The organism is Streptomyces sp. T12, from assembly GCF_028736035.1.
Taxonomy (GTDB): domain Bacteria; phylum Actinomycetota; class Actinomycetes; order Streptomycetales; family Streptomycetaceae; genus Streptomyces.
This window is the reverse complement of sequence record NZ_CP117866.1, coordinates 9118313-9348998: the sequence shown is the minus strand read 5'-3', so window position 1 is coordinate 9348998 and position 230686 is coordinate 9118313. Positions and strand designations below refer to the sequence as shown.

General features: G+C 70.6%; 181 protein-coding genes, 1 tRNA gene and 10 pseudogenes (2 of these 192 cut by a window edge). 90 read left to right on the top strand and 102 right to left on the bottom strand.

The window, feature by feature from the left end:
- Window positions 1-848 carry the beginning of a phosphocholine-specific phospholipase C gene (locus tag PBV52_RS41910; RefSeq protein WP_274246219.1) on the bottom strand. It extends 1204 nt beyond the left edge of the window, so the window shows 848 of its 2052 coding nt (coding positions 1-848); it begins with the start codon at window positions 846-848; its stop codon lies beyond the left edge, outside the window.
- A gap of 161 nt (window positions 849-1009) precedes the next feature.
- Here PBV52_RS41910 and PBV52_RS41905 point away from each other — a divergent pair, with 161 nt between their 5' ends.
- Complete coding sequence (locus tag PBV52_RS41905; protein WP_274246217.1) at window positions 1010-2308, top strand: MFS transporter; 1299 nt, start codon at window positions 1010-1012, stop codon at window positions 2306-2308.
- Between the two features lie 94 nt (window positions 2309-2402).
- Complete coding sequence (locus tag PBV52_RS41900; protein ID WP_274246215.1) at window positions 2403-3131, top strand: methyltransferase; 729 nt, start codon at window positions 2403-2405, stop codon at window positions 3129-3131.
- On the opposite strand, the gene PBV52_RS41895 is transcribed toward PBV52_RS41900, so the two are convergent.
- From PBV52_RS41895 to PBV52_RS41875, 5 genes are read right to left on the bottom strand one after another with little or no spacing between them, the layout of a single operon-like run.
- Entirely contained in the window at window positions 3110-4450 is a 1341-nt protein-coding gene (locus PBV52_RS41895; RefSeq protein ID WP_274246213.1) for a condensation domain-containing protein, read from the bottom strand. The genes PBV52_RS41900 and PBV52_RS41895 overlap by 22 nt on opposite strands.
- A complete protein-coding gene (locus PBV52_RS41890) occupies window positions 4440-6191 on the bottom strand; it encodes a non-ribosomal peptide synthetase (RefSeq protein ID WP_274246211.1) in 1752 nt (583 codons plus the stop codon). Before PBV52_RS41890 ends, PBV52_RS41895 begins: the two co-directional genes overlap by 11 nt.
- A 60-nt stretch (window positions 6192-6251) precedes the next feature.
- Window positions 6252-7769, bottom strand: coding sequence for an AMP-binding protein (locus PBV52_RS41885; RefSeq protein ID WP_274246209.1), 1518 nt, complete (start codon window positions 7767-7769; stop codon window positions 6252-6254).
- Window positions 7766-8005 carry an acyl carrier protein gene (locus PBV52_RS41880; protein ID WP_274246207.1) on the bottom strand — a complete coding sequence of 80 codons (240 nt, stop codon included), beginning with the start codon at window positions 8003-8005 and terminating at the stop codon, window positions 7766-7768. The genes PBV52_RS41885 and PBV52_RS41880 overlap by 4 nt, the downstream gene beginning before the upstream one ends.
- The gene (locus tag PBV52_RS41875) at window positions 8002-9411 is read right to left on the bottom strand and encodes a condensation domain-containing protein (RefSeq protein WP_274246205.1); all 1410 of its coding nucleotides are present in this window, start codon (window positions 9409-9411) and stop codon (window positions 8002-8004) included. Before PBV52_RS41875 ends, PBV52_RS41880 begins: the two co-directional genes overlap by 4 nt.
- Window positions 9412-9588: 177 nt before the next feature.
- Here PBV52_RS41875 and PBV52_RS41870 point away from each other — a divergent pair, with 177 nt between their 5' ends.
- On the top strand, window positions 9589-10839 hold the full coding sequence (locus PBV52_RS41870) for an MFS transporter (protein ID WP_274249903.1): 1251 nt from the start codon (window positions 9589-9591) through the stop codon (window positions 10837-10839).
- 4 nt (window positions 10840-10843) lie between these two features.
- Here the strand turns inward: PBV52_RS41870 and PBV52_RS41865 are convergent, their stop codons facing one another.
- From PBV52_RS41865 to PBV52_RS41835, 7 genes are read right to left on the bottom strand one after another with little or no spacing between them, the layout of a single operon-like run.
- Window positions 10844-12172 (bottom strand): acyltransferase domain-containing protein, encoded by a 1329-nt coding sequence (locus PBV52_RS41865; RefSeq protein WP_274246204.1) that lies wholly within the window; start codon window positions 12170-12172, stop codon window positions 10844-10846.
- Window positions 12169-13359 (bottom strand): hypothetical protein, encoded by a 1191-nt coding sequence (locus tag PBV52_RS41860; protein WP_274246203.1) that lies wholly within the window; start codon window positions 13357-13359, stop codon window positions 12169-12171. Before PBV52_RS41860 ends, PBV52_RS41865 begins: the two co-directional genes overlap by 4 nt.
- Complete coding sequence (locus tag PBV52_RS41855; RefSeq protein ID WP_274246200.1) at window positions 13356-14534, bottom strand: acyl-CoA dehydrogenase family protein; 1179 nt, start codon at window positions 14532-14534, stop codon at window positions 13356-13358. Before PBV52_RS41855 ends, PBV52_RS41860 begins: the two co-directional genes overlap by 4 nt.
- A complete protein-coding gene (locus tag PBV52_RS41850) occupies window positions 14519-14788 on the bottom strand; it encodes a phosphopantetheine-binding protein (protein WP_274246198.1) in 270 nt (89 codons plus the stop codon). The genes PBV52_RS41855 and PBV52_RS41850 overlap by 16 nt, the downstream gene beginning before the upstream one ends.
- Window positions 14781-15650, bottom strand: coding sequence for a 3-hydroxyacyl-CoA dehydrogenase family protein (locus PBV52_RS41845; protein ID WP_274246196.1), 870 nt, complete (start codon window positions 15648-15650; stop codon window positions 14781-14783). Before PBV52_RS41845 ends, PBV52_RS41850 begins: the two co-directional genes overlap by 8 nt.
- A gap of 55 nt (window positions 15651-15705) precedes the next feature.
- Window positions 15706-16440, bottom strand: a complete 735-nt coding sequence (locus tag PBV52_RS41840; protein WP_274246194.1) for a thioesterase II family protein — start codon at window positions 16438-16440, stop codon at window positions 15706-15708.
- Entirely contained in the window at window positions 16437-19004 is a 2568-nt protein-coding gene (locus PBV52_RS41835; protein WP_274246192.1) for a type I polyketide synthase, read from the bottom strand. The genes PBV52_RS41840 and PBV52_RS41835 overlap by 4 nt, the downstream gene beginning before the upstream one ends.
- Before the next feature lie 367 nt (window positions 19005-19371).
- Here PBV52_RS41835 and PBV52_RS41830 point away from each other — a divergent pair, with 367 nt between their 5' ends.
- Window positions 19372-20307 carry a JmjC domain-containing protein gene (locus PBV52_RS41830; RefSeq protein ID WP_274246189.1) on the top strand — a complete coding sequence of 312 codons (936 nt, stop codon included), beginning with the start codon at window positions 19372-19374 and terminating at the stop codon, window positions 20305-20307.
- A 72-nt stretch (window positions 20308-20379) separates the two neighbouring features.
- Here the strand turns inward: PBV52_RS41830 and PBV52_RS41825 are convergent, their stop codons facing one another.
- From PBV52_RS41825 to PBV52_RS41780, 10 genes are all read right to left on the bottom strand, one after another.
- Entirely contained in the window at window positions 20380-21306 is a 927-nt protein-coding gene (locus PBV52_RS41825) for a phytanoyl-CoA dioxygenase family protein (RefSeq protein WP_274246187.1), read from the bottom strand.
- 3 nt (window positions 21307-21309) lie between these two features.
- A complete protein-coding gene (locus tag PBV52_RS41820) occupies window positions 21310-22065 on the bottom strand; it encodes a bifunctional 2-polyprenyl-6-hydroxyphenol methylase/3-demethylubiquinol 3-O-methyltransferase UbiG (protein WP_274246185.1) in 756 nt (251 codons plus the stop codon).
- Between the two features lie 68 nt (window positions 22066-22133).
- Window positions 22134-23411, bottom strand: a complete 1278-nt coding sequence (locus tag PBV52_RS41815) for an MFS transporter (RefSeq protein ID WP_274246184.1) — start codon at window positions 23409-23411, stop codon at window positions 22134-22136.
- 16 nt (window positions 23412-23427) lie between these two features.
- Entirely contained in the window at window positions 23428-24987 is a 1560-nt protein-coding gene (locus PBV52_RS41810) for an amino acid adenylation domain-containing protein (protein ID WP_274246181.1), read from the bottom strand.
- Window positions 24987-25229 (bottom strand): acyl carrier protein, encoded by a 243-nt coding sequence (locus PBV52_RS41805; RefSeq protein ID WP_274246179.1) that lies wholly within the window; start codon window positions 25227-25229, stop codon window positions 24987-24989. The genes PBV52_RS41810 and PBV52_RS41805 overlap by 1 nt, the downstream gene beginning before the upstream one ends.
- Entirely contained in the window at window positions 25229-26353 is a 1125-nt protein-coding gene (locus tag PBV52_RS41800) for an acyl-CoA dehydrogenase family protein (protein WP_274246177.1), read from the bottom strand. The genes PBV52_RS41805 and PBV52_RS41800 overlap by 1 nt, the downstream gene beginning before the upstream one ends.
- Window positions 26350-26799, bottom strand: coding sequence for a hypothetical protein (locus PBV52_RS41795; protein ID WP_274246175.1), 450 nt, complete (start codon window positions 26797-26799; stop codon window positions 26350-26352). The genes PBV52_RS41800 and PBV52_RS41795 overlap by 4 nt, the downstream gene beginning before the upstream one ends.
- On the bottom strand, window positions 26792-27463 hold the full coding sequence (locus PBV52_RS41790; protein ID WP_274246173.1) for a hypothetical protein: 672 nt from the start codon (window positions 27461-27463) through the stop codon (window positions 26792-26794). The genes PBV52_RS41795 and PBV52_RS41790 overlap by 8 nt, the downstream gene beginning before the upstream one ends.
- 442 nt (window positions 27464-27905) lie before the next feature.
- Entirely contained in the window at window positions 27906-29285 is a 1380-nt protein-coding gene (locus PBV52_RS41785) for a hypothetical protein (protein WP_274246171.1), read from the bottom strand.
- Complete coding sequence (locus tag PBV52_RS41780) at window positions 29282-30298, bottom strand: winged helix-turn-helix transcriptional regulator (RefSeq protein ID WP_274246169.1); 1017 nt, start codon at window positions 30296-30298, stop codon at window positions 29282-29284. Before PBV52_RS41780 ends, PBV52_RS41785 begins: the two co-directional genes overlap by 4 nt.
- 1329 nt (window positions 30299-31627) lie before the next feature.
- Between PBV52_RS41780 and PBV52_RS41775 the strand changes: the two genes are divergently transcribed.
- From PBV52_RS41775 to PBV52_RS41745, 7 genes and pseudogenes are all read left to right on the top strand, one after another.
- On the top strand, window positions 31628-32395 hold the full coding sequence (locus tag PBV52_RS41775; protein ID WP_274246167.1) for a hypothetical protein: 768 nt from the start codon (window positions 31628-31630) through the stop codon (window positions 32393-32395).
- Window positions 32396-32459: 64 nt separating this feature from the next.
- On the top strand, window positions 32460-33104 hold the full coding sequence (locus PBV52_RS41770; RefSeq protein WP_274246166.1) for a MarR family transcriptional regulator: 645 nt from the start codon (window positions 32460-32462) through the stop codon (window positions 33102-33104).
- Window positions 33101-33673, top strand: a complete 573-nt coding sequence (locus PBV52_RS41765) for a helix-turn-helix domain-containing protein (protein ID WP_274246164.1) — start codon at window positions 33101-33103, stop codon at window positions 33671-33673. The genes PBV52_RS41770 and PBV52_RS41765 overlap by 4 nt, the downstream gene beginning before the upstream one ends.
- Window positions 33674-34083: 410 nt before the next feature.
- Window positions 34084-34566: a ParA family protein gene (locus tag PBV52_RS41760; protein WP_274246162.1), complete on the top strand. Its 483-nt coding sequence runs from the start codon at window positions 34084-34086 to the stop codon at window positions 34564-34566.
- Between the two features lie 245 nt (window positions 34567-34811).
- Window positions 34812-35117 (top strand): annotated as a pseudogene (locus PBV52_RS41755) (transposase); the annotation flags it as partial.
- An 82-nt stretch (window positions 35118-35199) separates the two neighbouring features.
- Window positions 35200-35967 carry an ISL3 family transposase gene (locus PBV52_RS41750; protein ID WP_306801464.1) on the top strand — a complete coding sequence of 256 codons (768 nt, stop codon included), beginning with the start codon at window positions 35200-35202 and terminating at the stop codon, window positions 35965-35967.
- Window positions 35968-36350: 383 nt separating this feature from the next.
- A pseudogene (locus PBV52_RS41745) lies at window positions 36351-36668 on the top strand (transposase); the annotation flags it as partial.
- Between the two features lie 80 nt (window positions 36669-36748).
- On the opposite strand, the pseudogene PBV52_RS41740 reads toward PBV52_RS41745, so the two are convergent.
- Window positions 36749-37546, bottom strand: a pseudogene (locus PBV52_RS41740) (AbfB domain-containing protein); the annotation flags it as partial.
- 483 nt (window positions 37547-38029) lie between these two features.
- Here PBV52_RS41740 and PBV52_RS41735 point away from each other — a divergent pair.
- From PBV52_RS41735 to PBV52_RS41720, 4 genes are all read left to right on the top strand, one after another.
- Window positions 38030-38428 carry a hypothetical protein gene (locus PBV52_RS41735; protein ID WP_274250028.1) on the top strand — a complete coding sequence of 133 codons (399 nt, stop codon included), beginning with the start codon at window positions 38030-38032 and terminating at the stop codon, window positions 38426-38428.
- Window positions 38337-38771, top strand: a complete 435-nt coding sequence (locus PBV52_RS41730; RefSeq protein WP_274246158.1) for a ricin-type beta-trefoil lectin domain protein — start codon at window positions 38337-38339, stop codon at window positions 38769-38771. Before PBV52_RS41735 ends, PBV52_RS41730 begins: the two co-directional genes overlap by 92 nt.
- A gap of 163 nt (window positions 38772-38934) precedes the next feature.
- Complete coding sequence (locus PBV52_RS41725) at window positions 38935-40986, top strand: family 43 glycosylhydrolase (RefSeq protein ID WP_274246156.1); 2052 nt, start codon at window positions 38935-38937, stop codon at window positions 40984-40986.
- A gap of 325 nt (window positions 40987-41311) precedes the next feature.
- On the top strand, window positions 41312-41521 hold the full coding sequence (locus tag PBV52_RS41720) for a hypothetical protein (RefSeq protein WP_274246154.1): 210 nt from the start codon (window positions 41312-41314) through the stop codon (window positions 41519-41521).
- 22 nt (window positions 41522-41543) lie between these two features.
- Here the strand turns inward: PBV52_RS41720 and PBV52_RS41715 are convergent, their stop codons facing one another.
- A complete protein-coding gene (locus tag PBV52_RS41715; protein ID WP_274246153.1) occupies window positions 41544-43811 on the bottom strand; it encodes a glycoside hydrolase family 97 protein in 2268 nt (755 codons plus the stop codon).
- Between the two features lie 426 nt (window positions 43812-44237).
- On the opposite strand from PBV52_RS41715, the pseudogene PBV52_RS41710 reads away from it, so the two are divergent.
- From PBV52_RS41710 to PBV52_RS41690, 5 genes and pseudogenes are all read left to right on the top strand, one after another.
- Window positions 44238-44457: pseudogene (locus tag PBV52_RS41710) on the top strand (ISL3 family transposase); the annotation flags it as partial.
- Between the two features lie 556 nt (window positions 44458-45013).
- Window positions 45014-46441, top strand: coding sequence for a glycoside hydrolase family 43 protein (locus PBV52_RS41705; RefSeq protein ID WP_274246151.1), 1428 nt, complete (start codon window positions 45014-45016; stop codon window positions 46439-46441).
- Window positions 46442-46852: 411 nt separating this feature from the next.
- Window positions 46853-48229, top strand: a complete 1377-nt coding sequence (locus PBV52_RS41700; RefSeq protein WP_274246149.1) for a glycoside hydrolase family 43 protein — start codon at window positions 46853-46855, stop codon at window positions 48227-48229.
- 125 nt (window positions 48230-48354) lie between these two features.
- A pseudogene (locus PBV52_RS41695) lies at window positions 48355-48731 on the top strand (LacI family DNA-binding transcriptional regulator); the annotation flags it as partial.
- 215 nt (window positions 48732-48946) lie between these two features.
- Window positions 48947-50512 carry an alpha-L-arabinofuranosidase B gene (locus tag PBV52_RS41690; RefSeq protein ID WP_274246147.1) on the top strand — a complete coding sequence of 522 codons (1566 nt, stop codon included), beginning with the start codon at window positions 48947-48949 and terminating at the stop codon, window positions 50510-50512.
- A gap of 945 nt (window positions 50513-51457) precedes the next feature.
- Here the strand turns inward: PBV52_RS41690 and PBV52_RS41685 are convergent.
- Window positions 51458-54109, bottom strand: coding sequence for an RICIN domain-containing protein (locus PBV52_RS41685; RefSeq protein ID WP_274246145.1), 2652 nt, complete (start codon window positions 54107-54109; stop codon window positions 51458-51460).
- 665 nt (window positions 54110-54774) lie between these two features.
- On the opposite strand from PBV52_RS41685, the gene PBV52_RS41680 reads away from it, so the two are divergent.
- The 10 genes and pseudogenes from PBV52_RS41680 (at window position 54775) to PBV52_RS41635 (ending at window position 65563) form a co-directional block, all read left to right on the top strand.
- Window positions 54775-55833: a LacI family DNA-binding transcriptional regulator gene (locus PBV52_RS41680; protein ID WP_274246143.1), complete on the top strand. Its 1059-nt coding sequence runs from the start codon at window positions 54775-54777 to the stop codon at window positions 55831-55833.
- Window positions 55834-56006: 173 nt separating this feature from the next.
- Window positions 56007-57251, top strand: coding sequence for an extracellular solute-binding protein (locus tag PBV52_RS41675; RefSeq protein ID WP_274246141.1), 1245 nt, complete (start codon window positions 56007-56009; stop codon window positions 57249-57251).
- A 32-nt stretch (window positions 57252-57283) separates the two neighbouring features.
- The gene (locus PBV52_RS41670) at window positions 57284-58273 is read left to right on the top strand and encodes a carbohydrate ABC transporter permease (RefSeq protein WP_274246139.1); all 990 of its coding nucleotides are present in this window, start codon (window positions 57284-57286) and stop codon (window positions 58271-58273) included.
- The gene (locus PBV52_RS41665; RefSeq protein WP_274246137.1) at window positions 58270-59100 is read left to right on the top strand and encodes a carbohydrate ABC transporter permease; all 831 of its coding nucleotides are present in this window, start codon (window positions 58270-58272) and stop codon (window positions 59098-59100) included. Before PBV52_RS41670 ends, PBV52_RS41665 begins: the two co-directional genes overlap by 4 nt.
- A gap of 52 nt (window positions 59101-59152) precedes the next feature.
- Window positions 59153-60916 carry an amylo-alpha-1,6-glucosidase gene (locus PBV52_RS41660; RefSeq protein ID WP_274246135.1) on the top strand — a complete coding sequence of 588 codons (1764 nt, stop codon included), beginning with the start codon at window positions 59153-59155 and terminating at the stop codon, window positions 60914-60916.
- Window positions 60917-60966: 50 nt separating this feature from the next.
- Window positions 60967-62844 (top strand): RICIN domain-containing protein, encoded by a 1878-nt coding sequence (locus PBV52_RS41655; protein WP_274246133.1) that lies wholly within the window; start codon window positions 60967-60969, stop codon window positions 62842-62844.
- A 50-nt stretch (window positions 62845-62894) separates the two neighbouring features.
- Window positions 62895-63074 (top strand): annotated as a pseudogene (locus PBV52_RS51935) (glycogen debranching protein); the annotation flags it as partial.
- Window positions 63075-63144: 70 nt separating this feature from the next.
- Window positions 63145-64998: an RICIN domain-containing protein gene (locus PBV52_RS41645; RefSeq protein ID WP_274246129.1), complete on the top strand. Its 1854-nt coding sequence runs from the start codon at window positions 63145-63147 to the stop codon at window positions 64996-64998.
- A gap of 118 nt (window positions 64999-65116) precedes the next feature.
- Window positions 65117-65353 (top strand): hypothetical protein, encoded by a 237-nt coding sequence (locus PBV52_RS41640; RefSeq protein WP_274246127.1) that lies wholly within the window; start codon window positions 65117-65119, stop codon window positions 65351-65353.
- Entirely contained in the window at window positions 65354-65563 is a 210-nt protein-coding gene (locus tag PBV52_RS41635; RefSeq protein WP_274246125.1) for a hypothetical protein, read from the top strand. It begins immediately after the preceding gene.
- Window positions 65564-66235: 672 nt separating this feature from the next.
- On the opposite strand, the pseudogene PBV52_RS41630 reads toward PBV52_RS41635, so the two are convergent.
- Window positions 66236-66466 (bottom strand): annotated as a pseudogene (locus tag PBV52_RS41630) (RICIN domain-containing protein); the annotation flags it as partial.
- Between the two features lie 97 nt (window positions 66467-66563).
- Here PBV52_RS41630 and PBV52_RS41625 point away from each other — a divergent pair.
- Together PBV52_RS41625 and PBV52_RS41620 are read left to right on the top strand one after the other, a co-directional pair.
- Complete coding sequence (locus tag PBV52_RS41625; protein ID WP_274246123.1) at window positions 66564-66716, top strand: hypothetical protein; 153 nt, start codon at window positions 66564-66566, stop codon at window positions 66714-66716.
- A 146-nt stretch (window positions 66717-66862) separates the two neighbouring features.
- On the top strand, window positions 66863-68137 hold the full coding sequence (locus PBV52_RS41620) for a DUF418 domain-containing protein (protein WP_274246121.1): 1275 nt from the start codon (window positions 66863-66865) through the stop codon (window positions 68135-68137).
- Between the two features lie 1294 nt (window positions 68138-69431).
- Here PBV52_RS41620 and PBV52_RS41615 read toward each other — a convergent pair.
- Window positions 69432-69643, bottom strand: a pseudogene (locus tag PBV52_RS41615) (sugar ABC transporter ATP-binding protein); the annotation flags it as partial.
- A 1087-nt stretch (window positions 69644-70730) separates the two neighbouring features.
- Here PBV52_RS41615 and PBV52_RS41610 point away from each other — a divergent pair.
- From PBV52_RS41610 to PBV52_RS41600, 3 genes are read left to right on the top strand one after another with little or no spacing between them, the layout of a single operon-like run.
- Window positions 70731-71801, top strand: a complete 1071-nt coding sequence (locus PBV52_RS41610) for an aromatic ring-hydroxylating dioxygenase subunit alpha (protein WP_274246118.1) — start codon at window positions 70731-70733, stop codon at window positions 71799-71801.
- On the top strand, window positions 71798-72001 hold the full coding sequence (locus tag PBV52_RS41605) for a hypothetical protein (protein ID WP_274246116.1): 204 nt from the start codon (window positions 71798-71800) through the stop codon (window positions 71999-72001). Before PBV52_RS41610 ends, PBV52_RS41605 begins: the two co-directional genes overlap by 4 nt.
- Entirely contained in the window at window positions 71998-72936 is a 939-nt protein-coding gene (locus tag PBV52_RS41600) for a PDR/VanB family oxidoreductase (RefSeq protein ID WP_274246114.1), read from the top strand. The genes PBV52_RS41605 and PBV52_RS41600 overlap by 4 nt, the downstream gene beginning before the upstream one ends.
- On the opposite strand, the gene PBV52_RS41595 is transcribed toward PBV52_RS41600, so the two are convergent.
- A complete protein-coding gene (locus PBV52_RS41595) occupies window positions 72851-73702 on the bottom strand; it encodes an IclR family transcriptional regulator C-terminal domain-containing protein (RefSeq protein ID WP_274249902.1) in 852 nt (283 codons plus the stop codon). The genes PBV52_RS41600 and PBV52_RS41595 overlap by 86 nt on opposite strands.
- Before the next feature lie 159 nt (window positions 73703-73861).
- On the opposite strand from PBV52_RS41595, the gene PBV52_RS41590 reads away from it, so the two are divergent.
- The 4 genes from PBV52_RS41590 to PBV52_RS41575 are packed head-to-tail and all read left to right on the top strand — an operon-like array spanning window position 73862 to window position 77245.
- A complete protein-coding gene (locus PBV52_RS41590) occupies window positions 73862-74830 on the top strand; it encodes an ABC transporter substrate-binding protein (protein WP_274246112.1) in 969 nt (322 codons plus the stop codon).
- Between the two features lie 28 nt (window positions 74831-74858).
- On the top strand, window positions 74859-75632 hold the full coding sequence (locus PBV52_RS41585; RefSeq protein ID WP_274246110.1) for an ABC transporter permease: 774 nt from the start codon (window positions 74859-74861) through the stop codon (window positions 75630-75632).
- Window positions 75629-76408, top strand: coding sequence for an ABC transporter permease (locus tag PBV52_RS41580; RefSeq protein WP_373921972.1), 780 nt, complete (start codon window positions 75629-75631; stop codon window positions 76406-76408). The genes PBV52_RS41585 and PBV52_RS41580 overlap by 4 nt, the downstream gene beginning before the upstream one ends.
- Window positions 76409-76432: 24 nt before the next feature.
- Window positions 76433-77245, top strand: coding sequence for an ABC transporter ATP-binding protein (locus PBV52_RS41575; RefSeq protein WP_274246108.1), 813 nt, complete (start codon window positions 76433-76435; stop codon window positions 77243-77245).
- A gap of 43 nt (window positions 77246-77288) precedes the next feature.
- Here PBV52_RS41575 and PBV52_RS41570 read toward each other — a convergent pair whose 3' ends face one another.
- The 7 genes from PBV52_RS41570 to PBV52_RS41540 form a co-directional block, all read right to left on the bottom strand.
- A complete protein-coding gene (locus PBV52_RS41570) occupies window positions 77289-77993 on the bottom strand; it encodes a GntR family transcriptional regulator (RefSeq protein ID WP_274246106.1) in 705 nt (234 codons plus the stop codon).
- Window positions 77994-78046: 53 nt separating this feature from the next.
- Window positions 78047-79048, bottom strand: coding sequence for a proline racemase family protein (locus tag PBV52_RS41565; protein WP_274246104.1), 1002 nt, complete (start codon window positions 79046-79048; stop codon window positions 78047-78049).
- Between the two features lie 51 nt (window positions 79049-79099).
- The gene (locus tag PBV52_RS41560) at window positions 79100-80002 is read right to left on the bottom strand and encodes a dihydrodipicolinate synthase family protein (protein WP_274246102.1); all 903 of its coding nucleotides are present in this window, start codon (window positions 80000-80002) and stop codon (window positions 79100-79102) included.
- A complete protein-coding gene (locus PBV52_RS41555) occupies window positions 79999-81378 on the bottom strand; it encodes an NAD(P)/FAD-dependent oxidoreductase (protein ID WP_274246101.1) in 1380 nt (459 codons plus the stop codon). Before PBV52_RS41555 ends, PBV52_RS41560 begins: the two co-directional genes overlap by 4 nt.
- A complete protein-coding gene (locus tag PBV52_RS41550; protein ID WP_274246099.1) occupies window positions 81371-81673 on the bottom strand; it encodes a (2Fe-2S)-binding protein in 303 nt (100 codons plus the stop codon). Before PBV52_RS41550 ends, PBV52_RS41555 begins: the two co-directional genes overlap by 8 nt.
- The gene (locus tag PBV52_RS41545; RefSeq protein WP_274246098.1) at window positions 81670-82821 is read right to left on the bottom strand and encodes an FAD-binding oxidoreductase; all 1152 of its coding nucleotides are present in this window, start codon (window positions 82819-82821) and stop codon (window positions 81670-81672) included. Before PBV52_RS41545 ends, PBV52_RS41550 begins: the two co-directional genes overlap by 4 nt.
- Before the next feature lie 118 nt (window positions 82822-82939).
- Window positions 82940-83602: a hypothetical protein gene (locus tag PBV52_RS41540; RefSeq protein WP_274246096.1), complete on the bottom strand. Its 663-nt coding sequence runs from the start codon at window positions 83600-83602 to the stop codon at window positions 82940-82942.
- A 223-nt stretch (window positions 83603-83825) separates the two neighbouring features.
- Between PBV52_RS41540 and PBV52_RS41535 the strand changes: the two genes are divergently transcribed.
- Window positions 83826-84476: a helix-turn-helix transcriptional regulator gene (locus tag PBV52_RS41535; protein WP_274246094.1), complete on the top strand. Its 651-nt coding sequence runs from the start codon at window positions 83826-83828 to the stop codon at window positions 84474-84476.
- Between the two features lie 53 nt (window positions 84477-84529).
- Window positions 84530-85054, top strand: a complete 525-nt coding sequence (locus PBV52_RS41530) for a toxin-antitoxin system, toxin component (RefSeq protein ID WP_274249898.1) — start codon at window positions 84530-84532, stop codon at window positions 85052-85054.
- 35 nt (window positions 85055-85089) lie between these two features.
- Here PBV52_RS41530 and PBV52_RS41525 read toward each other — a convergent pair whose 3' ends face one another.
- Window positions 85090-86133: an alpha/beta fold hydrolase gene (locus PBV52_RS41525; RefSeq protein WP_274249896.1), complete on the bottom strand. Its 1044-nt coding sequence runs from the start codon at window positions 86131-86133 to the stop codon at window positions 85090-85092.
- Between the two features lie 245 nt (window positions 86134-86378).
- On the opposite strand from PBV52_RS41525, the gene PBV52_RS41520 reads away from it, so the two are divergent.
- Window positions 86379-86609 (top strand): hypothetical protein, encoded by a 231-nt coding sequence (locus PBV52_RS41520; protein ID WP_126396598.1) that lies wholly within the window; start codon window positions 86379-86381, stop codon window positions 86607-86609.
- Between the two features lie 49 nt (window positions 86610-86658).
- Here PBV52_RS41520 and PBV52_RS41515 read toward each other — a convergent pair whose 3' ends face one another.
- Together PBV52_RS41515 and PBV52_RS41510 are read right to left on the bottom strand one after the other, a co-directional pair.
- Window positions 86659-87339, bottom strand: a complete 681-nt coding sequence (locus PBV52_RS41515; RefSeq protein ID WP_274246090.1) for a 4'-phosphopantetheinyl transferase — start codon at window positions 87337-87339, stop codon at window positions 86659-86661.
- On the bottom strand, window positions 87336-88196 hold the full coding sequence (locus tag PBV52_RS41510) for a metallophosphoesterase (protein WP_274246088.1): 861 nt from the start codon (window positions 88194-88196) through the stop codon (window positions 87336-87338). Before PBV52_RS41510 ends, PBV52_RS41515 begins: the two co-directional genes overlap by 4 nt.
- Before the next feature lie 297 nt (window positions 88197-88493).
- On the opposite strand from PBV52_RS41510, the gene PBV52_RS41505 reads away from it, so the two are divergent.
- Window positions 88494-89627, top strand: coding sequence for an ATP-grasp domain-containing protein (locus PBV52_RS41505; RefSeq protein ID WP_274246086.1), 1134 nt, complete (start codon window positions 88494-88496; stop codon window positions 89625-89627).
- A gap of 126 nt (window positions 89628-89753) precedes the next feature.
- Window positions 89754-91439: a carbohydrate binding domain-containing protein gene (locus tag PBV52_RS41500; RefSeq protein ID WP_274246084.1), complete on the top strand. Its 1686-nt coding sequence runs from the start codon at window positions 89754-89756 to the stop codon at window positions 91437-91439.
- Window positions 91440-91660: 221 nt separating this feature from the next.
- Here the strand turns inward: PBV52_RS41500 and PBV52_RS41495 are convergent, their stop codons facing one another.
- From PBV52_RS41495 to PBV52_RS41480, 4 genes are all read right to left on the bottom strand, one after another.
- Complete coding sequence (locus PBV52_RS41495; RefSeq protein ID WP_274246082.1) at window positions 91661-92911, bottom strand: alpha-L-fucosidase; 1251 nt, start codon at window positions 92909-92911, stop codon at window positions 91661-91663.
- Between the two features lie 6 nt (window positions 92912-92917).
- Window positions 92918-95971, bottom strand: a complete 3054-nt coding sequence (locus PBV52_RS41490) for a glycoside hydrolase family 38 C-terminal domain-containing protein (protein WP_274246079.1) — start codon at window positions 95969-95971, stop codon at window positions 92918-92920.
- A gap of 50 nt (window positions 95972-96021) precedes the next feature.
- A complete protein-coding gene (locus PBV52_RS41485) occupies window positions 96022-97362 on the bottom strand; it encodes a 6-phospho-beta-glucosidase (RefSeq protein ID WP_274246077.1) in 1341 nt (446 codons plus the stop codon).
- 214 nt (window positions 97363-97576) lie between these two features.
- Window positions 97577-98341 (bottom strand): DeoR/GlpR family DNA-binding transcription regulator, encoded by a 765-nt coding sequence (locus tag PBV52_RS41480; protein WP_274246075.1) that lies wholly within the window; start codon window positions 98339-98341, stop codon window positions 97577-97579.
- 162 nt (window positions 98342-98503) lie between these two features.
- Here PBV52_RS41480 and PBV52_RS41475 point away from each other — a divergent pair, with 162 nt between their 5' ends.
- The 10 genes from PBV52_RS41475 to PBV52_RS41430 all read left to right on the top strand — a co-directional run bounded on the left by PBV52_RS41475 (window position 98504) and on the right by PBV52_RS41430 (window position 112216).
- A complete protein-coding gene (locus PBV52_RS41475) occupies window positions 98504-99556 on the top strand; it encodes a carbohydrate kinase family protein (RefSeq protein WP_274246074.1) in 1053 nt (350 codons plus the stop codon).
- Between the two features lie 47 nt (window positions 99557-99603).
- Entirely contained in the window at window positions 99604-100884 is a 1281-nt protein-coding gene (locus tag PBV52_RS41470) for an ABC transporter substrate-binding protein (RefSeq protein ID WP_274246072.1), read from the top strand.
- Window positions 100885-101008: 124 nt separating this feature from the next.
- A complete protein-coding gene (locus PBV52_RS41465) occupies window positions 101009-101893 on the top strand; it encodes a carbohydrate ABC transporter permease (protein ID WP_274249894.1) in 885 nt (294 codons plus the stop codon).
- Window positions 101890-102759, top strand: a complete 870-nt coding sequence (locus PBV52_RS41460; protein WP_274246070.1) for a carbohydrate ABC transporter permease — start codon at window positions 101890-101892, stop codon at window positions 102757-102759. The genes PBV52_RS41465 and PBV52_RS41460 overlap by 4 nt, the downstream gene beginning before the upstream one ends.
- Before the next feature lie 39 nt (window positions 102760-102798).
- A complete protein-coding gene (locus PBV52_RS41455; RefSeq protein WP_274246068.1) occupies window positions 102799-103734 on the top strand; it encodes an alkaline phosphatase family protein in 936 nt (311 codons plus the stop codon).
- Window positions 103731-106688, top strand: a complete 2958-nt coding sequence (locus PBV52_RS41450; RefSeq protein ID WP_274246066.1) for a glycoside hydrolase family 2 TIM barrel-domain containing protein — start codon at window positions 103731-103733, stop codon at window positions 106686-106688. The genes PBV52_RS41455 and PBV52_RS41450 overlap by 4 nt, the downstream gene beginning before the upstream one ends.
- A gap of 34 nt (window positions 106689-106722) precedes the next feature.
- Window positions 106723-108552: a LamG-like jellyroll fold domain-containing protein gene (locus tag PBV52_RS41445; protein WP_274246064.1), complete on the top strand. Its 1830-nt coding sequence runs from the start codon at window positions 106723-106725 to the stop codon at window positions 108550-108552.
- Window positions 108553-108568: 16 nt separating this feature from the next.
- Window positions 108569-110260, top strand: coding sequence for a PHP domain-containing protein (locus PBV52_RS41440; RefSeq protein WP_274246062.1), 1692 nt, complete (start codon window positions 108569-108571; stop codon window positions 110258-110260).
- A gap of 65 nt (window positions 110261-110325) precedes the next feature.
- Window positions 110326-111183 carry a PaaX family transcriptional regulator C-terminal domain-containing protein gene (locus PBV52_RS41435; RefSeq protein WP_274246060.1) on the top strand — a complete coding sequence of 286 codons (858 nt, stop codon included), beginning with the start codon at window positions 110326-110328 and terminating at the stop codon, window positions 111181-111183.
- A 136-nt stretch (window positions 111184-111319) separates the two neighbouring features.
- The gene (locus PBV52_RS41430) at window positions 111320-112216 is read left to right on the top strand and encodes an alpha/beta fold hydrolase (RefSeq protein WP_274246058.1); all 897 of its coding nucleotides are present in this window, start codon (window positions 111320-111322) and stop codon (window positions 112214-112216) included.
- Between the two features lie 12 nt (window positions 112217-112228).
- Here the strand turns inward: PBV52_RS41430 and fxsT are convergent, their stop codons facing one another.
- The 8 genes from fxsT to PBV52_RS41390 form a co-directional block, all read right to left on the bottom strand.
- Window positions 112229-116296 (bottom strand): FxSxx-COOH system tetratricopeptide repeat protein, encoded by a 4068-nt coding sequence (fxsT, locus tag PBV52_RS41425; RefSeq protein WP_274246057.1) that lies wholly within the window; start codon window positions 116294-116296, stop codon window positions 112229-112231.
- Window positions 116283-117596, bottom strand: coding sequence for a TIR-like protein FxsC (locus PBV52_RS41420; RefSeq protein ID WP_274246054.1), 1314 nt, complete (start codon window positions 117594-117596; stop codon window positions 116283-116285). The genes fxsT and PBV52_RS41420 overlap by 14 nt, the downstream gene beginning before the upstream one ends.
- A gap of 57 nt (window positions 117597-117653) precedes the next feature.
- Entirely contained in the window at window positions 117654-118490 is an 837-nt protein-coding gene (locus PBV52_RS41415) for an aminoglycoside N(3)-acetyltransferase (protein ID WP_274246052.1), read from the bottom strand.
- Complete coding sequence (locus tag PBV52_RS41410) at window positions 118487-120544, bottom strand: FxsB family cyclophane-forming radical SAM/SPASM peptide maturase (protein ID WP_373921971.1); 2058 nt, start codon at window positions 120542-120544, stop codon at window positions 118487-118489. Before PBV52_RS41410 ends, PBV52_RS41415 begins: the two co-directional genes overlap by 4 nt.
- Window positions 120545-120999: 455 nt before the next feature.
- Window positions 121000-121455 (bottom strand): MaoC family dehydratase, encoded by a 456-nt coding sequence (locus PBV52_RS41405; RefSeq protein WP_274246048.1) that lies wholly within the window; start codon window positions 121453-121455, stop codon window positions 121000-121002.
- A gap of 8 nt (window positions 121456-121463) precedes the next feature.
- A complete protein-coding gene (locus PBV52_RS41400) occupies window positions 121464-122966 on the bottom strand; it encodes a long-chain fatty acid--CoA ligase (protein WP_274246046.1) in 1503 nt (500 codons plus the stop codon).
- 10 nt (window positions 122967-122976) lie between these two features.
- A complete protein-coding gene (locus tag PBV52_RS41395) occupies window positions 122977-123852 on the bottom strand; it encodes an amidohydrolase family protein (protein ID WP_274249892.1) in 876 nt (291 codons plus the stop codon).
- Between the two features lie 11 nt (window positions 123853-123863).
- The gene (locus tag PBV52_RS41390; protein WP_274246044.1) at window positions 123864-124781 is read right to left on the bottom strand and encodes an SDR family NAD(P)-dependent oxidoreductase; all 918 of its coding nucleotides are present in this window, start codon (window positions 124779-124781) and stop codon (window positions 123864-123866) included.
- Window positions 124782-124988: 207 nt separating this feature from the next.
- Between PBV52_RS41390 and PBV52_RS41385 the strand changes: the two genes are divergently transcribed.
- The 4 genes from PBV52_RS41385 (at window position 124989) to PBV52_RS41370 (ending at window position 128983) form a co-directional block, all read left to right on the top strand.
- Entirely contained in the window at window positions 124989-125414 is a 426-nt protein-coding gene (locus PBV52_RS41385; protein ID WP_274246043.1) for a MarR family winged helix-turn-helix transcriptional regulator, read from the top strand.
- Between the two features lie 79 nt (window positions 125415-125493).
- Complete coding sequence (locus PBV52_RS41380; RefSeq protein WP_274246041.1) at window positions 125494-126855, top strand: MFS transporter; 1362 nt, start codon at window positions 125494-125496, stop codon at window positions 126853-126855.
- Entirely contained in the window at window positions 126852-128231 is a 1380-nt protein-coding gene (locus PBV52_RS41375) for a prolyl oligopeptidase family serine peptidase (protein WP_274246038.1), read from the top strand. The genes PBV52_RS41380 and PBV52_RS41375 overlap by 4 nt, the downstream gene beginning before the upstream one ends.
- Window positions 128228-128983, top strand: a complete 756-nt coding sequence (locus PBV52_RS41370; RefSeq protein WP_274246036.1) for an IclR family transcriptional regulator — start codon at window positions 128228-128230, stop codon at window positions 128981-128983. The genes PBV52_RS41375 and PBV52_RS41370 overlap by 4 nt, the downstream gene beginning before the upstream one ends.
- 138 nt (window positions 128984-129121) lie before the next feature.
- Here the strand turns inward: PBV52_RS41370 and PBV52_RS41365 are convergent, their stop codons facing one another.
- Window positions 129122-129409: a DUF1905 domain-containing protein gene (locus tag PBV52_RS41365; RefSeq protein ID WP_274246034.1), complete on the bottom strand. Its 288-nt coding sequence runs from the start codon at window positions 129407-129409 to the stop codon at window positions 129122-129124.
- A 235-nt stretch (window positions 129410-129644) separates the two neighbouring features.
- On the opposite strand from PBV52_RS41365, the gene PBV52_RS41360 reads away from it, so the two are divergent.
- Window positions 129645-131042, top strand: coding sequence for a glycoside hydrolase family 16 protein (locus PBV52_RS41360; protein ID WP_274246032.1), 1398 nt, complete (start codon window positions 129645-129647; stop codon window positions 131040-131042).
- Window positions 131043-131146: 104 nt separating this feature from the next.
- The gene (locus PBV52_RS41355) at window positions 131147-131695 is read left to right on the top strand and encodes a GNAT family N-acetyltransferase (protein ID WP_274246031.1); all 549 of its coding nucleotides are present in this window, start codon (window positions 131147-131149) and stop codon (window positions 131693-131695) included.
- 11 nt (window positions 131696-131706) lie between these two features.
- Here PBV52_RS41355 and PBV52_RS41350 read toward each other — a convergent pair whose 3' ends face one another.
- Entirely contained in the window at window positions 131707-132168 is a 462-nt protein-coding gene (locus PBV52_RS41350) for a GNAT family N-acetyltransferase (RefSeq protein ID WP_274246029.1), read from the bottom strand.
- Window positions 132169-132189: 21 nt separating this feature from the next.
- Window positions 132190-133086: an AraC family transcriptional regulator gene (locus PBV52_RS41345; protein WP_274246026.1), complete on the bottom strand. Its 897-nt coding sequence runs from the start codon at window positions 133084-133086 to the stop codon at window positions 132190-132192.
- A gap of 177 nt (window positions 133087-133263) precedes the next feature.
- On the opposite strand from PBV52_RS41345, the gene tkt reads away from it, so the two are divergent.
- The 8 genes from tkt to PBV52_RS41305 all read left to right on the top strand — a co-directional run bounded on the left by tkt (window position 133264) and on the right by PBV52_RS41305 (window position 143644).
- Window positions 133264-135357: a transketolase gene (tkt, locus tag PBV52_RS41340; protein ID WP_274246024.1), complete on the top strand. Its 2094-nt coding sequence runs from the start codon at window positions 133264-133266 to the stop codon at window positions 135355-135357.
- Window positions 135358-135376: 19 nt separating this feature from the next.
- Window positions 135377-136525 (top strand): transaldolase, encoded by a 1149-nt coding sequence (gene tal, locus PBV52_RS41335; RefSeq protein WP_274246021.1) that lies wholly within the window; start codon window positions 135377-135379, stop codon window positions 136523-136525.
- Entirely contained in the window at window positions 136522-138051 is a 1530-nt protein-coding gene (gene zwf / locus PBV52_RS41330; protein ID WP_274246019.1) for a glucose-6-phosphate dehydrogenase, read from the top strand. The genes tal and zwf overlap by 4 nt, the downstream gene beginning before the upstream one ends.
- Window positions 138048-138983 (top strand): glucose-6-phosphate dehydrogenase assembly protein OpcA, encoded by a 936-nt coding sequence (opcA, locus tag PBV52_RS41325; protein ID WP_274246018.1) that lies wholly within the window; start codon window positions 138048-138050, stop codon window positions 138981-138983. Before zwf ends, opcA begins: the two co-directional genes overlap by 4 nt.
- Window positions 138984-138987: 4 nt before the next feature.
- Complete coding sequence (gene pgi, locus PBV52_RS41320; protein ID WP_274249890.1) at window positions 138988-140640, top strand: glucose-6-phosphate isomerase; 1653 nt, start codon at window positions 138988-138990, stop codon at window positions 140638-140640.
- A gap of 10 nt (window positions 140641-140650) precedes the next feature.
- Entirely contained in the window at window positions 140651-141526 is an 876-nt protein-coding gene (gnd, locus tag PBV52_RS41315; protein WP_274249887.1) for a phosphogluconate dehydrogenase (NAD(+)-dependent, decarboxylating), read from the top strand.
- Window positions 141527-141532: 6 nt separating this feature from the next.
- Window positions 141533-142120, top strand: a complete 588-nt coding sequence (locus tag PBV52_RS41310; protein WP_274246015.1) for a histidine phosphatase family protein — start codon at window positions 141533-141535, stop codon at window positions 142118-142120.
- A 78-nt stretch (window positions 142121-142198) separates the two neighbouring features.
- Entirely contained in the window at window positions 142199-143644 is a 1446-nt protein-coding gene (locus tag PBV52_RS41305) for a membrane-associated oxidoreductase (protein WP_274246013.1), read from the top strand.
- 6 nt (window positions 143645-143650) lie between these two features.
- Here PBV52_RS41305 and PBV52_RS41300 read toward each other — a convergent pair whose 3' ends face one another.
- Together PBV52_RS41300 and PBV52_RS41295 are read right to left on the bottom strand one after the other, a co-directional pair.
- Window positions 143651-145438, bottom strand: coding sequence for a bifunctional sugar phosphate isomerase/epimerase/4-hydroxyphenylpyruvate dioxygenase family protein (locus PBV52_RS41300; RefSeq protein ID WP_274246011.1), 1788 nt, complete (start codon window positions 145436-145438; stop codon window positions 143651-143653).
- A 33-nt stretch (window positions 145439-145471) separates the two neighbouring features.
- Window positions 145472-146356: a shikimate dehydrogenase gene (locus PBV52_RS41295; protein ID WP_274246009.1), complete on the bottom strand. Its 885-nt coding sequence runs from the start codon at window positions 146354-146356 to the stop codon at window positions 145472-145474.
- Between the two features lie 172 nt (window positions 146357-146528).
- Here PBV52_RS41295 and PBV52_RS41290 point away from each other — a divergent pair, with 172 nt between their 5' ends.
- Both PBV52_RS41290 and PBV52_RS41285 read left to right on the top strand, forming a co-directional pair.
- A complete protein-coding gene (locus PBV52_RS41290) occupies window positions 146529-147194 on the top strand; it encodes a TetR/AcrR family transcriptional regulator (RefSeq protein ID WP_274246007.1) in 666 nt (221 codons plus the stop codon).
- 184 nt (window positions 147195-147378) lie between these two features.
- Entirely contained in the window at window positions 147379-148725 is a 1347-nt protein-coding gene (locus PBV52_RS41285) for an MFS transporter (RefSeq protein WP_274246005.1), read from the top strand.
- 293 nt (window positions 148726-149018) lie between these two features.
- Here the strand turns inward: PBV52_RS41285 and PBV52_RS41280 are convergent, their stop codons facing one another.
- The 4 genes from PBV52_RS41280 to wecB are packed head-to-tail and all read right to left on the bottom strand — an operon-like array spanning window position 149019 to window position 154813.
- Window positions 149019-151202 carry a glycosyltransferase gene (locus PBV52_RS41280; protein ID WP_274246003.1) on the bottom strand — a complete coding sequence of 728 codons (2184 nt, stop codon included), beginning with the start codon at window positions 151200-151202 and terminating at the stop codon, window positions 149019-149021.
- Window positions 151199-153010: a hypothetical protein gene (locus PBV52_RS41275; RefSeq protein WP_274246002.1), complete on the bottom strand. Its 1812-nt coding sequence runs from the start codon at window positions 153008-153010 to the stop codon at window positions 151199-151201. The genes PBV52_RS41280 and PBV52_RS41275 overlap by 4 nt, the downstream gene beginning before the upstream one ends.
- Entirely contained in the window at window positions 153010-153699 is a 690-nt protein-coding gene (locus PBV52_RS41270; protein WP_274246000.1) for a bifunctional 2-polyprenyl-6-hydroxyphenol methylase/3-demethylubiquinol 3-O-methyltransferase UbiG, read from the bottom strand. Before PBV52_RS41270 ends, PBV52_RS41275 begins: the two co-directional genes overlap by 1 nt.
- On the bottom strand, window positions 153692-154813 hold the full coding sequence (gene wecB, locus PBV52_RS41265) for a non-hydrolyzing UDP-N-acetylglucosamine 2-epimerase (RefSeq protein WP_274245998.1): 1122 nt from the start codon (window positions 154811-154813) through the stop codon (window positions 153692-153694). The genes PBV52_RS41270 and wecB overlap by 8 nt, the downstream gene beginning before the upstream one ends.
- A 50-nt stretch (window positions 154814-154863) precedes the next feature.
- Between wecB and PBV52_RS41260 the strand changes: the two genes are divergently transcribed.
- The 3 genes from PBV52_RS41260 to PBV52_RS41250 all read left to right on the top strand — a co-directional run bounded on the left by PBV52_RS41260 (window position 154864) and on the right by PBV52_RS41250 (window position 158900).
- Complete coding sequence (locus PBV52_RS41260) at window positions 154864-156333, top strand: glycosyltransferase family 4 protein (RefSeq protein ID WP_274245996.1); 1470 nt, start codon at window positions 154864-154866, stop codon at window positions 156331-156333.
- A 6-nt stretch (window positions 156334-156339) separates the two neighbouring features.
- Window positions 156340-157665, top strand: a complete 1326-nt coding sequence (locus PBV52_RS41255) for a nucleotide sugar dehydrogenase (protein WP_274245994.1) — start codon at window positions 156340-156342, stop codon at window positions 157663-157665.
- A gap of 95 nt (window positions 157666-157760) precedes the next feature.
- On the top strand, window positions 157761-158900 hold the full coding sequence (locus PBV52_RS41250; RefSeq protein ID WP_274245992.1) for a glycosyltransferase: 1140 nt from the start codon (window positions 157761-157763) through the stop codon (window positions 158898-158900).
- A 42-nt stretch (window positions 158901-158942) separates the two neighbouring features.
- Here PBV52_RS41250 and PBV52_RS41245 read toward each other — a convergent pair whose 3' ends face one another.
- From PBV52_RS41245 to PBV52_RS41235, 3 genes are all read right to left on the bottom strand, one after another.
- Window positions 158943-162665, bottom strand: coding sequence for a hypothetical protein (locus PBV52_RS41245; RefSeq protein WP_274245990.1), 3723 nt, complete (start codon window positions 162663-162665; stop codon window positions 158943-158945).
- Window positions 162662-162976: a trypco2 family protein gene (locus PBV52_RS41240; protein WP_274245987.1), complete on the bottom strand. Its 315-nt coding sequence runs from the start codon at window positions 162974-162976 to the stop codon at window positions 162662-162664. Before PBV52_RS41240 ends, PBV52_RS41245 begins: the two co-directional genes overlap by 4 nt.
- Before the next feature lie 184 nt (window positions 162977-163160).
- Window positions 163161-163610: a PPOX class F420-dependent oxidoreductase gene (locus PBV52_RS41235; RefSeq protein WP_274245986.1), complete on the bottom strand. Its 450-nt coding sequence runs from the start codon at window positions 163608-163610 to the stop codon at window positions 163161-163163.
- 89 nt (window positions 163611-163699) lie between these two features.
- Between PBV52_RS41235 and PBV52_RS41230 the strand changes: the two genes are divergently transcribed.
- The 3 genes from PBV52_RS41230 to PBV52_RS41220 all read left to right on the top strand — a co-directional run bounded on the left by PBV52_RS41230 (window position 163700) and on the right by PBV52_RS41220 (window position 167053).
- Window positions 163700-164281, top strand: coding sequence for a TetR/AcrR family transcriptional regulator (locus PBV52_RS41230; RefSeq protein ID WP_274245984.1), 582 nt, complete (start codon window positions 163700-163702; stop codon window positions 164279-164281).
- Between the two features lie 4 nt (window positions 164282-164285).
- Complete coding sequence (locus tag PBV52_RS41225) at window positions 164286-165755, top strand: MFS transporter (RefSeq protein ID WP_274245983.1); 1470 nt, start codon at window positions 164286-164288, stop codon at window positions 165753-165755.
- A gap of 65 nt (window positions 165756-165820) precedes the next feature.
- A complete protein-coding gene (locus PBV52_RS41220) occupies window positions 165821-167053 on the top strand; it encodes a serine hydrolase (protein WP_274245981.1) in 1233 nt (410 codons plus the stop codon).
- Between the two features lie 4 nt (window positions 167054-167057).
- Here the strand turns inward: PBV52_RS41220 and PBV52_RS41215 are convergent, their stop codons facing one another.
- From PBV52_RS41215 to ribA, 5 genes and pseudogenes are all read right to left on the bottom strand, one after another.
- A complete protein-coding gene (locus PBV52_RS41215; protein ID WP_274245979.1) occupies window positions 167058-168221 on the bottom strand; it encodes a saccharopine dehydrogenase family protein in 1164 nt (387 codons plus the stop codon).
- Complete coding sequence (locus PBV52_RS41210; protein ID WP_274245977.1) at window positions 168214-169275, bottom strand: saccharopine dehydrogenase; 1062 nt, start codon at window positions 169273-169275, stop codon at window positions 168214-168216. The genes PBV52_RS41215 and PBV52_RS41210 overlap by 8 nt, the downstream gene beginning before the upstream one ends.
- Window positions 169272-169978: pseudogene (locus PBV52_RS41205) on the bottom strand (NAD(P)/FAD-dependent oxidoreductase). The gene PBV52_RS41210 and the pseudogene PBV52_RS41205 overlap by 4 nt, the downstream one beginning before the upstream one ends.
- 52 nt (window positions 169979-170030) lie before the next feature.
- A complete protein-coding gene (locus tag PBV52_RS41200) occupies window positions 170031-171002 on the bottom strand; it encodes an ornithine cyclodeaminase family protein (protein WP_274245975.1) in 972 nt (323 codons plus the stop codon).
- A gap of 33 nt (window positions 171003-171035) precedes the next feature.
- Window positions 171036-171704, bottom strand: coding sequence for a GTP cyclohydrolase II (ribA, locus tag PBV52_RS41195; RefSeq protein ID WP_274245974.1), 669 nt, complete (start codon window positions 171702-171704; stop codon window positions 171036-171038).
- A gap of 41 nt (window positions 171705-171745) precedes the next feature.
- Between ribA and PBV52_RS41190 the strand changes: the two genes are divergently transcribed.
- Window positions 171746-172534 carry a creatininase family protein gene (locus PBV52_RS41190; RefSeq protein WP_275948141.1) on the top strand — a complete coding sequence of 263 codons (789 nt, stop codon included), beginning with the start codon at window positions 171746-171748 and terminating at the stop codon, window positions 172532-172534.
- Window positions 172535-172680: 146 nt separating this feature from the next.
- Here the strand turns inward: PBV52_RS41190 and PBV52_RS41185 are convergent.
- The 5 genes and pseudogenes from PBV52_RS41185 to PBV52_RS41165 form a co-directional block, all read right to left on the bottom strand.
- Window positions 172681-173760: pseudogene (locus PBV52_RS41185) on the bottom strand (lysylphosphatidylglycerol synthase transmembrane domain-containing protein); the annotation flags it as partial.
- A 29-nt stretch (window positions 173761-173789) separates the two neighbouring features.
- Window positions 173790-174863, bottom strand: a complete 1074-nt coding sequence (locus PBV52_RS41180) for a class I SAM-dependent methyltransferase (protein WP_274245971.1) — start codon at window positions 174861-174863, stop codon at window positions 173790-173792.
- Window positions 174860-176095: a glycosyltransferase family 4 protein gene (locus PBV52_RS41175; protein WP_373921970.1), complete on the bottom strand. Its 1236-nt coding sequence runs from the start codon at window positions 176093-176095 to the stop codon at window positions 174860-174862. Before PBV52_RS41175 ends, PBV52_RS41180 begins: the two co-directional genes overlap by 4 nt.
- Window positions 176092-176490, bottom strand: a complete 399-nt coding sequence (locus PBV52_RS41170; RefSeq protein ID WP_093747920.1) for a 6-carboxytetrahydropterin synthase — start codon at window positions 176488-176490, stop codon at window positions 176092-176094. Before PBV52_RS41170 ends, PBV52_RS41175 begins: the two co-directional genes overlap by 4 nt.
- A 165-nt stretch (window positions 176491-176655) precedes the next feature.
- Window positions 176656-177639 carry a zinc-binding alcohol dehydrogenase gene (locus PBV52_RS41165; RefSeq protein WP_274245965.1) on the bottom strand — a complete coding sequence of 328 codons (984 nt, stop codon included), beginning with the start codon at window positions 177637-177639 and terminating at the stop codon, window positions 176656-176658.
- Window positions 177640-177747: 108 nt separating this feature from the next.
- Here PBV52_RS41165 and PBV52_RS41160 point away from each other — a divergent pair, with 108 nt between their 5' ends.
- A complete protein-coding gene (locus tag PBV52_RS41160) occupies window positions 177748-178509 on the top strand; it encodes a CDP-alcohol phosphatidyltransferase family protein (RefSeq protein WP_274249883.1) in 762 nt (253 codons plus the stop codon).
- 149 nt (window positions 178510-178658) lie between these two features.
- Here PBV52_RS41160 and PBV52_RS41155 read toward each other — a convergent pair whose 3' ends face one another.
- Genes PBV52_RS41155 through PBV52_RS41135 form a run of 5 tightly spaced genes read right to left on the bottom strand, consistent with a single transcriptional unit; the run spans window position 178659 to window position 184175 of the window.
- Complete coding sequence (locus PBV52_RS41155) at window positions 178659-179096, bottom strand: GNAT family N-acetyltransferase (RefSeq protein WP_274245963.1); 438 nt, start codon at window positions 179094-179096, stop codon at window positions 178659-178661.
- A gap of 10 nt (window positions 179097-179106) precedes the next feature.
- On the bottom strand, window positions 179107-180333 hold the full coding sequence (locus tag PBV52_RS41150) for an MFS transporter (protein ID WP_274245961.1): 1227 nt from the start codon (window positions 180331-180333) through the stop codon (window positions 179107-179109).
- Window positions 180330-182126 carry an ABC transporter permease subunit gene (locus PBV52_RS41145; protein ID WP_274245960.1) on the bottom strand — a complete coding sequence of 599 codons (1797 nt, stop codon included), beginning with the start codon at window positions 182124-182126 and terminating at the stop codon, window positions 180330-180332. Before PBV52_RS41145 ends, PBV52_RS41150 begins: the two co-directional genes overlap by 4 nt.
- Before the next feature lie 3 nt (window positions 182127-182129).
- Entirely contained in the window at window positions 182130-183635 is a 1506-nt protein-coding gene (locus PBV52_RS41140) for an ABC transporter substrate-binding protein (protein ID WP_274245958.1), read from the bottom strand.
- Between the two features lie 3 nt (window positions 183636-183638).
- Entirely contained in the window at window positions 183639-184175 is a 537-nt protein-coding gene (locus PBV52_RS41135) for a GNAT family N-acetyltransferase (RefSeq protein WP_274245956.1), read from the bottom strand.
- Window positions 184176-184357: 182 nt separating this feature from the next.
- On the opposite strand from PBV52_RS41135, the gene PBV52_RS41130 reads away from it, so the two are divergent.
- On the top strand, window positions 184358-185323 hold the full coding sequence (locus PBV52_RS41130; RefSeq protein WP_274245954.1) for an ATP-binding protein: 966 nt from the start codon (window positions 184358-184360) through the stop codon (window positions 185321-185323).
- A 55-nt stretch (window positions 185324-185378) separates the two neighbouring features.
- Window positions 185379-185771 (top strand): SCO5389 family protein, encoded by a 393-nt coding sequence (locus PBV52_RS41125; protein WP_274245952.1) that lies wholly within the window; start codon window positions 185379-185381, stop codon window positions 185769-185771.
- A 76-nt stretch (window positions 185772-185847) separates the two neighbouring features.
- Here the strand turns inward: PBV52_RS41125 and fusA are convergent, their stop codons facing one another.
- The 3 genes from fusA to PBV52_RS41110 form a co-directional block, all read right to left on the bottom strand.
- Window positions 185848-187896: an elongation factor G gene (gene fusA, locus PBV52_RS41120; protein WP_274245950.1), complete on the bottom strand. Its 2049-nt coding sequence runs from the start codon at window positions 187894-187896 to the stop codon at window positions 185848-185850.
- A 361-nt stretch (window positions 187897-188257) separates the two neighbouring features.
- Complete coding sequence (locus PBV52_RS41115) at window positions 188258-188458, bottom strand: ferredoxin (protein WP_274245948.1); 201 nt, start codon at window positions 188456-188458, stop codon at window positions 188258-188260.
- A 7-nt stretch (window positions 188459-188465) separates the two neighbouring features.
- A complete protein-coding gene (locus PBV52_RS41110; protein ID WP_274245946.1) occupies window positions 188466-189680 on the bottom strand; it encodes a cytochrome P450 in 1215 nt (404 codons plus the stop codon).
- A 195-nt stretch (window positions 189681-189875) separates the two neighbouring features.
- Here PBV52_RS41110 and PBV52_RS41105 point away from each other — a divergent pair, with 195 nt between their 5' ends.
- The 5 genes from PBV52_RS41105 (at window position 189876) to PBV52_RS41085 (ending at window position 197189) form a co-directional block, all read left to right on the top strand.
- Window positions 189876-190397, top strand: coding sequence for a MarR family winged helix-turn-helix transcriptional regulator (locus tag PBV52_RS41105; RefSeq protein WP_274245944.1), 522 nt, complete (start codon window positions 189876-189878; stop codon window positions 190395-190397).
- Between the two features lie 253 nt (window positions 190398-190650).
- Window positions 190651-193266 carry a class III lanthionine synthetase LanKC gene (gene lanKC, locus PBV52_RS41100; RefSeq protein ID WP_274245942.1) on the top strand — a complete coding sequence of 872 codons (2616 nt, stop codon included), beginning with the start codon at window positions 190651-190653 and terminating at the stop codon, window positions 193264-193266.
- Window positions 193267-193272: 6 nt separating this feature from the next.
- Window positions 193273-193389 (top strand): class III lanthipeptide, encoded by a 117-nt coding sequence (locus tag PBV52_RS41095; RefSeq protein ID WP_274245940.1) that lies wholly within the window; start codon window positions 193273-193275, stop codon window positions 193387-193389.
- A 96-nt stretch (window positions 193390-193485) separates the two neighbouring features.
- Entirely contained in the window at window positions 193486-195258 is a 1773-nt protein-coding gene (locus PBV52_RS41090; RefSeq protein ID WP_274245938.1) for an ABC transporter ATP-binding protein, read from the top strand.
- A complete protein-coding gene (locus PBV52_RS41085; RefSeq protein WP_274245937.1) occupies window positions 195255-197189 on the top strand; it encodes an ATP-binding cassette domain-containing protein in 1935 nt (644 codons plus the stop codon). Before PBV52_RS41090 ends, PBV52_RS41085 begins: the two co-directional genes overlap by 4 nt.
- Before the next feature lie 75 nt (window positions 197190-197264).
- Here the strand turns inward: PBV52_RS41085 and PBV52_RS41080 are convergent, their stop codons facing one another.
- The 5 genes from PBV52_RS41080 to sucC all read right to left on the bottom strand — a co-directional run bounded on the left by PBV52_RS41080 (window position 197265) and on the right by sucC (window position 202356).
- Window positions 197265-197870 (bottom strand): response regulator transcription factor, encoded by a 606-nt coding sequence (locus tag PBV52_RS41080; RefSeq protein ID WP_274249881.1) that lies wholly within the window; start codon window positions 197868-197870, stop codon window positions 197265-197267.
- 318 nt (window positions 197871-198188) lie between these two features.
- Window positions 198189-198273, bottom strand: a tRNA-Leu gene (locus PBV52_RS41075).
- Window positions 198274-198583: 310 nt separating this feature from the next.
- On the bottom strand, window positions 198584-200125 hold the full coding sequence (locus PBV52_RS41070; protein WP_274245935.1) for an aldehyde dehydrogenase family protein: 1542 nt from the start codon (window positions 200123-200125) through the stop codon (window positions 198584-198586).
- Window positions 200126-200290: 165 nt separating this feature from the next.
- A complete protein-coding gene (sucD, locus tag PBV52_RS41065; RefSeq protein WP_274245933.1) occupies window positions 200291-201208 on the bottom strand; it encodes a succinate--CoA ligase subunit alpha in 918 nt (305 codons plus the stop codon).
- Window positions 201209-201222: 14 nt separating this feature from the next.
- Window positions 201223-202356, bottom strand: coding sequence for an ADP-forming succinate--CoA ligase subunit beta (gene sucC, locus PBV52_RS41060; RefSeq protein ID WP_274245931.1), 1134 nt, complete (start codon window positions 202354-202356; stop codon window positions 201223-201225).
- 144 nt (window positions 202357-202500) lie between these two features.
- Here sucC and PBV52_RS41055 point away from each other — a divergent pair, with 144 nt between their 5' ends.
- From PBV52_RS41055 to PBV52_RS41035, 5 genes are all read left to right on the top strand, one after another.
- On the top strand, window positions 202501-204183 hold the full coding sequence (locus tag PBV52_RS41055; RefSeq protein WP_274245929.1) for a thiamine pyrophosphate-binding protein: 1683 nt from the start codon (window positions 202501-202503) through the stop codon (window positions 204181-204183).
- A gap of 9 nt (window positions 204184-204192) precedes the next feature.
- Entirely contained in the window at window positions 204193-205425 is a 1233-nt protein-coding gene (frc, locus tag PBV52_RS41050) for a formyl-CoA transferase (protein WP_274245927.1), read from the top strand.
- Window positions 205426-205429: 4 nt separating this feature from the next.
- Window positions 205430-207580, top strand: a complete 2151-nt coding sequence (locus PBV52_RS41045; RefSeq protein ID WP_274245924.1) for an acetate--CoA ligase family protein — start codon at window positions 205430-205432, stop codon at window positions 207578-207580.
- A 116-nt stretch (window positions 207581-207696) separates the two neighbouring features.
- Entirely contained in the window at window positions 207697-209082 is a 1386-nt protein-coding gene (locus PBV52_RS41040; protein ID WP_274245922.1) for an OFA family MFS transporter, read from the top strand.
- A 1-nt stretch (window position 209083) separates the two neighbouring features.
- Window positions 209084-210472: an OFA family MFS transporter gene (locus tag PBV52_RS41035; RefSeq protein WP_274245920.1), complete on the top strand. Its 1389-nt coding sequence runs from the start codon at window positions 209084-209086 to the stop codon at window positions 210470-210472.
- A 65-nt stretch (window positions 210473-210537) separates the two neighbouring features.
- On the opposite strand, the gene PBV52_RS41030 is transcribed toward PBV52_RS41035, so the two are convergent.
- The 16 genes from PBV52_RS41030 to PBV52_RS40955 form a co-directional block, all read right to left on the bottom strand.
- Window positions 210538-211614, bottom strand: a complete 1077-nt coding sequence (locus PBV52_RS41030; protein WP_274245918.1) for a sugar phosphate isomerase/epimerase — start codon at window positions 211612-211614, stop codon at window positions 210538-210540.
- Window positions 211615-211729: 115 nt separating this feature from the next.
- On the bottom strand, window positions 211730-213109 hold the full coding sequence (locus PBV52_RS41025) for a nucleotide pyrophosphatase/phosphodiesterase family protein (protein WP_274249879.1): 1380 nt from the start codon (window positions 213107-213109) through the stop codon (window positions 211730-211732).
- Window positions 213110-213183: 74 nt separating this feature from the next.
- Entirely contained in the window at window positions 213184-214353 is a 1170-nt protein-coding gene (gene eboE / locus PBV52_RS41020) for a metabolite traffic protein EboE (protein WP_274245916.1), read from the bottom strand.
- A gap of 3 nt (window positions 214354-214356) precedes the next feature.
- Complete coding sequence (locus tag PBV52_RS41015; protein WP_274245914.1) at window positions 214357-215277, bottom strand: TatD family hydrolase; 921 nt, start codon at window positions 215275-215277, stop codon at window positions 214357-214359.
- On the bottom strand, window positions 215277-216131 hold the full coding sequence (locus PBV52_RS41010; RefSeq protein ID WP_373922043.1) for an EboA domain-containing protein: 855 nt from the start codon (window positions 216129-216131) through the stop codon (window positions 215277-215279). Before PBV52_RS41010 ends, PBV52_RS41015 begins: the two co-directional genes overlap by 1 nt.
- A 200-nt stretch (window positions 216132-216331) precedes the next feature.
- Window positions 216332-217360, bottom strand: coding sequence for a sugar phosphate isomerase/epimerase (locus tag PBV52_RS41005; protein ID WP_274245913.1), 1029 nt, complete (start codon window positions 217358-217360; stop codon window positions 216332-216334).
- Window positions 217357-218355, bottom strand: coding sequence for an SCO3242 family prenyltransferase (locus tag PBV52_RS41000; protein WP_274249877.1), 999 nt, complete (start codon window positions 218353-218355; stop codon window positions 217357-217359). The genes PBV52_RS41005 and PBV52_RS41000 overlap by 4 nt, the downstream gene beginning before the upstream one ends.
- Before the next feature lie 191 nt (window positions 218356-218546).
- Entirely contained in the window at window positions 218547-219866 is a 1320-nt protein-coding gene (locus PBV52_RS40995) for an inositol-3-phosphate synthase (protein ID WP_274245911.1), read from the bottom strand.
- Window positions 219867-219974: 108 nt separating this feature from the next.
- Window positions 219975-221363: a ThuA domain-containing protein gene (locus tag PBV52_RS40990; RefSeq protein ID WP_274245909.1), complete on the bottom strand. Its 1389-nt coding sequence runs from the start codon at window positions 221361-221363 to the stop codon at window positions 219975-219977.
- A 15-nt stretch (window positions 221364-221378) separates the two neighbouring features.
- On the bottom strand, window positions 221379-223898 hold the full coding sequence (locus PBV52_RS40985) for a PQQ-dependent sugar dehydrogenase (protein WP_274245907.1): 2520 nt from the start codon (window positions 223896-223898) through the stop codon (window positions 221379-221381).
- Between the two features lie 105 nt (window positions 223899-224003).
- Window positions 224004-225002 carry a sugar phosphate isomerase/epimerase gene (locus PBV52_RS40980; RefSeq protein ID WP_274245906.1) on the bottom strand — a complete coding sequence of 333 codons (999 nt, stop codon included), beginning with the start codon at window positions 225000-225002 and terminating at the stop codon, window positions 224004-224006.
- Between the two features lie 15 nt (window positions 225003-225017).
- On the bottom strand, window positions 225018-226256 hold the full coding sequence (locus PBV52_RS40975) for a Gfo/Idh/MocA family protein (protein ID WP_274245904.1): 1239 nt from the start codon (window positions 226254-226256) through the stop codon (window positions 225018-225020).
- A gap of 82 nt (window positions 226257-226338) precedes the next feature.
- Entirely contained in the window at window positions 226339-227388 is a 1050-nt protein-coding gene (locus PBV52_RS40970; RefSeq protein ID WP_274245902.1) for a substrate-binding domain-containing protein, read from the bottom strand.
- A 49-nt stretch (window positions 227389-227437) separates the two neighbouring features.
- Window positions 227438-228457, bottom strand: a complete 1020-nt coding sequence (locus PBV52_RS40965; RefSeq protein WP_274245900.1) for an ABC transporter permease — start codon at window positions 228455-228457, stop codon at window positions 227438-227440.
- Window positions 228454-229974 carry a sugar ABC transporter ATP-binding protein gene (locus PBV52_RS40960; protein WP_274245898.1) on the bottom strand — a complete coding sequence of 507 codons (1521 nt, stop codon included), beginning with the start codon at window positions 229972-229974 and terminating at the stop codon, window positions 228454-228456. Before PBV52_RS40960 ends, PBV52_RS40965 begins: the two co-directional genes overlap by 4 nt.
- Window positions 229975-230147: 173 nt before the next feature.
- Window positions 230148-230686 carry the 3' end of an ROK family transcriptional regulator gene (locus tag PBV52_RS40955; RefSeq protein WP_274249876.1) on the bottom strand. The gene runs 643 nt beyond the window's last position, so the window shows 539 of its 1182 coding nt (coding positions 644-1182); the start codon falls outside the window, past its right edge; the stop codon is at window positions 230148-230150.

Here is a 230686-nt window from a genome sequence, read left to right as displayed (position 1 = left end):
TCGAAGTAGCCGTCGCCGCTCTTGGCGTCGGTGCCGGTGCGGGCCTTGTCGTACCAGGGGTCACCGGGCCCCGCGTTGCGGTACTTGTTGAAGTACAGCAGCGAGTTGTCGCCGTAGTTGCCGCGGTAGGCGTCCTCGATCCAGCCCCAGGAGCCGGCCGCGTCCAGGCCGTCGCCGGTGTCCTGGTAGATCTTCCAGGAGATGCCCGCCTGCTCCAGGCGCTCGGGGTAGGTCGTCCAGCCGTAGCCGAGCTCGTCGTTGCCGAGGACCGGGCCGCCGCCGGTGCCGTCGTTGCCCGTGTAGCCCGTCCACATGTAGTAGCGGTTCGGGTCGGTCGAGCCGATGAAGGAGCAGTGGTAGGCGTCGCAGACGGTGAAGGCGTCGGCGAGGGCGTAGTGGAAGGGGATGTCCTCGCGGGTCAGGTACGCCATGGTCGTGGTGCCCTTGGCGGGGATCCACTTGTCGTACTTGCCGCCGTTGTAGGCCTGCTGGCCGTCGGTCCAGCCGTGCGGCAGGCCCTCCAGGAACTGCATGCCCAGGTCGTCGGCGTCCGGGTGGAACGGCAGGATGTCCTTGCTGCCGTCCGACTGGTGCCAGATCGACTTGCCGCCGTCGTGCGCCACCGGGCGCGGGTCGCCGAAGCCGCGGACGCCGCGAAGCTTGCCGAAGTAGTGGTCGAAGGAACGGTTCTCCTGCATCAGGACGACGATGTGCTCGACGTCCTCGATCGACCCCGTGCGGTGGTTCGCCGGGAGTGCGGCGGCCCGCTGGATGGAGCTCGACAGAGCGGTGAACGCCGTTGTCGCGCCCGCGAGTTGCAGGAATCGGCGCCGGTTGACTTCGGGCATGAGTGAGGGACCTCTTCCCATAGAGGGGGATTTGACCGGCCGGTGGTGACGGAATGCGCGCGGAAGGAGTGTTCCAGGAGCACCAAACGTCAGGGAAGGGTCTGGTGGCGCTCGTGTGAAAGTCGTCGGTACGGGAGGTGTGCCGGGACCCGGGTGCGGGGATGGTCGCGATCATGACAGAGACGACGCGCACGGATTCCCCGCCGGCGAAACGGCCCGTACGCCAGCTCCTCGCCGCCTCGGTCGGCAATGCCGTGGAGTGGTACGACTGGTACGCCTACACGTTCCTCGCCACCTATATCGCGGCCGAGGTCTTCCCGAAGAGCGCGGACAACTCCCTGGTGCCGCTGCTGTCGACGTTCGCGGTCTTCGCGGTGGGCTTCTTCATGCGGCCGGTGGGCGGCCTGCTCATGGGCGCCATCGCGGACCGCCGCGGCCGGCGCTCCGCCCTGACGGTCACCATTCTGCTGATGGGCGGCAGCAGCCTGCTGGTCGGCCTGACCCCGACGTACGAGGCGGCCGGCGTCCTCGCTCCGGTGGCCTTGGTCCTGGCCCGCCTGCTCCAAGGCCTGTCGGTGGGCGGCGAGTTCGCGGCGTCGACGACCTTCCTGGTCGAGTCGGCGGGGCCGGGCCGCCGCGGGCTGTTCTCCAGCTTCCAGTACGTGTCGACGACCGCCGGGCAGCTCGTCGCGTCCGGTATCGCGACACTGCTGGTGGACACGCTGAGCGACGGACAGATGAACGGCTGGGGCTGGCGGCTGCCCTTCGTCCTCGGTGCCGTACTCAGCCTGGTCGGCTTCTGGATCCGCCAGGGCGCGCAGGAGACGAGGAGCGCCGAGCAGCAACAGGCCCCGCGCCCCGCCCTGTTGGAGGCGCTGCGCCGCCACCCGCGCCAGTCCCTGCTGATCTGCGGCATCACGGCGGGCGGCACGATCGCGTACTACACCTGGACGTCGTACCTGCCGACGTACGCCGAACTCAACGCGGGCATCGAGAAGTCCGACGCCCTCCTCGCGGGCACGATCTCGCTCGCCTTCTTCGGCCTGCTCCAGCCCCTCGGCGGCCTCCTCTCCGACCGCTTCGGCCGCCGCCCCCTCCTGCTCTTCTTCGGCCTGGGCTTCACCCTGCTCACCGTCCCGCTGCTGCACGCCCTGCGCGACTCGTTCGCGGTGCTGCTGCTCGTGCAGTGCGCGGGCATGGTGCTGCTGACGGGCTTCACGTCGATCAGCGCGGCCGTGAACGCCGAGGTGTTCCCGCCCCGGGTGCGGGCGGCGGGCATCGGGTTCCCGTACTCGCTGACGGTCGCGATGTTCGGCGGTACGGCGCCGTACGTCGGCACGCTGTTCAAGGAGCTCGGCCACGCGGACCTCTTCCCCTGGTACGTCGCCGCCCTCTGCCTCGGCTCGTCCCTCGTGTATCTACGGCTTCCCGAGACCGCCCACAAGCCGCTCGAACGGTGAGCGGCTATCGCAGGCGACGACGCCGACCATTCAATATCCAGTCCTGATTCGCTAGGTTGTTGGCCACGGAAACAACTGCAGTGCGGGAGGACGCATGGTCAACGAGTTCAGTTATGAATTAGGCCGCCGGGACATCTCGCGGTTCAAGGAGCGCCCACCGCAGGACACGTTCACGGCAGGTGACCTGGAGTGGGATCTGCTGCCCGACGTCTGGCCGGGAAACGCCGTCGCCACCGGGCTGTTCACCGCGTGGCTGCCGTATGAGGAGGCCGGCTCCTTCCTCGAGGTCGGTTGCGGAACCGGGGTCACGGCGATCACGGCAGCGCTGCGCGGCTGTTCTCGCGTCTGCGCCCTCGACATCAACCCGGTGGCGGTCGAAAATTCCAGACTGAACGCCCTTCGTCATGGCGTGGGCGATAGGGTCACCATCCTGAAGAGCAATCTCTTCTCCGAGCTCGACGTGTCCAACCGGTTCGACCTCATCTACTGGAATTCGCCGTTCATCGAGGCTCCGGCCGACCATCGGTACGAGAGCCAGATCGATTACGCCGCCTTCGATTCCGGCTATGCCATGCACCAGAAGTTCTTCGCCGACGCGGGCCGCTATCTGACCGAGGGCGGGCGCGTGTTCCTGGGTTTCAGCGAAACCCTGGGAAACCCCGCACGGCTCAAGGATATGGCCGCACAGGCCGGATTCAGCAGGTCCGTGTACCGGCGAGAGATGCTCAGCCTGCCCGTCGACGCCTCCGGTGCCCGGGGCTCCGACAGCGAGGACGGCCGGCTGCAGGTGGACTACGTGCTCTACGCGTTTCGGAGGGCGTGACCGGGGCCGTGGCCAAGTGTGCCGATCCCGAGCTGTGGGTCGGCGGTGCCGGTGGCGAGAAGTGTCCGGAACTGTTCGGCGATGCTGTGCGCCGTCGTGGCCTCGAAGAGGTCGCTGTTGTACTCCAGGCGGCCGGTGTAGCGCTCGTGGTCGCGGGTCATGGTCAGCGACAGGTCGACTTTGGCGGTTGCGGTGTCGCCGAACTTCCGCTCCACCTCGCAACCGGGCAGCACCAACCCGCTCTCCTCGGCCTCCTGGTAGCCGAGCATGAGCTGGAAGAGCGGATTGAACCCCGGGTCCCGCACCGGGTTCAGCTCCTCGACGAGCAGCTCGAAGGGCGCGGCCCGGTGCGCCATCGCGCTCCTGCTCTCGTCGCGTGCCCTGTGCACCAGTTCCCGGAAGGTCGGCGCCCCCGACACGTCCACGCGGTGGACGACGGTGTTCACGAACATCCCGATCAGCCGGTGATCGCTTTCCCGCCGACGGCTCGTCACCGGCGCGCCGATCACGGCCTCGGCGCCGCCGCCCCGTACATGGACGAGCGCCGCGTAGGCCGCCAGCAGCACGGCGAACGGAGTCGCACGGCAGGCCCGGGCCAGCAGGCCGACGCGCTCGGCGACCGGCGGCTCGACGGTGAACCGCACATGGCCGCCCGCGAAGCTCTGCACAGGCGGACGCGGACGGTCGGCCGGGAGGGTCGCGGGCGCGGGGACGTCGGCCAGACGTCTGCGCCAGTGGTCCAGCGTCGGTCGCAGTGCCGGATCCGCGATACGGGCGGCCTGCCACTCGGCGAAGTCGGCGTACTGCTCCGGCAGTGGCGGGAGTTCGGGTGCCCGGCCGACACGCCAGGACCGGTAGCAGGTGGACAGTTCGCGCTCCAGGACATGCAGCGACCAGCCGTCGCAGGCGATGTGGTGGAGCGTGAGGCACAGCAGGTGCCGACCGGGTGCCGACCGCAGCAGCAGCGGCCGCATCACCGGGCCGCAGGCGAGGTCGAAGGGCCGTCGGCTCTCCGCGGCGGCCAGCCGCCGCGCCTCGGCGGGCGGATCCTCGTGGCCCGAGACGTCCACGACCGGGATGCTCACCGGCTGCGCGGGCAGCGCGACCTGGCGTACGCCACCCGACCGCACCCGGTAGACCGTGCGCAGTATGTCGTGTCTGCGGACGATCTCGCTCAGTGACCGCTCCAGCACCGCGAGGTCCAGATCGCCGTCGATCCGGTAGACGAGCGGCACCGTGTAAGCGGCGGTTCCCGGATGGAGCCGGTCGAGGACCCACACCTTCCGCTGCGCGGACGAGACCTCGCGGTCAACGGTCACGGGCCACCTCGGCCGCCAGCCGGAGGACCGTCGGGTCGTAGAGGAAGTCCCCCAGCTCGACCTCCGCGGCGAACGTGTCGTTGACGCGCGACAGCAGCCGCATGGCCAGCAGCGAGTGCCCGCCGAGCGCGAAGAAGTCGTCGGTCAGTCCCACGGAGCTCAGACCGAGGATGTCCGCGGCGAGCGCGGCCACTTCGCGCTCCAGGTCGGTGCGCGGTGCCACCGCGGAGGCGTCCGGACCGTTCGCCGCAACCGGCGGCAGCGCAGCCCGGTCCACCTTGCCACTGTCCGTGAAGGGCAGGCTGGGCGAGATCACGAAGACGGACGGAATCAGCCACTCGGGCAGCCGCCCGGCGAGAAACTCGCGCAACCCGGTCGGCGTGCTCCCTGGCTCGGCCGGCACCACATGGGCCACCAGCCTCCGTTCGCCCGTCGCCTCGTCCGGTACCACGGCCGCCTGCCTGACGTCCGGATGCGCGCCCAGAACCGCCTCCACCTCGCCCGGCTCCACCCGGTAGCCGCGGATCTTGACCTGGTTGTCGACGCGGCCCAGGAACGCGAGCATCCCGTCCCCGCGGGAGCACACCAGGTCCCCGGTGCGGTACATCCTCGCCCCGTCCTCCGCTGCGAAGGGGTCGGGCAGGAAGCGCTCCTGCGTCTCCTCGGGCCGACCCACATATCCCCTGGCCACACCGGGCCCGCCGATGAACAGCTCGCCGGCCGTCCCGTCGGGGACCGGCTTCAGGTCGGCGTCGAGCACGTAACACGAGGTGTTCGCGATCGGCCCGCCGATCGGTACCGACGTGGCGTCGGCCGGAACCGACTCGATCAGCCCGCAGGTCGCGTAGGTGGTGGCCTCGGTGGGACCGTAAGCGTTCAGGAAGCGGTCGGGGCGCACGGACGGCTCGCTCTCGAGAAGTTGACGCGCCCGCGAGACGCTCACCGTGTCGCCGCCCACGAACAGGTTCCTCAGTCCGCCGAAGCTGTCGGGACGGTCGGCCATCACCTCGGTGAACAGTGCCGAGGTGAGAAACAGGGTGGTGACGCGGTACGCCGCCAGCATGCGCCGGAGTTCGCCGGGGGCCAGGATCGCGTCGGGGGGGAGCACACAGAGCGTGCCACCGTTCAGCAGGGCCCCCCACACCTCGAAGGTGAAGACGTCGAACGACGGGTCGGCCACCTGGGCGATACGCTCGTCGGGGCCGAGTTCCGCATAGTCGGTGTCGCAGACCAGCCGTAGCACCGAGCGGTGCTCGATCATGACGCCCTTGGGCCTGCCGGTCGATCCCGAGGTGAACAGGACGTACGCCAGGGAGTCGGGGCCCACCGCGGGCAGGGCGGCGTCAGGGGTGTCCCCGGCCACGGCGGCCTGGCGTACCTCCTCCTCGGTCACGACGACCGTCGCCTCGGCATCGGCCAGCATCTCCTGCTGCCGCTGCCGTGGATACGCCGGGTTGACGGGCATGTAGGCGCCGCCCGCCTTGACGACCGCGAGGACGGCCGTGACCAGCTCGTGGCCGCGCTCCAGCAGCACACCCACCCGGGTCTCGGCGCCCACGCCCCGGTCGCGCAACAGTTGCGCGAGCCGGTTCGACCGCTCGTCCAGCTCCGCGTACGTGAGGGACTGCTCACCGTCGACGACGGCGACCGCCCCGTGACGTGCCCGCACCTGTTCGGCAAAGCGCACGGGGATCGAGGAGTGGGCCGGGAAGGGTGTCGTGACACCGCGCAATATGCCCAATTCAGTTCCTCCACTTACCGATTCGGTATGTCGGTCCGCAGGCCCTGCGACGGCACGTGGTCAGGGCGACGCGGCATCGGCGGCCTCTTCGTCGGCGAGTGCCCGCAGCGCCCGCCGGTCCGTCTTGCCGTTGGCGTTGAGGGGCATGGTCTCCAGGTGCAGGAACCGGCGGGGCACCAGGTGGATCGGCAGTGTCGTGCGCAGGGCGCGCACCAGGTCGCGCCGCGCGACAGCGTGCCCGGTGTAGCAGCCGACGAGTTCGGCGATGCCGTCGCGGCGGGCGGTGACCACGACGGCGTCGTGCACATCGGGGAGTTGCCGCAGCGCCGCCTCCACCTCGCCCGGTTCGACCCGGTGGCCCCGGATCTTCACCTGGTCGTCCAGCCGCCCCAGATGGACCAGCTGTCCGTGCTCGAGGCGGACCCGGTCGCCGGTGCGGAAGTAGTGCTCGGGAGCGGGGCGGCCGGTGCCCGTGTGTCCCAGGAAGCGGCCGGCGTCGTCCCGTGCGTCCAGATACCCGTCGAACCGTTGGGGTCCGCGCACGCACAGCTCACCCGTCTCCTCGATGACCAGGTGCTCCAGGCTGTCGAAGACGCCCCCGATGGGCACAGTTCCGTTGGAGGTGCGCGGCCACTGCCGCGGGTCCCGAGGCAATCGGAACACCGCACAGCCGACGGAGACTTCGCTGGGTCCGTACCCGTTGTCGATGTGCGTGCCGGGTGCCACCGCGCGCCACGCCCGTACCTGGTCGTAGGTGAGTTGTTCGCCGCCGAAATGGCTGTGGCGCAGCGCTGTCGCCCGTCCGGTGGGCAGTTGCCCGAGCTGGCCGCTGACCGAGACGGCCGAGGGCACGGAGAACCAGTGCGTGAGCTGCCGGCGCGTCAGGTAGTCGACGGGGCTGAACATCTCGGACCGGTCCGGCACCACCAGTACCGCTCCACCGCCCCAGGTGACGAAGAGGTCGTGGACGGAGGGGTCGAAAGTCAGATCGAAGGTGTGCGACATGCGGCACCCGGGGCCGACCTCGTAGCGGGCGAGGCAGTGCCGGACGAAGGGCAGGACCTGGCGGTGCCGGATCGGTATGCCCTTGGGGCGACCGGTCGTGCCCGAGGTGAACAGCACATAGGCGAGCTGCTCGGGATCCGGCCGGTACGCCGGCAGGCGGCCGCTCGGTGACGCGGCCAGCACGTCGTCGTCGGTCAGCGACAGGACGGCAAGTCCGGCCGACCACTCCTGCCCGCGCCGCTTCCACACGGCCGCGTCGGCCACCACCAGGTCCACCTCGGCCTGTTCGCGGATGCGCCGGTTGCGGGAGTCGGGGTAGTCGGGATGGAAGGGTACGACGGCGGCGCCGAGCCTGAGTGCGGCCAGATAGCCGGCGAAGGCCACGGTGCTGCGGGAGGCGTACAGTCCGACTCGCGCGACCCGGGGATGCGCGTCCCGGATCAGTTCCGCGACCGCTTCCGCGGCGCGCCCGAGCCGACGGTAGGTCAGGGTCCGGTCCGGCAGTTCGACGGCAGGAGCATCGGGCCTGCGGCCGGCGGTGTCGGCGAACACCTGGTAGAGGGTGCCGCTCACAGGTCCCCCGCGAGGAGCTCCACCTGGGCACGCACGGTGGGGTGCTGGAAGAGGTCCGTGGCCCGCAGACCGGTACCGGTCAGCTCGCACAGTTGTTCCCACAGCATCACCAGCAGCAGCGAGTTGCCGCCGGCGTCGAAGAAGCCCTCGTCGATCGGTACGTCGTCGGCGTCGATGCCCAGTGTCTCGGCCCAGGCGTCACGCACCACGGCGAGCAGTTCGTCCTCGTCGGTCATCTCGGCTCCCGCTCCTGCGCCAGGGCCGACACCCGTGCCAGCGGGTTCTCGGTCACCGCGGCGAGCATCCGCTCGTACTGTCCGGCGACCCGTGCGATGGTCTCGGCGTCGAACAGGTCCCGGTCGTACTCCCAGATGAACTCGATGTCCCCGGACTCCTCTCCTCCACCCCGTCCGATCGCCTGTTCGACGCGGGGTATCGCGATGACGCCCAGATCGAACTTGGCGCTGCCGTTGGTGACGCCGACGGTCACACCGACCTCCAGGCCCGGCATCCGCACGGGACCCAGAGGCGAGTCGTGGAAGGCGAACATCACCTCGCACAGGGGCTGCCGGCCGGGCAGCCGCTGTGGACGCAGTGCGGCGACCACGCGGTCGAACGGGATGTCCTGGCTCTGCAGCGCGCCGAGGATGCTCATGCGCGCCCGTCCGAGCAGGTCGCGGAAGGACGGGTCGCCGCGCAGATCGGCGCGCAGCGCCACGGTGTTGACCAGCATGCCGAGCAGCCGCTCGGTCTCGGGCCGACTGCGCGCCGCCATACCCGTTCCCACACAGAAGTCGTCCTTTCCCGACCACCCGTGCAGCATCACCTCGAACGCGGCGAGCATCACCGTGAACAGGGAGACGCGTTCGCGCCTGGCCAGCTCACGGGCCTGGTCGGCGAGGCAGGCCGGGACGGTGAACCGGGGTGCGTCACCGGTGAACCGGCGCGCCCTGGTGCGGGGACGGTCGGTCGGCAGGTCGAGGTAGTGAGGGACGCCGTCGAGCTGCCGTGTCCAGTAGGCGAGTTGCCGCTGCGCCTCCGGTCCGTCCAGCCACTGCCGCTGCCAGGCGGCGAAGTCGGCGAATTGGAGCCCGGGTTCGGGCAGCGGCGACGGCTTGCCGACGGCGTAGGCCGTGTACAGGGCGCACAGTTCGTCGACGAAGACGTTGAAGGCCCAGCCGTCGTGGATCAGATGGTGCTCCAGGTGGAGCAGGATGTGCCGTTCGGGCGCGGTCCGCAGTAATCGCCAGGACACCAGGGGCAGTTGCCGGAAGGGGACGTCCACGTTCACCGCCTGGCGGATCGCCTCCCGCGCCGCTGCCTCGGGGTCGGGGGCGTCACAGAGGTCGTCGACGGGCAACTCGACGGGGAACGGCGGGTGCACGACCTGTCGAGGGCCGTCGGGCCCGTCGGTGAAGGTCGTGCGGTAGATCTCGTGCCTGCGGACCACTTCGGTCAGGGCCCGGGCCAGGGCGTCGGTGTCGAGGGTCCCGGAGAGTTCGATCGTCGCCTGGAACTGGTAGGCGCGCATGCCCCGGTGGAGGTGCAGGAGGAACCACAAACGCTCCTGCGAGCACGACAGGGGCATGGGTCCGCCACGGTCGACCGGGCGGATCTGCGGAGCCCTTCCGGTGGTGCGCATGGTCCGACCGCTCACAGGTGAGTCCCCACTTCAGGTGGCCATGATCACATCAAGTACAGGTGAACCCCCTCTCCCTGTCAATGAATGCCGTCTCGTTCCCATGGCCTCGCGTCCGTTGATCCTTATCGTGGGACGTCCGTGCCGGAGAAGGGTGGTCCAGATGACTGTGATGGCTTGGTGAACCGCAAGGGTTTATGGGGTGCTCCGGACTTCCTGCGCCTGTGGGCCGCCCAGTCGATCAGCGAGACGGGGTCCCAGATCGGCCAGCTGGCGGTTCCCCTGCTCGCGATCGGCACCCTGGATGCCTCCGCCACCGAACTGGGTTTCCTCACCAGCGCCCGCATGCTGCCGTTCCTCCTGCTCGCGCTGCCGGCGGGGGCGCTGCTGGACCGGATGCGCCGGCTGCCGGTGCTCGTCGTGTCCGACGTGTGCCGTGCGTTGCTGCTGGCAAGCGTGCCGGTGGCGTACGCACTGGACGTGCTCTCGCTCGGCCAGCTCTATGTCGCCGTGCTGCTCGTCGGGGCCTTCACCGTTGCCTTCGACATCTCCTACCAGAGCTATCTGCCCACCCTGGTGCGGCGGGAGGAGCTGGCCGATGCCAACGCCAAGCTCACCGCGAGCAGTTCGGTGGCCGAGATGGCGGGGCCGGCCGCGGCCGGCGTCCTCGCCGGCGCCGTCGGAGCCGCCGCGACCGTGCTGCTGGACGCGCTCAGCTTTGTTGCCTCGGGTCTGCTGTGCCGGGCGATCCGGCACGAGGAGCCCGCCCCGCAGACCACCGGCTCCGCGAGCTTGGGGTCGTTGCGCAAGGAAATCCGCGAAGGCCTCGGCTTCGTCCTGCGGCAGCCCGTGCTCCGCTCGGTGGCCGCCGCAGCCAGTCTGATCAACCTGGCCTCGTCGATGCTCATGGTGCTCCTGACGCTGTACATGGTGCGCACGCTCGACTACTCCTCCACCATGGTCGGGGTGGTCTTCTCGGTCGGCGGTGTGGGCCTGGTGATCGGGGCTCTGTGCACAAGTCGCCTCATCGAGCGTCTGGGGTACGGCCGTTCGATCACGGGCGGTGTCGTGCTCTGCGCGGTCGGGATGGCCGTGCTCCCCGCCGCGTCACCGCAGTCGTCGCTTCCGTTCCTCGTCGGCGGCCAGTTCCTGTTCGGCTTCGGCGTGCCGCTGTTCAACATCGCTCAGGTGACGCTGCGGCAGTCCATCACGCCCGAACGGCTGCGCGGGCGGATGAACGCCTCGATGCGGTTCGTCATCTGGAGCACGATCGCGGTCGGCGGCCCGTTGGCGGGCTTCGTCGCCGAAGCGGCGGGGACGCGGGCCGCCATTGTGGTCGCCGCGGCGGTCGGCGCCCTGTCCTGGCTCCCGCTGCTGGGATCACCGGTGCTCGCGCTGCGCGAGCTTCCCGAGGTGCACGCGGAGACGTGACACCTCACTCCCCGCGCAGCGCGGGCCAGTCGATCTCCATCCCAGCGGTCCACAGCCGTCCCACCGCGGTGAGCAGGAGTTCGCGTTCCGTACGGCTCTCGAACTGGCCCGGCAGGGTCTGTACGACTGCCGCTGTCGCGTCGGCCGGCCGGCTCGGGTGCTGCAGGGCGAGCCTGGCCAGCGTCTGCCCGGGGCCCAGTTCGATCAGCAGCGGGCCGGGCAGCCGCCAGAGTTCGGCCAGCTGGTCGGCGAACCGGATGGTGCGGCTCAGCTGCCGAGCCCAGTGGGCGGGGTTGGTCGCCTCATCGTCGCGCAGCCACGTCCCGGTCACGTTGGACAGCATGGGCAGGTCCGGTGGCCGCAGCGGCATACCGGCGAGCAGCTCCTCCAGAGGCTCGGTCAGCGGCCGCGTCATCGCCGAGTGGAAGGCGTGCGAGGTCGCCAGTCGCCGACAGGCCACGCCGGCGGCGGTCAGCTCCTGCGCGGCCTCCTCCATCGCTTCGACCGGCCCGGACAGTACGGTCTGCTCAGGGCCGTTCAGTGCGGCGAGCGACACCGGTCCTGCGAGGTACGGCCGCACGGTCTGCACCCCGGCGGCAACGGTGAGCATCGCGCCGGCGGGCAGGGCGTCGACGAGCCGGGCACGGCGGGTGACCAGGTGCAGGGCGTCCGCCAGCGGGAACACCCCGGCGACGCAGGCAGCGGCGTACTCGCCGACGCTGTAGCCGGCCAGGGCGGCAGGCCGGGCGCCCAGGGAGGTGAGGGCCCGGGCCAGCGCGTACTGCAGCACGAACATCAGAGGCTGGGCAGTGACCGTGCGGTGGATCTCTCCGGTCGTCTCCTTCCGGTCGAAGAGGTCGGCCAGGTCGGGGCGGCCGTCACCGGGCACCGCGGTCGGGTCCGCGGCGGTGTCCGGCGGGAACAGCACCGGGCGCAGGTCCAGGCCGTGGTCGGCGGCGAGCAGCTGGATGCAGCGGTCGACCTCACGGCGGAAGGCCGGCAGGCACCGGTGAAGGCCGGAGCCCAGTCCGGGATACTGGTCGCCTACGCCGGAGCACAGGAACACAGGGGACTGCCGTGTGCCAGGGCCGCCGGTGAACACTCTGCGGGGGTCCCGCCTGCGCAGCCGCCTGGCCGCGTCGGCCGCCGAGTTCGCGACCGTCGCACGCCGCACGCACTGCTGCATCGACACCGGTACGTCCGGTACGTCCGGAAGCTGTGCGAAGCCGGCGTCGTCCAGGGTGTCGAGCTGCTGCGCGAGCGCGTCGGTGGCCCGCTCCAGGACGGCGGGGGTCGGCGCGGAGAGCGTCAGCAGACGGGAGTGTCCCCTCACGGCGCCACCGCGGCCGTCCTGACGTGCGCGGGCCAGCCCTCGGGCTCGACGCCGTGCCGGCACAGGAAGGCGTAGGCGAGGCGTTCCAGCCCGAAGCCGGCGCAGCCGGTGAACACGGGCTCGCCGGTCCCGCCGCGGATCCCGAAGGATGTTCCGAACAACTGCTCGTGGTGGTTGAACGAGGCGACGGCGACGTCGCGTTCTTCGTCCAGGGGCAGCCGCAGCTCGTACTTCAGCTCGAGCAGGCGCTGCGACCAGGCACGCACCGCGGTGCCCTCGTTGAGGAAGAACGGGTCTCCGGCGACCTCGCACCGGCCGCCCAGACCGAGTGACTCCAACAGGGCGTAGGTGCGTTCCATCAACCGGGCGCGGGAGGCGAGCACGAAGTCGGGCGGGCCCAGGAACACGGTCTCCCGGATGGTGAAGTCCCACAGCCGTTCCAGGGAGCGGCGGTACCGGGACTCGTGCCGGAAGGACTTGCCGCGGGCGGTCACCACCATGGACTCGGCGGGCAGCTGTCCGTCGGCGTACTGGTGGTAGGTGTGGAAGCACATGGTCGGCGGCAGGCTGTGGTCGAAGTCACCGCCGTGCGCGCGCAGCACCTCGGACAGGTCGCCGCCGTCGGCGAGGGAGTCGAGGAAGCCGCGGTAGGTGTCGACGTCGCCGTGCAGTCGGGTGACGAACATCAGCAGCTGTGGGAACGACTCGACATAGCCGGTACGCCGCAGCGCCCGCGTCGGGATCAGCGTCGGGTAGCGAAACTCCCGGGCCGCGAACTCGTCCATCACCAGGGTCCGGATCGCGGCGTCGAGGTGGTCCATCAGCGACAGGACGGGCTCGCCGAGCGCGATCTGGCCCTCGCCCAGCTCGGTGGCGGCTCCCCGGGCCAGCAGGTCGTCGAACACATCACGTGCCGTGCCCTCGGCAGCGGACCGCCAGACCACCTTCGGTCCGGCCTGCCGCTGGCCCAGCACGTCGGTTGTCACGACGAGTTGCAGCTTACGGGCGAGCTCCGTCGTGTCGACGGGCCCGGCCGCGGCCCGTGTGGTCACGTCCACGGCCGTGATCTCGTCCCCGGTGCGGACCAGCTGGAAGCCGGTGATCGCCTCCGAGACGAAGTAGACCCGTTTGGCCAGCTCCTCGGCGAGCGCCCCGGGCACCGGTGTGGCCAGCGCGATCCGCGTCACCGGGGCCCACCCGACGACAACGCCCCCTGCACGCCCAGCAGTTCGGCGAGGATGCCGCGCTGCACGGCGTTCGTCCCCGCGTAGATGGGGCCGCCGAGCGCGTCGCGCAGCTCCCGCTCGATCCCCTCGTCGGTCAGGTACCCGCGCGCTCCGTGCACCTCGACCGCCGCCGTCGCGGTCCGCACCAGGCTCTCGCTGACGAAGATCTTGGCCATGGTGGCCTCGAGCAGGGCCAACCGGCCCTCCCGCTTCAGCCAGCCCACCTTGTACAGCAGCATCCGGGCCAGCTCCAACCGGATCTTCATGTCCGCGATCGGATGGGAGACCGCCTGGAAAGTGCCGATCGAACGCCCGAACTGGTGCCGGGAGTTGGCGTGCCGCACCGAGGCCTCCAGCAGCCGCTCCATGGCACCGACCTGCGAGGCGAACGTGAAGGACCGCTCCCATTCGATGGTCGAGGTGAACACCGAATAGCCCGCGCCCTCCCGACCGAGCAGGTTCGCCGCCGGAACCGGGGTGCCGGCGAACTCGACGACCCCCATCGGCGTGGTCCGCAGCCCCATCTTCGGCAGCTCGCGCTTCTTGACGACGCCGGGCATGTCAGCGGTCACGAGGAACGCGGACAGCTGGTTCTGCGCCCTCCCCCCGTCACCGGTGCGGCCGAGGACGATGTAGATGTCGGCCACCGGGCCGTTGCTGATGAAGCACTTGGTGCCGTGCAGCCGGTAGCCGTCCCCGTCGCGGCGCGCGGTGGTGGTCAGCCCGAGGAGGTCCGAACCCGTCTCGGGCTCGGACAGGGCCTGGGCTCCGATCAGCGTTCCCGCGCACAGGGACGGGAGGTAACGCTGCTTCTGTTCGTCGGTGCCGTGCAGCAACAGATGGATCACACAGCCCCAGAGGTGGTTGTTGACAGCGAACACAAGCCCGTTGTCCCGGCAGCCGTAGCCGAGCGCCTCCAGGGCGACGATCGTGGTCAGCGGGTCGAGGCCGCGCCCCCCGTACTCCTTCGGTACCGGCCAGCCGAGTACCCCGAACTCCGCGCACCGGCGCCAGTCCTCCCACGGGAAGCGGCCCTCGCGGTCGTCCTCGGCCGCGTCCCGGCCGAGCTCCTGCTGGGCGAAGGCGACGACCTCCTTGCGGAGCCGGCGCTGCTCCGCCGTCAGTTCGAAGTCCACGTTGCTCCGTCGGTCGCGGTCCGCTTGCGGTCGACGAAGACCGCGATGGCGTCGATCGTCGAGAAGTTCACGAAGTCGAGGTCCTTGCCCGCCACCTGGACGTCGAAGGTGTTCTCGACCCACATCACGAGCTGGACGGCGAACAGCGAGTTCACGTATCCGCCGGCGAAGAGGTCCTCGTCGTCCTCCACCGGCACGCCGTGCACGTGCGAGGAGATGAACTCCCGTATCCGGTGCTTGTGGTCCTCAGCCATGCCGCAGTCCTCCCGACTCGTAGGAATGGAAGCCCTGCCCGGTCTTCCTGCCGTGCAGCCCGGCGTCGACCAGCTTCCGCAGCAGTGGACACGGCCGGTACTTGGGGTCGTTGAAGTTGTCGTGGAGGACTTCGAGCGACAGCAGCACGGTGTCCAGCCCGATGAGGTCCGCGGTCTCCAGCGGCCCCATCGCGTGCCCGAAGCACTCCTTGAACAGCCGGTCGATGTCCGCGGCGGCGGAGACTCCCTCGTGGAGCAGGAAGACCGCCTCGTTGAGCGTGAGCATCAGCACCCGGTTGGTCACGAAGCCCGGCGAGTCGGCCACCACCACGTGCTTCTTGCCGACGCCGTCCAGCAGAGCCCGGGTCCGCGCCAGAGTCTCGTCGGAGGTGTGGTGGCCGCGGATCAGCTCGACCGTGGGCTTGAGCGGGGCCGGGTTCATGAAGTGGGTCCCGATCACGCGGTCCTGCCTGGTGGTGGCGGCCGCGACGCGGGTGATGGGGATCGCGGAGGTGTTGACCCCGAACGGCACCCCGGGCTCGCACAGCGTGTCGAGTTCACCGTAGAGGGGACGTTTGATCTCCCAGTCCTCGGTGGTGTTCTCGATGAGGAAGTCGACTCCGCGCAGCTGCTTGAGATCGGTGGTGAACAGGATGCGCCCGGTGACCTCCTCCGGCTCCCGCGCCGGTGTGCCCGGCCGGACGAGCGGCGCGAGCCGTACGTTCCTTGCGATGACGGCGCGTGCGGACTCGAGGACGTCGTCCGCGACGTCCACGAGCACGATCGAGTGCCCGCGCTCGGCGAAGAGCTGCGCGACCCCACTGCCCATGGTGCCGGCGCCCACGACGCCTATCCGGTCCACGCGCGGTCTCCTTTCGTCGATGTGACCGAGGTGCGATCGAGAAGTCGTCGAGTAGTCATCGCAGGGTGGTCGTCAGGACTGTCTCGCGCACGGCGCGCAGCGCTGCGGACCGGCTTTCACGGAAGTAGAAGTGCCCTCCCGGCAGCAGCCGCACGTCCGTGGGCCCGCGGGTGTGCGCGGCCCAGTCGGCGGCGGTGGGCGTCCACGGCTCCCGGGTGCCCGCGAGGACGGTGACCGGACAGTCGAGGCGGCGGTCCGACGTGGGACGGTAGTTGTTCAGCAGCGTGAAGTCGGCGCGGAGACAGGCGAGTGCGGGCGCCCGCAGGCCGGGGTCGTGGCGCAGGTGGTCGAGGGGCTCGTCCCAGCGTCGCTCGATCTCGTCGATCAGCTCGTCGTCCGGGAGCAGGTGGACCGGCTCCCGGATGGGCGGGAGGGGCGGCGCGGGGCACGAGGACACGATCAGCGCATCGGGCTGTGCGCGGCCCCGTCTGCTCAGTTCCTTTGCTGTCTCGAACGCCACCAGCGCCCCGAGGCTGTGCCCGAAGAACACGAACGGCCGGCCGAAGGAGACGACCGACAACAGGTCGTCCACCAGGGAGGCCACATCGGTGAACGGCGGCTCGGTCAGCCGGGTGGTCCGGCCGGGCAGATGCACTCCCCACACCTGTACCTCGGGCAGGTCGTCCGACCACCGCACGTACTCCCCCGGCGATCCGCCGGCGTGCGGAAAGCAGTAGAGGGAGGTGACGGCGTCCGGCCGACGGTGGCGGCGGACGGTCCAGCGCGTCATCGGGCGCCCTCCGCGGTCATGCGCGCGTCGATCAGGGCGGCGAGCCCGGCTGCGGTGGGGGCCTCGAAGAGCGTCCGTGGCACGAGTTCCACGGGGAAGATCTCGCGTGCCCGCATCACGAACCGGGTGGCGATCAGGGAGTCGCCCCCGAGGTCGAAGAAGCTCTCGTCCGGTTCGACGTCCGGCAGTTGGAGGAACTCGGCGAACAGCGCGGCGATCCTGTCGACGGTGCCGATTCCCGTGGCCGTCGTCGCTTCGGAGACCACGGCGGGAGCACCGAGGCCGGGGGTGGGCTCGTCCTCCTCCACGAGGTAGCGATGCCCTTCGAAAGGGTAGGTGGGCAGGGCGACCCGCTGTGGACGCCGCCCTTCGTGCAAGGCCGCCCAGTCGATCCGCGCGCCCGACAGCCACAGCTCCCCCAGGGCGCGCAGCAGGGCCTGTTCACCGTCCGGAAGCCGGCCGGCCGCCATGTCGAGGACGATGCGGCCGGGGTCGTCCGGTGTCGTGGACACCGTGTCGTCCGGGCGCGGCGGCTGCCGCAGGTGTGCGGCCCAGTGCGCCGGATCCACCGCCTCGACGGGCGACGTACGTTTCGTCCCGTTCGCCGTGCGCAACGGGATCCCGGGTCTGTGGGGGCCGATCCGCAGGATCAGCTCCTCAAGTCGCGCCGGCTCGGTCACGTCGGCCGCCTCGACCACCAGCCGGGCCGCGTCCGCCGCCCGGAACACGCCGGCCACGGTCGCCGCCGCCAGCGCACCGATCCCTTCGCCCGCGACCGCGGCCGGCTCGACACCCCATCGCCGCCACAGCCGGGCGAGGGCGTACGACGCCGCGAAGGCGATCAGGGGGGCGGGTTCGCCGCCGCTGCGAAAGACATCCCGCGCGCCGCACTCGTCGGCGGCGCTGCGGAACGCCGGCTCGGTCTCGTACAGGCGGGCCCAGACGCTCTGCTCCCCACACGGGTCGGTCAGCTCCGGGAACCGGAAAGTCACCGGCCGGGAGCGGGTCTTCCGCTCTGCGGTGACGAGCCTGCCGGGGTGCTCGCCCGCCAACACGCGGACGGCGTCCGAGGGCCCGCTGACGACCGCGAACCGTCGGCAGGAGTGCTCCGGGCGTCCGGTCTGCAGGGTCCAGGCCACGTCGGCGATTTCTGTCCCGGGGTCGGCGCGCAGGTGTTCGGCGAGGCTGCCGGTGGCGATCGCCAGCGCGCTCGGCGTCTGCGCCGACAAAGGCAGCACATGCCAAGGGCGCTCAGGCCGGCCGGCGTCGGGCCGTGCCGGGGCCTGCTCCAGGACCACATGCGCATTGGTCCCGCCCAGGCTGAACGAGCTGACGCCGGCGCGCCGGGGCATACCCTCGGGCAGCCATTCCTGCGCCCGCACGACGACCCGGAACGGGCTCGCCTCGAAGTCGATCTCGGGATTGGACGTCGTGAAGTGCAGGCTCGGCGGGATCACCCCGTGCTTCAGCGCGAGGACCGTCTTGATCAGTCCCGCCGCGCCGGCAGCCGCGTCGGTGTGCCCGATGTTGGTTTTCACGGAACCGATTCCGCAGAATCCACGGCGGTCGGTGCTGCGCCGGAACGCCTTGGTCAGGGCGGCGATCTCGACCGGATCACCGAGTGGGGTGCCTGTCCCGTGGGCCTCCACGTAGGTGCAGGACTCCGCATCCACGCCTGCCGCACGGTGCGCCTTCTCGATCACGGCGGCCTGTCCGTCGATGCCGGGGGCGGTGAAACCGATGCGGCCGGGGCCATCGTTGTTCACCGCGGACCCACGGATCACCGCGTCCACCCGGTCGCCGTCGGCCAGCGCCTCCGCCAGCCGTTTGAGCACCACGATGCCCGCTCCGTCACCGGCCACGACCCCGCGGGCGTCCGCGTCGAAGGCCCGGCAGACACCGTCCGGCGCCTGGATTCCCCCGGCGCTCGGCGTATCCGGCACGGTCGGCAGACGGACCGTGACGCCGCCGGCCAGGGCGAGATCGCAGTCCCCGTTGACCAGGCCCTGCACCGCCAGGTGGACGGCGACCAGTGAGGTGGCACAGGCGGCCTGCACCGCGACGGTGGGGCCCCGCAGACCCAGTTTGTAGCCCACGCGGCTGCAGAGGAAGTCGGATCCGTTGGCCACCCGGATCTCCCAGTCGGACACCGAGGGCAGCCGCGCCCGCTGTGCCTTGAGGATGTACGCATACGCGTTCTCGCTGCTGCCCGCGTAGACGCCTACGGCCCCGGGGTGCCGGGCGGGGTCGTGACCGGCGTTCTCAAGCGCCTCCACGGCGCACTCGAGGAACAGCCGGTGCTGCGGATTGATGAGCCGGGCCTCCCGGGGTGACACGCCGAAGTACGCCGCGTCGAACCGCTCGGGGTCCTCCAGCAGTCCGCGCGCGGCGACGCCCTGCGGTCCGTTGACTCGGGTGACCGAGTCCTTTCCGGCGATCAGGTTCCGCCAGAACTCGTCGGAATCACGGGCTCCGGGAAAACGGCAGGCCAGGCCGATCACGGCTATATGGGTCGGCTCGGATTCCCGCTGCCGCACATCGGCGCTGCGTCCCCGACCCGCCACTGATCACCCAACCCCTTTACGGAGAGACCAACTTGATGATTCCATCAACGTGTCTTGATATCGCCCACACTACCTTTCGGGCCTTGGGAAAAGGAAGGTCGCCGACGACTCGCCCGGGAATTGCGGTCCTTCGGCGAATCGCGAGCCTCAGAGCCGGTGGGTATGGTGCTGGAGGACGTTGCGGGACGGATGGCGGAGCGGTGGCAGGCTGCCGCCACGGCATCGCCGGAGAGGGCCGGGGGCCGCTCCCTTCGGGTTTCTCATCAGGTTTCTCACCCGGTTGCCCGAGCTCCTCAATCGCCCGTACATCCGCGCCGGATGCTCTTCGCATCGGCCTCTGTTTTCGCACTCTGCTTTCGGAGGAAGAATGCCGCTGTTCGCAGACTTCATCGCTCCGCTCACCCCCGAGCAGTTCTTCGCGGCCCACTGGCCGGACACCCCGTATGTCGGACCAGGGCGGGAACTTCCCGACGAACTTCTTCGGGCGGCACCGGAACTGATCGATGCGGAACGGGTTCTGGAGTCCTTCGGGAACACGGTTTCACTGATCCGTCGAAACGGACCGCACGCCCGGGTGCCCCGCGGAAAGGACGCGCTGCCCATGTACCGGGCCGGGTTCACCTGCTACATGCGCCATGTGGAGCGGGACTTTGCGGGACTCGACGACCTGATCGCCGCGGCATCACGCCAACTGGGCCTTCCGAGCAGCGCAATGTCCTGCGAGATCTTCTGCTCGACCGGGACGAGCGGCGTCCCCATGCACAGCGACTTCGACGTCAACTTCGCACTGCTGCTGTCCGGCTCCAAGCGCTGGCGGCTGGCACCCAACGAGAGCATCGAGAACCAGACGGCGATGTGCTTCGCCCGCGGCCGCAAGCAGGCCGACGAGCGTCAACTGACGTACGCGCACGCCCCGTTCCCCGAGCGTATGCCGGACGACGCACGGGAGATCGTCATGGAGGCGGGCGGACTGCTGTTCCTGCCCCGCGGCTGGTGGCACGAGACGTACGCGACCGGCCCGTGCATGCAGTTGAACCTTGTCGTCAAGGGACCCCATTGGGCCCGGGTGTTCAGCCGTGCCCTGGAGGAGAAGTTGCTCGGCGCTCCCGACTGGCGGGAATTCGCCTACGGTGTGGCTGTCGGAAACGACGCCGGGCACCAGGCGGCCGTGGAGCGGCTCGCCGGGCTGATCGAAGGGCTCCAGGAGTCCCTCGGTGGTGCGCAGCCGCAGGCTCTCGCGGCGGAGCTCATCTCCTCCTTCCGGGCCGACAGCGGTTCGGTGCGGAGCGACAGCCCGAACTGATGCCCCCGACCGGCCGTCGGCCCGCCGCTCACTCGCGGCGGGCCGACGGCCGGTCGGGGAACGCGACGCGGATCAGCGCTTCACCGTTCCTTCGCGCAAGCGGTCGATCATCCGCCGGGTCGTCTCGATCGGGGTCTCTTCGGGAAGGGCACGCAGACGCGGGGGCAGCGCCTCGTTGCGCCCGGCCACGTTCTCGTTCCACTCGTCCTGACCCGTGAAAGGAATCGTCTCGTCCTCCCGGTAGGCGGGGAACGGACGGTAGCTGTTGAGGCCGGCCGCGTCCGCTCCGCGTACCAGCAGCGGGTCGAGGTACAGCCCCTCGCTGTGGATCCGCGTGGTCGTCGATATGTAGCCGATGTCGAGCCCGCACCGTCGCTTGGCGGAGGTGTTCGCCTCCGAACAGTGCAGCAGCTGGGGATGGTGGATCGAGACGTCGCCCGGCTGGAGCTCGATGTCCACGATGCCCCGCTCCTCGGCCCACTCCCGCACCAGGGCCTCGTCGGCGGCGGAGAACAGCATGTTGGCTTCGTCCGTGCGGGCGGACGGTTTGTGCAGCGGCAGGACGTGGCTGCCCGGGATCATGCGCAGGCAACCGTTCTCCGTGGTGCTCTCGTCGACGGCCATCCATACCGTCAGCGCCTCCATCGGGCTCAGCGTCCAGTAGGCGCCGTCCTGGTGCCACAGCACCGGTTGCCCGTCGTAAGGGGGCTTGCAGATGTAGTGGGCCGTGAAGCACGCCAGGTCCGGGCCGAGGAAGTACTCCGCGATGTCCACCAGGCGGGGGTCCGAGACCAGCCGTGCCCAGAAGGCGTCGTTGCGGATCAGGGGATGGTGGAAGTGCTCGGGGCGCAGGTCCGGGTACTTGCGGGTGAGCCAGTCGACGTGGGCGCGCGCCTCGTCCAGGAGGTCCGGTGGCACCACGTTGCGGATGATGGAGAAGCCCTGTTCGGCGTATTCCGCCGCGGCCTTCTCCAGAACGCCCTGGTCAAGTGCAGTCATGCGTCAGCTCCTTATGAGGTGTGCCAGGTACTGTTTGCCGTGCGGAACGAGTTCGTGGAGCCGCCACGGCGTGCCGTCGGCCAGCTCCCGCAGCTCCGCCCCGGACACGTAGAGGTAGTCGAACCAGGGGGTCGACGCGACACCGTCCCTGATACGCAGCCGCTGTTGTCCGGCCAGCCGGCCTGCGGCACGGTTCTTCTCCTGGTAGGCACGGTTCCATTGACTCGTCAGGGTGTACGGATCGACGCTCACGCCCAGCAGCGATCCGCCGGGACGGGTCACGCGGGCCAGTCGCCGCAGCACGTCCCCCGCCTTCTCGCGGCTCCCCAGCAGTCCGATGTTCTGCCCGCCGAGCAGGACGGTGTCGAAGGCGCCGAGGGCGGGTTCGAGGCTCTCTGCCGAGCCGGTCCGCACGTCCACCCCTCGCGCGCGGGCCACCGCGGCGGCGCCGGGCGAGGGCTCGATACCGACGACCTCGTGCCCCTGGGCCAGCAGATGACTGGCGTGCCGGCCGGGGCCGCACCCCACGTCGAGCACCCGGTGCGCCGCCCGTTCGCAGAGCTGCTGCTCCAGGGGGCCCCACTCGGCGAACGGCGCGAAGTACCGGTAGACGTCATTGACGGTGATCAGGCCGTCGTCCCGTTCGATGATCTCGTGAGAGACGCCCGGGCGGGGACCGGCCTCCCACACCTCCAGGACGGCGTTCCCGAACGGGTCCCCGCCGGGGGCGAGATCGAGGGTGGGGGGGTGAAGGCTCACGGTGTGTCTCCCGCGTGGTCGGAGAAGGTGCTGGTCTCGGTGGAGGGCGGCGCACAGGCGACTGGAGCTCAGACCTCCCACTCCGCAGGGAGCGTCCGGTGGGAGCGAAGCGGCGAACGCAGCAGCACCACAACCGGAACGGCGGTCACGAGGACACCGGCCCACAAGGCGACCGTGGTCGACCAGGTGCCGGCGATGACTCCGCCGAGCAGTCCGCCGAGTGGTGTCGCCCCCTGGGTGACCACGCCGTTGGCCGCCGTAACGCGCCCCATGTAGGCGAGCGGGGTGACCCGTGCGCGTAGCCCGGCGACGGCCACGGCGCGGCCCACCACCACGAAGCCAATGAGGATCTGAGCCGTGGCGACCAGCGGGACGGCCGCGCCGCGAAAGATCGCGCCCAAGGGCGCGGCCAGCAGTGCGAAGGGCGCCAGGGCCGAGAAGACCATCGTCATGCGGATCTCGCCGAACCGGCGCCGCAGCCGCGGGCAGAGCAACGAGGCCACCACCCCGGCCACCGCGCCGAGCGTGGACAGCAGTCCGTAGACCCAGGCGGTGACGCCGATCTCCTCAAGGAGGAAGACCGGCAGCATCGACAGCATAATGCCGGCGCCGAGGTTGTTCAGGGCCGCCTGGCACACGATCAGGCGTAGCAGAGGCTGGCGGAACAGCACGCGGAGGCCGTCGATGACCTCACGGCGGAAGTTCCTTTTCTCCAGCGGGCCTTGGGTGTCGGGTTCGGCCGGGTGGATGCCCTTGACCAGCAGGGCGGAGAGCAGATGGCAGCCGACGGCGAACAGGTACAGCAAGGGCGCGGGGACGGCCCGGGTCAGCAGACCGGCCGCGCCGGGAGAGACCGCCATGATCGCGTTGGAGGAGGTCTGCAGTCGCGCATTGGCGTTGGCTATCTGCCGTTTCGGCAGCAGTTGCGGCAGCACGCTGTTGTGCGCCACGTCGAAGAACACCCCCGTCAGGCTTCCGGCGAAGGCCACCGCCACTAGATGCGGCACTGTCAGGGCGTCGAAGGCGTAGGCGAACGGGATGCTGGCGAAGCTGACGGCGTAGAGGAGATCGGACCACAGCAGGACCGCCTTACGGTTCCACCGGTCGACCCACACACCGGCGGGCAGGCCGACCAGGAGGTAGCCGAGTCGGCTGAAGACGAAGACCAGACTCACTTCGAACGGATTCGCATGCAGCAGGGTCACGGCGGTGAGGGGGAGGGCGAAGCTCGCCACTTCGGCGGCGGAGAACCTGAACCCGTTCGCGAACCACAGCCGTTTGAAGTCGGGGACCCGCAGGACCTCGGACTCGGGTTCGGCCCTGCCCTGGTCGGCAGACACGGTCATGATCGCGCGCCTTCCTCTAGCTGAAGATCGTGAATCCGTTCATCATCGACAACTCGGGGGAAGCGGCCATGTCCGTCAGTGATTTCCGGTCGACTTTCCCGTTGCTCAGACGGGGTAGTTCGCCGTCGACCAGGACGACGTGCCGGGGCAGCATGTACGGCGGCAGGAACTCGGTCAGGCGCGTCGGCAGCAGCCGCGCGGCCGTCTCGTCCCGCGCGGTGACGAAAGCGGTGATCAGGTTGCTGAAGACGGCGTCGGGTGTCGCGACCGCCACGCACTCCTGGATGCCGGTGCACCGGCGTGCGGCCCGTTCCACCTCGCCCAGTTCGACCCGATAGCCACGCGACTTGATCTGCGCGTCCAGCCGGCCGATGAACCGCAGCTCACCCGCGGGATCCTCGTACACCTGGTCCCCGCTCGCATACCACTCCCGGCCGTCCGCGGTGCGCACCATCGAGCGGGCGGTCTGCTCGGCGTCCAGGTATCCGGTCATCAACATGGCACCGCGCACCAGCAGTTGCCCCGGCTGCCCCGGCGGTACGGCAGTCAGCCCCTCGTCCGCCACCAGCACCTGCGCGCCGGGCAGCACACGGCCGATGGGGACTTGGTCGTCCGGCTGCAATGGAGGCTTGATCTCGTGGAAGGTGCAGACGTTGCTCTCGGTGGGGCCGTACACGTTCAGCAGCCGCATGCCCGGAAGGGCCGCGGCCAGGGTGTTCACATCCTCCGGGTGCAGCACCTCGCCGCCGGTGACCGCCGCGCGCAGTCCGGAGAGCCGGGGCAGGAGTTTCGTTCCGTGGCGCACCAGCCACACCAGGGTGGAGGTCACCGCGTACCAGACGGTGCCGCCGGTCCGGTGGCAGAAGTCGATGTACGCGGCGGGAAAGGGCGCCGCCTCCGCGGGCATCAGGGCCACCGCCGCCCCCGACCTGACCGCGGCGAACAGGTGCAGGGTGGTGGGGTCGAAGTGGAGCGGGGCGGAGTTGATGACGACGTCGGAAGGGGTCAGCGCGAGTTCGTCCACCGCCCAGTCGACGAAGGCCGACGCGCTCGCGTGCGTGTGCACGACGCCCTTGGGGACACCTGTGCTCCCGGAGGTGTGCAGGACATAGGCGAGATCGGGCACCGGCGGACGGGGCTCGCCGTCGCGCATCGAGATCCACATGCCGTCGTCGGCACCCGGTGGTGCGGGCAGTGCGGACCACCGCAGATGCGGCGCAGACTCGGCCCACTGGGCGCGCGCCGCACCGTCGGCCACGATGGCCCGGGGCGCGCACGCGCGCGTGATGAGATCGGCGCGCGTGAGGGGGCCGTCGGGGTCCAGGGGTACGTATCCGGCTCCGGAGCGCAGGATGCCGTGCACCACGGCCACTCCGGCCGACGACTTGCGGCCGTGCCAGACGACGCAGTCGCCGTCTCTGACGCCGCAGTCACGCAGGGCACGGGCGAGGTCCTCCGCAGCGCCGTCCAGCGCGGCGTAGGTGAGAGTGATGCTCCCGTCGATCACGGCCGGCCGGTCCGCGTGCAGCTTCGCCGCGGCCCGCAGGTCGTCGCTGAGGGAGGTGCCGACCGCCATCAGCGCCCCTTCGCGGTCAGGAACGAGCGGATCGCCGTGATGGTCTCGAAGTGGGTCGGCAGGATCTCCGTGTCGTCGATCTTGATGTCCAGCGACGCCTCCAGCCGGGACACGACGGTCAGCAGGGACAAGGAGTCGATGATCCTCCGTGCGATGAGCGGAGTGTCGTCCGCGATCTCCTGTCCGGGCGCCGCCTCCGCGACGATGGTCCGCACGGTGGCCAGTACGGAATCGTGCACCATCACAAACCCAGCCCTTCAGCGATGATCTTCATTTGCATGTCGGACGTGCCCGAGTAGTAGCGGCTGGCGATCGCGTCCGACATCAGTTGTGCGGCTCCCGTCTCCGGGAAGAGCGCGTATCCGCCGTACACATCGGGAAGTTCCTGGCAGAAGGCGTTGAACTCGTTGCTGACGTGCAGCTTCGTCAGTGAGGCGCGGGCGTGGTCGAGTTCACCCCGGTCGGCGGCCAGCGCGGTCGCGTGGAGGATCTCCCGGGCGCTGGTGATGCTCAGATGCATCCGTACGACGCGGCGGCGGATGGTGTCGTACGTGCTCAGGGGCCGGCCGAACTGGCTGCGGGTGCGCACATGTTCCACGGCCTCGCGCAGCGCCCTGGACATCAGGCCCAGCACCGGCGCGAGGATGAAGGCGCGTTCGTAGCGCATGGCGCGCATGAGGACGGCGTATCCGCCGCCGACCGGGCCGAGGACGGCCGAGGCGGGCAGGACACAGTCGTCGAGGCGCAGGGAGCCCAGCTGCGCCCCCGGTAGTCCCGCCTTCTCGAAGTCCGGGCCGACGCTCAGGCCGGGGGTCTCCCGCGGGATCAGGAACGCGCTGAGTCCGGACAGCGCGCTGCCCTCCGCCGTCCTGGCGAGGACGAGGAAGACGTCCGCGACGGGTCCGTTGGTCACGAAGGTCTTGGCGCCGTCGAGCCGCCATCCGCCGTCGCCGTGCGGCTCGGCCCGGGTGGTCAGGGAGAGCAGGTCGGAGCCTGCGTCGTACTCGGTGGCGGCGAAGGCGCCCACCGCGGTGCCCGACGAGAGCGGCGTCAGGTAGGTGCTGCGCTGCTCCGCGTCCGCGAAGGCGGCGATCGGCTCCTGGCAGGCCCACAGGTGCGCGGAGAGTGCGAAGGGGAGGCCGGAGCGGCCGCTCGCGTCGGCCATGGCCTCCATCGCGAGGCACGTGGCGAGGTGTCCGGCGCCGGTTCCGCCATGCTCCACGGGCAGGGTCAGCGACAACAGCCCCTGTTCGGCGGCCGTCTGCCAGGCTCCGTCGTCGTCGGCGCCCTTGGCCGCCCAGGTGCGGAATCCCTCGAGCCAGGTGACGAATTCGGCGCTGTCGACGAGACGTGAGGCGCTGCTCATGAGGCCTCCCCGGGGCGGGTGAGCGGCCACTTGTACACGTGATGGGACAACTCCAGCCCGAAGTGCGCCATGGCCGACGGCCGGTGGGCCTGCGGTGCGAGGGCCAGCAGCTCGATGTCGCGGCCTACCCCCAGCTCGCTCTGCAGCCAGTCGAAGACGTCCTCGGTCACGCCCAGGCCGCGGAAGACCGGGCTCAGTTTGACCTCGTGCAGGAAGACCCGGGGTGCGCCGTCCGGGCGCAGCCGCCCCAGTCGCGTGAGGCTGAAAGCTCCCGCGACCTGTCCGCCCGACTCGATGACGTAGTGCGTGGTCCCGGGGGTGCCGGCGCCGTGCGCGAGGAGCGCGGCGAAGTCGCCCTCGCCGTCCTCCCGGTAGATCTCCTGCAGCGCGTCGGCGTCCGCCGGCGCCGCCGGGCGGACCAGGCGCTGGGTCGAGGTGCTACTCACCGCTCACCGTGCCCCTCGTACCCGCGGCGGCGGCGTGCTCGCCCCGGTGGCGCTCCCAGCGGTCGACGGCCTGGCCGAGTTGGGAGGTGTAGTCGCTGTTGGCGATGAAGCCATGCCCGCGGCCGTCGCGCAGCATGACCGCCCGGAGACTGGGATGTCCGTCGAGATGCTCCATGATCGGCCGCAGATGCTCCAGCGCGAAGTACGAGTCCTTCTCGGGGATCACCACATGCAGACAGCGAGCGCTGCCGGGAGCTGTCCAGTCCTCGATGATGTCGGTCATGCGCTCGGGGCGCGCCATGCTCGGCAGATGGCTGAAGGGCGCCGCCTCCCGCGTCCACTGAGGGAGGATGAGGGGGTCGTTGTGCGGAGAGACCACGAACGCCAGGTCGTCGGCCCCGCCGCGCATGCAGTACTTCATCGCCGCGTACCCACCGGACGACAGCCCGTGCCAGACGGTGCCCCGCAGGCCCCACTGCGCCAGCAGCGATGCGCGCAGCTCCAGCAGCCGGGGCATGAACTCGTCCTCACCCAGCAGGAACCAGCCGCAGCTGGAATCCCTGGTGAAATTGTGGATCGGATCGGACACCAGCAGGCAGACGGAGTTCTCCGCCTCCGCCCACTGACGTCGCGCGAATACCGGAGGGACATGCTTCTCAATCACGCTGAAGCCATGGAAGAGAATATGCAGATAAGGGCTGGATATCCTCTTCGGTACGCTCACCAGATAGTCGAGGGCGTAGCCCTCGGAGTGCGTGAACCTGCCACTGTGCGAGCTCAGGGGAACCTCCGGTAGGGGGCGCCGGGGTGTGACAGCCGCGAAGGCGGCCGCCACACCCCTCACTTGGCGTTCTGCGTTTCCCGAGTGGCGAGTTAGTTCTTGACCTCGCTGTCGGTGATGGTCAGCGGAACGTCACCGAAGAGGGTCTCGAACTCGTCCTTCGTGATCTCTTCGACCTCGCTCACGGTCTCCTGCGTCATTTCCTGCTGCATGGATTTCTCCCAATCGCATGTAGGGAATGTCGACCCGCTTTCGCGAGCCTGTGCCGACATTACCCATGGCACCGAACGCTGCCCAGTCGGAATCCTGGAAAACAGCGTTGATTTCAGGCAAGGTAACGATGGTCAAGACTTTTCGGAATAACCGCTGGATAATTCAGCAGCCGACGGCGCGGGCGGTGCGCCTCCGAGGTCGGGCGGGGTGTGAGTTCGCGTGCGTCCGCCGCGATCGACATGAGGCGTGGGGCGAAGGTCGTGCGGCACTTGCGCGCGGATTCCTCCAGACGGTAGGCCACGGACTCGTGTACGACGTGCTCGTCCCGTGTGGCGAGGAACAGGAACCGTGGTTCCACTTCGCGCAGCAGGGCCGCCGGGATGCGTTGCGGGAGGGTGAGCGAGTAGTAGCGCGGCCAGTCCACCAGGCGTCTGCGTTCCAGCCAGGAGCGGCCGAAGGGGCGCAGGCTGGAGAACATCGCGAAGCTCCACTCGAGTTTCAGTCCGGCCGGCACCAGGGCGATGTTCAGGAGGAACACGCCGCCGATCAGAACGTGGGTGACCATCGCGGCCGTACCGCCCGGGAGGGCCACGGCCGACTGCGCGGACACCGCTTGACCGCACAGATATCCGTACACCGCACCCTGGAAGAGGTCCTTGCACAGATAACTGGCCGAGCGGCGCCCGGAGGCGGTCCTGCCCAGCGCCAGCGCCAGCGCGGCCGATGCCGCCACGGCCGCCCAGACGAGCGGTCCTCCGCCGGGATCCGGGACGATTCCGTCGCCCGCGATGAGGGCGATCACCCACAGCGCCAAGGCCAGAACGGAGAACGGGAAGTTGCCGGAGACGCCGAAGGCACCGTGCATGAGGATCGCCCCGTACAGGCCCCACACCTCCAGGCCCGGCACCAGGAGGGCGATGCCGACCGCGAGTTCGATCGTGATCACGGCGTAGGGAGCGATCCGCAGGAGCCGGTGGGACGGCCTGAACCCCAGCAGCCCGAGGTAATGGGCCGTCACGACTCGGCCCGCGCTGCGCTCGCTGCCGAGGTACTCCTCGTTGACCTTGAGAAGCGCCGCCGAGAGGTAGACGCCGATGAGCAGATCGCGTGCGACGATGCCGTGCACATGGCCCGGGAGGAAGGCGAACAGCACCGCCGCCACGATGCCGAGCAGCGCATGGTCGGCCAGCCGCCGCTGTGTGGACACCATCCACAGGACGACGAGCACCACCGCAGCGATACGGGCCCCGAGCGCGTCGGACACCACCGCGACGACCAACGCCGCGGGCAGCGCGAACAGTTGTCCGGTCGCCGTCGCCCAGGGCGGCAGCCTGATCACCAGGACAGGTGCGTAGTGGTACCGCACCCCGGCCAGCCCCTGCTCCCACAGTCGGCTCACCTGGTGGAAGAGGAGCCCGGCCACGGCGAGGACCAAGGGCGTGAGCGTGAGGGGGGCGCCGTCGACGCCCCAGGCCCCGGTCGAGGCGCTCACCGTGCCGCTCGCCAGGATCCGTTCAGCCGATCGGTCTGCTGCAGCGCACCGGCCAACCGCTCCCACTCCCTGGCGTAGTGGTTCGCCACCTCGGCGACCGCCCGCATGCAGTGCGGTGGGAGGGCCGCCAGCAGCCGCTCGCCCGCCGCCAGCCCCTGGGCCTGGCCGTTGAGCCAGCGCAGCAGCGCGCGGCCACTGTCCGTGAAACGGATCGACGGATCATTGGCGAGCGTGTGCATGGCCCGAACCCGTGCGCGGTCGGTTTCGAGTGAGAGCTGGTCGGGCGGAATCGGGACCGATGCCAGGTGGGCTCCCTGGTGCGCCGCCGCGACCGTGCCCGAGGTGGCGGTCAGGGCGTTCTCCTGCGGTGAGGCCGTCGCCGGGGCCGAGGTCTGCCCGGCCGCGAGGGGGACGGCCGGGAAGGACTGCAGTCCCTGACGCATGCGGTGCACCGTGCTGATGGAGACGCCGGTCTGCTCGGCGACTTCGCGCAAAGTGATGTCCGGCCGTTCCGTCAGGAAGGCCAACACCTTCTCCCGCCGCTCCGACATGTCGACCGGGCGCGCCCGGCCGTCCCTGCCGACGCGGGCGGTCGACGGATTCGAGTGAGGAGATTCCTCACTCGAAATTCTCTCCCGCGCCGCGCCCACGGTCTTCGGCGACACCCCCGTGACGGCGGCGATGGCCCGGTCCGACCAGTGGGGATGGGAGGCGAGGATGCGCGCTACGGCTGCTTTGCGGTCCTTGAGCGTCAGGGGAAGACCATGGCTGATGTTGGCCTTGACGGACCGGATGAACAGTTCGTCCGCCGGGCCCTCGACGTAGCGGACGGCTATGTCGCGCTCTCCGCGCAGGATCGCGGCCTGCAGCCGGTGCATACCGTCCACCACACGTCCGGCCTGCCGGTGCACGAGGATCGGTTCGAACTCTGTCCCGCTCTCGGCGAGGACCTGGACATGATCGCGGCTGAGACCTTCGAGGCGTGGTGAGTCCGCCGACGCTAAGGAGTCCACCGGCACAAGGTGAGCTGTCGGCTCTGGTTCGTCGAGCAAGGGTTCTGTCCTCTCCCTCAATTCTGCGGCGTCGATTCACTGCGCCTGTGGGCGCCTTTTCCGACATGCCGCCATCGACATATGTGCGAGGATTACTCGTTTTGTCTCCGCGCCTCGAGAACGTCAATCGGCTCCGCAGTGGGCAGCGCTGCGCGAAGCGTTGGCTGAGATAGGACCACCCCCGTACCGGATACGTTTCTGCTCGCTCAGCCGAGTGGAATGGGTGGAATATCTGGACAGGCCGACAGAAATTCACCGCTCATATCCAGCCAAAGACGCAAGATCACCCCGTCAACCTCAGAGCGCTCCAGAAGCCGACCGACGAACACGAAGACGAGTCCGTTTCGTCGTACGGACGGTCGGCTGAGCACTTGCCTTACTGTTTCCGCGGATGCGGATGAGGTCCAAAAATCAACGTACAGCAGCGGGGTGTGCCGGCACAGCGGACTTTGCAGGGCCATGACTGAAATCCCACCGACCGAAGGCCGATCGGCGCCTGTGGTCAATCCCGCCGGGCCGGTGTATGGCCGACCGACCGCCGGGCCGGACCAGGAGCCACTCCAGGCGCCCTCCCGCTCGTTCAGTACCACGACAACGCTGTAACTGTCTGCTGCCGCCTCGGGCGTGACCAAACAGCGGCGCCGCTCCCTCGTCAAATCCGTCGTCCGAGCCGTCGTCCGATCCGGTGATCGCCAACAGGCTTGAAAGAGCCCTGAACAGCCCCTTCCCGGAAGTTCTTCCGCCTGACAGAAGCCGCCTTGCCGAGCTGCCGCCTGCGTCACGACCCTGTTTCCAACCACGGCACGCGGGGCGAGGGCGCCCCGCTCTCAGAGACGGGAACGCCATGCCGCACACCACCGCCTTCGCCAGGAACCAGTGGTACAGCTAGCGCATCTTTCTGACCTGCGCTTGTGTGGGCGCGATGAGGCTGTGACCTGCTAGGACGGGGTGCAGAGGCGATCGAGGCAGTCAGAGGAAACCGCTCTGATTCGACCCCGGTTCGACCCGGGTCGCTCGGACGCAGTCAGAGGCAGCGACCTCTGCAACAGACCTCTGAGGGACCTGAGTTGTCCGGTGTGGATCACCAGTGGACCACTCTGGCGGTGCTCTGTTTCGACCTCGGTCGAGCTGCGACGGGGACGCCTGCCTCCGCTCGGGGCCAGGCTTGCGAGGGTTTCCAGGACGGCCATTCTGGAGACCTTGCCTGCGCCGATGGAGGTCGGTTCCGGACACCACCCGTGGTTTTAGCGGGCCTGGGTGGCGTCCACGCCTTTGCGAGACGACTCCACCGTGCCAGACAGCACCCAACACGCCCTCTCTCAACGAAACTCCACCGAATTCAGCGGATTTCTCAGCCCCGTCCAGCTTCCGTCGGCCGCGACCGGTCTCATTCGGCTCAGAGACCTCACCGGCCGCTACGCCACCGGCAGTTACAGCCGACTCGCCTCCGACGGGCGTACCGTGATCCTGCGCGGGGACCGCCAGGGCGCGGCCGAACACGGGCACCGAATCACCGCGGCCATCGCCTGCCACGTGGCCCGCGCCGGCGGAACTCTCGACCATCTGACGCAGCTCCTGCTGCACCCGGAGCACGAAGGCGGACGGCACGCCCAGAACATCGCACTGCGCTCCGGGCAGTCGCGTGCCCTGGGCTACATCCGCCGGGTGTGGGCCAACGCTTCGGAAGCGGTCAGCACCAGCAGGGCGCTGGGCTCCCGCCACGAGGCGTACGAGGTTCTCGCCGCGCTGCGCGACCGTATCGAGACCACGGCCTGGCGCGGGGAGCGAGGGCGGACCGCCCTGCGCGTGCTGCGGGCGCATCTGAACTTCGCCGAGATCGCGGGCGGCCCGCTGCACCATTCCAGCGAACGGCAGACCGCCGAAGAAGCCGGCATCTCCCGCACGACGCTGCGGGCCGTTTATGAGAACGTCCTCAAGCCACAGGGCTGGCTGCGCCGGCTGCGGGTCGGCCACGGTCGCGAAGGCTCGACCTGGTGCCTGGACGCTCGGCCGTCTCGTTTCCGGACCACTCAGTACCCCCCCCGACCCGGCACTTGAGGAGTGGCCCACCCCTGGGACGGCCACGACGGCCGACATCGACTCCACCGTCCTCGGCCGACTGATGGGCCACGACGCCTTCGCCCACCACGGCCTCGGCAGCGCCGCCCTCATGCTCATCAGCGCCCTGCACCAACGCCCCAACCAGACAGTCGCCGAGCTCGTCGGTACCTCCTCGGTCTCCCGCGCCACCGCCTATAGGACCCTTCGCCGCCTGGCCGGCCACGGCCTCGTGCAGCACACCGGGGAGACCTGGACCCTCGCGCCACGGGCCCTGGAGGGCCTCGGTAGCAATCTCCCTGTCCCTGTTACCGGGCTCGACGCCGTGCCAGCCAACGGTTGGGACACGGTGGCCGAGCAGTACGGAACCACGGGCCTCGCCGCCCGGCGTAAGGCCCTGCACGCGGCCCAACGCGCCGCCTATCGGGAAGTGCTGGATCGGCTTGCGGAGCACCGCAGCAAGGCCGTGGTGATCGTCCGCGACGGCCGCCAAGTCCTGGTTCCCGCGCCACGTGCCGACGAGATCCCGCCCGCGTGGCACACCCCCGACGGGCGTGTCCTCGACCCGGCCAGCGGCCGTGCCGCCCCCGACTGGCGGGTCGCCACGGACGGCCGCCTGATCCTCATCACCCCAGCCGACCAGCGCAGTTACGACGAGCTGGCCGCCGCCCATGCCGAAGCCCTCAGCGAATGGGAGTCCGCCGCATGAACCCAGAGCCTCCGGTCACCTCCGACGCAAGCGAGACGGTGACGCCCCAGTCCCTGTGCAAGCAGTACGAGTTGGACGCCACGGTCGACGAACTCGTCGCCGCCAGCTGGCTGTCGTACGGCACGGTCCTCAACCGGCTGCACGAAGCCGGAACAGTCATGCGCACCTCGTGGCAGACCCGCAGGATGCGTCAGAACCCGCAAGCCCGCCAACGCCTCGCCGCTCACCTTCGCACCCTGCACGAGGAGCACGGGGCCGCCTTGGCCGAACTCGCTGCAACGGCGGGCGAGACAAGGCGTGGTGCCCGGCGTCTGCTGATCGAGGCCGGCGGCAGCGTGCGCACTACACAACAGACCCTGCGGATGCGCGCAGCAGCGCGAGCCACCGAGCGTCAGAAACTCGCGCTGTCCCTGCGCACGCGGTACGAGGCCGGCGCCACCGTTCCGGACCTCGCGGAGGAGTGCAACTACTCGATCGCCACCGTGTATCGGCTCCTGCACCAAGCGGGCACCCGCATGCGGCCCAAGCACAACCACGGACCGGCCCGCGCCCCGAGGGAGCGGTCATGAGCGCCCAAGCACGTGTCCCCGGCTGGGCCCGGCAGGACACGGGACCGATGGTGTGCCATCCCGGATCCAGCCCTGCAGCACGAGCCCCTCCTCCGTCCGCACTCAGCCACCTCCGACGTCAGCCTTCTAGCCGACGCACGCAAATCAACGCGCCATTCCAGATTCAGGAGATCAAGCACACATGAGTGAGAACACCCGTACCAAGACCATGGCCTCAGCCGCAGCGAGCCCCTGGGACGCCTTCGTCATCGTCGTCGGCATGCTCAAGGGCGGCACCGGCAAGACCACCTCCGCCTGGTTCATCGCCCTCTACTACGCCGTCGTCCTCGACCTGCCCACCCTGCTGCTGGACACCGACGCCACCAGCCAGTCCGCCTATGACTGGTTCAAGGTCGCCCAGGCCGCCGGCTTTGAGATCCCGGCCACTGGTGGTCGAGCGGTACCCGTTCGACGACATCGCCGAATACATCCACACCAAGCGTGCCGAGTTCGGCGCGATCGTGATCGACGCCGGCGGCGGCAGCGCCCGGATCTTCCACGAGGCCGTTACCGAGGCGAACCTGTTGCTCGTACCGGTCGCCCCCACCAAGATCGAGCGCCGCAAGCTCGTCGCCACCTTCGACGAAGCCGAACGCGCCGCCGCCCGCAACCACCACGACGTCACCGCCCACGTGGTCATGGTCAAGGCCCACGACCGCACCAGCCTGCCCAGCCGGGCGAAGGACCAGCTGCTGGAGCCCGCCGAGGGCGAGGGCATCGGCCCGGACCGCGACGAGCCGTTCCCGCTCGCCGAGACAACCATCCACTCCTGGGTGCACTACATGGAGGCCTTCGGCGAGATCCCGACCGAACTGAGCGAGTACGCCGAGCTGATGAAGGAGCTCACGGCATGAGCGAGCGCATGAAGCCCCCGGCCCGCCGCACCGGCCGCACCCTCGGCGGGGCCAAGAAGGCGACCCCGCCGCCCCCTCCCCCGGCCGCCGAGCTCACCCCCGAGCAGTACGCCGCCGAACAGGCCGCCAACCCGAGCGAAGGCCGTCCCACTGCGGGCGAGGCACAGGTTCAGCGCGCTCCTTCCGCCGTTCCCGCCGAGGCATCGGCACAGGAACAGACCGAGGCGGTGCCCGAAGTGGCACAGACCTCCGGCCCGGTCGAGGTGAAGGCGCCGAGGGATGTGGCCAGCACCTTCGAGCCGCAGATCGTCAAGAAGCGGCAGCGCCGCCTGACCGGAGTCGACGAGATGGTGCTGTCGCTGTCCGCGAAGGGCCTGACCCATGGGGAGATATCGGCTCATCTGGCCGAGGTGCTTGGGGCAGACGTGTCCAAGCAGACCATCACCACCACCACGAACAAGGTGATGGAAGGCATGGCCGAATGGCAGTCACGTCCGCTGGATCGCGTCTACCCGGTCGTCTTCGTGGACGCCATCAACGTGAAGATCCGGGTTCTGTCGACGATCTTGTGATGCGGACGGCTGAGCACGTTGTTTCGCCTGTACGCGATCACGCATCGCGTGCTCTCGTGATGTGCTCCTGGAGCGAACGCGGGTGCGGGCGACGACTGGCTCATGTCGGTGCGGTCAGAGCTCGGCCCGGGTGCACGGTCGGTACGTACGCAGGCTGCGTGATGTCGCCGTGGGCGGGCTCGGTGTCGTGATCGAGTTATGCGTGCGCCGCTTCCGCTGCGAGAACACTGCCTGCACGGCGGTGACGTTCGCCGAACAGATCGTGGGACTGACGACCCCGCACAGTCGGCAGGCCCCGCTATTGCGCGGGCTGCTAACGCGGATCGGACTGGCCCTGGCCGGCCGGGCAGGAGCCCGCCTGGCCGCCGCGGTCGGCATCACCGTGGGCAAGGACACGCTGCTGCGGCTGGTCAGAGCCCTGCCCGAACCGGAGGTCGGCGAGGTGGAGGTCCTCGGCGTCGACGACTTCGCCTTCCGCAAGGGCCGTCACTACGGCACGGTGCTGATCGACATGGCCAACCACCGTCCGCTGCGTCTCTACGAGGGGCGCGAGGGCGAAGACCTCGCCGCATGGCTCCGCGACCACCCCGAGGTGAAGGTGATCTGCCGGGACCGGTCCAGCGGTTACGCGGAGGGCGCACGCATCGGAGCGCCGCAGGTCGCTGATCGCTACCATCTGTGGGCTAATCCCGGACAGGGCAGTCGAGAAGACAGTGAACGGTCATCGCTCCCGTCTGGCCGAACCGCCTTCGGAACCCGCAGACACCCCCGACGAACCGCAGGTAGTCCAGCTGCCGACAGAGCTGAAGATCGTGACTCGGCTCCGTGAACAACATGCTGCCACCCACGAGTTGTGGCAGCAGGGCATGTCGAAGGCGGGGATCGGCCGGAAACTCGGACTGCACCAGGCCACCGTCCGCAAACTGGTCAACGCCCCCTCCGCGGACGACGTCGTCGCCAAAAGCCTTCAGCGGGCGCATGTCGTCGACCCGTATGTCGGCTACCTGCACCGGCGCTGGAACGAGGGCGTCAGAAACGCCACCCAGCTCTACCACGAGATTCAGGAACAGGGCTATCCCGAAGGCGAGTTGGCCGTCCAACGTCATCTGCGGCAGTACCGCACCGGGCGCGGACACGCACCCGATCTCCCGTCTAGACCGCCCCGAGCGAGGCCGCCGCCGAACGGTTCCTGGGGTCTCCGAGGAGTGGGGCACCAAGTATCCGGCCGTGATCAAGCTGTGGTCCGACGCCTGGGCCGAGATGGTGCCCTTCCTCTCCTTCGATGTCGAGATCCGCAAGGTGATCTGTTCAACGAACGCGATTGAGAGCGTGAACGCCCGCATCCGAAAGGCCGTGAGAGCTCGCGGCCACTTCCCGTCGGACGCTTCGTTGAAGTGCGTCTACATGGTGCGCATGTCGCTGGATCCGACCGGCAAGGGTCGCCGCCGCTGGACGATGCGTTGGAAGGCAGCCCTGAACGCCTTCCAGATCGCCTTCGAAGGACGCCTCACCCCCGCCACCAGCAACTGACTCAACAACCAAGATCAGCCGTTGATTGGACGGATCCCGGCGACGCCGCGGCCAGCCCGTTTACCCCTTGAGGAGGATGCTCAGTACCAGACGGAGAACGTGGCGTCGGCCCTGCCGACGGCGGTGGTGATCGGGTCGAGGCGCAGTTGGTAGGCGTAGTGGCGGATGTAGCGGTCCGGGTAGTTGTACGACTGGAACGATGACCAGGTCGAGTCGGCGAGGCCGGCGACCTGGCGGAAGGTGGCGTCCGCGGCGAACTGGCTGCTGCCGTCGTTGTGGGCGAGCTGGAAGTCGTAGTTGTAGTGCCGAAGGAAGTAGCCGGGGAAGTTCACCGACTCGAAGGAGACGGTTCCGGTGCCTGCCAGGCCGGGCCTGAGCCGGAACTGGGCGTCGTCGGCGGGGCTGACGTCGGGATCGATGCGCACGTCCATGTTGGTGTGGCGTACGTACCGGTCCTGGAAGTTGTACGACTGCAGTCGCTGGGCCGGGGTGTTGGGCCAGCGGGCGAGCACGCGGCTCTCCTCGGCGGCGGTGAGGGTCATGATCGCGCCGTGACGCTTGGCGGTGCCGCCCATGTCGTAGCTTGCCGAATCCTGAAGCCGGTAGGTGCCGACGCTGAACGGGTTGGTGGTCAGGATCGGCCTGTATTCGCGTACGCCCTGCGGGTTGTTGTAGTCGATGTAGAGGGCCCACTCGTCGCGGTCTCGGAACTTCATCCAGACCGGGCCTTCGACCACGTTGCCGGTGAGGCCGATGCTGGAGAGGTTGCCGAGGTTGGTCCACGTCCCCAGGATCGAGTTGGTGCCCTCGACGTTGTTCTGGTCGTCGCCGGAGACCCGTATGTAGCGGTAGTTGCCGGCACCGGCGGGCACCTCGGTCCGCCCTGAGGGTTCTGTTCAACGCTCGTCCCATTTCTGCGTGAACTGCCCTGAGGCTTGAGGAATATTGTTCGAAGTGCCGAACAATGTGCGGCACTTCGAGCAGAAGATAGGTTTGAGTTGTGATTCCGTCAATGTTTCCGACGGGTTCCGTTCCGGTGCGGCTCGCGCCGCCCGGACAACCGAGCAGCAGTGTCGTCGCACACGTTGACTTCCGTGCGGGGCGCCTTTTACATTCAGGCGACCATTCCGTATATCGACCCATGTTCGAAATACCGGACATTCGCGGTGTGAGAGCGGTCCGGCCTCCGGAAGGAACCCCCGTGCCCCGAACCGCGTGCTTTCCAGGCGCGAGACGTCTGTGCAGAGACGCCCTGCCATGGCGCTGATGACCGCCGTCGGCGGCCTCATCGGCATCCAGAGCCGGGAGCCCGCCGAACCCCTCCGGACGGAACCCGTCGCGGTGACTCCCACCGGATCGCGGTGCCACCGGTACCGATGGGCTGGGCGTCCCGGAACACCGGCGCCACGGGCACCAAGGTCGTCGACATCGCCGACACCAACGGCGGCAACGCGGCCCGTACGGCCCTCTTCCAGGTCAACGGACAGAAGGCCGCCAAGGTCTCCTTCCCACCGACCGGATCCTGGACCACACCGGGCACCGTCTCGGTCGAGGTGTCCCTGGCGAAGGGCCCATCGAACACGCTGACGTTCTCCAACTCCCCTGCACGGACTCCGGACTTCGACGCCATCGAGGTCTGTCCGCTGCCCGGCGCGAAACGGTGCCCAGGTGGTCGGACAGCAGTCGAACCGCTGCCTCGGCATCAACAACACCATCCTCAACGGCACCGACGCACAGCTATGGGACTGCCACGGCGGTGAGAACCAGTCCTGGAACAACACCTCCCGCAAGCGGCTCGTGGTCTACGGCAACAAGTGCCTGGACGCCTACAACCGCGGCACGACCGACGGCGCCCGGGTTGTCATCCGGGACTGCAACGACCAGACCAACCAACAGGGGAACGTCAACTCCGAACCTTGGATTCTGATGGCTGTCGCAACACCCCGGTTCAGGGGTGGCGACGGACTTCGAGATCCGGCGGGGAACGGGCCCCGGGGCCCAGAAAGCCGAGCCGGGAACGGGAGTCATGCTCCCGGCTCATATGGCAGGGCTACAGCGATCGGGCAGCGTGCCGGATCTCGGCGCAGAGGCCCGCACGGGTAGGAAGTGGCTTCACGGTCGTGAACCCACTGGCCCGCAGAGGAAGGCGCCGGCACCGCTTGGCACGGTGGCGGTGCCTTCCGGGCCGTCCCGGTAACTGTGCGAGGCGGTTTTCGCGCCGAAAGACCGCCGACACATGTGATGACTTCTCACAAAGGACGGAATCGTGGACTTCACCAGACGACAGCTCGGCCGGCTCGCCGCGGTCGGTGCCGGGGCACTCGTGCTGCCGGGTCTGCTGTCACCGGGCAGGGCGGCGGCAGCCGCACCTCCTGCCGGTACGTGGGGCGATCAGGGCGACGGCACCTACGTCAATCCCATCCTCCCGGCCGACCTCAGTGACTGGGACTGCATCCGGGTCGGCGCCGACTACTACGGCATCACCAGCACGTTCGGGTACTCGCCCGGTATGGCCGTCCTGCACTCGAAGGACCTGGTCAACTGGCGGACGCTCGGCGGCGTGGTCGACGATGTCACCCGTATCGGACCGGCGCTGAACTGGGACCGGATGAACCGCTACGGCCGGGGTGTGTGGGCCGGGGCCATCCGCCACCACGCGGGGCGGTACTGGGTGTACTTCAACACGCCCGACGAAGGCTTCTTCATGACGTCGGCCCCGTCGCCGACCGGGCCGTGGGAGCCGTTGCACGCGCTGTGGCGGACCTCCGGCTGGAACGACGTATGCCCGTTCTGGGACGACGACGGCCAGGGCTACCTGGTCACCACAAACTACGCGGACGCCTACAAGGTGCACCTGTTCAAGCTGTCCGCGGACGGCAAGTCGCTGGTCGGCCCGTCCACGGTCATCCACCAGTCGCCGGGCAGCGAGGCCAACAAGCTGTACAAGATCGACGGTACCTACTACCACCTCTTCAGCGAGGTGAAGCCCGAGGGCCGGTTGCTCATGATGAACCGCGGCTCCAGCCTCTCCGGCCCGTTCGAGACCCGGCAGCTGCAGCACGTCAACACCTCGGTGGACCGCGAGCCCAACCAGGGCGGGCTGGTGCAGACTCCTAACGGCGCCTGGCACTTCGTGACCCACCACGGCCACGGCGGCTGGGAGGGGCGCGTGCTGTCCCTGCTCCCGGTGACCTGGGTGGACGGCTGGCCGATCCTGGGCGAGGTGGGCGCGGACGGCATCGGCAACATGTTCTGGACCGGCCAGGTGCCCGCCGGCGGCACCCCCGGCCTGCCGGTCGACGCACTGCCCCCCGTGGTGACCAGCGACCTGTTCACCGACACCCGCCTCAAGCCGCAGTGGGAGTGGCACTATCAACCGCGCGCGGACCATTGGTCGTTGACCGAACGCCCCGGCTACCTGCGGTTGAAGGCGTTCGCACCGCTGGTGGCCGACAACCTGACCAAGGCCGGGAACACCCTCACCCAACGGGTGCTGCGCACGGCGGGCGGCGCGACGGTGACGGTCCGCCTCGAACTGGCCGGCCTCGACGACGGCCAGCATGCCGGGCTGTGCCACTACGCGGCGACCTACGCCGGGTTGGGTGTCCGGCGCTCGGGGACCACCACCACGATCGCGCACAACGTCGGCGGCACCCTGACCTACGGCCCGGAGATCACGCAGAACGCCGTGTGGCTGCGCACCTCCTGGGACGTCAACGGCGTCAGCCGCTTCTCCTACAGCCTCGACGGGAGCACATTCACCCAGGTCGGTGGCACCTACCAGCTCACGTGGGGCGGTTACCGCGGTGACCGGGTCGGCCTCTACACCTACAACCCCAACGGCACCGGCTACGTCGACGTCGACTCGGTGCAGTACACCATCGCGCCCACCAGGGCCTACACGTGCGTCAGTGTGCGCAGCGGCAAGGTCGCCGACGTCTCCGGCGCCTCGAACGCGGACGGCGCCGCCGTGATCCAGTGGCCCGACACCGGCAGGTCGAACCAGCACTGGGCCTTCCAGTCCTCGGGGGACGGCTACCACACCATCACCTGCGTCGGCAGCGGCAAGGTGCTCGACGTGGCGGGGTCCTCGACGGCGGACGGCGCGGCGGTCGTGCAGGCGACCGCCGACGGCCGGGCGAGCCAGCAGTGGCAGTTGCGCCCGCAGACCGGTGGCGAGTTCGTCCTGGTCAACCGCAACAGTGGCAAGGTGCTCGACGTCAAGGGAGGCAGTACGGCCGACGGTGTCGCGCTGATCCAGTACCGCGACGTCGGCAGCTCCAACCAGCGATGGACCTTCCAGCGCGTCACCGGCTAGGGACCTGAAGGGTGCACCTTGCACGCTCGAGCAGGGGCACCCCATCGCCGCGTTGCACGGCATCAGACCACGCGACCTCATCGGACGCTCATCTTGCAAGGACCCCTGAGGGGTGAAGGCGGGAGAGTCTCGCCGGATGCAGCGCCGCTGTGATCGTCCGACTCGTGAGCGGCCCGCCCGGTCGTCGTGCCTCCCACGCGGGGCCGGACATCGTCGGGCTGTTCACCGAGCGCGCCGCCGAGTACCCCGCCACAGTGGCCGTGTTCGGGCGGCCGGTGCCTCGGCCGCCGTCGGGCGCGCGACGGCTCGCACCGGCGCGCGGTCCGTGGTCGTGCCACCAGGGCTGCCCGAGAACGTCGTCCCCGACGAGCCCTGGTCCCGGCTCGAGGACGTTCCGCCGCTGACGGTCGGCGGCTCGACGGGGGGCGGACGCCGTGGCCACCACAACCGCACCGCCGCCGTCACCGGGGCCGTGGCCCTCGACCACGGCCCCGGCCTGGGGGCGCAGGGTTCTGATCCAGTGATGCACTGCTGAATGGCTGTCTCGTTCAGCGGCGTCAGGTGACGGTGAACATCTGGTGGTCGGCGCCGTCGAACGGGCGTTGCTCCAACTGGTCGCCCTGGGCGTTGCCCGCGGTGAGGTAGAGACCGCTGTGGCGGTTGAGGAGCCGGATACGGCCGTTGCCCGCGTCTTCCGCCAGCCATTCGTCGTTGGTGTTCGCGTTGGCTTCGTACTGGTGCTGGACGGCCTTCGCTCCCGCGTCGCGGGACGCGTACCGGATGACGACGTCCTTGCCACTGGCCTGGTTGACGATCCGCGTGTATCCGTCGCCGAGGGGCACGAACGCGAAGCGCTGGTTGGTGCCGCCGTTGCTGGGCCAGCGGATGATCTCGGCGTCGTTCGCGAGGCTTCTGCTCTTCACGTCGAGTACGTGGCTGCTGCCGGCGACGGTCACCGTGCGGTTCCCGGTCGGGATGGCCGGGACCTTGGTCAGCCTGACCACATGGCCGCCGCCCGCGACCGCCGGAACGCTGAGCGTGTCGCCGGCCTGGATGACCTTGCTGGTGCGGGTCAGGCCTGCGGAGCCGTCGGTGGTGATCTCCGCGTGCCAGGTACCGGTGCCGAGGAACGTGGTCGGGTAGGTGATGGTGGCGGCGGCGCCGCGCCTGAACGCGCCGACGAACCACCGGTCGCCGTTGCGGCGGGCGATGACCCCTCCGGAGTTCGGGTCGCCCGAGACGTACTTCGTCTCGTCCCACACGGTCGGCAGCATGCGCAGCCACCGCTGTGCCTCGGGTCGGGCCTGGTAGTCCGGGATGCGGCTGCCGGGCAGCATGATGCCGCTGTCCAGGAGTACGGCGAGGGCGAGTTCGGCGGCGTCGCTGTTCGGGTTGCGCTGCTGGAAGCTCATCGGCGAGTAGTCGGCCGGGCCGAGTGCGCCGCGAGTGAACGGGATCGCGGCCACGTGTCCGATGTCCCGGCCTCCGGGGTATTCCTCGCCCCGGACGGCCTCGTTGGTCAGCACGTGCGGCCAGGTGCGGTGGACACCGACGGACAGGCGCGAGCCGTGCAGGTCGACCATCAGCTTGTACCGGGCCGTGTCGGCCAGGGCCGCGTCGTACCACTGCTGACGGGCCCGGGTCTCTGAACCCATGAAGTCCATCTTGACGCCGACGACACCCCACCCGGTGATCTTGGTGAACTCAGCCTCCCGCTCGGCGGCGGTGTCCAGGTCCTGCCAGTGATACCAGAGCATGATCCGCACGCCGCGGTCCCGGGCGTAGGTCACGAGCTCGGGAATGATCGCCTGGTTGGCTTTCCACCCGTCGTCCACCAGGAGGTAGGGCCAGCCCTGCGAGGAGGCGTAGTCGGCCCACTGCTTGAGCTTGGTCAGGTCACGCTGCGTGGCGACCATGCCGTCCAGCCACGGCCACGCGGCGACACCCGGCTTGATCCACGAGGTGTCGGAGATCTTCGACGCGGGCGCGACGTCGTCGACCAGCGTGGACTCCACGACCGTCGCCGTGCTGCCGATGGCGGCAGTGCGCCACGCTGTGGTGAACGCGCCGGACCGCGCGATCTGAGCGTCGGCCAGCGCCACGGTGAACCGGCCGGTGCCCTGAGTGTGGGTGAACGAGCCACCCGAATAGTTGCCGTCCACACCGGACTCGGCGAGCAGCACCCGCGCGCCGTTGGTGTGCTGGGCGAACATGCCCATGTCGTAGGAGCCCGTCGCCACGTCGGCGACCGTAGAGGTCGCGTAACCCCTCTCGTGATCGGGACTGAACACCTGCCGGGACAGCTGGGCGTCAGTCGGCAGTTCGAACGAGGTCGCCTCGCGCAGCACCGTCGCGCCCGACGGCATCTCGTAGCGCAGCGCCAGCCCCTCCGCGGACGTGCGGACGTGCACGGTCATCCGCGCGGAGCCCTTGGCGAAGACCAGTCTCGTCTCGGTCGCGGACCGCGCCCGGACGCGGGACTTCCCCGCCATGACCTGGTAGTTGTACGAGACGGGCGAATCGGTGCGGCTGACGAACTCCAGTCCGGTGGTGTAGTCGGCCTGGCTGGTCACCAGCCCGATCGGAGCGGGTATCAGGGCCTGGCGGCAGTTCCAGGTCGCGCCGAGCGAGAGGGCGCCGTTCGCGTCCAGCGCCACGGTGGCGCGCACCCCGTCACAGCCGGTCTGTGCGACACCGGGCTGCACCGAGGTCCAGTTCCCCGGCGTGGCGGCGGATGCGGGCACCGCAGTGACCGAGCCTGTGACGGCGAGGACGGCGGCGGCCGTACCGGCGACTCGAACCCCGCTTCGTTGGAGGAGTCTCATGTGGCCTTCCGGGTGGTTGCAGGTGGTCCGCGGCGCATCGCTCGCGCCGGGAGTGGGAGGGAGACTGCCTTTACATCCCATCACTGTCAAGGGATAAGCCCCCAGATTCCGGAGTTACCTCGCGGTTAGGGCTTACAGCCCGGATTTTCATGGGATGTCGTTGGCCGGATTAGTCGACTGTCGTGTGGAGCACGCCCGTTCGCAGGCTGCGCAAGCGAGCTCGACGCACCCGCAATGGCGCCACGAACCAGACCACTGTTCACCGGGAGGTCCGACTGACCCGCCGAGGCGCTCGCCCGCGGCCACGAGGTCACCTCCATGACCCGCACGGCCCTGCCGGACGGTGCGGCTTCGGCGTTCGTTCCCCTCGGCGCCTTCCGTCCCCGTCCGGGTCGCCGAGGCTCGCCACCGGGCGCGACGCCGGGCTGTCCGCGGCAGGCCTTCCGTGAGCAGGTCCCCGGCCTGCTGGAGCGGTATCGGCGCCGCACGCCCCGACTGGCGGGCCAACTCGGCTATGCGGTCAAAGAGTCGGCGCGCCGGGCGGGCGCTCGCCTCTCCCGGTACCTCGTTGCCGCGGTCGCGCTCGACCGCGCTGCGACTGCTGACGCGGCTGCCGCTGCGCGTACCGCGGGTACTCGGCGTCGACGGCCTTTGCCCTGGAGGAGTATGCGATGCACGGACGGGCCGGTTTCACCCTCCTCCGCTACCGCATCCTCCTCCATAAGTTGCCACACTTCGTCACCACCGATTACGGGACGTAGCCGCTGGCTGAACGGACCCGTTCGACGAGGGACTACGGATTGCCGGATGTATTGACGCACCCCGTTTCCCTCACTTAACTTCTGCCGAGCTTACGAACATTGTTCGATATTTCGTACAACTCGGCTGAGAAAACCACAGACCGTCTTACCGCGCCGCAGCCACGCGCGCTCCGATCGCCAACCGTCCGCCCGGCCCGCACCGCGACCGCCCCACCCGGGCGGCAGCCGTAACTTCGCCGCACAAGCCGTCACACCGCCGACGCACCGGCTCGCGTGCCTGGCCCCGCCGTCACCACGGCGACATGCACCGCACACGGGCGACACGCCGTTGCCCGAATCCGCCCCTTCCGGATCGTGCGGGTACCGGTCCTGTCCCGCCCGCACCGAGACCGAGCTTCCCCCGCCACTCCGCTGGCACTCGCAGAACGACAGGAGACGCGCATGTCCGCACTTCGCGCCCGGCTGACGGTGATATTGCTCTCCGTATGCCTCCTCTTCACAGGCCAAGCCCTGACCGCACCCCAGCGGGCGGCCGCCGCCGAACCGGGCTACCTGATGGTGCACTTCACCGGCGATTCCGCGACCGGCCAGATGTTGTACCTCGCGCACAGCACGGACGGCCTGCACTGGAACGACCTCAATGGCGGAGCGCCGGTCCTGAACTCCACGATCGGTACGAAGGGGGTGCGTGACCCCGCACTGGTGCGCTCTCCCGACGGGAGCCGGTACTGGATCGTCGCGACCGACCTGTGCGTCCGCTGCGGCTCGACGTACCAAAACGGCAGCCCCAGCTTCGTGGTGTGGGAGTCGAAGGACCTGGTGACCTGGTCGAAGCCGTGGCTGCTCGGCGCAGCCGGACTGATCCCCGGCGGAAAGAACGCGTGGGCGCCGGAGGCGATCTGGAACCCCGAGACCAACGACTACGTCCTGTACTGGGCGACGAACGCCACGGTGAACGGCGTGTTCAAATACCGCATCTACTACGCCCGCACCAAGGACTTCCGCACCATCACCACCCCGCAGATCTGGATCGACCCTCCCGGCGGCACGCCGGTCGTCGACACCCAGATGACCGAGGTGCCCGCCGGTGCCGGCAACTACCGCTACATACGGGTCTCCGGCGACGACCAGAACAACGTCGAGGGCACCAACTCGATCCTGGGGACGTGGACCAACCTCGGCAACCTCTCCAGCATCGGCCTCACCGGCAACGTGGTCGAAGGCCCGGTCTGGATGAAGTTCCGAGACCGCGACGAGTGGGCCCTCTACATCGACTACAACAACCCGCAGGGTGTACGCGAATACAGGCCGATCCTGACCACCAACCCGTTCAGCGTCGGCACCTACCGGCTTCAGGATTCGGCAAGCTACGACATGGGCGGCACCGCCAAGCGTCACGGCGCGATCATGACCCTCACGGCCGCCGAGGAGAGCCGCGTGCTCGCCCGCTGGCCCAACACCCCGGCCCAGCGACTGCAGTCGTACAACTTCCAGGACCGGTACGTACGCCACACCAACATGGACGTGCGCATCGATCCCGACGTCAGCCCCGCCGACGACGCCCAGTTCCGGCTCAGGCCCGGCCTGGCAGGCACCGGAACCGTCTCCTTCGAGTCGGTGAACTTCCCCGGCTACTTCCTTCGGCACTACAACTACGACTTCCAGCTCGCCCACAACGACGGCAGCAGCCAGTTCGCCGCGGACGCCACCTTCCGCCAGGTCGCCGGCCTCGCCGACTCGACCTGGTCATCGTTCCAGTCGTACAACTACCCGGACCGCTACATCCGCCACTACGCCTACCAACTGCGCCTCGACCCGATCACCACCGCGACAGGACGCAGCGACGCCACCTTCCGCGTGACCAGCTGACCCGACGCCGACAGGGATGCCGGCGCCTCCAGGGAGAACGCCGGCCTCCCCTGGCGTCCGCCACCGAACGCCCTCCTGCTCGGCTTCGTCCGCGTCGCCGAATGCACCCCGCCCGCCGCCCACGTTTTCCACACACCTGGCAGCACGAACCGGGACCGGGCCGCGACCCACCTGACCACGCTCCTCGCAGGCGGCCGACCGAGCCGCCCACGACATGCTCGGGCGGCCCGCCCACGAACCCCTGCCCCGTCCTAGCTACGACGCCGTCGTCGCTTGCCACCGCTACCTCACCGCCACCTCGACCAGCCGCACGACGGCCCCACACCCCAAGCCAGCTGGCCCATCGCTACCAGCACCGTCGAAGGAGCCGAAGCCGTGTCCCCGGCTTTCCACACGCCTTGGAGGCACCAGATGAACGCAACCCCCCTCCCGTCGCGTCGCCTGTTCCTCGGCATGGCCGCGGCCGTGCCGCTGTCCATGACCGGCACGCTGACCATCGGCAGCCAGTCCGCCGGCGCCGCGACGGCCTCCCCGTTCGTCATGGCCTACTTCACCCAGTCACCGAGAGGCCTTGGCACGGACCACGGCCTGCACCTCGCGGTCAGCACCGACGCGCTGCAGTGGATGCCGCTGAATCAGAACAACCCCGTCGTGACCCCGACCGGGGGCGACGGCGGTCTGCGCGACCCCTTCATCCTGCCCAAGCAGGACAGCACCTACGTCGTCATGGCGACCAACCTGAAGGGAACCGACTGGACCAAGCAGAGCCAGGTCATCCACGTCTGGGACTCCGCCGACCTGCGCTCCTTCGACAACTACCGCCTGCTGAAACTGCACTCGATGGCCACCCACAGCTGGGCACCCGAAGCCTTCTGGGACGCCTCCCGCGGCCAGTACGCCATCATCTACTCGGCCGTCAACAGCAGCGGACACAACGTGATCATGGTCAACTACACTACGGATTTCACGACGGTGACGTCGCCGCAGGTCTTCTTCGACCCGGGCTACGACGTGATCGACGGCTCCCTGGCCATGGACGTGAACGGCGTCAACTACCTGTACTTCAAGGCCCGCAACAGCCTCGTGGGTGCGAGGTCCACCTCCCTCGATCCCGGCAGCTTCACCGTCTTCACCTCGGGCCTGGCGCCGCAGGGAGGCGTCGAGGGCCCGATTCTCGCCCAGGCTTCCGGCACCTGGTACCTGTGGGGCGACGCCAACGCGCTGTTCTACACCTGGCAGACCAGCGACCTCTCCACCGGCACCTGGACCGCCACCGACCGGCGCGTCCACACCCAGCCGCTGAACTCCAAGCACGCCGACATCAAGCCGATCCCCCAGGCGGTGTACGACAACTTGGTCGCCAAATGGGGCAAGCCCGCCTGGAACCGGCTGAAGTCCTACAACTTCCCGGGCAGATACTGGCGGCACGCCGACTACATGGGACGCATCGACCCGTACCCCTTCGACCCGTACACCGACTCGCAATGGAAGTTGGTGCCGGGGCTGGCCGACTCCTCCGGCGTCTCCTTCCAGTCCGTCAACCAACCCACCCGCTACCTGCGGCACTCCTACTACCAGCTGCGACTGGACGTCAACGACGGCACCACGAAGTTCGCCCAGGACGCCACCTTCCACAAGACCGCCGGGCTCGCAGACCCGTCCTGGTCGTCGTTCCGCTCTCACAACTACCCGGACCGCTACATCCGGCACTACGACTACGCGCTGCGCATCGACCCCATCACCACCGCCGTCGGCAGGGCCGACGCCACGTTCTCCCTCTGGTACTGACGCAACACGCCACGAGGGTCCGCACGGAGGAGGAAGCGTCGGTTGACTCCGACCGGGGCCATCAGGAGTGCGGGCCTGTCTCACATTCGGCGCTGACGGATTGCGCCGCTGTCCGCGGAGGATGGGTGGCGAAGAACACGGTCTCCCGAGTCATCAATGACGCGGCCGGTGTGAAGGAGTCGACAGGGCGGGCCGTGCGGCGAGTCATCGAGGAGTTGGGGTACGTGCCCAACCCTGCGGCCCGGTCACTGGCCGGGCCGCGGGCCGACGCCATGGTCCTCATCCTGACGGAACCGGACTGGAGACAGTTCACGCAGCCGGTCATTTCGGAGATCGTCCGCTCGCTCGTGGGACGCGCTGACGGACACGGGGATGCAACTGCCGCCCCCCTGGTCCGCTCAGCGGACGAGCGGCAGCGCTTCCTGGAGTACGCCCCCGCGGCGGCCGGGTCGACGGAGCCCCGCTGATGTCCGTGCACGGGGCCGATCCGCTGCCGGACATGCGCCTGCGACAACCCGACGTCGTGGGCCATGACACCAACTGGCTCGCCGCCTCCCTTGGAGCTGACGAGCAACCAGCCCCGGGTCCGGTGCCGAAGAGAGCCGAATCCGGCACCGGGTCCGGAAGCGTTGAGGCAACCCTCGGCATCCGCACCGCCGGACGCCAGGGGTTCGTCGACGCTCACCCCTCACAACCCACCTGGTGAAGGAGTCCTTCATGATCAAGCCACCGTGGATACGCAGCGTCAGACGCGCGCTGCTGGCGGCGGGTGCCACCGCCGCGCTCGCCGCCGGCCTGCTCACCGCAACGGCCACCACCTCGCAGGCCGCCACCCAGGGGCCGTGCGACATCTACGCCGCGGGCGGCACCCCCTGCGTCGCCGCGCACAGCACCACCCGCGCCCTGTACGGGGCGTACAACGGCCCGCTGTACCAGGTCAAGCGCGCCGCCGACAACACGACCAAGGACATCGGCCTGCTGAGCGCCGGCGGATACGCCAACGCCGCCGCGCAGGATTCCTTCTGCGCGAACACCAGCTGCCTCATCACCGTCATCTACGACCAGTCCGGCAAGGGCAACAAGCTCACCCAGGCGCTCAAGGGCCAATGGCCCGGGCCGGCCGAGGGCGGCAACGACAACCTGGCCAACGCCTTCGAGGCACCGGTCACGATCGCCGGCAACAAGGCGTACGGCGTCTACGTGGCCCCCGGCACCGGCTACCGGAACAACAACACCAACGGCATCGCCACCGGCGACCAGCCCGAGGGCATGTACGCGGTCCTCGACGGCACGCACTACAACGCCGGCTGCTGCTTCGACTACGGCAACGCCGAGACGACCGGCCACAACGAGGGCAACGGCACCATGGAGGCCATCTACTTCGGCAACAGCAGGGGCTGGGGCTACGGCAACGGCACCGGCCCCTGGATCATGGCCGACTTCGAGAACGGCCTGTTCTCCGGGGTCAACACCCGCTTCAACGACATCCCCTCCGTCAGCCACCGGTTCCTGACCGCCACGCTCAAGGGCGGCCCGAACCAGTGGGCCATCCGCGGCGGCGACGCCCGGTCGGGCAGCCTGTCCACCTACTACAGCGGCGTACGCCCCAACGCCCCTGGCTACAACCCGATGAAGAAGCAAGGCGCGATCATCCTCGGCATCGGCGGCGACAACAGCAACACCGGCGCCGGCACCTTCTACGAAGGCGTCATGACCCAGGGCTACCCCTCGGACGCCACCGAGGAGGCCGTACAGGCCAACATCACCGCCGCGGGCTACGACAGCGGCTCCACCAGCACCGGAACCCTCACCCCCGGCTCCCGGATCTCCCTGAAGGCCACCACGTCGCCCTGCTGCACCTCGCACTACCTCCGCCACAACGACGCCGACACCAAGGTCGTCATCTCCCCCATCACATCCTCCAGCTCGGCCACCGACAAGGCCGACGCCACCTGGATCGTCCGCGCCGGCCTGGCCAACACCTCCTGCCTGACCTTCGAGTCCGCCAACAAGCCCGGCCAGTTCCTGCGCCACTCCAACTACCAGCTCTACCTGAACACCGACACCGGCGGCGGCTCGTTCGCGAAGGACGCCACCTTCTGCCCCACCACGGGCAACAGCGGGGTCGGCACTTCCTTCCAGTCCGTCAACTTCCCGACGAAGTACATCCGCCACTACTACTACACGGCCTACATCGCCAGTAATGGCGGCTCCAACGCCTGGGACTCCACGAGGTCGTGGGCCCAGGACACCAGTTGGCTCACCGCATCTCCCTGGAGCTGACGAGGGACAGCACCGAAAGATCCGCAGTCGACAGTCTTGACCGATCCCCATTCGGGACGAAGAGGTCGTGGGTTCAAATCCCGCCGCCTGGACAGTGAAGGACCAGGTCGGGGGCCTGATCCAGTGAGTGGATCAGGCCCCTGAGCGGTTCCTGGAGATCGTTTGGGAGAAGCCTGGGAGAAGATCTTGGCCGGCTTCTCCTTGGCCCGGTGGCCACTTCCGTGCGCGGTCCGTCAGATCCGGGGCCCGGCCGCCGGCGTCGGACCACGGCATGTTCCTGGGGAGGCACGATCTGACGAGTGCGAAGTGGGCGAAGCTGGAGCCCCTGCTCCCCGCTGGGAAGAAGTCCGGACGGCCGCCGGTACGCGCCAAGCGGCCTGCCACCGCGCAGGGAGACGCCCGATCGGTTGAGGGCAGTCCCACGACAGCAGGCCAAGCTGCGGGGACTGCCTTCCTGCACCGGGACCAGGACTTCGAGCCCATAGCCGCAGTCACCGGCCAGGCGCTCCCGTGGCAGGTCACGTCCGCCGAGGTGATGTATCGACGACCACTCGGTGATCTCGTTCTGAGGCCATGCGGTGAGTTCGATGGGCAGGACGGTCTCGTCGGTTTCTGACTCGATCGGGAAGGCCGGCAGGTCGTTGGCGGTTGATGCCGGCAACAGTGGTCGGTCGGCCTCAGAGTCTCGAACCCGGTCCCCTACCTCAACCAGGTGCTCGGCATCACCCCCACGCGGCATTGCGCCGTCACCAGGAGGAACAGCGATGCTCGACCACAGGAAAAAATCCGGCTTGCGTGCATGCCCTCGTGCACGCGGTGGTGGGTGGGAGCGGTCCGTGTTGAACATCCTGCCGGCGAAGTGACGCGACCTCGTCTCGGACGAGGTCTCTCAGCCCTGGCGGGGCCGCAGGCCGATGTGGCTGGGGCCCCGCTCGGGTGCCTGGGTCAGGACGGGTCGCCGTACTGGAGGCCGCGTCCGTTGGTGCCGACGTAGACGCGACCGTAGGTGTCGGGGTCGCCGGTGATGACGCCGACGCCGCCGATGCTGCCCCACTGGTGGGCGTCGTCGTTGACGCGGAGCCAGGTGGCGCCCTTGTCGGTGGAGCGGAAGACTCCGGTGACGTCCTTGACGGTGCCGATCAGGTACAGGGCCTGGTAGGAGGCGCGCGGCGCGGCCTTGCCGAAGCCGAGGGCGGAGGCGGACTGCACCGAACCGAGTGTGGTGAAGGTGCGGCCGCCGTCGGTGGAGTGCAGCAGCCCCTTGGCGCTGCCGGCGATCCACAGGTCCCCGGCGATGCCGGGGACGGCCGTGAGCTGCCCGTCGGGCAGGTTGGTGGCGCGGGCGGTGAAGGTCGCGCCGCCGTCGGTGCTGGCGTGGAGCGTGCCGCCGGCCAGGGAGTAGAAGATCCTGGCCGAGGAACGGTCGGCGACGACCACGGCGTCGGTGCCCAGGCCGCCGACCCTCGACCAGCTCGCCCCCCTGTCGGTCGAGCGGTACGGGGCCCCACCGGCCTGGGTCCACACGATGGCGGAGCCGTCGGCCGCGAGCGCGACATGGCCGCTTTCGGCGTCGGCCACCGGCTCTGTCCTGAAGCCGTTCCAGCTGGTGCCGCCGTCGGTGGAGTAGGCGCCGTCCCGCGTGCCGCCACGGCCGACGCGGACCATCACCGACGGGTTGGACTGGGCGAAGTCGATGTCGGTGCTGTTGGTCATCATCGGGTTCTTCAGTCGCCCGGCGGGCACCTTGGTCAGGGAGTCGTGGCGGAAACCGCCTTGGTCGCCCATGGCGGTGATGACGGTGGCGCCGCCGGGCGGGGCGATCGCGTCCATCAGTGCGGTCTCCTCCAGCCCTCGGGCCCCCATGCTCCAGTGGCTGGTGCCGCCGCTGTCGGTGGCGGTGGCGTCCTTGCTTCGCCAGATGCCGTTGCCGGTGCCGTACAGCACGTGCCCGGAGTTGAAGGGGTCGATGGCCAGGGCGGTCATCCAGTGCCCGGTGCCGGTACCGACGTAAGGAGCGGCGGAGGCATTGCGCACGGATTTCTCGGCCAGTGCTTTCCATGTCGTGCCGCCGTCGGTGCTGCGGTAGATCTCGTCCTCGGGCCACCAGCGGCCGAGGGTGGTGACCATCACCGTGGAGGGCTTGCGCGGGTCGACGGCCAGACCGGAGAAACCGTAGCTGCCACTGGACGGGGAGACGTTCTTCCACGCCCCGCCGGCCGGCGTGTGCTTCCACACCGAGCCCGCGGTCACGCCGTTGGGGCCGAGGTTGTCGGTGTACGTCAGGTACAGCGAGCCGTCACCGGAGAGCACGCCGTGCTGCGGCAGCTGGCCGGTGGGCTGCCCGGAGACGGCCTGCCAGGTGCCGCCGCCGTCGGTGGAGCGGTACAGGGAGGTGGACTTGTCGGCGACGCCGGCATAGACCGTCTTGCTGCCGGCCGGGCCGTACGTCACGAAGGAGATGCCCGCGCCGCTGCTCGCCCCGTCCCGGACGGGGAAGGAGGAGACCTGACTCCATGTCACGCCGTGGTCGGTGCTGCGCCACAGGCCGTTCTTGCGGGTGCCCAGCAGCAGGGTGGCGTTGTCCGCGGGGTCGATCGCCAGCCGTTCGCCCGCCCCGCGGCCGTCCTCGTTGCCGCCCAGCTTGAAGGGCAGCTCGGTGCGCTTGAAGGTGCGTCCCCGGTCCGTGGAGCGCAGTATCGCGCCGTTGCCCGCCCAGCTGTTGGTGTAGGTGCCCGTCGCGAGGTAGAGCCGGCGGGGGTCGACGGGGTCGGTGGCCAGGGAGTCGATGCCCAGCAGGTTCCAGTCCTTCTCGCCGAGCCAGTCGGTCAGCGGGATCCACTGCTCGGCCGCGACGTCCCAGCGGTAGGCGCCGCCCATGTCGGTGCGCGCGTACAGCAGACCCTTCTCCCGGGGGTTGAACACCAGCCCGGTGACGTAACCACCGCCCACCACCTGAGCGTTCTTCCACGCATACGGTCCGGCCGCGGCCGTGGTCTGCGCCCCGCCGGCCCCGGCCGCCTTCGTCTCGGCCGTTTTCACCAGCTTCCACTGCTGGTTGGTGCTGCCCTTGCCGGGATACTGGATGACTGCCGCGCCCTGGGCCGTGGAGCCCCCGGAGACGTCCAGGACCTGGCCGCTCCTGCGCGAGGTGAAGGTGACGGCGTCGGAACCACTCACATCGTTGATCTTCCACTCCTGCGAGGTGGCGGAACTGTCGGTCTGCTGCTCGGCGGCGGCCCCCTGAGCGCTGGAATTGCCTGCTATGCCCAGCACTTTGCCGCTGTTGCGGTTCACCAGCTCGTAGTAGCCGTCCCCGGTGGACTTCAGCTTCCACTGCTGGTTGGCGGTGTTCTGGTCGGTCCACTGCTGGATGCAGGTGCCGTCGGCGGTGGAGAAGGCGTTGACGTCCAGCACCTTGCCACTGCGCACGGAAACCAGCCGGTAGTAGGCATCGCCGTCGACCGTCGCGGCCTGCGAGTCCTCCTGCACGATCAGGAGATACGGCACGAGGACGGCGGGCACACCGAGCAGCAGACCGGTCGCGGTCCAACGACGGCGATGACGCCCGCGGCGCCCGCCGTTCGTGGGGTTGTTCATGGGGAGGCGTTCTCCTTGCATGCTGTTCAACAGTGGAAAACCGGATCCCGGCCACCGGAACTGGCCGGATCCGCTTCCTTGTGGTCACAGGCTGCGCAAAGGGTTGCCGCGAGCCGGGAACTTTTCCAGGTCACCTCGTGGCGCGGCAGGCGTTGATCAGCGTCCGGGTGAGGCGGTGCCCTTGGCGTCGACGGCCGTGGCCCGGAAGGACCCCGAGCCGGACGTCCTGGGCCGCCCCAGTCACCAACCGAGCGCGTGACGAGAATCGAACTCGCGCTCTCAGCTTGGGAAGCGACGGCGCTTGCGGAGCCGGACAGCTTTTGACCTGGAGCGGCCGGTGAGTTTACTCCTGACACGATGCGACCTCCAGGTGCGGGCATGCCCCTGGCGCCTGGTGGGCAACACGCGCTGTTCTGTCCGGTGGGCAACACACGCCGTTCTGGCTGGCGGGGCGGCGAGTGTGGACGGTGGCCGCGGGTTCGCGCGTACTGGTTTCCGATGTGTTTCATGAGGTTTGCGCGAGGTATTGACACCCTCACGGTCGGCTCTTACCTTTCCTTCACGCGAACCGGTTCGACGCCGGATTCGAGCGTCACTCCCACCTCCGCAAGTGAACGGTCTCTTTCTCCTCTGGAAGTAGCGAACCGGTTCGATGAAGGAGTCCTGTGAACATCGGTGAGATTGCCAGGCGGGCCGGTGTCTCGCGGAGCACCGTGTCGTATGCGTTGAGCGGCAAGCGTCCGGTGTCGGACGAGACCCGCGAGAAGATTCAGCGGGTCATCGACGATTTGGGCTACCGGCCCAACGCGAGCGCACGTGCTCTGGCCAACGGCCGTACCAGCACCATCGGTCTGGTCTTCCCGCCTGCCGGGGACCACTACACCGGAATGCAGCTCGAATTCATCGGCAGCGTGGTGGAGGCCGCGGCCGCTTATGACTACGACGTGCTGCTGTCCCCGAGCGGTGTGGACAGCGACCGCTCGTTCCAGCGGCTGCTGGGGGAGCGGCGGGTCGACGGCGCGATCCTGATGGAGATCAGACTCCAGGACGACCGGGTCGACCACCTCCTCGCCGAGGGCTTTCCCGCGGTCTGCATCGGCCGCACCTCGCGGCCGGAGAGCGGCTGGTGGGTGGGCCTGGACCACACGGCGCTGGCGGCGGCCTGTGTCCACCACCTCGCGGACCTGGGCCACGACAGGGTCGCCTTCGTCAACCGGCCCGAGCGGCTGCTGCGCGCCGGGTACGAGTCCGCGCACCGGGGGCTGGACGGCTTCACCAAGGCCGCCGCGGAGCGTGGGCTCACCGTCCGCACGTACAACTGTGAGGACGACGCACCCTCCGGTCAGGCCTGCCTGGAGCGGATCCTGTACGACGATCCCGACACCACGGCCCTCGTCACACTGAACGAGGCCGCGCTCGGAGGGCTCTACCGGGGCCTGGCCCACGCGGGCCGCCATGTGCCGCGCGACTTCTCCGTCACCGGTGTCGTCGCCACCCGGTGGGCCGAGACGGTGACCCCGCAGCTCACGGCGGCCGACGTGCCCGCATCGCAGATGGGACGCCTGGCCGTCGAACTGCTCGTCGAGCGTCTCGACCACCCTGACGCGCCCCCTCGCCACCAACTGCTCGCCCCGCCGATCTCGCTCCGCGCCAGCACCGGGCCCGCCGTCCCCCGCCCTCCGGGGGACACGCGCGGGATCCCCGACGTCGACTCGACCGCCTGACAGGCCGCCCTCCGCATCCCCTGTGGATCAAGGGCCCTGCTCGTCCTCCGTCACCTTTCGCCCCGTCACCGTTCAACCGGCCGCTCCGCGACTCCGCGGCGCTGTTCAGCCTGCCCTGCCATCCGTCCACCTCCCCTGGCATGCCCATGCCTGACACACGCAAGGAACGCCCGATGAACAGATCCACCAGACGCCGTCTCACCGCCACCGCCATGACCGTCGTCGCCCTCACCACCGTCACCACCGCATGCTCCTCCGGCGACGGCTCCACGTCCGCCAAGGCGACAGACGGCGGCAGCTACACCATTTGGGACCCCTACCCGCAGTTCGCCAAGGGCTCGGACTGGGCGAAGCTGCTGGACGGCTGCGGCAGCAAGGCCGGAGTCAAGATCAAGCGAACGGCCTTCGACACCAGCGACCTGACGAACAAGGCGCTGCTGGCAGCCCAGCAGGACAACTCCGCCGACGTGCTCATCGTCGACAACCCGGTGGTGTCGACGCTGGCCGAGGCGGGCGTGCTCACCACGACCGACGAGAACAAGGTGGACACCTCGAAGGTGGACCCCAACCTGCTCGCGGCCGGTCAGTCGGGTGGTAAGACGTACGGAACCCCGATCGGCGCGAACACCCTCGCCCTCTACTACAACAAGGAGGTGCTGAAGGAAGCCGGGGTGGACATCGCCTCGGTCAAGGACTGGAAGTCGCTGACGGCGGCGCTGGAGAAGGTCGAGAAGGCGGGCAAGAAGGGCATCACGTTCTCCGCGATCGGGACGGAGGAGGGCAGCTTCCAGTTCCTGCCGTGGTTCTGGGGTTCGGGTGCGCAGCTGACCGAACTCGACTCCGCCCAGGGTGTGGCGGCCGTGTCCTTGTGGAGCGACTGGCTGAAGAAGGGCTACGCGCCCAACTCGGTCATCAACAACACGCAGACGACCAGTTGGCAGGAGTTCGCGAGCGGCGACTACGCCTTCGCGGAGAACGGCACCTGGCAGCTGGCCAATGCCGAGAAGGCCGGCTTCGACTACGGGGTCATCCCCGTTCCCGCCGCCTCGGGAGGCAACGCCGCGGCGCCTACCGGCGGTGAGTTCGTCACCGTCCCGGTCCAGGGCGACACCGGCCGCTACGCCACCACACAGAAGCTGGTCTCCTGCCTGACCAGCACCGAGAACCTGTACGCCACCGACACCACGCTGTCCTACGTGGCTCCCACCAGCGAGGTGCAGGACAAGCAGGTGGCGGAGAACGCCGAGCTGAAGCCGTGGGTCGAGGCGGTCAAGGCAGCCAAGGGACGCACCAGCGACGACCTCGGCACCAAGTACCCCAAGATCTCCGAGCAGTTGTGGAAGGCGGTCCAGTCCGCCCTCAGCGGTTCCAAGTCGCCCAAGGACGCGCTGACCGCGGCACAGGACGCCGTCAACTAGACCCGCAGGCAACCGCGACCCAGGGCTCCTCGATGAAGCACACGACACACCTGCCGGACCGCCGACTGGTGCGTGACCGGAACGGGGCGGCGGCCACCGCCGCCCCGCCCCCGGCCCGCACCGCCCACCGGCGCCGTCGTCCCACCTCCCAGCAGTGGGCCGCCTGGGCCTTCCTCGCCCCGGTCACCCTCTACCTCGCCCTCTTCTACGCCTATCCGCTCTACCGCAACCTCGACCTGAGCCTGCGCAACTACACCGTCCGCTCCTTCGTCCAGGGCAACGCACCGTTCACCGGACTGGACAACTACCAGAAGGTCTTCGACGACCCGACCTTCGGTCCGGCACTCACCCACACCGTGGTGTTCACCGTCGTGTGCCTGTTTTTCCAGTACGCCATCGGCCTGGCGCTGGCGGTCTTCTTCAACCAGCACTTCCGGCTGTCCGCCACCCTGCGGGCGCTGTTCCTGGTGCCGTGGCTGCTGCCGCTGATCGTGTCGGCCTCCACCTGGTCGTGGATGCTCAACAGCGACTCCGGTGTCGTCAACGCGGCGCTGCACGCCGTCGGCATCGGTCCGGTGAACTGGCTGACGTCACCGGAGTGGTCGCTGATGGCGGTGATCGTCGCGAACATCTGGATCGGGGTCCCGTTCAACCTGGTCGTGCTCTACAGCGGCCTGCAGTCCATCCCCGCCAGCCTCTACGAAGCGGCCGCCCTCGACGGCGCGAGCGCCTGGCGACGCTTCTGGAGCATCACCTTCCCGCTGCTGCGCCCCGTGTCCGCCGTCACCCTGCTGCTGGGGCTGGTCTACACGCTCAAGGTCTTCGACATCATCTGGATCATGACCAAGGGCGGCCCGGCGGGATCGTCCACGACCTTCGCCACCTGGTCCTACCAGCTCGGCTTCGGCAACCTGCTGCCCGCCTTCGGCCCCGGCGCGGCCGTCGGCAACCTGCTCGTGGTCGCCGCCCTGGTCTTCGGCCTGGTGTACCTGAAGGTCCAGAGAAAGCAGGCACTGGCATGAACCTGCTGCACCGGTTCCGCGGTACGGGGTGGAAGACCGCCCTCGGCCTGGCACTCACGGCCGTCATGCTCTTCCCGGTCTACTGGATGCTCAACGTGTCCTTCACCCGCGACCAGGACATGCGCAAGTCGCCGCCCGGCCTGTTCCCCGTCCACGGCACGCTGGCCGGCTACCGCGCCGTCTTCGACCAGCAGTTGCCCTACCTCGGCACGAGCCTGGTCATCGGTCTGGGCACGGTCGTGCTGACCGTGGCGCTGGCCGCGCCCGCCGGATACGCGCTGGCGAAACTCCGCCCCCGCGGCGGGGACCTGCTCAGCTTCCTCTTCCTGGTGGCCCAGATGATCCCCGGCATCATCATGGCGATGGGTTTCTACGCCATCTACCTCCAGCTCGGCCTGCTCCAGTCCGTCCCCGGCCTGATCGTCGCCGACTCCACCCTGGCCGTCCCCTTCGCGGTGCTCATCTTCACCGCGTTCATGTCCGGCATCCCCGGCGAACTGCTCCAGGCCGCGCAGATGGACGGAGCCGGGCCGCTGCGCACCTTCCGGTCCGTGGTGCTGCCGATGAGCCGCAACTCGATCGTCACGGCCTCGCTGTTCGCGTTCCTGTGGTCCTGGTCCGACTTCGTCTTCGCCAGCACCCTCGCAGGCGGCGGCGCCCACGAGCCGATCACCCTCGGCATCTACCACTACATCGGCAACAACAACCAGGAGTGGAACGCCATCATGGCCACCGCCGTCGTCGCCTCACTGCCGGCCACGGTGATCCTCGTCCTCGCCCAGCGCTACGTCGCCGCCGGTGTGACGGCCGGAGCCGTCAAGGACTGACCACCTCACGACCACCGCCGGTGGCCCCTGCTGAAGAAACGAGTACCACTTGATGACCGCCGCCCGATCCGGCCCGGCCTTCTCCCTCCACGACATCCCGTTCAGCACGCACGGATCCTGGTTCGGCATCTCGCCCGTGCTCGCGGAGAAGACACGTGCCGAGGACCTCCACCTCGTCTCGCACCAGAACGGCATGCACGCCGTCCTGCGCTTCACGCCCCTCCACGCGGCGACGGGCGAGCGCGCGGGGACCCGCGTCGAGGCGACTCCGGGCCTGCTGAGCTGGACCGGTGAGCAAGGGCGCGTCGCTCTCGCCTACGCCTCACCGGACACCGTCCGCCTGCGCGGCGAAGGACTCGGCCTGCGCATCACCGCGGCGGCGGACGCCCTGACCCCCTTCACGGGCACCTACTTCTACCGCGACCCGGTGGAGGGGGCGTACGTGTTCACCTCGTACGAGACCGGGCGCCGCTACCGCATCACCGTGCTGTCCGGCACGGTCACCGAGATATCCGGCAGTCAGGCCCTCGGTAGCGGTGAACGAGGCGTCACCCTCACCGCGGCCCCCGGCGGAGGCTGGGAGGCGGCCGTCGAGGAGCTGGACAGCGCACGCCTGCCCTACACGTCCTCGGAGACGTTCGACGCCGTCGTGGCGACCGCGGAGCATGCCTTCGCCGCCTTCGCCGACGCGGTGGCCCCCTGGCGCTCGCCCGCGACCCCGGCCGCCGAACTCGCCGCGTACGTCCTGTGGTCGGCAACCGTCCGCCCGGCGTCCCTGGTCACCCGGCCTGCCGTGCTGATGTCCAAGCACTGGATGGACAAGGTCTGGAGCTGGGACCACTGCTTCAACGCCCTTGCCCTCGCCCCCGGTGCCCCCGCCCTGGCCTGGGACCAGTTCTCCCTGCCCTTCGACCACCAGGACGAGACCGGGGCCCTGCCCGACTCGGTGACCCACTCCGAGGTCCTCTACAACTTCGTCAAACCGCCCATTCACGGCTGGGCCCTGTCCCACCTGCGCAGACGGCTCCCCGAACCCCTCAGCCGGACCGAACTCGCCGAGATCTACCGCAGATTGGCACGGTGGACGGACTTCTGGCTCACCGCCCGCCGCGCCCCGGGCGCCGCCCTGCCCCACTACCAGCACGGCAACGACAGCGGCTGGGACAACGCCACCACCTTCGACCCCGAGCGCGTGGTCGTCACCGCCGACCTGGCCGCCTTCCTCGTCCTCCAGCTCCGCGAACTCGTCGGCCTGGCCACCGAACTGAGCCTTCCCGACGAGGCCCGCCGCTGGACCCGAACCGCCGAGGCGACCCAGGCCGCGATGCTCGACGAGCTGTGGACAGGAGAGCGGTTCGTGGCCCGCGGCGTGGACAGCTCGCAGACCTGGGAGAGCTCCAGCCTGCTGGACCTGATGCCGATGGCACTGGGCGAGCACCTGCCCGAACACATCGGCAAAGCCCTGGCCGCCCGGATCGAGACCCACCTGACCCCGTACGGCCTGGCCACCGAACTGCCCACCTCACCCCACTACCTCGCCGACGGCTACTGGCGCGGCCCGATCTGGGCACCCGCCACCGTCCTCATCGAGGACGGCCTGCGCCGCGCCGGCCACCACCGCCTCGCGGACGAGATCAGCGCCCGCTTCCGCGCCCTGTGCGAGACCCACGGCTTCGCCGAGAACTTCGACGCCCTCACCGGCACGGGCCTGCGCGACCGCGCCTACACCTGGACCGCCAGCAGCTACCTCCTCCTCGCCGAAGCCCACACACTCCGGCACACCGCACCCGCACCGGCCGCGCACACCGGCGGCTGAGAGCCCCTGGGCTCCCCGCCCAGGCAGCACCCACCCCCTCGGGAGAACACATGAGCATGTCACGCGTCCTTCCTCCGCCCAAACGCACCACGGCGCCCGACTCCGCAGGAGGCCGCCGCCTGCGCAGGACCACCGCGCTCGCCGCCCTGTTCGCCTCGGTCGCGGCCGTCGCCTTGCCCGGCACCACTGCCCAGGCCGCCGACACCACCGTCGCCGTCGACTTCGCCACCGCCGGGGGCGCCCCCAACTACCGCGCCTCGGGCACCATCTACGGCATGTCCGAGAACGGCTCGCTGCCGCAGGAGCACTTCTACAAGGACATCAAGTGGAAGTTCATGCGGGCCGGCGGCGCCCAGCTGGACAACCCCGGCGGCTGGGCGGCCGGCAAGTACGACCGCCGGTGGAACTCCACCCTGGCCCAGTACAAGCGCACCAAGTCGCTGGGCGGCACCTTCGTCATCCTGCCGCACGACCTGTGGGGCGCCGACGGCACCACCACCCCCACCTTCCCCGGTGACAACGGCGACTGGACCCGCTTCGACGCCTTCTACGCCCGCCTGCTCGCCGACGTACGGGCCGCGGGCATGACCGACATCCAGTGGGACATCTGGAACGAGCCCGACTGCCGTTCGTTCTGGGGCTCCGGCCAGCCCCAGTACCTGGAGATGTGGAAGCGCGCTTACCAGAAGATCCGGGCCGCCATCCCCGGCGCCGTCGTCGTCGGCCCGAGCACCTGCAGCAAACCCTCGGGGACCAACACCTGGTGGAACACGTACCTCGACTACGTGAAGGCGAACAACGTCGAGCCGGACATCTACAGCTGGCACGACCTCCCCGGAGACCCGGTCGCCGACAGCGACGCTGTGAACTCCATGCTGTCGGCGCGGTCGATGACGACAAGCCGCCCCTTCCAGGTCAACGAGTACGGCGGCACCACCGAGCAGAACCCGGGCCGCGGCGGCTGGTACATCTCCCGCCTGGAGCGCGCCGGGGCCGACGGCCTGCGCGCCAACTGGGCGTCCGCGAACAACCTGCACGACTTCCAGGCGAAGCTGCTCACCAAGAACAGCGCCGGCCAGTACCTGCCGCTGGGCGAGTGGTTCCTCTACCGGTACTACGGCTCGCAGACCGGCAACATCGTGAAGGTCACGCCCGGTACGAACACCGACGGGCTGGCGACGAAGGACAACACCGCGCGCAACGCGAAGATCCTGCTGGGCAGCAACGGCAACACCGGCAACATCACCGTCAACCTCAACCGCCTCGACACCACCTCAATAGTGGAGAACAGCCAGGTCCGCGCGATAGTCCAGCGCATACCGAACAACAGCGGCGGCGCCGTGACGGGTCCGGTGACGGTCTCCGACCAGACCCTGACCATCAGTGGCAACTCGGCCTCGGTGAGCGTGCCGTGGACGAGCGCCGCCGACGGCTACACCGTCACCCTGCTCCCGCCGTCCAACACCACCGTCTCCACCGTCGCCGTCGCCCAGCACAGCGGCCAGTGCCTGGACGACACCAACCTCTCCACCGCCAACGGCACGCAGTACCAGCAATACCACTGCGAGGGCGGCTACCAGCAGATGCTCGACCTCAAGCCCGTCGCCGGCCGCGCGAACACCTACACCATCGTCAACGAACACAGCGGCAAGTGCCTGGACGTCTCGGGCGCCTCCACCGCCGACGGTGCCGCCGTCATCCAGTACACCTGCAACGGCGCCACGAACCAGATGTTCACCCTCAACCCCGTCACCGCACTCGGCAACAGCAAGGACTACCAGCTGGCCGCCGTCCACAGCGGCAAGTGCGTCGACGTCAGCCAGATCTCGACCGCGGCCGGCGCGAAGATCCACCAGTGGACCTGCGACCCGGAGAGCGCGCTGACCAACAAGAAGAACCAGATCTGGCGTCTCCAAGGCATGCGCTGACCCGCGCCCCCTTCTGTGAGGGCTCCCGACCACAGCAGGGAGCCCTCACAGGCCACCACAGCCTCGCGGACGAGATCAGCGCCCGCTTCCGGACCCTGTGCGAAACCCACGGCTTCGCCGAGAACTTCGACGCCCTCACCGGCACGGGCCTGCGCGACCGCGCCTACACCTGGACCGCCAGCAGCTACCTCCTGCTGGCCGAGGCACACGCACACCGAGACAGCCGCTGACCGCCGTCTCCCCACGGCCCGGGGACGTTCCCACCCCGGCCATCCTCCCCGCTCACGTAGGAGCCGCAGAATGAAATCTCGCTGGACACTTCCCAGCCCCGCAACCCGCACCGGACGCCGAGCGACCTCGTCCGTGGCCGTCCTCCTGACCGCCCTGGCCGCGACCCTGGTGCCCGCCGGCCCGTCGCAGGCCGCGGACACCAGCGTCACCGTCGACTTCGCCAACGCCGCAGGCGCCCCCAACTTCCGCGCCTCGGGCATGATCTACGGGATGACCGCCGACGGGTCGCTGCCGCCGGACCACTTCTTCAAAGACATCAAGTGGCACCTCATGCGGGCCGGCGGCGCGCAGCTCAACGGTGGTGGCTACGCCACCAGCCTCGCCGACTACCAGACCCGCTGGAGGGCCACCCTCGCCCAGTACCAGCGCACCAAGGCGCTGGGCGGGACGTTCGTCATCCTGCCGCACGACCTGTGGGGCGCCGACGGCACCACCAGCCAGCCGTTCCCCGGTGACAACGGCAACTGGACGCAGTTCGACAACTTCGTCAACCAGCTCATCTCCGACGTCAAGGCCAACAACATGACGGTGGAGTGGGACCTGTGGAACGAGCCGGACCTGAGCGGCTTCTGGGACCGATCCCAGAGCCAGTACCTGCAGATGTGGTCGCGGTTCCACGCCGCCGTGCGGGCCAACCTCCCCGGGCAGCTCATCGTCGGCCCCAGCTCGGCGAACCCGCCCAACTCCTCCAACACCTGGTGGACCACCTACCTCAACCACGTCAAGGCCAACAACGTCGCCCCCGACATCTACAGCTGGCACGCCATCCCGCACGACCCCGTCCAGGCCGTCAGCAACGCCAACTCGACCCTCGCCGCCGCGGGCCTGACCAACACCCGCCCGTACCAGATCAACGAGTACGCCGGGCGCGAGCAGCAGCACCCCGGTGGCGGCGGCTGGTTCATCAGCCGCCTGGAGCGGGCCGGCGCCGACGGCATGCGCGCCAACTGGGGATGGGGCTCCAACCTGCACGACTACGCGGCCAATCTGCTCACCAAGAACAGCTCCGGCCAGTACCTGCCGCTGGGCGAGTGGTTCATGTACCGGTACTACGGCTCGCAGACCGGAAACATCGTGAAGGTCACGCCCGGTACGAACACCGACGGGCTGGCGACGAAGGACAACTCCGCGCGTAACGCGAAGATCCTGTTGGGCAGCAACGGCAACACCGGCAACATCACCGTCAACCTCAACCGCCTCGACACCACCTCGGTGGTGGAGAACAGCCGGGTCCGCGCGGTCGTGCAGCGCATACCGAACAACAGCGGCGGCGCCGTGACGGGTCCGGTGACGGTCTCCGACCAGACCCTGACCGTGAGCGGCAACTCGGCTTCGGTGAGCGTGCCGTGGACGGACGCCGCGGACGGCTACACCGTCACGCTGCTGCCACCGTCGAACACGACCGTCTCCACGGTCGCGGTGGTACAGCACAGCGGTCAGTGCCTGGACGACACCAACCTCTCCACCGCCGACGGCACGCAGTACCAGCAGTACCACTGCGAGGGCGGCTACCAGCAGATGCTCGACTTCAAGCCGGTCGCCGGCCGGGCGAACACCTACACCATCGTGAATGAGCACAGCGGTAAGTGCCTGGACGTCTCGGGTGCTTCCTCGGCCGACGGTGCCGCCGTCATCCAGTGGACCTGCAGCGGCAGCACGAACCAGATGTTCACCCTCAACCCCGTCACCGCACTCGGCAACAGCAAGGACTACCAGCTGGCCGCGGTGCACAGCGGCAAGTGCGTGGACGTCAGCGGGATCTCGACCGACCCCGGCGCGAAGATCCACCAGTGGACCTGTGACTCGGCGACCGACATGACCTGGAAGAAGAACCAGATCTGGCGCCTGCAGGGCATGAGCTGACCTGCGTTTCTTCCATGGGGGCTCCCAGCACCGGCAGGAGCCCCCATGGGCTGCCGTCTCCCTGTTCCCGGACGGCCGCCGCTGAGCTTCGCAGGCCTCCTGCCGGGCGAAGCTCCCTGTGAACAGCGATCGGGGGCGGGCACCCTTTACGGGTGCCCGCCCCCTCCGTCGCTCCCGGGAGAGCCTGCCTCGGGCCTGGCAGCACCTCCCGCTGCGGAAGTCGGTGATCCGGGCGGCAGCCGCCACCGAACTGGCTCTGGCGCTCGGCCGCGGCGAGGAAGTGCCGCAGGTGGGACTGGAGATCGCGACCACCCTCACCGTCCGGGAGAGCACGGCTCCGCCGAAGGAGGAGTGAGTGCCTGCGACCCGTGTCGTCGGTCGCGGCGGTCGAGGTACCGCTGGCCAGTCCGAGCATAACGGCGAGCACCAGGAGCAAGGAGGCCAGTCAGCCGGGGCCGCGGCTCCCCTCCTCGGCCGCATCCACCTCTCCGGCCACCTGCCGGAACTGGGCCCCGAGGCCCGCGCCCTGGTCCACGAGGCGGTCGCCGCACAAGGCCCGCTTTGAACCGAACGTCGGTCCGGCAGTGTTACCTGAGAGGTGTAGCGTCTGGAGGCCTGTGGCGGCACCGTCCCGGCTTGTCAGGCGACAGGACCACCGTCCGGTGTCGGCCCGCGACCTCAGCCCGTTGCGGAGGCCCGACCATGTGTCCTGCCGCTCAGGCTCCGCCAGGGGGAAGCAGAGGTGGTAACGGGAGTCACGGATGCCTGCGAACGGGACGAGAGCGACGGACTCACCCGGTCGCGTGCCCGCGTGGTTCAGGACGAACGCCAGTCGGTTCGGAGCGAGTTGGTGCACGCCGGCCATGGCGAAGACCTCGACCAGGTTGTTGTCGGTCGCTCTCGGCCGCGAGGACGGTGGGCCCGAAGCGGAACGACACCCATGGCGAGCCGCCCGGGAGCAGCTCGGACGGGACCTGCGTCTCGAACTGCCCGGAGACGTCCCGCTCAACACCGCCTTCACCGTCGAGGTCCGCCCGGCCGGTGGCGCCTGGCAGAGACTCGACGCCTACCTGGTCAAGCGCGCCCAGATCGACTCTGCGCACAGCCGTAGGATGCTTGTCCTCGCTGTCCTGCCATGTATGAGCCGACCACAGCGGGTGCCGTCCCCGGCGGTGCCCGGCACCGATGTCCTCCCGGGATCTGAGCCCGGAGAGGGCTCAGATCCCGGGAGCGGGGGTCATCCGGCGGTCAGAGTGGTCCACTTCTGGTTGGATCCGCCGTTGCAGTCCCACGACACAAGCCGAGTGCCGTCGGTCGTGGAGGAGCCCGGATCGTCGAGGCAGCGACCAGAGGCGGGGTTGCGGTAGCCGCCGCCGTAGGGCTGCCAGACCTGGTTGAAGCCGCCGTGGCAGGTCCACATCTGCACCTTGGTGCCGTTGGCGGTGTTGCCGCCGGCGGCGTCGAGGCAGCTGGCCCGGCCCGGCCGGAGCCGGTGCAGCGGCTGCTGCGCTACGCCCGCTGGGACGCCGACGCCGTCCGTGACGACATGAGCGGGCATCGAGTACGTGGTCTTCGCCGTGAACGTGGTGCTGCTGTTCGCCTGGGGCCTGCTCGCTGCCCGCGCTGCCGGTCGCACGTGGGGCTCCGCCTTGAAGATCGGCACAGTGGACGCGTTGCTCGGGCTTGCGGTCGTGGTGGCCAACGCCGTCATCAAATAGGGCGGTTGGCCGTCCGGGGCCCACCGGCCGACCGGGCGACGCGGCGCTGTTCCGCCGGTCGGCGGGGTGGTCCCGGCCCGTCGGCGGGGGTGTTACCGAAGCCTGCCGGATGGTCCGCCTCCTGACGTCCACGCGAAATTCTCCGTATGAAACAGACACAGCCGCCGCAGGAGACACCGGCTCCGCAGGAGAACTCGCCCCCAGGGCCAAGAACCTCGTCCGAGTCCGCCGGGCAGGTCTCGGACGGCCCCTCGATGGGACGCCTGGTCGGGGTGGATCTGGCCCGCGCGCTGGCGGTGTTCGGCATGTACATCGTGCACATCGCCCCGATGCAGTCACCCACGGGCAGCGTCGGCAGCTGGGTGTACTTCCTGGCCGAGGGGCGCTCGTCGGCCCTGTTCGCCACCCTCGCCGGGTTCTCGCTGATGCTGATCGCCGGCCGCCGTGAGCCGAAGACCGGCCTGGCCGGCCGGCAGGCGAAGGCCCGGATCGCGATCCGCGCCATGATCCTGCTGGTGCTGGGCACCGTGATGGCGATGGAGTACGGGGACATCGTCATCCTCGCCTTCTACGGCGTCTACTTCCTCCTCGCCCTGTTCTTGGTGCGACTGAGCGCCAGGACGCTGGCGATCATTGCGGCGGGGCTCGCGCTCGTCACGCCGCAGTTGGCGTTCGTCCTGAAAGCGTGGCTGAGTGACTCCGTCCAGCAGAGCATCAACGCCTACGACCCGCTGGAACGGCTCAGCACCGTGGGAGTACTCGATCTGCTGCTCACGGGCCTCTACCCGACCATCACGTGGATGTCGTTCGTGATCACCGGCATGGCGCTGGCCCGCCTCGACCTGTCCGCCCCGGCCGTCCAGCGGCGCCTGGCCGCGCTCGGTGCCGGCCTCACCGCAGGCGCCTACGGCCTGGCCATGCTGCTGGCGGGCAAGAGCGCGGTGTTGAGCTTCGGGGGAGGCGGAGGGCCGTCCAGCGGCTCCGGGGCGGGCTCCATGGGCAGCGGCTCCGGGCCGGGGTCCATGGACGGCGGGTCCGGCGGGCCCGTGCTGTCGGCCTCGGACCTGCTGGGTGCCGTGTCGCACAGCGGCACCACGTTCGACATCATCGGCTGCGTGGGTGTCGCGATCCTCGTGATCGTGGGCGCGACGGTGGCGATGGACCGCCTGCCGCGCCTGCGCCGCCTGGCGAAACCGGTCATCGCCGTGGGCACCATGTCCCTGACGGCCTACGTCGGCCACTTCCTCGCACAGTCCGCGTGGCCCGCTTCCGGCGCTGGCACCACGAAGTCCTGGGTGCCCGTGCTCACGTACATCCTGGGGGCGATCGTGTTCGCCGCGATCTGGTCCCGCTTCTTCCGCCGCGGCCCCCTGGAGTACCTGCTCAACACCGCCACCAAGCCGGCGAAGCACATCCGATGAAACCCGGCCGGGGTGGGACGCCTCCACGCCCCACCCCGGCATGGACGGCTCACAGATCCAGTTGTGACTGGGCCAGCCGCGGCCTTCACCGGTGGCTCGACCGACAGCGTGCGGAGGGCTGAACTCCGTTCTCGGCGGGCCAGGTACGACCGTCTGTCTCGGAACTGCCGTCGCCATGGCCGGCGAAGCCGGATCGGTAACTCTCGTAGCAGCCAGGGAGCGGTCGACCTTCCGGTGTCCGTTCCCCATCCCTGTGTCCCATCAATGTCCCACCCCGGGAGCTCACCAGCCGGACACACAGCACGCCAACGTATACCCGACCCCGTGTACCCACCCATCTCTGCCCCCATGAGGGCTGGGGCTGTCAAGGCTGTGTGGACGACCGTCCCGGCGTGCGGGTAGGTGCGTACGCCGGGTTGCTGGTGCTGGTGGGCGGGGTCTCGGCGTCGCTCATGCCCATTCGCGGCAGCCTTCACCGCCGCACGGGGGTTCAGTCCGGCGCGTCCCGCGACACCCGAGAGGGCGCCATTGGCAGCTGTCTCGACATGCCGCGAGCAATGTCACCTGTCCCGGCCCGGGCACGGCTCGCTGGAGGACGCGCCATCGGTGCTCAGCTTCAGCCAGAGCAGGCCGGCAAGAAGACACCCACCTCGTACATGTACTTCCGAGTGCATCAGAATCCGAGATGTCTCCTCCAGAGCGGCACTGGACCACATTTGGCACCCGAAATGACCGGATATTGCGCATGTACGGCGGACAGAAACGACGATACCTACGGCTCGGATTCGCCCCGGATTCGACCCCGAGCGTTTGTTTAGCCAGTAACCATGCCCTCTGACTCGCGAAAATACGGGGCGGCAGACGAGTCGGGCTGTACGCCGGGTTCTGTTCGAGATGGAGAAGACCCGGGTTCGGTATCCGTCAACTATCCGGGCGCGACACGTCGGGCGAGTCGACCACACCCTGGCCGACACCGCCTCGTGTCACGCGTGTCGCGCTCGGGAAGGCGGCACGAACGGACGCTGCTGGGGCATAGCCCCACCCCCCCCCTCGACCAGAACGCGCCGCCGCCGCGTCTGCACACCCTGTAGATCACTTCCAGGATCTCAGACCGACGCCGGAGCCGACGATCCCGGAGAAACCGTAATCTCAGCGGAATGGAGAGTGAGAACCAGGGGTCTGGTTTCTGCGTGGCATAGTCCGTGAACTTCGAGCCTCAGTGCGCCGCGGAGTGGTGCGGTCCGGGGAGACGTGTTCGACGATACCCCCGATCATCATGGTGACGACTTCGCCCGTCAGGGTCGAGCGCGGCGGACTGTTCAGCCACCACGATGAGCCGTGCATCGTGGCAGAGTCCCGCGCTATGGACACGATCTACTGCTGAGCCGCCGACAACTCGCCCACGAGCCGTACCGGGTCGAACACCGGGTGCCCAAGTTGCTCAACGAGTCGCGTTGTTGGCGCTCGGGCGGTCTTTCCGCGTACGACGAAAGACCAGGCCGACGGTGCGGTTGCCGCCCTCGCGGATCAGGTCCAGCGCGATGTCGTCACTGGCGCCGGTCAGGATGCCATTCGCCTCGTACCGCGAGGTGAATTCCGTCGACCAGCTGCCCCGTTCGCCGCGGGCGCACGGGCGTCTGTCACCCCGCGCGGCAGTGCCGACCTGGACACAGAAGATGTGAACTCCCCCAACTGCCCAGCCATGAACAGAACTTACATGAGCGCACTCAAGGGTCCTCACAGACCCATGAACTCGTCGAGGTATACCAAGATTTCCAGTTCGGCGTTGGTGACGGCGAGCCGACCGAGGCTGTGCTGATGTCGGCGCCGAGGAATGGCAGTTCCGGTGTGTACCGGATGTTGCGAGAGCGTCGGCTGCCGCGCGAAACGGCGGGGCCTCAGCCCCGTAGCCCGACCACCGCGCGGCTCCTGGACGGCCCCTGAAAAGCTCGGCAGGTCGGTCTCGGCCAGGAACCATCAAGCCCGGGCCGTCACGCATCAGCCGTCCCTCCTGAAGGCATTTCCGCAGGACATGATCACGGAAGGCGCGCACCACCAGCAGCGAAGAATCCGCTGGTGAGCCCCCTGCCCCTGACAGCCGATCACCGCCACTCAGTGCATCTTCAGCGGCTCATCGGCCCGACCGCTCGCCGCGCCACCCCATCCACGAGGCGAACCAGCACGTGACCTCACACCACCCTGACCAGCTGCAACACGCTCGACAAAATAAAAGGGTGCGGATTCGACCCGGATTCGACCCGAGGGCCCCAGACTCCAAAACGAACAGTAGTTGACCTGCAGTGATGCTGATTCTTGCCGCTGTACCGAGCATCCACCGACAGACGGATATCACATTTGTAACTAAGTGGATATTTTTGGGCGATTAACGCCACGCAATGAGTAGCAGCACCACCACCCGGGCCACCTGCCCTGGTAGCTGGGGGTAACAGAACAGGTGCTCTGACCAGCCTCTTTACAGAAGTCCTTCCGCCTGGCAGAAGCCGCCTTGCCGAGCCGATGCAAGCCTCACGACCCTGATTGCAACCACGGCACGCGGGGCGACGGAGCCCCGCCGACAGGGACGGGAACTGCCATGCCGCACATCACCGCTTTTGCCAGGAACCAGTGGTACGTCGCCGCCTACAGCCATGAGGTCGGACGCGAGTTGCTCGGCCGGACGATCCTCGGGGAGACCCTCGTCCTCTACCGCACGGAGGAGGACGGGACGCCGGTCGTCCTGCACGACCGCTGTGTGCACCGCCGCTACCCGCTGTCCGAGGCCCCGACCCGGCTCGACGGCGACCGGATCGTGTGTGGGTACCACGGGTTCACGTACGACACGACCGGTGCGTGCGTGTACGTGCCGGGGCAGAAACGCATCCCGCGTACGGCGCGCGTGGCTTCCTACCCCGTGGTCGAGCAGGACTCGCTGATCTGGGTGTGGATAGGTGACCCGGCGCTCGCCGACCCGCAGGACATCCCGCGGGCCAAGCACCTCGACTCCCCCGGCTGGGTCACCGTGCGCGGCATGGAGCCCATCGACTGCGACTACGGCCTCCTCGTCGACAACCTCCTCGACCTGTCCCACGAGACCTACCTCCACGGCGGCTACATCGGCACCCCCGAGGTCGCCGAGACGCCGATCACCACCGAGGTCGACGAGGGCGCCGGCATCGTGAGGGTCAGCCGGCACATGGACGACGCCGAGTGCCCGCCGTTCTACGCCAAGTCCACCGGCATCGAGGGCCGCATCACCCGCTGGCAGGACATCGAGTACCACGCCCCCTGCCTGTACCTGCTGCACAGCCGTATCGCCCCGGTCGGCGTGCTGCCCGAGGCGGACGGCAGCGACCCGAACGGCTTCCACACCGAGATCACGTACGCCATCACACCGTCCGGCGACGGCAAGGTGTACGACTTCTGGGCGGTCTCGCGGGACTGGGCGACGGACGACGACGAGGTCACCGAGTTCCTGCGCGGCAACAACCACACCGTCGTCATGCAGGACGTCACCGCCCTCAACCTGCTGCAGCGGACCCTCGGCACCGAGCGCACCGGCTACCAGGAGCTCAGCATCAACATCGACACCGGCGGCCTGGCCGCCCGCCGTATCCTCGCCCGGCTGGTCGAGGAGGGCGACAAGCCCGTGGAGAAGGTCCTGTGAGCGGCAGCTCCACCGGGGAGATCTACCGCATCGACTGGCTGCCGGGCACCGACGTCCTGCACGGCACCTGTCACTGCGGACGCGAGCACACCTCGCAGGACCCGATCGAGATGTGGGAGTGGATGCTCGCCCATCCACAGGGACACCAGCCACAGGGGCACCAGCCGCAAGGACACCAGCCGCAAGGAAACAGCTCATGACCGTGTACGAAGCCGAACTCGTCGTCGACCGCAAGGAGTTCGCGGCCGACGGCGTGCTCGCCCTCACCCTGCGCCACCCGCTGGGCGAGGCGCTCCCGGCGTGGGAGCCGGGCGCGCACATCGATGTCGTCCTCGGTCCGGAGCTGGAGCGGCAGTACTCGCTGTGCGGCGATCCGGCGGACCGCGACACCTGGCGGATCGCCGTGCTCCGGGAGCCGGACGGGCGGGGCGGATCCGCCCATGTGCACGAGCAGTTGGGGCAGGGCGACAAGGTCCGGGTGCGCGGGCCGCGCAACCACTTCGCCCTGCGCCCCGCGCCCCGCTACCGCTTCATCGCCGGCGGCATCGGCATCACGCCGATCCTGCCGATGCTGGCGGCGGCGGAGGCCGCGGGGGCGCAGTGGACCCTGCTGTACGGCGGCCGGACCCGCCATTCCATGGCGTTCACCGAGGAGTTGAGCCGTTACGGCAGCGACCGCGTCACCGTCGCCCCACAGGACGAGACCGGTCTTCTGGACCTCGCCTCGGTGCTCGACGACGTTCCCGAGAGCACGCTCGTCTACTGCTGCGGGCCCGGGCCTCTGCTCGACGCGGTGGAGGCGCGGTGCCCGGCCGGGCTGCTGCACGTGGAGCGGTTCGCGCCGAAGGAGCAGGAGGACGGCGAGAACACGGAGTTCGAGGTCGAGCTGGCGCAGAGCGGCAAGAAGCTCACCGTGCCCCCGGACGTCTCCGTGCTCGACGCCGTGCGCGCCGCCGGTGTCGAGGTGCTGTTCTCCTGTACCGAGGGCACCTGCGGGACCTGCGAGACCGACGTCCTCGACGGCACCCCGGAGCACCGGGACTCCGTGCTCACGCAGGAGGAGCAGGAGAGCGGCGAGACGATGATGATCTGTGTGTCCCGGTGCCGTGGGAAGCGGCTCGTGCTGGACCTGTGATCCTCAGGTCGGCCTCGATCCGGGCCACCGCCGCGAGCAGATGCGGCAGCAGGTCCGCGCGGATCGAGTCCACCGAGGTGCGGCCGGCGTGCACCGCGATGTTCACGCCGGCCACCACCTCGCCGTCCCGCTCCCGCACCGGGGCAGCCACCGACCGGAGCCCTTCCTCCAACTCCTGGTCGACGATGGCGTAACCCTGCCGGCGGACGCGCCGCAGTTCCGCCCGCAGGGGGTCCGGCGCGGTGATGGTGCGCCCGGTCAGCGGCTTCAACTCCGCCCGGGCGAGCCGGACTTCGATCTCCTCCTCCGGCAGATGGGCGAGGATCACCCGGCCCACCGACGTCACATGTGCCGGGAAGCGGGTACCGACCGTGATGGACGCGGTCATGATGCGACGGGTCGGCACTCGCGCCACGTACACGATGTCGTCGCCGTCCAGGACGCACAGCGACGACGACTCCCGTACGTGCGCGACGAGTTGCTCGAGATGCGGCTCGGCGATCTGCGGCAGGGTGACGCTGGAGAGGTACGAGTAGCCCAGCTCCAGCACGCGCGGCGTGAGGCGGAAGAGCCGTCCGTCCTGGTGGACGTAGCCGAGGTCGGCGAGGGTCAGCAGCAGTCGGCGGGCGGCGGCGCGGGTCAGGTCGCAGGTGTGGGCGACCTCGCTGAGCGTGCGGACGGGGTGCTCGGCGTCGAAGGAGCGGATCACGGCGAGGCCGCGCTCGAAGGACCTCACGAAGTGTGGTGCGCGGTCTCCCGGAAGCATCGCCACCTCCAATAGTGTCAACAATGTTGTCGGCGAACCCCGTTGCCCCGGCTCCGTTGAGACTTCTACCTTCCCGCTGGGCATTCCCGCGCACTACTGTGCGCCTTGCGCACAACCTGTCGGAACACCGCTGCACCGTTGTCTGTACAGGAGGAGCCCATGCGTCGTCTGTCGGCCGGTCTCACCGCCGGCGTCCTGCTGCTCGTCGCGACGGCCTGCGGCTCGTCCGACGGCGGTTCGCCGGAGGCGGGCGCGTCGTCCGGCGGTGTCACCACCGTCAAGCTCGGAATCATCCCGATCGTGGATGTCGCGCCGCTGTATCTCGGCCAGAAGAAGGGCTTCTTCGAGAAGCACGGCCTGAAACTGGAGTTCACCGCGGCTCAGGGCGGTGCGGCGATCGTGCCCGGCGTGGTCAGTGGGCAGTTCCAGTTCGGCTTCAGCAATGTGACGTCCCTGATGGTCGCCCAGACCAACAGCGTTCCCGTGAAGGCCGTCGCCAACGGCATCGCCTCGACCGGCGTGCGGGGCAAGGACTTCAACGGCCTGATGGTGAAGAAGGACAGCACCGTCAAGTCGCCGAAGCAGCTGGAGGGCAAGAAGGTCGCCATCAACACCCTGAAGAACATCAACGAGACCGCGGTCCGCCAGGCGGTGCGCAAGGCGGGCGGCGACCCGGACAAGGTGAACCTCGTCGAGATGCCCTTCGACCAGATGCCCGCCGCCCTCGACAACGGCCAGATCGACGCCGCGTGCGTGGTCGAGCCGGCGACCGCCACCATCCGCAGCCAGGGCGGCCGGGAGATCGCCTCGCCCTTGGTCGACGTCGCGCCGGACGTCACCGTCGCCATGTACTTCACCTCGACGCAGTACGCGCAGCAACACCCGGACGTGGTCAAGAAGTTCCAGGAGGCCACCGCCGAGTCCCTCGCGTACGCCGAGGCCCACCCGGACGAGGCCCGGCAGATCGTCACGACGTACACCAAGATCCCGGCGTCGGTGCTGGAGCAGGTGATCCTGCCGAAGTGGCCGAGCGAGCCGAACCGCGCCTCCATCGAGGCCCTCATGAAGCTCGGCGAGGAGGACGGCCTCTTCAAGAAGACGCCCGACCTGGACGCGCTGCTGCCGTGAGAGACGGACGCATGAGGGACATGAACGCATGAGGGGCGAGAACGTCGCACTCGGTGCGGCCGGGCTCGCGGCCTTCCTCGCCCTGGGCGAGGCGGTGCCGCGGCTCGGCCTGGTCAAGGAGGCGTACTTCCCGCCGACGAGCCGTATCGCCGAAGCACTCGCGGACGAGGTCGGCGACGCCGCCTTCTGGAGCGCGCTCGGCGACACCCTCACCGGCTGGGCGCTGGGCCTGGCCATCGCGGTCTGCGCCGGCGTCGTCGCGGGCGTGGTCGTCTCCGTCGTGCCGTATCTGCGCGAGGCGACGGCCTCGACGATCGAGTTCCTGCGCCCGATCCCGTCGGTGGCGCTGATCCCGCTGGCGGTGCTGCTCTACGGCACCGAACTGAAGTCGGTGCTCCTGCTGGTGGTGTACGCCTCCTTCTGGCAGGTGCTCATCCAGACCCTGTACGGCGTCCAGGACGTCGACCCGGTCGCCGAGGAGACGGCACGCAGTTACGGCCTCGGCACCTGGGCGCGCGTGCGCCATGTGCTGTGGCCGACCGCCCTGCCGTACGTCATGACCGGTGTGCGGCTGGCCGCCGCGGTGGCGCTGATCCTCGCGATCACCGCCGAACTCGTCATCGGCGCCCCGGGGTTGGGCCGGCAGATCGCGGTGGCGCAGACCTCGCAGGCGGTGCCGGAGATGTACGCGCTCATCGTGGTCGCGGGTCTGCTGGGGCTGCTCATCAACATCGGCGCGCGAACGGTGGAGCGGCGGGCGCTGGCCTGGCACCAGTCGGTGCGCGGGGAGGTGGCGGTGTGATCGGGCGCTTTCTGGCGCAACTGTTCTTCGTCGTCGCGCTGCCCGTGGTGCTGGTCGCGGCGTGGTGGGCGGCGTCGGACGGCAGCACGGATCCCTTCTGGCCGCCGCTGCGGACGATCCTCGACACCTTCCCGGACGTCTGGACGGCCGACCGGCTGCGCACGGACGTCGTACCGAGCATCCTGCGCCTCCTGGGCGGCTATGCGCTGGCTGCCGTGGTGGGCGTCGCGCTCGGCACGGTCATCGGCTCCTACCGCAGGGTGCGCGCGGTGTGCGAACCGGTCCTGGAGTTCCTGCGGGCCGTGCCGCCGCCCGTGCTGGTGCCGGTCATCATGCTGTTCGCGGGCATCGGCGACACCATGAAGATCGTCGTGATCGCGAGCGGCTGCGTCTGGCCGATCCTGCTCAACACCGTGGAGGGCGTGCGCGCGGTCGACTCGGTGATGCTGGAGACGGCCCGCTCCTACGGCGTCGCGGGGATCGCCCGCCTGCGCCATCTGGTGCTGCGCTCCGCGAGCCCGCAGATCTTCGCCGGACTGCGCCAGGCACTCTCGATCGGCATCATCCTCATGGTCATCAGCGAGATGTTCACCGCCAACAACGGCATCGGCTTCACCGTCGTCCAGTTCCAGCGCAGCTTCGCGATCCCCGACATGTGGACCGGGATCCTCGTCCTCGGTCTGCTCGGCTTCCTGCTCTCCGCCGTCTTCCGACTGGTCGAGCGCCGGGTGCTCGGCTGGTACCACGGCCTGCGCGCGACCACCCGGCGGCCTTGAGTGAACATCGTGAAGGGGCGGTCCATGCTCGACGTACGCGGCCTGAAGAAGGTCTACGAGGGATCCGGACGCCGCGTGGAGGCGGTACGCGACCTCACCTTCACCGTCGACGCGGGTGAACTGGTCTGTCTCGTCGGCCCGTCGGGCTGCGGCAAGACGACGCTGCTGAAGTGCATGGGCGGTCTGCTCGCGCCGACGAGCGGTGAAGTCCTGCTGGAGGGGCGGAAGGTGAGCGGCCCGCCGCCCGGGATGGCGTTCGTCTTCCAGGAGTACGGGCGCAGCCTGTTCCCGTGGATGCGGGTCGGCGAGAACGTCGAACTCCCCCTGAAGCAGAAGGACTTGAGCAAGGCGCGACGCCGGGAGCTGGTGCGGGACGCGTTGGAGTCGGTGGGGCTGGCGGACGCTGTCGCGGCGTATCCGTGGCAGCTGTCCGGCGGAATGCAGCAGCGGGTCGCCATCGCCCGGGCGCTGGCGTACGAGCCCCGTGTGCTGCTGATGGACGAGCCGTTCGCGGCCGTGGACGCGCAGACCCGGGCCGATCTGGAGGACCTCGTCCGGGGGCTGTGGCGGGAGCGCGGCATCACGATCCTGTTCGTCACCCATGACATCGACGAGGCGGTCTATCTCGGCGAGCGGGTCATCGTGCTGTCCGCCTCGCCCACCGTCGTCCAGGAGCAGCTGAAGGTCGATCTGCCCGCCGAGCGCGACCAGTTGCACACCCGCGTGGACCCGCGCTTCGCCGAACTGCGCACCCATGTGTACGAGCAGATCCAGGCGGCGAAGCGGGGGGCTCCCCAGGATGCGGCCACGAAGTCGGATACGCCTCCACCTCACTGAACGGTGGCCGTACTGCCGGTGAGCCTCTTCTTGCGTAGCCGCGTCAACGATCCCCGCGGGCGGCCCACAGGCCGCGCACATGTCCGAGGTGGCGGGTCATGACCTCGCGTACGGCCTTCTCGTCGCGGGCGATCAGCGCGTCGAGCAGTTCGAGATGCTCCTCTGCGGAGGCCAGCAGCCGGCCCGCCTCGACGAGCGCGGTGAGGCCGTAGAGACGGGAGCGTTTGCGCAGGTCGCCGACGACCTCGACGAGGTGGGCGTTCCCGGCGAGGGCGAGCAGGCCGAGGTGGAAGCGGGTGTCGGCCTCGACGTACGCGATGAGGTCACCGGAGACGGCCGCCTGGACGATCTCCCGGGCGGCGGGGCGCAGCGCCTCCAGCGAGACCTTGTCGGCGGTCGTGGCCAGCTCCACCACCGTGGGGATCTCGATGAGGGCGCGAATGTGCTTGTACTCGTCGAGCTGTTTCTCGGAGACCGCGGTGACCCGGAAGCCCTTGTTGGGGACGGTGTCGACCAGGCCCTCCTTGACCAGGTCCAGCATGGCCTCGCGCACCGGGGTCGCCGAGACGCCGAAGCGGGCGGCGAGCGCCGGCGCGGAGTACACCTCGCCGGGGAGCAGCTCCCCGGCGATCAGCGCGGCCCGCAGGGCGTCGGCGACCCGCTCGCGGTAGCTGCTCTTCTTGCCGCCCAGGGTGGGCAGTGCCGGGCCGGCTGCGGCGGGCGGGGCGCTGGTGCGCTGGGCGGCCATGGGTCTCCTAGCTGTGCAATGTCACGCGTTACGTCCCTCATTATCCTCGACGTTCAGAGCACGAACCCGGCCGGGAACGGATCCGTCGGATCGAGCAGGTACTGGGCGGTGCCGGTGATCCAGGCACGGCCGGTGAAGCTGGGCAGGACGGCCGGTCGGCCCGCGACCTCGGTGGTGCCGAGGAGGCGGCCGGTGAACCGTGTCCCGATGAAGGACTCGTTCACGAACTCGGTGTGCAGGGGCAGTTCACCGCGGGCGTGCAACTGCGCCATCCGCGCGCTGGTGCCCGTGCCGCAGGGCGAGCGGTCGAACCAGCCGGGGTGGATCGCCATGGCGTGCCGGGAGTGGCGAGCGGTGGCGCCGGGGGCGGTCAGGTGGACGTGGTGGCAGCCGCGGATGGACGGGTCCTCGGGGTGCACGGGCTCCTCCTCGGCGTTGATCGCCGCCATGAGGGAGAGCCCCGCCTTGAGGATGTCGTCCTTGCGGGAGCGGTCGAAGGGCAGCCCGAACTCCTCCAGCGGCAGGATGGCGTAGAAGTTGCCGCCGTATGCCATGTCGTATGTCACCGTGCGCCCGTCGGGCAGTGCGATCTTGCGGTCGAGGGCGACGGAGAAGGACGGCACGTTCTGGAGGGTGACCGCCTTCGCGGCGCCGTCCTGCACCGCCACCTCGGCGACGACCAGGCCCGCCGGGGTGTCGAGCCGGATCGTGGTGACCGGCTCGACGACCTCCACCATGCCGGTCTCGACGAGCACGGTCGCCACGCCGATCGTGCCGTGCCCGCACATCGGCAGATAGCCGGAGACCTCGATGTAGATCACCCCCCAGTCGCAGTCGGGGCGGGTGGGCGGCTGCAGGACGACGCCGCTCATCGCCGAGTGGCCGCGCGGCTCGTTCATCAGGAGCTGCTTGATGTCGTCGCGGTGCTCACGGAAGTACAGGCGCCGCTCGTTCATGGTCGCGCCCGGGATCGTGCCGATGCCCCCGGTGATGACGCGGGTGGGCATGCCCTCGGTGTGTGAGTCGACGGCGTGCAGGACGAGTTTGCTGCGCACGGTCCAGCCTCCTTTGCGGTTACGCATCCTTTGCGGTCAGCGCGAGTGCGGTTACGCGAGCCCTGCGGCGACGGCCTGCTCGGTGGCGGCGCGGATCGTGGCCTCCTGCTCGGGCAGCAGGGGCACCCGTGGTGGACGGCAGCGTCCCCCGTGGCGGCCGACGATGTCCATGGAGAGCTTGATCGCCTGCACGAACTCGACCTTGGAGTCCCAGCGCAGCAGCGGGTGCAGCTGCTCGTAGAGCTTCTTCGCGGTGCCGAGGTCGCCGCCCACGGCCGCGCGATACAGCTCCACGGTGGACCTCGGCAGCGCGTTCGGGTAACCGGCGACCCACCCCTTGGCGCCGGCGATCGCGAGTTCCAGCAGGACGTCGTCGGCGCCGATCAACAGGTCCAGTTCTGGGGCGAGTTCAGCGAGCTGGTAGGCGCGACGGACGTCGCCGGAGAACTCCTTCACCGCCTGGATGTACCCCTCGCCGTGCAGCTTGGCGAGCAGTTCGGGGACGAGGTCGACCTTGGTGTCGATGGGGTTGTTGTACGCCACGATCGGGATGCCCGCCTCGGCGACCTCCGCATAGTGCGACAGCACCGAGCGCTCGTCGGCACGGTAGGCGTTGGGCGGCAGCAGCATCACGGACGCACAGCCCGCGTCGCGCGCCTGCTCGGCCCAGCGGCGGGACTCGGCCGAGCCGTAGGCGGCCACTCCGGGCATCACCCGCGAGCCGCCGATCGCGGCCACGGCGGTCTCCACGACCTTCGCCCGCTCCTCGGGGGTGAGGACCTGGTACTCCCCGAGCGAGCCGTTCGGCACGACGCCGTCACAGCCGTTCTCGACGAGCCAGGCGCAGTGCTCGGCGTACCTGCCGTGGTCGACGCGGAGGTCGTCGTCGAGCGGGAGCGCGGTGGCGACGAGGACGCCGCGCCAGGGGCGGTGGTCGGTCATTCGGTCGGTCATGAGGTTCCTTTCTCCGTGGCCATGCCGTGCTGCCGAGCGAGCACACCGAGCGGTACGGGTCGCGCGAAGGACGGCCGGGACGGGGTGAGTTCACATCCGGCGAGCCCGGCGACCGCGGGCCCGCACACACGTCCCTGGCACCAGCCCATGCCGGCCCGGGTCAGCAGTTTCACGGTGCGGACGTCGCCCGCCCCGAGCTCGTCCACGGCCTCGCGGACGGCCCCCGCGGTGACCTCCTCGCACCGGCAGACGAGGGTGTCGTCGGTGACCTGGTCGCTCCAGTGCGCGGGCGGCGGGTACGCGGCGTCGAGGGCGGCGGCCGACTTCCGAAGTTTCGTACGGGACTTGGCAGCCGGCGCCCACTGCGTCGGATCGGGTTCGGCGCCCTTCAGGCGTGCGGCGATCGAGCGTCCGGCGATGTGCCCTTCGGCCAGGGCGAGGGCCGCGCCGCCGATGCCGGTGGACTCGCCCGCCGCCCATACGCCGGGCACATCCGTGCGCTGCTCGTCGTCGACGGCCACCGTGAGGCCGTCCAGGCGGCAGCCGAGGGTCTCGGCGAGGTCGGTGTGCGGGAGCATCCCGTGTCCGACGGCGAGGGTGTCGCACGGGAGGTACCGCCCGGTGCCGGGGCGGACGCGCCCGTCGGTGTCGAGCGCGGCCACGGTGACACCGGTGAGCCGCTCGTCGCCGTGGGCGCGGACGACCGTATGGCGCGAGAGGAGGCGGACGCGGTGACGCAGGAGGCGGGCCGCGTATCCGGCGCCCTCGGGAAGCTTGCCGGCCAGCGCCCGCCCGTGCCGTACGAGGTCCTTGGGGCCTGCCGCCTCGACGAGCGCCGCGATCTCGACGCCCGCCGCCGCGAGCCCGGTCGCCACGGGCAGCAGCAACGGGCCGGTCCCGGCGACGACCGCTCTGCGCCCCGGCGCCACGAGCCCGCCCTTCAGCATCGCCTGCGCACCACCGGCGGTGACGACACCGGGAAGGGTCCAGCCGGGGAAGGGAAGCACCCGCTCGTAGCCGCCGGTGGCGAGGAGTACGGCGTCGGCGCGCACGGCGACCGGCTCGCGCTGCTCGGGGCCGAGCAGGGCGTGCACGGTGAAACCGTCGGAGTCCCGCTCCACGGACCAGACATGATGATCCGTCAACAACCGGACACCGCTCCCGGTCAGACCGTCCTTCAGCCGTTCCCAGGTTCGCCACTGGTGGTGCAGGGCCTGCGGTCGCCGTGCGCGGAGACCGGACGCGGGCTGACGGTAGAACTGCCCGCCCGCTTCCGTCGCCGAGTCGACGACCGCGACCGTCACGCCCTGGGCGGCGGCCGCCAGCGCCGCGGCGAGTCCCGCCGGACCCGCGCCGATCACCGCGAGGTCAGCCATCGTGCCCCGTCCCCTCCTGCGTGCGGATGACGTCGCCCGGGTGCAAGGGCACCAGGCAAGCCCGCTGGTTCGGGCGGTCGTTGACGGTGACCAGGCAGTCGAAGCAGACGCCGATGCCACAGAAGACGCCACGTGGGCGCCTCTCGCCCCGAGTGCTGCGCCACGACGTGACCCCGGCCGCCCAGAGCGCGGCGGCGACCGTCCGGCCGGGCAGTGCCTCGATCTCGCGGCCGTCCAGGGTGACCGTGAAGGCCGGTCCCGGGTGGGCGTCGGCAAGCTCCAGAGGGGTTCTCATACGGCCTCCTCGGCGAAGCGGTCGGGGCGGAACGGCGTCAGGTCCAGGTCGGGGGCCTTCGCGGTCAGCGCCTGCGCGATCAAGTGACCGGTGCCGGTGGCGAGTCCGATGCCGGCGCCCTCGTGACCGCAGGCGTGATGCAGGCCGGGAACCCGGGGGTCGGGCCCGATGGCGGGCAGGTGGTCGGGCAGGTACGGGCGGAAGCCCAGGTAGGCGCGCATCGCGTGCACGTCCGACAGGAACGGGAACAGCCGCGTCGCGCCCGCCGCGAGCGCCCGTACGACGGGCAGGGAGAAGGTCCGGTCGAAGCCGACCCGTTCGCGGCTCGCCCCGATCAGGATCGGTCCCGCCGCCGTGCCCTCGACGACCGGCGAGGTCTGCAGCGCTGCCGAATCGCTGGCCACGTCGGCCACGTAGTCAGCGGCGTACACCTTGTGGCGGACCAGGCGGGGCAGCGGCTCGGTGACGAGGACGAAGCCGCGCCGCGGGAGGACGGGGAGGCGGACGCCCGCGAGTGCGGCAAGCTCTGCGCCCCAGGTGCCGGCCGCGTTGACGATCGCCGGGGTGTGGATGTCGCCCTGGTCCGTGCGGACGCCGCGCACCGCGCCGTCCGGCGTGCTCAGGACGTCCGTCACTGTCCGGCCGGTGAACAGGCGGGTGCCCGAGGCGCGGGCGAGGTGGGCGGCGGCCAGGGCGGGCATGACCTGGCAGTCCTGGGGGTAGTGGACGGCGCCGGGCAGGCCGGGGGCGAGATGGGGTTCGAGTTCGTACAGCGCGTCACCCGCGACCGGTTCCGCGACGACCCCTGCGGCGCGCTGCCCCGCGGCGAACCGCTCCAGCGCCGCGAGCCCGTCCGCGGACGAGGCCACGACGACACCGCCCTTCGCCTCGTACTCGACGGCCGCCCCGAACTCCTGCGCCAGCTCGCCCCACAGGCGGCCGGACAGCAGCGCGAGGTCGAGCTCCGGGCCCGGTTCCTTGTCGGAGACGAGGATGTTGCCCTCGCCGGCGCCGGTCGTGCCGCCGGCCACCGGGCCGCGGTCGACGAGGATGACGTCGAGGCCCGCCCGAGCCGCGTACAGCGCGCAGGCAGCGCCTGCCATCCCGGCTCCGACGACCACGACGTCGCAGGTCAGTCGCTCGGTCACGTCAGTACTATGTCACACACCACACAGGGAGGGAACAGTCCCGCGCCGTCTCCTCGCAGGAACCGGGCAGCGCGCTGACGGGGCGCCGTCGGCGACCTGAACGCCGACGGTGCCCCGTTCAGTCCTCGGGGGCGGGCACCACGCGCAGGTGGGCCGCGGTGCGGCGGGCCGTGCGCGCCCTGGATCGGTCGCGGCGCACCTCCCGCATGACCAGCGTCAGCCGGGTGTAGCCCATCTCCTGAAGGGTCCTGGGCGTCTCGTCGACGACCCGGCATTCGGTCGCACCCCAGCGCGGGTCGGGGTGCAGCAACGGACGGACGGCGCCGTCATGGGCGACGGCCCGCTCGCCGACCGCACGGATCCAGTGCGGCAGGCCCTGCCGGTAGGCCGCCTCCATGATGGGGTCCTGGGCGATCTCCCGGCGGATGGCCTGCAGGCCGTGGTCGTGGCCGTGCCGTTCCACGGCGGCCGCGAAGTGGGCCAGCATCGGCAGGCACCAGCTGGACTCGTGCTCACCGAGAACCGTGCTCGCGTCCGGGTGGAAGAGCACGAACCTGAGGAAGTTGTCGTCGGGCATGGCCGTGGGGTGCGGGCCCACGCCGCGGAAAAGTGACGCGAAAGCGGTGTTCGCCAGAACGACGTCCCAGCGGTGGTCGAGGATGACGGACGGGAAGGGCACGGCCTCCAGGAGGGTGGCGTAGTCCCGCAGATACGCCTGGGCCTCGGGACTGTCGGGGGCGGGCCGCGGTACGGACCGCTGCCCACCTGCCTGATATGCCATCGGGAGGTCACCCCTCTTGCCTATGCGGCCTTCACGCGGCGTCTTGATCCTGCTGCCCCGGCTCGAGGCGTGTCAACTATCGTGGCATTTCATGCCTGTTGACGGCTGAAATTGGCCACAGTTGTGGCGAGACCTGGATGTGAGTTCGAACCACCCGGTAATCTCCGTCAAGTTCACGGCAACCGTTTGTGAGAAGCCTGTGAGAGACGTAGGAGTTCTGTCGGTGACGGATGGCTTCGAGGGTTCGGGCGCCGCGCCGACGGCCGCACTGCCGGCCGTCGTCGCTCGTGTCACCGCGCTCGCCGACCGGCTCGGCGTGCCGCACGCGGAGGTCTTCGCCACCGGCCGCCTGTCCGCCGCCTCCGGCGTCCCGGAGCCCGTGGTCAGGGCCCTGCTGAGCGGTCGCCCGGCGGGCGAGCCGGACGTCCAGGCCCGGTTCCTGCAGCGCCTCGACCTCCTGCGCCGCACCCGCCTCAAGCCGAACGGCCGTAAGTACACCCAGCAGGAGATCGCCGACGGCGCGGGCATGTCGCGCCAGCAGGCAGGCGCTCTCATCAACGGCGACCGGCGTCCCACCATGGAACACTGTGACGCCATCCAGCGTTTCTTCCGCGTGCACGCCGGATTCCTCACGGCCGAGGACCCCGAGGCGCTCGCGGGCGCCCTCCAGCGCACCGAGCAGGACCTGCTGCAAAAGCTCGCGGAGCGCGAGGCGGCCCAGGCCGCCGAGGATCCGCTGGAGAAGCTGCTGCAGGACCACGGCGTGCGCGGAATCGCCTGGCGGGCCGCCCAACTGCCCACCGACCAGCACCGCGACAAGGTCGCGGAGTGGCTGGACATGCTCTTGGAAAGCGTCAAGCGGCCCGAGTCGTGATCCGGAGGGGAAAACCGGGGAAGAACGGGAGAACTGTGGGCACTGGTAAGGAAATGCGCCGCCTGTGCGGCGAGTTGGTCGCGGAGCTGACGCTTCCCGCGCCCGCGGCGCCCGAGAAGCTGTACGGCGCCCTGTGCGACGCGATGAGCAGACGCCGCGGCCGCCCGGTCCTCTTCCGTACGGCCGCCTTCCCGCCCGGCACGGCCAGCGGGCTGTGGCTCGACATGGCCGACCAGGACCTCGTCGTGATCGAGGAACGCACCGCCCCCGACCATCAGTTGGTGATCCTCGGCCACGAGCTGTGGCACATGAAGGCCGGCCACTGCAGCCACAGCATCGAGGGTGCCACCGTGGCGGCCCGCCTCCTCGACGACGAGGCCGACCTGCGATCGACGGTCCTGAAGGTCGCCGCCCGCAGCCACTTCGACCAGGCCGAGGAGAAGGAGGCCGAGACCTTCGGTCTGCTGCTGGCCAGCAAGTGCCGTGCGTGGCTGGCGGTCTCGTCGGTGCGGGGGCAGCGGGACCATCTGGCGGGGCGGATCGAGGCGTCGCTGGGTTACCTCGGGCCACAGGGCTGATCGAGGGCACGCCGGGCCGGGTACGGCCGCTCGGGTCAGGTCGCGCTGCGTTCGCTCGCCTCCCGCAGGTTCCGTTCCACCGCGCGTGCCCGGTCCGTGTCCGGCTGTCCCGCCGCCGTGCCGGGCCGCCCCGCTCGCAGCAGCTCGCGCCAGTTCTCGCGGCTCCAGTCGGCGGGGTCCGTGCCACTGGTGAACTCCTCGACCAGGGTGACGAAGCGGGCCGGGTCGGTGTGGAACGGGAAGTGGCCCGCACCTTCGAAGATCTCCAGCCGGCTGCCGGGCATCGCCTCGTGCGCGCCGTAGGCGTGCCGCACCGGTACGACGCTGTCCCGGTCGCCCCACAGCAGCATGGTCGGCATGCCCTCGGTCAGATAGCAGCGGTCCAGCATGGTGACCACCTGTCCGCGCCAGTCGACGACCGCCCGCAGAGTACGGATGAAGGCGTTGCGCGAGGTTTCGTCGGGCAGCGCGTCGACCAGGGTGAGCAGTTCCGGCGCGTCCTGGCCGAGGTCGGTGTCCAGGAGCCTCATCAGGCGTACCGCAAGCCCGACTTGGAGCCGCATGCCCGGCAGCCGCAGCGTCGACAGCATCAGATGGGCGCCCGGCAACGAGACCAGCCGCAGCACCGGATTGACCTCGCGGCCCACCCCGCCCGCGCTGACCAGGATCAGCCGCTGGGTGCGCTCGGGGAACTGGTAGGCGAACTGCATCGCCACTCCCCCGCCCAGTGAGTGCCCGACCAGTGTCGCCGACTCGATGCCGAGCGCGGTGAGCAGATCGCGCACGCCGTTGGCGTACGCGGCCACCGAGTAGTCGGCGCGCGGCTTGTCCGACGCACCGTGGCCGAGCAGGTCGGGGGCGATCACGGTGTGCGTACGGGCGAGGTCGGGGATCAGCTCGGCCCAGGTGTCGGAGGAGTCCCCTATGCCGTGGATCAGCACCAGCGCCGGACCCTCGCCGGCCATCCGGAAGGCGCGCCGGTAGCCGTGCACGACGCGGTACCGCAACTCGAGTTCTCCGTCGCCCACCGGACGCAGTCGTACGGCGCGCGCCGGGTGCCGTCGTGGGACGTCGACCACGCACTCGCCTCCGTTCTTCACACCGTTCCTGTACGCGCTCCCTGGCCGCGAGAGCGCGGCCGAAAGCCCTTCCTTCCAGCGTAGGACGGCTTTCCCACAAGGGATTTCGGGGAGGTTTCCCCTCCGCTAAGCGGGCGAACCGACGCGTGGACGAACCCGATTGTCAGTGGTGGACGGCAAGCTGGTGATGCGCCCTCATATGCGGGGGCGTGACGCGACGACGCCGACTTGGGGAGAGCCGACCGATGCCCACCGCCGTACTGACCGACCGCGAGCGCACCGCCGTCCAGGCCTATCTGCGGCTGTTGCACACCGTACGAGCCGCGTTCGACGGTCCCCCCGGCTCCCGCCGACCACCCCTCGTCCCGCCCTCCGTCCTCGCCGAGGCGGAACAGGCCCTGGCGGACGCGGGACTGAGTGGCAACGAAGAGGAGTTCTTCCGGCTGTTGCAGAGCTGGTGTCCCGCGGAGCCCTAGCGCAGCGGTGGCGGACCGCCGGGCACCCCCGCGGGTGTCCTCCGAGGGCTCAGGTGTGCGGCACGCTCACCGCGGTCGCCACCAGCCCCCGTCGGACCGTCCACCGGCCCTCGAAGAGGTCGAGCCGACGGTCGCCCACCACCGGGCCCGGCACGAGGAGCCGGGCCCGGAAGCCGCCGCTGTGCTCGTCGCCGGGGTCGGCGAAGACGTCGATGTCGGCCTCGGCGAAGTCCAGCCACTTTCCGGTGAGCGGGAACCATGCCTTGTAGACGGACTCCTTGGCGCTGAACAGGAGCCGGTCCCAGTGGATGCCGGGGTGCTCGCCGGCCAGGCGGCGCAGCCGGTCCGCCTCGGCGGGCAGGGCGACGACGGGCAGGACGCCCTCCGGGAGCGGCCCGTGCGGTTCGGCGTCGATACCGAGGGAGACCAGGTCGGCGGCGCGAACCAGCGCGGCGGCGCTGTAGCCGTCGCAGTGGGTCATGCTGCCGGCCAGGCCGGCCGGCCAGCCCGGGGCGCCGCGTTCGCCGGGCAGGATCGGCTGCGGCGGCACGCCGAGCTTCTCCATGGCGCGACGCGCGCAGGAGCGTACGACGGCGAACTCCCGGCGGCGCTTGCCGACCGCCTGGGCGACGACCGCCTCCTCCTCGGGGTACAGGGCCGTGTTCGGGGGCTCCTCGTCGCCGTACGCCTCGACGGTGACGACCGCGTCCGGCAGCAGTTCCTCGATCAACGGTCCCCGTCCTCCCTGGGCAGAATCCGGCGCAGCCGTCCCGGCGGCCCCGGTCGCTTGCGCCACTCGCGGGGGTATCCCACCGACACCTCCTCGAAGCGGACGCCCTCGTGCCAGGTGGTCCGTGGGATGTGCAGGTGGCCGTAGACCATGGTCTCGACGCGGAACCTGCGGTGCCAGTGAGCGGTCAGCCGGGTGCCGCACCACATGGCGAACTCGGGATACCACAGGACGTCCATCGGGTGCCGGTCCAGCGGGTAGTGGTTGACGAGGACGGTGGGCAGGTCCTCGGGCAGTGCGGCGAGCCGGCGCTCGGTCTCGGCGACCCGGGCCTCGCACCAGGCCTCGCGGGACGGGTACGGGTCGGGGTGCAGCAGGAACTCGTCGTTGCACACGATCCCGGTTCCGTGCGCGTACTCCAGCCCCTCCTCCTTGGTCGTGCAGCCGGAGGGCAGGAAGGAGTAGTCGTACAGCAGGAACAGCGGCGCCACGGCCACCGGGCCGCCGGGGCCGTCCCAGACGGGGTAGGGGTCCTCGGGGGTCGTCACGCCGAGTTCCCGGCACACCTCGACGAGGTGCTCGTAGCGGGCGACGCCGCGCAGGGTGACGGAGTCCCTCGGGTGGGTCCACAGTTCGTGGTTGCCCGGCGCCCAGACGACCTTGCGGAAGCTGCCGGCGAGCGTCTCGAGGGCCCAGCGGACGTCGGCCACGGTCTCCGCCACGTCACCGGCGACGAGCAGCCAGTCGTCGTCCGAGTCGGGGCGCATCTTCTCGACGAGGGCGCGGTTCTCCTCGTAGCCGATGTGCAGGTCACTGATGGCCAGCAGCTGCCCGGCACCGCCGGCCGTCGACGTCACCCTCGCCCCTTTCGATCACACGAATGACACCACGAGAACACACAGTGCCGTGCCGGTACAAGCTGGATTTCGTCGGCGGTCCGCCAGGGCGGTGCGGGCGCGGCCGGGGTGGTCAGGAATGATCCGCAATTCCGTAACACGTACGTTGCACGCGGCACCCTTTGAAAGCCGTATGATCGCCCCAACACCACCGCCATGAACGTCCCTTCGCACGGGGCGGTTTGGTGTACCTCCAATCACCCTGCCCGGGCACGGGCCTGCTTTGCCCTGCCCGCGAACCCGAAAGGACGGCCCTGCATGGTCTCTCGCGTACGCGTCTGGCTCAACCGCACGTACGCGGAGAACGTGTTCTTCATGGATCAGCTGCGGAGAAATCCCAGCGATCGGGCCGTCGAGATCCATGCGACGCACGGGGACGCCGACTCGCCCGTACTGGCCGCCGCCGACACCGCCGAGCTGGAGCCGGAGGGCCTGTCCCCGGCCGCGTATGTCGAGTACGCCCTGGACCAGTGCCGGCGCCGCGGCATCGACGTGTTCGTGCCCCGGATGCACCAGTCGGCGATCGTGGCGCACCGCGCGGAGTTCGAGGCGGCCGGTACGGCGCTGCTGGCGCCGCCGCCGGAGGCCGTGGCGGTCTTCCACGACAAGGTGATCGCGTACGAGGCCGTGCAGGCGATCGGGGTGCCGGTACCGCCGTGGTGGCGGGTGCGCACCGCCGACGAACTCGTCGCCGCCGTCGAGGAGTTGGAGGCGCGCGGCTACAAGGCCTGCTTCAAGCCGGCGTCCGGTGCGGGTGGGGTGGGCTTCCGCGTCATCACGCGCACCCCCTTCTCGCTGATGCACCTCACCGGGTTCCCGACCCCTTATGTGCAGCTGGATCTCGTGGTGGACGCGCTGCGGCGGGCGGACGAGCCGGTGGACTGGCTGGTCATGCCCCGGCTGGAACAGCCGGAGGTGTCGGTGGACTGCCTCACCGGTCCCGACAACCGGGTCCGGCTGGCGATCGGCCGGATCAAGAACGGCCGCCGTCGCGGGTTCACGCTGCAGGAGCAGTGGCTGGAGCCGGCGCGGCTGATCGCGGAGGGGTTCGGGCTGCACTATCTGTCCAACATCCAGTTCCGGATGTTCGGGGAGACGCCGGTGCTGATGGATGTGAACACGCGGCCGGCCGGCGGGTTGCACCAGCTGTCGCTGTGCGGGGTCAACGTGCCCTGGCTGGCTGTGCAGTTGGCGCTCGGCGAGGATCCGGGGGTGGTGGCTCCGCCGTTCCTCGGGCAGGACTACACGGTGGTTTCGGGGCCGCGGCCGCTGCGGCCGGTGTCCATTCCGCAGCAGCGGTCGGAGGTCGAGGGGCCGTTGCTGCCGGCGATGCCCGCGCCGGCGTCGGTCGACTCGGTCGGGAGTGGGGCGGCTCAGGCCCTGCCTCTTTAGACCCTTCGGTATGGACCAATCCCGGCGTCAAAGCTTGACAGCGGGATTGGTCCATACCAACTTGGTCTGCGCACCTCTCTGCACCTCGTGCACTCCCGAACACCCCACACTTCCCAGGGAGATCGCGTGCGCAACCAACCCCTCAGACGTCTCAGACGGCGTCTTCTCGCCCTGCTCGGCTCCGCCGCCCTCGCGGTCACCGCAGCCGTCGCCCTTCCCGGAACGGCCCATGCGGCCAACGTCCTGTCCAACGCCGGCTTCGAGTCGGGCGGGCTCTCCCCGTGGTCCTGCACCGGCAACCTCGGCTCGGTCGTCTCCTCCCCCGTGCACGCCGGCTCCAAGGCCCTTGCGGGGGCGGTGAGTTCGAGTGACACCGCCCAGTGCAGCCAGACCGTCTCGGTCCAGCCGAACACGGCGTACACGCTCAGCGGCTGGGTGCGCGGGTCCTACGTCTACCTCGGGGTGAACGGCGGGGCCTCCACCTGGACGTCCTCGCCGTCGGCGTACAGCCGGCTGTCGCTGTCCTTCACGACCGGGGCCTCCCAGACCAGCGCCACCGTCTACGTCCACGGCTGGTACGCGCAGGGCACCTACTACGCCGACGACATCAGCCTCGACGGGCCCGGTGGCGGCGGTTCGGACAGCCAGGCGCCGACCGTGCCGGGCAGCCTGCGGTCGACCGGCAAGACGTCGTCGAGCGTGTCGCTGGCGTGGAACGCCTCGACGGACAACGTCGGGGTGACGGCGTACGACATCTACCGGGGTGCGAGCCAGGTGCTCAGCGTCTCCGGTACGAGTGCCACGGTCAGCGGTCTGTCGCCGAGCACGAGTCACACCTTCACGGTGAAGGCGAGGGACGCGGCCGGGAACGTGTCGGCGGCCTCCAACGCCGTGACCGTCACGACGGACGCGGGCGGCGGTGGCGGCACCGGCTTCAAGCAGGCGGCGCCCTACCTCTACCTCGGTTGGGGCGACCCGCCGAGCGCGACCTCGGTGATGAGCGCGACCGGCATCAAGTGGTACACGATGGCCTTCATCCTGTCCTCCGGCGGCTGCAACCCGGCCTGGGACGGACAGCGCCCGCTGACCGGCGGCAACGACCAGAGCGTCATCAACTCCATCCGCTCGGCGGGCGGCGACATCGTGCCGTCGATCGGCGGCTGGAGCGGCAACAAGCTCGGGCCGAACTGCTCGTCGGCTCAGGCACTGGCGGGTGCCTACCAGAAGGTGATCGACGCCTACGGGCTGAAGGCGATCGACGTCGACATCGAGAACACCGACGAGTTCGAGAACGCGACCGTGCAGGACCGGATCCTGAACGCCCTGAAGATCGTCAAGGCGAACAATCCGGGACTGCGGACCGTCCTCACCTTCGGCACCTCGACGACCGGCCCGAACTACTGGGGCAACCGGCTCGTCGAGCAGGCCAAGGCGCTGAACGCGGACATCGACGTCTTCACGATCATGCCGTTCGACTTCGGCGGCGGCGCCGACATGTACGGCAACACCGTGAACGCGACGGAAGGGCTGAAGAACAAGCTGAAGTCCACCTTCGGGTGGGACGACGCCACGGCCTACGCCCACATCGGCATCTCCGGCATGAACGGCCTGTCCGACCAGCAGGAGCTCACCTCACCCGCGACCTGGACCCAGATCCGTGACTGGGCGAACTCGCACCACATCGCCCGCCTCGCCTTCTGGTCGGTCAACCGCGACCGGCCGTGCCCGGGCGGCGGCGTGACGAGCAACTGCTCCGGGATCAGCCAGAGCAACTGGCAGTTCACGTCCATCACGGCCGGGTTCACCGGCTGAGGACGCGGTCACCCGCGCCGGGAAACTTTTTTCCCGGGAGGGTGTATCAGGGCGCGGACGACGCGCTCATAAGAGTGAAAGGCAACGGGGGAACCACGGGGGACTACGGGGGATCACGGGGGAACGCACCACAACGGGGGAAGCACGGGGGCTTCGGGTCGGCCGGCGCTGTCACGGGGGCAGCGGCCGGCCGGCCCGAAGGTGCGTCTCAGGGGCGAGGGTCAGAAGCGGCCCGAACCGCGGTACACCTCCAGCTCACCGTCCAGCTCGACCGCGAGCACCGTGGCGTGCGGGTCGAGGTCAGCCGCCGGGGGCGGTTCGATCCAGAGCACGCCCGGCGTCTCGTGCAGGCCGCCGGTGATGCGGTGGGCCAGTTCGGTGCCGCTGCCGAGGACCGTGACCCGGCGTACCGAACCGAGCAGCCCGCGTACGTTGATCTCGGCGCGCGGGGCGTCGAAGAGGATCAGGTAGAGGGTGCGGCGGTCCTTGGAGAGGGTGCTCGGGCCGTAGTGGTGACCGGGCGGGAGGCCGCGCTCGGTGCCGTACACCGCCTCCGCGTGCCTCGCGATCCAGTCGCCGAGCCCCTCCAGGCGCTCAGCTTGCTCCGCCGGGATCGTGCCGTCCTCGCGCGGCCCGACGCTGAGCAGCAGGTTGCCACCGCCGCCGATCGTCTCGGTGAAGTAGCGGATCAGCTGGTCGACCGACTTGTGGTTGTGGTCGTGGTGCTGGTGCCCCCAGGAGTCGTTGATCGTCAGGCACAGCTCCCAGGGGCCCTCGGGCGGGACGACCGGGGCGCCCTGTTCGGGCGTCGCGTAGTCGCCTTCGCTGAGCATGCGGGCGTTGAAGACGACGTCCGGGACCTCGGAGCGGATCAGCGCGGCGAGTTCGGGGATGCGCCACTGCTCCTCGCTGCGGTCCCACTCGCCGTCGAACCACAGCAGGTCCGGCTGGTAGCGGGAGGTGAGTTCGCGGATCTGCCCGTCGCGGTAGGCGAGGAAGCGTTCCCAGGCGTCCAGGTCCTCGTCCTCGGCCGCGACCTCGGAGTACCGGTTGTCCTCCAGCTCCGGCGGGCGGCCGGGCTTGCGCGTGGAGGCGTAGTCGGGGTGGCTCCAGTCCGAGTGCGAGTAGTAGAGGCCGACCTTGAGGCCCTGCTCGCGCAGGGCGTCCGCGTAGCCGCCGATCAGGTCGCGGCCCACGTTCAGGTCGCCGTGGGCGGTGTCCCACAGGGCGACGCCGTCGTGGTGGCGGCTGGTCAGGACGGCGTACCGGGCGCCGGCCCGCGCGAAGAGCTTCGCCCAGTCGCGCGGGTCGTAGCGGGCGGCCGTGAAGCGGTCGAACTGGGACATGTACTGGTCGTACGGGACGATGTCGTCGTAGAACGACCAGGACTCCTGGACGCCGTCCACGGCGTAGATGCCCCAGTGGATGAAGATCCCCAACTTGGCGTCGGTGAACCAGGGTTGCATGGGCACCCGCGCTCAGCTCCCTTCCGCGCGCCGCAGGCGGAGCGTGAGGACCTGGAAGGGGCGCAGGGTGACCGCGACCCGGCCGTCGCCGGTGACGTCCGCGTCCTGAAGCGGGCGCTCCAGCAGGTCGGTCACCTGGGCGCCCGCGAGCGGGAAGCCCGTGCGCACGACGCCGGTCGCGCGGCCGCCGCCGGACTCGTAGAGGCGTACGACGACATCGCCGGACCGGTCGTCGGCCAGCTTGACCGCCTCGACGGTGACGCCGCTGCCGTCCACGGAGACGACCGGCTCGGGCGCGCCCGCCGCATCCGCCACCCGCAGGGGGAGGTTGAGGGCGTAGCCCTCGGCGACGGCGTCCTCGATGCTCGCGCCGGGGAGCAGGGAGTAGGTGAAGCGGTGCTTGCCCTGGTCGGCCTCGGGGTCCGGGATACGCGGGGCGCGCACCAGGCTGAGGCTGACCCGGGTCGTCGTACCGCCGTCCTCGCGGACCGTGCGGGAGACGTCGTGGCCGTACGTCGAGTCGTTGATGACCGCGACGCCGTAGCCGGGCTCGGCGATGTGCACCCAGCGGTGGCCGGAGACCTCGAAGCGGGCCGCCTCCCAGCTGGTGTTGGTGTGGGTGGGCCGCTGGATGTGGCCGAACTGGATCTCGGCGGAGGAGTGCGGGGCGCGGATGTCCACCGGGAAGCCCGCCTTGAGGATCTTCTCGGCCTCGTGCCAGTCGATCTCGGTCTCGAAGTCGACGCGGGGGCTGTCGGCGCGCACGGTGATGGTCTGGGTGACCTTCGAGCCCTTGCCGAAGGAACGCGTGACGCGGATCGCGCCGCGCAGGGGGTCCTCTTCGACGACGGCCACCGCGTCCGCGTCCAGCAGATCCGTGTAGCGGTTCTTGTAGTGCTTGTCGATGTCCCAGGCGTCCCAGTAGTTCGGGAGGTCGGTGTGCAGGCGCAGGAGGTTGCCCTGGTCGGCGAGCACCTCGCGGTTCGCCCGCAGGTCGAACACGGAGGACAGGGTGCCGTCCTGCGCCACCTCGACACGCACCAGGCCGTTGTCGAGGACCCGGCCCGCCGCCTTCACCGGCTGCGCGGGCGCGGCGCCGGTCAGCGGCGCACTGCCGCTCGCGGGCACCTGGACGTACGCCGGTGCGCCCTCGGGGGTGCGGACGACCTCGGCCCGGTCGAAGGGGCTGGTGTTGAACACCCGCGTGCCGCCGGCGCCCAGCGCGGCCACGGCCTCGGCGGTCAGCGCCTCCAACTCCTCGGCCACCCGGGCGTATTCGGCCTCCGCCTCGCGGTGCACCCAGGCGATCGACGAGCCCGGCAGGATGTCGTGGAACTGGTGCAGCAGGACGGTCTTCCACAGCCGGTCCAGCTTCTCGTACGGGTACGCGTAGCCCGGCGCGTGCAGCGCCGCCGTCGTCGCCCACAACTCGGCCTCGCGGAGCCGGTGTTCGCTGCGCCGGTTGCCCTGCTTGGTGCGGGCCTGCGAGGTGTAGGTGGCGCGGTGCAGCTCCAGGTAGAGCTCGCCGACCCAGACCGGGGCGTCCGGGTACTCCTCCCGTGCCTTCGCGAAGAACTCGTCGGGGTGCTCCACGACGACCTTCGGCGAACCCTCCAGGTCCGCCAGCCGACGCGCCCGCTCCATGATCTCGCGGGTGGGGCCGCCACCGCCGTCGCCCCAGCCGAAGGGGGCGAGGGAGCGGGTGCCGCCGCCCTTCTCGGAGTAGTTGCGGACGGCGCGGTCCATCTCCTCGCCGCTGAAGCGGGCGTTGTAGGTGTCGACCGGCGGGAAGTGGGTGAAGATGCGGGTGCCGTCGATGCCCTCCCACCAGAAGGTGTGGTGGGGGAACTTGTTCGTCTGGTTCCAGGAGATCTTCTGGGTCAGGAACCACTCGTTGCCGGCGAGCTTGGCCAGCTGCGGGTAGGCGGCGGTGTAGCCGAAGGAGTCCGGCAGCCAGACGCCCTTGGTCTCGACGCCGAAGTGCTCGATGAAGAACCGCTTGCCGTGGATGAGCTGGCGGGCGATGGCCTCGCCGCCGGGCAGGTTGCCGTCGGCCTCGACCCACATGCCGCCGACCGGCGCCCACTGGCCCTTCTTCACGGACTCCTGGATGCGGGCCCACACGTGCGGGTAGTTGTCGCGCACCCACTCGTACTGCTGGGCCTGCGAGCAGGCGAAGATGAAGTCGTCGTACTCGTCGGCCAGGGACGTGACGTTCGAGAAGGTGCGGGACGTCTTGCGCTTGGTCTCGCGGATCGGCCACAGCCAGGCGGAGTCGATGTGGGCGTGGCCGACACCGGAGATCGTGTGCGCGCTGGCGTGGGCGGGCCTGGCCAGCACCGGGGCGAGCACCTCGCGGACGGCGGCGGCGCTGCCGGAGATGTCGTCGAGGTCCAGGGCGTCCATGGCCCGGTCCAGGGTGTGCATGATCTCGTGGCGGCGCGGCTCGTGCTCGCCGAGGTGGACCATGAGCTCGCGCAGCACCTGAAGGTCGAGGTCGAGGTGCCAGACCTCCTCGTCGAGGACCGCGATGTCGGCGCGCTGGAAGGTGTAGAGGGGCTTGTCCCCCGCCGTGAGGACGTCGCCGAGCGGGGTGGGGGCCGTGAAGTTGTTGGCCAGGATGTCCGGGTTGGACGCCGCCTCGACCAGGTACTCGATCGGCTCGCCGCCGGTGGCCGGGTTGGCGATCGGCACGTACTGGTTGAGGGGGTTGACCGCCTTCAGCGGCGTCCCGTCCAGCAGATGCACCAGCGCCTCGGCCTGGTTGCCCGGCCAGTCGCCGACGAAGCCGAGGTCGATCACGGCCTCGACGCGCCGGCCGGCGAACTCGGCGGGCACCTGGCCGCGCATCCGGAACCAGGTGGTGCCCCAGGGCGGACCCCACGGGGTGTCCATGGCGAAGGGCTCGTACGGCGCGGCGGCGGCCTCCGTGAAGGGCACCGGCTCTCCCGGCGCCTGCCAGGCCTCGACCTCGAAGGGGACGGTGGCCGCGTAGATCGCGGGCTTGATGCGCTGGTCGTGGAGGCGCTCGACGCGTTCTTCGATCCGGCGGCGTTCGTCGTGCATGAGGGTTTCTCCAGAGAGGGCGAGCGGGAAAGCGCTTTCCGTCGGGGTGCTTACCTAAGGTACGCGAGACCGGGGTGGACGCCGGTGTAGCCGTCGACGAGCCGGCGGGCCACGTTCACCGAGTCGACGAGCGGGTGCAGCGCGAAGGCCTTCACCGCCGTCGTACGGGAGCCGGACTCGGCGGCGGCGAGCACCTCGCGCTCGACCGCCTTGACCGCGCAGACGAGCCCGGTGGCGTGGTCGGGCAGCGGGGCGACGGCTACCGGGTGGGCGCCGTTGGCGTCGACCAGGCACGGGACCTCGATGACGGCGTCGCTGTCGAGGACGGACAGGGTGTCCTGGTTGCGCACGTTGAGGATCAGGGTCGTGCGCTCGTCGCGGGCGATGGCCCGCATCAGCGCGAGCGCCACCTTCTCGTAGCCGCCGGAGAGGTCGTCCGCGTCGCGCTCGCCGGCGCCGGCCGTCTCTCGGTTCTCGGACATGTAGGTGGCCTCGCGCTCGGCGCGGGTGCGGTCCCAGACCTGAAGGGCGGAGGCGTCCGGGTTGCGCATCTGCTCGTAGAAACGGGCCTGCTGGTCGCGCAGGAAGGCGCCGCGGGTCTTGTCGGCCTGCTGGTAGGCGCGGACGGCTTCCCGGTTGAAGTAGTAGTAGTGCAGGTACTCGTTCGGGATCGCGCCGAGCGACCGGAGCCAGTCGACGCCGAAGAGCTTGCCTTCCTCGAAGGAGCCGAGCAGGTCGGGGTCGGCGAGCAGGCGCGGCAGTTCGTCGCGTCCGGCGACGCGCAGGCCGCGCACCCAGCCGAGGTGGTTGAGGCCGACGTAGTCGATCCACGCCTCGCCGGGGTTCTTCACGCCGAGCACGCGGGCGATACGGCGGCCGAGGCCGACCGGCGAGTCGCAGATGCCGATGACGCGGTCGCCGAGGTGGCGGGACATGGCCTCGGTGACCAGGCCCGCCGGGTTGGTGAAGTTGATGACCCAGGCGTCGGGGGCGAGGCGCGCCACCCGCTGGGCGATGTCGACGGCGACCGGGACCGTGCGCAGGCCGTAGGCGATGCCGCCCGCGCCGACCGTCTCCTGGCCGAGGACGCCCTCGGCGAGCGCGACCCGCTCGTCGCTTGCCCTGCCTTCCAGGCCGCCGACGCGGATCGCCGAGAAGACGAAGTCGGCGCCGCGCAGCGCCTCGTCCAGGTCGGTGGTGGCGGTCACCTCGGGCGCGTCGGGCACCCCGGCCGCCTGCTCGGCGAGCACGCGGGTCACCGCGGAGAGCCGCTGCGCGTCCAGGTCGTGCAGTACGACGTGGGTGACCCGGCCTTCGGCGCGGTCCGTCAGGAGCGCCCCGTACACGAGCGGTACGCGGAATCCTCCGCCGCCCAGAATCGTCAGTTTCACCGATTTCCTCCGAAGACGCCCAGACGCCCAGGCTTGCGCGGGTAAGCTCCACATAGTGCGCTGCGAGAACCAAGCACGCGCTGTGTCTTTGCACTTGTGCCAAGAACCCGGGCTGGTTTCAACCCGGCTGGTGTTGATCGCGTGAGACTCGATCGCTTGCTGAGCGTTCGAGCAGCGTGAGCCAGGAATCTCCTTCGATTCCGAGGGAGAGGATTCAAGCTTGCACCTTTCCTGCCACTACCACCTCGACGCGGGCCTCCTCCAGGGCGGCCCGCGTCGCCGCGTTCACGGGAGCGTTCGTCACCACCACGTCCAGCTCCTCGGGACCGCACACCTTCGCCATCCCGTGCCCGGGGAACTTCGCCGCGTCGGCGAGCAGCACGACCTTCTCGCCGGCCTTGATCATGGCCCGTTTGACCGGCACCTCGACGACCGTCGTGTCCATCACCTGACCGCCCGGCCGCACTCCACTGGTGCCCAGGAAGAGCCAGTCGGCATGCAGCTGGCGCAGATTGTCCTCGGTGAGGAAGCCGACCAGGGAGCGGTACTCGCGGCGGACCATGCCGCCGAGCAGCACCAGCTCGATGGCCTCGTCGTCGGCGAGCTCCTCGTAGACCACCAGATTGCTGGTGATCACGGTGAGCCGACGGCCGTGCAGCTGGCGGGCCAGCCGGAAGGCGGTGGTGCCGATGTCGAGCAGCACCGACTGACCATCTTCGATCATCGCTGCGGCGCGCACGGCTATGGCGTCCTTCTCGGGCACGCGCATCTCGGCGACCTCGGCGAAGGGCTGGTCGCCCTCGTCCGCGACCGCGCCGCCGTGCACCCGGGTGAGCAGGCCGTCCTCCTCGAGTTTGACCAGGTCACGCCTGATCGTGGCGGGGCTCACACCCAGCTGCTCGGAGAGATCGGTCACGGCCGCGGGGCCACCGGAGCGCAGGGCCCGCAGGATGAGTTGGTGTCGTCGTTCTGCCAGCACGACGTGAACACTACTCGTCATCTTCAATCATCGCCATGCTCATTTCTGCTCGGGTATTGACCAATCTCTCCGATCGGCGCACGATTCCGCTCACCGAATTGAAGAGTTTTGACGATCTCCGAGCTCTGGCGAGCGGGAGTACCGAGCGAGAGGACGCGATCCGTGGACGACGACCGGCCCGATGTGCTGCTGACCGGGCTGCTCTTCTACGACCTCGTCCTCACGGGGCTCGGGAAGCCGCCGACCCCGGGCGAGGAGATCTGGACGGGCGGCATGGGCTGCGGCCCGGGCGGCATCGCCAACCTGGCGGTGGCCGCCGCCCGCTTCGGCCTCAGGACCTCCCTGGCCACGGTGTTCGGCGACGACCTCTACGGCGAGTGGTGCCGGGACGTCCTGTGCGACCAGGAGGACATCGACCTCTCGCTCTCCCGCACGGCGGACGGCTGGCCCACCCCGGTCACCGTCTCCCTCGCCTACGGCCACGACCGGGCCCTCGTCACCCACGGCCAGGAGCCCCCGTACTCGCAGGACACGCTGATGGGCGACCCGCCCGAGGCGCGCACGGCCCTCGTGCACATCGAGGCCGAACCCCGCGAGTGGCTGGCCAAGGCCGCGGCGAACGGCACGCAGATCTACGCCGATGTCGGCTGGGACCCCACCCAGCAGTGGTCGGCCGACCTGCTCGAGCAGCTCGCCCTGTGCCATGCCTTCCTCCCCAACGAGACCGAGGCGATGGCCTACACCCGCACCGACAGCGCGGTCGCGGCCCTCGGCACGCTCAGCGAGCTGGTTCCGGTGGCCGTGGTGACACGCGGTGGCGAGGGTGCCGTCGCTGTCGACCAGACGACCGGCGAGTACGCGGAGGTGCCCGCCCTGGACGTCGACGTCCTCGACGCGACGGGCGCCGGGGACGTGTTCGGGGCGAGCTTCGCCGCGGCCTCGCTCGGCGGCTGGCCGCTGGCGGAACGGCTCAGGTTCGCCGTGCTCGCCGCCGGGCTGTCCGTACGGCACCACGGCGGGGCGCTGGCGGCCCCCGGCTGGTACGGCGTCGACCGCTGGTGGCGGTCGGTGAAAGACCCCGAACTGCGACGCGCGTACGGCTTCCTCGCGCACCGCATCCCGGCCGACGTCGGCCCGCCCCCGCGCCACGCCCCCGTGACCCCGCCGGCCGGTCCCACGCCCGTGGGCCCGAGCGCCTGCGAACGGCGGCACTGACCCTCATACCCCCTCTCCACGTCGTACAGGAACAACAGGAGTGACCCGTGGACCTTTCTCGTAGAGGCTTCCTCCAGGCCGCCGCGCTCACCGCGGCCGCCTCCGGCCTGACCGTCGCCTGCGGCGGCGGCTCGGAATCGGCCGGCACCAAGAACGGCAAGAACCTCACCCTGTGGTACTGGGGCGGCGCCCTCAGCGACAAGGTGGTCGCCGAGGCCAAGACGCACTTCAGCAGCCAGATCAAGCTGACCGCCGCCTCCATCGGCGGCGACTTCAAGCAGAAGCTCACCACCACCCTCGCGGCGGGCGGCTCCTCGGTGCCCGACATCACCGGCATCAAGGGCGAGGACATCGCCTCCTTCCTGCCCAACGCCGACCGCTTCCTCGACCTGAACGACCTGGGCTTCAAGAAGATCTCGTCCCAGTACCTGGAGTGGAAGACCAAGCTCGCCCAGACCAAGGACGGCAAGCAGATCGGGTTCCCGATCGACATCGGTCCCACCGCGCTCTTCTACCGCGCGGACCTGTTCGACAAGGCCGGACTGCCCACCGACCCCGACAAGGTCGCAGCCGCAGCCAAGACCTGGGACGACTACTTCGCCCTCGGCTCCGAGCTGAAGAAGGCGGCGCCCGGCACCTTCCTGATCAACAACATCAGCTCGGTGTTCAACATCGCGGTCGGCCAGGGCACCAAGCGGTTCATCGACGAGGACAACCACTTCATCGGCGACCAGGACCACATCCGCGCCGCGTGGACCACGGCGATACGCCCCTACACGCTCGGCCTCGACGCCAAGATCAACGACAACACCTGGAACGCCGCCATCGGCAAGAACCTCACCACCGAACTCGGCGCCGCCTGGCACGCCCTGGACATCGAGTCGGCGGCCCCGGGCACCAAGGGCAAGTGGCGGGTCTGCGCCACCCCCAACGGGCCGGCGAACCAGGGCGGCTCCTACCTGGCCCTGCCCGAGCAGTGCCGGAACCCCGAAGAAGCGTTCAAGATCATCAGCTGGATCCTCAGCCCGGACAACAACGCCCGCAGCTTCACCGACGCCGCCATCTTCCCCGCCTCCCCGGCCGCGTACGCCATGCCGGCCATGACGGGCCCCGACGCCTTCTTCGGCGGGCAGAAGATCATCGAGGTCTTCGGCCCGGCCGCCGAGGCCATCCCGGTGAGCTACGAGGCACCGGCCGACTCCGCGGTCATGGCCCCCTACTTCACCGAGCTGACCAACATCGAGGCCAAGGGCAAGAAGCCCGACGACGCCTGGAAGGACGCGGTCAGCCAGGCCAAGCAGATCGCCAGGCGACAGGGGGTGAGCTGAGGTGGCATCACCTCCGGTCACCGGCCCCGCCCCGGTGCGCAGGCACCGCGGCGGGCCGGGCCCGGCCCGCTTCCGCCCGCGGCGCACTCCGCCCGCGGGCACCGCCCGGCCCGGGCGTCGCGGGGTGCTGTCGTACTGGCGGCAGTACCTGGCGATCTCGCCCTTCTACCTGATCTTCGCCGCCTTCTCCTTCGTCCCCGTCTTCTATTCGCTGTATCTGGCCTTCCAGCGCTACGACGGCCTGGGCACCAAGCAGTTCGTGGGCCTGCAGCAGTTCGAGTTCCTCTGGAACGACCCGATCTTCTGGCTGTCGATCCGCAACACCCTGGTGATCTGGGTCCTGTCCACCGTTCCCACCCTGTTCGGCGCCCTGGTGCTGGCGACGTTGCTGCACTCGGTGCGCCGCTTCAAGGGCTTCTACCGCATCGCCCTGTACGTACCGAACGTCACGTCGATCGTCGCGGTGGCGATCTTCTTCGGCGCGGTGTTCAGCAACAACTTCGGCCTCGTCAACGCGATCCTGGGCACGGTCGGCATCGCGCCCGTCGCGTGGCTGAGCAATCCGTGGCTGATCAAAGTGGTGATCGCGCTGCTGATGACCTGGATGTGGACCGGCTACAACATGATCATCTATCTGGCCGGCCTCCAGGCCATCCCGCAGTCGGTCTACGAGGCGGCCAAGATGGACGGCGCCGGGCCGGTGCGGACCTTCTTCCAGATCACCATTCCGATCATGCGGCCGATCATCCTGTTCACCGTCGTCATCTCGACCATCAACGGCCTGCAGAGCTTCAGCGAACCCCAGGTGCTCTTCGCCAGCAACGCCGCCAACCAGAACCTCGGCGGCCCCGGCCAGTCGGGCCTGACCACGCTGCTGTACTTCTACCAGTCGGCCTTCCTCGACAACGACTACGGCTACGGCGCGGCCATCGTATGGGCCTTCTTCGTACTGATCATCGTGCTCGTCGTCATCAACTGGCGCATCGTGCAACGAGGGAGGAAGTCATGACGACAGCCGTCACGCCGCGGCCGGCCACCGGCGCGAAGCGGCTGCGCCGTCCCAAGGGCCTGTCCGCGCACATCCTGCTCATGGTGGCCGTCCTGATCTCGGTCTTCCCGTTCGTGTGGACGATCGTGATGGCGACCAACACCACCAAGGACATCTACAAGAGCCCACCGAAGCTGACCTTCGGCTCCCACCTGCTGGAGAACATCCGGCATGTGCTCGACACGATCGACTTCTTCGGGTCGATGCTCAACACGGTCGTCGTCGCGTGCGTCACCACGGTCCTGGTGCTGTTCGTCGACTCCCTGGCGGCCTTCGCCTTCGCCAAGTTCGACTTCCCCGGGCGCAAGGTGCTCTTCGGCACGCTGCTGGTGTTCATGATGCTGCCGCTCCAGCTGGCCGTCCTGCCGCAGTTCATCCTCATGTCCGAGATCGGCTGGGTCGGCATGCTCAAGGCGCTGGTCTGGCCCGCTCTCTCCAACGCCTTCGGCATCTTCTGGCTGCGCCAGTACATCGAGAACGGCGTCCCCGACGAACTGCTGGACGCGGCGCGCATCGACGGCGCCGGGTTCTTCCGCCAGTACTGGAACATCGCGCTGCCGATGATCAGGCCCGCACTGTCCTTCCTCGCCATCTACGCCTTCGTCGGCGCCTGGAACGACTACGTCTGGCCGCTCATCGTGCTCACCAACCCCGACCACGTCACGCTCCAGGTGGAGCTGGCCCAGCTCAACGTCGGCCACAACACCGACTACAGCATGGTCATGGCCGGTGTGCTCATGGCGTCCCTCCCGCTGGTCGTGGTCTTCACGATCTTCGCGCGCGGGTTCATCGCGGGCGCCACCGAAGGTGCGGTACAGGGCAGCTGAACCGGTGTCGAGAGAGCGTCGAGAGAGAGGTGGGCGGTGGTGCAGGACGCCGACGGAGGACGGCTCGGGCACGGCAAGGTGCTCGTGGTCGGTATGGACGGGTTGCGCTTCGACCGGCTGATCGGCTCACCGTCCACGGCCCCCGTGCTGCACGGCCTGATGGCCACGGGTGCCCACGGCACCAGCCTGCTGCCCTACGGCGAGGTGGACGGCCAGGCCGACAACGGGCCGTCCACCAGCTTGGCCTACACCGACTCCGGCCCCGGCTGGTCGAGCGTGCTGACCGGAGTGTGGCCCGACCGGCACGGGGTGACCGGCAACGACTTCACCGGCGCCGACTATGCCCGCTACCCCGACTTCCTGACGCGCGCCGCCACCGCCCGTCCCGGCCTGCGCACCGCGGCCGCGGTGTCCTGGCCGGCGCTGATCCGCCGCGGCACCCTCGGCCGCGCCATCGGCCGGCGTGTGCGCTACAACGGCGAGTCCCGCGGCTACGAGACCGCGGACCGCCGCGTCGCCCGCACCGTCGCGCGCTGGCTCACCAAGGGCGACCCGGACGCCGTGTTCGTGTACTTCGGCGCCACCGACGAGGCCGGCCACGCCACGGGCCCCCTCTCCCCCGCCTACGACGACGCTCTCTATGCCCAGGACACCCATCTCGGGCGGCTGCTGGAGGCGATCGATGCCCGGCGCGCGGACCCCGGCCGCGCCGACGAGCACTGGACCGTGCTGGTCACCACGGACCACGGTCACCTCGACACCGGAGGCCACGGCGGCGACACGCGTGCCGAGCGGGAAGTCTTCGTCATCCTCGCCGAACCCGGTGTGCCCGACGGCACCCGGCTCGACACGCCCCGCCTCGTCGACATCGCCCCCACCGTCCTGAACCGTCTCGGCATCCCCGTCGACCCTGCCTGGGGTCTGCAAGGCCACCCCCTGCCCCGGCCCACCGCACCGACTTCGGAATGGTCATGACCGACGCACCCCTGGACCCCTTGATCGCCCTGCGCCCCTGGGAGGCACCCGAGGTGACCTCCTGGGGCCGACTCCCCATGAACGCCGTCGACCGGCGCTGCGGAGCACTCCCCCTGGACGGCGACTGGCGCTTGCAGTTGCTGTCCGCTCCGGACGCGCCGGTCGGCGGTCCCTGGTCCTCGTCGCAGGTCCCCGGCGTCTGGACCATGCAGGGCACCGACGACCTGCCGCAGTACACCAACGTCCACATGCCGTTCCCCGAGTACCCGCCCCACTCGCCCGCCGCCAACCCGACGGGCGTGTACGAGCGTGAGGTGGACGTCCCCACCGACTGGGTCGGACGCCGGATCGTGCTCCAGGTCGGGGCCGCCGAGAGCGTGCTGCTGGTACACGTGGACGGGCGGCCCGTGGGCATCTCCAAGGACTCCCATCTGGCCGCCGAGTTCGATCTGACGGGGGTCGTCCGCCCCGGCTCGCCCGCGACCGTGCGGCTCACCGTCGTCAAATGGTCCGACGCCTCGCACATCGAGGACCAGGACCAGTGGTGGCACGGCGGGATCACGCGCTCGGTGCTGCTGTACGCGACGGATCCGCTGTATCTCGCGGACGTGACCGTGCGGGCGCGGTACAGCGGTGAGCTGCGGGTCGACTGCCGGGTGCGGGACGCGGGCGGTGCGCTGCCCGCGGGGTGGTACCTCACCGGGGACCTGGACGGTCGACCGCTCGCACAGGACGCGGAGTTCGACCGCGCGAACGCCGCGGACGAGCGCGTCTCCGACTTCCTCGGCGAGGCCCGGCTGCTGACCACCGTCCCCGAGGTGCGGACCTGGAACGCGGAGACGCCCGAGCTGTACGACCTGACCGTCCGCCTGCACCGCGCCGACGGCACGGTCGCCGACACCTCCCGCCACCGCATCGGCTTCCGGGACGTGGAGATCGTCGGCCGGGACCTGCTGGTCAACGGCGAGCGGGTGTTCATCCGGGGCGTGAACCGGCACGACTTCCATCCCCTGACGGGCCGGACGGTGTCGTACGACGACATGCGCGCGGACCTGGTCCTGCTCAAGCGCTTCGGCTTCAACGCCATCCGCACCGCCCACTACCCGAACGACCCGACCCTGTACGACCTCGCCGACGAGCTCGGGTTCTACGTCGTCGACGAGGCGGACATCGAGTCCCACGACCACGCCCACGAGATCGCCGACGACCCGCGCTATCTCAGCGCCTTCGTGGACCGGGTCTCGCGGATGGTGCTGCGCGACAAGAACCATCCGTCGGTCGTCATCTGGTCGCTGGGCAACGAGTCCGACTACGGCGCGGGCCACGACGCGGCGGCGGGCTGGGTGCGCCGGCACGACCCGACCCGGCCGATCCAGTACGAGGGGGCGGCCAAACTCGGCTGGGCGGACCCGGAGCTCGCCTCCGACATCGCCTGCCCGATGTACGCGCCGCTGGAGGACTGCGTCGCCCACGCGTTGTCGGGTGAGCAGACCAAGCCGCTGATCCAGTGCGAGTACTCGCACGCCATGGGCAACAGCAACGGCACGCTGGCCGACCACTGGGCTGCCATCGAGGCCACCCCAGGTCTTCAGGGCGGGTTCATCTGGGAGTTCTGGGACCACGGGATTCTGCAACACGTGAGCGACGGAAGACCGGCCGGGCGTGGGGGCGCCGGGCTCTATGACAACGGTGTCGCCGCGCCCGGGTACCGCTGGGCGTACGGCGGTGACTTCGGCGAGACGATCCATGACGGCGCGTTCATCGCGGACGGCGTGGTGTTTCCCGACCGCACGCCCAAGCCGGCGATGTACGAGCACCGGGAGATCGCGGCACCGGTGCGCATCGAGTGCTTCCGCCACGAGGGCGTCGTCCTGACCAACCACCAGCACTTCCGCGGCTTCGACTGGCTGGCCGCCGTATGGGAGCTGTCGCTGGCGGACGGTCGCACGCTGACCGCGCCGGCCGAACTGCCCGAGCTGTGCCCGGGTGAGACGGCGGCGGTGCCGCTGCCGTTCGCGCTGCCGGAGGACGGCGGCGAGGCGTGGCTGACGCTGCGGGTGACCGTGGCCGAGGACCAGCCGTGGGCACCGCGCGGCACCGCGGTGTGCGTGCCGCAGGTGCGGCTGCGCGGGCCCGCTCCGGTCGATGTCGCTGCCGTGGCCCTGGGGGTCCCCCCGGCCGAAGGCTGGGGGGAGGTCGAGGTGGACGGCGAGGGGCTCCTCGTCCACCCGCTGCTGACGGTGGCCCCCACGCTCTCACTGTGGCGTGCGCCCACCGACAACGACGAGTTGGGCGGCATGGCGCAGCGCTGGCGGAACCGGGGACTCGACGCACTGGTGCGCAAGGTCGTGTCGGTGCGCCAGGACGCCGGACAGGTGACGGTGGAGGCAGAGTACGCGGGCACGACCGGCGTCGTACGGCACCGGCAGGTGCTCACGCCCGTCGAGGGCGGCGTCCGGGTCGAGGAGGAGGCCGAGCTGCCGGAGGCGTTCGACGACGTGGCGCGGGTCGGCACGGTCTTCGAGACGATCGCGGGGCTCGACCTGCTGGACTGGTTCGGGCAGGGGCCCTGGGAGTCGTATCCCGACCGCAGCGCGGGCGCTCCTGTCGGCCATCACTCCGTCTGCGTCGACGGCCTGTTCACGCCCTACCTGCGCCCGCAGGAGAGCGGCGGCCGGCACGGCGTACGACGCTTCACGCTGTCCGCGCCGGACGCCACCGGCCTCACGGTGGCGCTCGACGAGCCACGCCAGGTCTCCGTCACCCGCTACCGCGCCGAGGACCTGACCGCCGCCACGCACCACGACGAACTGGTGCCGCGTCCCGGCTGCGTGGTGCACATCGACGCGGCGCACCGAGGCCTCGGCACGGCGTCGTGCGGCCCGGACACCTTCCCCTCCTATCGCGTCGCGCCGGGCGTCCACCGCTGGAGCTGGACCCTGCGCGTCCTCTGAACTCTCTTCTCTCCCCCTTCTTCATGGAGCACCCATGTGTACTTCGCATGCGCACAACCAGGGCGAGGCCGCGCAGGCCGGCGCCGCAAGACGCAGTTTCCTCCGGGCCACGGCGCTGATCGGCGCCGCCGCCACCGCCTCGGTCGCGCTGCCGACCGAGGCGCAAGCGGCATCCCCGGAGCGCTGGCGGCCCGACTCCGACAGCCGTCGCTTCACGCTCGCCGTGATGCCCGACACCCAGTACCTCTTCGACGGGCCGAGCATCGACAAGGCGCCGGTCGAGGCGTCCCTGCGCTATCTGCTGGAGCACGGCAGGGAGGAGAACATCGTCTTCCTGTCCCACCTCGGTGACCTCACCCAGAACGGCACCCAGCCCGAAGTCGCCGCCATCGGCGAGGCGTTCCGGCTCCTGGACCGGCGGGGCGTGGGCTACAGCGTCCTCGCCGGCAACCACGACGTGAAGTCGTCGACGGACGACCAGCGCGGTGGGACGCCGTATCTGGACGCCTTCGGGCCGCAGCGGTTCCAGGGGAAGAAGACGTTCGGGGGAGCCTCCCCCGACGGCTACAACAGCTTCCACCTCTTCAAGGCCGCCGGCCGTGAGTGGATGGTGCTCGCGCTGGACTGGCGGCTGTCGGCGAAGGGCTACGCGTGGGCCAAGGACGTCCTCGCCCGGCGCCCGAAGACGCCGGTCGTCCTCACCACCCACGAGCTGGTCGTCGAGGACGACTCCCTGTCGGCGTACGGGCAGCAGCTGTGGGACCAGCTGATCGAGGACCACGACCAGATCTTCCTCACCCTCAACGGGCACTACTGGCCCGCCGCCCGGGCGACCCGCAAGAACGCGGCCGGGAATGACGTACACCTGCATCTGACGAACTACCAGAACCGCTACTTCGGCGGCGCGGCGATGATCCGCCTGTACCGCTTCGACCTGGACCGGAACGTCATCGACGTGGAGACGGTCTCCCCGTGGATCCTCGGCCGGGCCGCCCAGGGGCTCAACGAGCTGGAGCGGCAGGAGATCGAACTCAGCGGGGAGGCCGACCGGTTCAGCGTCGAGATCGACTTCGCCGACCGTTTCTCCGGATTCGCCCCGGTGCCCGCGCGCCCGGCGCGCCCCGCCTCGCGGATGCTGATCCCGGGCACGGTGGCGTACTGGCGCTTCGAGCAGCCGGTGGAGGGCACCACGGTCCGTGACCTGTCCGGGCGCGGCAACGACCTCGCGCTCGTCACGGTGGGCGGCGGAAAGCTCGGCTGGTCCGCCGACCACCACCCCGACCAGCCCGGCCACGGCAGCCTGGAGTTCCAGGGCTTCAAGTCGCCGCTGACGGGGGCGTACCTGCGTACGGTCGACGGGGCCCCGCTCAACTCGGCGACGTTCAGGGACGGTTACACCATCGAGGCGTTCTACCGTCTCCCCGCCGACTGGGACCCCGATCACCACGCCTGGTCCGGCCTGCTGAGCCGGACCGGCACGGGCGGCGCCGCCGGCAAGACCGCCGACGACCCGGACGAGCCGCTCGCCACCCTCTCCCTGTCGAACGACCGCGAGCCGCAGTGGGCGATGCGCCCGCTGAACCAGGAGGGCATCGCCACCAACTGGGCCCAGGAGACCCCGCTGGAGACCTGGTGGCACCTGGCGGTCGTCAACGACGGCGAGCACACCACGCTGTACGTCGAGGGCTGCCCGGTGGTCCGCAACCCGAAGGCACGCTCGATCGGCATCACCTCCGTCGGGCTGCCGTGGCTGCTCGGCGGCTACGAGTACGGCGGCAAGATCGACCAGATCCTGCACGGCCGCCTCGGCGACGTCCGGATCGTCGCGCGGGCGCTGCCCGTCAAGTCCTTCATGAACCACTGACCTTCAAGGGACCACCATGACCGAGCAGCAGCTGCCCACCTGGGCCGACCCGTCCGTCGCCCCCACCGACCTCGACCCGCAGGGCGTCTCCAGACGCGGACTCCTGCGCCGCGCGGGTCTGTTCGGCGCCGCGTTCGCCCTCGGCTCCGCGGCCGTACCCGCGACAGCGAGCGCGGCCCCGGTCGCGGCCCCGGCCGACCGGCGTCTCGGCGGCGACGACCCCCGCCTGGCCTACCTCGTCGGCGACCACCACATCCACTCCGTCTACAGCCACGACGCCAAGTACACGTTCTCCCAACTGGCCGCCGCGGGCGCCAAGTACGGCCTGGACTGGATGGTGTTCACCGAGCACTCCAACTTCGGGCACGCCAAGTACGGCGCCCCGCTGGAGCACGAGGAGATCCTCAAGGCGCGCGCCGAGAACCCGCGCCAGCTGATCTTCCAGGGCCTGGAGTGGTACATCCCGGCCGCCGAGCACTGCACGGTCTTCGCGGCGCCCGGCGCGCACGAGGTCGACCTGCTCACGCAGTTCGAGAGCGCCTACGACGGCAAGCTGCTCGGCTACACCGACGGCTCCGCGGGCGGCACGGACACCGCCCGCAACGAGGCCCACGCCGTCAAGGCCATCCAGTGGCTCGCCGAGCAGCGCCGCACCGGCTACGTCGACGACGTGCTCGTCCTCGCCAACCACCCGATGCGCCTCGGCATCGACTCCCCGCACGAGATGCGCGCCTGGCGCGACGCGGCACCCGAGATCATGATCGGCATGGAGGGGGCACCCGGCGCCCAGGGCGCGGCCATCCCCGGCTGGCGCGGTACGAACTCGATCCGCGGCGAGTACGAGAACAAGCCGTCGGCCCAGTCCTGGACCGGCTACCCGGCGGACGCGTATCTGACGTACGGCGGTTTCGACTGGGCGACCGCGACGGTCGGCGGGCTGTGGGACTCGATGCTGGCGGAAGGCAGCCTGTTCTCGATCACCACCAACTCCGACGCCCACCGCATCGTCTTCGACACCTGGAAGAACGGCGACTGGCCGGCGGGCCTGAACTTCGACAACACCGGCAAGCTGCCGGACCCGGTGAACACGACCACCCCGCAGCCGGGCAGCGACTTCTGGCCGGGCCAGTTCAGCCGCACCCACGTCGGCGTCACCCGCTACGGCTACCGCGCGGTGATGGCGGGCCTGCGCGCGGGCCGGGTCTGGCTCGACCACGGGCATCTGCTCGACGGCCTCGACGTCCGCCTGAAGCGGGACTGCGACTTGGGCCGGGGCGTCACCCTGGGCGGCCGGCTGCGCGTGCGCAAGGGCGAGAAGCTCACCCTCACCATCACCGTGACGACCGCCTCCCGCCCCAACGCGCAGGGAATCCTGCCCGAGTTGGCGCACGTGGACGTCATCCGGGGCGCGGTGCGCGGCCCGGTGACCGACCGGGACACCTGGAGGGCACCGGACACCAAGGTCGTCCACACTCAGGACGTGACGGGCCGGAAGGGGACGTACACCCTGCGCGTTCCGCTGACCGCCGGGGACGAGTCCTTCTACGTCCGGCTGCGCGGCAGCGACGGCAACCGCCACGGTGCGGGCTACCTCGGGGCGTCGGTCGACCCGCACGGGCCGATCCCGCACGAGCCCGGAAACGGTGACCCGTGGGCGGACACGTGGTTCTATGCGAACCCCGTGTTCGTCGACGTGGCAGGAGCCTGATGAAGCGTCGTCTCCCCTCGTACCAGCAGGTCGCGGACTGATCGACGAGAGGTACCGTGGGCCGCGTGACCGGTGAAGAGGCGCTGCGGCCCCAGTCCCTCATGCTGACGTTCCTGGGCGACCAGGTGCTCGGGCGGGACGTCTGTGTGTACTCGGGCAGTGTCATCGACGTCTTCGCACGCGTGGGCGTCGGTGAGCAGGCGACCCGCTCGACGCTGACCCGGATGGTGAACCGCGGTCTGCTGCGCCGCCAGCGCGAGGGCCGCCGGATGTACTTCGGGCTGACCGAGCGTTCGGCGGCCGTCCTGCGCGACGGCGAGCACCGCATCTGGCAGACCGGTGCCGTCAACCGGCACTGGGACGGCAGCTGGACCCTGCTCGGCTTCTCCCTCCCGGAGTCCTGGCAGCGCCAGCGCCACGACCTGCGCTCCAAGCTGACCTGGAACGGCTTCGGCCCGCTGTTCAGCGGCCTGTGGATCGCGCCGGGCGAGGTCGACGTGTCGTCGCTGGTGGCCGAGCTGGGCCTGTCCGCCCATGTGAAGGTGTTCCGCGCGCACGCCGACGCCGGTATGGACATCGGCGCGATGATCGAGGAGACCTGGGAACTGGCCGAGCTGGCGGCACGCTACGAGTCGTTCGTACGGCGCTGGCAACCGTGGCAGACGCAGCTCCCGGACGCCGACGACGCTCTCGCGCTGCGGCTGCGGCTGCAGGCGGAGTGGCTGCGGGTCATCCGCCAGGACCCGCGGCTGCCGGTCAAGCACCTGCCGGACGACTGGCCCGCCGAACCGGCCGAGAAGACCTTCCGGCAGGTGTACGAGCGGCTCACACCACTCGCGCGGGACGCCTCGGCACGCCTCCTCGACCTCGTGCCCGTGCGGCCCCCGGAGGCCCAGCGACCGCAGCGGCCGTCGGGCGCCTGACAACCTGTCCGGTTCTGTCGCCTCAAGAGCCGGAAACATCCCCGCACACCGGGATGATCTGGGCCACCATGGGGGATATGCCGTGGCACAGCCACACCGCGCACCATCGCGATGGGGGCCCGAGGGGAGGCGACGGGTGCGGAAAGAGGTGTACTCGGGGGACGGCCGTCGATTAGCCGTGGAGATCAGCGGTGATCCGGGCGGATCGCCGGTGTTTCTGCTGCACGGCACACCCGGCAGCAGACTCGGTCCGGCGCCCCGGCCCATGCTGCTCTACCACCAGCAGGTCCTGCTCATCACCTACGACCGTCCCGGCTACGGTCCCTCGGACCCGCTGCCCGGGCGGCGGGTCGCGCATGTCGCGGCCGATGTCGCCGCCATCGCCGACGCCCTGGGCTTCGAGCGTTTCGCCGTCGTCGGCCGCTCCGGGGGCGGGCCGCACGCGCTGGCCTGCGCCGCGCTGCTGGCGGACCGGGTGACCCGCGTCGCGGTGCTGGTGAGCCTGGCTCCGCGCGACGCCGACGGCCTCGACTGGTTCGCCGGGATGGCCGCCTCCAACGTCAGCGAGTACTCCAAGGCCCTGGCCAGCCCGGACCGGCTCGCGGCCAGCCTGCGCAAACGTTCCGTCGCCATCCGCTCGGACCCGGTGCGGTTGCTCTCCCAGTTGCGCCGGGACCTCACCGAGTCCGATCTGCGGGTGGTCGCCGACGCCGGTGTCCGGGCGATGCTGCTGCGCAACTACCGCGAGGCGCTGCGGGTGTCGGCCGACGGCTGGGTGGACGACGCGCTGTCGTTCTGCAGTCCCTGGGGGTTCAACCCGGCCGACATCTCCGTACCGGTGCTGCTGTGGCACGGCGAGCAGGACGTCTTCTCCCCGCCCAGCCACACCCGCTGGCTGGCCGCGCGCATCCCCAGCGTGACCGCCATCCTCCAGCCGGCCGCGGCGCACTTCGGGTCGCTGCGCGTACTGCCGGACATCGTGACCTGGCTGCTGGGCGGCCGCCAGCCCGTGGCGACCGTCGACCAGCACTGACCGCACCGCCTCTCACACCGGCAGCGGCTCCAGGTCGCGGTGGATGCGTTTGCCCTCGCGGACGGTCTCCGCGTGCGGATGCTCCTCGCCGAGGAGCTGGGTCAGTTCGGCGAGGGCGCTCTTCTTGAGCTCCTCGGCCTCCGCGGTCCGGCCCAGCATCCCCAGGGTGACCGCCAGGTTGGCGCGCGAGACGACGGTGTCCGGGTGACCGTGCCCGAGACCCGCCTGGAATCCGGCGACGGCCATCCGTTCCAGCTGCTCGACCTCGGCCAACGAGTCCAGTTCCGCCAGCACGTTGGCGAGGTTGACGGCGCAGGCCAGGCTGTAGGGGTGGCGTTCGCCGAGCACCTCGCGCAGCGTGGCCAGGTTCTCCGCCAGCAGCTCCCGCGCCTTGCCGACCTCGCCCGAACCGCGCAGGAAGATACCGAGGTTGTTGACGGCGGCCAGCGTCGCCGGGTGGCGCACGCCGGGTGCCACCCGGTACTGGGGCACGATCTCCTGAGCGAGGGCGAGGGCCTCCTCCCGGGCGCCGGTGGCGTACAGGTCGGTGGCGTAGTTCAGGGTGCAGTCCAGGACGTCGGGGGTCGTGGTGGGGATCTCCCGGGTGCGGTAGTACTCGCGGGTCTGGTGGGTGAGCGCGCGGGCCTCCGTGACCTTTCCGGCCTTGCGCAGGGAGACGGCGAGACTCTTGGCGGTGCGCAGGGTTTCCGGGTGGGTCTCGCCGAACAGCCGCTGGTAGGCCTCGTAGCTGCTGCGCAGCAGTGAGATCGAGGTGGCGTACTCCCCCGTCTCGCGCAGGTCGCGGCCCAGATTGGTGGCGCTGAGCAGGCTGTGCGGATGCTCGCTGCCCAGTTCCAGATCGTTGCGCCGGCGGTCGTAGATCTCCTGGTCGACGTCACGGGCCTCGGCGTAGCGGCCCAGCAACCGCAGACAGACGGCGCGGTTGTTGTTGGCGAAGAGGGTGCGCGGATGGTCCTCGCCGAGGCTGTCCTTCAAGCCGTCGTATGCCTCGATGGCCAGCTCCAGGGCGTCCGCGAAACGGCCGATGCTGCCCAGGTCCATGGCCAGACCACTGCTGGTCATGAAGATGTGCGGGTGGTCGGCGACCAGCAGGACCCGCTGGCGGGCCAGCGTGTCCGAGCCCAGCCGCTCCGCCTCCACGTACTTGCCCAGCGAGCGCAGCACATTGGCGATGTTGGAACCCAGGTACAGGATCTGGGTGTACAGGTCGGCCACATAGCTCTCCTGCTTGGCCAGCTCCTCGATGTCCTCGTCGTCCGCCCGGCCGGTCCTGGTCTTCGCGTCGGCGACCTTCTTCTCCAGCTCGGCCATCTCCCCCCGTCGCGCGTTCAGCAGGTTCTCCCACGCGGTCCGCAGTTCCTGACCCAGGGCGAAGGCGGCGTTGAGGTCGCCCTGCTTCCACAGGTAGCGCACCCGGTCGATGAGCAGCTGCCGCGTCTCCGGCTCGTCGCACCGGCTGGCCTCGGACGCCTCCAGATGCGGCCAGATGACGGCGAGCTTGGCGCGGGTGTCGGGGTCGTCGTCGTCGATCGGTTCCTCGCCCTTGGGGCGGTGGCCGGCCAGGACGCGGTGCACGACGTGCTGGGCTTCCTCCTGCTCGCGGGGGCTCATCTGGGCGCGGATCACGGCTTGGACCAGACGGTGGACCTGGATGGACCGGGTGGCCCGGTCCACCTTGGCCAGGGCGAAGCGGCCGATCTCCCGGATCACCCGGCCGAGGACCATCCTCTCCCTGAGCGAAGGGTCGTCCTTGGCGAGGACGCGGATCATCTCGTCGCCGTAGAGCAGGTCCCTGGAGATCGGCTCGGCGGCGAAGAAGGCGCACAGCTGCAGCAGCCGTACGGCGGCCGGGGAGCGTTCCTTGAGCCGCTCGATGGAGACGTTCCAGGTGGCCGCCACCGGTTGCGGGTAGTTGGAGGGCTGGCTGAACGACAGGACGAGTTCGGCCTGTTGTTCCAGTTCCGCCAGGTAGGTGTCGACCGACGTGCCGGTCGCGGCCAGCCAGGCTCCGGCCTGGTCGAGGGCGAGCGGCAGGTCGCCGACCGCCGCGGCGACCCGGTCGGCGTCCTCGACGCTGAGGTCGGCGGCCCGGCGCAGCAGGTGCTCGACGCTCTCCTCCCGCAGGAAGAGGTCGACCTCGATGGCCCCGAAGTTCTGCGACCAGTCCTGGTTGCGGGAGGTGACCAGGACATGGCCGTTGCCTCCGGGGAAGTGCCGGCTGACCTCCTGCGGCTCGTCGGCGTTGTCGAAGACCAGGAGCCAGCGCAGCGCGGAGCCGGACTGGCGCAGATGGTCCCGCACCTCCTGAGCGGCCTGTGCCGCTTCCTCGCCGACCCGCAGTCCGAGGCGGGCGCCGAGCTCGGCGAGGGAGGAGATGACCAGCTCGTTCCGCTCGGAGGGGATCCACCACACCAGGTCGTAGTCGGGGGCGAACCGGTGCACGTACTCCAGCGCGATCTGTGTCTTGCCGACCCCGCCGAGGCCGTAGAGGGCGTACGGCGCCGGGGAGACGCTGGTGGTGCTGGAGCCGAGGCTGTCGCGCAGCTTCTCCAGCAGGGCGCTGCGGCCGGTGAAGGAGGCGTTGCGGGGCGAGACGTTCCAGTACTTGGGCACGGTGCCCGGGAAGCGGGCCTCGGTGGGCGGCCCGTCGGGCTGGCGCTCGGCGGGCAGGGCGGGCTTGCCGAGGGCGCGCAGCAGCACGCCGACGGCCTGTGTCTCGTCCAGCCGCACCAGGTCGGCCGAGGCCCGCTCGCTGAACGACGGCACCGGGCGGACGTCGCCGACCCGGACCGCGACCACCTGACGGCGGCCGGAGGGGTCGCCGCCGGTCGCGGCCTCCCAGACCTGGCGGGCGCGCGCGGAGCGCTGGTAGGCGGCGGAGAGCACGACCACCGTGCGGTCGGCCGGCTTGTCGGCTCCGTCGCCCTCGCCGCCGACGTACTTCAGCTCCACCCGGTAGCCGGCCCGGGTGAGCACCGCGGCGATCCAGTCGGCCCACAGCCGGTCCTCGGACACATAACTGAGGTGCAGGTCGGCCGGGAGCGCCGAACGGCTGCGGGTGAACGCCTTCTTGATGCCGAGGCGCACCTCCTCGTCCATGCGTGGCAGCGCTGTGACGGCCTGGTTCGTGATGACCGCGGTGAGCCGCTCGAAGGCCGCGAGCAGCGAGCCTGCGTTGCCCGCCTCGTCACCGAAGGTCGCGAGGGTCTCCTCGTAGGCGTAGTAGGGCCGGTACGGGATCTCCACCGAGCCCCAGTAGCCGGTGAGCTGGGCCTCGGTCATGCCGGAGGGGAAGCGGTCGAACTTCGCCCGGGCGAGGGACCGGCCCGCATCGGCCTTCTCCTTCTCGCCCTCGTCGATGCGCATCGGGACGGGCAGGATGCGGATACGGCGGCTGCGCAGCCGTTCGTCGATGTGCCGGGCGACCGCGGCGGCGCCGTCGATGCTCTGGTCGCTGAGGGTGAAGCAGTCGACGAGGGTGTCGGGCAGGTGGGCGGTGCAGATGTCGGCGATGTCGGACAGGCCGGTGCGGCTGTCGATGAGGACGTAGTCGTAGTGGTAGCGCATCTCGTCGCGTAACGCGTCGAAGAACAGCCCGCCGCCGAGGCGTTCGTAGAAGTTGTCCCAGTCGAAGGTGCTGACGATCGCCGAGTAGTCGCGGTTCTGCCGGCCGGCGGAGACCAGGTCGAGGGTGCCCGGTTCGGGGAACGGCCAGTCCAGGGAGACGGCGTGGCGCTGGATGCGGGCGTACTGGCGGTGCCAGTCCGGGTGCCGGTGTTCGGTCTCGGCGGGGTCGGCGGCGGCCGCCCAGGCGTAGTCGGTGAGCAGGTCGATGACGCCGGTGGTGGCGCCGACGGTCGCCGGCTCCAGGAAAGGGTGGAAGAAGCGGTGCAGGCCGGGTGCCTCGAGGTCCCAGTCCACGGCGAGGACGCGTTTGCCGTTGGCGGCGAGGATCCAGGCGGTGTTGGCGAGGGCCATGGTCCGGCCGGTGCCGCCCTTGTACGAGTAGAACGTCACGACCCGGCCGTTTCGGCCCCCCGGTCGGTCAAGGCTGCTCATCGCGGTCTTCCTCCTCGGCATGCGGGCGGTGCACCGGTGGCCGGCTGTCCTGGTCCCCCGCGACGCTCAGCCGGAAGCGCCGGGTCCCCTGGCCCGGCGGCGGCTGGGCGGGGGCGTGTTTGAGGTGCTGGGTCGCGGCCCACTGCACGACACGTGGCAGCAGCGCGTCGAAGGACTCGTGGTCGGGGATGCCGCGGACGGCGGGCCGGCATGCCTGCTCCGCCTGGCTGACGGTGCGCGGCAGGGTCGCCGCCGTCTCGGCGGTCAGCGCCTGCCGGGCGTCCGCGCTGTCGGGGTCGTCCTCGTTCCACGGCACCACGAGTCCGGTCGCCGGACGGTGGGTGGCGTCGAACTTGCCGAGCCGGGTGCGCTGTTCGGGGTCGCGCAGCACCCAGCGGTCGAGCAGCACGACCTCCGGGCCCGTCGCCGCGGGGGATCCTCCCCCAGAGGGGGTACCCCCAGCCTCGCTGTGCCAGGTGTCGAAGGCCTGGATGTCGGGCCGGAACTCGAGGCGTTCGGCGATCTCGGCGGCCATCTCGGCCAGCGGTCTGGGGCATGCGGGCCGGAAGGGGGTCCAGTCGAGCGCCGAGGGGCCGTAGTAGTCGGGGCTGCGTCCCTCGGGCAGCCGGCCCACGGAGCCCGCGGCCACGGTGATGCGCAGCCTGCGCCGGCTGCGCAGCGGCGCGAAGGCGTCGGGCTCGGTGTCCCAGGACGTGGACTCCCCCGGGTCCACGGCGACGTGCTTGCCGACCTCGATGATGCGCCTGGCCAGTTCCCACACGGCCGTCTGGTAGTGGCGGCGGTGGGAGCTGAGCTTCATCAGGCCGTACAGCCCGAAGTCGCGGTAGCGGTCGCCGAGTTCGGGGTGGGCGTACTGGATGTCCCTGATGAAATCGGGGAGGTGGTGGTCCTCGACCGGTGCCCACAGGGCCGGCACGATCGCGCCCGGTGTGCCCCTGTGCCCCTCGGTACGGAACCGGGCGGGCCGCCTGGCGAAGACGCTCCACTCCTTGCCGCACCAGGAGCTGTGGAAGTAGCGCGGCGAGTACAGCGGCACGAACACCCGGCAGGCGGCGAGCGCGCCGCCCAGCTCGGTCGTCCACAGCTGGCCCGCCCGCATCGAGCGGTCCATGTATCCGGCCGCGCCGCCGGGCACGGTGGTCAGGTGCCGGATGTGATCGCACAGGTCACGGAAGAGCCGGTGCACCCAGTGGTCGGGATCGCTGTTGTCGTTCTCGTCCCTGGGGGTGTGGGCGTAACTGAGAAAGAAGTACGGCGCGGTCACGTCCGCCCGTAACACCGCCTTCGGCTCCACATGATCCCCCGATCCCGCCCCGTCCCCCCGAGGCGTGGAGACTCAGTGTAGGAAGCCGGACGCGTTTTGTAGCCGCTCCGTAGCGCTCGGGCGGGGGCGTTTTCCGGCCAGCCATCCGCCGGCGAAGTCCACCGCCGCGCGCAGCGGCAGCGACCGGACCCGTGCCGCCCCCAACTGCCCGTGCCGGACGGCGGGCGCGCACAGCGCGGCGTCGTGCCTCTCGTACGCGGCCCCGAGGGCACCGAAGTCGCTGTCGTCCAGGTCGACGTCCTTGTACGACATCCAGTGGCGCCGTCCGTCGCGCAGGACGACGCAGCGGTACTCCCGTCGGGGCGGGTCGGCGATCCGGTACTCGGCGAGGTGGAAGGCGCTGCACACCTCGTAGCCCACCCCGATCAGCAGCACCCGGACGTCGGCGGTGTACAGCCGGGCGAGCGGCGAGCTTTCGCCCAGGTGGCATTCCTCGTCGTGATCCGCCATCAGCCCCGCGGCCGAGGCGCCGACGGCCGCGAAGGAGGTCTGCGGATGGCTGCTGCGCACCGCGTCCGGCCTGCGGCGTACGGCCTCGGCCAGGCCTCCCATGCCCTGCGAGGGGGTGTGCCGGAGGTCGAAGGGCGGCATCTCCTCGCGGTAGGCGGTCAGTTGACGGGACGTCATGTTCCTTGTCCGGGCGCGGTATTCGGGTGAGGTGTCCGAGTTGCCGGCGGTGAAGGCGGGGACGACCAGGGTGCCGTCGGGGCCGAGGGCGTGGAGCAACGCGCCAAGTACGGCGTCGGCGGCCGCGCCGACCCGGCGCAGGGAGGCGTGCGCCAGCACGGTGGCGCCGGCCCGGACGCCCAGGGCGCCCAGGTCGCCTGCGCGAAGCCGGGCGTCGGTCATCCGGCGCTCCTGCGCATCCCGTCGGTGAACCGGCGGCCGAGCGCGGTCAGCGTGGGGGCGGCGGACAGCTCGTCCAGCCGGGCCCTGGTCCGCCGGGCCGACTCGGGGTCGGGGTCGGGGAGCAGGGCGTCGGTCGCGATGCGCGCATAGGTGTCGGCGAGCAGTTCGCCGGTGCGTGTGTCGGTCTCGTCGTACAGGTCGCACACATCGAGCAGCGCGTCGAGGACGCCGAGCCGGAACCCGCGCACCAGATCGGCGGCGAGCCGCGCCGGATCGGGATGCAGAAAGGCCCCGAGCGCCGCGAACCCTCCGCCGGCCGAGGTTGCGCGAGGGTCTACGGGACCGTCGAGCGGGGTGACCACCCGCACGCCGGTGGCCATGGCGGTGGCCAGGTCGGGCAGTGTCTCGCGGACCGACGCCCAGGCCTGCGAGAGCGCATGCCGCCACCGCTCGGTCTCCTCGTCGGTCAACCGCCCGGTGACGGGGGTGCCGTGGCAGTCGCGGTACGGGTCGATGTCGTCGAGCGCGACCTCCAGCCCGTCGGCCCGCAGCCGGCGCAGGGGCTCCCAGCCGGGAGCGTCGAGGTGATCCGGCGTCAGCTCGACCGCCTCGGCGGCCGTACCGGTACGCAGCCGCCCCACCCCCGGGAGGTGCACGAAGCCGTCACACACCGGCACCGTGATCCGGTCGACGGCGGCCGGGGGCAGCGCGGCGGCGGCCACGAGCGCGGCGAGATGGTCGGCCGGAGCGGCACCGTCGAGACAGCGCACGGCCCAGGTCCGGGTATGGGGATGGGACAGCAGCGGCGCCAGCAGAGCATCGTCGCGCCGGCCGAGTTCCAGCGCCGTCCGCCAGGCGGCGGCCCACAACTCGCTCTCCCCGCCCGTCTCCTGGCCGACCATGCTCAGCAGCTCACGGGTGATCTCCTGCCGCGCTCGCGCCAACTCCGCCAGGGCGGTGCCGTCGTCGCTGCCGTCGGCCAACGCGTCGAAGCCCTCGACGGGCTGTCCGGCGTCGGCGCCGGTGCGGGCGTCGATCGACCTGATCAACGCTTCGAGGTCCGCACAGAAAACTGACGGGTTGTCAAATTCCGTGCCGTCACCGCGGTAACGGTGTGCGAAGAGGCCGCCCCCGCACGAGCGCACGACCGGGCAGGACCGGCATGTCTCGCTCAGTCCGGCGAGGCCCTGCTGCCGGGCGATGATGCCCGGATGGCGGGCCACGTCGTCGAGGCTGTGCCGGAAGACGTCCTCACCGGTGACGGGCGCACCGTCGAAAGCGGTCTTGAGCGAGTCCGCCTGCTCGAAGGACCCGTCCGTCTCGACCACTACGACATCGGCCGGCGCGAGCCCCATGGCCTCGGTCAGGCTCGGACCGCCGCCCAGGGTGCTGATGACCGAGTCGAACAACCGCACCGGCATCGGACGGTCATGAGCCTCCCACCGGTCGTAGACGGCCATCAGCCAGTCGGCGTACGGCGTGCGGACGCCGGAGGGGCGCAGCGGCGGCTCGTCCCAAGTGGCGTGCGGCAGAAGGAAGTCGATGCGCGGCGGGTTCTGAGCGGCGAGCCCGTCGTAGACGGCGACCGGGTCGTTGCGTACGTCGACGGTGCACAGGAGCCCGGCGTAGAGGTGGCGGTAGCGTTTCTGGCGGAGCAGGGAGAGTGCCGCCAGTACCTTGTCGTAACTGCTGCGGCCACTGGCGTAACGGCGGTGCAGATCATTGGCCGCGCGGTCACCGTCCAGGGAAATTCCCACCCGGACGTCGAATTCGTCGAAGAGCTCGAGAAACCGACTGCTCAGCTGAATTCCATTGGTGTGAATCCGTAAGTCGAGCCGGGAAATCCCGTCCAGGGCACCCCGCAGCTCTTCGCAGACCCGGCGCAGGCGTGCCGGTCCGGCCAGGAGTGGCTCCCCTCCGTGCAGGATGACCTGCACGGAGGGCAGAGCGTGAGCCTTGGCGTGCTTCGCCAGACGCAGCGCGGTCCAGGAAATGACCTCGTTCGAGATCACTTTTGGCCTGGCGGTCCAACTCTGGTCGGCATGCTCGTACACGTAGCAGTGATCACACGCAAGGTCGCACCGACTGTGGACCTTGAGCACGAGTTGCCGAAGCGGAACCAGCGGGCTGGTCATTGTGGAATACTCGACGTCATCCGATCGACGACTGGAATGTGAGCGGGTTCGTCTTTCGGTTCTGGGTGGAGGAGAGGGCGCGGCGTCGGCCTCGGGCGTTCTTCGGCTCGCACGGCGCGTCGAGACGCGGCGTGGCGGCGTGGGTGTCGGCGACGGCCGTCGACGGCGAAGTGATTCTGGCTCGCTTGATCACAGTGTCCCCTGGTCGGGAGAGTGGAAACGACGGTGCAGGTCGCCCCTGCACCGTTGACGAGAGTCAAGACAGCACGCTATCGCGTGAGAGCGGGTCCGGGAGCCACTCGAAACCCGGTCAATGACTCTTCGCAGGTGACCGGCGTGAGCCAGGCGCCGTTCGAGTGAACCCCCGTTCGGCCCTACGCGTAGAACCGGGAAACGCTCTGCAGTACCGCCGCCGGCTTCGTCCCGCCCTCGATCTCGATCGTGCCGTCGACGGTGATCTGAGCGCCGCCGGGCACCTCCTCCACCTCGGCGAGCCTGCCGACCAGCCGTATGCGCGAGCCGACCTTGACCGGCGAGGGGAAACGCACCTTGTTCAGGCCGTAGTTGACCTTCGTGGTGACGCCCTGGACGTCCAGCAGCTCGGTGAAGAGGGGGATGAAGAGGGAGAGGGTGAGATAGCCGTGCGCGATGGGGGCGCCGAACGGCCCCTCGGCCGCCTTCTGCGGGTCCACGTGGATCCACTGGTGGTCGCCCGTGGCGTCGGCGAACGTGTTGATGCGCTCCTGGGTGATCTCGATCCACTCGCTGGTGCCGAGGTCGCCGCCCGCGAGCTTCTTCAGTTCGTCGAGGCCGTTCACGGTGATGCTCATGGGGTTCCTTAACTCTTGCCGTAGCGGGTACGGACACGGGACTTGAGGAGTTTTCCTGAGGCGGTGCGCGGGAGTTCGTCCGCGAGCACCACCGATTTCGGGATCTTGTACTTGGCGAGCCGGCCGGAGAGGGACGCGAGGATCTCGTCCGGATCGAGCGCGGCGCCCGCGCGCGGCACGACGACCGCGCGCGGCACCTCGCCCCACTTGTCGTCCGGCACCCCGATCACCGCGCACTCGACGATGTCCGGGTGGGCGAGGAGCAGGTCCTCGATCTCGGCGGGGTAGATGTTCTCGCCGCCCGAGATGATCATGTCCTTGATGCGGTCGACGATGAAGACGTACCCGTCCTCGTCGACCCGGGCCGCGTCCCCGCTGCGGAACCAGCCGTCGGCGAAGGAGGCGGCCGTCTCCTCGGGCAGGCCCCAGTAGCCGGGCATGACATGGGGGCCGTGGACCACGACCTCGCCGGTCTCGCCGACGTCGGCCGGAGTGAGGTCGGGCCGTACTACCCGTACGTCGCTGAAGAAGTGCGGCACCCCCGCCGACCCCGCCTTGCTCACGGCGTGCTCGGCGTCCAGGAACAGCGTCCCGGGCGAGGCCTCCGTCATGCCGTAGCCCTGGAGGAAGGTGAGTCCCCGCTGCTGGTAGGCGGCGATCATCGGCGTCGGCACCGGGGAGCCACCGCACGTGAGGATCCTGAGCGAGGACAGGTCCGCCTCTGCCCAGCGCGGGTGCCGGGCCACCTGCTCGAACATCGTCGGCACCCCGAACATGAAGGTGATCCGGTGCCGTTCGATCAGGTCGAAGGTGGCGTTCGGGTCGAAGGCCTCGACCAGGACGCAGGTGCCGCCCTTCAGCAGGACCGGCAGGGTGAGCATGTTCAGGCCCGCCGTGTGGAACAACGGCGCGGAGACCAGGGCGCGTTCGTCGGCGATCAGGTCGTGGTCGACGAGGACGTTGATCGCGTTCCAGGTCAGGTTGCCGTGGGTGAGCATCGCGCCCTTGGGGCGGCCGGTCGTCCCCGAGGTGTACATGATGATGCAGGTGTCGTCGGGACCGACCGGCTGGTCGATGGGCTCCTCGGGGGCCTCGGCGAGCGCCTCCTCGTATTCGGCTCCGACCTCGATGTACGCCCGTACGTCGGTGCTGCCCGGCAGCCCGGCGACGAGTCCGGCGTGCGAGGGGCCGTAGACGAGGGCCTTCGCTCCGGAGTCGGCGAGCTGGTATGCGATCTCGGGGCCGGCGAGGCGGGTGTTGAGCGGGACGAAGACCGCGCCGAGCGTGCCGGCCGCGAACAGGGTCTCCAGGTAGGAGGGGTGGTTCGGGCCGAGGTAGGCGATGCGGTCGCCGCGGCGCACGCCCCGGTCGCGCAGGGCGTGGGCGAGGCGGGTGGTGCGGGTGTACAGGGTGCGGTAGTCGGTCGACTTCTCGCCGTGGATCAGGGCGGTGCGGTGGGGGGTCTTGCGGGCCCGGCGTGCGGGCCACGACCCCAGTCCCTCGTTGCGCATGTCACGCCCCTTATGTCTTCGTCAGCCCGAGCAGGCGGGCGGCGTTCTCCTTGAGGATCTTCGGCTTGACCTCGTCCTTGATCGACAGCTTCTCGAAGTCGGCGAGCCAGCGGTCCGGGGTGAGGACGGGGAAGTCGGAGCCGAAGAGCACCTTGTCCTTCAGCAGTGTGTTGGCGTACTGCACGAGCTGCGGCGGGAAGTACTTGGGCGACCAGCCGGACAGGTCGATGTGCACGCCGGGCTTGTGGGTGGCGACGGCGAGCGCCTCGTCCTGCCAGGGGAAGGACGGATGCGCCAGGATGATCTTCAGATGCGGGAAGTCGGCCGCGACGTCGTCCACGTGGAGGGGGTTGGAGTACTTGAGGCGGATGCCGCCCCCGCCCGGGACTCCGGCGCCGATGCCCGTCTGGCCCGTGTGGAAGAGGGCGATCGTGCCCGTCTCCTCGATGACCTCGTAGAGGTCGTAGGCCACCGAGCGGTCGTTGGGGAAGAAGCCCTGGATGCTGGGGTGGAACTTGAAGCCCTTCACCCCGTACTCCTCGACCAGACGCCGGGCCTGCCGTACGCCCGCCTTCCCCCGGAAGGGGTCGATGGAGGCGAAGGGGATGAGGACGTCGGCGTTGGCGGCCGCGGCCTCGGCGACCTCCTCGTTCGGGACCGGCGGTGTGCCGGTCGCGGACTCGGCGTCGACCGTGAAGATCACGGCGGCCATCTTCCGCTCGCGGTAGTAGGCGGCGGTCTCCTCCAGCGTCGGCTTGCGCTTGCCCTCGACCTTGAAGTAGGCGGAGGAGGCGTCGTGCAGGTCGTCGTCCAGGGAGGAGTGGCCCTTGGAGGAGACCTCCGCGTGGGTGTGGACGTCGATCGCGACGAGGTCGTCGGGGTTCATGGACGCAGCCATCACGCCTCCGGGAACTTGGGCGCCGGGATGCCGACCGACTGGAGCTCGGCGCCGACCGAGGTGGGCCAGACGTCGGCCAGGGTGGCGGGGGTCCAGCCGCCGTCGGCGTAGGCCGCCGCGACCTCCTGCGGATGCGACCAGAGTGCCACCTTGTCGCCGCCGATGCCGATGGCCTGGCCGGTGATGCCACGGGCGGCCTCGGAGGCGAGGAAGGGGACGAGGGCGGCGCAGTCCTCGGGGGTGCCGAAGCCCTCGCCCTTGCGGAGGAAGTCCGGGAGCGGCTCGCCGTTCTTCATCGCCTCGATGTACGGGGCGAAGGCGGGGATGGTCTCGGTCATCGCGGTCGCGGCGACCGGCACGATGGCGTTGACGGTGATGCCCGCGCGGCCGAGCTCCATCGACCAGGTGCGGGCCATGGCGGCGATGCCGGCCTTGGCGGCGGCGTAGTTCGTCTGGCCGAAGTTGCCGCGCTGGCCGGCCGGGGAGCCGACCAGGATCAGGCTGCCGCCCTCACCCTGCTCGCGCATGCGGACGGCGGCGGCTCGGGCGCAGGTGAAGGTGCCCTTGAGGTGAGTGGTGAGCACCGCGTCGAAGTCCTCGTCGGTCATCTTCCACAGCACCTTGTCGCGCAGGATGCCCGCGTTGGTGACCAGGATGTCGAGCCGTCCGAACTCCTCGACCGCGCGGTTCACCAGCCGGTCCGCCGCCTCGGTCGTGCCGACCGGGACGACTTCGGCGACGGCGGTGCCGCCGGCCTCGGCGATGGACTTCACGGCCGCCTCGGCCACGGCCTCGTCGACGTCGTTGACGACCACGGAGGCGCCGTGGGCGGCCAGGGCGTGGGCGTAGGCGAGGCCGAGGCCCCGGCCGCTGCCGGTGACGACGGCGGCCTTGCCGGTGAGATCGATGCTGGGCACGGGAGGGTCCCTTCGACGTGGAGTGCGGCTACGCGATCGAAGTTAAGAGCAATAATTGTTGCCGTCAATAGTTGTTGGTGACCTTCGGGTGCGCCATGCTGGAATCTGCACAGAGAAACCCCCACCACAGGGGCCGAGACCAGGGAGTCCGCCATCGCCCGCCAGCACGCCACGAACCCGGCACCCATCGACGCGAACGAACCGTGGATGCGCGGACTGCACGCGGACACGGGTTACCTGCTGTACCGCCTGGGCCTGCGCTCGGGCCAGCTGTTCAACACGTTCCTGCAGGAGTCGGGACTGCGCCTGCGCCACTACGCGGTACTGCGCTTCCTCGTGACGTCCGACGGGGCGCTCCAGCGCGAGCTGAGCGCGCAGCTCGGCTACGACCCGAGCGCGATCGTCGGCCTGGTCGACGACCTGGAGAAGCTGGGCTTCGCCGAGCGCCGCCCCTCCCCCGACGACCGCCGCAGCCGGATCGTCGTCCTCACCGCCGAGGGCCGCGCCTTCCTGCGGGACACCGACGAGGCCGGGCTGCGGGTGACGAACGACCTCCTGGGCCCGCTGGACCCGGCCGAACGGGAGACCCTGCACGGTCTGCTCCTGCGGATCGTGGAGGACCGGCCGAGCTAATGTTGTGCAACTTATTGACGGCTGCACGATGACTGCCTAACTTCACCGGGGCATCGGCACCGGCCCCAGGGAGCTCAACGTGCAGCCATCCCCTCCGTCCGCCCGTCAACCGTCCCCCGACACCCGCCAGTTGCGCCGCGTCGCCCTCTCCGGGCTGCTCGGCACGGCGGTCGAGTTCTACGACTTCCTCGTGTACGGCACGGTCGCCGCGCTCGTCTTCGGCGATCTGTTCTTCCCCCGGGCCGACCCCGCGGTCGGCACCATCGCCGCCTTCGGCACCTTCGCCGCGGGCTATCTGGCCCGCCCGCTGGGCGGCATCGTCTTCGGCCACTTCGGCGACCGGATCGGCCGCAAGTCGATGATGCTGCTGACCATGGTCCTGATGGGCTGCGGCAGCTTCCTCATCGGCCTCCTGCCCACCTACGACGCGATCGGCGTGTGGGCGCCCGTCCTCCTCGTGACCCTGCGCGTGGTGCAGGGCCTCGCGATCGGCGGCGAGTGGGGCGGCGCGACCCTCATGGTCGTCGAGCACGCCGAGCGCACCCAGGGTGCCCGGCGCGGCCTGTGGTCCAGCTTCACCCAACTCGGCGCCCCGCTCGGCTCGGTACTGTCGGCCGGCGTGGTCACGCTGGTCTCCGCCCTGCCCGACGACGAGTTCCGCGCCTGGGGCTGGCGGGTGCCGTTCCTGCTGAGCATCGTGCTGCTGGCCGTCGGCCTGTTCGTGCGCCTCAAGGTCGCCGAGAGCCCGCTGTTCGCGCAGGCCAAGCACGAGCCGAAGCCGGACAGGCCGCCGGTCGTGGAGGTGCTGCGGCGGCCCAAGCCCGTGCTGCTCGCCGCCTGTGTCGGCATCGGCGCGTTCACCGCCCAGTCGCTGCTGACCGGATTCATGATCTCGTACGCGGTCGACCACGGGTACACCCGTCCGCAGGTGCTCACCGCCGTGACCATCGCCTCCTGCGTGGCCCTGGTGGTCCTGCCCGCCGCGTCCGCGCTCTCCGACCGGGTCGGCCGCCGCCCGGTGGTCCTGGCCGGCGCCGTCGCCTCGGCCGCGCTCGCCTTCCCCGTGCTGGCGCTGGTCGACTCCGGCTCCCCCGGGCTGCTGATCCTCGCCCTCGCCCTCGGGCACGGCGTCGCCCAGTCCACGATGTACGGCCCGCTCGGGGCGCTGCTCAGCGAGATGTTCGGCACCCGGGTCCGCTACACCGGCGCCTCGCTCGGCTACCAGGCGGCCACCCTGCTCGGCGCCGGGTTCTCGCCGCTGATCGCCAGCAGCCTCCTCGCCTCGTCCGGCGGCAGCAGTACGCCCGTCTCCCTCCTGCTGTGCGGCGGCGCGGCGATCACCGCGCTCACCGTGTGGCGGCTGCGCGAGACGCACGCCGACACGCTGGACGCCCCCGGCTCCCCCGCCCACACCCCCACACCGGAAGGGACGCTCCGTTGAGATTCCGCACCCGCATCGCCTTACTGACCGTGGCTGCCGTGTGCGCGGCCACCGCGACCGCGCTCCCCGCACAGGCGGCGACCGACACCCACCTGGAGGGCAAACTCCCTTCTGGCGCCGCGTACTTGATGGACGTACCCGCCGACTGGAACGGCACCGTGCTCCTCTTCAGCCACGGCTACCGCCCCGCAGGCTCGCCCAGCCCCGGCGAGGACTCCCCCGACTCCACCACCCGCGACAAGCTCCTGGCCGAGGGATACGCACTGATCGGCTCCTCGTACGCCACGAACGGCTGGGCGGTGACGGATGCCGTGCCCGACCAGCTCGCCACCCTCGACCTGTTCACGGAGAAGTTCGGCACGGCCGGGCGGACGCTCGCCTGGGGCCGGTCGTACGGCGGCCTCGTCACGACGGCCCTCGCCGAGCGGCACGCCGACCGCTTCGACGGATCGCTGTCGATGTGCGGGCTGGTGCAGGGCGGGGTGGCCAACTGGAACAGCACCCTGGACCCGGTCTTCGCCCTGAAGACCCTGCTCGCGCCGGGCGCGGACATCCCGCTCACCGGGTTCGCCGACCAGGCGGCCGCGGTCGCCGCAGCGAACACGCTCGCCTCGAAGACCAGCGCGGCCCAGCAGACCCCCGAGGGCCGCGCCCGCATCGCCCTCGCCGCCGCGCTGCACAACATCCCGGGCTACAACGACGCCACGCAGACCAAGCCGGAGCCGACCGACTGGCAGACCCAGCAGGCCAACCAGTACACGGCCGTCACCGGGCTCATCCTGAGGCCCGCGTTCAGCTGGCGGCAGGAGGCGGAGAGCCGGGCCGGGGGCAACATGTCCTGGAACACCGGGGTCGACTACACCGCGATGCTCGCCCGCTCCCCGCTGTACAAAGAGGTGACCGAGCTCTACAAGGAGGCGGGACTGTCCTTGCGTACCGACCTCACCGCCCTGAACCGTGCACCCCGGATCTCGGCCGACCCCGCGGCCGTAGGGTGGATGCGGCACACCAGCGCCTTCTCGGGCCGGCTCGCCGACCCCCAGCTGAACATCCACACGACCGGCGACGCACTGATCCCCGTCCAGGCCGAGAGCGCCTACCGGCGCGCCGCCACCGGGGCGGGCTCCGGCGCCCTGCTCAGCCAGGCCTACGTCGACGCCCCCGGCCACTGCACGTTCACCCCGGGCGAGATGCTCGGCGCCCTGCACACCCTGGAGCACCGGCTGGACACGGGCCGCTGGGACGCCTCGCCGCAAGCCCTCAACTCCCGTGCCCGGCAGGAGGATTCGACGACGGAGGCGCGCTATGTGACCTACCGGCCCACCACCTACCCCCGCCCGTACGACCTGGCCCATCCGGGAGACGCCCGGCCATGACCACCCGCTCCGCGCCCGACCGGCTGCTGTCCGTACTCGGGGCCTTCGACCTCGAGCATCCGGCGTTGTCCCTGACGGACATCAGCCGGCGGGCCGGGCTGAGCCTGACCACCGCGCACCGGCTCGTGGCCGCCCTCACCGAGTGGGGCGCCCTGGAGCGGGACGAGGCCGGGCTCTACCACGTCGGGCTGCGGCTGTGGGAGGTGGCGGCCCTCGCGCCGCGCGGGCTCGGGCTGCGGCAGATCGCGCTGCCGTATCTGGAGGACCTGTACGAGGCGACCCACGAGAACGTGCAGCTGGCGGTCCGGGACGGGCCCGAGGTCGTCTACATCGAGTGGCTGTCGGGGCGGTCGGCGGTCGGCGTGCACATCCGGGTCGGAGCGCGCTGGCCGCTGCACGCCACCGGGGTGGGGCTGGCGCTGCTCGCGCACAGTGACCCCGGGTTCCAGGAGGAGTACTGCGCCGGGCCGCTCGCCTCCTTCACGCCGTACACCGTCACCGAGCCCGCCCGGCTGCGCCGCGTCCTGGCCGACGTACGCCGCACGGGAGTGGCGGTCAGCAGCCGCCAGGTCACCGACGACGCCCTGTCGGTGGCCGCACCGGTGCGCGGCCCGGGCGGGTCGGTGATCGCCGCCGTCTCCGTCGTCGTACCCCAGGCCGACGCACAGGTACCGGCGCTGGTGCCGGCGGTACGGCTCGCGGCACGCGGGATCTCGCGGGGGCTGGGGTGGCAGCCGGAGAAGGAGGCGTAAGGGCTCGCGGGCAGGCCGGGGGCCGGGTGCGGCGGCCTCGACGACGGAGAGGACACGGAGAGGACGTCGTGGCCATGGCGGCCGACCGCGGATCAGGCAGCACCTCGCGAGCGCCGGTACCACGCGGCCGACCGGCGGCTAGAGGCGGACGGTCATCTCCACGGCCACCTCGTCGCCGGACCCGAGACCCTGCGGCGCCCGTACCGCGTTCTTGAGCGGCAGCAGGTAGCCCCCGTCCTTGGGAAAGAGCGACGTCTCGAAGGCGACCTCGCCGACCCGGGCCTCGACCGGGATCACACCCCAGCCGTAGGTGGCCATCGCGGCCACTTCCCGAATGTCGGCGGACTCCTCGTCCGGCACTCGGACGAAGTAGTACGGCGCCGGCCCGCGCCATTCGATCACTGAGCCGGTGAAGGCGAGTTCCATAGGGTCTGGGCCTCTTCTCTCTGCCGAATCTCTCTCCCGAGCCATCCTCACAGGAGTCCCGTATTCATAGGGTGAACTCCCCTGTGACGGAAGGGTTTTCTCTGCTTCACCTCTTGACGACCGGAGATACGGGGAGCACATTGGCGGCACTTTGAGAGCGCTCTCAAGCACCTCTCACAGGCTCTCGAAGGCACCCGCACCCCACTTCCCCGTACACCGAGAGGCAGCACCCCCCATGAGTGATCCCTCCGGCATACACCGCAGACGACGCCCCATCAGGCGCGTGCTCGTCGCCATGCTCGGCACGCTCGGGCTTGCGGCGGCCGCCGCCACCGTCGTCGTCCCGTCTGCGAACGCCTCCGCGCCCACGCCCCCGTCGGGCTGGACGCAGGTCTTCCTCGACGACTTCACCGGCACCGCCGGCACCGGCGTCAACACCTCCAACTGGCAGTACGCGACCGGCACTTCGTATCCGGGCGGCCCCGCCAACTGGGGGACCGGCGAGGTCGAGACGATGACGAACAGCACGAACAACGTCGCGCTCGACGGCAACGGCAACCTCCGTATCACCCCGCTGCGCGACTCCGCGGGGCGCTGGACGTCGGGCCGCATCGAGACCAACCGCACCGACTTCCAGCCCCCGTCCGGCGGCAAGCTGCGCGTCGAGGCCCGCCTGCAGATGCCCAATGTCACCGGCACCGCCGCCGAGGGCTACTGGCCGGCGTTCTGGATGCTGGGCGCGCCGTACCGCGGCAACTACCAGAACTGGCCGAGCGTCGGCGAGCTGGACATCATGGAGAACGTCCAGGGCCGCAACACCGTGTGGGCCACGATGCACTGCGGGACCAACCCGGGCGGCCCGTGCAACGAGACCACCGGCCTCGGCAACTCCACGGCGTGTCCCGGCTCGACGTGCCAGTCGGCCTTCCACACCTACACCATGGAATGGGACCGCTCGGTGAGCCCCGAGACGATCCGCTTCTACGTCGACGGCACCCAGTTCCACTCGGTCAACGCGAGCCAGGTGGACGCCACGACCTGGTCCAACGCCACCAACCACGGCTTCTTCATCATCCTGAACGTGGCGATGGGCGGTGCCTTCCCGGACGCCTTCGGCGGCGGCCTGGACGGCGACACGCGGTCCGGCGTGCCGATGGTCGTGGACTACGTCCAGGTGCTGTCGGCCAGTGGGAGCGGTACCACACCCCCGCCGACGGGCAACCGTGACGCCTACAGCGCCATCCAGGCCGAGTCGTACGACGGCCAGAGCGGCGCGAGCACCGAGTCCACGTCGGATTCGGGCGGCGGACAGAACATCGGCTCCCTCGCGAACGGCGACTGGGCGCTGTACAAGGGCGTCAACTTCGGCTCCACCGCGGCCACTCAGTTCGTCGGCCGGGTGGCGAGCGGCGCGACGAGCGGCGTCAGCGGGCTGGTCGAAGTGCGCCTGGACAGCCGTGGCAACGCACCCGTCGGCAGCTTCTCGGTGGCCAACACCGGTGGGTGGCAGTCGTGGCGGACCATCCCGGCGAACATCAGCGGGGTGACCGGCACGCACGACGTGTATCTCACCTTCACCAGCGGTCAGCCGTCGGACTTCGTGAACGTGAACTGGTTCAACTTCGGCCGCTGACAGCTCGGTTGCCGATGCCCTGCGAGCCCCCCTCCGGCCTCGCAGGGCATCGGCCTGTCAGCCCTGACTGGGAGCGAATCCCCTTTGTGATCCAGAATGATTGGATGGTCACGCTTGTAACTCCCCGTTTGATCCTGCGTCGCTGGCGCGAGGAAGACGTTGCGCCCATGGCTGCCGTCAATGCCGACCCCGAGGTCATGCGGTGGATCCGTGACGGCAGCGTCCGTGACGAACAGCAGACTCGCAGCGGGATCCAGGCATGGGAGAGCGAGTGGGAGTCACAGGGCTTCGGCCTGTTCGCCGTGGAGATCCGGTCCACTGGCGAGCTGGCCGGGTTCACCGGCCTTTCGGTGCCCGCCTTCTTGCCGGAGGTACTGCCGGCGGTTGAGGTCGGCTGGCGGCTGGGACGTTCCTACTGGGGGCAGGGCTTGGCCACCGAGGCCGCTGCGGCCGCTGTACGGTTCGCGTTCGAAGAGCGAGGACTGGAGCGGATCGTCAGCATCACTCAGGTGGGCAACGAGGCCTCCGAACGGATCATGACCAAACTGGGGATGCATCCGGTCCGTGAGACCGTCAATCCCACCTGCGGTCGGCGAGTACGGGTATACGAGTTGTCGTCGGACCAGTACCGCCCATTGCCGGACTATCGGTGACGGTTGGTGGGTCAGGTTCGCGGGACGTCGAGCGGCAGATCTCGGTGGAAGACGGCCATGGCCTGGCCGGGGCCGTTGTAGTCGTCGACGATCTTCGCGTCGAAGCCGAGGCTGCGATGGAAGGCGATCGATCCGGTGTTCCCGACTGACGTGATCGCCTTCAACTTCCGTGCACCGTGACGTTCCGCTGCTTCAGCGAACGCCGTGTACAGACGACGCCCGAGACCGGTGCCACAGGCATCGTCCCGCGTGGCGATCAGATGCACGTACCCGGTGCCGTGTGGGGTGACGAACCCGAAGATGTACCCGCGGATTCCGTCCTCGGCCCGGGCAACCAAGCAGGTGGAGCCGAACTCCTGCACCAGGGCCAGAAGATGCAGCGACCGAAGGTCGCGTTCGCCCCAGTAACGGGAGTGGTCGGCCAGGACCTGGTGGAAGTCGGCCACCGCGGCCGGTGCGATGTGTATCCCCATGGCTGCCCCTTCGTGGCGCTGTCAGCGCAGGTCCGCTCGGAATGATGCCGGCGTCACGTCCGTGTGCTGGTGGAAGAACTTGGAGAAGTTCGCCGCGTCGGGGAACCCTACGGCCGCGCCCACCCGGCCGATCGGCATGTCCGTGTGGGCCAGGAGCCGCTTCGCCTCCAGGATCACGCGTCGGTCGATGAAGCCCTTGGGCGTCTGACCGGTGGCGGCACGGACCGCGCGGACGAGGGTACGGCGGGAGTAGCCGAGTTGGTCGGCGTAGGCGCTGACGCTGTGGTTGGTGGCGAAGCCCCTCTCCACGGCCTCCCGGAAGAGCGTGAAGGTCGTGTCGGCCTGTTGGCGCGCGGCTTCCGCCGAGCTCGCGGCAAGGTGGGCCAGGCGCAGCAGGAATGCCGTCAGCGAGTGGCGCAGTACCGCGGTGTGCAGGCTCAGCGGGAGGGTCGTGGTGTCCTCGTACTCGCGCTGGAGTTGGGCGAGGGCCGAGCGCAGCGCGGTGAGTTGGGCATCGTCGGGGTGCAGCAGGGGTGGCAGGTCGTAGCGGTAGAGGCCGGTGGCCTCGACCGTGGCGCGGGGCAGGAAGCCCGGCTGCATGGTCAAGACGGTGCCCCGGTAGTCGCCGGCCCGTGAGAAGCGGTGGACCTGGCCGGGGCGGATCCACAGCAGGTCGCCGGCGTTCGCCTCGTGCTCGGCGAAGTCGATCATGTGGCGTACGGGGCCCTCGCTGAAGAGCATCACCACGTGGAAGTCGATGCGGTGCACGCGCTCCAGTGGCGCCTCGTCGACGTGCCAGGTGTGGTCGGTGCTGCCCATCGGGCCGACCTGTATGCCGACGCCGCCGACGCTCAGCTCGACGGGGAAGGGGAACGTCCTGATCCCTCCGTCGCCGCCTTCGACCCTTGTGTCCACCATGTCCGTCTCGTGCCGCCTCAGTTGCGCGCCGCCCCTGCTCAGCCGTGCGCTGCGCCCGCGGCGGTGTCCCACTTTCACCACAGCCTGACACACACCGACCTTCCCTCGTAAAAGTCAGACTTTTACTTTTGAACGCGTTGGACCAGCCACTTCGCTCCGATCGAGGATTTTTTGAAGATGAGCACGCAGACACCGGACAGCTTCGAATGGACCGAACTCGACCGGCGTGCCGTCGACACGGCCCGCCTCCTGGCGGCCGATGCCGTACAGAAGGTCGGTAACGGCCACCCCGGCACCGCGATGAGCCTCGCGCCGGCCGCCTACACGATCTTTCAGAAGGTGATGCGGCACGACCCGGCCGACCCCGAGTGGACCGGCCGTGACCGCTTCGTCCTCTCCCCCGGCCACACCTCGCTGACCCTCTACACCCAGCTGTTCCTCGCCGGGTACGAGCTGGAGCTCGACGACCTCAAGGCCTTCCGGACGCACGGTTCGAAGACGCCGGGTCACCCCGAGTACGGGCACACGGCCGGGGTCGAGACGACGACCGGCCCGCTGGGCCAGGGCGTCGCCAACGCCGTCGGCATGGCGATGGCCGCCCGTTACGAGCGCGGCCTGTTCGACCCCGAGGCACCCGAGGGCGAGTCCCCCTTCGACCACACCATCTGGGCGATCGTCTCCGACGGCGACCTGCAGGAGGGCGTCTCCGCCGAGGCCTCCTCGCTCGCCGGCCACCAGAAGCTCGGCAACCTGGTCTTCCTCTACGACGACAACCACATCTCCATCGAGGGCGACACCGCGACCGCCTTCTCCGAGGACGTGCTGGGGCGGTACGAGGCGTACGGCTGGCATGTGCAGCGGATCGAGCCCGCGCTCGGCGGCGACATCGACGTCCACGCGCTGTACGCGGCGCTCAAGGCGGCGCAGGCCGAGACCGAGCGCCCCTCGATCATCGCGATGCGCACGATCATCGCCTGGCCGGCCCCCAACGCCCAGAACACCGAGGCCTCCCACGGCTCCGCCCTCGGCGCCGACGAGATCGCCGCCACCAAGCGCCTCCTCGGCTTCGACCCCGAGCAGTCCTTCGAGGTCACCGACGAGGTCCTCGCCCACACCCGGCGCGCCCTCGACCGGGGCGCCGAGGCCCACGCGGCCTGGGACAAGCGGATCGACAAGTGGCGCGGCGCCCACGCGGAGCGCGCCCAGCTGTTCGACCGGATCGTCGCCGGGCAGCTGCCCGAGGGCTGGGAGGACGCGCTGCCCGTCTTCGAGGAGGGCAAGTCGGTCGCCACCCGCGCCGCCTCCGGCAAGGTCCTCCAGGCGCTGGGCGCGGTCGTCCCCGAGCTGTGGGGCGGCTCGGCCGACCTGGCCGGTTCCAACAACACCACCATCGACAAGACGAGTTCGTTCCTGCCGAAGGGCAACCCGCTGCCGGAGGCGGACCCGTACGGGCGCACCATCCACTTCGGCATCCGCGAGTTCTCGATGGCCGCGGAGATGAACGGCATCGCCCTGCACGGCAACACCCGTGTCTACGGCGGCACGTTCCTGGTGTTCTCCGACTACATGCGCAACGCGGTCCGCATGTCCGCGCTGATGCAGCTGCCGGTGACGTACGTCTGGACGCACGACTCCATCGGCCTCGGCGAGGACGGCCCGACCCACCAGCCGGTCGAGCACCTGGCCTCGCTGCGCGCGATCCCCGGCCTGAACATCGTCCGCCCCGCCGACGCCAACGAGACCGCGGTCGCCTGGGCCGAGATCCTCAAGCGGCACTCCACCAACCCGGCCCCGCACGGCCTCGCGCTCAGCCGCCAGGGTGTGCCGACGCTGCCGGTCAACCCGGATGCGGCGAAGGGCGGTTACGTCCTTGAGGAGTCCTCCGGCGAGACGCCCGAGGTGATCCTCGTCGCCACCGGCTCCGAGGTCCAGCTCGCCGTCGCCGCGCGGGAGCGGTTGGAGGCCGACGGGATCGGTACCCGTGTCGTGTCGATGCCGTCCGTGGAGTGGTTCGAGGAGCAGCCGCGCGAGTACCGCGAGAGCGTCCTGCCGCCGGCCGTGAAGGCGCGGGTCGCGGTCGAGGCCGGCATCGGTCTGACCTGGTACCGGTTCGTCGGAGACGCGGGACGCATCGTCTCCCTGGAGCACTTCGGTGCCTCCGCCGACGCCAAGACCCTGTTCGCCGAGTACGGCTTCACCGCCGAGAACGTCGCCGCCGCAGCCCGGGCTGCATTGAATTCGACTACGGGCCTCGCTGCCACGCGTGGTTGATCCAGCCGCCAGAAAGAAGTTGATCACTGTGACCACCGAAGCAACCGCCACCGCGGGCACCCTCAAGCGCCTCTCCGACGAGGGCGTCTCGATCTGGCTGGACGACCTGTCGCGCAAGCGCATCGAGTCGGGCAACCTCGCCGAGTTGATCGCGCACAAGAACGTCGTCGGCGTCACCACCAACCCGTCCATCTTCCAGGCCGCCATCGGCTCCGGCGAGGGCTACGAGGAGCAGCTCGCCGACCTCGCGGTGCGGGGCGTCACGGTCGACGAGGCCGTACGCATGATGACCACCGCCGACGTGCGGGCCGCCGCCGACATCCTGCGGCCGGTGTACGACGCCACCGACGGCCGCGACGGCCGGGTCTCCATCGAGGTCGACCCGCGCCTCGCCCACCACACGGCGGCCACCATCGCCGAGGCCAAGCAGCTCGCCTGGCTGGTCGACCGCCCCAACGTGATGATCAAGATCCCGGCGACCAAGGCCGGCCTGCCCGCCATCACCGAGGTCATCGCCCAGGGCATCAGCGTCAACGTCACGCTGATCTTCTCCCTGGAGCGCTACCGCGAGGTGATGGACGCCTACCTGGCGGGTCTGGAGCAGGCCGCCGCGAAGGGCCTGGACCTGTCCGTCATCCACTCCGTGGCGTCCTTCTTCGTCTCCCGCGTCGACTCCGAGATCGACAAGCGGCTGACGTCGATCGGCACGGACGCGGCCCTCGCGCTCAAGGGCAGGGCCGCGCTCGCCAACGCCCGCCTCGCCTACGAGGCATACGAGGACGTCTTCGTGGGTGACCGCTGGACCGCCCTCGCCGGCGCCAAGGCCAACAAGCAGCGCCCGCTGTGGGCCTCCACCGGCGTGAAGGACCCGGCGTACAAGTCCACCCTGTACGTGGACGAGCTGGTCGCGCCGGGCACGGTCAACACGATGCCCGAAGCCACGCTCGACGCCACCGCCGACCACGGCGAGATCACCGGCGACACGGTCACCGGCGGCTACGCGCAGGCCCGCGCCGACCTTGCCGCCGTGGCGGCGCTGGGGATCTCGTACGACGAGGTCGTCATCCAGTTGGAGGACGAGGGCGTCGCCAAGTTCGAGGTGGCGTGGCAGGACCTGTTGGACGCCGTCAAGAAGTCGCTCGGCAGCAAGGGAGCTGACGCAGAATGACCCCCGACTGGGACAACCCCCTGCGCGACGCACGCGACCGCCGTCTGCCCCGGATCGCGGGCCCGTCCGGGCTCGTCATCTTCGGTGTCACCGGCGACCTGTCCCGCAAGAAGCTGATGCCGGCCGTGTACGACCTCGCCAACCGCGGCATGCTGCCGCCGGGCTTCTCCCTCGTCGGGTTCGCCCGCCGGGACTGGGAGGACCAGGACTTCGCGCAGGTCGTGCACGACTCGGTGCGCGAGCACGCCCGTACGGAGTTCCGCGAGGAGGTCTGGCAGCAGCTCGCCGAGGGCATGCGGTTCATCCCGGGTGCCTTCGACGACGACGAGGCGTTCAAGCAGCTGCGCCAGACGGTCGACGAGCTGGACGCGGCGCGCGGTACGAGCGGCAACTACGCCTTCTACCTCTCCGTACCGCCGAAGTTCTTCCCCAACGTCGTGCAGCAGCTGAAGAAGCACGGCCTGGCGGAGGCCCCCGAGGGATCCTGGCGGCGGGCGGTCATCGAGAAGCCGTTCGGCCGCGACCTCGCGAGCGCCCGTGAGCTGAACGAGATCGTGCACGACGTGTTCGACCCGGAGCAGGTCTTCCGGATCGACCACTACCTGGGCAAGGAGACCGTCCAGAACATCCTGGCGCTGCGGTTCGCCAACCAGATGTTCGAGCCGATCTGGAACCGGTCGTACGTGGACCACGTGCAGATCACGATGGCCGAGGACATCGGCATCGGCGGCCGGGCGGGCTACTACGACGGCATCGGCTCGGCCCGTGACGTCATCCAGAACCACCTCCTGCAGCTGATGGCGCTGACCGCCATGGAGGAGCCGGCCGCCTTCGACGCCGGGTCGCTGCTCACCGAGAAGCTGAAGGTGCTCAAGGCGGTGAAGCTGCCGGAGGAGCTGGGCAAGCACACCGTGCGCGGGCAGTACGCGGCGAGCTGGCAGGGCGGCGAGCAGGTCGTCGGGTACCTCCAGGAGGACGGTATCGACGCGCGGTCGAAGACCGACACGTACGCCGCGATCAAGCTGAACGTCGACAACCGGCGCTGGGCGGGCGTGCCGTTCTACCTGCGCACCGGCAAGCGGCTCGGCCGCCGGGTCACCGAGATCGCGGTCGTCTTCCAGCGGGCGCCGCACTCCCCCTTCGACTCCACCGCCACCGAGGAGCTCGGCCAGAACGCGATCGTCATCCGCGTCCAGCCGGACGAGGGCGTGACGGTGCGGTTCGGCTCCAAGGTGCCGGGCACCTCGATGGAGATCCGGGACGTGACGATGGACTTCGCCTACGGCGAGTCGTTCACGGAGTCCAGCCCGGAGGCGTACGAGCGGCTCATCCTGGATGTCCTCCTCGGGGACGCCAATTTGTTCCCCCGTCACCAGGAAGTGGAAGAGTCCTGGAAGATCCTCGACCCGATCGAGGAGTACTGGGACACCCACGGCAAGCCGGCGCAGTACGCGTCCGGGAGCTGGGGACCCGAGGAAGCCGACGAGATGCTCGCACGAGACGGACGGAGCTGGCGCAGGCCATGAAGATCGACCTGACCGACACCACGGCAAGCAAGATCAACAAGGCGCTGGTGCAGGGCCGCCGCGCGATCGGCACGCCGGCCGTGGGCATGGTCCTGACGATGGTGATCGTCACGGACGAGGAGAACGCCTACGACTCGATCAAGGCGGCCGAGGAGGCCTCGCACGAGCACCCCGCGCGCACCCTGGTCGTGATCAAGCGGCACGCCCGCACCCCGCGCGACCGCACCCGCTCGCACCTCGACGCGGAGGTCCGGGTGGGCGCCGACGCCGGCACCGGCGAGACGGTCGTGCTGCGCATGTACGGCGAGGTGTCCGAGCACGCCGACTCGGTGGTGCTGCCGCTGCTGCTGCCGGACGCGCCGGTCGTCGTGTGGTGGCCGGTGGAGGCGCCGGAGAACCCCGCGAAGGATCCGCTGGGCGCGCTGGCCCAGCGCCGGATCACCGATCTGTACACCACCGAGACCCCGCTGGCGGACCTGGAGCTGCGCGCCCGCTCCTACGCGCCCGGCGACACCGATCTCGCCTGGACCCGGCTCACCCCGTGGCGCTCGATGCTCGCCGCGGCCCTGGACCAGGCCCGGGTGCCGATCGTCTCGGCGGCCGTGGAGGCCGAGGCCGACAACCCGGCCGCCGAGCTGCTGGCCCGCTGGCTGGAGGCCCGCCTGCACGTCACCGCCGAGCGGGTCGTCACCGCCGGACCGGTCGTCACCGGCGTGCGGCTCGGCACCGAGAACGGCGAGATCGTCATCGACCGTCCCGAGGGCCCGCTGGCCACGCTGACCCTGCCGGACCAGCCCTCGCGCACCCTCGCGCTGAAGGTCCGCACCACCTCCGAACTCATCGCCGAGGAGCTCAGGCGCCTCGACGCGGACGAGATGTACGCCATCGCCCTGCGGGGCGAGGCCACCAAGGAGACCCCCGACCATGTCTGACCCACTGTCCGACTCCCCCCGGCTCACCCGGCGCCCCGAGTGGGTGGCCCTGGAGGACCACCGCGCGGACACGCTGCAGCGCCCTCGGCTGCGTGAGCTGTTCGCGGCCGATCCCGCCCGCGCGCAGCGTTACGTCGTGCGCGTCGGCGATCTGCGCATCGACTACTCCAAGCACCTGGTCAACGACGAGACGCTCGCCCTGCTGCAGGAGCTGGCCACCGCCACCGACGTGTTCGGGCTGCGGGACGCGATGTTCCGGGGCGAGAAGATCAACGTCACCGAGGACCGGGCGGTGCTGCACACCGCCCTGCGTGCCCCGGCCGACGCGGTGATCGAGGTCGACGGCGAGAACGTCGTCCCCAAGGTGCACGCGGTGCTCGACCAGATGGGCGCGTTCGCGAACCGCGTCCGCTCCGGCGAGTGGACCGGCCACACGGGCCGCCGTATCCGCAACGTCGTCAACATCGGCATCGGCGGCTCCGATCTCGGTCCCGCCATGGCGTACGAGGCTCTTCGCCCGTTCACGGCACGGGAGTTGACGTTCCGGTTCGTCTCCAACGTCGACGGCGCCGACCTCCACGAGGCGGTCCGGGACCTGGATCCGGCGGAGACTCTGTTCATCGTCGCGTCCAAGACGTTCACCACGATCGAGACGATCACCAATGCCACGTCGGCCCGTTCCTGGCTGCTGGCCGGGCTGGGCGGCGAGGACAAGGCGGTCGCCAAGCACTTCGTGGCGCTGTCGACCAACGCCGAGAAGGTGGCGGACTTCGGCATCGACCCGGACAACATGTTCGAGTTCTGGGACTGGGTCGGCGGCCGCTACTCGTACGACTCGGCGATCGGCCTGTCCCTGATGATCGCCATCGGCCCGGACCGCTTCCGGGAGATGCTCGACGGCTTCCGCATCGTCGACGAGCACTTCAAGAGCGCGCCGGCCGAGGCCAACGCCCCCCTGATCATGGGCCTGTTGGGCATCTGGTACGGCAATTTCTTCGGCGCCGAGTCCCATGCGGTGCTGCCGTACTCGCACTACCTGTCGAAGTTCACGGCGTATCTGCAGCAGCTGGACATGGAGTCCAACGGCAAGTCGGTCGACCGTGACGGCCATGTCGTGGGCTGGGAGACCGGTCCGGTGGTGTGGGGTACGCCCGGCACCAACGGGCAGCACGCCTACTACCAGTTGATCCACCAGGGCACCCGGCTGATCCCGGCCGACCTGATCGGCTTCGCCCGGCCGGTCGCCGAGCTCAGTGACGAACTCAAGGCGCAGCACGACCTGTTGATGGCGAACCTCTTCGCCCAGGGCCAGGCGCTCGCCTTCGGCAAGACGGCGGACGAGGTGCGCGCGGAGGGTGTCCCGGAGCATCAGGTCGTCCACCGCACATTCCAGGGCAACCACCCCACCACCACGATCCTCGCCCCCGAGCTGACCCCGTCGGTCCTCGGGCAGCTGGTCGCCCTCTACGAGCACAAGGTGTTCGTCCAGGGCGCCGTCTGGAACATCGACTCCTTCGACCAGTGGGGCGTGGAGCTGGGCAAGGTCCTCGCCAAGCGGGTCGAGCCCGCGCTGACCGAGGGCGCCCACGTCCCCGGCCTCGACGCCTCCACCGCCGCTCTCGTGGCCGCCTACCGTGATCTCAAGGAAGTGAACTGACATGACAGCCATGCAGTTGGGCCTCATCGGCCTCGGCAAGATGGGCGGCAACATGCGCGAGCGGATCCGCCGCGCCGGCCACACCGTCATCGGCTACGACCGCAACCCCGAGGTCTCCGACGTCAAGAGCCTCGAAGAACTGGTCCGCCAGCTCGACGCGCCGCGCACCGTCTGGGTGATGGTCCCGGCCGGCACCGCCACCCAGACCGTCATCGACGAACTCAAGGACCTGCTGTCCCCGGGTGACACGGTGGTCGACGGCGGCAACTCCCGCTGGACCGACGACGAGAAGCACGCCGCCGAGCTCGGCATCAAGGGCATCGGCTTCGTCGACGCGGGCGTCTCCGGCGGCGTGTGGGGCCTGCAGAACGGCTACGCGCTGATGGTCGGCGGCGACAAGGAACACGTGGAGCGCCTGGAGCCGATCTTCGAGGCGCTCAAGCCGGAGGGACCGTACGGCTATGTCCATGCCGGCCGCGTCGGTGCGGGGCACTTCTCGAAGATGGTCCACAACGGCATCGAGTACGCCATGATGCAGGCCTACGCCGAGGGCTGGGAGCTGCTGGAGAAGGTCAACTCGGTGGACAACGTCCGCGAGGTCTTCCGCTCCTGGCAGGAGGGCACGGTCATCCGCTCCTGGCTGCTGGACCTCGCGGTGAACGCCCTCGACGAGGACGAGCACCTGCAGAAGCTGCGCGGTTACGCGGAGGACTCCGGTGAGGGCCGGTGGACCGTCGAGGCGGCCATCGACAACGCCGTGCCGCTGCCCGCGATCACGGCCTCGCTCTTCGCTCGGTTCGCGTCCCGCCAGGACGACTCCCCGCAGATGAAGATGATCGCGGCGCTGCGCAACCAGTTCGGCGGCCACGCCGTCGAGTCGAAGTAGCCGACCGTGGGGGATCTCCTGCTGGTCCGCCACGGTGAGACGGAGTGGAGCAGGTCGGGCCAGCACACCAGCTGGACCGACCTGCCCCTCACCCAGGCCGGTGAGGAACAGGCCAAGTCCCTCGCCCCGCTCCTCACCGGCCGGACCTTCTCCCTGGCGCTCACCAGCCCGCTGAGCCGCGCCGTGCGCACCGCCGAACTGGCGGGCGTGAGCGGGGCCGTACCGGAACCGGACCTGCACGAGTGGGACTACGGCGGCTACGAGGGTGTCACCACCGTCGACATCCACCGCTCCCGTCCCGACTGGTACCTGTGGACCGACGGAGTGCCGCGCGGACCGGACGGTCACCCCGGTGAGTCACCGGCCGAGGTGGGGGCGCGTGCCGACCGGGTGCTCGCCCGGGTGGACGTGGCGCTGCTCGACGGCGATGTCGTCCTCGTGGCCCACGGTCACTTCCTGCGCGTCCTGACGGCCCGCCGGCTGGGGCTGGCACCGGCGGACGGGCGGCTGTTCCAGCTGGCGACGGGCACGGTGAGCCGCTTGTCGACGGAGCACGGCCGCCCGGTGATCGCGGAGTGGAACGTCAGGTCCTAGAGAACGAAGGGCTGTCCATCTGGCCGTAGTGCAGCCTCGAGTTGACAGGTTCGGCGGCCGGCGTCAGAGTCCCGGCTGATGGAGATCAACGATCTGACGCCGGCCGAACTGCGGGTGTGGCAGGCCTTCGCCACGGCCACGGAGGTGGACTTCCGTGAGGGCACCGAACCGGAAGGGGCACCCGAACGCACCCTTCGTGCCGGGGTGTTGCGGACCTTGCTGCTCAACGGCCCCAGGGAACCCGGGGAGATCGCGGCCCTCAAGGTCAGAGGCGCGCGCATCACCGGTCCGCTGGACCTGAGGTATGCGACGGTCGACAGCGTCATCCACCTCACCCACTGCCGCTTCGAGCACGCGCCGGACTTCGTCGGTGCCCAGCTGCGCTACCTCAGCCTGCGGGATTCCGAGCTGCCCGGCCTCTCGGTGACGCGTGCCCGGATCGACGGGAGCCTGCGGCTGACACGCTGCCGGTTCGACGGGGCCGTCCGCGTCGACGGCGCTCAGATCGCGGGCGCCCTCTTCCTCGATCAGGCGGACATCACTGTCGGCGACACCGCGCAGACCGCCCTCCAGCTCAACCAGGTGTCCGTCGACGACGACCTGTGCGCGCATCACCTGCGCGCACGGGGGCGGATCCGGCTGGACGGCGCCACCGTGGCGGGCTCGCTCGACCTGGAGGACGCGGAGCTGCACAACCCCGGCGGCAACGTCATCGACGCGGAGGCCCTCGACGTGGGCGCCAACGTGCTGGGCCGACGGCTGCGCGCCCATGGCCGCATCGACATGCGCGGCGCCCGCATACCGGGGCGGTTCGACCTGCTGTACAGCCGGCTGTCCAACCCCGGCGGCACCGCGATGCGGGCGAGCAGCTGCGTCATCGGCGAGGTGTGGCTGCGCAAGGGCCCGCCGGTCGAGGGCATGCTCAACCTGCGCCGCTCCCAGATAGAACACCTCAACCTGGAGCCGGAGATGCTGCCGGACCAGGTCCGTCTCCTCGACCTCACCTACACCTCCCTGACCCCGCACGAGCCGCCGGAGCGCCGGCTGCCCATGCTGGAGCGGGACGAGGACACCTTCGACCCGCACGGGTACGAGCAGTTGACCGCCGCCTACCGCCGCACCGGCGACGACCACGCCGCCCGCCTCGTCCAGCTCGCCAAGCAGCGCCGCCACCACACGACCCTGCCCTGGTACGGCCGCCTGTGGGGCCACGTCCAGGACGCCACCGTCGGCTACGGCTTCCGGCCGATGCGCGCCCTGGGCTGGCTGCTGTCCCTGCTCGCCGTCGGCTCGGTCGCCTTCGCGGTGGACGCGCCCCCACCGCTGAAGGCGGACGAGGCACCACACTTCAACCCGGTGTTCTACACGCTCGACCTGCTGCTGCCGGTGATCTCCTTCGGACAGGAATCCGCGTTCGCCCCGCAGGGCGGGCAGCAGTGGCTGTCGTACATCCTGGTCCTCACCGGCTGGATCCTGGCCACGACGGTCATCGCCGGCGTGACCCGGACCGTCAGCCGCCAGTAGGCCGGTTCACCGGCCGGGGCTGAGAACGTGCTGGGCGGCAAGCCGCACCGGCGCGTTCTGGGCGCCGTAACCCCGGTAGCCGTCCCGCTGCACGAGCTCGAAGAAGACACGGCCGACCGTCACCGTGTAGCAGTGCCGGAACTCGCCGCACGCGTCACGGTCGTAGAGGATGCCCAGCTCGCGATACGTCTCCAGCTCGCCGTCCGCGAACTCGTACCGTGCTCCGAGGTCGTCGTAGTAGTTGGCGGGGATCGGCAGCAGGCGACCGCCCGCCTCCCGGTAGCGCCGGGCCGCGGCGACCACGTCGTCCGTGGCCAGCGCGATGTGCTGGGCGTGCACGGTGTCGTCGGTCGGTGCCGCGCCGACGCTCAGGGCGATACGGACGCTGCCGTCGTGGTTGGTGACGGCGCGGCTGCGCATCAGGCCGTAGGGGTCGGCGACGTCGACGCTCTCCTGGGCGTCCAGGCCGAGGACGCTGCGGTGGAAGAGGGTCGCCTCGTCGTAGTGGTGCCAGGGCTGGGTGAGGGCGAGATGGTCGATGCGGTGCACGCCGGCCGGCCCTGCCTCGTGCTCGACATCCCTGAAGTCGGCCCGCCAGTCGGGCAGTTCGGGACGGTTCGTGGCGCAGAAGAAGAGTTCCGTGCCGTCGGGCGCCGCGACCGCGTCCAGCGGGGCGTCCTCCAGGGCGCGGCGGCGGGGCAGGACGGGGGCCAGGAGGGCCTCGGCGCGGCGGGCGGCGCCGGCCGGGTCGGGTGACTCCAGGCCGATGGCGGCGAGTCCGGTGCCGTCGCGACGGGCCGAGCCGCCGGTGTTCACCAGGACGCGGGCCTCGCCCAGCTCCCAGAGGTCGACGGGTTTGCTGCGGTGCCGTGCGGTGCGGGCGAAGCCCAGGGCGCCGAGTACGGCCGAGACCGGTGCGGCGTCGGGGGTGACCAGTTCGGCGAAGGCGACGCCGCTGGGGACGACGGCGGCGGGCGGGGTGGCCAGGCCGACCGTCTCCTTCAGGACCAGCAGCGAGCGGTGGGCGTCCACGGCCGTCGGGCCGGCCTCGGCCTGGCGGAAGACGTCGTTGAAGACCTCCAGGGAGAGGGGGCCGTCGTATCCCGTGCGCAGGACGTGGCGTACCAGTCCGGCGACGTCGAAGCCGCCCTGTCCGGGGAAGCAGCGGTAGTGGCGGCTCCACTGCAGGACGTCCATCGCGAGCAGTGGGGCGTCCGCCAGCTGGAGGAAGAAGATCTTCTCGCCGGGGATGTCCGCAATGCCTTTGGGGTCGGAGCCGCGGGAGAGGATGTGGAAGCTGTCCAGGCAGGTGCCGAGCGCGGGGTGGGCGGCGGCCTCGACGATGCGCCAGGCGTGGTCGTACGTGCTGACGTTACGTCCCCAGGCGAGCGCCTCGTAGGCGACGCGGACGCCGAATTCCTGGGCCAGGTCGGCGAGTTGGGACAGGTGCTCGGCGGCGAGCGCGTCGTCGTCCACCGCCAGGGGGTGGACGCTGGAGCAGACGAGGACGGTGTCGGCGCCGAGCCGCCCCATCAGCTCGAACTTGTGCCGGGCGCGGCGCAGATTGCGGGCGAACTCCTCGGCGGGCACCGCCTCGATGTCCCGCATCGGCTGGTAGAGGTCGACGGTGAGGCCGAGGTCGGCGCAGCGGCCGCGGATCTCCTCGGGGGTGAGCGGGCTGGCCAGCAGGTCGTTCTCGAAGATCTCCACACCGTCGAAGCCGGCCCGGGAGGCGGCCGTGAGCTTCTCGGTGAGGGATCCGCTGAGGGAGACGGTGGCGATGGACGTACGCATGCCGGTACCTCTTCCTACTTCTTCCTGCCTGTCCTACCTCGGGGTTCCTACGGGACCCGCCAGTTCGGCGATGTCCGCGAGCATCCGCGCGCTGTCGGGCTCGCGCCCGGTGAACAGGCGGAACGCGTCCACGGCCTGGAAGACCGCCATGCCGCCGCCGTCCAAAGTGGCGCAGCCGATCGCGCGGGCGGTGCGGAGCAGCTCTGTCTCCAGCGGGCGGTAGACGACCTCGGCGACCCACAGCCCCGGGTGGAGCAGCTCGGCCGAAAGGGGCAGGCCGGGGTGGGCGGCCATGCCGGTGGGGGTGGCGTGCACGAGGCCGTCGGCGTGGCTCATGAGCCCGGGCAGCGCGTCGAGAGCGGCGCCGACCGCGCGGCCGGCGCCGAAGTGCCGGTTCAGGGAGGCGGCGAGATCGGCGGCCCGGTCGGCCAGTGCGTCGACCACGGTGACCCGCTCGGCGCCGAGCGTCAGCATGGCGTGCGCGACGGCCGCGCCCGCGCCCCCCGCGCCCAGCTGCACGACCCGCTCCAGCGGCACGTCGGGCAGCCCGCGCGCGAAGGAGGCGGCGAAGCCGGTGACGTCCGTGTTGTGGCCGACGGCCCGGCCGCCCTCGAAGACGACGGTGTTGACCGCGCCCAGCGCCTCGGCCTGGGGGGCGAGCGCGTCCAGGTGCCCGATGACGAGCTGCTTGCACGGGTGCGTGATGTTGAGCCCGTCGAAGCCCAGGTCCCGGGCGGCCCGCACCAGGTCGCCCACCGCCTCGGGCGCGGCGCCGAGCGCGTCGATGTCGATGAGCCGGTACAGATAGCGCAGACCCTGCCGGTCGGCCTCCCGCTCGTGCAGGGCCGGGCTGAGCGACGGGCCGATGCCGGAACCGATCAGCCCGACGAGATACGAGTCCTTGGCGTCCTTGGCCACCGGTGGGACCTCCTGAGCGGCTCACTAATGTACGAACTGGTGAGTTAGTCATAGCAGGAGGTGCGGGCGCTTGGGAAGGCCTGGCCCCGCACGCGAGGTGAGGCGCCTTCTAGAATCACCGGCACGCGAGCAAGCCACCGGGGGCGCGCTCGCCCCTCGCCGAAGGAACCCGATGACCAGCGTCGACGAACCGGCACGACCCAACGGACGGATCCGTGACGCCGCCCGCACCCAGGCCGAGATCCTGGACGTCGCGACGCAGGAGTTCGCCCGGGTCGGCTTCGCCGGGGCCCGCGTCGACGACATCGCCGCCCGCACCCGCACCACGAAGCGGATGATCTACTACTACTTCGGCGGCAAGGAGCAGCTGTTCACGGCCGTGCTGGAGCGCGCGTACGGCGTGATCCGGGAGGCCGAGCAGCAGCTCGACGTCGAGCACCTGGACCCGGTCGCGGCCATCCGCCGGCTGGCCGAGCTGACCTTCGACCACCACGAGCAGCACCCCGACTTCATCCGCCTGGTCAGCATCGAGAACATCCACGGGGCCGAGCACATCGCCGCCTCCGAGAAGCTCGGCAAGATCGGCTCACCGGCGCTGGACGTGATCCGCCGGATCCTGGAGTCGGGGCAGCAGTCCGGCCTGTTCACGGCCGACGTCGACGCCGTCGACCTGCACGCGATGATCAGCTCCTTCTGCTTCTTCCGGGTCGCCAACCGGCACACCTTCGGCGCCCTGTTCGGCCGCGACCTGGTGGATCCGGCCCAGCGCGAGCACTACCGCGCGATGCTCGGCGACATGGTGATCGCGTACCTGACCGCGGAGCGCGCGGCGGACTGAAGTCGTACGGCACCACCCCTTGACACCCGGGAAACGTGGGCGCAACATCCGTAGCCACCGCTACTAACTACCCAGTGGGTTAATTAGCCGGGATCCGGCACTTCTCCCCTTCCTGGTTTTCCCTCGCTTTTCCCTCGTTTCCGCTCACTCCGCCTATGTTGGAGTCCCCTCGAAGGAGCACGCCGTGTCCGTCCGTGTCCCCCATGCCCCGCCGGGGCAGCCGAAGAAGGCCGCGACCGCTGCCTGGATCGGCAGCGCCCTGGAGTACTACGACTTCTTCATCTACGGCAGCGCGGCGGCGCTGATCTTCCCCGAGGTCTTCTTCGACGAGTCCGACCCGGCGACCGCCACCCTGCTGTCGCTGGCCACGTTCGGCGTGGCGTACGCCGCGCGGCCGGTCGGGGCGCTGTTCCTCGGTCACTTCGGCGACCGGATGGGCCGTAAGAAGATCATGGTCTTCACGCTGATCCTGATGGGCGTGTCGACGTTCCTCATCGGCTGTCTGCCGACCCGCGACCAGGTCGGCACCCTGGCACCCGTCCTGCTGGTGCTGTGCCGGGTGCTGCAGGGCATCTCGGCGGCGGGCGAGCAGGCCAGCGCCAACTCGATGACCCTGGAACACGCGCCACCACATCGGCGCGGCTTCTTCACCAGCTTCACGCTGAGCGGCACACAGGGCGGGCAGCTGCTGGCCACCCTGGTCTTCATCCCGATCGCCGCGCTGCCGGAGGAGCAGTTGCTGTCGTGGGGCTGGCGGGTTCCGTTCTGGATGAGCATCGCGGTCGCCGTCGTCGGTTATGTCATCCGCCGCAAGCTGGAGGAGACGCCGGCCTTCGAGCAGCAGGCCGCGACCGAGGGCGTCCCCAAGATGCCGCTCGCGATACTGATGCGGGAGCACTGGGCGGATGTGCTGCGGGTGATCGGCGGTGCGCTGGTCGCCTCGGTCAGCACGATCTTCACGGTGTGGGCGCTGTCGTACGCCACGAGCGACTCGGTCGGGATGAGCAAGTCCTCCATGCTGTGGGTGGGCGCTCTCGCCAACCTGGTCGCCCTCGCCGCGATCCCGCTGTGGGCCACCCTGTCGGACCGCATCGGGCGCCGCCCGGTGTACCTGATCGGCGCGGCCGGCAGCGCGGTGATGATGTTCCTCTACCTGTGGTCGATCTCGACCGGCTCCTACCCGCTGACCCTGCTGCTGGGCATCGTCACCTTCGGTGTGGTCTACAGCGCCGCGAACGGCGTGTGGCCCTCCTTCTACGGCGAGATGTTCTCCACCCGGGTCCGCCTGTCCGGCATGGCCATCGGCACCCAGATCGGCTTCGCGGTCGCCGGCTTCGCGGTCACCTTCGCCGCGCAGATCGCCGGCCCGAACGGCGACGACTGGTCCTCGGTGGCCCTGTTCACGGCCGCCCTGTGCGTGCCGCCGGTCGTGGCCGCCCTCTCGGCCCGCGAGACCGCCAAGATCCCGACGGAGCTGCTCGGCGAGCGCACGGCCCAGCAGGCCGCGCAGCCGGAGTCGGTGACGGCCTGATCTTGCGCGAACCCCCGAGTCCCCGGACGCCGCCAAGGGCCCTGTCGTCAAATTCCCGGCGTCCGCCCGGAGGGCGGGCTGCGCGGCGTCATGGGGGTCCCCCCGCGCGAGGTTGTTCGAGCGTGGGGGAGCGTGCGATCGCAAGGCGCCGGAGCCGCCCTCGATGGGGGAGGAGCCACGTGGGCGGTTCGGCAACGCGGCTGGGGTCCCCCCCCTCTGGGGGAGTGCGTGCCAGGCGCCGCGCAGCAGGCGGGAATTTGACGACAGGGCCTAAGGCTCCGGGGACTCGGGCATCACCCCGCCACGAGCAGCTCCGTCCAGGTCTCGGCGACCCGCTCCAGTGAGAAGCCCTCCCGTACCTGGGTGCGGGCAAGGTCGGCGGCGGAGTGCCAGCCGTCCTCGCCGAGTGCGGCGATCGCCTCGGCCATCGCCTCGGGGGTGTCGTGGATCCAGCGCCGGTCGTAGATCTCGTCCGCCCCGGGCCACGGCAGCAGCGAGGGCACGGCGCCGGAGGCCATGCCCTCGGCGGGCGCGAGGTGGAAGCTCTCGTCGTCGCTGGTGGACAGCACATGCCCGACCCGCCGCAGCCAGCCCGCCACGTCCGGCCCGAACGTGTCGAAGACGACGGCCCCTTCCAGGAGCGGCGAGGTCTGCATACGGCGCAGTACGGCGTCGTAGTGCTCACGTTCCTCGGGCTTGTTCCAGATCCACCAGTACTCCCAGGGCGGCTTCGACTTGACCGACAGATGCCAGCGCCGGTCCCGGGCGCGCAGCGCCTCCAGCACGTCGAGGCCGAGGTCGAGGCGTTTGCGGCTGGGCGCGATGCCGATCATGCCGAGGCGGTGGCGGGCGCCCGGGGCCTTCGGGCGGTCGAGCTGGTCGGTGTCCACCCAGTTGGGGACGACCACGACCTTCGAGGCGGGCCAGCCGGTGTGCTCGCGGGTGCGGCGGGCGTAGTACGGGCTGACGCACACCACCCGGTCGACGGCGTCGATGTCGACCTGGCGGGGCCAAGCGGCATCCAGCTCGAAGCGGTGCAGCCGTACGACGAGCCGGCTGCCGCGCCGCTTGTGGCGGCTGTACCAGACGGCGGCCGGGCCGCACCACTCGACGACCACCACGTCCGCCCAGTCGGCGAGTTCACGGCTCGCGTCCGGGTCGTGGCGGGACAACGCGGGCCAGGCATCGACCCGTACCTCCAGACCGGGCAGCGAGCGGAAGTGGTCGAGGAGTCGGGTGAGGAACTTCAGGTCGTGCCCGGCGACGCCCACACGCAGGGGTCGTCGGCGGGCCGTCACCGCTGCGGGGGCGCCGAGGAAGGCGCGGTCGAGGTGGGCCCGCCAGCGGGCGGCCGCCCCGTCCAGGGTGTGGTGCCGGGCGGCCTCGCGGCAGCGGTCGGCCGCGAGGCGACGGGCCTGCGGCTCGCGGACGGCCCGCGCGACGGCTTCGGCGGCGTCGTCGAGTCCGGCGCGTCCGGGCACGAACAGCGGATAGTCGACGCCGAGCAACGCCTCGTGCGCCGGTGTGCGGTTGAGCACCACGGGCAGGCCCAGCGCCCCGAACTCCAGGACCTTGGTGGACAGTTCGAGGCTGGAGTCGAGCACCGGGTCGCGCCAGCCGAGGCCCACGTCGCAGTCCGCGGCGATGCGCATGGCCTCCTCGCGCGGCTGTCCGCCGTGGTGGTGGACGCCGGGCGTGCCGGCCAGCGCCCGCGCCATGTCGGCCTGGAAGGAGGGGTGGGTCGCATCGTCGTGGATCTTGTCGCCGACGGTGTGCAGTTCGGCGGGGACGCCTCGCTCGGCGAGCAGCTCCGGCAGCCGGGTCATGGGCAGGGTGTTCCACCGGGGTGCGAACTTGCCGGTGTAGACGAGGCGCAGCGGATCGTGGGGTCCGTCCCGGTCCGGCAGCGGGAAGCCCGGCTCGGGCACGGCGGGCGGGCTGAGCACGCACTTGCCGCAGGACTCGGGCACCCAGGTCTCCAGGAAGCAGCGCAGCTCCTCGGTCTGGCACAGAAGCCGCTGCGAGGCCTCGGCGATGAGGGCGAGTTCCGCGCGGGCCGCCTCGGTCATCTCGGCGGCGGACTGCGGGATGTCGGTGAGGTAGGCCCAGATCCGCCCGTCGAACCGGCCGTCGGCCACGATCCGCGTCACCAGCCGCCGACCGCGCAGCACCAGCAGGTCGCAGGGTTCGTCCTCGTCGAGCCCGGTGAGCACGTGTGCGGCCTGCACCGGCGACATGGGCCGGTCGGCGAGGCCCGGCAGCAGCCGCTCCTCGTGCGGACGCACCAGGGTGACCCCGGGCAGCTCGGCCAGCGGATCGGTCAACCGGCCCGTTCGGACGGGGGCCTTGAGGACGAGCCGGCTCTCGCAGCCCGCCCGGGACAGGGCCTGCACCGTCGACTGCGCCCACACGGCGGAGCCGTCGATGAGGTTGAGGTCCACGTCGCCGTAGACGAGCGCCCGCAGCGTACGGCTCATGACGGCTCCTTCCCGCGCACGGCGAACAGACGGTGTCCCTGACCGGCCCAACTTCCGGGCGCCGTACCGGACATGTGCAGCGACCGGCGCACCAGCAGCGGTCGCAGCGACGGCACGAAGACGTAGTCGTCGGCGGCCGGTGTGTGGCCCACCGCGTCGGCGCCGGAGTACTCCTGGGCGCACATCAGATCGAGCAGCAGGGTGTCCGGCCGGTCCTCGGTGAGGTCCGTCCAGTCGGCGACCCAGGGTGCCAGGGGCTGCCCCCGGCGTACGGCCACCCCGGCGGCGGTGAGTTCGTCGAGCCCCGCCGGGTCGGGTACGACGACCTCGACCGGTCGGTGCAGCTGGCCGAGCACCTGCCCGACGAGCCGGGCGACGTCGGTGCGGTCCCGGGGCGCGGCGAGCACGGCGACGCGCCGCAGGTCCAGTGGATCCGGGGCCCCGGCCAGGCCCGCCAGCCGGGAGAGCCGTACCCGTGTGCTGTCCGCCCGGAACACCTCGCGCAGCCGTTCCCGGCCTTCGGCGACCGGGTCCAGCCGGCCGAGCCGTACGCCGGTGTCCGCGTCGACGACGGCATCCCAGGCGAGCCGGGCGAGCCCCGGCGCGGCGGACGGGGGAGCGTCCCGCCACAGCACGGCCGACCGACCCGACACCCTTGTCTCGGCGAGCAGTTCGGCGAGCGTGCGGTCGAGGTCGGGGGCGAGCCCGGTGCCGGTGAGCGACCAGGGGCCGTCCCCCGTGCAGGCGCTCAGCTGCACGACGAGCACGTCCGGGTCGGTGCGCTGCACGAGCAGTCGCCCGTCGTGCGGCAGCAGCCGGTTCACGACCACGTCCGCCGCGAAGTCCTCGGCGGTGGCGGGGGTGAACACACCGGCGACGACGAGCCGGTCGCGGGGTGCCACGGTCAGGGCGCGATGGGCGAGGTGGAAACGGCCGTCCATGGGCGTGTCCGGCTCGGCGGCCCCGCCCTTCGGCGCGCTTCCGGACACCGGCCCGGCCACGCGCCGCCGCCCGCGCCACAGTCCGTACAGCTCCCCCGGCAGCCTGGCCGCGCCCCGCTTCGGTGAGCGCGCGGCCGTCACCAGCGCCTTTCCCACCCGCAGCGAGGTCGAGCCCTCCAGCATGGCCACGCGCGCCTGCAGCACGTCGACCCGGTCCCGGGCGGCCCGCAGCGTGGCGGCGAGCTGATCCTTCTCCCGTACGGCGGCGGCGAGCCGCTCGGCGAGCCCGTCCTGCCCGGCGGCATCCCGGGTGCGTTCCGCCTCCTCGACGGTCCGTTCCAGATCCAGCACCCGGGCGCGCAGGGACCGGGAGGCGAGGTCGGCGAAGACGTACTCGTCGGCGATCCGCAGCGCCGTGGCGTGGCCGTCGGCGGGGACGGGCCGGCCGAAGAAGTCGTGCGGCGCGAGGAGCTGGTCGGTGCGCGCGACGACCGCGCCCGCGTGCAGATGGACGTAGTCGAGGGGCGCCGCGCGCAGGACCTGGCAGCGGTGGGCCACGAGATGGTCGAGAAGCCGGTGGTAGGGGAGCTCGGACACGCGGTGCCCGAGCACGATCAGCCCGCGCGCCCCGGGCCGCATGCGTGCCAGTACGGCACGACAGGCGTCCTCGCTTCCGTGCGGCTCGGCGTCGGGCCCGTACGAGAGGAGAGCCAACTCCCCTTCGGCGACAGGCTGTTCGTCGTCCTCGCGCAGGGCGATGCCCGGCGGCAGGTGCAGGTAGGGCTCCAGGCTCAGGCCGCCGCGGGTCGCGTCCACCACTGTCGTGACGCCGTCGAGGTGCGGATGGAGCAGGTCGGTCAGGCGCATCAGCGGGTCCTCGTGAAGACGTGGAAGCCGACCCGGTTCTCCCGGAAGCCGTACGGCCTGGAGAGGGTGTGCCGCAGGCCGAGCGGCTCGAGTTCGGCGCGGTAGGCGGCGACCGGGCGGTGCACGATGGGGGCGCCGTGGGGCGTGTGCTCGGCGGTGGCCTCGTCGCTGACGATGTCGCTGGAGCTGCCGGTGGAGATGTCGGTGGAGATGTCGGTGACGATCAGGCGGCCGGTTACGCGGATGAGGGAGGCCATGTTGCGCAGACCGGCCGCCCACGCCTGGTCGTCCGGTACATGGAACAGGACGTCCACGCAGACCACGATGTCGTACGGCCACGGACTGCGCCACTCGTCGAGCGCGGCGACGGCATAACGCGGGCCGCCGGCCTCGGCGCGGGCGTGGTCGACGGCGGGCGGGCTGATGTCGAAGGCGTCGACCCGATGGCCGCAGCGGGCCAGGGCGCGGGCGAAGTACCCCTTGCCGCAGCCCGCGTCGAGCACGAACAGCGGGGCGGCGGGGCTGGACAGGTCGCCGATGAGGGAGAGCAGGGTGCCGAGCCGCTGGGCGTAGAAGATCTCGTTGCCCGGACGGTCGAGCCCGAGGTGCCCGCCGGAGGCGAGCTCGTCGTGGTCGCTGTGGCGGGCGTCCCAGTAAGTTCGCGTGCAGGTCCGCGTGTCGTCAGCCATGGCGCTCCAGCCACGCGGTGATCACGCGGGCGATCCGGCCGCCCGCCCGGCCGTCCCACAGGGGCGGCCCCTCCGCGGACGGCGCTCCCCCGCCGTCCAGGAGCTTGCGGAGCGCGGGCACCAACTCCCCGTGCGTGACAAGCCGGTTGGTGCCGTGGGTGACCGTGACGGGGCGTTCGGTCGTGGTCCGCAGGGTCAGGCACGGCACGCCCAGGACGGTCGTCTCCTCCTGTACGCCGCCCGAGTCGGTGATCACCGCGGCGGCGCCGCGCATGAGGCTCATGAACTCGACGTAGCCGAGCGGGTCGAGGAGGTGGACGCCCGGTGCGTGCGCGAGGCCCGCCGCGCTCAGCGCCGCCCGGCCGCGTGGGTGCAGCGGTACGGCCAGGTCGAGATGGCGGGCGGCCTCGGTCAGGACACGGGCGGCGGCCCCGGCGGCCGCCGGGTCGTCCACATTGGCGGGCCGGTGCAGCGTGACGACGCCGTAGCGCTCGGGCAGTCGGTGGGCGGCACGGGCGGCCGCCGGGTCGAAATGCTCCAGATGGGTGAGCAGGGTGTCGATCATCGGGTTGCCGACGAAGTGCACCCGCTCGGCGGCGATCCCCTCGCGGGCGAGGTGGCCGACGGCCTCGGGGCTGGTGACGAACAACAGCTCCGCCAGCTGGTCGACCAGACGCCGGTTGGCCTCCTCCGGCATCGTCATGTCGAAGCTGCGCAGCCCGGCCTCGACATGCGCCACCGGGACGCCCCCTCGGGCGGCGACGAGCGCGGCGGCCAGCGTCGAGTTCACATCGCCGTACACCGTGACCAGGGCGGGTGCGCGGGCGGTCAGTTCGGCCTCCAGGGCCACCAGCAGGTCGGCGATCTGCCGGGCGTGGCTGCCCGAGCCGACGCCGAGGTCGGTGTCGGGTTCGGGCAGGCCGAGTTGCCGGAAGAAGATGTCCGACATCCGCTCGTCGTAGTGCTGCCCGGTGTGGACGAGCACCTGGTCGCAGCCCGCCGCGCCGAGGGCGGCGACGACCGGTGCGGCCTTGACGAAGTTGGGCCGGGTGCCGACCACATGGAGTACGCAGCCGTTCATCGATGTTGCCTCCGCCTCCGGGGCACGCTGCATGCGCTTGCCCCTGCCGGGCCGTGGCCGCCCTGGCGACCTACCTTGGCGATATGTACAGCAATATCCGTTACGCCCCCCGCGCTCTCAGTCTGGCCGCCTCGGTAGCCCTTGGCGAACTGCGCCAGGACCCGCTGCGGGCGGCGCTGCTCGCCGTACGCCTGCTGCCGGGGCGCGTCCGGCGTGGGCTGCTGCCGCTCGAACGGCGGCTCGCCGCACACGCCCGCACCGCGGGACCCGCGGCGACGCCCTCCGGCGCCCGGGTGCCCGCGCCACCCGGGCGCCGGTTTCACCCCGTACCGGGCCGGGTGCTCCACCTGGTCACCAACGGGCTGCCGTTCCGGCACGCCGGCTACACCGTGCGCACGCAGAAGCTCGCCGAAGCCCAGCTGGCGGCCGGGCTGGAGCCTCATGTCGTGACCCGGATCGGCTTCCCCGTGACGCAGGGGGTGCTGGACGCCCGCCCGTCGCAGCATGTGGGCGGGGTGCCGCAGCACCGGCTGCTGCCGCTGCGGCTGCCGTACGGGCAGGCCGCGGCGCTGGCGCGGAACGCCGAACTGGCCGCCGGGCTGGTGGAGCGGCTGCGGCCCGCCGTGCTGCATGCCGCGTCCGACCACGGCAACGGGCGCGTGGCGCTCGCCCTGCGGGAGACCTTCGGGCTGCCGGTGGTCTACGAGGTGCGGGGCTTCCTGGAGGAGACGTGGCTGACGCAGGCGCCGGGCCGCGGCCGGGACGACGAGACGTACCGGGCGCGGCGCGCCCTGGAGACGTTCTGCATGCGTGAGGCCGACGTGGTGCTGACGCTGGGCGAGGCGATGAAGGCCGAGATCGTCGGCCGTGGAGTGCCCGAGGAACGGGTCCTGATCGCGCCCAACGCCGTGGACGACGACTTTCTGGGCCCGTTGCCGGAGGGGGCGCCGGTGCGGGCCCGGCTCGGCATCGCGCCGGACGAGTTCGTCGTGGGCACGGTCGGCAGTCTCACCCCGCACGAGGGGATCGGCACATTGCTCCATGCGGGTGAAGAGCTGATCCGGCGTGGAGTCCCGCTGCGGCTGCTGATCGTCGGCGACGGTCCGGAGCGTGCCGGGCTGGAGCGACTGGCCGCCCGGCTGGGCCTGGACGACCGGGTCGCCCTGTTCACCGGCCGGGTGCCGCACGCCCAAGTGCGGGATCTCCACGCCGTGTTGGACGTGTTCGCGGTGCCCCGCACCGACGAGCGCGTGTGCCATCTGGTGACCCCTCTCAAGCCGGTCGAGGCGATGGCGAGCGGTGTCCCCGTGGCCGCCAGTGACGTCACCGCACTGAGAGAACTGGTCGAACACGAGGTGAACGGGAAGCTAATCAAGCCTGAATCGCCACATTCCTGGGCTGATGAGCTGGAAATACTCCTTTACAGTCGAAATCGGCGTTCTGAGTGGGGAGCAGCCGCCCGCGCGATGGTCGCGCGTGACCGCACCTGGAAGCGGGTCGCCGCCACAACCCGTGACGCGTACCGCGCCCTTGGATGCCTTGATGCGGGGTGAGTCCCAATGCAGGTGGACCAGACCGGACCGCTCGGGGAAGAGAGCGAACCGCTCGGGGAAGCAGAACGGCCCGATCACGTCGATCTGGCGGTGATCGGGCTCGGCTACGTCGGACTCCCGCTCGCGCGTGAGGCGGCGTCGGTCGGCCTGAGGGTCGTCGGCCTCGACCGCGATCCCCGGGTCGTGGAGGCGCTCAACACCGGGCACTCCCATGTCGACGACGTCTCCGACGAGGACGTCCTGCGGATGCGGGCGGCCGGGTTCGGCGCGTCCACGGACGCCGCCTGTCTGGCCCGCGCACAGACCGTCGTCATCTGTGTGCCGACCCCGCTCGGCAAGGACGGCGGGCCCGACCTCGGCGCGGTCACCTCGGCCACGCGGACGGTGGCGGGCCGGCTGCGGCCCGGACAGCTGGTGGTGCTGGAGTCGACCACCTATCCGGGAACCACCGAGGAGGTTCTGCGGCCGCTCCTGGAGGAGTCGGGGCTGCGGGCGGGCGTGGACTTCGCGCTGGCCTTCTCGCCCGAGCGCATCGACCCCGGCAACACCGCGCACGGGCTGCGCACCACGCCGAAGGTGGTCGGCGGCTGCACGCCGTCCTGCGCGGCGCGCGCCGTCGCCTTCTACGGCAAGCTCGTCGACACCGTCGTCCAGGCGAAGGGCACCCGCGAGGCCGAGATGGCCAAGCTGCTGGAGAACACCTACCGGCACGTCAACATCGCCCTGGTGAACGAACTGGCCGTCATCAGCCACGAGTTGCACGTCGACCTGTGGGACGCGATCCGCTGCGCCGGCACGAAGCCCTTCGGCTTCCAGGCGTTCCGGCCCAGTCCCGGCGTGGGTGGCCACTGCATCCCCATCGACCCCAACTACCTGTCGTACAAGGTGCGTTCGTCCCTCGGGTACGAGTTCCGGTTCGTCGAACTCGCCCAGGAGATCAACCGGCGGATGCCGGAGTACGTCGTACGTCGCGCCCAGGATCTCCTCAACACCGTGGGCCGGCCGCTGCACGGCTCCCGGGTACTGCTGCTCGGGGTCACCTACAAGCCGGACGTGGCCGACCAGCGGGAGTCGCCGGCGGTGCCGGTGGCGCGGCTGCTGCGGGAGCGGGAGGCCGAGATCTCCTTCCACGACCCGAGCGTGCAGCTGTGGTCCGTGGACGAGGTGAGCGTCCCGCGCGTCGACGACGTCATGGCGGCGGTGCGCGAGCACGACCTGACGATCCTGCTCCAGGACCACTCGGCCTACGACCTGCCGGCCCTCGGCGACGCGGCCCGGCTGCTGTTCGACACCCGGGGGCGGATCTTCCGGCCCGGGGTCGAGGTGCTGTAACCGGCCTGAATCCCGGGACCGTCGGCCCCGGCACGGTCGGTCTCGGGCTGCCGGTCCCGGACTGTCGGTCCCGGGCCACTTCGAAAGGTGCGCTGATGCGGATACTCGTCGTCACTGTCGTCCATCACCCCGAGGACGCGCGGATCCTGCACCGCGAGATCGCCGCCCTGCGGCAGCGCGGCCACCGGGTGGTGTACGCCGCGCCGTTCGCGGCACGGGAGGTGGCACCGCGGCCGTACGTCGAGGGTGTGGATCTGCCCCGGGCCGCCGGACGGGACCGCCGGGTGGCGCTCCGCGCGGCCCGCGCGCTGCTGGCCGAGCGCGGACCGACGGTGGACGTGGTGCTGCTGCACGATCCTGAGCTGCTGCTGGCCCTGCCCGGCACCCTGCGCCGTTGGCGGCGCGAGGGACGGGCCCCCGTCACCGTGTGGGACGTGCACGAGGACACCGCGGCGGCGCTGGTGATGAAGCGCTGGGTGCCGAGGCCGCTACGGCCACCGCTCCGACTGGCCGTGCGGGCGGCCGAGCTGCTGGCGGAGCGGCATCTGCGGCTGCTGCTCGCCGAGGACGCCTACCAGAACCGCTTCCACCGCCCGCATCCCGTCGTGGCCAACCTCGCGACGGTGCCGCCCGAGCCGCCCGAGCCGCCGGGCGACGACCGGGTCGTCTACCTCGGGCACCTGTCGCGGGCCCGGGGTGCGCTGGAACTCATCGAGACGGCGCGGCTGCTGGCACCGGACGTCCACGTCGAGGTCATCGGCGCGGCGGACCCGGAAGTGCGAGGCGCGCTCACCGAGGCCGACCGGGACGGCGTGCTGCGCTGGCACGGGTACCTGCCCAACGACCGCGCCCTCGATCTGCTCTCCGGCGCCCTGGCCGGCCTCTCCCTCCTGCACGACCAGCCCAACTACCGCCATTCACGGCCCACCAAGGTCGTGGAGTACATGGCCCACGGCGTCCCCGTCATCACCACACCCACCCCGCTCGCGGCCGACCTGGTCGAGCGCTACGGCTGCGGTCTCGTCGTACCGTACGAGGATCCGCCCTCGGCGGCAGAGGCCGTACGGCGGCTGCGCGCCGATCCGGAGACGCGCAGCCGCGCGGCCACGCGGGGTTGGGTGGCAGCGCTCTCCGACCTCAACTGGGCCGACCGGGCGACCGAGTTCGCGATGTGCCTGGAGGCCTGGGCGAAGGAGGCGTCCGCGAACCCGACGCCCGCTGTCGTCGCCCGATGACACGAGCGAAGGTGCTGCCGTGGCGCTGCCGGCGAGGCGTCTTCACCGGTGCTTGCGTCGCACTTGCGCACCCTGACGGCTCCTGAGACGGGTCTTGGGCTGATGCCGCCTACGCCGTTTGCCCGATCGGTTCACCGAGGGCTGCGCACGGGGCTGTACCGGCGGGCCCGTCTGTTTGAGGCCCTCGATGGCGTCCTCGATCCTGAGCAACTCGTCCTCGGCCCGCCCGGGTTCCTCGGCGTCGAGCCGGGCGAACGCGTGCTTGGCCTGCTCGTGCGCGCGCAGGACCTTGCCCCGCGGGCGGCCCCTGCCCCCGTACGACTTGGCGAGGACCGCCTGCGCGTGCGCTCGGGCGAACCTCAGCTTCCACGCGCGTACGTCGATCTCGTCGTACAGCGACAGTGCCCGCCGGGCGGCGGACTCGGCCCGTCCGAAGCTCTGCCGCGTGACGGCCGTACCGCGGTGCTGGCGGTCCGTGCTGCCGAGCGCGAGCAGGATCTCCGCTTCCAGACAGCTCGTCCACGCCTCGTGGACGCGGTTGGCCCACCTGTCCTCCTTGCGCATCCTCTCGTACTGGTCCAACGCCTCCTCGACGTGATCCAGCGCCCGCTGCAGATCCTCGTGCCGGCTCTCGCCCGACCGGGTGCGCGCTCTGCCCAGGTACGCCTCCGCCAACCGGCCCAGCGCGAGGGCGTGTTGCGGCCGTACGGCCTCGCGGAACTCCCGCTCCAGTGCCTTGTAGTGTCCGTCCACGGCTTCCCTGTGCCGGGCGACGCACGCGTCCCACTCCTCGCGGTGTCCGTGCTGAACGCCCAGGACGGACAGGGCTTCGGCGATGTCCCGCTTCCACAGTCCCGGAGACCCCTGGCGCAGAGCCCGGTATGTCTCGACGCTCTCGATGCCCTTCGCCACCGCCCGGTCGACGTGTCCGCTCGCGCCGAGCTGCCAGGCGAGGCCGCGCAGCGCGAACGCCTTCATGCTCTGGATCTCGTCCGGCTCGTGCGCGTCGCCCTCGTCCGGCTGCGGCAGCTGATCGATCAGGTCGCACGCCTCGTTCGCCGCCTGCAGCGCCTCGCGCTGGCGGCCGACCCGGTGGGCCGCCGTGGCCCGGGTGCACAGGGCCTTCACCAGGCCGAAGGCATGTGTGCGCGTGGGGTCGCGCTGGTACAGCGCCTCCAGGCGCCGTATGGCATCCCCGGCGCTGTGGTCGGCGTCCTCGAACCGCCCGATGTCCACCAGCCGGTCCGCCAGGTCCTTGAGGGCTTCGGCGAGGTGGAACTCGTGCTCTTCGGAGGGGCTGAGCTGTTGCAGCGCGTGGAAGGTGTCGACCGCCTGCCCGGCGACCTCGTGCGCCCGGATACGCAGCCCCGAACTGGCCAGGTACAGGGACCACCGTTGCAGGGCCTGGGCCAATTCCCTGCGGTTGTCCTCCGTGGCCGGTGCGTCGGCGCGCCGGTGGAACTGCACCGCATGTTCCGCGACAGCCGTGGCAAGTTCCAGCAACACGTCCGCGCAGGTGGCGTCGAACTCCCGCAGGACCTCGGCGGCGACCTTCTGCGCCGACTTCCTGTGCAGGGTGGAGTTCAGTGCGGCGGCCAGTGACGTGCCGATGGCGCTCGCGAACTGGTCCTGGTCGGCGACGGCGACCTGCTTCACCAGCCTGACGACAGGGACGGCATGCTCCCGCAGCGCCCGCTCCAGCGTCCTGCGGGCCTGCTGTTGGGCGGACGTGCAGTGCCTGGTGTCGCCGGCCGGTTGCGCCGTGCCGTTCTCGGCCTCGCTCGTGTCGTCGGACCGGGAGGCGTCGGAGCCGGCGGTGAGTTGCAGGATGTGGAGCACGTTGAGTATCTGGCGTGCCTGATCGGTCGGGGCGTCCGGTATTCCCGGTCCTCCGCCCCCGACGTCGAGCAGTTTCGCGGCCAACTCCGGGAAGGTTGCGATTACTTGGGCACCGAGCCGCTCCGCGAGCCGAAGCGGCTGCAGCGAACGCAGATAACCGTCACCGGTGAACGCGGCGTGCTGCCAGCGGGCGAACGCGCGCGTGAGCCATTCCGGTTCGTCGGCGAGGTCGGGGACGAGCCGCAGCCGGCGCGCGGCTTCGGTCTCCCGTTCCCCGTCCGTCGGACCGTCGGCCACCGCCAGGCTGCAGACGGCGACGATCCTCTCGAGCAGGACCGGGTCGTGCGGGAGTTCGTTCTTCTCGGCGGACGTCTGCCATCTCTGCCGCTCCACGTCGATGGCGTAGTCCAGCAGCGCGTTGGCGCGTGAGCGCGAGGGCGGTCCGGTCGTCGGCGAGGGCACTTTGCCGATGCTGGTGCGTGCGTCCACCAGCGCCTGGATCAGGATGAGCAGGTAGCTGCCGAAGTCGGGCCCTTCGAGGCCGGGCACGCCCGGTTCGTCCCGCGGTTCCCCGTCCGCCACGGCCTCGTCGCCGGGCTCGGAGGCGGCCTGTGCCGGGGCTTCGGTCGTGTCGCTCTGCGCGTACCAGCCCCGGAAGGCGGTGACCGCCGTGCGGTAGACGTCCTCGCGGTCGGCTTCGCGCAGCGGCTCGAGCGGCGGCGGGTCCTCCGCGTCGACCAGTGATTCGTACCGCCGTCTGATCGCCTGCCACCACAGTCCGCCGCGCTGGGCGACGGCCAGGACGCGCAGCGCGTCGTGGCTGTGGTGCTCGGCCGCTTCGGCAAGGAGTACGTCCAGCTGACCGGCGTGGGCATCGGCGTCGTCGACGACGAGTAGCCGTTTCTCCTTCAGGGCGCAGACGCTGGAGAACGCCACGTGCAGCGGGTCGACGACACCGGCGACCCAGCCCCGCCTGGCCATGGTGCGGCACAGCTCACGGGCGAGACGGGACTTGCCGACGGTGCCGCCTCCGGTGAGCAGGCGAATGCGCTGTCCGTCACCGCGTTCGCACCAGTCGACCAGCTCGTTCAGCTGCTCGGTGCGGCCCCGGAAGGGCACGACGCCGTGGCGGGACTCCAGAAGGTCGGCCTCGGACCACTGATCGCGCGGGGGCAGCGGGCTGTACGCGGGCGCCAGACTCTCGCCACGCGCCCAGACGGGATCCAGTGCGACCCGCGCGGTGGCCGTCTCGCCCCTCGCCGTCAGAAGGCACGCGTTCGCCTCGTCGAGGCCGTCGTCGCCGAAGACCGCGCCGACCGGCAGTGCCGTCAGCCGTCCCTCGACCGTGGCTCGGTCCTCGGTGATCACACCCACCAGGTGATCCCCGCTGAACAGAGCCGCACCCGACAGACCGCTCCACAGCGACGAGCCCTGGACGGCCGGTGAAGCTCCCGTGCGGACCTGGAAGTTCAGCCGCCGCACCTCGCGTCTCGACCCCGTGAGCGGCAGGACGGTGCCCCGCACGTCCTCCACGTTCACCCACCGCCTCGCTCCGGCCTCGGTCACGCCGGACCTCGGAAAACCCAGCGCCTGCGCCGGAACGGCGTCCTCACCGACGAGACGGCCGAGCCGCACCTCGTCGAGCCGACCACCCTGCCCGGTACGGAACGGGTCGCCCACGGTGGATTCCAGGAGCGCGCAATCCAGCTCCGCGCTTTCCTTGACCGCGACCAGAAACGTCTGCCGATCGTCCGGGAGTTCATAACTCCCCTCGCGGCGACAGTATTTGCGGACCGTGACCGCGGATCCCTTCGAACCGACGCAGTGGCCGGCCGTCAGGACGAGATCCGGCGTCAGCAGGTATCCCGAGCCCCGTTTTCCCTCCGCGGAAAGCGACACCAAACGCTCGGCGTCCAGCCCGGTCATCCTGCGTCGTCCCCCGCGTCGGCGATGCGCGTGTCGGTGGGCAGACTCAAGTTCAGCTTGATCCGGTGAGTCGTGGCATTGCCGCGCGCGTGCTCGCCGCCGGCCTGGACCACCCAGAACTGCACACCCGCCCGGCCCGCGGTGTTCCGCATGATCTGGACAGTGGCCTCGACCTCGACATCGGTGATCCCGAAACGCAGGCTCTCCGCCGTCGCGCGCCGTTGAGCGTCTTCGAGTTCGGTGCGCAGCGCGGTGATCATGTCCGCGAGACCCAACCCATCGGTCCGGTCCGCCTGCTGCCTGTCTGCCATCGCGGTACTCCCTCGCGCAGGAGTTCCTCACCCGAATGCGGGCTTTCGCCGGGAGATGCCTCTCCCCAGTAATTCTTCGGGATTCCCGGGGCGAGGCAACTCGATCACGTGCGGGCAGCGGTCCACGGCGGGAGGGGCAGGTGACGGTGCGTCAATCAGCCGCTCACCCCCGGTTGACTGCCGCTCACCCCTGGTTGGCCCCCTTCGGAATCCCGTAAGCCCGTTCCACTTTCAACCGCAACACCAGCCGCCCGTCCCGGACCATCGCGGCCCGGAAGTCCTCCCAGTCGGGGTGCTCGCCCAGGACGTCGCGGTAGAGGCGGACGAGCTCCTCGACCGTGGCGTCGTACGGGTCCTTCGCGACCGGCGAGAGCTCCGCCGTGCCCTCGGCGACGACGTACGCCCACCGGTCGGAGGACGTGACGTGGTACGACGCCCGGGGGTCCCGGCGCAGATTGCGGGTCTTGGCGCGATCGTCCGTGATCGAGACGCGGATGATCCGCTCGTCGGGGTAGTAGGCGTGGCCCACGTTGGACAGCTGCGGCCGGCCGTCGCGCTTGAGGGTGACAAGCACCCCGCCGTGGCCCTCGGAGAGCAGCGCGAGCAGTGCGTTCTGGGTGGAGTCCTCAGTCATGCCTGGATCAACCCTGCCGGGCGGTCCGCGCATTCCCACACGGCATCCCCGCGTAGACACTGTCTACTCGATCATGGTAGACAGCGTCTATGCAGGAATCCGATTCCGATACGGGACTGCGGGCCCGACTCGTCGACGCAGGCGTGGACCTCGTGACCCGGGAAGGCGCCCAGGCGCTCACCCTGCGGGAGATCGCCCGCCGGGCCGGCGTCTCGCACGGCGCCCCACGCCGCTACTTCCCCACCCACCTGGAACTGCTGTCGGCCATCGCACGCCGCGGCTTCGACGAACTGGCGAAGCGGGCGACGGCGGCGGCTGCCGTCGGCGACGGTGCGGCGGGCCCCCGGGCGCAGCTGGCCGCGCTGGGGCGCGTCTACCTGGAGTTCGCGCTGGGCAACCGCGGCATGTACGAGCTGATGTTCCGCCACGATCTGCTGCAGAGCGGCCACTTGGGACTGCGGGACACCAGCCTCCCCCTCTTCGGCCGCCTGGTGGACCTGGTCGCCCGGGCACGCCCCGACACCGACGCCCGGCTCGTCGCGGGCGCGTTGTGGGCCAACCTGCACGGCATCGCCCAGCTGTGGGGCTGGGGCAGCCTCCAACTCGCCACGGGCGCCGACGACTTCGCACCCCTGCTGCACGCGGCCCTGGACGCACACCTCGGGCGGTGAGCGGATGAACCCGCGCCTCACCCTCGCGAGCAGTGTCGCCGGCGCCGTGATCGTCGCGCTCGACGGCACCGTCCTGACCCTCGCCCAGCCCACCCTGCAACGCGAGCTGGGTGCCTCCTTCGCTCAGGTCCAGTGGACGAGCACCGGCTATCTCATCGCGGTGGCCGGCCTGTTGGTGTTCGCCGGACGGCTCGGCGACCGGTACGGGCACCATCGCGTCTTCGGCATCGGCATGCTCGGCTTCGGGGCGGCGTCGGCCGGTATCGCGCTGGCGCCCGGTGTCGGCTGGGTCGTCGGACTGCGGGTGGTGCAGGGCGTGTTCGGGGCACTGTCGCAGCCGGCCACGCTCGGGATGCTGCGGGCCGCTTACCCTCCCGACCGGCTGCGGACGCCGATCGCCGTACGAACCGCCGCGATCGGGGTGGCAGCCGCTGCCGGGCCGGTCATAGGCGGTGCGCTGGTGGCCGGGCCGGGCTGGCGGGCCGTGTTCCTGCTGAATGTCGTGCCCGCCCTCGTCTTCGGTGCGCTCGCCCTCGCCGTGCGGCCCGCGCCCGCCGCCTCGCCCGCCCGGCTCGACCTACCCGGCGCCCTCCTGCTCGCGGTGACCCTGGCCTGCCTGGTCCACGCCCTCGTCGCAATGCCGGGGTGGGGCTGGACCGCCGCGACCGCCACGGTCACCGGCGCCGCCTTCATCCGGCACGAGCGCCGCACCGCGAGCCCTCTCCTGCCACCCGACGTGATCGGCTCGGCGGCGGTCGGCTCGGCGCTCGGCATGCTGGTGGCCGCGTCGGCGGCGCTGTCGGGCGCGCTGTTCGTCGGCACGTTCCTGTTGCAGGGCACGCTCGCTCTGGACCCGTTCCGCAGCGCCCTGGTCAGCCTGCCGCTGGCCCTGCTGATGGTGCTCGCGGCGCCCTCGTGCGCGGTGCTGCTGCGCCGGGCCGGGGCCCGTCGTACGACCGTGGCGGCGATGACGGTCCTCGCACTCGGGATCCTCGCCCTCTCCCGCGCCTCGGCCACGCCTGCCCTCTGCGCCGCGTTCGCCCTGGTGGGAGCCGGGTTCGGCACCGTGATGGTGGCGGCGACCCACGTCGTCGTACGCGAGGCCGCCGTCGAGGCGCCGGAGGGGCGCGCCGGAGGCGAGAGCCCGAGCGCGCGGAGGCCCGAAGGGCTGAGCACGGTCGGGCTCTCGACACCGGCTGGAGCGCCCCGGAGGCGACTCCGATCAAAGGGCCTGTCGGCCGGGGTGGCGGGCGGCCTGCAGCAGACCGCGATGAACCTCGGGCCGGTGCTGGGCGTGGCCGCCGCGACCGCCCTCATGGGGTCGGGCGGTGGCCCTGAGCTGCCGCTGAGTATCCTCGCCGGCGTCGCCCTGGCCGGTGCGGCGCTCGGCCGAAAGCTCCCCGGACGCCCCGACGACGCGATCGACGATCATGGGCAATCGAAGGACCGTACACGTGTTCCTGCGCGACGATGAGATCTGAGGCCGTTCCGGCTGGGTATGCCGGAGCGCACCTCGTCGTACGCATTCGGAGGAGAGCGATGGCACTGCTGACACAAGAGGTCGACCCGGGCGAGGTCGGGCTGGACGCGAAGGCTCTGGACCGCCTCGACCAGCACTTCGCCCACTACGTCGACGAGGGGCGGATACCCGGCTACCTGGTCTCCGTCGCCCGCGGTGGACGCGTCGCCCACCTCGCCACGCACGGCCACCGGGACCTGGCGGCCGGGCTGCCCGTCGAGGCCGACACGCTGTGGCGGATCTACTCCATGACCAAGCCGGTCACCTCGGTCGCCGCGCTGCTGCTGGTGGAGGAGGGCAAGCTGTCGCTCGACGACCCGGTCGAGCGCCATCTGCCCGCCTTCGCCGAGCCTCGGGTGTACGTCAGCGGATCCGGCGCCGACACCGTGACCCGCCCGGCCGACGGGCCGATACGCATCCGGCACCTGATGACCCACACCGCCGGACTGACCTTCGCCTTCTACCGCACGCATCCCGTCGACGCCCTCTACCGCGACGCCAACCTGGACTCGGCGGTGCTTCCGGGTTCGAACCTGGCCGAGACGGTCGACGTGTACGCGAGTCTGCCGCTGCAGTTCGAGCCGGGGACGCAGTGGAACTACTCGGTCGCCACGAACGTCCTGGGCCGGGTCATCGAGGTCGTGTCCGGGCGGCCGCTCGACGAGTTCTTCGCCGAGCGGATCTTCGGGCCGCTCGGGATGGCCGACGCCGGCTTCTGCGTGAGCGACGAACAGGCGGACAGGCTCAGCGAGTTGTACGGCGAGACCGACGAGGGCGGCATCGAGCCGATCCCCGGCCTCCCGCTGCACGGCCGCCCCCGCTTCCTGTCCGGCAGCGGCGGCATGGCGGCCTCCGCGCACGACATCCACCGCTTCATGGAGCTGCTGCGCCGCCGCGGCGAACTCGACGGCACCCGTCTGCTGTCCCCCGGGACCGTGGACCTGATGACGTCCAACCACCTTCCGGGCGGCGCCGACCTGCGCGCCTTCGGCAGCCGCCCCGCCCACGACGAGCCCGGCAACGACGGCCTGGGCTTCGGCCTCGGCGTCTCCGTGGTGATCGACCCGACCCGTACGAGGGCCCCGGCCGGCCTCGGCACCTACGGCTGGAGCGGGGTCGCGACCACCACGTTCTGGGTCGACCCGGGCCGCGACCTGACGGTGCAGTTCATGACGCAGGTGCGGCCGAGGACGTCGCACACGATGTTCCAGGACCTCAAGCGGCTCGTGCACGAGGCCGTCACGGGCGACTGAGCCCCTACCTGTCCACGCGCAGGGCGAACTCCACACCTTCCAGCGCGAGTTCGCGCAGCCACTCCTGCGAGCGGGCCGCCGTCTCGGCGGCGCGGTTCAGGCCCGCCGGCAGGGAGCCGTCCAGGATGTGGCGCACGCCCAGGGCGAGGGGCCGGGAGACACAGCGGGCCATCGCGCTCTCCTCCGCGTCCCCCACCAGGTCGAGGAGGTAACTGCCGGACCACGTCCGCCCGTCCCCGCCGCGCACGTCCAGCGACACGGCGAGGACGACGCGGTCGCGGTCGGCGTCCGTGGTGGGGTACTTGGCGGCCAGCTCCCCCGCCAGGGCGGCGATCCGGGCGTCGTCGCCGGCCTTCAGCTCCTCGAAGACGGCGTCCCAGGCGCGCAGCCAGCCCTCCAGACGCAACGTGCCGCGCACGAAGGCCTGCGGCTTCCAGGCCGGCGGCAGCCCGTACTGTTCGACGAACGGAACACTGTCGCGGTTGGGGTAGACCTCGAACGCCTCCCCGTCCACCACATGCCGCCGCGTCATCTCCCACGGCCGCTCGGCGACCGTCTCGGCACCGTCCCGCACATAACGCGCCGGTGAGCGCAGGGCGTTGAGCACACCGGCGGGCGCCCAGCTGAAGCGGTACCTGAAGTCGTTCGGAACCGCGGGGACACCGCCGCAGTACGACGTCAGGCTGTACGAGGCGGCCGTGTCGTCGCCCACGGCCTCCCGGGCGCGGCCGACGAGGCAGTGGGCGAAGAGGTGGTCGATGCCCGGGTCGAGGCCGGCCTCGGTGAGGACGACGAGCCCGGCCGCGGCGGCCGCGGGCACCTGCTCCACCACCGCGTCCGACACATAGCTGGAGCAGGCGAAGTGCGCCTGCCGCTGGACGCAGGCTGCCAGGATCCCGGCGTGTTCCGGCGCGGGCAGCATCGATACGACGACGTCGCCGGGCGCCAGTTCGGCCGTGAGCGCCGGGAGCGTGTAGGCGCGGGGCTCGGCGCGTCCGGCGAGTCCCCGCCGGGCCAGGGCGTCCGCCGCGCGGCTCTCGGTGCGGTGCCACAGGCGTACGCGGTCGGCGGTGTCGCAGAGCCGGGCCAGACCGCTGCCCGTGGACAGTCCGGCGCCGACCCAGTGGACGGTGCCACTCGCGGGCATGCGTGTGGAGGGGTCAGACATGACGGAACTCCCCTTCTGCGATGCCGAGTTCACGGCAGGCATGGTGGAACCGGTCCAGACAGCGCCCCCACGGCCCACCCGCCTCGAACTCCAGCAGCTGGAGCACCAGCGCCGCCGAGAAGTCGGTGCTGGACTCCCTGGGCAGCAGGGAGGGCAGGTTGTCGATGGCGATGAGGTCGAGCGCAGGCTCCTTGCGCAGTCGGCGCACGGGCTCGGTCCACTCGGTCGTGCGGTCGTAGACGGGCAGGACGTTCAGGGGTGAGCCGACGTCGACGGTGACGTCGCAGAGGGTGCGCAGCCGGCGGGCGGGGTCGTCGAGGTCCTGCTCGCGCAGGAAGGGCGGGACGGGGCTGGTGGCGAGGACGGCGTTGACCAACACGTCGTGCGCCAGCAGGGCCTCGCGGTCCAGGTCGCGGGTCTCGGCGAGGTCCCAGGGCGTCGCCTCGATGCCGGCGGTCAGGAACGCGAGGCAAGCGCCGCGGCCGCTGCGTCCCAGGGCGCCGATCACGAGCGCCGTGAACTCCTCGTCGTCGGCGGCTGGTTGGAGGATCTCGTCGAGTTCGTCCTTCGACGTGGGGGCCAGCGGCGCGACGAGCCTGCCCCGGTGCTGGAGGACGGCCAGCGCGGCACCGAGATAGCCGGCCCAGAAGCCGAAAGCGGCGAGGCGGCGGCCCTGGTCGTCCACCAGGTACTCCAGGTCGAGCAGGGCCCCGCCCCCGTCGGCGAACCGGCGGAGCAGGTCCTCGGCGCCGGGCTGCTGCTTGTAGGCGTGGCCGAAGAAGATGTGCCGGTGCGTCAGTTCGGCGGGTCCGTCCGGGAGTTCCTTCAGCCCGATGACGACGACGTCGGCCGGGGCCGACACCCAGGAGCCCGAGGGCACGACGCGGCAGCCGACCGCCGCGTACTCCTCGATGGGGAAGATCCGCTGCGGGGACTCCTCGACGGTCAGCGTCACTCCGCTCTCGACGAGCCGCCGGGCGTCGGACGGCACGATCGGGGTGCGTCGCTCGGTGGAACGGACCTCGTGGCGCAGCCACAGGTGGAGATCGGTCATACGCGGTTGGCCTCCGGGCGCGGGGCGTCGGCCGCGAACCGGCCGGCGCTCAAGGGGCTGACGTCCACGAAGGGTACGCGGCCGAGGTACAGGTCGCGGACGACCTCGCCGACGGCCGGCCCCTGCAGAAATCCGTGGCCGGAGCAGCCGGTCGCGTACAGGAAGCGGGAGACGGAAGTCGCCTCGCCGATCAGCGCGTTGTGGTCCGGGGTGACCTCGTACAGGCCCGCCCATCCGCCCGTGCGGCGCAGGTCGAGCAGGGCGGGGGCGCGGTGCTCCATGGCCGCGGCCAGGCAGGGGATCCAGCGGTCGTGGGTGTCGGTGGCGAAGCCGGGCCGCTCATCGGGGTCGGACATGCCGAGCAGGAGGCCGGGGCCTTCGCCGTGGAAGTAGAAGCTGGTGCTGAACGATCCGGCCGATGCGAGAGGAGGAAGAGATGGCCGACCCGGTGCAGCCCGATGTCGTACCCGGTCTCCTCCTCGAACCGGCCGAACGCCTCCAGGCTGCGCGCCCCGAGCTGGATGTTCAGCGCGTCGGAGAACTGCGCCCGCACCCCGCCGGCCGCCTTCGAGGTGGAGCCGGAGGCCGGCTCGTCCCGCTCGACGAGGACGACGTCCCGTACTCCGGCGCGGGCGAGGTGGTAGGCGATGCTGGTGCCCATCACGCCGCCTCCGATGACGACGACGCTCGCGGTCGTGTTCACGGCCGCACCTCCTTCGCCGCCTGGGTCGTGGCTCCGGTCCTCGCGCGCGTTGTCACAGGCCCACCTTCCTGGCTGCCTCGACCACGGCCCACGCGGCGGCCGCGTCCTGGATGCCGAGGCCGACGCTGTTGTAGTAGACGATGTCGCCGGGTCCGGACCTCGGGAAGCTCTGCCCGGTGAGCACGGCGCCGAGCCCGACCAGGTCCTCGTGCGCCAGCAGCCCTTCGCTCAGCGCGTCCACCACCGGCCCGGCGTGCGCGGCCGCGGTCACCGGGTCGTCGACGACGACGCTCGCGGCGCGCCGCAGAACCTCCGCGTCCACCTCCCGGCGCCCGGGCGCGAACGAACCCACGGTGACCACCGTGGCCCCGGGGGCCAGCCACTCCCCGCGCACGACGGGCGTCGTACTGAGCGTGCAGGCCGCGACCAGCGACGCCCCCGTCACGGCCTCCTGCGCGGTGCCGACCGCCTGGACGGGGAGGCTCAGTTCGGCGGCAAGCCGCTCGGCGGCGCTGGAGCGATTCCGCGCGGTCGGGCTCCACAGCCGTACGGACTTCACCTCGCGCACCCGGGCGACGGCCCGGGCGTGGGCGAGGGCCTGGGTGCCGGAGCCGAGGAGGGCGAGGTCCGCGCTGTCGGGGGTGGACAGGGCGTCGATCGCCACGGCGCTCGCGGCGGCCGTGCGCAGGGTCGTGATCTGCGTGCCGTCCATGACGGCGACCAGGCGGCCGGTGACCGGGTCGAGCACGGTGATGACGGCGTGGATGGTGGGCAGGCCGGACGCCGCGTTGCCCGGGTTGACGCTGCCGATCTTCGCGACGGCGCCGGTGTCGGCGGACAGCCGGGAGACGTACGCGAAGACGACGCTGTCGTCGAAGCGGCTCGGGTGCATGATCTTCCCGGGCAGGTCGGCCGCGTCGGCGCCGAGCGCCGTGAAAGCCGCGCGCTGCGAGGCGATCGCCGCGTCGAGGCTCAGCAGGCGCGTCACCTGGTCTCCGGAGAGGAAGAGGACGTCGTCGGTCATTCCCTCTTCCTGTCCGGACGGGCCCGGCCGCAATCAGGACAGGTGCGCGACCGCGTCCAGATGGGGCAGGTGGTGGTCGAGGCGCTCCCGCTTGGTGCGCAGGTAGGTGATGTTGTTCTCGCACGGCGGGATCAGCAGCGGGACCTGCTCGGCCACCTGGATGCCGTGTCGCAGCAACGCCTCGCGCTTGCGCGGGTTGTTCGACATCAGGCGGACGCTGCTCACCCCCAGGTCGTGCAGCATCTCGGCGGCGACCCCGTAGTCGCGGGCGTCCACCGGCAGGCCGAGCGCGAGGTTGGCCTCGACGGTGTCCAGGCCCTCCGCCTGCAGGGCCATCGCCCGCAGCTTGCCGAGCAGACCGATGCCGCGGCCCTCGTGGCCCCGCAAGTAGACGACTATGCCGCTTCCTTCGGCGACGACGGCACGCAGCGCGGAGGCGAGCTGGTCGCCGCACTCGCAGTGCTGGGAGCCGAAGGCGTCGCCGGTCAGGCACTCGGAGTGCAGCCGGGTCAGGACGTCGTCCGTGCCGATCTCGCCGTAGACGAGGGCCACTTGTTCGTCGCCGCGGTCGTGGTCGAGGTAACCGATCGCGCGGAATTCCCCGTACACGGTGGGCAGGGGGGCATTCACCACGCGTTCCACGCCGGAACGCTGCGTACGCTGTGCGGACTTCTTGCCGAGCACACCAATTTTTTCTGTCATGATTCTTCAGTTCCTAAGCAGAGACGAAAGGCCGGGAAAAGATGAGTGGTTCACAAACGCGGCCGGCGGCACACTCGTTGGTGCCCGCGGACACCACCGAAGACGTACGGAAGCGAGGCGCGGGCGTTTCACGACAGGTCGCGGTCCTGCCCGTCGGGAGCTTCGAGCAGCACGGTCCGTTCCTTCCGCTGGCCACCGACACGCTCGTGGCCTGCGCGGTCGCGCGCGAGATAGCCGCCACGCATCCGGTGCACCTTCTTCCACCGGTGACGATCTCCTGCTCGCACGAGCACGCGGCCTGGCCGGGGACCGTCAGCATCTCCTCAGTGACCCTTCATGCGGTGATACGGGACATAGCGGCTTCGCTCCGCCGGTCGGGCGTGGACGCCCTGGTTCTGGTCAACGGGCACGGCGGAAACTACGTACTGGGCAATGTCGTTCAGGAGTCCTCCGCGCGCGGCGAGCGGATGGCGCTGTTCCCGGCCGCGGAGGACTGGGAGGCGGCGCGGGAGCGGGCGGGGGTGGAGACCTCGCTGCTCACCGACATGCACGCGGGGGAAATTGAGACCTCCATCCTTCTGCACACTCATCCCGAATTGATCCGACCCGGTTATGAGACTTCCGATTTCGTGGCGGACGACCGTCGCCACCTCTTGACTCTCGGTATGTCCGGCTATACCGATTCGGGTGTCATAGGCCGTCCTTCGCTGGGCTGCGCGGAAAAGGGGAAGCGGCTGCTGGCGAGCCTCGCGGATTCCTTCGGCGCGTATGTGTCACTGCTGACCTCCGCGGACGATTCCGTACCGGACACATCAGACGCAAGGGCATAGCGGCCGGGTTCCGGGCCCGCCTCGGTGACGGCGGCCCCGGAGCCCGCACGCAGGCCGCAGTACCAGCGGGCGACCAGCACGAGGACGCCGGGCAGGGCGGCCACGAAGCTGAGCACGCCGTACACGACGGCGACGGCCAGGCCGCTTTCGGCGCCCAGCCCCGCCGCCCCGAACGCCCAGGCGGTGACGCCCTCCCGGGGGCCCCAGCCGCCGACGTTCAGGGGCAGGCCCATGGCGAGCAGGGCCAGGACGGCGAGCGGCAGCAGGACGGCCACGGAGGCGGCGGAGCCGGCGACCCGGGCGGCGACCACGAACATCGCGAGGTGGCCGGCGAGGACCACGACGGAGGAGACGGCGACGCCGGGCCCGTTGCGGCGGGACAGCAGGGCTTCCCGTGCCTCGCCGAGCGTGCCGCGCAGCGCCGTCGGGTTCGACCGGTCACGGCGGGAGGGCGCGCGGTTCATGCGTACGGCGGCCACTACGGCGAGCGCGCCCACGGCGGCGAACAGCAGGACGGGCGTGAGATCCCGGGCCTCGTTCAGCACCGGCGACGGCATGGTCAGCAGGACGACGGCGCCGACACCGGCGAGGACGACCTGACCGGCCGTCCGCTCGAGGACCACCGCGCGGACGCCGCGGCCCATGTCACCGGCGCTCTGCCCATGCCGCACCGCCCGGTGCACATCGCCGAGGACGCCGCCGGGGAGGGCCGCGTTGAGGAACAGGGCGCGGTAGTAGTCGGCGACGGCCGGCCGAAGCGGCAGCCGGATCCGCAGCCCTCGGGCCACCAACTGCCAACGCCACGCGCTGAACACGGTGGTGACGAGTCCGATCCCGACCGCCACGACCAGCGCCGCCGCGTCGATCCGCCGCAGTCCGTCGAGGAACACGCCGGTGCCGAGCCGCCAGAACAGCACGGCGAGGATGATGACGCCGGCGGCCGTGCCGAGGTGGGTGCGGAAGGCGGGGGTGTTGAGGCGGGACAGGAGAGTGCGCAGCGACCTACGGGGGCGCGCTGCGCCTGGGGTCGGCGCTGCCGGGCGGGGCTCGGTGACGACGACGCCGATGCGGGAGCGGGAGACGGCCACGGGGGTGGGGGTGGCGGTGGGGGGGACCGAGGGCTTGATGGCGAGTCGGGCGGCGGAGGGCACCTCGGGGAGGGCGGCGACCGTACTCACGGCCAATGCCTTCACTCGCCGCTGTCGCGGCTTGGCGCCCCGCCGCATGGCGCTCGCCTTCGCCACCGTCTCCACGCTCATGACGCTCCGCCCGTCGGTCGGCACAGCGCCAGCAGGTCGCTGTGGTGGACCACGACGTGCAGCTCGCCCGCCTCACAGGCGGCGAGGCGGTCCTGCAGGTAGCGGTCGGCGCGCTCACGGAGTTCGGGGCGTTGCTCGACCGCCGCGCCGACCCAGCCGCGCAGCCACTGGGCCGTGAGGGCCGACTCGCCGGGGCCGAGACGCCAGGGGCTCGGGTGCACCTGGACGGTCGCGCCGTGCTCGGAGAAGGCCTCGGCCGCTGCCGTGATCGCGTCCGGGCCCAGCATGCCCGAGCGCCGCTGGTGGGTGTTGAACGCCTCGGCGATCTCTGTGTCCAGCGGGTCGGACGGGGTGAGTTCGACGCGCCCGGCGACGGAGAGCGTCAGCAGCGCCGGGCAGCCCGCGCCCGCACACGCGGCGGCGAGGGTGGCGACCTCCTCGCGCGTGAGGACGTCGAGCAGTGCGGAGGCGGTCACCAGCGAGGCGCCGGCCAGGGCGTCCGGGGTGAGACGGCCGATGTCGCCGCGGCGCGTCTCGACCGTGACGCGGCTGCCGTCGGCGGAGGAGCGGGGGGAGGCCACGGCGGCAAAGTGCAGGAGGTAGGGGTCGCGGTCGTGCAGGACCCAGTGCTGGGGGCCGTCGAGGTGGGGCGCGAGCCAACGGCCCATGGAGCCGGTGCCGCAGCCCACGTCGTGGATGACCAGTCCGGCCCGTCCCGGCAGGTTGGCCAGCCGGATCCGCAGCGGATCGAGCAGGTCGTGCGCCCGCGCGGCAGCATCGGCGCTCTCGCGCAGCTCCAGCCACTCGGGGGCATAACGGGGCGGGTCGTCGGGACCGGCGTCCCGCAGCCGTACGGTGGCCCGCTCACCGGGACGGAAGCTGGGCCCGGCCCCGAGAATCACGGCGTCCGCGTCCGCGTCAGCCGCCGCCCGTCCGGACACACCGCTCATGTCACCCTCCGCCGAAACGATCCCGTCCTGCGGCCCCCGGCGCGTCGATTCCGTCGCGTCGCGTGGTCCCGGCTGTGCCGGGATCGTCCCCCCGCTCTGTGTCGTTGCCGTCTTCCTCATGCCGCCCTCCGGGGTTCGTTCGGCAGTCGGCCCAGGACCGCGGCCAGGCTGCGGGCCGTGCCGGCCCAGCCGTTCAGGGCGGCCCGGCGTCCCCGGGCCGCCGCCTTCAGTCGGCGTCGTACGTCCGCCTCGCCGAACCAGCCGCGCAGCTCGGCGGCGATCGCGGCGGGGTTCTCCGGCGGGACGAGGATGCCGGGGACGCCGCCGTCGGGCGCCCGGCCGACCGCCTCCGGGAGGCCGCCGACGTCCGTGGCCAGCACGGGGATTCCGCGTGCGAGCGCTTCTGTCACCGCCATGCCGTACGTCTCGGCGTAGGAGGTGAGCACCATGAGGTCGGCGGCGTTGTAGCTGGCGTCGAGTGCGGCGCCGGACTGCGGGCCCGCCAGGGTCAGCCGGTCCGCGAGGCCGTGCCGCGCTATCAGGGACCGCAGCTCGGCCACGTACTCGGGATCCTGGTTCAGCCCGCCCACGCACACGCAGCTCCACGGCAGGTCGGTCACCGCCGCGAGCGCCTCCACCAGCCGGTGCTGTCCCTTGCGCGGCGTGACGGCGGCCACGCACAGCAGCCGTGACACGCCGTCCGTGCCGGACGCGAGGGGCGCGATGTCGGCGCCGGGGGCGGCGACATGGACCCGCTCGGGGGCGAGGCCGTGGTGGGCGACGAGGCGGCGGACCGCCCAGTCGCTGGTGGCGATGACCGCGGGGACGGCCCGCAGCACGGTGCGTTCCCGGGCGTCCAGCTCCGCGGCGACGGCCGGGTCGAGCCCCGTCTCGTCACCGAGCGGCAGGTGGACGAGGACCGCGAGGCGCAGCCGCTCCGCCTCCGGGACGATGATCTCGGGCACGCCGCAGGCGACCAGCCCGTCGAGGAGGACGACCGTGCCGTCCGCGAACTCCCGCAGCGTACGGGCGAGTTCCGCACGGGCTGCCGCGCCGGGGCTGGGCCAGCTGCCGTCCACCGGGTGCTTGTGGACCTGCCAGCCGAAGCCGGGCAGATCCAGACTCACCCGCCGGTCGTAGGCGTTGCCGCCGCTCGGGGCGGCCGGGTCGTCGACGCCGCCCGGCATGACGAAGTGCACGGAGCGCAGGGACATGGGGATGATCTCGGCGTTCTTCAGGACGGGGTGCTGCACGGGCACATAGCCGAGCGTGCCCTGCTCCGCCTTCTCCAGATCGGTCTTTTGCAGACCCGTCTTCTGCAGAGCCGTCTTCTCCAGGGTCACGTCGGTCACAGCGCACGCTCATAACTCGCCCACGCGACATGCGACTCGTGCAGGGTGACGGTGAGGCCCGCGAGACCCTTGGCGCCCTCGCCCAGCGCGCCCTTCTCGATCCGCTCGGCGAGCCGGTCGGCGATGACCTTGGCCAGGAACTCGGTGGAGGTGTTGATCCCGGCGAAGTCGGGTTCGTTGTCCAGGTTCCGGTAGTTGAGCTCGCCGACTACGGCCCCCAGTTCCCGCGTGGCCAGTCCGATGTCGACGACGATGTTGTCGTCGTCCAGCTGCTCGCGCCGGAACGTGGCGTCCACCAGGAACGTCGCTCCATGCAGGCGCTGCGCGGGGCCGAAGACGTCGCCGCGGAAGCTGTGGGCGATCATGATGTGATCGCGGACGGTGATGCTGAACAACGGACGACCCTCCAGGTGCGGTACGCCTAGTCCCCGGCTCATCGCTGCCGGGGATGCCGAGTAGTACGGCTCTTCGCTTCCCGTTGTTCAGCCGTCTCTCACTCTTTTCTCAGGTCAGGCGCTCTTGTCATTCCGTTTTGAACGAGTCCGGGCGGAAGGGGTACTTCAGTCGTGGTCGGCGTACCGGACCCGGTGACAGAGCGCCGGGATCTCCCCGGAGGTGAGCTTCGGCATGACTGCGGGCAGATCCTCGAAGGCGCTCTCCCCGGTGACGAGCGCGTCGAGAGCCGGGTCGGCGAGCAGGTCGAGGGCGAGGGCGAGCCGGTCGGCGTACGTACGGCTGGCGCGGCGGGCCGGGGAGACGGTGCCGACCTGGCTGCTGCGGATGACCAGCCGCCGGGAGTGGAAGGCCTCGCCGAGCGGGAGGCTGATCCGGCGGTCGCCGTACCAGCTGAGTTCGAGGACCGTGCCCTCGGCGGTGAGCAGCTCCAGGGCCCTGGCGAGTCCCTGCTCGGTGGCGCTGGCGTGGACGACGAGGTCGCATTCGCCGAGCGCGTCCCCGGGCGAGGCGAATCCGACGCCGAGGGCCTTGGCGACCTCGGCCCGGCCCGGATCGGCGTCGACCAACTGCAGCCGTACGCCCGGGAAGCGGGCCAGCAGGGCGGCGACCGAGCAGCCGACCATGCCGCCGCCGACCACGGCGATCCGGTCGCCGACCAGGGGAGCTGCGTCCCAGAGCGCGTTGACGGCGGTCTCGACGGTGCCGGCGAGGACGGCCCGAGCGGCGGGCACGGTGTCCGGTACGACGGTCACCGCGCTCGCGGGGACGACGTACCGCGTCTGATGCGGATGGAGACAGAAGACGGTGCGCCCGACGAGCGTGTCCGGCCCCTCCTCCACCACCCCGACACTCAGGTACCCATACTTCACCGGGGCGGGGAACTCGCCCTCCTGGAACGGCGCCCGCATGGCCGCGTACTGGCTCTCGGGGACCCCGCCCCGGAACACGAGCGTCTCCGTGCCCCGGCTGACTCCGGAGTACAGCGACCGCACCAGCACGTCGCCCTCGCCCGGCTCCGGCAGGGTGACCTCCCGGATCTCTCCTTCACCCGGAGCGCTGAGCCAGAACGCACGTGCGGTGCGGTTCATCGGGATCCTCCTGAACGATCGGGAAGCTGTTCACGTACCGAGGTGTGCACAGGTCGCGCACAGTACGCGGCCTTGATCGACTCTGTCATCTGGCCGGAGGAATGCGCGGTGGCCCTGAACAACACGTACGAAGCAAGGCTGGTCCAGCAGGAGACCGCTGTGGGAGCGGGCGTGCAGATCCTGTTGCTGGCTCTGCTCGGTTCGGCGATCGGCATGGGGCCGGCGGGCTGGCTGACCGGCCTCGTCTTCGCCGTCGCCTCATGGGCGCTGCTCTCGCTGGCCCTGCACCGGTCCGGGCTCCGCTCCTTCGGCCCGGCGAACCGGGTCACCCTCGGCCGCGCGACGCTGGTGGGTGGCGTGACGGCGCTGGTGGCGGATTCCTTCGAGAGCTCACCGCCGGTGACGTTGTTCGTCGGTCTGACGGCGGTCGCCCTGATCCTGGACGGCGTGGACGGCAAGGTGGCCCGCCGCACCGGCACGTCGACGGCGCTGGGCGCGCGCTTCGACATGGAGGTGGACGCGTTCCTGATCCTCGTCCTGAGCGTGTACGTCTCGATGTCGCTGGGCCCCTGGGTCCTCCTCATCGGCGCCATGCGCTACGGCTTCGTCGCCGCCGCCCGCGTCTGGCCCTGGCTGAACGCCCCGCTCCCGCCGAGCACGGCGCGCAAGACGGTCGCCGCGATGCAGGGCGTGTTCCTGCTGCTGGCCGCGTCCGACTTCTTCCCCCACCTGGCGACGTTCGCGGTCACCGCGACGGCTCTGGCGGCGCTGGTCTGGTCGTTCGGCCGGGACATCCTGTGGCTGTACCGGACCTCGCGCACACGGCAGCAGGCGCACGTGGCCGAGGTACGGGAGCTGGTGGCGTCCTGAACGGTCAGCCGTCGGTCGCATCCGGCACCCGCCGCCCCCTCGCCGCGAACCACTCGCCGCGAACCAACCGAACACCTGCCTCACACCGACGGCCCGCAAGAGACGGTCGCCGTCCTACGGGCACTGACGGCACGGGCTCGACAAAGGGGTCAGCCGTGGCGGGGCAGCCGGTACACCGTCGACTCCCGCGCCGCGAACCCCAGCCGCTCGTATAGCCTGTTCGCGGGGGCCCGGTCCGGCCGCGAAGTGAGGTCGACGGTCCGCGCCCCCGCCTCCCGCGCCGGCCGTACCGCCTCGCGCATCAGCAGCCCGGCGACTGCGTGACCGCGCGCGGCACCGTCGACGACCACGTCCTCGATCCGGGCGCGCAGGCCCGAGGGCACGGGAAGCACTACGAGGGTCAGGGTGCCGACGATCTCGCCGTCCGCCCGCGCGACGGGCAGGGTGTTCGCGTCGCACCTCACGATGCGGTCGACCGCCGCGAGGTCGAGGGGCTCGGCGGTCCGTGACAGCTGCGGCAGCAACCGGCCGAAGGCGGCCACGAGTTCCGCGCTCGGCTCCCGGGCGATCTCCACCTGAACGTCCATGCCGTGGACGCTACCGGCGCGGCAGCAACCCGATCGCCGCCACCGGTACGGCCGCCAGCACCAGCCAGGGCACGGCAGCGGGCAGACCGGGGTCGAGGAGAGTTCCCGTCGCCGAGCTGCCGACCAGGACGATCAGGCCGGAGACCGAGGACAACGCCCCGGTGTAGAGGCCGAGTCGGCCCTCCTCGGCGAGGTCGGGGACCCAGGCGCAGGCGACCGGCGCGACCAGCATCTGGCCGAGGGTGAGCAGGACGACGAAACCGGCCGCGGGCAACAGACCGGCCGTGCCCGTCCAGTCGGCGGGCCGGGCGGCGGCCACGACCGCGAACCCCGCCGAGATCAGCAGCAGTCCGGCCACCATGGACCGGCGCAGGGTGAGCCGCTCCCCCACCCAGCGGGTGACCGGCAGCTGCGCGACCACCACCAGCAGCGAGGACAGGGCGAACAGCCAGGCCAGCGCCGCCTGGGAGCCCGTGGCGCGCTCCACCTCGTCGGGGAGGGCGAGGTAGAGCTGGTTGTAGGCGAGCAGGTAGGCGCCGTACGCGCAGCACAGGGCGAGAAAGCGGCGGTTGCGCAGCAGCTTCCCCATACCGCCGCGCAGCCGGACGCCCCCTCGCCCGGGTATGTGCTGCGGCAGCAGCCACGCGTGCCCGGCGAGGACGAGTACGAAGATTCCGGCACCGGCGAGGCAGACCGTGCGGAAGTCCACCGACAGCAGCAGCGCGCCCAGCAGCGGCCCGACGAACGCACCCGCCTGCCCGGCCACGGTGAGCAGCGCGAGGACGCGGGTACGGGACCCGCCGCCCGACTCCTCCCACACCACGGCCTGTCGGGCGACCTCGGACTCCACGGCGGGCGAGAACAGCGCGGCGGCGAACCCGATCAGCAGCACGGCACCGATGACCGCCCACGTCTCCTGCGCGTAACCGAGCCACGCGAACCCGGCGATCCGCAGCACGCATCCCGTGAGCACGACGGGCCGGATGCCGTACCGGTCGGCCAGCGCCCCGCCCACCACGAACAGCCCCTGCTGGCTGAAGGTCCGCAGCCCCAGCACGAACCCGACCAGCCAGCCCGCCATGCCGACGGCCTGCCCCAGGTGCTCGGCGAGGAAGGGCAGGACGGCGTAGAAGCCGATGTTGAAGGCGAGTTGGGTGAGGATGAGAAGGCGGAGGAGGGGGGAAAGCTGGGCGCGGTCCGGTGCCTTGCGGAGGCGGCCTGGTGTCAGCGCGGTCATCGGGTGGCCACCAACTCCCTGGTGTCTGGCTGCTGTTCGAGCAAGGGCACGACGGGTTCGGCCCCAGGGCGTCGGCGCCGCCCGCGCCGCAGGCCACCGGCCGCCGTCACCGCCAGCGCGCCGAGCAGGGCGAGTACGGCGGCGGGGGCGAGGACCGCCCAGGGGGCGCGCTCGGCGTAGGGCTGGTTCTCGGCGAGGAGCAGGCCCCACTCCGGCGAGGGCGGCTGGGCGCCCAGGCCGAGGAAGGCCAGCGAGGCGAGCGCGAGGGCGATGCCGGGCAGGCGGAGCAGGGCGTGGCGGGTGACGGGCGGCACGACGGCGGGCAGCAGTTCGTGACGCAGCAGGTACCAGGGGCCGGCGCCCAGGGCGCGGGTGGCGGTGAGGTGGAGGGCGGCGCGTTCCTGCCGGAGCAGCGCGGAGGTGTGGGCGGCGAGCGGCGCCCAGGCGACGGCGGCCACGGCGAGCGCCGGTGTCGCGGTGCCGCTGCCGACGACCGCGGTGACGAGCAGGGCGACGAGGACCGGCGGCAGCGCGGTGACGGTGTCGACGAGGGGGCCGGCCAGCCGGGGCAGCAGGCCGAGCGCCACCCCGGTGAGCAGGGTGGCGGCGGTGATCGCGAGAGCGAGCAGCAGGGTGTCGAGGGCGCCGTGGGCGACGCGGGCGAGGACGTCCCTGCCGAGCGCGTCGGTGCCGAACGGGTGCGCCGGAGAAGGGGACGCGAGTCGCTCGGCGGTGTCGAGGGCCAGCGGGTCGCGGGGCAGGCCGAGGGCGACGACGCCGACGAGCAGGACGGCGTAGACGAACGGCAGGATCCTGTGGGCGGGCGGCGACGGCCGGTGCAGGGACGGCAGTGCGCCGTCGCGCAGGGCCGGTCCGATCAGCAGGCGGGCGAGGAGGTGGGCCAGTGCGGCGGCGACCGCGGCGAGCAGGACGAGGGCGAGCGTGCCGGCCTGGAGGACGGGCAGGTCCTGGGCGAGGGCGGCCTGGAGGGTGGTGCGGCCCAGGCCGGGGATATCGAAGATCTGTTCGACGGTGACCGATCCGCCGGTCAGTCCCACGACGAACAGGCCGGTGTTGGGCAGCAGTCCGGGCAGACAGCGGCGCAGGGCCTGGCGGGCGACCGCGCGGCCGGGCAGTCCGCGCGCCGTCGCCGCCAGGGCCCAGGGCTCGGCGAAGGCGCCGGGCAGCAGGTCGTCGAGGAGCCGGCCGAGCACGGCTCCGGCGGGCAGGCCCAGGGCGAGGGCGGGCAGCACGGTCCACCGGGGGCCGTACCAGCCGAGCGCGGGCAGCCAGCCGAGCTGCACGCCGACGACCGTGGCGAGCACGGACGCGGTGAGGAACTCGGGCAGCGCGGCGAGGACGGCGGAGCCGCTGCCTCCCGAGCGCCGCCCGTCGAGCCGCCGGCGGGCGCCGAGCCACAGGGTGCGGGCGCAGATCAGCGCGGCGGTGACGACGGTGACCGCGAGGGCCACCGCCATCAGCAGCAGGGACACGCCCAGGGCCTGGAGCACGGCGGGCGTGACCTCGCTGCCGGAGATCCACGACCGGCCGGCGTCCCCGCGCCACAGCCCGCCCAGCCACTGTCCGAGCAGGTGCGACGGGCCGTCGTCCAGGCCGAGCTGGGCGCGGATGCCCGCCAGCACCTCAGGGGTGGGGTCGCGGTCCGCAGACCGGGCCTTGAGCACGGTCAGCGCCGGGTCCGTCCGCGAGAGCCAGGGCAGTACGCCGATGGCGCACACCAGGGCGGCCGCGATCCCCGCACGCCAAAGGAGCGTGACTGCCTGGCGCCGCACGGGTCAGCGCCGGGTGCCGATGCCGACGAGGGTGCGCTCGTACGGGTCGAGGAGCGCGCCGCGGACGGAGGTCGCGACGCCGGTGATGATGCGCTGGTGCACCAGCGGTACGACGGCGTCCGTACCGAGGATGCGGGCCTCGGCGGCCATCGCCGCGTCCTGCCGCTCGGCGGTGCCGGCGGTGTCCTCGGCCTTCGCCACGGCCCGGTCGACGTCCTTGTCGCAGAGCTGGGCGATGTTGTAGCCGCCGTCGCACGTGTAGTCACTGGCCAGGACGGAGACGGGGTCGCCGGTGTCGACGAGGGTGTTGCGGGCGAGGACGAACGCGTCGAACCTGCCGTCCAGCGCGTCGCTCTCCAGCCGCGAGTACTCGCGCACCTCCAGCGTGACGTCGAACCCGGCCTTCTCCAGCTGCTGCTTCAGCACCTGGGCGACTTCCGGGAGTTCGGGCCGGTTGTCGTAGGTGGCGAGCGTGATACGGGTCCCCTCGGGCTTTTCGGGCTCGGCCCGCCCGACCGGCTCGGTGCGCTTGCCGGCGGCCCAGGTGACGGCGGGTCCGTAGACACCGGCGCCGGCATCGGCGTACCCCTCGTAGACACCCTTGGCGAACGCGGAAGTGTCGACGGCCTGCCGGGCGGCGGCCCGGAGCCCGGCGTCCTTGAAGGCGCCCTTCTCGGTGTTGAGGAGCAGGCTCGTCGTGCGGGTCGTGGCGGTCGCCTCGCGGGTGCCCTTGTCGAGGGTGGCGGCCTGGGCGACGGGGACCGCCTCGGCGAGGTCGACCTGGTCGGTGCGCAGGGCGCTCGCGCGGGCGGTGCCGTCGGCGACGAACCTGACGTCGATGCCGGTGGCCTGGGCGCGGCCGCCCCAGTAGTCGTCGTAGCGGTCGAGGGTGGCGGCGGCGGTGCCCATGACCTTGGTGAGCTCGAAGGGTCCGGTGGCGGTGCCGACCGGGTCGACCTTGTCCTGCGTGCCGTACGCCTTGCCGGAGAAGACGGCGAGGGCAGGGCTGGACAGCCGCAGCGGCAGGATGGGGTCGGGGTCCTCGGTGGTGATCCGTAGGCCGGTGCCGCCCTCGGCCTTCGCCGTCAGGGCGACGCCGGAGAGGGCGGCCGGGACGGGCTTGGCCGACGCGGCGTGGGTGAGGGCGGTGGCGACCGCGGCCGGGGTGACGGCGGAACCGTCCTGGAAGGTGGCCTCGCGCAGGGTGAAGAGCCAGGTGCGGTCGTTCTCCCGCTGCCAGGAGGCGGCGAGGGCGGGAGCCGCGGCGCCGTTGGCGTCCAGCGCGGTCAGGCCCTCGGTGACGCCGAGGCGGCTGAGGATGGTGGAGTCGGCGCCGTACGGCGAGAGGTTCTCGGCGGGCGGGAAGGCGAGGGCGACGCGGAGGCGGGAGCCGTCATGGGCGTCGCCCGCGGCGTCGGTTCCGCCGCCGGCGGCGAAGCAGCCGGCGAGGACGGGGGCCAGCAGCAGGGCGATGAGCGGGCGGAGTGGGCGCCGCGCGTTCTGTCGCACGTTCTATCGCTCCATCGGTATCTCGAAGTGGACGATGCCGTGGCCGCCGCCCGGTTCCTCACGTTCGTCGTGCACGACCTTGCCGAGCGAGCGCCAGAAGCCCTCGGCGCCGGGCACCTTCGGGTCGGTGTGCAGATAGACGGCGCGGTAGCCGCCGTCCGCGACCGCGAAGGCGAGCAACTCGTCGACGAGCCGCCGGGCGAGGCCGCGCCTGCGGTGCTCGGGACGGACGTAGACCCGGCGCAGCTGCGCGGTCTCGCCGGAGGGGTAGCGCTCGGCGAGGTGGCGAGGGTTCGGCGGGTGGGCCGGGCCGCGGGCGTCGAGGGCGGCCGTGCCCACGACACCGTTGTCGCGCGGGTCGAACGCGACGAGGAGGGTGTGGCGGGGCGGGGCGAGATAGGCGGCGGCCGGGTCGATGATGTCCGCGTGCCAGCGGGGCACATAGCCGGTGCCGAAGTCGCGGTAGACGGTGTCGAGCATCAGGGCTCGCGCACCGTCGAGGTCGTCCGGGCTCGCCGCCCTGATGCTGTAGTCGCGCACTTGCACATCATATGCATTAAGCACGAGTGCTGATCACGGCCACCCCCACCCCGCACCCAACACCCTTACAGCTCAGGCGATTTGACAGTGATCGCGAGCCGCCGACAACCTAGCCACATGACATCCATTTTCAACAAGGCTACCCTGAAGGCCGCCCTGACCGCGAAAGCGGGCTGCTGCTGATGCGTATCGCATTCGTCGGCAAGGGCGGCAGCGGCAAGACCACCCTGTCGGCGCTCTTCTCCCGCCACCTCGCCCGCGCCGGCGCGCCCGTCCTGGCCATCGACGGCGACATCAACCAGCACCTCGCCGAGGCGCTGGGCCACGACGGCGACGCCCTGGACGCCCCGCCCCTCGGCGCCCACCTGAGGGACATCAAGGAGTTCCTGCGCGGCACGAACCCGCGCATCCCGTCCGCCGACGCCATGATCAAGACCACCCCGCCCGGCAGCGGCTCACGCCTGTTGACCCTGCTCGGCGACGACGAACTGCACGCGCGGCACGTCCGGCGCGTGGGGGGCGGCGGGGGCGTCGGGGGCGTGCCGGTGATGGTGACGGGCGAGTTCGACGAGACCGACCTCGGCGTGGCCTGCTACCACTCCAAGCTCGGCGCGGTCGAGCTCTACCTGGGCCACCTGGTCGACGGCCCCGGTGAGTACGTCGTGGTCGACATGACGGCGGGCGCGGACGCCTTCGCGTCGGGCCTGTTCACCCGCTTCGACATGACCTTCCTGGTCGCGGAACCGACCCGCAAGGGCGTCTCGGTCTACCGCCAGTACCGGGACCACGCCCGGGAGTTCGGGATCCGTATCGCAGTCATCGGCAACAAGGTGACCTGCGAGGACGACCTCCTCTTCCTCAAGGAAGAGGTCGGCGACGACCTCCTCACCCACCTGGTGCACTCCTCCTGGGTCCGCGCGGCCGAACAGGGCCGGGAACAGGGCGAGTTGGAGTCCCACAACGTCCACGCCCTGAACATCCTGCGCGAGGCGGTCGACGCCCACCCCAAGGACTGGCCCACGACCCACCGCCACGCCGTCGACTTCCACCTGCGCAACGCGCGGGCGTGGGCGGACGACAGGACGGGCCATGACCTGGCCGCCCAAGTGGACCCGGAGTTCATGCCCGGCCCGGCAGCCCTGGTCTGACGACGACGATCCCCCAGCACCGCACCTCACCCCCACCCCGAACAGGAACCCCTCCATGTCTCTCGACGTCTCCCCGAAGCTCCTCGCCGAAGCCGAACACGGTGACCTCCGCGAGGAGGACTTCGTGGACACGGTCCGCACCTCGCTGCCGTACGCCTACGACCTGATCGCCTCCCTCGCGGCCGAACTGCGCGAGGGCACGGCCGAGTTCACCGACAACCAGACCCCTCCCCCGTCGGAGAAGGAACGCGGCCAGCTCCTGCGCGCCCTCGCCAGCGACGCCATCCGCGGCAGCCTGGAGCGGCACTTCGGCGTGGCCCTCGCCTTCCAGAACTGCCACCGGGTGGCGGCGTTCCGGGCGGAGTCCCGGGACGGGGAGACCTACGCGCGGTTCACGTCGGTGCGGTCGCAGGTGCTGAACCAGTCGCCGGAGTTCAGGGACTGCTGAGCCCCTCAGGCGCCCCCGTGGAACCGCAGGCGGCCGGGGCGGCCCCGCCCAGGTGAGGGAGGGGCCGCCTGCCGTGCTACCGCGACATCGTCGCAACCGGCGCCGGCGCGTAACCAGTGGGCCGGGCCGTGAACGTCCCCCGCCCCTGCGTCCGGCTGCGCAGCCGCGTCGCATAGCCGAACAGCTCGGCCAGCGGCACCGTCGCCGTCACGACCGCCGCGCCCGCGCGCGTGGCCGAGCCCGTCACGCGGCCGCGTCGTGCCGCCAGGTCGCCGAGGACCCCGCCGACCGCGTCCTCGGGCACGGTGACCGTGACCTCGACGACCGGCTCCAGGAGGACCATCGCGCAGGTGCGCAGGGCATCCCGGAGACCGAGTCGGCCGGCCGTGCGGAAGGCCGTGTCGGACGAGTCCTTCACGTGGGTCGAGCCGTCGGTGAGGGTGACCCGCAGCCCGGTCACCGGGTGGCCGCCGAGCGGGCCTTCGGCGAGGGCGTCCCGGCAGCCGGCCTCCACGGCACGGACGTACTCCTGCGGCACGCGACCGCCGACGACGGTCGAGCGGAACTCGAAGCCGGACTCCGTTTCCAGCGGTTCCACGTCGAGGATGACGTGCGCGAACTGCCCCGCCCCGCCGTCCTGTTTGACGTGTCGGAAGACGAAGCCGGACGCCCCGCGGCCGACCGTCTCACGGTAGGAGACCCGGGGGCGGCCGACGTTGACCTCCAGCCCGACCTCCCGTCGGATCTTCTCCACCGCCACCTCCAGATGCAGTTCACCCATGCCGGACAGGACCGTCTGGCCTGTCTCGGCGTCGGTCCGCACGACCAGGGACGGGTCCTCCTCGGCCAGCCGTGCCAGCGCGGAGGCCAGCCGGTCGGTGTCCGTGGACGTGCGGGCCTCGACCGCCACGGACACCACCGGCTCGGCCACGCTCGGCGGTTCGAGGACGAGCAGGGCGTCCGGTGCGCAGAGGGTGGAGCCCGGGCGAGCCGACTTCAGGCCCACCACGGCCACGATGTCCCCGGCGACCGCCCGGTCCACCTGGGCGTGGCGGTCGGCCTGGACCCGCAGGATCCGCCCGATCCGCTCACCGCGCCGCGCGCCCGCGTCGAACACGGTATCTCCCTTCTCGATCGTTCCCGAGTACACGCGCAGGTAGGTGAGCCGCCCTGTCGACGTGGCACTCACCTTGAACGCCAGCGCCGCGAACGGTGCCGACGGGTCGGCGGGCCTGTCCTCCTCCACCCCGTCGCGCAGGCCGCGTACGGCCGGTACGTCGAGCGGCGAGGGAAGATACGCCACGGCCGCGTCGAGCAACGGCTCGATCCCGCGGTTGCGGTAGGCCGAGCCGCACAGCACGACCACGCCCTCGCCGCTGGTCGTCAGGGAGCGCAGGGCGGTGACGAGGGTCTCCGGCGAGAGCGTCGACCGCGCGCAGAACTCGTCCAGCGCGCCGGCGTGCAGTTCGGCCACCGCCTCCTCCAGAAGCCGCCGACGCCGGTTCGCCTCCGCCTGGAGATCCTCCGGAACCCGCTCTTCCACGAACGTCTCGGCGCCGTCGGCCCACACCAGCGCCCGCATCCGTACGAGGTCCACGACACCGCGGAAGCCGTCCTCCGCGCCGATGGGCAACTGCACGACCAGCGGCGCCGGATGCAGCCGTTCCCGGATCGAAGCGACCGCCGTGTCGAGGTCGGCCCCGGCACGGTCCAGCTTGTTGACGAACGCGATCCTCGGCACACCGTGCCGATCGGCCTGCCGCCACACCGACTCGCTCTGCGGCTCGACCCCCGCGACGGCGTCGAAGACCGCGACCGCGCCGTCCAGGACGCGCAGGGAGCGCTCCACCTCGTCGGCGAAGTCGACGTGCCCCGGGGTGTCGATGAGGTTGATGCGGTGACCGTCCCAGGTGCAGCTGACCGCCGCCGCGAAGATGGTGATCCCGCGATCGCGCTCCTGCGGGTCGAAATCGGTGACGGTGGTGCCGTCGTGGACCTCGCCGCGTTTGTGGGTGGTCCCGGTGGCGTACAGGATCCGCTCGGTGACGGTGGTCTTCCCCGCGTCGACGTGGGCGAGAATGCCGAGGTTGCGGACGGCGGTGAGGGTGTTGAGGTTGGTGCGCACGGCCCTTGGCCTTTCGGATGATCCGGAAACGGAAAGGGGTCAGCGCGATTCCCGGACGATACGTACGCGCAAGCGAGCATGACCTGCCGCCCCGTCAGAATCGGGAAATGACAGGGGCGTTGACGTGCTCGGGCGCTCTCAGGTGTTCGTCACGGGCATCCGGTGCCGGCCGCGCAGCGGGCACCGGGCGGACGAGGACACGAGGATCACCACGTACCGGGAGAGGGAGACGACGACAGCGGTGCGGTCACGCACGGCCCGGCTCCCCTCGACTCGTCACGACGACGCGCCGCCGAGTGGTGGGCGGCGCGTGATTTCGTGGTGAGTGTAGGGAACCGGGCGAGGTCGAAGCAGCTGATTTTTACTGGTCGTCGTCGATCGTGATGGCGGACGCGGGGCAGACCGCGGCCGCCTCGCGGACGGCGGCGTGCAGTTCCCCGGCGGGGTTCGAGTCGAGCAGGGTGACGATGCCGTCGTCGTCTCGTTGGTCGAAGACCTCTGGCGCGATCAGCACACACTGGCCGGCGCCGCAACAGCGGCCCTGGTCCACGTTGACCTTCATTCAGCCGTCACCACCGCACGGGCACGGTGCGCAGTCCGCCGACGAGAAGGCCCTCCACGCGCCGCAACTCATCGACGCTCACGGCCAGTTGAAGGGTCGGCAGCTTGCGCAGAAGGACCTCGAGGGTGACCTGGAGCTCGGTGCGCGCCAGGCTCTGCCCGAGGCACGAGTGCGGCCCGGCCCCGAACGTCAGATGGGGGTTCGGAGACCGGGACAGCACCATGTCGTGCGCGTCGCTGAACACCCGCTCGTCCCGGTTGGCGGCGGGCATGCTGCACACGACGGTCGTGCCGCTGGGCAGCAGCTCGCCGTCGACCTCCACGTCCTCGGTGAGATAACGCCGGATGCCGAAGCCGAGGTTGGCATCGAAGCGCAGGGCCTCGTCGACCGCGGTGCGCACCAGGGTGGGGTCGGCGAGCAGCCGCTCCCACCGGGTGCGGTCGGCGAGCAGCATGGCGACCATCTTGCCGATCATGTTGGCGGTGGTCTCGTGTCCGGCGACCAGGAGCCCCATGGCCGTGCCGAGCAGTTCGTCGTCGGTCAGGCCCTGGCCCTCCCCCTCGCTCTCCCTGATCACCATGCTGATCAGGTCCTCGCCGGGCTCGGCGCGCGTCGCCGCGATGTGCGCGGACATGTACTCGGCGAACTCGGCGTACGCGGCCCCGGTCTGGTCGCCCGTGTAGCGGCTGACGTTGAGGAAGGCGTCGGACCAGTGCGAGAAACGGTCCCGGTCGCCGGCGGGGACGCCCAGGATGTCGCAGATGACGTAGACGGGCAGGGGGAAGCCGAGGGCGGCCTTGAGGTCGGCGGGCTGTCCGCGGCCGACCATGTCGTCGACGAGGCCTTCGGCCGTTCGCACCATGCCGGGGCGCAGCGCCGTCATGCGCTTGGCGGTGAAGTACTTGCCCACCTGGCGCCGCCACCGCAGGTGCGGTTCGCCGCGGTCGGGCAGGGCCAGGGTGGTGCTGCCGTCGGCGGCAGGACCTCCTGCTCCTTCGGGGGCGATGCGGGCGGCGCCGTCCTCGGCGGTCGGGCGGGCGAAACGGGGGTCGGACAGAAGGGCTTTGACGTCGTCGTAGCGGGTCAGGTACATCGCCTTGTCCCCGCTGGGGAGTTCAACCGTGGTCACCGGACACCGCCGGCGCAGCTCCTCCCATTCGGCCGGCGGCTCCAAGGGGTTGTCGCTGGGCAGCGGCAGCCGCAGAAGGTCGTTCTCGCGCATCTGGCATCACCTTGGGTGCGTGGGGGGGGGAGGTGGGTGAGCGACGCGAAAGCGTTCACAGCACGGCACGTTACGCACGTTGTGCATCATGCATCAAGAGTGCATGATGCACTTTCCGTGTATGGCGCAATCTCACCGTAGGGTGGGCCCTCAGGGTTCCGGGGACTTGGCCGTGCGGCCGGGAAGGAGATCGGCGTGGACGCCCGAGAGGCCGCGGAACGCATCGAGCGAGAGCTGCTGATCCTCACCCGCCACAAGGAGATGAGGGCACCCCGGGGCCCACGCGGCGGGGACCCGCTGGACCAGAGCGCCTACGTGCTGCTCACCAGGCTCGAGGCCCAGGGACCGATGTCCATCCCGGACTTCGTCGAGGCGTTCGGGCTGGCGGCGTCGACGTTCACCCGGCAGACCTCGGCCCTCCTGCGCAACGGTCTGGTGGAGCGGACGCTCGACCCGGACGGCGGAGTGGCCCGCAAGTTCCGCATCACCGAGGGCGGCCTCAGGCTCCTGACGCAGCAGCGCCAGGGAATCGTCACCGGCCTGTCCACGGTCGTGGCCGACTGGACACCCGAGCGCCTGGACCGGTTCATCACCGACCTACGCCAGTTCAACACCGACATCGAGCGCATCACCGGCCGCCCTTGGCCGAGGAGCGCGGACGACGCGGAACACGCGGACTCGTCCGCAGTGAGCGCGGCGACGGCCGACCACGACTGACGAGGAGTCAGGCTCCGTCAGAGTGCCTCGTGCCGAGGGCCGGTGAGCTGCGGGTCGATGCCGTGTCCGGGCGGGGCAGGCGCGGCGCGTGCAGGCCATGCGATTCGTACAGGCGGGCGGTGTGAATCCCATGGTCTTCCGGTGACAGACGAACGATGCCCCGTGGTCCCCTGCTCTGTCATCGTGGGAGGTGAGAGGCGCAGGTCAGGGGCCCGACCCCGACCGTTCGCCCGTCCCTCGCGGGAGGCTCATCGTGGACAAGCGGTACGAGGTCTACTGCCTTACTCATCCGCACTTCTACGACACGCCGTCCCATGGCCGGACGCGCCGCCGCTTCCACCAGACCCTGCGCCTTCCCCCTGCCTCGTGGTTGCGCGAGGAACTCGGCGACTGGGTGGTCTGCCGTCCCGTCGACACGGCCCTCCCGCCACAGGGCTGGAAGATCCACGTCTCGGCGTGTCCTGACAACGCGCAGGCGATCCTGGACGCGGTGTGGGAATACTGCGTCCAGCGTCGTATCGCCTTCAAGTTCCTGCCCGGCCTGGACACCCTGTTCCTCGCCAACGCCAAGTACGCGCATCGCGGGTCCAGCGGGAAGTTCGTGACCATGTACCCGGCGGACGAGGCCGAGTGCGAGCGGGTACTCACCGAGCTCGGCACCGCCCTCGACGGGCTGCAGGGGCCGTACATTCTCAGCGATCTGCGCTGGGGCGCCGGTCCGCTGTACGTCAGGTACGGCGCCTTCGCCGACCGGTACTGCGTCTCGGCCGACGGTGCGGTGGAGCAGGCGGTGGAGGATCCTTCCGGACGTCTGGTCCCCGATGTGCGCGGCCCCACCTTCCAGGTGCCGGAATGGGTGCCGCTGCCCGCGTTCCTCGAACCCCACCTCGCCGAGCGCCACCGGACCACCGTCGCCGACCTGCCGTACCGGATCGAGAAGGCGCTGCACTTCTCCAACGGCGGCGGACTGTACGCCGCGGTCGACACCCGCACCGAGGAACGTGTCGTCCTGAAGGAGGCCCGGCCCCACGCGGGGCTCACCGCCGACGGCGCGGACGCCGTCACCCGGCTGGAGCGCGAGCGGACGGCCCTGGAACGGCTGCGCGGCCTGCCCTGCGTACCGGAGCTCCGCGATCACTTCGAGCTGGGCGGTCACCAGTTCCTCGTCGAGAAGTTCATCGAGGGAAGGGCCCTGCACGAGGTGTTCGTCGAGCGCTATCCGCCGACCGACCTGGACGCCGACGCGGCGGTCTACGCCGACTACGCGTCCTGGGCCCTCGACATGCACCGGCAGGTGGAGGAGGCGGTCGCCGCCGTGCATGAGCGGGGCATCGTGATCGGCGACGTGCACACGTTCAACGTCCTGGTCCGCCCCGACGGCAGGGTGGTGCTGATCGACTTCGAGGGCGCGTCGGACGTGACGCAGGCGGGGCGTCAGGTCCTCGCGGCTCCGGGTTTCACCGCCCCCAGGGGGGCCACCGGCTTCGACATCGACCGGTATGCGCTGGCCTGTCTCAGGATCTTCCTCTTCCTGCCGCTGACGGGCCTCATCGAGCTGGACGGCGGCAAGGCCGGGCAGCTCGCCAGGGAAGCCGCCCGGCTGTTCCCTGTTCCCCGGCAGTTCCTCGACGAGGCCGTCCGCACGCTCACCGGCGACGGCGGGATGGCCTCCGGGGCGGACGACGAGCCCCGTCTCGAGCCCGACCACTCCGGCTGGCTGCGCGCCCGCACCTCGATGGCCGACGCAGTCCTGGCCGCCGCCACACCCGAGCGCGACGACCGGCTCTTCCCGGGCGACATCGAGCAGTTCGCCGACCCGGGCGGCGGCCTGGGCGTGGCCCACGGCGCGGCGGGCGTGCTGTACGCGCTGGACGTGACCGGCGCCGGGCGGCACCCCGACCACGAGGACTGGTTGATCCGGCACGCACTGCACCCGGGACCCGGTACCCATCTCGGCTTCTACGACGGCCTGCACGGCGTCGCCTTCGTCCTTGAGCACCTCGGGCGCCACGAGGAGGCCGTCAAGGTCCTCGACATGTGCCTGGGCGAGCACTGGGAGGCCCTCGCCCTGGACCTCAAGGGCGGCCTGTCCGGCATCGGGCTCAACCTGCTGCACTTCGCCACCACTCTCGGCGACGCCGCCTGTGGTGACGCCGCCCTGCGCGTGGCGCAGGCCGTGGCCGACCGTCTCGGCCCGGCCGACGGCGTGCCCGAGACCAGCGGTGGAACCCACCCGAGAGCGGGGCTGTTGTACGGCTCGTCCGGGCCCGCGCTGCTGTTCCTGCGTCTGTACGAGCACAGCGGCGACCCGGCGCTCCTCGACCTGGCCGCCACCGCGCTGCGCCAGGATCTGCGCCGCTGCCGGGAGCGCGGGGACGGGTCGATGGAGGTGAACGAGGGCTGGCGCACCATGCCCTATCTCGCCGACGGCAGCGTGGGCATCGGCATGGTCCTCGACGAGTACCTGGCCCACCGCGCGGACGAGCGGTTCTCGGCCGCCGCCCACGCCATCCGCAGGGCCGCGAGCGCATCGTTCTACATCGAACCGGGGCTCTTCGACGGCGTGGCCGGAATGATCCTCCACCTCAGCCGCGCCCTCCCGCCGGGCACTGCCGCCGACCGCGACCCCGTGATCGCGGACCATGTACGCCACCTGGCGCGCCACGCCTGCCTGCTCGACGGCCGACTCGCCTTCCCCGGCGAGCAGTTGCTGCGGCTGTCCATGGACCTGGCCACCGGCACTGCGGGGGTCCTGCTGGCCCTCGGCGCCGCCTTCCATTCCCGGCCCACCGGACTGCCGTTCCTGACCCCGGGCCTGCGGCCCGCTCATGACCCGCCCGTCCCCACGCGAGTGCGAGAGAGGAGGTGAAGACACATGTCGCTCCTCGAACTGCAGGGCCTGACCATCGAGTCCGAGGCCGGTCACCGTCCGCCGGGCAGCCGCGCGAGCAAGGGCTGTGGGCACAGTGGCCTCAGCCTGCTGCTCTGCTAGTCCAGACCGATGCGCGGGGACGCTTCGAGTGTCCCCGCGCCCTATTGCCGGACCCGTACGACTTTCGCCGGAACCGTACGACGACGGGAGCAGCCCGTGGACCGACGCGCGGCGGACCGTCTGCTGCTGGCGACGGTCCGGCGAGGCGGTGCGTGGGGCGGGGTCCAGGCCGCCGTCTCCCTGCTGCTCGCAGGCGTCTACGTGCTCCTGCCCGCTGTCATGGGCCGCACCGTCGACGCCGTGCTCGGCCGCGGCGACACCGCACTGTGGCTGACCCTGTCCGCCCTCACCGTCGCCCTGCTGGTGGTGTGCGACGCCACGGACGACTACGCGGGAGCCTTGGCCAACGCCCGCTGCACGGCATGGCTGCGGCACACCCTGCTCGGTCATGTCCTCGACCTGGGCGCCCCCGCGGCCCGCCGGCACACCCCCGGCGACCTGGTGGCCCGTCTGGTGGGCAACACCGCCCGGGCCGGCAGTGCCCCGTCGGGCATGGTGTGGGCGGTGACCGAACTGGTCCCTCCGGTCGGGGCCGTGGTGGCCCTGGCCCTCATCGACCCGTGGCTGTGCCTCACCTTCGTGGCCGGGCTGCCGTTGGTCGCGCTCATGGTCCGCGCCTTCGTCCGCGACGTCTCCGACCTCAACGACCGCTACTTCGCCACGCAAGGTCGCATCGCCTCCCGACTCGTCGACGCCCTCACCGGAATCCGCACCATCACGGCCGCTGGGACCATGACCCGAGAGTGCGAGCGGGTACTGGAGCCACTGCCCGAACTGCACCGGCACGGCCTGGGTATGTGGAGCGCTTACGCCCGGGTCTCCGCACGGGACGCGGCGATCGTCCCTCTGCTGGAGGTCGCCGTGCTGGCCGTGGCCGGTCTGGGGCTCGCCCAGGGCCGCATCACACCGGGTCAGATGCTCGCCGCGAGCGGGTACGTGGTCCTGGCCACCGGCGTGAGTTCGCTGGTGACCTCGGTGAACCGGCTGGCCTTCGCACGCGCCACCGCGGGGCGCATCGCCGAGGTGCTGGACGAACCCACGATCACGTACGGCAGCACGCGCCTGCCCTGCGGGGGCGGCGGGCGGCTGGAGTTCCGTGGGGTCACGGTACGCACCGCCGAGGGCGACCCGGCGCTGGACGGCATCGACCTGGACCTGCCGAACGGCGCGCTGACCGCCGTCGTAGGGCGTTCCGGATCCGGCAAGTCCCTGCTGGCCGCGCTGGCCGGACGGCTGGCCGACCCGGACGGAGGCGAGATACGGCTCGACGGAGTGCCGCTGCGCGACGTGGACCGCGCGGAGTTGCGGCGCGCCGTCGCCTACGGCTTCGAACGCCCGGTACTGCTGGGCGAGACCTTCGCCGACGCGATCGGATTCGGACCACGCACGCCCGGGGGTGGGGAGGTCCGCGCCGGGGCCACCGCAGCACGCGCCGACACCTTCATCCGGACCATGCCCGAGGGATACGGCACCCCGCTCACCGGTGCGCCGCTGTCCGGCGGCGAGTACCAGCGCATCGGCCTGGCACGCGCGTTCGTCCAGTCCGCGCCGTACGGCCGCCTCCTGGTGCTGGACGACGTGACGGCCAGCCTCGACACCGTCACCGAGCACCACATCAGCCAGGCCCTGACCGGCACCGGGCCGCTCGCCCGCCGGGCCCGACTCGTGGTGACCCACCGCGCCTCCACGGCGGCCGGCGCGGAGATCGTGGTCTGGCTCGACGCGGGCCGGGTGCGCGGGCTGGGGACGCATCGGGACCTGTGGATGGAGGAGGGGTATCGGGCGGTGTTCCGGCCGGAGCCGGGCGGCGACGGGGACGTACATCCCGATTCGGCACCGGAAGCGGAACGCGACGGAGGCGTGTGGTGAGCCCGGGTCCCGGGGCCCTGCTGCGCTCCACGCTGCGCACTCGGCGCCGGGAGTTCGTACGGCTCACCGGCTGGTCGCTGGTCGAGGCCGTCCCCGCGCTGCTGTCCGGCTGGCTGGTCGCCCGCGCCGTCGACGACGGCTTCCTCGCCGAACGCACCGACGTGGGACTCGGCTGGCTCGGCCTGCTGGCCTGCGCGGTCCTCGTCGGCGCCTGGGGCACCCGGCAGTCCACCCTCCAACTGGCCGGGGTCGTCGAGCCGTTCCGCGACGACCTGGTCACGCTCGTCACCACCGGCACACTGCACCGCTCCGCCCGCATCGGACAGAGCGCCGACACGGCGGGCGTGGCACGGCTGACCGAACAGGTGGAGATCGCCCGTGAGTCGTACGGAGCGGTCGTGATGTTCGTGCAGAGCTTCGCGGTCACGACGGTGAGCGTGCTGCTCGGGCTCGCCGCGCTGGATCCCGCCCTGCTGCTGTTCGTCATGCCGCCCCTAGCGGCCGGGCTCGCACTCTTCCTGCTGGCCCTGCGGGCGATGGCGGCCCGGCAGCGGGCGGTCGTCCTCGCCGACGAGGCCATCGCCGAGCAGGTGAGCACGGTGGCCGGCGGACTGCGGGACGTGACGGCATGCGGCGCGGAGGCGACCGTACGCCGTCGAGCCGGCGCCCGTATCGACGAGGCGGCGCGCGCTGCCCGCGCCCTGGGCCGGCTCACCGCGTTGCGTACCGCCGCGCTGGGGCTCGGCGGCTGGCTGCCGATCGTGCTGATCCTGGCCGGTGCGCCCTGGCTGGTGCGGGGCGGGGTGACGGCCGGCGCGATCCTCGGCGCCCTGACCTACGTCTCGCAGAACCTGCAACCGGCTCTGCGCGGCTTCGTCCAGGGACTCGGTGGCAGCGGGCTGTGGCTACTGGTCACACTCGGCCGGATCTTGGAGGCGGCTGGTGCGGGGGCGGCGGAGGCGCCAGGGACGGCGGGTAGAGCGGGTGCAGCGCCGGTGACCGGGGCCGCACCGGAGACCGGGGCACCGGCGGTGACCGATACCCGGGGTGCGACGCCACCCCGAGCCGCCGACAGCAGAGCAGGCAGCACCCCACTCACTCCCGCCTCACTCGCCCCCGCCCCCACCCCCGGAAAGCCCCGCGCCGCCACCCAACCGCCCCCAGCAACGGCGGAGACACCGGCCGGCGCACGCCCCCGGGACGGCCGTGTCCAGCTGCACGGTGTCACCTTCGGGTACGCCCCCTCCGCCGAACCGGTCGTCCGGGATCTCGACCTGTCCCTCGCGTCGGGCACCCACCTGGCGGTCGTCGGCCCCAGTGGCGCGGGCAAGTCCACGCTCGCCGCGCTCATCGCCGGCGTACTCGAACCACAGGTCGGCCAGATACACCTGGGCGGTCTCCCGGTCCGCTCCCTGGACGTCGGCCGACTCGCCCGGTCCCGCGTGCTGATCCCACAGGAGGCGTACGTCGTCGCCGGCACCGTGCGCGAGAACCTCGCCTACCTGCTCCCGGCGGCCACCCCGCCCGACCTGGACGCGGCGGTCCACGCAATCGGCGCCACCGCGCTCGTCGAACGCCTCGGCGGCTACGACGCGCAGGTGAACCCGGCCCTGCTGTCCGCCGGCGAGCGCCAACTGATCGCCCTCGTCCGCGCCCTGCTGCCGCCCGCCCCGCTGGTCCTGCTCGACGAGGCCACCTGCCACCTCGACCCGGCCGCCGAGGCGGTCGCCGAACGGGCCTTCGCCTGCCGCCCCTCCACCCTGATCGTCTGCGCCCACCGCATCAGCTCCGCCCTGCGCGCCGACCTCGTCCTCGTCATGGACGGCCCGCGCTGCCGCCTAGGCACCCACGACCAACTGCTGGTCGACTGTGCCCTGTACCGCGACCTGATCGGCCACTGGGACCAGATGGCGACCGACGTCCGACGCTGATGACTGACGTGCAAGGCAGGGCCCCAGGTGAGGAGCCGCGACGGACCACGGCCGGCCCGACTACAGCCGGCCCGACTACAGCCAGCCCGACTCCCGAGCGATCCGGATCGCGTCGATGCGGTTACGTGCCCCGGACTTCCTGGAGGCCGCGTTCAGATGATTGCGGACCGTTCCCACGGACAGCGAAAGCCGGTCGGCGATCTCACGCGTGGGCGTGCCGTCCGCCGCCAGCCGCAGCACCTCGAGTTCCCTCTCGGTCAGCGGGTTCTCCGCCGAGGAGAGCGCCAGCAGCGCCAGCCCCGGATCGATGAACCGTTCACCCGCCGCCACCTTACGGACCCCCTGGGGCAGGGTGTCGCAGGGGCTGTTCCTGCCGATGATCCCCGCGACGCGACGCGCCAGCGCCCGCCGCAGATATTCCGAGGTCGCCGACCCGACCACCAGCAGGGTCCGGCACTCCGGCAGCCGAGTCGACAGCTCCAGGGAGGTACCGAGGGCACGGTCGTCGTCACCGTCGACGTCGATGACCACCACGTCCGGCCGGTGCGACAGCGCCTGAACGACCGTCTGGCTGTGCTCCGGCGACGCCGGGACCACCTCGATGTCCTTCTCACGTGTGAGCAGGGCGGCGAGTGCCCCGCGCACCAGGTCTGCCTCCTCGACGAGAAGAACACGGATCAACATCGCTCCTACCCGGCCGAACGCGGCCTCCATGACGCAGCGCGCCCCGGACACTCCGACGACGCCATACGAAGTATCTCCACCTCTCCACCCATTTGCCGGGAGCCGCCCCGACCACCCGCGACCGGGGCGACGTCCGGCGCATGCGTCAACCGCTGAACGAGTGCCCGGACGCGGGCCATCTCCCAGAACGCCGCCCCACGAACCGGCCGCCCGCTGATTTGAAGGGGCGGCGGCATTGGACGCACCCCACAAAAACAGCTCATGCGGACCGAGGTAACCCTCGACCCGCATGAGCTGCAGATGATCTGCTATCTGTGTCCGAGGGGGGACTTGAACCCCCACGCCCGATAAAGGGCACTAGCACCTCAAGCTAGCGCGTCTGCCATTCCGCCACCCGGACTAGGTGTCTGCCGCCTTGCCGGGGGTCTTCCCCGCGGCGACATGGACAACAATACCAAGGTTTCGGAGTGCCTTTCACGTGCATATCCGTCCGTCGGACGGCAGCTCGGCGGCACGCGACGCGAGCCGGGAGGAGACGCTGTTCGAGGGGCCTCACCTCGCGTGATCCCATGATCACGCACGGACGAGATCGGCCGGCAGCGCCCCTGCGAAGCGGGCGCCACCGGATCCCGTCACGGCGCGAGCGATCGTCACGACATGACAGATCCCGTCACGGCGCGAACGATCACGTCACGGCGTGAAGGGTCCCGTCACGGCATGAGGTGGTAGTCCGGGAAGTTCCCGGCCAGCCGCTCGCCCGTCGGCCCCTGTGTCACCGCGCGCACCAGCAGCTCACCGCCGACGAACGCCCCGCTCCAGGACGCGCCGAAGCCGCCGAACAGCTCGTCGCGGTCGCCGCGGGAGCGCGGTTTGCCGTGGCCGACCTTGAACGCGCGGATCTGCGGGGCCAGGCGGTCGTATGTCTCCCGGTCGTCCGTGGACAACGTGGCGACGAGCGCGCCGTTGGACGCGTTCATCGCCGCCAGCAGCTCCGCCTCCGTGTCGACCAGGACGATCGTGTCGACCGGGCCGAACGGCTCCGCGTGATGGAGCGGGGAGGACGGCGGCGGATTCAGCAGGGTGACCGGCTGGACGTACGCCGAGGTGTCCTGGCCGGGCAGGAATCGGGCGTCCGACAGCCGGCCCCGGTGCAGCGGGACGGCGCCGCGGTCGATCGCCTCGGCGACCTGGTCCTGGAGTTCCTTCGCCTTGGCCGCGTTGATCACCGGCCCGAAGTCCAGCTGCGGGTACGTGTCGTCCCGTTTCTCGACCGCCAAGGGGTGGCCGACCCTCAGCGTGTGCACCGCCGGGAGGTACGCCGCCAGGAACTCGTCGAACAGCTCACGCTGGACGACGAAGCGCGGGTACGCCGTGCAGCGTTGTTTGCCGTAGTCGAAGAGTTTCGGGATGACCGCCGTGAGCGCGTCCCAGTCCGTGTGGTTCCAGATGCCCCAGGTGTTCAGTCCTTCCTGTTCGAGTATGTGTCGTTTGCCGAGGTCGGCGACGGCCGTGGCCACCGCGGCACCGGTGTCGCGGCCGCCGACGAAGGAGACGCAGCCGATCTCGGGCGCCCGCACCAGCGCCTCCGACAGCTCGCCTCCGCTGCCGCTGACGAGGGTGACGGGAATTCCCTCGCGGGCGGCGAGCGCACAGGCCAGGGTCAGACAGGCGACACCGCCGTCGGTCGGGGTCTTGGCGATGACCGCGTTGCCTGCCAGTGCTTGTACCAACACTGCGTGAACGAGCACGCTCATCGGGTAGTTCCAGCTCGCGATGTTGGATACCGGCCCGTCCAGCGGGGCCCGGCCTGCGACCATCGGCTCGATGCCGTCGACGTACCAGCGCACGCCGTCGATGGCTCGGTCGACGTCCGCCTGGGCCAGCCGCCAGGGCTTGCCGATCTCCCAGACGAGGAGCAGCGCGAGCAGATCCCGGTGCTGGGTCAGGGCGTCGAGCGTGGCCGCGACGCGGGCGCGGCGCTCGTCAAGCTGGATGTGCCGCCAGGCGCGGTGCTGGTCGAGTGAGGCGCGTACGGCCTGGTGGGCGGTGGCCCGGTCCAGGCGCGGCGGGCCGGCGATCGGGCTGCCGTCGACGGGGCTGGTGGCGGGCAGCGCACGGCCGTCCGCCTGCCAGGTGGAGTTCCAGAGGTTGAGGACGCGGTCGTCCCGGAAGGCTTCCGGGGCGACCGTGAGGCAGCGCTGCCAGGCGTCGGCCCAGGAGGTGCCTGATTTGAGGGTGAGGGTGGTTGCCATCGGGTTCTCCGCTCTCGGTGCACAGTCGAGAGAAATAGGGGCCCGCGGGGCCCGTCCTTGGAAGGGCGGTGGAGGGAGACGGGCGGGCGGTCGTACATGGCTACGGCGGACGCTAGCGACGCCCGGGAACTCCTGAAAGTAACCTCGTGTCAACTATGAGTGACATCACGCCTCGATTTCCAGGTGGTCCAGCACCAGGCGGGCGGTCTCGGTGGGCGTGTCTCCGACCCGCACCCCTACGGCCTCCAGCGCCTTCTTCTTCGCCGCCGCCGTACCGGACGAGCCGGACACGATCGCGCCCGCGTGTCCCATCGTCTTGCCCTCGGGCGCGGTGAATCCGGCGATGTAGCCGACGACGGGCTTGGTGACGTGGTCGCGGATGTACGCGGCCGCGCGTTCCTCGGCGTCGCCGCCGATCTCCCCGATGAGGACGATGAGTTCGGTGTCGGGGTCGTCCTGGAAGTCGGCCAGGCAGTCGATGTGGGTCGTGCCGACGACCGGGTCGCCGCCGATGCCGACGCAGGTCGAGAAGCCGATGTCGCGGAGTTCGTACATGAGTTGGTAGGTGAGCGTGCCGGACTTGGAGACCAGGCCGATGCGGCCGGGCTTGGTGATGTCGGGCGGGATGATGCCCGCGTTGGACTGGCCGGGGGTGATCAGGCCGGGGCAGTTGGGGCCGATGACGCGGGTGCCGCGCGCCTTCGCATAGGAGGTGAAGGCGACGGAGTCGTGGACCGGGATGCCCTCGGTGATCACGACGGCGAGTCCGATGCCGGCGTCGGCGGCCTCGACGACGGCCGCCTTGGCGAAGGCGGGCGGCACGAAGACGACGGTCACGTCGGCGCCGGTCGCGCGCATGCCGTCGGCGACCGAGCCGAAGACGGGGACGGCGATGGGGGTACCTCCCAGGCCCTTGAGGCACTGGGGGACGTCGAAGTCGACGGTGCGTCCGGCCTTGCGCGGGTTGACGCCGCCGACGATGTTCGTGCCGGCGGCGAGCATGCGCCGGGTGTGCTTCATGCCCTCGCCGCCGGTCATGCCCTGGACGAGGACCTTGCTCTCCTTGGTGAGGTAGATGGCCATGTCGTCGTGTCTCCTCAGGCTGCGGCGGCGGCGAGTTGGGCGGCCCGCAGCGCGGCGCCGTCCATGGTGGTGGCCTGCTGGACCAAGGGGTGGGCGCGGTCGTCGAGGATGGCTCGGCCGCGGGAGGCGTTGTTGCCGTCGAGGCGTACGACGAGCGGCTTGGTCAACTGGACGGTGTCCAGGGCCTGCACGATGCCGTCGGCGACCGCGTCGCAGGCGGTGATCCCGCCGAAGACGTTGACGAAGACCGACTTCACGGCCGGGTCGGAGAGGATGACCGACAGTCCGTCAGCCATGATCTGGGCCGATGCGCCGCCGCCGATGTCGAGGAAGTTGGCGGGGCGGGCGCCGCAGCCCGCGACGACGTCGAGGGTCGACATGACGAGGCCGGCGCCGTTGCCGATGATGCCCACCTCGCCGTCGAGCTTGACGTAGTTGAGGCCCTTGGCGGCGGCCGCCGCCTCCAGTGCGTCGTCGTGCTCCACGCCGTCGGCGCCCCAACGGGCCTGCCGGAAGCGGGCGTTGTCGTCGAGGCTGACCTTGCCGTCGAGGGCGAGGATCTGTCCCTGCTTGGTGCGGACGAGCGGATTCACCTCGACGAGGAGGGCGTCCTCGCGGACCAGCACCTCCCACAGCCGCACGAGCACGTCGACGGTCTGCGGCGGCAGTCCGGCCGCTGCGGCGATCTCGCCCGCTTTCGCGGAGGTGACGCCCTCGGCCGGGTCGATGGGGATACGGGCCACTGCCTCAGGCCGACCGGCCGCGACCTCCTCGATCTCCATGCCGCCTTCGGCCGAGGCGATCGCGAGGAAGCGGCCGGCCGCGCGGTCGAGTACGTAGGACACATAGAACTCGGTCTCGATGTCCACGGGTTGGGCCAGCATCACCTTGCCGACCGTGTGGCCCTTGATGTCCATGCCGAGGATCTGACGTGCCGTGAGCTCGGCAGCTGCGGGGTCCGCGGCGATCTTCACCCCGCCCGCCTTGCCGCGGCCACCGGTCTTCACCTGCGCTTTCACCACGACCTGGCCGCCGAGCCGACGTGCAATCTCGCGGGCTTTCTTGGGTGAGTCCGTCACCTCTGCCCTCGGCACCAAGATGCCGTGTTCCTCGAAGAGTTCCCTTGCCTGGTGTTCGTACAGGTCCATTCCGGCTCCTGACTCAAAAGTGCCGCACGCCCCCTGGACACCACCCACCGGATGCGGGATAACAAGGTTCATACAGTATTCGTCGACTGTATGCAATGTACCGCGAGAGCCTTCCAACCCCCTACGAAGGGACAGGACTTCGCCATGCCCGACGACACCCAGGACGTCATTTCCGGTGGTCATCTCGTTGCCAAGGCGCTGAAGGCCGAGGGGGTCGACCGCATCTACACCTTGTGCGGCGGCCACATCATCGACATCTACGACGGCTGCGTCGACGAGGGCATCGAGGTCGTCGACGTCCGCCACGAGCAGGTCGCCGCCCATGCCGCCGACGGTTACGCCCGTATCACCGGCAAGCCCGGTTGCGCGGTCGTCACCGCGGGCCCCGGCACCACCGACGCCGTCACCGGCGTCGCCAACGCCTTCCGCGCCGAGTCCCCGATGCTGCTCATCGGCGGCCAGGGCGCCCTCACCCAGCACAAGATGGGGTCCCTCCAGGACCTGCCGCACGTCGACATGATGACGCCGATCACCAAGTTCGCGGCGGCCGTGCCGGACACGGCACGCGCGGCGGACATGGTGTCGATGGCGTTCCGCGAGTGCTACCACGGCGCGCCCGGGCCCTCCTTCCTGGAGATCCCGCGCGACGTCCTCGACGCCAAGGTGCCGGTGAGCAAGGCGCGCGTGCCCAAGGAGGGCGCCTACCGTGCCTCCACCCGCTCGGCCGGTGACCCCGAGGCCGTCGAGAAGCTCGCCGACCTCCTGGTGCACGCCGAGAAGCCGGCCATCCTGCTCGGCAGCCAGGTGTGGACGACACGCGGTACCGAGGCGGCCATCGAACTCGTGCGCACCCTCAACATCCCCGCCTACATGAACGGCGCCGGCCGCGGCACGCTCCCGCCGGGCGACCCGCACCACTTCCAGCTGTCGCGCCGGTACGCCTTCTCCAACGCCGACGTCATCGTCATCGTCGGCACGCCCTTCGACTTCCGCATGGGCTACGGCAAGCGGCTGTCACCGGACGCGACGGTCGTACAGATCGACCTCGACTACCGCACGGTCGGCAAGAACCGCGACATCGACCTCGGGATCGTGGGCGACGCCGGGCTGGTGCTGAAGTCGGTGTCCGAGGCCGCCTCCGGACGCGTCAACGGGGGCGCGTCCAAGCGCAAGGAGTGGCTCGACGAGCTGCGCGCAGCCGAACAGACCGCTCTGGAGAAGCGGCTGCCGAGCCTGAAGTCAAACGCCTCACCGATCCACCCGTACCGGCTGGTCAACGAGATCAACGACTTCCTCACCGAGGACTCGATCTACATCGGCGACGGCGGCGACATCGTCACCTTCTCCGGACAGGTCGTGCAGCCCAAGTCGCCGGGCCACTGGATGGACCCGGGCCCGCTGGGCACGCTCGGCGTCGGGGTGCCGTTCGTGCTCGCGGCCAAGCAGGCGCGGCCCGACAAGGAGGTCGTCGCGCTCTTCGGCGACGGGGCCTTCTCCCTCACCGGCTGGGACTTCGAGACTCTCGTCCGCTACAACCTCCCCTTCGTCGGCATCGTCGGCAACAACTCCTCCATGAACCAGATCCGCTACGGCCAGGCCCAGAAGTACGGCCTGGAGCGCGAGCGGGTCGGCAACACACTCGGCGACGTCCACTACGACAAGTTCGCGCAGATGCTGGGCGGTTACGGCGAGGAGGTCCGTGACCCCGCCGACATCGGCCCCGCGCTGCGGCGCGCCCGCGAGTCCGGGAAGCCGTCGCTGATCAACGTCTGGGTCGACCCCGACGCGTACGCCCCCGGAACCATGAACCAGACCATGTACAAGTGAGGTGACCCGGTGACGACCAAGGCTCTCGAAGGCATCCGCGTCCTGGACATGACCCACGTCCAGTCCGGTCCCTCCGCGACGCAGCTGCTCGCCTGGCTCGGCGCGGACGTCGTCAAGCTGGAGGCGCCGACCGGCGACATCACGCGCAAGCAGTTGCGCGACGTCCCGGACGTCGACTCCCTCTACTTCACGATGCTCAACTGCAACAAGCGGAGCATCACCCTCAACACCAAGACCGAGCGCGGCAAGGAGATCCTCACCGAGCTGATCCGGCGCTCCGACGTCATGGTCGAGAACTTCGGACCGGGCGCGGTCGACCGGATGGGCTTCACCTGGGACCGCATCCAGGAGATCAATCCGCGTATCGTCTATGCCTCCATCAAGGGGTTCGGTGACGGCCCGTACACCAACTTCAAGGCGTACGAGGTCGTCGCGCAGGCCATGGGCGGGTCGATGTCGACCACCGGTTTCGAGGACGGGCCGCCGCTGGCGACGGGAGCCCAGATCGGGGACTCGGGGACGGGTGTGCACGCCGTCGCGGGGATTCTCGCGGCGCTGTTCCAGCGCGAGAACACCGGGCGTGGGCAGCGGGTCAACGTGGCCATGCAGCACGCTGTACTCAACCTGTGCCGGGTGAAGCTGAGGGACCAGCAGCGCCTGGCACACGGGCCGCTTGCTGAATATCCGAACGAGGACTTCGGCACGGAAGTTCCCCGCTCGGGAAACGCGTCCGGTGGCGGTCAGCCGGGCTGGGCGGTCAAGTGCGCGCCGGGCGGCCCGAACGACTACGTGTACGTCATCGTGCAGCCCGTCGGCTGGCAGCCGCTCAGCGAGCTCATCGGCCGGCCCGAGCTCGCCGACGACCCCGAGTGGGCGACGCCGGAGGCCCGGCTGCCCAAGCTCAACAAGATGTTCCAGCTGATCGAGGAGTGGTCCTCGACCCTGCCCAAGTGGGAGGTGCTGGAGCGGCTCAACGCACACAACATCCCGTGCGGGCCGATCCTGTCCACCAAGGAGATCATCGAGGACTCCTCGCTGGTCGCCAACGAGATGGTCGTCACCGTGCCGCACCCCGAGCGGGGCGAGTTCGTGACCGTGGGGAGTCCGCTGAAGCTCTCCGACTCCCCCGTCGAGGTGAGCAGTTCGCCACTGCTCGGAGAGCACAACGAACAGGTCTACATCGGCGAGCTCGGCCTCGGCGACGAGGAGCTGCGCCTGCTCAAGTCGAACGGAGTGATCTGACGTGATGGCCGAAGACCGCGTCCTGAGGGTGCGCACGCTCCTCGACTCCGTGCGGACGGACGGACGCACAGCGCTGACCGCGCCCGAGGGCAAGGTGATCGCCGATGCGTACGGGATCGCCGTACCGGGCGAGGAGCTCGCGACCGACGTCGACGAGGCGGTGGCGTACGCGGCGCGCTTCGGCGGACCGGTCGTCATGAAGATCGTCTCGCCCGACATCCTCCACAAGACCGACGCCGGCGGAGTGATCGTGGGCGTCGAGGGCGCGACGGACGTACGCTCCGCGTTCCACAAAATCATCGACAACGCGCGCGCGTACAACGCAGATGCCCGTATCGAGGGCGTGCAGGTCCAGGAACTCCTCCCGCAGGGGCAGGAGGTCATCGTCGGCGCGGTCACCGACCCGACGTTCGGGAAGGTCGTCGCCTTCGGGCTCGGCGGGGTGCTCGTCGAGGTCCTCAAGGACGTCACCTTCCGGCTCGCTCCCGTGAGTGCCGACGAGGCGCTGTCCATGCTGGACTCGATCCGGGCGGCGGAGATCCTGCGTGGGGTGCGTGGCCAGGCGGCCGTGGACCGGTGGGCGATAGCCGAGCAGATCCGCCGGGTGTCGCAGCTGGTCGCGGACTTCCCGGAGATCGCCGAGGTGGACCTCAACCCGGTGATCGCCACCGCGGAGGGCGCGGTCGCCGCCGACATCCGCGTGATCCTCTCCGAAGCGCCGGTGAAGCAGCGCCGCCGCTACTCGCGCGACGAGATCCTCACCTCCATGCGCCGGCTGATGCAGCCGTCGTCGGTCGCCGTGATCGGGGCGTCCAACGAGCAGGGCAAGATCGGCAATTCGGTGATGCGCAACCTCATCGACGGCGGTTTCGCCGGGGACATCCAACCGGTGAACCCCAAGGCCGATGACATTCTGGGCCGCAAGGCGTACAAGAGTGTCACGGACGTTCCCGGTGAGGTGGATGTGGCGGTCTTCGCTATCCCCGCCAAGTTCGTGGCCTCGGCCCTGGAGGAGGTGGGACGCAAGAAGATCCCGAACGCCGTGCTGATCCCCTCCGGGTTCGCGGAGACCGGTGAGCACGAACTCCAGGCGGAGATCGTGGAGATCGCCGAGCGGCACGGCATCCGCCTCCTCGGCCCGAACATCTACGGCTACTACTCCACGTGGCAGGACCTGTGCGCCACGTTCTGCACGCCGTACGACGTCAAGGGCGGGGTGGCGCTGACCTCGCAGTCCGGCGGCATCGGCATGGCCATCCTGGGCTTCGCGCGGACCACGAAGACGGGCGTGTCGGCGATCGTGGGCCTCGGCAACAAGTCGGACCTGGACGAGGACGACCTGCTGACCTGGTTCGGCGAGGATCCGAACACCGAGTGCATCGCGATGCACCTGGAGGACCTCAAGGACGGGCGCGCCTTCGTCGAGGCCGCGCGCGCGACCGTACCGAAGAAGCCGGTCGTGGTCCTCAAGGCGGGGCGGACGGCGGCGGGCGCCAAGGCCGCAGGCTCGCATACCGGGGCCCTCGCCGGCGACGACGCCGTGTACGAGGACATCCTGAAGCAGGCAGGCGTCATCCGGGCCCCCGGGCTGAACGAAATGCTGGAGTACGCGCGCGCGTTGCCGGTGCTCCCGGCCCCCAAGGGCGACAACATCGTGATCATCACGGGGGCCGGCGGCAGCGGCGTGTTGCTGTCGGACGCCGTGACCGACAACGGCCTCTCCCTGATGGAGATCCCGCCGGACCTGGACGAGGCCTTCCGGAAGTTCATCCCGCCCTTCGGGGCCGCGGGCAACCCGGTGGACATCACCGGGGGCGAGCCGCCGTCGACGTACGAGGCGACGATCCGGCTCGGTCTGGAGGATCCGCGCATCCACGCGCTGGTCCTGGGCTACTGGCACACGATCGTCACTCCCCCGATGGTCTTCGCGGAACTCACCGCGCGCGTGGTGGCCGAATTCCGGGAGCGCGGGATAGAGAAGCCCGTCGTCGCGTCGCTCGCGGGCGACGTCGAGGTCGAGGAGGCCTGCCAGTACCTGTACGAGCGGGGGGTCGTGGCGTACCCGTACACGACCGAGAAGCCGGTGGCCGTGCTTGGTGCGAAGTACCGCTGGGCTCGGGCGGCGGGGCTGTTGGGGGGGCGGTTCATGAGGTGAGCCGAGCGCGGGGCGGCCGACGGTGCGCGTCGGCCGACCCCGGGACCCGTGCGCACACGAAAGGCATTGGACAGGGGGCGCTGGCCAGAACTTTCGACGCAAGGGGTGCAACTAACGTGACAACAACCGACGTTCCACGGGTCGCCGCCTATCGGGAGGTGACCGACAAGAACGGACGCGTCTATCGCGTCGGTGAGTCCGACATCGACGTCATGGGACGCAAACGCAAGTGGATGGTGATCCTGCCCTGGATCGGCATGATGGGCATCTCCTCCGCCGAGTACGCGTTCGCGTCCGCCGAGGACACCCTGCACACGGCGCACCATTGGAACAGCATGCACATCTTCTGGATGATGACCGTGTGGGTCTTCTTCCAGGCCGCGGTGGCCTTCCCCGCGGGCAAGCTGCGTGAGAGCGGAAAACTGCCGGCCCGCTGGGCGATGATGTGCGGCGCGACCGGCACGTTGCTCGGCTATCTGTCGCTGGCCTTCGCGCCGCATGTCGTCTTCGCCTATATCGGCTTCAGCATGTTCAGCGGCATGGGCGCGGGCATGGTGTACGCCACCTGCGTCAACATGGTGGGCAAGTGGTATCCGGAGCGAAAGGGCGGCAAGACCGGCTTCGTCAACGGCGGTTTCGCCTACGGCTCGGTGCCTTTCGTCTTCATCTTCAACGGCTACATGGACCTGACCAACTTCCGCTGGGTACTGGTCTCGGTGGGTGTGTTCCTGGCCGGAATCGTCGCGTTCTCCGGATACTTCTTCAAGGACCCGCCGAAGAACTGGTGGCCCGCCTCGATCGACCCGCTCAACCCGCCGAACGACCCGCGCGCGGCCCGCTCGCTGCGGATGAACCCGCCCGCGGTCCGCCAGTACTCCCCCAAGGAGGCGTGGAAGACCGGCCGGGTGGCCCTGATGTGGTTCTGTCTGGCGTGTACGTCCGGCGTGAACATCTTCGGTATCGCCTTCCAGGTGGACATCGGCGAGGAGGCCGGATTCGCGGGCGGGATCGTGGCCACGGCGATGTCCCTGAAAGCGGTCGTCAACGGTACCGGCCGCGGCGTCATCGGCTGGCTCTCGGACCTCTACGGCCGCAAGCGGTGCCTGCTCGTCGTCTGCCTCATCCTGGGCCTCGCCCAGTACGGCATCCTCTGGTCGGCCGAGAGCAAGAACCTGACACTGTTCCTGATCTTCTCCGCGATCTCCGGTTTCGGCGGCGGCGCCATCTTCCCGATGTTCGCGGCACTCACCGCCGACTACTTCGGCGAGAACAACAACGCCTCCAACTACGGCATGGTCTACAGCGCCAAGCTCGTCTCCGGCCTGGGTGCCGGTATGGGCGCCGTGGTCGTGGGCGCCTGGGGACACTCCGGTGCCTTCATCCTGGCCGGCTCCATCTCGCTCTTCGCCGGCTGCGTGGCGCTGTTCCTCAGCCCGCCGGGACGCGACAAGGAAACGCGCATCGCTCCCAACCCACAACCGCTCGGCGAGGACATGGCCTGACATGACGGCAGATCCGTACGCTGCAAGCAGCTCGTCCACCCACTCCGACGCCGCACACCGTCCCTACCGCGAAGTGACCGACGCGCGAGGCCGCGTCTACCGCATCGGCGAGACCGACCGCGACATCCTCGGCCACTCCCGCAAGCTCATGGTGTATCTGCCATGGATCGCCATGATGGCCATCAGCGTCTTCGAATACGCGTACGGCTCCGCGGAGGACACCCTGTCCCACGCGCACGGCTGGACGCAGAGCAACACCTTCTGGATCCTCAGCGTCTGGGTGTTCTTCCAGGCCGGCATCGCCTTCCCGGCGGGCTGGCTCCGGGAGAAGGGCATCCTGACGGCCCGCACGGCGATGTACGCCGGCTCGGGCCTGTGCTTGCTGGGCTTCCTCGCCCTGTCGCACCTGGGCAACGTCTGGCTCGCCATCCTCGGCTTCGGCGTCATCGGTGGCATCGGCGCCGGACTGGTCTACGCGACCTGCATCAACATGGTCGGCAAGTGGTTCCCCGAGCGGCGCGGCGCGCGGACGGGGTTCGTCAATGGCGGGTTCGCGTACGGATCGCTGCCGTTCATCTTCATCTTCAACTACGGGTTCGACACCGCGAACTACCACAGGGTGCTGGACCTGATCGGCTGCTACATCATGATCGTCGTCCTCGGATGCGCGTTCTTCTTCAAGGACCCCCCGAAGAACTGGTGGCCCTCGGACGTCGATCCGCTGACGTACACGGGCGACCGGAAGAACGCGACGAGCCTGGCCAAGAACCCTCCGGCGGTGAAGCAGTACACGCCCCGGGAGGCCATCAGGACGGGCATGCTGCCGCTGATGTGGCTGTCCGTCGTGCTGACCGCGGGTGTGTCGATCTTCGGCATCTCCTTCCAGATCGACTACGCCAAGGAGGTCGGCTTCGGCCCGCTGGTCGCGGCGTCGTCGATGGGGGTGATGGCCGTCATCAACGGCATCGGCCGCGGCGTCGTGGGCTGGCTCTCCGACCGTTGGGGCCGCAAGTCGACCCTGGTGTTCGTCATCGTCGTGCTGGGCCTCGCCCAGTTCGGCGTGATCTGGGCCGGAGACCTGAAGAGCGAATGGCTGTTCCTGTCCTTCGCGTTCCTCTCCGGCTTCGGCGGCGGCGCGTTCTACCCCCTCTTCGCGGCGCTCACCCCGGACTACTTCGGGGAGAACTACAACGCCACCAACTACGGCCTCGTCTACAGCGGCAAGCTGATCAGCGGCCTGTTCGGCGGCGGCCTGGGCTCCATGGTGGTCACGGCCTGGGGCTACGACGGCGCGTACGCGCTGGCCGGGGGCGTGTCGCTGGTGGCGGCGGCGATCACGTTGCTGCTGCGACAGCCGGGGCGGACGTCAGCACCGCATCTCGCGCGCTGACGAGTCGCGTACATGAGGAGGCCCTCCCCGTCTTGGGGAGGGCCTCCTCATGGTCGGTTGGGCCGTCAGCACTTCTCGCGCAGCGAGTGCAGGTGCTCACTCGAACGCCGTGCGAAGGTGAAGGACTCGGTCGGGTTGTCGTGCTCCGCCTGCCAGTGGTGGGCGAACCGCTGGCCGCGCAGCCTGGTTACGGCGGAGATGAACCGCTGGTAGTCGATGTCACCGTCGCCGACGTCGACCATGCGGTAGCCGTACTGGTTGGCCGAGTCGCTCACACCGTCCTTGACGTGGAAGAGCGGGTAGCGGTGCGGCTGCTTCAGTACGTAGTCCAGCGGCTCGAAGGGGGCGGCCGATCCGTCGGGCCGCTTCGAGAAACGGAACTGGCCCGAGTACGCCCAGAAGATGTCCATCTCCAGGAAGACCAGGTCGGGGTCCGTCTCGGCGAGCAGCACGTCGTAGAGGCGGACCTTGGGGTTGTCGGTGGCGAAGGAGAACTCCTCGGAGTGGTTGTGCTGGTAGAACTTCATGCCGCGTGCCTTCGCCGCCGCACCGTAGGTGTTGAACTCCTCGGCCGCACGCTTCCAGGCATCGACGGTGGAGCCGTAGCGGAACGGCCCGGAGGCGGTGCCTATGTGCTTCAGGCCGAGGGCCTGGGCGTCGTCGAGGACCTTGGTGAGGTTCTGGGCGAAGGTGTAGGCGCCCGGGTCGTTGGAGTAGTAGCCGACGTGGCTGCCGATCGGGTTCAGGCCGTGGTTCCTGGCCAGCCGCTTGAGCTGGGCGAGGGTGATCGGGCCGGCCGAGCCCTGGGTGTATCCGGCGAACTCGACCTCGTCGTACCCGTACTTCTCCAACTCGGCGAAGACGGGGGCGAAGCCGAGCGTGGAGACCTTGTCACGCAGGCTGTAGAGCTGGATGCCGAGCCGGCCGGGCGGGAGGACAGGCCGGCCACGGCCGGCGCCGCGGGAGGCTGTGCCTGTGGTGGACGTGGTGCCGGTGGTGGACGTGGTGCCGGGGGCGGCGGTCGCGGGGGCTGCCGCGGCGCCGAGCAGGGCGGCGGCCGTGGTGCCCGCGGCCACGCCGAGCATGCCTCGTCTGGTGAGGCGGTGGGCGAGTTCGGGATCCGTCTGGGAAAAGCGGCTCATGCCTGGAACTCCCTGTGATCGAAGGCCGTTGTCAGTGGTGAGTGCTTCACTGGTGACCAGTCGGAAGAGACGGGTCGGTGGGACCGGCGAGTTGGTGCGTGCCGGCCGTGACCGGTCAGCCGAGACCGGCGAGTTGGAGCAGGAGTGACTTCACATCGGTGGCCGCGACGCGGTCGCCGACAGCGCGGGGGGTGGAGCAGATGAGGAGCGGACCGTCGTCGTCGCTCGCGGGAAGGCGGCCGTGGCTGCCGCGAATAGGTGACGGATCCAGAGGCACGACCGCCATGCGGTAGCGCATGCCCAGTTTCTTGCGGGCGAGCGCGGTCGCCGCCTTGACCTTGACGTAGGGGTCGAGGGGATCCATGAAGAGTTCGACCGGGTCGTAGCCGGGTTTGCGATGGATCTCGACGAGTCGCGCGAAGTCGGGCGCGCGGGCGTCGTCGAGCCAGTAGTAGTACGTGAACCAGGCATCGGGCTCCGCGACGGCAACGAGCTCGCCGGAGCGCGGGTGGTCGAGATGATGGGCCTTCTTGCCCTCGTCGTCGAGGAGTTGCCCGATGCCGGGCAGTCCGTCCAGGGCGGCCCGGGTCGCATCGAGGTCTTCCGGTCGGCGTATGTAGACGTGGGCGATCTGGTGGTCGGCTACGGCGAATGCGCGTGACGCCATCGGGTCCAGGTACTCCATGCCGTCCTGGGTGTGCACCTCCAGCAGGCCTGCCCGCCGCAGGGCGCGGTTGATGTCGACGGGGCGGCTCACGCGGGTGATGCCGTATTCGGACAGCGCGACGACGGTACGGCCCTCGGCTCGTGCGTCGTCGAGCAGCGGGGCCATGGCGGCGTCCAGGTCGGCGGCCGCTTTCAGCGAGCGTGGGTCGTCGGGGCCGAAGCGCTGCAGGTCGTAGTCGAGATGAGGGAGGTAGCAGAGCGTCAGGTCGGGGTGCCGGGTGCGGTTGATGTGGCGGGTCGCGTCGATGATCCAGCGGCTGGAGACCAGGTCCGCACCGGGGCCCCAGAAGTGGAAGAGCGGGAAGGTACCGAGCTTTTCGGTGAGTTCGTCGTGCAGGGCGGGCGGCCGGGTGTAGCAGTCGGGTTCCTTGCGGCCGTCGGAGTAGTAGATCGGACGGGGGGTGACGGTGATGTCGGTGTCGGCGCCCATGGCGTACCACCAGCAGATATTGGCGACGGTGTAGCCGGGGTGCGCGCGGCGGGCGGCGTCCCAGAGTTTGTCGCCGGCGACCAGTCCGTTGTGCTGGCGCCACAGGAGTACGTCGCCGAGGTCGCGGAAGTACCAGCCGTTGCCGACGATGCCGTGCTCCGACGGGTGGGTGCCGGTGAGGATGGTGGACTGGGCGGCGCAGGTGACCGCGGGCAGGACGGTGCCGAGCGGCGCGTGGGAGCCGGACTGGGCGAGCGTCTTGAGACGGGGCATGTGGTCGAGGAGACGGGGAGTGAGGCCGACGACGTCGAGGACGAGGAGAGGGGTGGGACGTCCCATGGTGGTGGCCTCCGGCTGGGGTGCTGGGCGGCCACGCGGTGAGGCGGTCCGGGCTGCCGGGTCCGGCCGCTCGGTCATGGCAGCTCCTTCAGGCCGAGGTCCGTCAACAGATCGCGGGCGAGGGTGAGTTCGGCGGCGATTCCGTCGGCGAGTTGGCTGCGGGCGCGGGGTCGCAGTTCGGCCGGGAGGGCCTGCCAGGTGTAGGTCTCGACCTCAAGGTGGCGGGTGAGCGGGTGCGGGCCGCCGACGAGTCGGGTCAGTGCGGCCTTGAGGACGGGGAGTGTGGAGGTGAGGGGCGAGGCGGGGGCCGCGTGGAGCGGGACGTGGAAGTGAGCGCGCCACGGGGAGGCGTCGGGGAGGGCGTCGCCCTCGAGTGCCTCGCCGAGGTCGTCGGTGCCGCGCAGGCCGGCGGCGGTGGCGGTGCGGGTCTGATGCAGGAAGCGGGGTTCGTCGAAGGCGGCGAGGGCCTCGCGGACATCGGGGAGATGGGGGTGTTCGGCGTGCAGGGCGGCTGAGAGCTGGGATTTGACGACGGGGACGCGGGCTTCGGCGAGCGCGTCCAGGGCGGTGTGCGGATCTTCGAAGGAGGTGGCGAGGTGACAGGTGTCGACGCAGATGCCGATGCGGTCGTGCCCGACAGCGGTGAGCGGGGGGATGGCGTCGGCGGTGGTCTCGACGGTGCAGCCGGGTTCGGGTTCGAGGCCGACGCGGATGTCGCGGCCGGTCAACTCCTGCAGGGCATCGAGGCGTTCGGCGAGGGTGACCAGGGCGGAGCGGGCGGTCTCGGCGCGCCCGTCGTCGTAGTCGGTGCGCCAGGCGAGGGGCAGGGTGGAGATGCTGCCTTGGCTGACGTCGTCGGGGAGGAGGCCGGCGAGGACGCGCGCCAGGGCGGTGGTGTGGTCGAGGCGTTCGGGATCGGCCCAGTCCGGCTTGTAGACGCGGTACTTGACCTCTTCGGCACCGAAGCCCTCATACGGGAAGCCGTTGAGGGTGACGACCTCGAGGCCGCGCCGGTCGAGTTCGGTGCGCAGGCCGCGCAGGGCGGACGGGTCCGAGACGAGGGCGTGGGCGGCGTCCTTGGCGAGCCACAGGCCGATGCCGAGGCGGTCACGGCCGAGCCGTCGGCGGACGGGTTCGCAGTGGTCGCGGAGTTGGGCGAGGACACCGTCGAGGGTTTCGGCCGGGTGGACGTTGGTGCAGTACGCGAGGTGGACGGTGGAGCCGTCGGGGTGCCGGAAGCGCATCGCTCACGCCCCCGGGGCCGGGGCGGCGGCCGGGTCGTCCCACCTTCTTGGTTCGCCGACCGAAGCGTCCGACGCCCTCGGTGCGCCCCGGAGGATGGAGTTGCCCTCATGGGTCGCCTCCGGGGGCAGGACATCGAGGGTGAGGCGGCCGCTGAGCCCGTAGAAGGCCACGGGGTTGCGCCAGAGCACCAGGTCGACGTCGTCCTCGCCGAAGCCTTCGGCCAGCATCAGGTCGGCGACCTTGCGAGTCTTCAGGGGGTCGCTCCTGCCCCAGTCGGCCGCGGAGTTCACCAGCACCTGCTCGGTCCCGTACGCCCGCAGGATCGCGACCATCCGCTGCTCGTCCATCTTGGTTTCGGGATAGACGGAGAAGCCGAGCCAGCAGCCGCTGTCCTTGGCCTCCTTGACCGTCGTCTCGTTGAGGTGGTCGACAAGGACGCGGTCCAGGGGCAGGGCGGACTCCCGGACGACGTCGAGGGTGCGGCGCAGGCCGGCCAGCTTGTCGCGATGCGGGGTGTGGACGAGCGCGGGCAGTTCATGGTCGGCGGCGAGCTGGAGCTGGGCGGCGAGCGCGGTGTCCTCGGCGGGGGTCATCGAGTCATAGCCGATCTCGCCGACGGCGACCACCTGGTCCTTGACCAGATACCGGGGCAGTTCGTCGAGGACGGGGACACAGCGAGGGTCGTTCGCCTCCTTGGGGTTGAGGGCGAGGGTGCAGTGATGGGCGATGCCGTACTGGGCGGCGCGGAAGGGCTCCCAGCCGAGAAGGGAGTCGAAGTAGTCCAGGAAGGAGGCGGGAGACGTGCGGGGTTGGCCGAGCCAGAAAGAGGGCTCGACGACGGCGCGGACACCGGCGGCGCGCATGGCCTCGTAGTCGTCGGTGGTGCGGGACGTCATATGGATGTGGGGGTCGAAGAGGCGCATCAGGACTCCTTGCCGTCGGTACCGCGGGTGCCGCACTCGGCGGCGGGCGCGGGTGGGGTGGCCGTGGGGTCGGTGAGGGTCAGGACGCGGTACAGGTCTTCGGGCACGGGACGGCCCGCGGCGGTGCGTTCGGCGGCGTGGTCGCCGAGCATGCGGGCGAGTTCGGCGTCGCCGTGGGCGCGGCGGTTCAGGTCGGCCACCGCGCCGACGGGCACACCGGTGAACAGGCACTTCAGGACGGCGTGGCGCCACTGGTGGGGGTCGAGGTGTCGGGCGGCGTAGGGGCCGACGGCGGCGGCGAGGAGCCGGGTGTCGTTGGTCCGCAGGGCGTCCTCGACGAGCGGGAGGGCCTCCGGGCCGGGCACGAGGTGGGGCAGTGCGTGCAGAACGGCGCGGCGTTCGGCGGCGGTGCCCTGGAAGTAGACCCGGGTGACAGCGTCGGCATCGGCGCGGGCCGCGTGCAGGATGAGGACGCGGGCGGCGTCGGCGTGCTCGGGTCCACAACGGCGCCCGGCCTCGGCGATGCGCAACTCCCAGACGGAGATGGGCCCGTGGATGCCGGGATGGGCGACGGCCTCGTCGAGGGCTCGGTGGAGCCAGGCCCGGGCGGCAGTACCGAGGCAGTCGGTGAGGCGGCGGCGCAGTTCGGCGGGCGGGGTGAGGGCGAGGGTGGTGCCTGGGGCATCCGGCGCGACCGGGGCGTCCGGCGCGACCGGGGCGTCCGGCGCGACCGGGGCGACCGGCGCGACCGGCGCGACCGGGGCGTCCGGGGCGTCTGGGGCGTCTGGGGCGTCTGGGGCGTCCGGCCAACTCTGGGCGCCCGCCCGGCCCTCGGCGTTCGGCCGAGCCTTCATGCCCGCCAGACTCCCGGTGCCCGCACGAGCCTCAGTGCCTGCCCCGCGCTCGGTTCCTGTCCGAGCCTCCGTGCCCGGTGGGCGCTCGGCACCCGCGGGGCCGTCGGCGCCTCGGCTGGACTCTGTGCCCGTCTGGGGGTCGGTGAGCGGTGGGCCCTTGGTGTCCGCGTCCGGGGTTGCGGGTCTGCTGCGGGAGGGGGTCATGAGGTGCTCCCTTCAGGGGTGGCGGAGGGATCGCCATGGGGTGGGCCGAGTACGAGTGATCCGGTGGCCGTGGCTTCGGCGCGGCGCAGGAACGGGAGGGAGAGTTCGGCGAAGTGGGGGCCCGCATGGGAGTGGCGGGGCAGTTCGACGACGGTCAGGCCCTGGTAGCCGGTGGCAGCGAGGGCGGCGAGCACGGGTGGGAAGTCGATCTCGCCGTCGCCGAAGGGGAGGTGTTCATGGATGTTGCGGCACATGTCCTCGATCTGGACGTGGCGCAGCCAGGGGGCGGCGGCGCGTACGCAGTCGGCGGGAGAGAGGGGTTCGAGGCACTGGCAGTGGCCGATGTCGAGGGTCAGGCCGAGGTGTTCGGGGTCGCCGAGCACACGGCGGAGCCGGTGGAAATCGGCGAGGGTGGCGAGGAGGTGGCCCGGTTCGGGCTCGATGGCGAGGGGGACGCCGGCGGTGGCGGCGGTGTCCAGGACGGGAGTGAGTGTGTCGGCCAGGCGGTGCCAGGCGGTCTCCGGATCGGTTCCCGGCGGCATGACGCCGCTGAAGCAGTGGACGGCGTGGGCGCCGAGGTCGGCCGCTACCCGGACGGCACGGATCAGCAGGTCGACGCGGCGGGCACGGTCGTCCGGGTCGGGGTCCAGGAGGGAGGGGCCGTGTTTGCGGCGCGGGTCGAGCACATAGCGGGCGCCTGTCTCCACGGTGACGTCCAGGCCGAGCGCGTCCAGGCGCTGCGCGAGGCGGCGGGTGCGGGCGCTGAGGTCCGGGGCGAGCGGGTCCAGGTGCATGTGGTCGAGGGTCAGGCCGACGCCGTTGTAGCCGAGGTCGGCGATCAGGGCCAGGGCGTCGTCGAGGCGGAGGTCGGCGAGGCCGTTGGTGCCGTAGCCGAAGCGGAGAGGAGTTATGGCGGGTGCTCGGGAGACGGCAGTGGCGTGCTCGGCGCTGGTGCCGTGAGGGCTGCCGCCGGCCACCGGCACCTCGGAGGACCGGGATGGGCTCCCGATCGTCGTGTGGCTCATGTGACGCTCACCCTTCTTCCGAACCGGCGACCGAGCGGGGCGAGACCCGCCACGAACAGGGCGGAGAGGACCGCGCCGGATCGGGCGGTCAGCGCGGCCTGGAGGGGGATCGTGGCGCGGATGCCGCCGCCGACGGCTCGTTGGGTGAGCGGGGGTGAAGGGTTGAGAGCGGCGTGGAAGTACGGGCGGGCGGCCGTTGCGGCGTAGGCGGCGGCGAACGCTGTGCTCACGGTCTCGGCGGTCGGCCGGGGCGGCCCGGACCAACGGCGCCGGCGACGGCCGGTGGCGGTCGCGAGGACGTCGGGATGGGGGTCCGGCACGCCGTGGGCGGCTGCTTCCCGGGGGTCTGCCGGGCGTCGGTTGGGGCGGTGTGTCAGCAGGCGGCTGAGGAGGGCCGTGGTGGCCAGGGCCGCGAGCGGTGCCAGGGGTGAACCGCCCTTCGTCTCCTGGCGGGACACCGCGGTGACCGCGAGCGTGTGGGTGCCGAGCAGGGCAGCTGAGGGGAACGCCTCACGGGTGTGTCCGGTGGTGGCCGCGGCGCCGAGGAGGAGGTCGAGGGCGCGGGCGGTGGCCATCGCTGCCGGTCCAGCGGGGGTGTGCTTCAGGGCCAGATCGTAGGACCAGACCGTGACCGCGAGAGGCGCGGCGACGGCGAGGGCGGGACGACCGGCCCGGGCGGCGAGGGCCAGGCCTGCGCAGGTGAGGGCGCAGGCCGCGGTGAGGGCGGCGGCGGGGTGGATGCGGCCGGAGGGGAGGGGGCGGTGCGGGCGTTCCGTGGCGTCCTCCTCGCGGTCCGCCCAGTCGTTGAGGGCCATGCCGGCCTCGTAGAGGCAGAGGGAGGAACTGATGGCGAGCAGGGTGCGGGAGTTGGGGTGTGCGGCGGTGGCGGCGGCGCCCGCGAGGGCGTCGCCGGGGACGGTGAACAGGGCCGGGAGGCGCAGGAGTTCGGCCCATGCCAGGCGGGGGTTCGGCCCCTCGGCGCGCTCCGGCCGCAGGCCTGTGGCCCGGGCCGACTTGGCCAGGGCTGCCGACGAGCACGCGTGCTCCTCCCGACCCGCGCCCCTACCCGTACCCGAGGACCACCCAACACCCCACCGCGACCAGCGCGCGCCGTCCCCCCGGCCCGCCGCCTTATCCCAGGCCCACCCACCAGGCAACCGCAACGAGCGCCGTTCCCCTCGCCCCTTCACCGCTGCCCCTCGGGACGGCCGGCACCACCGCGCTCGCTGGGACGGCCTGCACCACCGCGCTCGCCAAGCCGACCGGGACGGTCGTCCGGCGGTTCAGCCCCGGCTCCCCGCATCTCCAGCGGCTCAGCCCCGGCTCCTCCCCACGCCGCCAGCGGCTCGGACCCGACTCCTCCCCCGTCGCGCGGCGCAGCCCCAGCCGCCCCCAGCCGCTCCGCGAACCGCCCCAGTGCCGCGTACTGCTCGCCCAGCGCCCCCGGCCCTTCCCCCACCGGATCCTTGAAGTAGAAGGCCAGTTCGCCGAGCGGCCCGGACAGGCCCGCCTCGTGGGCGCGTGCGGTCAGGCGGGCGAGGTCGAGGACCAGGGGTGCCGCGAGGGCCGAGTCGCAGCCCTGCCAGATGGTTTGGAGGATCATGCGGGTGCCGAGGAAGCCGTCGAAGGCGATGTGGTCCCAGGCGGTCTTCCAGTCGCCGAGCGCGGGGACGTCGTCGATGTGGACCTCGCCCTCGGGCACCTCGCCCAGCGCGTCCGCCAGCACCCTCTCCTTGCCGGCGTTCTTCGCCGCCGCCGCGGCCGGGTCGGCCAGGGAGGCGCCGTCGCCGCCGCCGAGCAGATTCGTGCCGGACCAGGCGCGCACTGCCAGCGCCCGCTGGGTGAACATCGGGCCAAGGACCGAGCGGAGCAGTGTCTGGCCCGTCTTGCCGTCGCGGCCCGCGTACGGCAGGCCGGTCGACGAGGCGAGGGGGGCCAGCGCGGGGTGGTTCAGGCCCGTCGACGGGGTGAAGTTCACGTAACTGCAGCCCGCGCGCAGGGCCGCCGCCGCGTACAGCGAACTCGGGGGCAGGGCGGCGCCGGTGGGGGCGGGCTCGGTGGAGGCCACGTTCACGACGACGGTCCGGGCGAGCTCGTACCGCCGTATGAAGTCCTGTATGTCCGAGGCGAAGGCGGCGATGAGCTGGTCTTCACCGCGTGTGTCTCCGGGGAGCGGGCCGCCGGGCCTGATCTCGCGGTCGGCGGCGGCGAGTTCGGCGCGTATGGCCGTGGGGAGACCGGGAGGCAGGACGCCGCCTGCCGCCAGGGCCTCCGCGCGTTTGGGCAGGGGGCAGTCCACCGTGTCATGGCCGCCGAAGACGAGGGACGACAGCGCAGGCAGGCCGCTGTCCGCGAACATCGGTGTCTCGGTGACCAGGCCCGTCGGCGGGTGCAGGCCCGCGGTGACGGCGGCGCACCCGGCGACGACGCTGGTGGCGACGGAGCCGCGCGCCCCGATCAGCCAGACGCCGACGCGCGGGTCGGACGGGGAAGTGGACGCGGACATGGCGGCCTCCTTGTCGAACGCGTCGTCTGTGGACCCCCACGGGTTCTGGCGAGGTCCCGTGGGGAAAAGACGGCGGGCGGGAGTCCGGCGTCCCCCGCCCGCCGTCGCTCAGTCGCCCTGCGAAGCCATGAGTCCGGAGGACTTCGCGGTCTTCGCGGTCTTCGCGGGCAGTTCCTTGATCCGGACGTCACGGATGGACACCTCGTCGTCGGATCCGTGGTTCTGGATGCCGATGTGTCCGTCGGTGAGGCTCCGGGCCGGGTCGGTGTTGGTGAAATCGTTGATCTTCACGCCGTTGAGATAGACGCGGAGGCGTTCGCCCTCCACGCGGATCTCGTACGTGTTCCACTCCCCCGGCGGGTTCAGCGCACGGTCGCGCTTGTTGAGGTCGGCGGACTGGAAGCCGTACACGGCCCCGGTGGTGCGGTCGGGGGTGTCGGTCGCGTCGATCTGGATCTCGTAGCCGTTGTTGACGGCCGACCACGGGTCGTCCGAGGGCGGGAAGCCCACGAACACACCGGAGTTGTCGTCGCCGGCCATCTTCCAGTCGAGCTTCAGGGAGTACGACCCGAAGCCCGACGGGGCGTACCAGAGCATGCCCATGCCGCCGGTCGACGTGAGCGTGCCGTCGTCGGACAGGGTGAAGGAGCCCGGGCCCGCCTGGCGCCAGCCGTCCAGCGAAGCCTGCGTGCCGTCGAAGAGCGGGCGGTAGCCGTTCTCCGGGCGGCAGTCGGCCTCGGCGTCGCCGACGGCCCAGCGGATTCCGCCCAGCAGGTGCTCACGGAACGAGGGCTCGGCGTAGGACTCCTTGGTGTGGCCGCCGCCGGTGTAGAAGGCGCGGCCGCCCTGGTAGTTCTGGCACCAGGCGATCGGATGGTCGCCGTTCATGGTGCCGCCGGTGTACGAGGACTCGTCGAGGGAGGCGAGGACATGTGCCCTCTCCCGGGGGTTCGAGCGGTAGTTGTACCACTCGTCCGTGCGGTTCCACGTCTGCGCCAGACCCGATGTCGCCGGGTGGGCGTGGTCCTCGACGTCCACGGTCGCCGGCTGGATCGCCGGGTGCGACTGGAAGTAGGCGCCGGCGAGGCCGCCGTAGAACGCCCAGTCGTACTCGGTGTCGGCGGCCGCGTGGATGCCGACGTAGCCGCCGCCACGGCGGATGTAGCCCTCGAAGGCCGTCTGCTGGGCGGCGTTCAGGACGTCTCCGGTCGTCGACAGGAACACGACCGCGGCGTAGCGGCGCAGGTTGCCGGCGGTGAAGGCCGCGGCGTCCTCCGTCGCGTCGACCGTGAAGCCGCTCGTCTCGCCGAGCTGTTTCACCGCGGCGACGCCGTCGGGGATCGAGTCGTGGCGGAAGCCGGCCGTCTTGGAGAAGACCAGGACCCGCTTGCCGTCGGCACCGGGCCGCGGGGCCTGTGAAGCGGCCGGTTCCGAGACACAGCCGAGGAGTACGGCGGCTCCCACAACTGCGGTTGTCAGTCGTCCGGTTGGACGCATCTTCCGTACCTCCTCTCAGCCGGTGGTGAAGGTGAAGTCGTCCACGTCGTACAGGGCGCCCGAGCCGCTCCCCTTGAAGACGAGGTAGAGCGTGGTCGTGCCCCTCGGTGCGCGGGACAGGTCGGCGGTGACGTCCTGGAAGGTCTCCCAGCCGCCGGTCACCGGCACGGTCGCCTTGCCGAGCAGGGTGCCCGTCGAGGACCCCGAACGGACCTCGAGCGTGCCGCCCGCGCCGCCGGAGGAGATCCGGGCGGTGATCTTCTTGGCGTTGCTCAGGGCGTACGGCGTGAAGGAGATCCAGTCGCCGTTGTTGATGTCGCCGACGGTCCTGCCGCCGTGCGCGGTGGCCTTGGTGATGATCGAGACGCCGGAGCCGTTGCCGAAGTGCTCGGCCTGGCGGTGCCGGGGCTGGGCGACGTTCTGGTCGTGCGTGGTGAGCGGGGCCTGGCCGCCGCCTCCGCCGTCGGTGTACTCGGCGTCCATGACGCCGAAGATGTTGGCGTCCTCGTCGTGGCCGCCGTCGGCGCTGGTCTGGATGGTGCCGGTGCAGCCGTTCGCCGAGGTCACCGGGTGTCCGTGGCTGTCGTGGCCGAGAATGAAGGTGACCTTGACCTTCGCGCAGTCGATCGTCCCGTCCTCGAGGTCGCTCACCCGCACCTTGAACGGGATCGCGTCACCGAAGCTGAACAGCTGCCCGTCCTGCGGGAGTTCCAGCGTCACCTTGGGCGCCGTGTTGCCGACCACGATCTGCACGCTCGCGCTGCCGGTGCGGCCGGAGGGGTCCTTGGCGGTCAGGGTCGCGGTGTAGGTGCCGTTCTTCTTGTAGCGGTACGACGGGTCGGCCGCCGTCGACTTGCCGCCGTCGCCGAAGTCCCAGCTGTACGTGACGGCGTCGCCGTCCTGGTCGGTCGTGCCCTCCGAGGAGAACTGCACCCTCAGCGGCGCCTGTCCCGAGGTCTTGCTCGCCGCGGCCTGCGCCACGGGCGAGTGGCCGTCGGTGGCGTTCTCGATGCGGTACAGGGCCGAGTGCTCGTCGCCGCCGAACCAGGAGACGCCGTAGTCGAGGACGTACAGCGCACCGTCCGGGCCGAAGGCCATGTCCATGATCTGGGTGCCGGTCCAGGGGACGTCGTTGATCGACTGTACGGTCCCGGCGTCGTCGCTCACGATCCGCTTGATCCAGCGGCGGCCGAACTCCCCGGCGAAGAAGTTCCCGTCGTAGGCCTCGGGGAACTTCACCGGCGAGTCGAGCGAGGCGTCGTAGTGGTAGACCGGGCCGCCCATCGGGGACTCGGAGCCGGTGCCGAACTCGGGCACCGATCCGCCGTCGTACGGGATCCAGGCGGCCTGCGCCGGGGGAAGGTCGGTCAGGCCGGTGTTGTGCGGCGAGGTGTTCTTCGGCGCGGCGCAGTCGAAGGACGCGCCCGACTGGCCGGTGGCGAAGTCGTAGTCGACGTAGGCGTCGTTGTCGCCGGTGCAGTACGGCCACCCGTAGTTGCCGGGGCCGGTGACGCGGGCGAACTCGACCTGGCCGGCCGGGCCGCGGGCCGGGTCGGCGGCGCCGGCGTCGGGGCCGTAGTCGCCGACGTAGACGATCCCCGTCTTCTTGTCCACGCTGAAGCGGAACGGGTTGCGAAAGCCCATCGCGTAGATCTCGGGCCGCGTCTTGTCCGTGCCGGGCGCGAAGAGGTTGCCGTCGGGGATCGAGTACGAGCCGTCGGCGTTCACCTTGATGCGCAGGAGCTTGCCGCGCAGGTCGTTGGTGTTGCCGGAGGAGCGCTGGGCGTCGAAGGCCGGGTTGCGGTTGGACCGTTCGTCGATCGGGGTGAAGCCGTCCGACTGGAACGGATTGGTGTCGTCGCCCGTTGAGAGATACAGGTTGCCCGCCGCGTCGAAGTCGATGTCACCGCCGACATGGCAGCACAGGCCGCGGGAAGCCGGGACGTCGAGGATCTTCGTCTCGCTGGCTGCATCCAGCGTGCCGTCGGTCTTCAGGACGAAGCGGGAGAGACGGTTGACGCCGTCGAAGGGAGCGAAGTCGGCCGCCGTTCCGGTCTCGGGGGCGTCACCGGCCGGTGTGTCGAGCGGGGGTGCGTAGTAGAGGTAGATGAAGCGGTTCTCGGCGAATCCGGGGTCGACGCCGATGCCCTGCAGGCCCTCTTCGTCGTGCGTGTACACATCGAGCTTGCCCGCGAGCTTGGTGTTGCCGGCCGCGTCGGTGATGCGCAGTTCGCCGTCGCGGGAGGTGTGCAGCACCGAGCGGTCCGGGAGGACGGCGAGCGACATGGGTTCGCCGACCTCCGGCTCGCCCTTGGCGAGGGTGACCTGCTGGAAGTCCTCGGCCGCGGCGGCCCGGGCAGCCGCCGCGCCCCTCCCCTCGTCGGCGACGGCTGCGCCGGCCTGGGGTGCGGTGAAGGTGAGGGTGGCGCCCGCCAGCAGTGCGCCGCTCAGCAGCGCCACCGCCTTGCGGAAGGACGGGCGTCGTCTGTGGGTCTCGTTTCTGTCGGTGCTGGTGGTGCGGTCGTTCCCGTGCACGAGTGCCTCCAGAAAGGGGCCGGTTGTACGGGCGGGTGCGTACGCCGGGATGCGCCGTCACCCCGGAGAGTCGAAGCAGGGCTCAGACGAGCCCTGCACCACAGGTCAGTTGCCGAACGCCGCGTCGAAGGAGGCCGACGGCGGCTCGAAGTCGTACGCCTTGAGACGGGTCAGCGCCTCCGGGGCCCCCTGGAGCCGGTCCATGCCGGCGTCCTCCCACTCCACGGAGATGGGGCCCTGGTAGTCGATGGAGCGCAGCATCCGGAAGACGTCCTCCCAGGGGACGTCACCGTGCCCGGCCGACACGAAGTCCCAGCCCCGGCGGGGGTCGCCCCAGGGCAGGTGGGAGCCGAGGCGGCCGTTGCGGCCGTCGAGGCGCTTGCGGGCCTCCTTGCAGTCGACGTGGTAGATGCGGTCGCGGAAGTCCCACAGGAAGCCGACCGGATCCAGGTCCTGCCACACGAAGTGCGACGGGTCGAAGTTCAGGCCGAAGGCGGGGCGGCCCCCGACCGCCTCCAGGGCACGCCAGGTCGTCCAGTAGTCGTAGGCGATCTCGCTGGGATGGACCTCGTGCGCGAACCGCACGCCCTCCTCGTCGAAGACGTCCAGGATGGGGTTCCAGCGTGTCGCGAAGTCCTCGTAGCCGCGCTCGATCATCGACTCGGGCGCCGGCGGGAACATGGCGACGAGGTGCCAGATCGCGGAGCCGGTGAAGCCGATGACGGTGTTCACGCCGAAGGCGGCCGCGGCGCGCGCGGTGTCGGCCATCTCGGCGGCGGCCCGCTGCCGTACGCCTTCCGCGTCGCCGTCGCCCCAGATGCGGGCGGGCAGAATGGCCTGGTGACGTTCGTCGATGATGGCGTCGCAGACGGCCTGGCCGACCAGGTGGTTGGAGATGGCCCAGCACTTGAGGCCGTACTTGTCGAGCAGGGCCTTCCTGGAGTCGATGTACGTCGGGTCCGCGAGGGCCTTGTCGACCTCGAAGTGGTCGCCCCAGCAGGCGAGTTCGAGTCCGTCGTAGCCGAAGTCGCGGGCGAGCCGGCAGACCTCCTCCAGCGGCAGGTCGGCCCACTGGCCGGTGAAGAGCGTGAATGTGCGCGGCATTCTCGTCGGGCCTCCTCAGACCGCTATGGGCGTGTAGACGGAGTTCTTCTCGGCGCTCTCCTCCACCGCCGCCAGTACGCGCTGCACCTGCAGCCCGTCGGCGAAGGAGGGTTCGGGCCGGCGGCCCTCGGAGATGGCGTGGACCAGGTCGCGGGCCTGGTGGACGAAGGTGTGCTCGTAGCCGAGGCCGTGGCCCGGCGGCCACCACGCGTCCAGGTAGGGGTGGTCGGGTTCGGTGACGAGGATGCGGCGGAAGCCGGCGTGGGCTCCGGGTTCCGTGCCGTCGTGGTAGGCGAGTTCGTTGAGGCGCTCCAGGTCGAAGGCCAACGAGCCGCGTTCACCGTTGAGTTCGATGCGCAGGGCGTTCTTGCGGCCGGTGGCGTAGCGGGTGGCCTCGAAGGAGGCGAGGGCGCCGGAGGGGAAGCGGCCGGTGAACAGGGCGGCGTCGTCGACGGTGACCTGGCCGGTGGCGCCCTCGGCCGAGACGGCGGACAGCCCCTTCACGGCCCCGCCGGGCAGCGGGCGTTCCTTCACGAAGGTCTCCGTGAGGGCGGACACCCCGGTCAGCTGCTCGCCCGCCAGATACTGCGCGAGGTCGATGATGTGCGCGCCGAGGTCGCCGAGCGCGCCCGAGCCGGCCAGCTCCTTGCGCAGCCGCCAGGTAAGCGGGAACTGCGGGTCCACCAGCCAGTCCTGAAGGTACGTCACCCGTACGTGGCGCAGGTTGCCGAGGCGGCCCTCGGCGACCATGCTGCGAGCCAGCGCGGTGGCGGGCACCCGGCGGTAGTTGAACCCGACCATCGCCAACTGACCGCGCTCGTAGGCGGCTTCGGCCGCCGTCGCCATGACCTCGGCCTCCTCCACGCTGTTCGCGAGAGGCTTCTCGCACAGGACGTGCTTGCCGGCGGCCAGCGCGGCGAGCGCGATCTCGGCGTGGCTGTCGCCCGGGGTGCAGATGTCGACGAGGTCGATGTCGTCCCGCTCGATCAGGGCACGCCAGTCGGTCTCGGCCGTCTCCCAGCCGTGCCGATCGGCCGCCGCGCGCACGGCGGTCGCGTCCCGTCCGCAGATCGCGGCCAGAACCGGGCTGAGCGGCAGATCGAAGACACGGCCCGCGGTGCGCCAGCCCTGGGAGTGGGCGGCACCCATGAAGGCGTAGCCGACCATGCCCACCCGTAGGGGTGGCCTGTCCGTCCCGACGTCTACCGGCTTCTCGGCCGCCTCTGCCCCTTCTGACTGCTGCGGCTGTCCCATGCGGATGTCCTCCTCGTCGTCGTGGCGCGGTGGGGGGTGGAGCCCTGCCCCATGACCGGGTCGGCTCATGGGGCGGGACGCCTCACTTGAAGCCGGTGGACATGTACTGGTCGACGTTGGTCTTGTCGACGACCGCCGAGTAGAGCGTGATCGAGGCCGGGATCTCGAACTCGGCCATGCCGCCGATGCCCTTGCCCTGGCCCAGCGCACGGGCCAGGTCGATGGCGGACGCGGCCATGGTCGGCGGGTACAGGACGGTCGCCTTGAGGACGCCGTCGTCCTGCTTGATCTCCTGGAAGGCGGAGAGTGCGCCCGCGCCGCCGACCATCAGGAAGTCGTCGCGCCCGGCCTGCTCGATGGCGCGCAGGGCGCCCACGCCCTGGTCGTCGTCGTGGTTCCACAGGGCGTCGAAGTTCGACTGGGCCTGCAGGAGTTGGGCCATCTTGGCCTGTCCGGACTCGACCGTGAACTCGGCCGCCTGACGGGCCACCTTCTTGATGTTGGGGTAGTTCTTCAGGGCGTCGTCGAAGCCCTGGGTGCGCTGCTTGGTCAGCTCCAGGTTGTCCAGGCCGGCCAGCTCGATGACCTTGGCGTTCGACTTCCCCTTGAGCTTCTCGCCGATGTAGTGGCCGGCGTTGAGGCCCATCCCGTAGTTGTCGCCGCCGATCCAGCACCGGTAGGCCTGCGGGGTGTTGAAGACCCGGTCGAGGTTGATCACCGGGATCCCGGCCCGCATCGCCTTCAGGCCGACCTGGGTGAGCGCCTTGCCGTCGGCGGGCAGCACCACCAGCACGTCGACCTTCTTGTTGATCAGCGTCTCGATCTGGCCGATCTGCGCGGCGGTGTCGTTCGACCCCTCGGTGATCTCCAGGGTGACGTCGGAGTACTTCTTCGCGCGGCTCTTGGCGTTGTCGTTGATGGCGTTGAGCCAGCCGTGGTCGGCCTGCGGTCCGGCGAAGCCGATGGTGACCTGCTTGCCGGGCTTGTCGTCGGCGGCCGGCTGGTCGTTCGCGGCCGGCTCGTCGTCGGACTCGTTGCTCGTGCAACCCACGAGGAGGGCGCCCGCTCCTATGGCGGCGGATCCGAAGAGCAGCCCTCTGCGACTGGTGAATCGGCTCTGGAAATGCTGCATGGCGGTGAACCCTTTCCTCAGGTCGTGCTGAGAGAGAGCGGTACGACCCTCAGGTCGTGCTTGCGGTACGGCGCTGGACCAGCACGGCGGCGACGATGATCGCGCCCTTGGCGATCTGCTGGACGTCGCTCTGCAGGTTGTTCAGGGCGAAGATGTTGGTGATCGTGGTGAAGATCAGGACACCGAGCACGGAGCCGGTGATGGTGCCGCGGCCCCCGCTGAGCAGCGTGCCGCCGATGATCGCGGCCGCGATGGCGTCGAGTTCATAGAGGTTGCCGTTGGTGTTCTGGCCGGATCCGGCCAGGACGATCAGCAGGAAGGCGGCGACGCCGCAGCACAGTCCGGACAGCAGGTAGAGGTAGAGCCGCTGGCGGCGGACGTCGATGCCGGCGAGGCGGGCCGCCTCCGCGTTGCCGCCGACGGCGACCGTGCGGCGCCCGAAGGTCGTGCGGTTCAGGATCAGCCAGCCGATGATCGTCACGACCGCGAACACCATGACCAGCGGCGGTATGCCGAGCACATACGCGTCGCGCTCGCCGAGGTCCAGCACGGAGGTCACCGTGACGATCTGCGTCTTGCCGTCGGTGATCTGCAGCGCCATTCCGCGCGCGGAGGCCAGCATGGCGAGCGTGGCGATGAAGGGGACCATGCCGCCGTACGCGATCAGCAGTCCGTTGACCAGGCCGCATCCGAGGCCGACGAGCACCGCGGTGAACAGGATGCCGCCGAAGCCGTACTCCTGGGTCGCCACCGTCGTCGCCCACACCGAGGAGAGCGCGACGATCGCGCCGACCGACAGGTCGATGCCGCCGGAGGTGATGACGAAGGTCATGCCGACGGTGACGACGCCGATCACGGACGCCTGGGTGAGGACGAGTTGGAGGTTGCGGGTGTCCAGGAACTCGTCCGGCTTGGTGATGCCGCCGATGATGATCAGTACGGCGAGGACGCCGAGCAGGGAGAGGGTGCGCACGTCGGCGCGGGCCATCAGGCCCCGCCAGGCGGGCGGTGCGCCGGCCGACTGCACCTTGCCGGTGCTGTCCCGGGGCGGGGAGGCGTGCTGCGTCATGACGCCGGGCTTCCTTCCATGACGAGGTCGAGTACACGGTGTTCGTCGAGTTCGCGTGCGGGCGCCGTGTGAACGACACGGCCCTCGCGCAGCACCAGGACGCGGTCGGCGAGGCCCAGCACTTCGGGCACTTCGCTGGAGACGAGCAGGACGGCGAGGCCTTCGTCGGCCAGCCGGCGTACGACTGCGTACAGTTCGGCGCGGGCGCCGACGTCGACGCCGCGGGTGGGTTCGTCGAGCAGCAGGACGCGGCAGCCGCGCAGCAGCCAGCGGGCCAGGACGGCCTTTTGCTGGTTGCCCCCGGAGAGGGTGCGGACCGGCACGTTCGGGTTGTCGGGCCGCAGCGACAGCTCGCGGGTCGCGGCCCGCGCGGCCCCCAGTTCGGCGGCCCGGTCGATCCAGCCGCCGCGTGAGAAGCGGGACATGGAGGAGACGGAGACGTTGCGGGTGACGGACTCCAGCATCAGCAGCGCCTGCGCCTTGCGCTCCTCGGGCGCGAGCCCGAGTCCGGCACGCACGGCGGCCCGCACACTCCCGGGCCTCAACGCCCGCCCGTCCACGCGGACTTGACCGGCGCTGGGCTTCCTGGCCCCGTAGATCGTCTCCAGGATCTCCGAGCGCCCCGAGCCCACCAGTCCGGCGAGCCCGACGATCTCACCGGGCCGCACGCTCAGGTCGAGGGCCTCGAACTCGCCGTCCCTGGCAAGTCCCCGCACCTCCAGCAGCGGTTTGTCGGCCGTCACGTCCCTGGTCGGCCGCTCGGGGAAGACGTACTCGACGTTGCGTCCGGTCATCAGCGCCACGACCTCGCGCGTCGGCGTCGTCTTCGCCGGCAGCCCGCCCGCCACCGCCCGCCCGTCCTTCAGCACGGTCACCCGGTCGCCGATCCGGCGGATCTCCTCCAGCCGGTGCGAGATGTAGACCACGCCGACACCGTCGGCGGTGAGGTCGCCGACGATACGGAAGAGGTTGTCGACCTCGTCCGGGTCGAGGGCGGCGGACGGCTCGTCCATCACGATCAGCCGTACGTCGTGGGAGAGCGCCCGCGCCATGGACACGATCTGCTGCTGCGCCGCCGACAACTCCCCGACCAGGCGCGCCGGGTCGATCTCCGGATGACCGAGTCGCTTGAGGAGCTGCGCTGTTGACGCCCGCGCGACCTTTCCGCGTACGACGAAGCCGGCGGCCGTGGGTTCATGGCCGAGGTGGACGTTCTCGGCCACCGACAGGTGCTCCACCAGGTCGAGTTCCTGGTAGATGGTGGCGATGCCGAGGCGCATGGCGGCGATGGGCGAGCGGAGGGTGACCGCCTCGCCGCGCCAGTGGATCGTGCCGGTGTCGGGCTGGTGGGCGCCGGCCAGGACCTTGATGAGGGTGGACTTGCCGGCGCCGTTCTGGCCGAGCAGGCAGTGCACTTCACCGGCCTGGACGTCGAGGTCGACGCCGTCGAGGGCGCGGACTCCGGGGAACGACTTGGTGATGCCGGACATGCTGAGCAGCGGTGGTTCTGATGCCATGAGGTCCCCTTGGCGGGCGTGCGGGCCGGTTCAGGGCAGGGCAAAGCAAGGCAAGGCAAAGCAGGGCAGGATAGGACAGGGCAAGAAAGAGCAAAGTTGGCGGAGCCGAGCAATTCAGGGTGGAGCAGGGCAGCGCAGCGGGTCGTGCGGGTGAGCCGTGTCGAGCAAGTGGCTTACGCGGGTGAGAACAGGTGGTCGCTGATGAGCCGGGCCGCGCCGATGACTCCGGCGGTGGGGCCCAACTCCCCCAGAACGATGGGCAGGTTGCCCGTCGCCAGCGGCAGTGACTGGCGGTAGACCTGGGTGCGGATCGCGGCGAGCAGGGTGTGGCCGAGGCCGGTCACCCCGCCGCCGATCACCACCAGGCCGGGGTTGAAGAAGCTGACGAGTCCGGCGATGACCTGGCCGACGCGGTTGCCGCCCTCGCGGATCAGGTCGAGGGCGGTGGCGTCACCCGCGGCGGCCGCAGCCGCGACATCGACTGCGGTCAGGGTGCCGTTCGCCTCCAGCCGGGTGGCCAGTTCGACGGAGAGTCCCTGCTGGGCCGCCTCCACGGCGTCCCGGGCGAGGGCCGCCCCGCTGAAGTGGGCCTCCAGGCAGCCCCGGTTGCCGCAGGCGCAGGGGCGTCCGTCGGGCACGGCCTGGATGTGCCCGATGTCGCCCGCGCTGCCCGTGACACCGCGGTGGACGTCACCGCCCGCGACGATGCCGC

Bases quoted from the DNA above. Each gene is read 5' to 3' on its own strand.
- PBV52_RS41875 (WP_274246205.1), bottom strand. From the start codon at position 9,411: ATGCGCACCACCGGAAGGGCTCCGCAGATCCGCCCGGTCGACCGTGGC.
- sucD (WP_274245933.1), bottom strand. From the start codon at position 201,208: ATGGCCATCTACCTCACCAAGGAGAGCAAGGTCCTCGTCCAGGGCATG.
- PBV52_RS41180 (WP_274245971.1), bottom strand. From the start codon at position 174,863: ATGAGGAAGACGGCAACGACACAGAGCGGGGGGACGATCCCGGCACAG.
- PBV52_RS41245 (WP_274245990.1), bottom strand. From the start codon at position 162,665: ATGACCGGGCTGGACGCCGAGCGTTTGGTGTCGCTTTCCGCGGAGGGA.
- PBV52_RS41055 (WP_274245929.1), top strand. From the start codon at position 202,501: ATGCCCGACGACACCCAGGACGTCATTTCCGGTGGTCATCTCGTTGCC.
- PBV52_RS41225 (WP_274245983.1), top strand. From the start codon at position 164,286: ATGAACCCGCGCCTCACCCTCGCGAGCAGTGTCGCCGGCGCCGTGATC.
- tkt (WP_274246024.1), top strand. From the start codon at position 133,264: ATGAGCACGCAGACACCGGACAGCTTCGAATGGACCGAACTCGACCGG.
- PBV52_RS41035 (WP_274245920.1), top strand. From the start codon at position 209,084: ATGACGGCAGATCCGTACGCTGCAAGCAGCTCGTCCACCCACTCCGAC.
- PBV52_RS41840 (WP_274246194.1), bottom strand. From the start codon at position 16,440: ATGACGCGCTGGACCGTCCGCCGCCACCGTCGGCCGGACGCCGTCACC.
- PBV52_RS41555 (WP_274246101.1), bottom strand. From the start codon at position 81,378: ATGGCTGACCTCGCGGTGATCGGCGCGGGTCCGGCGGGACTCGCCGCG.
- PBV52_RS41345 (WP_274246026.1), bottom strand. From the start codon at position 133,086: ATGGTGGACACAAGGGTCGAAGGCGGCGACGGAGGGATCAGGACGTTC.
- PBV52_RS41905 (WP_274246217.1), top strand. From the start codon at position 1,010: ATGGTCGCGATCATGACAGAGACGACGCGCACGGATTCCCCGCCGGCG.
- PBV52_RS41255 (WP_274245994.1), top strand. From the start codon at position 156,340: ATGCAGGTGGACCAGACCGGACCGCTCGGGGAAGAGAGCGAACCGCTC.
- PBV52_RS41155 (WP_274245963.1), bottom strand. From the start codon at position 179,096: ATGGACGTTCAGGTGGAGATCGCCCGGGAGCCGAGCGCGGAACTCGTG.
- zwf (WP_274246019.1), top strand. From the start codon at position 136,522: ATGACCCCCGACTGGGACAACCCCCTGCGCGACGCACGCGACCGCCGT.
- PBV52_RS41150 (WP_274245961.1), bottom strand. From the start codon at position 180,333: ATGACCGCGCTGACACCAGGCCGCCTCCGCAAGGCACCGGACCGCGCC.
- PBV52_RS41280 (WP_274246003.1), bottom strand. From the start codon at position 151,202: ATGAGCCGTACGCTGCGGGCGCTCGTCTACGGCGACGTGGACCTCAAC.
- PBV52_RS41585 (WP_274246110.1), top strand. From the start codon at position 74,859: ATGAGGGGCGAGAACGTCGCACTCGGTGCGGCCGGGCTCGCGGCCTTC.
- PBV52_RS41460 (WP_274246070.1), top strand. From the start codon at position 101,890: ATGACGACAGCCGTCACGCCGCGGCCGGCCACCGGCGCGAAGCGGCTG.
- PBV52_RS41550 (WP_274246099.1), bottom strand. From the start codon at position 81,673: ATGAGAACCCCTCTGGAGCTTGCCGACGCCCACCCGGGACCGGCCTTC.
- PBV52_RS41690 (WP_274246147.1), top strand. From the start codon at position 48,947: ATGATCAAGCCACCGTGGATACGCAGCGTCAGACGCGCGCTGCTGGCG.
- PBV52_RS41575 (WP_274246108.1), top strand. From the start codon at position 76,433: ATGCTCGACGTACGCGGCCTGAAGAAGGTCTACGAGGGATCCGGACGC.
- eboE (WP_274245916.1), bottom strand. From the start codon at position 214,353: ATGCGCTTCCGGCACCCCGACGGCTCCACCGTCCACCTCGCGTACTGC.
- PBV52_RS41275 (WP_274246002.1), bottom strand. From the start codon at position 153,010: ATGCGCCTGACCGACCTGCTCCATCCGCACCTCGACGGCGTCACGACA.
- PBV52_RS41800 (WP_274246177.1), bottom strand. From the start codon at position 26,353: ATGAGCAGCGCCTCACGTCTCGTCGACAGCGCCGAATTCGTCACCTGG.
- PBV52_RS41230 (WP_274245984.1), top strand. From the start codon at position 163,700: ATGCAGGAATCCGATTCCGATACGGGACTGCGGGCCCGACTCGTCGAC.
- PBV52_RS41505 (WP_274246086.1), top strand. From the start codon at position 88,494: ATGGTCTCTCGCGTACGCGTCTGGCTCAACCGCACGTACGCGGAGAAC.
- PBV52_RS41830 (WP_274246189.1), top strand. From the start codon at position 19,372: ATGCCGCTGTTCGCAGACTTCATCGCTCCGCTCACCCCCGAGCAGTTC.
- PBV52_RS41415 (WP_274246052.1), bottom strand. From the start codon at position 118,490: ATGACCGACGCCCGGCTTCGCGCAGGCGACCTGGGCGCCCTGGGCGTC.
- PBV52_RS41215 (WP_274245979.1), bottom strand. From the start codon at position 168,221: ATGTCTGACCCCTCCACACGCATGCCCGCGAGTGGCACCGTCCACTGG.
- PBV52_RS41070 (WP_274245935.1), bottom strand. From the start codon at position 200,125: ATGGCAACCACCCTCACCCTCAAATCAGGCACCTCCTGGGCCGACGCC.
- PBV52_RS41810 (WP_274246181.1), bottom strand. From the start codon at position 24,987: ATGGCGGTCGGCACCTCCCTCAGCGACGACCTGCGGGCCGCGGCGAAG.
- sucC (WP_274245931.1), bottom strand. From the start codon at position 202,356: ATGGACCTGTACGAACACCAGGCAAGGGAACTCTTCGAGGAACACGGC.
- PBV52_RS41355 (WP_274246031.1), top strand. From the start codon at position 131,147: ATGGTCACGCTTGTAACTCCCCGTTTGATCCTGCGTCGCTGGCGCGAG.
- PBV52_RS41015 (WP_274245914.1), bottom strand. From the start codon at position 215,277: ATGCGCCTCTTCGACCCCCACATCCATATGACGTCCCGCACCACCGAC.
- PBV52_RS40965 (WP_274245900.1), bottom strand. From the start codon at position 228,457: ATGACGCAGCACGCCTCCCCGCCCCGGGACAGCACCGGCAAGGTGCAG.
- PBV52_RS41595 (WP_274249902.1), bottom strand. From the start codon at position 73,702: ATGCTTCCGGGAGACCGCGCACCACACTTCGTGAGGTCCTTCGAGCGC.
- PBV52_RS41190 (WP_275948141.1), top strand. From the start codon at position 171,746: ATGAGTGGTTCACAAACGCGGCCGGCGGCACACTCGTTGGTGCCCGCG.
- PBV52_RS41235 (WP_274245986.1), bottom strand. From the start codon at position 163,610: ATGACTGAGGACTCCACCCAGAACGCACTGCTCGCGCTGCTCTCCGAG.
- PBV52_RS41210 (WP_274245977.1), bottom strand. From the start codon at position 169,275: ATGACCGATCTCCACCTGTGGCTGCGCCACGAGGTCCGTTCCACCGAG.
- PBV52_RS41240 (WP_274245987.1), bottom strand. From the start codon at position 162,976: ATGGCAGACAGGCAGCAGGCGGACCGGACCGATGGGTTGGGTCTCGCG.
- PBV52_RS41165 (WP_274245965.1), bottom strand. From the start codon at position 177,639: ATGAACCGCACCGCACGTGCGTTCTGGCTCAGCGCTCCGGGTGAAGGA.
- PBV52_RS41030 (WP_274245918.1), bottom strand. From the start codon at position 211,614: ATGAGCCGCTTTTCCCAGACGGATCCCGAACTCGCCCACCGCCTCACC.
- PBV52_RS41715 (WP_274246153.1), bottom strand. From the start codon at position 43,811: ATGAGACTCCTCCAACGAAGCGGGGTTCGAGTCGCCGGTACGGCCGCC.
- PBV52_RS41220 (WP_274245981.1), top strand. From the start codon at position 165,821: ATGGCACTGCTGACACAAGAGGTCGACCCGGGCGAGGTCGGGCTGGAC.
- PBV52_RS41250 (WP_274245992.1), top strand. From the start codon at position 157,761: ATGCGGATACTCGTCGTCACTGTCGTCCATCACCCCGAGGACGCGCGG.
- PBV52_RS41370 (WP_274246036.1), top strand. From the start codon at position 128,228: ATGACCACCCGCTCCGCGCCCGACCGGCTGCTGTCCGTACTCGGGGCC.
- PBV52_RS41110 (WP_274245946.1), bottom strand. From the start codon at position 189,680: ATGCGCGAGAACGACCTTCTGCGGCTGCCGCTGCCCAGCGACAACCCC.
- PBV52_RS41685 (WP_274246145.1), bottom strand. From the start codon at position 54,109: ATGAACAACCCCACGAACGGCGGGCGCCGCGGGCGTCATCGCCGTCGT.
- PBV52_RS41270 (WP_274246000.1), bottom strand. From the start codon at position 153,699: ATGGCTGACGACACGCGGACCTGCACGCGAACTTACTGGGACGCCCGC.
- PBV52_RS41825 (WP_274246187.1), bottom strand. From the start codon at position 21,306: ATGACTGCACTTGACCAGGGCGTTCTGGAGAAGGCCGCGGCGGAATAC.
- PBV52_RS41115 (WP_274245948.1), bottom strand. From the start codon at position 188,458: ATGAAGGTCAACGTGGACCAGGGCCGCTGTTGCGGCGCCGGCCAGTGT.
- PBV52_RS41665 (WP_274246137.1), top strand. From the start codon at position 58,270: ATGAACCTGCTGCACCGGTTCCGCGGTACGGGGTGGAAGACCGCCCTC.
- PBV52_RS41450 (WP_274246066.1), top strand. From the start codon at position 103,731: ATGACCGACGCACCCCTGGACCCCTTGATCGCCCTGCGCCCCTGGGAG.
- PBV52_RS40970 (WP_274245902.1), bottom strand. From the start codon at position 227,388: ATGCAGCATTTCCAGAGCCGATTCACCAGTCGCAGAGGGCTGCTCTTC.
- PBV52_RS41540 (WP_274246096.1), bottom strand. From the start codon at position 83,602: ATGGCATATCAGGCAGGTGGGCAGCGGTCCGTACCGCGGCCCGCCCCC.
- PBV52_RS41645 (WP_274246129.1), top strand. From the start codon at position 63,145: ATGAAATCTCGCTGGACACTTCCCAGCCCCGCAACCCGCACCGGACGC.
- PBV52_RS41530 (WP_274249898.1), top strand. From the start codon at position 84,530: ATGCGCCGCCTGTGCGGCGAGTTGGTCGCGGAGCTGACGCTTCCCGCG.
- ribA (WP_274245974.1), bottom strand. From the start codon at position 171,704: ATGACAGAAAAAATTGGTGTGCTCGGCAAGAAGTCCGCACAGCGTACG.
- PBV52_RS41670 (WP_274246139.1), top strand. From the start codon at position 57,284: ATGAAGCACACGACACACCTGCCGGACCGCCGACTGGTGCGTGACCGG.
- PBV52_RS41880 (WP_274246207.1), bottom strand. From the start codon at position 8,005: ATGACCGACGAGGACGAACTGCTCGCCGTGGTGCGTGACGCCTGGGCC.
- wecB (WP_274245998.1), bottom strand. From the start codon at position 154,813: ATGCAGCGTGCCCCGGAGGCGGAGGCAACATCGATGAACGGCTGCGTA.
- PBV52_RS41660 (WP_274246135.1), top strand. From the start codon at position 59,153: ATGACCGCCGCCCGATCCGGCCCGGCCTTCTCCCTCCACGACATCCCG.
- PBV52_RS41815 (WP_274246184.1), bottom strand. From the start codon at position 23,411: ATGACCGTGTCTGCCGACCAGGGCAGGGCCGAACCCGAGTCCGAGGTC.
- PBV52_RS41405 (WP_274246048.1), bottom strand. From the start codon at position 121,455: ATGAGCATCACCGTGAACGGCCTCGACGAACTGAAGAAGCTCGCGGGC.
- PBV52_RS41260 (WP_274245996.1), top strand. From the start codon at position 154,864: ATGTACAGCAATATCCGTTACGCCCCCCGCGCTCTCAGTCTGGCCGCC.
- PBV52_RS41045 (WP_274245924.1), top strand. From the start codon at position 205,430: ATGGCCGAAGACCGCGTCCTGAGGGTGCGCACGCTCCTCGACTCCGTG.
- PBV52_RS40980 (WP_274245906.1), bottom strand. From the start codon at position 225,002: ATGCCGCGCACATTCACGCTCTTCACCGGCCAGTGGGCCGACCTGCCG.
- PBV52_RS41600 (WP_274246114.1), top strand. From the start codon at position 71,998: ATGACCGTGTACGAAGCCGAACTCGTCGTCGACCGCAAGGAGTTCGCG.
- PBV52_RS41385 (WP_274246043.1), top strand. From the start codon at position 124,989: ATGCGCGGACTGCACGCGGACACGGGTTACCTGCTGTACCGCCTGGGC.
- PBV52_RS41770 (WP_274246166.1), top strand. From the start codon at position 32,460: ATGGGCCACGACGCCTTCGCCCACCACGGCCTCGGCAGCGCCGCCCTC.
- PBV52_RS41125 (WP_274245952.1), top strand. From the start codon at position 185,379: ATGTCTCTCGACGTCTCCCCGAAGCTCCTCGCCGAAGCCGAACACGGT.
- PBV52_RS41400 (WP_274246046.1), bottom strand. From the start codon at position 122,966: ATGCGCAACGAGGGACTGGGGTCGTGGCCCGCACGCCGGGCCCGCAAG.
- PBV52_RS40975 (WP_274245904.1), bottom strand. From the start codon at position 226,256: ATGGGACAGCCGCAGCAGTCAGAAGGGGCAGAGGCGGCCGAGAAGCCG.
- PBV52_RS40960 (WP_274245898.1), bottom strand. From the start codon at position 229,974: ATGGCATCAGAACCACCGCTGCTCAGCATGTCCGGCATCACCAAGTCG.
- PBV52_RS41765 (WP_274246164.1), top strand. From the start codon at position 33,101: ATGAACCCAGAGCCTCCGGTCACCTCCGACGCAAGCGAGACGGTGACG.
- PBV52_RS40990 (WP_274245909.1), bottom strand. From the start codon at position 221,363: ATGCGTCCAACCGGACGACTGACAACCGCAGTTGTGGGAGCCGCCGTA.
- PBV52_RS41350 (WP_274246029.1), bottom strand. From the start codon at position 132,168: ATGGGGATACACATCGCACCGGCCGCGGTGGCCGACTTCCACCAGGTC.
- PBV52_RS41095 (WP_274245940.1), top strand. From the start codon at position 193,273: ATGTCGCTCCTCGAACTGCAGGGCCTGACCATCGAGTCCGAGGCCGGT.
- PBV52_RS41590 (WP_274246112.1), top strand. From the start codon at position 73,862: ATGCGTCGTCTGTCGGCCGGTCTCACCGCCGGCGTCCTGCTGCTCGTC.
- PBV52_RS41610 (WP_274246118.1), top strand. From the start codon at position 70,731: ATGCCGCACATCACCGCTTTTGCCAGGAACCAGTGGTACGTCGCCGCC.
- gnd (WP_274249887.1), top strand. From the start codon at position 140,651: ATGCAGTTGGGCCTCATCGGCCTCGGCAAGATGGGCGGCAACATGCGC.
- PBV52_RS41805 (WP_274246179.1), bottom strand. From the start codon at position 25,229: ATGGTGCACGATTCCGTACTGGCCACCGTGCGGACCATCGTCGCGGAG.
- PBV52_RS41440 (WP_274246062.1), top strand. From the start codon at position 108,569: ATGACCGAGCAGCAGCTGCCCACCTGGGCCGACCCGTCCGTCGCCCCC.
- PBV52_RS41705 (WP_274246151.1), top strand. From the start codon at position 45,014: ATGTCCGCACTTCGCGCCCGGCTGACGGTGATATTGCTCTCCGTATGC.
- PBV52_RS41365 (WP_274246034.1), bottom strand. From the start codon at position 129,409: ATGGAACTCGCCTTCACCGGCTCAGTGATCGAATGGCGCGGGCCGGCG.
- PBV52_RS41200 (WP_274245975.1), bottom strand. From the start codon at position 171,002: ATGACCGACGACGTCCTCTTCCTCTCCGGAGACCAGGTGACGCGCCTG.
- PBV52_RS41900 (WP_274246215.1), top strand. From the start codon at position 2,403: ATGGTCAACGAGTTCAGTTATGAATTAGGCCGCCGGGACATCTCGCGG.
- fxsT (WP_274246057.1), bottom strand. From the start codon at position 116,296: ATGAGCAGCCTTGACCGACCGGGGGGCCGAAACGGCCGGGTCGTGACG.
- PBV52_RS41560 (WP_274246102.1), bottom strand. From the start codon at position 80,002: ATGACCGACCGAATGACCGACCACCGCCCCTGGCGCGGCGTCCTCGTC.
- PBV52_RS41025 (WP_274249879.1), bottom strand. From the start codon at position 213,109: ATGGGACGTCCCACCCCTCTCCTCGTCCTCGACGTCGTCGGCCTCACT.
- PBV52_RS41445 (WP_274246064.1), top strand. From the start codon at position 106,723: ATGTGTACTTCGCATGCGCACAACCAGGGCGAGGCCGCGCAGGCCGGC.
- PBV52_RS41005 (WP_274245913.1), bottom strand. From the start codon at position 217,360: ATGAGCCACACGACGATCGGGAGCCCATCCCGGTCCTCCGAGGTGCCG.
- PBV52_RS41520 (WP_126396598.1), top strand. From the start codon at position 86,379: ATGCCCACCGCCGTACTGACCGACCGCGAGCGCACCGCCGTCCAGGCC.
- PBV52_RS41305 (WP_274246013.1), top strand. From the start codon at position 142,199: ATGGAGATCAACGATCTGACGCCGGCCGAACTGCGGGTGTGGCAGGCC.
- PBV52_RS41490 (WP_274246079.1), bottom strand. From the start codon at position 95,971: ATGCACGACGAACGCCGCCGGATCGAAGAACGCGTCGAGCGCCTCCAC.
- PBV52_RS41570 (WP_274246106.1), bottom strand. From the start codon at position 77,993: ATGGCCGCCCAGCGCACCAGCGCCCCGCCCGCCGCAGCCGGCCCGGCA.
- PBV52_RS40995 (WP_274245911.1), bottom strand. From the start codon at position 219,866: ATGTCCGCGTCCACTTCCCCGTCCGACCCGCGCGTCGGCGTCTGGCTG.
- opcA (WP_274246018.1), top strand. From the start codon at position 138,048: ATGAAGATCGACCTGACCGACACCACGGCAAGCAAGATCAACAAGGCG.
- PBV52_RS41290 (WP_274246007.1), top strand. From the start codon at position 146,529: ATGACCAGCGTCGACGAACCGGCACGACCCAACGGACGGATCCGTGAC.
- PBV52_RS41130 (WP_274245954.1), top strand. From the start codon at position 184,358: ATGCGTATCGCATTCGTCGGCAAGGGCGGCAGCGGCAAGACCACCCTG.
- PBV52_RS41675 (WP_274246141.1), top strand. From the start codon at position 56,007: ATGAACAGATCCACCAGACGCCGTCTCACCGCCACCGCCATGACCGTC.
- PBV52_RS41360 (WP_274246032.1), top strand. From the start codon at position 129,645: ATGAGTGATCCCTCCGGCATACACCGCAGACGACGCCCCATCAGGCGC.
- PBV52_RS41010 (WP_373922043.1), bottom strand. From the start codon at position 216,131: ATGAAGGCTCGGCCGAACGCCGAGGGCCGGGCGGGCGCCCAGAGTTGG.
- PBV52_RS41300 (WP_274246011.1), bottom strand. From the start codon at position 145,438: ATGCGTACGTCCATCGCCACCGTCTCCCTCAGCGGATCCCTCACCGAG.
- PBV52_RS41850 (WP_274246198.1), bottom strand. From the start codon at position 14,788: ATGGCTGAGGACCACAAGCACCGGATACGGGAGTTCATCTCCTCGCAC.
- PBV52_RS41395 (WP_274249892.1), bottom strand. From the start codon at position 123,852: ATGAACCCCGACGACCTCGTCGCGATCGACGTCCACACCCACGCGGAG.
- PBV52_RS41620 (WP_274246121.1), top strand. From the start codon at position 66,863: ATGAAACAGACACAGCCGCCGCAGGAGACACCGGCTCCGCAGGAGAAC.
- PBV52_RS41700 (WP_274246149.1), top strand. From the start codon at position 46,853: ATGAACGCAACCCCCCTCCCGTCGCGTCGCCTGTTCCTCGGCATGGCC.
- PBV52_RS41655 (WP_274246133.1), top strand. From the start codon at position 60,967: ATGAGCATGTCACGCGTCCTTCCTCCGCCCAAACGCACCACGGCGCCC.